This is a genomic window from Priestia sp. GS2 (assembly GCF_036409025.1).
Classification (GTDB): Bacteria; Bacillota; Bacilli; order Bacillales; family Bacillaceae_H; genus Priestia; species Priestia aryabhattai_A.
Genome location: NZ_JAZGJX010000001.1, coordinates 646281 through 876966, shown reverse-complemented (window position 1 = coordinate 876966; position 230686 = coordinate 646281). Strand labels below are relative to the sequence as shown.

Annotated in this window: 226 protein-coding genes, 2 pseudogenes and 1 other annotated feature (2 of these 229 only partly in view); of the genes and pseudogenes, 25 read left to right on the top strand and 203 right to left on the bottom strand. The window is 38.1% G+C overall.

Annotated elements, in window-relative coordinates; genetic code table 11:
• Nucleotides 1–95: the 5' end (the start) of a hypothetical protein gene (locus tag V2145_RS04520; protein ID WP_094912476.1), read on the bottom strand. Its footprint begins 481 nt before the window's first position; the window shows 95 of its 576 coding nt (coding positions 1–95); it begins with the start codon at nt 93–95; the stop codon falls past the left edge of the window.
• Between the two features lie 27 nt (nt 96–122).
• Nucleotides 123–287, bottom strand: coding sequence for a hypothetical protein (locus tag V2145_RS04515; RefSeq protein ID WP_179289273.1), 165 nt, complete (start codon nt 285–287; stop codon nt 123–125).
• Between the two features lie 90 nt (nt 288–377).
• Between V2145_RS04515 and V2145_RS04510 the strand changes: the two genes are divergently transcribed.
• Nucleotides 378–626, top strand: coding sequence for a SunI/YnzG family protein (locus tag V2145_RS04510; RefSeq protein WP_094912620.1), 249 nt, complete (start codon nt 378–380; stop codon nt 624–626).
• A 133-nt stretch (nt 627–759) separates the two neighbouring features.
• Nucleotides 760–1677, top strand: coding sequence for an iron-hydroxamate ABC transporter substrate-binding protein (locus V2145_RS04505; RefSeq protein ID WP_311857485.1), 918 nt, complete (start codon nt 760–762; stop codon nt 1675–1677).
• 46 nt (nt 1678–1723) lie between these two features.
• Here the strand turns inward: V2145_RS04505 and V2145_RS04500 are convergent, their stop codons facing one another.
• Complete coding sequence (locus V2145_RS04500; protein WP_330987358.1) at nt 1724–3772, bottom strand: glycosyltransferase family 39 protein; 2049 nt, start codon at nt 3770–3772, stop codon at nt 1724–1726.
• A 291-nt stretch (nt 3773–4063) separates the two neighbouring features.
• On the opposite strand from V2145_RS04500, the gene V2145_RS04495 reads away from it, so the two are divergent.
• Entirely contained in the window at nt 4064–4615 is a 552-nt protein-coding gene (locus V2145_RS04495) for an HPP family protein (RefSeq protein ID WP_311857065.1), read from the top strand.
• Nucleotides 4616–4732: 117 nt separating this feature from the next.
• Here the strand turns inward: V2145_RS04495 and V2145_RS04490 are convergent, their stop codons facing one another.
• Nucleotides 4733–6196 (bottom strand): SulP family inorganic anion transporter, encoded by a 1464-nt coding sequence (locus V2145_RS04490; protein WP_330987357.1) that lies wholly within the window; start codon nt 6194–6196, stop codon nt 4733–4735.
• 175 nt (nt 6197–6371) lie between these two features.
• Here V2145_RS04490 and V2145_RS04485 point away from each other — a divergent pair, with 175 nt between their 5' ends.
• The gene (locus V2145_RS04485; protein ID WP_311857059.1) at nt 6372–6914 is read left to right on the top strand and encodes a recombinase family protein; all 543 of its coding nucleotides are present in this window, start codon (nt 6372–6374) and stop codon (nt 6912–6914) included.
• Between the two features lie 252 nt (nt 6915–7166).
• Here V2145_RS04485 and V2145_RS04480 read toward each other — a convergent pair whose 3' ends face one another.
• Entirely contained in the window at nt 7167–7349 is a 183-nt protein-coding gene (locus V2145_RS04480; RefSeq protein WP_094912481.1) for a CsbD family protein, read from the bottom strand.
• A 168-nt stretch (nt 7350–7517) separates the two neighbouring features.
• Here V2145_RS04480 and V2145_RS04475 point away from each other — a divergent pair, with 168 nt between their 5' ends.
• The 4 genes from V2145_RS04475 (at nt 7518) to V2145_RS04460 (ending at nt 10693) form a co-directional block, all read left to right on the top strand.
• A complete protein-coding gene (locus V2145_RS04475) occupies nt 7518–7751 on the top strand; it encodes a hypothetical protein (RefSeq protein ID WP_094912482.1) in 234 nt (77 codons plus the stop codon).
• Nucleotides 7752–7768: 17 nt separating this feature from the next.
• Nucleotides 7769–8875: a GerAB/ArcD/ProY family transporter gene (locus tag V2145_RS04470; protein WP_131888143.1), complete on the top strand. Its 1107-nt coding sequence runs from the start codon at nt 7769–7771 to the stop codon at nt 8873–8875.
• A gap of 106 nt (nt 8876–8981) precedes the next feature.
• Complete coding sequence (locus tag V2145_RS04465) at nt 8982–10127, top strand: CapA family protein (RefSeq protein ID WP_311857054.1); 1146 nt, start codon at nt 8982–8984, stop codon at nt 10125–10127.
• 242 nt (nt 10128–10369) lie between these two features.
• Nucleotides 10370–10693 (top strand): DUF3889 domain-containing protein, encoded by a 324-nt coding sequence (locus tag V2145_RS04460; protein WP_311857051.1) that lies wholly within the window; start codon nt 10370–10372, stop codon nt 10691–10693.
• Nucleotides 10694–10710: 17 nt separating this feature from the next.
• Here V2145_RS04460 and V2145_RS04455 read toward each other — a convergent pair whose 3' ends face one another.
• Nucleotides 10711–11952: an MFS transporter gene (locus V2145_RS04455; protein WP_311857048.1), complete on the bottom strand. Its 1242-nt coding sequence runs from the start codon at nt 11950–11952 to the stop codon at nt 10711–10713.
• Nucleotides 11953–12404: 452 nt separating this feature from the next.
• Between V2145_RS04455 and V2145_RS04450 the strand changes: the two genes are divergently transcribed.
• Nucleotides 12405–12926, top strand: coding sequence for a cupin domain-containing protein (locus V2145_RS04450; RefSeq protein ID WP_131888147.1), 522 nt, complete (start codon nt 12405–12407; stop codon nt 12924–12926).
• Nucleotides 12927–13095: 169 nt separating this feature from the next.
• Here V2145_RS04450 and V2145_RS04445 read toward each other — a convergent pair whose 3' ends face one another.
• Entirely contained in the window at nt 13096–14499 is a 1404-nt protein-coding gene (locus tag V2145_RS04445; RefSeq protein WP_330987356.1) for a glutamate decarboxylase, read from the bottom strand.
• A 365-nt stretch (nt 14500–14864) separates the two neighbouring features.
• Between V2145_RS04445 and V2145_RS04440 the strand changes: the two genes are divergently transcribed.
• Nucleotides 14865–15443 (top strand): sugar O-acetyltransferase, encoded by a 579-nt coding sequence (locus tag V2145_RS04440; protein WP_131888149.1) that lies wholly within the window; start codon nt 14865–14867, stop codon nt 15441–15443.
• A gap of 131 nt (nt 15444–15574) precedes the next feature.
• Here the strand turns inward: V2145_RS04440 and V2145_RS04435 are convergent, their stop codons facing one another.
• The 4 genes from V2145_RS04435 to V2145_RS04420 form a co-directional block, all read right to left on the bottom strand.
• The gene (locus V2145_RS04435) at nt 15575–16192 is read right to left on the bottom strand and encodes an FMN-binding negative transcriptional regulator (protein WP_330987355.1); all 618 of its coding nucleotides are present in this window, start codon (nt 16190–16192) and stop codon (nt 15575–15577) included.
• A gap of 26 nt (nt 16193–16218) precedes the next feature.
• Entirely contained in the window at nt 16219–16737 is a 519-nt protein-coding gene (locus V2145_RS04430; RefSeq protein WP_131888151.1) for a GNAT family N-acetyltransferase, read from the bottom strand.
• A gap of 24 nt (nt 16738–16761) precedes the next feature.
• Complete coding sequence (locus V2145_RS04425) at nt 16762–17190, bottom strand: MarR family winged helix-turn-helix transcriptional regulator (protein ID WP_094912622.1); 429 nt, start codon at nt 17188–17190, stop codon at nt 16762–16764.
• A gap of 143 nt (nt 17191–17333) precedes the next feature.
• A complete protein-coding gene (locus V2145_RS04420) occupies nt 17334–18671 on the bottom strand; it encodes an APC family permease (RefSeq protein ID WP_131888152.1) in 1338 nt (445 codons plus the stop codon).
• A 327-nt stretch (nt 18672–18998) separates the two neighbouring features.
• Between V2145_RS04420 and V2145_RS04415 the strand changes: the two genes are divergently transcribed.
• Nucleotides 18999–19412 carry a VOC family protein gene (locus tag V2145_RS04415; RefSeq protein WP_330987354.1) on the top strand — a complete coding sequence of 138 codons (414 nt, stop codon included), beginning with the start codon at nt 18999–19001 and terminating at the stop codon, nt 19410–19412.
• A gap of 411 nt (nt 19413–19823) precedes the next feature.
• On the top strand, nt 19824–20669 hold the full coding sequence (locus V2145_RS04410) for an SDR family oxidoreductase (protein WP_131888154.1): 846 nt from the start codon (nt 19824–19826) through the stop codon (nt 20667–20669).
• A 169-nt stretch (nt 20670–20838) separates the two neighbouring features.
• On the opposite strand, the pseudogene V2145_RS04405 reads toward V2145_RS04410, so the two are convergent.
• The 3 genes and pseudogenes from V2145_RS04405 to V2145_RS04395 form a co-directional block, all read right to left on the bottom strand.
• Nucleotides 20839–21048 (bottom strand): annotated as a pseudogene (locus tag V2145_RS04405) (DUF3231 family protein); the annotation flags it as partial.
• A gap of 842 nt (nt 21049–21890) precedes the next feature.
• Nucleotides 21891–22262 carry a hypothetical protein gene (locus V2145_RS04400; RefSeq protein WP_131888155.1) on the bottom strand — a complete coding sequence of 124 codons (372 nt, stop codon included), beginning with the start codon at nt 22260–22262 and terminating at the stop codon, nt 21891–21893.
• 215 nt (nt 22263–22477) lie between these two features.
• Nucleotides 22478–22735: a hypothetical protein gene (locus tag V2145_RS04395; protein WP_094912497.1), complete on the bottom strand. Its 258-nt coding sequence runs from the start codon at nt 22733–22735 to the stop codon at nt 22478–22480.
• Between the two features lie 269 nt (nt 22736–23004).
• Between V2145_RS04395 and V2145_RS04390 the strand changes: the two are divergent.
• Nucleotides 23005–23550, top strand: a pseudogene (locus V2145_RS04390) (GNAT family N-acetyltransferase).
• Nucleotides 23551–24166: 616 nt separating this feature from the next.
• On the opposite strand, the gene V2145_RS04385 reads toward V2145_RS04390, so the two are convergent.
• From V2145_RS04385 to V2145_RS04370, 4 genes are all read right to left on the bottom strand, one after another.
• On the bottom strand, nt 24167–24778 hold the full coding sequence (locus V2145_RS04385) for a hypothetical protein (RefSeq protein ID WP_131888156.1): 612 nt from the start codon (nt 24776–24778) through the stop codon (nt 24167–24169).
• 310 nt (nt 24779–25088) lie between these two features.
• A complete protein-coding gene (locus tag V2145_RS04380) occupies nt 25089–26357 on the bottom strand; it encodes an FtsW/RodA/SpoVE family cell cycle protein (protein WP_330987353.1) in 1269 nt (422 codons plus the stop codon).
• A complete protein-coding gene (locus V2145_RS04375) occupies nt 26348–26692 on the bottom strand; it encodes a PadR family transcriptional regulator (RefSeq protein WP_094912502.1) in 345 nt (114 codons plus the stop codon). The genes V2145_RS04380 and V2145_RS04375 overlap by 10 nt, the downstream gene beginning before the upstream one ends.
• A 569-nt stretch (nt 26693–27261) precedes the next feature.
• The gene (locus tag V2145_RS04370) at nt 27262–27750 is read right to left on the bottom strand and encodes a hypothetical protein (protein ID WP_330987352.1); all 489 of its coding nucleotides are present in this window, start codon (nt 27748–27750) and stop codon (nt 27262–27264) included.
• Between the two features lie 421 nt (nt 27751–28171).
• On the opposite strand from V2145_RS04370, the gene V2145_RS04365 reads away from it, so the two are divergent.
• Nucleotides 28172–28903 (top strand): carotenoid biosynthesis protein, encoded by a 732-nt coding sequence (locus V2145_RS04365; RefSeq protein ID WP_311857018.1) that lies wholly within the window; start codon nt 28172–28174, stop codon nt 28901–28903.
• A 490-nt stretch (nt 28904–29393) separates the two neighbouring features.
• On the opposite strand, the gene V2145_RS04360 is transcribed toward V2145_RS04365, so the two are convergent.
• From V2145_RS04360 to V2145_RS04350, 3 genes are read right to left on the bottom strand one after another with little or no spacing between them, the layout of a single operon-like run.
• Entirely contained in the window at nt 29394–30035 is a 642-nt protein-coding gene (locus V2145_RS04360) for a S8 family serine peptidase (protein WP_330988121.1), read from the bottom strand.
• Nucleotides 30036–30058: 23 nt separating this feature from the next.
• Complete coding sequence (locus V2145_RS04355; protein WP_131888161.1) at nt 30059–30256, bottom strand: hypothetical protein; 198 nt, start codon at nt 30254–30256, stop codon at nt 30059–30061.
• A 60-nt stretch (nt 30257–30316) separates the two neighbouring features.
• On the bottom strand, nt 30317–30940 hold the full coding sequence (locus V2145_RS04350) for a hypothetical protein (RefSeq protein ID WP_286175461.1): 624 nt from the start codon (nt 30938–30940) through the stop codon (nt 30317–30319).
• Between the two features lie 119 nt (nt 30941–31059).
• On the opposite strand from V2145_RS04350, the gene V2145_RS04345 reads away from it, so the two are divergent.
• The 7 genes from V2145_RS04345 (at nt 31060) to V2145_RS04315 (ending at nt 36073) form a co-directional block, all read left to right on the top strand.
• Nucleotides 31060–31533, top strand: coding sequence for a hypothetical protein (locus tag V2145_RS04345; protein ID WP_131888162.1), 474 nt, complete (start codon nt 31060–31062; stop codon nt 31531–31533).
• A 352-nt stretch (nt 31534–31885) separates the two neighbouring features.
• Complete coding sequence (locus V2145_RS04340) at nt 31886–33055, top strand: cation:proton antiporter (RefSeq protein WP_330987351.1); 1170 nt, start codon at nt 31886–31888, stop codon at nt 33053–33055.
• A 101-nt stretch (nt 33056–33156) separates the two neighbouring features.
• The gene (locus V2145_RS04335) at nt 33157–33729 is read left to right on the top strand and encodes a TetR/AcrR family transcriptional regulator (RefSeq protein ID WP_131888164.1); all 573 of its coding nucleotides are present in this window, start codon (nt 33157–33159) and stop codon (nt 33727–33729) included.
• Nucleotides 33730–33743: 14 nt separating this feature from the next.
• Nucleotides 33744–34085 carry a DMT family transporter gene (locus V2145_RS04330; protein ID WP_330987350.1) on the top strand — a complete coding sequence of 114 codons (342 nt, stop codon included), beginning with the start codon at nt 33744–33746 and terminating at the stop codon, nt 34083–34085.
• Nucleotides 34085–34399 (top strand): DMT family transporter, encoded by a 315-nt coding sequence (locus V2145_RS04325; RefSeq protein ID WP_131888166.1) that lies wholly within the window; start codon nt 34085–34087, stop codon nt 34397–34399. The genes V2145_RS04330 and V2145_RS04325 overlap by 1 nt, the downstream gene beginning before the upstream one ends.
• Before the next feature lie 17 nt (nt 34400–34416).
• Entirely contained in the window at nt 34417–35244 is an 828-nt protein-coding gene (speE, locus tag V2145_RS04320; protein WP_330987349.1) for a polyamine aminopropyltransferase, read from the top strand.
• 574 nt (nt 35245–35818) lie between these two features.
• The gene (locus V2145_RS04315; protein ID WP_330987348.1) at nt 35819–36073 is read left to right on the top strand and encodes a DUF4190 domain-containing protein; all 255 of its coding nucleotides are present in this window, start codon (nt 35819–35821) and stop codon (nt 36071–36073) included.
• 97 nt (nt 36074–36170) lie between these two features.
• On the opposite strand, the gene V2145_RS04310 is transcribed toward V2145_RS04315, so the two are convergent.
• The 5 genes from V2145_RS04310 to hflX all read right to left on the bottom strand — a co-directional run bounded on the left by V2145_RS04310 (nt 36171) and on the right by hflX (nt 41489).
• Entirely contained in the window at nt 36171–36455 is a 285-nt protein-coding gene (locus V2145_RS04310; RefSeq protein WP_131888169.1) for a hypothetical protein, read from the bottom strand.
• Nucleotides 36456–36920: 465 nt separating this feature from the next.
• Nucleotides 36921–38255: a type I glutamate--ammonia ligase gene (gene glnA / locus V2145_RS04305; RefSeq protein WP_094912507.1), complete on the bottom strand. Its 1335-nt coding sequence runs from the start codon at nt 38253–38255 to the stop codon at nt 36921–36923.
• 81 nt (nt 38256–38336) lie between these two features.
• Nucleotides 38337–38759: a MerR family transcriptional regulator gene (locus V2145_RS04300; protein WP_025908618.1), complete on the bottom strand. Its 423-nt coding sequence runs from the start codon at nt 38757–38759 to the stop codon at nt 38337–38339.
• Between the two features lie 189 nt (nt 38760–38948).
• Complete coding sequence (locus tag V2145_RS04295) at nt 38949–40211, bottom strand: methionine gamma-lyase family protein (RefSeq protein ID WP_094912623.1); 1263 nt, start codon at nt 40209–40211, stop codon at nt 38949–38951.
• 15 nt (nt 40212–40226) lie between these two features.
• A complete protein-coding gene (hflX, locus tag V2145_RS04290) occupies nt 40227–41489 on the bottom strand; it encodes a GTPase HflX (protein ID WP_094912508.1) in 1263 nt (420 codons plus the stop codon).
• Between the two features lie 247 nt (nt 41490–41736).
• Here hflX and V2145_RS04285 point away from each other — a divergent pair, with 247 nt between their 5' ends.
• On the top strand, nt 41737–42348 hold the full coding sequence (locus tag V2145_RS04285) for a trimeric intracellular cation channel family protein (RefSeq protein WP_094912509.1): 612 nt from the start codon (nt 41737–41739) through the stop codon (nt 42346–42348).
• A 30-nt stretch (nt 42349–42378) separates the two neighbouring features.
• On the opposite strand, the gene spoVK is transcribed toward V2145_RS04285, so the two are convergent.
• The 7 genes from spoVK to V2145_RS04250 all read right to left on the bottom strand — a co-directional run bounded on the left by spoVK (nt 42379) and on the right by V2145_RS04250 (nt 51215).
• Entirely contained in the window at nt 42379–43314 is a 936-nt protein-coding gene (gene spoVK / locus V2145_RS04280) for a stage V sporulation protein K (protein ID WP_256993389.1), read from the bottom strand.
• A 255-nt stretch (nt 43315–43569) separates the two neighbouring features.
• Nucleotides 43570–43794: an RNA chaperone Hfq gene (hfq, locus tag V2145_RS04275; protein ID WP_025908613.1), complete on the bottom strand. Its 225-nt coding sequence runs from the start codon at nt 43792–43794 to the stop codon at nt 43570–43572.
• 33 nt (nt 43795–43827) lie between these two features.
• A complete protein-coding gene (miaA, locus tag V2145_RS04270) occupies nt 43828–44778 on the bottom strand; it encodes a tRNA (adenosine(37)-N6)-dimethylallyltransferase MiaA (RefSeq protein WP_131888170.1) in 951 nt (316 codons plus the stop codon).
• A gap of 434 nt (nt 44779–45212) precedes the next feature.
• A complete protein-coding gene (locus V2145_RS04265) occupies nt 45213–45605 on the bottom strand; it encodes a hypothetical protein (RefSeq protein WP_131888171.1) in 393 nt (130 codons plus the stop codon).
• A gap of 364 nt (nt 45606–45969) precedes the next feature.
• Nucleotides 45970–47871, bottom strand: coding sequence for a DNA mismatch repair endonuclease MutL (gene mutL / locus V2145_RS04260; RefSeq protein ID WP_131888172.1), 1902 nt, complete (start codon nt 47869–47871; stop codon nt 45970–45972).
• Between the two features lie 19 nt (nt 47872–47890).
• Complete coding sequence (gene mutS / locus V2145_RS04255) at nt 47891–50533, bottom strand: DNA mismatch repair protein MutS (RefSeq protein ID WP_131888173.1); 2643 nt, start codon at nt 50531–50533, stop codon at nt 47891–47893.
• Between the two features lie 136 nt (nt 50534–50669).
• Complete coding sequence (locus V2145_RS04250; RefSeq protein ID WP_094912515.1) at nt 50670–51215, bottom strand: outer spore coat protein CotE; 546 nt, start codon at nt 51213–51215, stop codon at nt 50670–50672.
• Nucleotides 51216–51493: 278 nt separating this feature from the next.
• On the opposite strand from V2145_RS04250, the gene V2145_RS04245 reads away from it, so the two are divergent.
• A protein-coding gene (locus tag V2145_RS04245) for an IS3 family transposase (protein WP_330987294.1) occupies nt 51494–52644 on the top strand; the annotation gives its coding sequence in 2 pieces (ribosomal slippage) (nt 51494–51767 and nt 51767–52644; 1152 coding nt in all).
• Between the two features lie 60 nt (nt 52645–52704).
• Here the strand turns inward: V2145_RS04245 and V2145_RS04240 are convergent.
• The 123 genes from V2145_RS04240 to V2145_RS03630 form a co-directional block, all read right to left on the bottom strand.
• Nucleotides 52705–53136: a RicAFT regulatory complex protein RicA family protein gene (locus V2145_RS04240; RefSeq protein ID WP_094912516.1), complete on the bottom strand. Its 432-nt coding sequence runs from the start codon at nt 53134–53136 to the stop codon at nt 52705–52707.
• Between the two features lies 1 nt (nt 53137).
• Nucleotides 53138–54667, bottom strand: coding sequence for a tRNA (N6-isopentenyl adenosine(37)-C2)-methylthiotransferase MiaB (gene miaB / locus V2145_RS04235; protein WP_094912517.1), 1530 nt, complete (start codon nt 54665–54667; stop codon nt 53138–53140).
• Between the two features lie 230 nt (nt 54668–54897).
• Complete coding sequence (locus V2145_RS04230; RefSeq protein WP_330987347.1) at nt 54898–56076, bottom strand: glycine C-acetyltransferase; 1179 nt, start codon at nt 56074–56076, stop codon at nt 54898–54900.
• A gap of 19 nt (nt 56077–56095) precedes the next feature.
• On the bottom strand, nt 56096–57139 hold the full coding sequence (tdh, locus tag V2145_RS04225) for an L-threonine 3-dehydrogenase (protein ID WP_094912519.1): 1044 nt from the start codon (nt 57137–57139) through the stop codon (nt 56096–56098).
• Between the two features lie 160 nt (nt 57140–57299).
• Nucleotides 57300–58166, bottom strand: coding sequence for a 2-oxoacid:ferredoxin oxidoreductase subunit beta (locus V2145_RS04220; RefSeq protein ID WP_094912520.1), 867 nt, complete (start codon nt 58164–58166; stop codon nt 57300–57302).
• Nucleotides 58153–59910: a 2-oxoacid:acceptor oxidoreductase subunit alpha gene (locus V2145_RS04215; protein WP_330987346.1), complete on the bottom strand. Its 1758-nt coding sequence runs from the start codon at nt 59908–59910 to the stop codon at nt 58153–58155. Before V2145_RS04215 ends, V2145_RS04220 begins: the two co-directional genes overlap by 14 nt.
• 179 nt (nt 59911–60089) lie before the next feature.
• On the bottom strand, nt 60090–61004 hold the full coding sequence (locus tag V2145_RS04210) for a dipeptidase (RefSeq protein ID WP_131888178.1): 915 nt from the start codon (nt 61002–61004) through the stop codon (nt 60090–60092).
• Nucleotides 61005–61082: 78 nt separating this feature from the next.
• Entirely contained in the window at nt 61083–61343 is a 261-nt protein-coding gene (gene spoVS, locus V2145_RS04205; RefSeq protein WP_003181955.1) for a stage V sporulation protein SpoVS, read from the bottom strand.
• Nucleotides 61344–61578: 235 nt separating this feature from the next.
• A complete protein-coding gene (locus V2145_RS04200) occupies nt 61579–62376 on the bottom strand; it encodes a TIGR00282 family metallophosphoesterase (RefSeq protein ID WP_094912523.1) in 798 nt (265 codons plus the stop codon).
• Nucleotides 62377–62435: 59 nt separating this feature from the next.
• Nucleotides 62436–63995, bottom strand: coding sequence for a ribonuclease Y (gene rny, locus V2145_RS04195; protein ID WP_025908598.1), 1560 nt, complete (start codon nt 63993–63995; stop codon nt 62436–62438).
• A 281-nt stretch (nt 63996–64276) separates the two neighbouring features.
• A complete protein-coding gene (gene recA, locus V2145_RS04190; protein ID WP_094912524.1) occupies nt 64277–65314 on the bottom strand; it encodes a recombinase RecA in 1038 nt (345 codons plus the stop codon).
• 251 nt (nt 65315–65565) lie between these two features.
• Nucleotides 65566–66804, bottom strand: coding sequence for a competence/damage-inducible protein A (locus tag V2145_RS04185; protein WP_094912624.1), 1239 nt, complete (start codon nt 66802–66804; stop codon nt 65566–65568).
• 13 nt (nt 66805–66817) lie between these two features.
• A complete protein-coding gene (gene pgsA, locus V2145_RS04180) occupies nt 66818–67402 on the bottom strand; it encodes a CDP-diacylglycerol--glycerol-3-phosphate 3-phosphatidyltransferase (RefSeq protein ID WP_094912525.1) in 585 nt (194 codons plus the stop codon).
• A gap of 87 nt (nt 67403–67489) precedes the next feature.
• Complete coding sequence (locus V2145_RS04175; RefSeq protein ID WP_330987345.1) at nt 67490–68422, bottom strand: helix-turn-helix domain-containing protein; 933 nt, start codon at nt 68420–68422, stop codon at nt 67490–67492.
• A gap of 12 nt (nt 68423–68434) precedes the next feature.
• Nucleotides 68435–69241 carry a DUF3388 domain-containing protein gene (locus V2145_RS04170; RefSeq protein WP_090752669.1) on the bottom strand — a complete coding sequence of 269 codons (807 nt, stop codon included), beginning with the start codon at nt 69239–69241 and terminating at the stop codon, nt 68435–68437.
• Nucleotides 69242–69621: 380 nt separating this feature from the next.
• Entirely contained in the window at nt 69622–69882 is a 261-nt protein-coding gene (locus V2145_RS04165; RefSeq protein WP_094912527.1) for a DUF3243 domain-containing protein, read from the bottom strand.
• Between the two features lie 66 nt (nt 69883–69948).
• Nucleotides 69949–70674, bottom strand: coding sequence for an elongation factor P 5-aminopentanone reductase (gene ymfI, locus V2145_RS04160; protein WP_094912528.1), 726 nt, complete (start codon nt 70672–70674; stop codon nt 69949–69951).
• A 70-nt stretch (nt 70675–70744) separates the two neighbouring features.
• Nucleotides 70745–72028, bottom strand: a complete 1284-nt coding sequence (gene yfmH, locus V2145_RS04155; protein WP_165932587.1) for an EF-P 5-aminopentanol modification-associated protein YfmH — start codon at nt 72026–72028, stop codon at nt 70745–70747.
• The gene (gene yfmF / locus V2145_RS04150; RefSeq protein WP_330987344.1) at nt 72015–73310 is read right to left on the bottom strand and encodes an EF-P 5-aminopentanol modification-associated protein YfmF; all 1296 of its coding nucleotides are present in this window, start codon (nt 73308–73310) and stop codon (nt 72015–72017) included. The genes yfmH and yfmF overlap by 14 nt, the downstream gene beginning before the upstream one ends.
• Nucleotides 73311–73709: 399 nt before the next feature.
• Nucleotides 73710–74669 (bottom strand): ABC transporter permease, encoded by a 960-nt coding sequence (locus V2145_RS04145; RefSeq protein WP_094912531.1) that lies wholly within the window; start codon nt 74667–74669, stop codon nt 73710–73712.
• Complete coding sequence (locus V2145_RS04140; protein ID WP_094912532.1) at nt 74666–75727, bottom strand: ABC transporter permease; 1062 nt, start codon at nt 75725–75727, stop codon at nt 74666–74668. Before V2145_RS04140 ends, V2145_RS04145 begins: the two co-directional genes overlap by 4 nt.
• Complete coding sequence (locus tag V2145_RS04135; protein WP_330987343.1) at nt 75721–77250, bottom strand: ABC transporter ATP-binding protein; 1530 nt, start codon at nt 77248–77250, stop codon at nt 75721–75723. Before V2145_RS04135 ends, V2145_RS04140 begins: the two co-directional genes overlap by 7 nt.
• Nucleotides 77251–77379: 129 nt before the next feature.
• Nucleotides 77380–78459, bottom strand: a complete 1080-nt coding sequence (locus V2145_RS04130; RefSeq protein ID WP_094912534.1) for a BMP family lipoprotein — start codon at nt 78457–78459, stop codon at nt 77380–77382.
• 128 nt (nt 78460–78587) lie between these two features.
• Nucleotides 78588–79313: a GntR family transcriptional regulator gene (locus V2145_RS04125; protein ID WP_094912535.1), complete on the bottom strand. Its 726-nt coding sequence runs from the start codon at nt 79311–79313 to the stop codon at nt 78588–78590.
• A 366-nt stretch (nt 79314–79679) separates the two neighbouring features.
• Nucleotides 79680–82034, bottom strand: coding sequence for an FtsK/SpoIIIE family DNA translocase (locus V2145_RS04120; RefSeq protein ID WP_330987342.1), 2355 nt, complete (start codon nt 82032–82034; stop codon nt 79680–79682).
• A gap of 137 nt (nt 82035–82171) precedes the next feature.
• Entirely contained in the window at nt 82172–82378 is a 207-nt protein-coding gene (locus V2145_RS04115; RefSeq protein WP_094912537.1) for a YlzJ-like family protein, read from the bottom strand.
• Nucleotides 82375–83136 (bottom strand): ClpP family protease, encoded by a 762-nt coding sequence (locus V2145_RS04110; RefSeq protein WP_094912538.1) that lies wholly within the window; start codon nt 83134–83136, stop codon nt 82375–82377. The genes V2145_RS04115 and V2145_RS04110 overlap by 4 nt, the downstream gene beginning before the upstream one ends.
• A gap of 286 nt (nt 83137–83422) precedes the next feature.
• The gene (locus V2145_RS04105) at nt 83423–85084 is read right to left on the bottom strand and encodes a ribonuclease J (RefSeq protein ID WP_094912539.1); all 1662 of its coding nucleotides are present in this window, start codon (nt 85082–85084) and stop codon (nt 83423–83425) included.
• A gap of 152 nt (nt 85085–85236) precedes the next feature.
• Nucleotides 85237–86109, bottom strand: a complete 873-nt coding sequence (gene dapA / locus V2145_RS04100; protein ID WP_094912540.1) for a 4-hydroxy-tetrahydrodipicolinate synthase — start codon at nt 86107–86109, stop codon at nt 85237–85239.
• A gap of 80 nt (nt 86110–86189) precedes the next feature.
• A complete protein-coding gene (gene dapG, locus V2145_RS04095) occupies nt 86190–87416 on the bottom strand; it encodes an aspartate kinase (RefSeq protein WP_094912541.1) in 1227 nt (408 codons plus the stop codon).
• 40 nt (nt 87417–87456) lie between these two features.
• A complete protein-coding gene (asd, locus tag V2145_RS04090; RefSeq protein WP_094912542.1) occupies nt 87457–88500 on the bottom strand; it encodes an aspartate-semialdehyde dehydrogenase in 1044 nt (347 codons plus the stop codon).
• Nucleotides 88501–88685: 185 nt separating this feature from the next.
• Complete coding sequence (locus V2145_RS04085; RefSeq protein ID WP_094912543.1) at nt 88686–89279, bottom strand: dipicolinate synthase subunit B; 594 nt, start codon at nt 89277–89279, stop codon at nt 88686–88688.
• Nucleotides 89279–90178, bottom strand: a complete 900-nt coding sequence (gene dpaA, locus V2145_RS04080; protein ID WP_094912544.1) for a dipicolinic acid synthetase subunit A — start codon at nt 90176–90178, stop codon at nt 89279–89281. Before dpaA ends, V2145_RS04085 begins: the two co-directional genes overlap by 1 nt.
• A gap of 209 nt (nt 90179–90387) precedes the next feature.
• Nucleotides 90388–90642: a YlmC/YmxH family sporulation protein gene (locus tag V2145_RS04075; RefSeq protein ID WP_094912545.1), complete on the bottom strand. Its 255-nt coding sequence runs from the start codon at nt 90640–90642 to the stop codon at nt 90388–90390.
• Between the two features lie 361 nt (nt 90643–91003).
• Nucleotides 91004–92248, bottom strand: a complete 1245-nt coding sequence (locus V2145_RS04070; RefSeq protein WP_094912546.1) for a M16 family metallopeptidase — start codon at nt 92246–92248, stop codon at nt 91004–91006.
• Between the two features lie 72 nt (nt 92249–92320).
• Nucleotides 92321–93292 (bottom strand): polysaccharide deacetylase family protein, encoded by a 972-nt coding sequence (locus V2145_RS04065; protein ID WP_311856923.1) that lies wholly within the window; start codon nt 93290–93292, stop codon nt 92321–92323.
• A 120-nt stretch (nt 93293–93412) separates the two neighbouring features.
• Nucleotides 93413–95545, bottom strand: a complete 2133-nt coding sequence (gene pnp, locus V2145_RS04060) for a polyribonucleotide nucleotidyltransferase (protein WP_094912548.1) — start codon at nt 95543–95545, stop codon at nt 93413–93415.
• Between the two features lie 171 nt (nt 95546–95716).
• Entirely contained in the window at nt 95717–95986 is a 270-nt protein-coding gene (gene rpsO / locus V2145_RS04055) for a 30S ribosomal protein S15 (RefSeq protein ID WP_025908938.1), read from the bottom strand.
• Between the two features lie 149 nt (nt 95987–96135).
• Nucleotides 96136–97089: a bifunctional riboflavin kinase/FAD synthetase gene (gene ribF / locus V2145_RS04050; protein WP_094912549.1), complete on the bottom strand. Its 954-nt coding sequence runs from the start codon at nt 97087–97089 to the stop codon at nt 96136–96138.
• A 28-nt stretch (nt 97090–97117) separates the two neighbouring features.
• Nucleotides 97118–98032, bottom strand: coding sequence for a tRNA pseudouridine(55) synthase TruB (gene truB, locus V2145_RS04045; RefSeq protein WP_131888496.1), 915 nt, complete (start codon nt 98030–98032; stop codon nt 97118–97120).
• Nucleotides 98033–98137: 105 nt separating this feature from the next.
• Entirely contained in the window at nt 98138–98503 is a 366-nt protein-coding gene (gene rbfA, locus V2145_RS04040) for a 30S ribosome-binding factor RbfA (RefSeq protein ID WP_094912550.1), read from the bottom strand.
• A 115-nt stretch (nt 98504–98618) separates the two neighbouring features.
• Entirely contained in the window at nt 98619–98897 is a 279-nt protein-coding gene (locus V2145_RS04035; RefSeq protein WP_094912551.1) for a DUF503 domain-containing protein, read from the bottom strand.
• Nucleotides 98894–100936 (bottom strand): translation initiation factor IF-2, encoded by a 2043-nt coding sequence (infB, locus tag V2145_RS04030; RefSeq protein ID WP_330987341.1) that lies wholly within the window; start codon nt 100934–100936, stop codon nt 98894–98896. The genes V2145_RS04035 and infB overlap by 4 nt, the downstream gene beginning before the upstream one ends.
• A gap of 20 nt (nt 100937–100956) precedes the next feature.
• A complete protein-coding gene (locus V2145_RS04025; protein WP_100346932.1) occupies nt 100957–101265 on the bottom strand; it encodes a YlxQ family RNA-binding protein in 309 nt (102 codons plus the stop codon).
• Nucleotides 101262–101537 (bottom strand): RNase P modulator RnpM, encoded by a 276-nt coding sequence (gene rnpM, locus V2145_RS04020; protein ID WP_094912553.1) that lies wholly within the window; start codon nt 101535–101537, stop codon nt 101262–101264. Before rnpM ends, V2145_RS04025 begins: the two co-directional genes overlap by 4 nt.
• A gap of 12 nt (nt 101538–101549) precedes the next feature.
• The gene (gene nusA, locus V2145_RS04015) at nt 101550–102665 is read right to left on the bottom strand and encodes a transcription termination factor NusA (RefSeq protein WP_094912554.1); all 1116 of its coding nucleotides are present in this window, start codon (nt 102663–102665) and stop codon (nt 101550–101552) included.
• 41 nt (nt 102666–102706) lie between these two features.
• Nucleotides 102707–103177 carry a ribosome maturation factor RimP gene (rimP, locus tag V2145_RS04010; RefSeq protein WP_094912555.1) on the bottom strand — a complete coding sequence of 157 codons (471 nt, stop codon included), beginning with the start codon at nt 103175–103177 and terminating at the stop codon, nt 102707–102709.
• 393 nt (nt 103178–103570) lie between these two features.
• Nucleotides 103571–107881 carry a PolC-type DNA polymerase III gene (locus V2145_RS04005; protein WP_131888187.1) on the bottom strand — a complete coding sequence of 1437 codons (4311 nt, stop codon included), beginning with the start codon at nt 107879–107881 and terminating at the stop codon, nt 103571–103573.
• A 154-nt stretch (nt 107882–108035) separates the two neighbouring features.
• The gene (locus V2145_RS04000) at nt 108036–109736 is read right to left on the bottom strand and encodes a proline--tRNA ligase (protein WP_094912557.1); all 1701 of its coding nucleotides are present in this window, start codon (nt 109734–109736) and stop codon (nt 108036–108038) included.
• A gap of 116 nt (nt 109737–109852) precedes the next feature.
• A complete protein-coding gene (gene rseP, locus V2145_RS03995; protein WP_094912558.1) occupies nt 109853–111112 on the bottom strand; it encodes an RIP metalloprotease RseP in 1260 nt (419 codons plus the stop codon).
• A 76-nt stretch (nt 111113–111188) separates the two neighbouring features.
• Nucleotides 111189–112340 carry a 1-deoxy-D-xylulose-5-phosphate reductoisomerase gene (gene dxr, locus V2145_RS03990; RefSeq protein ID WP_094912559.1) on the bottom strand — a complete coding sequence of 384 codons (1152 nt, stop codon included), beginning with the start codon at nt 112338–112340 and terminating at the stop codon, nt 111189–111191.
• A gap of 78 nt (nt 112341–112418) precedes the next feature.
• Complete coding sequence (locus V2145_RS03985) at nt 112419–113210, bottom strand: phosphatidate cytidylyltransferase (protein ID WP_094912560.1); 792 nt, start codon at nt 113208–113210, stop codon at nt 112419–112421.
• 17 nt (nt 113211–113227) lie between these two features.
• Nucleotides 113228–114010 carry an isoprenyl transferase gene (locus V2145_RS03980; protein ID WP_131888188.1) on the bottom strand — a complete coding sequence of 261 codons (783 nt, stop codon included), beginning with the start codon at nt 114008–114010 and terminating at the stop codon, nt 113228–113230.
• A 138-nt stretch (nt 114011–114148) separates the two neighbouring features.
• Nucleotides 114149–114706, bottom strand: a complete 558-nt coding sequence (gene frr, locus V2145_RS03975; protein ID WP_025908957.1) for a ribosome recycling factor — start codon at nt 114704–114706, stop codon at nt 114149–114151.
• 2 nt (nt 114707–114708) lie between these two features.
• Nucleotides 114709–115431 carry a UMP kinase gene (pyrH, locus tag V2145_RS03970; RefSeq protein WP_094912562.1) on the bottom strand — a complete coding sequence of 241 codons (723 nt, stop codon included), beginning with the start codon at nt 115429–115431 and terminating at the stop codon, nt 114709–114711.
• 78 nt (nt 115432–115509) lie between these two features.
• Entirely contained in the window at nt 115510–116391 is an 882-nt protein-coding gene (gene tsf / locus V2145_RS03965; protein WP_094912563.1) for a translation elongation factor Ts, read from the bottom strand.
• A 103-nt stretch (nt 116392–116494) separates the two neighbouring features.
• Nucleotides 116495–117214, bottom strand: coding sequence for a 30S ribosomal protein S2 (gene rpsB / locus V2145_RS03960; RefSeq protein ID WP_025908960.1), 720 nt, complete (start codon nt 117212–117214; stop codon nt 116495–116497).
• Nucleotides 117215–117372: 158 nt separating this feature from the next.
• On the bottom strand, nt 117373–117912 hold the full coding sequence (locus V2145_RS03955; protein ID WP_094912564.1) for a hypothetical protein: 540 nt from the start codon (nt 117910–117912) through the stop codon (nt 117373–117375).
• A 17-nt stretch (nt 117913–117929) separates the two neighbouring features.
• A complete protein-coding gene (locus V2145_RS03950; RefSeq protein ID WP_094912565.1) occupies nt 117930–118694 on the bottom strand; it encodes a FliA/WhiG family RNA polymerase sigma factor in 765 nt (254 codons plus the stop codon).
• Nucleotides 118695–118749: 55 nt separating this feature from the next.
• On the bottom strand, nt 118750–119238 hold the full coding sequence (locus V2145_RS03945; RefSeq protein WP_094912566.1) for a chemotaxis protein CheD: 489 nt from the start codon (nt 119236–119238) through the stop codon (nt 118750–118752).
• Entirely contained in the window at nt 119231–119890 is a 660-nt protein-coding gene (locus V2145_RS03940) for a chemotaxis protein CheC (protein ID WP_094912567.1), read from the bottom strand. Before V2145_RS03940 ends, V2145_RS03945 begins: the two co-directional genes overlap by 8 nt.
• Nucleotides 119877–120308, bottom strand: coding sequence for a chemotaxis protein CheW (locus V2145_RS03935; protein WP_094912568.1), 432 nt, complete (start codon nt 120306–120308; stop codon nt 119877–119879). The genes V2145_RS03940 and V2145_RS03935 overlap by 14 nt, the downstream gene beginning before the upstream one ends.
• A 47-nt stretch (nt 120309–120355) precedes the next feature.
• On the bottom strand, nt 120356–122356 hold the full coding sequence (locus V2145_RS03930) for a chemotaxis protein CheA (protein ID WP_330987340.1): 2001 nt from the start codon (nt 122354–122356) through the stop codon (nt 120356–120358).
• Between the two features lie 12 nt (nt 122357–122368).
• The gene (locus V2145_RS03925; RefSeq protein ID WP_311856913.1) at nt 122369–123421 is read right to left on the bottom strand and encodes a protein-glutamate methylesterase/protein-glutamine glutaminase; all 1053 of its coding nucleotides are present in this window, start codon (nt 123419–123421) and stop codon (nt 122369–122371) included.
• A 9-nt stretch (nt 123422–123430) separates the two neighbouring features.
• Nucleotides 123431–124300: a MinD/ParA family protein gene (locus V2145_RS03920; RefSeq protein ID WP_330987339.1), complete on the bottom strand. Its 870-nt coding sequence runs from the start codon at nt 124298–124300 to the stop codon at nt 123431–123433.
• Nucleotides 124293–125372: a flagellar biosynthesis protein FlhF gene (flhF, locus tag V2145_RS03915; protein WP_330987338.1), complete on the bottom strand. Its 1080-nt coding sequence runs from the start codon at nt 125370–125372 to the stop codon at nt 124293–124295. The genes V2145_RS03920 and flhF overlap by 8 nt, the downstream gene beginning before the upstream one ends.
• Nucleotides 125369–127408, bottom strand: a complete 2040-nt coding sequence (gene flhA, locus V2145_RS03910; protein ID WP_330987337.1) for a flagellar biosynthesis protein FlhA — start codon at nt 127406–127408, stop codon at nt 125369–125371. Before flhA ends, flhF begins: the two co-directional genes overlap by 4 nt.
• A gap of 38 nt (nt 127409–127446) precedes the next feature.
• Nucleotides 127447–128529, bottom strand: coding sequence for a flagellar biosynthesis protein FlhB (gene flhB, locus V2145_RS03905; RefSeq protein ID WP_094912574.1), 1083 nt, complete (start codon nt 128527–128529; stop codon nt 127447–127449).
• A 2-nt stretch (nt 128530–128531) separates the two neighbouring features.
• Entirely contained in the window at nt 128532–129308 is a 777-nt protein-coding gene (gene fliR / locus V2145_RS03900; protein WP_330987336.1) for a flagellar biosynthetic protein FliR, read from the bottom strand.
• A gap of 2 nt (nt 129309–129310) precedes the next feature.
• Nucleotides 129311–129580 (bottom strand): flagellar biosynthesis protein FliQ, encoded by a 270-nt coding sequence (gene fliQ / locus V2145_RS03895; protein ID WP_025908973.1) that lies wholly within the window; start codon nt 129578–129580, stop codon nt 129311–129313.
• Between the two features lie 9 nt (nt 129581–129589).
• The gene (gene fliP, locus V2145_RS03890; protein ID WP_094912576.1) at nt 129590–130258 is read right to left on the bottom strand and encodes a flagellar type III secretion system pore protein FliP; all 669 of its coding nucleotides are present in this window, start codon (nt 130256–130258) and stop codon (nt 129590–129592) included.
• Nucleotides 130251–130883, bottom strand: coding sequence for a flagellar biosynthetic protein FliO (locus tag V2145_RS03885; RefSeq protein WP_330987335.1), 633 nt, complete (start codon nt 130881–130883; stop codon nt 130251–130253). The genes fliP and V2145_RS03885 overlap by 8 nt, the downstream gene beginning before the upstream one ends.
• 64 nt (nt 130884–130947) lie before the next feature.
• A complete protein-coding gene (locus V2145_RS03880; protein WP_094912578.1) occupies nt 130948–131310 on the bottom strand; it encodes a response regulator in 363 nt (120 codons plus the stop codon).
• Nucleotides 131311–131332: 22 nt separating this feature from the next.
• Entirely contained in the window at nt 131333–132457 is a 1125-nt protein-coding gene (gene fliY / locus V2145_RS03875) for a flagellar motor switch phosphatase FliY (protein WP_131888200.1), read from the bottom strand.
• Nucleotides 132454–133449, bottom strand: coding sequence for a flagellar motor switch protein FliM (fliM, locus tag V2145_RS03870; protein ID WP_131888201.1), 996 nt, complete (start codon nt 133447–133449; stop codon nt 132454–132456). The genes fliY and fliM overlap by 4 nt, the downstream gene beginning before the upstream one ends.
• 30 nt (nt 133450–133479) lie before the next feature.
• Entirely contained in the window at nt 133480–133911 is a 432-nt protein-coding gene (gene fliL / locus V2145_RS03865) for a flagellar basal body-associated protein FliL (RefSeq protein ID WP_330987334.1), read from the bottom strand.
• A gap of 3 nt (nt 133912–133914) precedes the next feature.
• A complete protein-coding gene (locus tag V2145_RS03860) occupies nt 133915–134124 on the bottom strand; it encodes a flagellar FlbD family protein (RefSeq protein WP_094912582.1) in 210 nt (69 codons plus the stop codon).
• Nucleotides 134125–134179: 55 nt separating this feature from the next.
• Nucleotides 134180–135019 carry a flagellar basal body rod protein FlgG gene (flgG, locus tag V2145_RS03855; RefSeq protein WP_330987333.1) on the bottom strand — a complete coding sequence of 280 codons (840 nt, stop codon included), beginning with the start codon at nt 135017–135019 and terminating at the stop codon, nt 134180–134182.
• Nucleotides 135020–135044: 25 nt separating this feature from the next.
• A complete protein-coding gene (gene flgD, locus V2145_RS03850) occupies nt 135045–135476 on the bottom strand; it encodes a flagellar hook assembly protein FlgD (RefSeq protein ID WP_094912584.1) in 432 nt (143 codons plus the stop codon).
• Between the two features lie 9 nt (nt 135477–135485).
• Nucleotides 135486–136667 carry a flagellar hook-length control protein FliK gene (locus tag V2145_RS03845; protein ID WP_330987332.1) on the bottom strand — a complete coding sequence of 394 codons (1182 nt, stop codon included), beginning with the start codon at nt 136665–136667 and terminating at the stop codon, nt 135486–135488.
• Nucleotides 136668–136680: 13 nt separating this feature from the next.
• Nucleotides 136681–137298 carry a MotE family protein gene (locus V2145_RS03840; protein ID WP_330987331.1) on the bottom strand — a complete coding sequence of 206 codons (618 nt, stop codon included), beginning with the start codon at nt 137296–137298 and terminating at the stop codon, nt 136681–136683.
• A gap of 8 nt (nt 137299–137306) precedes the next feature.
• Nucleotides 137307–137750, bottom strand: a complete 444-nt coding sequence (gene fliJ / locus V2145_RS03835; RefSeq protein WP_330987330.1) for a flagellar export protein FliJ — start codon at nt 137748–137750, stop codon at nt 137307–137309.
• Nucleotides 137747–139066 carry a flagellar protein export ATPase FliI gene (gene fliI, locus V2145_RS03830; RefSeq protein ID WP_330987329.1) on the bottom strand — a complete coding sequence of 440 codons (1320 nt, stop codon included), beginning with the start codon at nt 139064–139066 and terminating at the stop codon, nt 137747–137749. The genes fliJ and fliI overlap by 4 nt, the downstream gene beginning before the upstream one ends.
• Nucleotides 139041–139835: a flagellar assembly protein FliH gene (gene fliH, locus V2145_RS03825; RefSeq protein WP_330987328.1), complete on the bottom strand. Its 795-nt coding sequence runs from the start codon at nt 139833–139835 to the stop codon at nt 139041–139043. The genes fliI and fliH overlap by 26 nt, the downstream gene beginning before the upstream one ends.
• The gene (gene fliG, locus V2145_RS03820; protein ID WP_094912590.1) at nt 139828–140847 is read right to left on the bottom strand and encodes a flagellar motor switch protein FliG; all 1020 of its coding nucleotides are present in this window, start codon (nt 140845–140847) and stop codon (nt 139828–139830) included. Before fliG ends, fliH begins: the two co-directional genes overlap by 8 nt.
• Before the next feature lie 11 nt (nt 140848–140858).
• Nucleotides 140859–142448, bottom strand: a complete 1590-nt coding sequence (gene fliF / locus V2145_RS03815; protein ID WP_131888205.1) for a flagellar basal-body MS-ring/collar protein FliF — start codon at nt 142446–142448, stop codon at nt 140859–140861.
• Between the two features lie 59 nt (nt 142449–142507).
• A complete protein-coding gene (fliE, locus tag V2145_RS03810; protein ID WP_094912592.1) occupies nt 142508–142804 on the bottom strand; it encodes a flagellar hook-basal body complex protein FliE in 297 nt (98 codons plus the stop codon).
• 11 nt (nt 142805–142815) lie between these two features.
• Nucleotides 142816–143265 carry a flagellar basal body rod protein FlgC gene (flgC, locus tag V2145_RS03805; RefSeq protein WP_330987327.1) on the bottom strand — a complete coding sequence of 150 codons (450 nt, stop codon included), beginning with the start codon at nt 143263–143265 and terminating at the stop codon, nt 142816–142818.
• A 2-nt stretch (nt 143266–143267) separates the two neighbouring features.
• A complete protein-coding gene (gene flgB / locus V2145_RS03800) occupies nt 143268–143660 on the bottom strand; it encodes a flagellar basal body rod protein FlgB (protein WP_094912594.1) in 393 nt (130 codons plus the stop codon).
• 490 nt (nt 143661–144150) lie between these two features.
• Nucleotides 144151–144930 carry a GTP-sensing pleiotropic transcriptional regulator CodY gene (codY, locus tag V2145_RS03795; RefSeq protein ID WP_025908993.1) on the bottom strand — a complete coding sequence of 260 codons (780 nt, stop codon included), beginning with the start codon at nt 144928–144930 and terminating at the stop codon, nt 144151–144153.
• 34 nt (nt 144931–144964) lie between these two features.
• Entirely contained in the window at nt 144965–146365 is a 1401-nt protein-coding gene (hslU, locus tag V2145_RS03790) for an HslU--HslV peptidase ATPase subunit (protein WP_094912595.1), read from the bottom strand.
• 15 nt (nt 146366–146380) lie between these two features.
• Complete coding sequence (hslV, locus tag V2145_RS03785; protein ID WP_025908995.1) at nt 146381–146923, bottom strand: ATP-dependent protease subunit HslV; 543 nt, start codon at nt 146921–146923, stop codon at nt 146381–146383.
• An 18-nt stretch (nt 146924–146941) separates the two neighbouring features.
• Nucleotides 146942–147844, bottom strand: coding sequence for a tyrosine recombinase XerC (gene xerC, locus V2145_RS03780; RefSeq protein ID WP_094912596.1), 903 nt, complete (start codon nt 147842–147844; stop codon nt 146942–146944).
• Nucleotides 147845–147908: 64 nt separating this feature from the next.
• Nucleotides 147909–149213: an FADH(2)-oxidizing methylenetetrahydrofolate--tRNA-(uracil(54)-C(5))-methyltransferase TrmFO gene (trmFO, locus tag V2145_RS03775; protein ID WP_094912597.1), complete on the bottom strand. Its 1305-nt coding sequence runs from the start codon at nt 149211–149213 to the stop codon at nt 147909–147911.
• Nucleotides 149214–149453: 240 nt separating this feature from the next.
• Nucleotides 149454–151529 carry a type I DNA topoisomerase gene (gene topA, locus V2145_RS03770; protein ID WP_094912598.1) on the bottom strand — a complete coding sequence of 692 codons (2076 nt, stop codon included), beginning with the start codon at nt 151527–151529 and terminating at the stop codon, nt 149454–149456.
• 149 nt (nt 151530–151678) lie between these two features.
• Nucleotides 151679–152569: a DNA-processing protein DprA gene (gene dprA, locus V2145_RS03765; RefSeq protein ID WP_094912599.1), complete on the bottom strand. Its 891-nt coding sequence runs from the start codon at nt 152567–152569 to the stop codon at nt 151679–151681.
• 60 nt (nt 152570–152629) lie between these two features.
• Nucleotides 152630–153532 carry a succinate--CoA ligase subunit alpha gene (sucD, locus tag V2145_RS03760; RefSeq protein WP_025909000.1) on the bottom strand — a complete coding sequence of 301 codons (903 nt, stop codon included), beginning with the start codon at nt 153530–153532 and terminating at the stop codon, nt 152630–152632.
• 18 nt (nt 153533–153550) lie between these two features.
• Entirely contained in the window at nt 153551–154711 is a 1161-nt protein-coding gene (sucC, locus tag V2145_RS03755; RefSeq protein WP_094912600.1) for an ADP-forming succinate--CoA ligase subunit beta, read from the bottom strand.
• Between the two features lie 485 nt (nt 154712–155196).
• Entirely contained in the window at nt 155197–155961 is a 765-nt protein-coding gene (locus V2145_RS03750) for a ribonuclease HII (protein ID WP_330987326.1), read from the bottom strand.
• Nucleotides 155962–156074: 113 nt separating this feature from the next.
• On the bottom strand, nt 156075–156941 hold the full coding sequence (gene ylqF / locus V2145_RS03745; protein WP_094912602.1) for a ribosome biogenesis GTPase YlqF: 867 nt from the start codon (nt 156939–156941) through the stop codon (nt 156075–156077).
• A gap of 33 nt (nt 156942–156974) precedes the next feature.
• A complete protein-coding gene (lepB, locus tag V2145_RS03740) occupies nt 156975–157526 on the bottom strand; it encodes a signal peptidase I (protein ID WP_094912603.1) in 552 nt (183 codons plus the stop codon).
• 121 nt (nt 157527–157647) lie between these two features.
• Nucleotides 157648–157992 carry a 50S ribosomal protein L19 gene (gene rplS, locus V2145_RS03735; protein ID WP_094912604.1) on the bottom strand — a complete coding sequence of 115 codons (345 nt, stop codon included), beginning with the start codon at nt 157990–157992 and terminating at the stop codon, nt 157648–157650.
• 189 nt (nt 157993–158181) lie between these two features.
• Nucleotides 158182–158916, bottom strand: a complete 735-nt coding sequence (gene trmD / locus V2145_RS03730) for a tRNA (guanosine(37)-N1)-methyltransferase TrmD (RefSeq protein ID WP_094912605.1) — start codon at nt 158914–158916, stop codon at nt 158182–158184.
• Nucleotides 158916–159434, bottom strand: coding sequence for a ribosome maturation factor RimM (gene rimM, locus V2145_RS03725; protein ID WP_330987325.1), 519 nt, complete (start codon nt 159432–159434; stop codon nt 158916–158918). Before rimM ends, trmD begins: the two co-directional genes overlap by 1 nt.
• Nucleotides 159435–159443: 9 nt before the next feature.
• Complete coding sequence (locus tag V2145_RS03720; protein WP_094912607.1) at nt 159444–159830, bottom strand: YlqD family protein; 387 nt, start codon at nt 159828–159830, stop codon at nt 159444–159446.
• A 105-nt stretch (nt 159831–159935) separates the two neighbouring features.
• A complete protein-coding gene (locus V2145_RS03715; RefSeq protein WP_025909011.1) occupies nt 159936–160166 on the bottom strand; it encodes a KH domain-containing protein in 231 nt (76 codons plus the stop codon).
• 11 nt (nt 160167–160177) lie between these two features.
• A complete protein-coding gene (rpsP, locus tag V2145_RS03710) occupies nt 160178–160450 on the bottom strand; it encodes a 30S ribosomal protein S16 (RefSeq protein WP_025909012.1) in 273 nt (90 codons plus the stop codon).
• A gap of 135 nt (nt 160451–160585) precedes the next feature.
• Nucleotides 160586–161929, bottom strand: coding sequence for a signal recognition particle protein (ffh, locus tag V2145_RS03705; protein ID WP_094912608.1), 1344 nt, complete (start codon nt 161927–161929; stop codon nt 160586–160588).
• A gap of 12 nt (nt 161930–161941) precedes the next feature.
• Nucleotides 161942–162274 carry a putative DNA-binding protein gene (locus V2145_RS03700; protein WP_131888206.1) on the bottom strand — a complete coding sequence of 111 codons (333 nt, stop codon included), beginning with the start codon at nt 162272–162274 and terminating at the stop codon, nt 161942–161944.
• A gap of 127 nt (nt 162275–162401) precedes the next feature.
• Nucleotides 162402–163397 (bottom strand): signal recognition particle-docking protein FtsY, encoded by a 996-nt coding sequence (ftsY, locus tag V2145_RS03695; protein WP_094912609.1) that lies wholly within the window; start codon nt 163395–163397, stop codon nt 162402–162404.
• A gap of 18 nt (nt 163398–163415) precedes the next feature.
• The gene (gene smc, locus V2145_RS03690) at nt 163416–166976 is read right to left on the bottom strand and encodes a chromosome segregation protein SMC (protein WP_330987324.1); all 3561 of its coding nucleotides are present in this window, start codon (nt 166974–166976) and stop codon (nt 163416–163418) included.
• A 100-nt stretch (nt 166977–167076) separates the two neighbouring features.
• Entirely contained in the window at nt 167077–167823 is a 747-nt protein-coding gene (rnc, locus tag V2145_RS03685; protein WP_025909017.1) for a ribonuclease III, read from the bottom strand.
• A 180-nt stretch (nt 167824–168003) separates the two neighbouring features.
• Nucleotides 168004–168237, bottom strand: a complete 234-nt coding sequence (gene acpP, locus V2145_RS03680; protein ID WP_025909018.1) for an acyl carrier protein — start codon at nt 168235–168237, stop codon at nt 168004–168006.
• Nucleotides 168238–168342: 105 nt separating this feature from the next.
• On the bottom strand, nt 168343–169083 hold the full coding sequence (gene fabG / locus V2145_RS03675; protein WP_131888208.1) for a 3-oxoacyl-[acyl-carrier-protein] reductase: 741 nt from the start codon (nt 169081–169083) through the stop codon (nt 168343–168345).
• Between the two features lies 1 nt (nt 169084).
• Nucleotides 169085–170029 carry an ACP S-malonyltransferase gene (fabD, locus tag V2145_RS03670; RefSeq protein ID WP_131888209.1) on the bottom strand — a complete coding sequence of 315 codons (945 nt, stop codon included), beginning with the start codon at nt 170027–170029 and terminating at the stop codon, nt 169085–169087.
• 17 nt (nt 170030–170046) lie between these two features.
• Entirely contained in the window at nt 170047–171042 is a 996-nt protein-coding gene (gene plsX, locus V2145_RS03665; protein WP_131888210.1) for a phosphate acyltransferase PlsX, read from the bottom strand.
• A 21-nt stretch (nt 171043–171063) separates the two neighbouring features.
• Nucleotides 171064–171627 (bottom strand): transcription factor FapR, encoded by a 564-nt coding sequence (gene fapR / locus V2145_RS03660; protein WP_025909022.1) that lies wholly within the window; start codon nt 171625–171627, stop codon nt 171064–171066.
• A 116-nt stretch (nt 171628–171743) separates the two neighbouring features.
• Entirely contained in the window at nt 171744–173792 is a 2049-nt protein-coding gene (gene recG / locus V2145_RS03655) for an ATP-dependent DNA helicase RecG (RefSeq protein ID WP_311856881.1), read from the bottom strand.
• Nucleotides 173785–174672, bottom strand: a complete 888-nt coding sequence (gene sdaAA / locus V2145_RS03650) for an L-serine ammonia-lyase, iron-sulfur-dependent, subunit alpha (RefSeq protein WP_094912616.1) — start codon at nt 174670–174672, stop codon at nt 173785–173787. Before sdaAA ends, recG begins: the two co-directional genes overlap by 8 nt.
• Nucleotides 174673–174789: 117 nt before the next feature.
• Complete coding sequence (gene sdaAB, locus V2145_RS03645; protein WP_094912617.1) at nt 174790–175452, bottom strand: L-serine ammonia-lyase, iron-sulfur-dependent subunit beta; 663 nt, start codon at nt 175450–175452, stop codon at nt 174790–174792.
• Between the two features lie 195 nt (nt 175453–175647).
• Nucleotides 175648–176679 (bottom strand): PTS sugar transporter subunit IIC, encoded by a 1032-nt coding sequence (locus V2145_RS03640; protein ID WP_094910568.1) that lies wholly within the window; start codon nt 176677–176679, stop codon nt 175648–175650.
• 232 nt (nt 176680–176911) lie between these two features.
• Nucleotides 176912–178576, bottom strand: coding sequence for a DAK2 domain-containing protein (locus tag V2145_RS03635; protein WP_094910569.1), 1665 nt, complete (start codon nt 178574–178576; stop codon nt 176912–176914).
• A 16-nt stretch (nt 178577–178592) separates the two neighbouring features.
• Entirely contained in the window at nt 178593–178955 is a 363-nt protein-coding gene (locus V2145_RS03630; protein WP_025909028.1) for an Asp23/Gls24 family envelope stress response protein, read from the bottom strand.
• 251 nt (nt 178956–179206) lie between these two features.
• Between V2145_RS03630 and rpmB the strand changes: the two genes are divergently transcribed.
• Entirely contained in the window at nt 179207–179395 is a 189-nt protein-coding gene (rpmB, locus tag V2145_RS03625; protein WP_025909029.1) for a 50S ribosomal protein L28, read from the top strand.
• Nucleotides 179396–179450: 55 nt separating this feature from the next.
• Here the strand turns inward: rpmB and spoVM are convergent, their stop codons facing one another.
• From spoVM to V2145_RS03540, 17 genes are all read right to left on the bottom strand, one after another.
• Entirely contained in the window at nt 179451–179531 is an 81-nt protein-coding gene (spoVM, locus tag V2145_RS03620) for a stage V sporulation protein SpoVM (RefSeq protein WP_016765421.1), read from the bottom strand.
• An 85-nt stretch (nt 179532–179616) separates the two neighbouring features.
• Nucleotides 179617–180270, bottom strand: a complete 654-nt coding sequence (locus tag V2145_RS03615; protein WP_330988120.1) for a thiamine diphosphokinase — start codon at nt 180268–180270, stop codon at nt 179617–179619.
• Nucleotides 180271–180358: 88 nt separating this feature from the next.
• Complete coding sequence (gene rpe / locus V2145_RS03610; protein ID WP_094910571.1) at nt 180359–181009, bottom strand: ribulose-phosphate 3-epimerase; 651 nt, start codon at nt 181007–181009, stop codon at nt 180359–180361.
• 2 nt (nt 181010–181011) lie between these two features.
• Complete coding sequence (gene rsgA, locus V2145_RS03605) at nt 181012–181893, bottom strand: ribosome small subunit-dependent GTPase A (protein WP_094910572.1); 882 nt, start codon at nt 181891–181893, stop codon at nt 181012–181014.
• 13 nt (nt 181894–181906) lie between these two features.
• Nucleotides 181907–183868, bottom strand: a complete 1962-nt coding sequence (pknB, locus tag V2145_RS03600) for a Stk1 family PASTA domain-containing Ser/Thr kinase (protein WP_330987323.1) — start codon at nt 183866–183868, stop codon at nt 181907–181909.
• A 5-nt stretch (nt 183869–183873) separates the two neighbouring features.
• A complete protein-coding gene (locus V2145_RS03595; protein ID WP_210609889.1) occupies nt 183874–184617 on the bottom strand; it encodes a Stp1/IreP family PP2C-type Ser/Thr phosphatase in 744 nt (247 codons plus the stop codon).
• A gap of 4 nt (nt 184618–184621) precedes the next feature.
• The gene (gene rlmN, locus V2145_RS03590) at nt 184622–185716 is read right to left on the bottom strand and encodes a 23S rRNA (adenine(2503)-C(2))-methyltransferase RlmN (RefSeq protein ID WP_094910575.1); all 1095 of its coding nucleotides are present in this window, start codon (nt 185714–185716) and stop codon (nt 184622–184624) included.
• Nucleotides 185717–185718: 2 nt separating this feature from the next.
• A complete protein-coding gene (gene rsmB / locus V2145_RS03585) occupies nt 185719–187059 on the bottom strand; it encodes a 16S rRNA (cytosine(967)-C(5))-methyltransferase RsmB (protein ID WP_330987322.1) in 1341 nt (446 codons plus the stop codon).
• Nucleotides 187052–187990 carry a methionyl-tRNA formyltransferase gene (gene fmt / locus V2145_RS03580; RefSeq protein WP_094910577.1) on the bottom strand — a complete coding sequence of 313 codons (939 nt, stop codon included), beginning with the start codon at nt 187988–187990 and terminating at the stop codon, nt 187052–187054. Before fmt ends, rsmB begins: the two co-directional genes overlap by 8 nt.
• 9 nt (nt 187991–187999) lie before the next feature.
• On the bottom strand, nt 188000–188473 hold the full coding sequence (def, locus tag V2145_RS03575) for a peptide deformylase (RefSeq protein WP_094910578.1): 474 nt from the start codon (nt 188471–188473) through the stop codon (nt 188000–188002).
• Between the two features lie 69 nt (nt 188474–188542).
• Nucleotides 188543–190957, bottom strand: coding sequence for a primosomal protein N' (gene priA, locus V2145_RS03570; protein WP_131888214.1), 2415 nt, complete (start codon nt 190955–190957; stop codon nt 188543–188545).
• Nucleotides 190954–192171: a bifunctional phosphopantothenoylcysteine decarboxylase/phosphopantothenate--cysteine ligase CoaBC gene (coaBC, locus tag V2145_RS03565; protein ID WP_131888215.1), complete on the bottom strand. Its 1218-nt coding sequence runs from the start codon at nt 192169–192171 to the stop codon at nt 190954–190956. The genes priA and coaBC overlap by 4 nt, the downstream gene beginning before the upstream one ends.
• A gap of 150 nt (nt 192172–192321) precedes the next feature.
• Nucleotides 192322–192543 (bottom strand): DNA-directed RNA polymerase subunit omega, encoded by a 222-nt coding sequence (gene rpoZ / locus V2145_RS03560; protein WP_094910581.1) that lies wholly within the window; start codon nt 192541–192543, stop codon nt 192322–192324.
• Nucleotides 192544–193158 carry a guanylate kinase gene (gene gmk, locus V2145_RS03555; RefSeq protein ID WP_131888216.1) on the bottom strand — a complete coding sequence of 205 codons (615 nt, stop codon included), beginning with the start codon at nt 193156–193158 and terminating at the stop codon, nt 192544–192546.
• 13 nt (nt 193159–193171) lie between these two features.
• The gene (locus tag V2145_RS03550) at nt 193172–193432 is read right to left on the bottom strand and encodes a DUF370 domain-containing protein (RefSeq protein WP_094910583.1); all 261 of its coding nucleotides are present in this window, start codon (nt 193430–193432) and stop codon (nt 193172–193174) included.
• A 56-nt stretch (nt 193433–193488) separates the two neighbouring features.
• Nucleotides 193489–194364, bottom strand: coding sequence for a YicC/YloC family endoribonuclease (locus V2145_RS03545; RefSeq protein ID WP_094910584.1), 876 nt, complete (start codon nt 194362–194364; stop codon nt 193489–193491).
• A 152-nt stretch (nt 194365–194516) separates the two neighbouring features.
• The gene (locus V2145_RS03540; RefSeq protein WP_330987321.1) at nt 194517–197195 is read right to left on the bottom strand and encodes a calcium-translocating P-type ATPase, SERCA-type; all 2679 of its coding nucleotides are present in this window, start codon (nt 197193–197195) and stop codon (nt 194517–194519) included.
• Nucleotides 197196–197337: 142 nt separating this feature from the next.
• Here V2145_RS03540 and V2145_RS03535 point away from each other — a divergent pair, with 142 nt between their 5' ends.
• Entirely contained in the window at nt 197338–199047 is a 1710-nt protein-coding gene (locus V2145_RS03535; protein ID WP_179289212.1) for an Rqc2 family fibronectin-binding protein, read from the top strand.
• A 51-nt stretch (nt 199048–199098) separates the two neighbouring features.
• Here V2145_RS03535 and pyrE read toward each other — a convergent pair whose 3' ends face one another.
• The 30 genes from pyrE to murD all read right to left on the bottom strand — a co-directional run.
• A complete protein-coding gene (gene pyrE, locus V2145_RS03530; protein WP_094910587.1) occupies nt 199099–199752 on the bottom strand; it encodes an orotate phosphoribosyltransferase in 654 nt (217 codons plus the stop codon).
• Nucleotides 199749–200471, bottom strand: coding sequence for an orotidine-5'-phosphate decarboxylase (pyrF, locus tag V2145_RS03525; RefSeq protein ID WP_330987319.1), 723 nt, complete (start codon nt 200469–200471; stop codon nt 199749–199751). Before pyrF ends, pyrE begins: the two co-directional genes overlap by 4 nt.
• Nucleotides 200443–201384 carry a dihydroorotate dehydrogenase gene (locus tag V2145_RS03520; RefSeq protein ID WP_131888217.1) on the bottom strand — a complete coding sequence of 314 codons (942 nt, stop codon included), beginning with the start codon at nt 201382–201384 and terminating at the stop codon, nt 200443–200445. The genes pyrF and V2145_RS03520 overlap by 29 nt, the downstream gene beginning before the upstream one ends.
• Nucleotides 201381–202154 carry a dihydroorotate dehydrogenase electron transfer subunit gene (locus V2145_RS03515; protein ID WP_330987318.1) on the bottom strand — a complete coding sequence of 258 codons (774 nt, stop codon included), beginning with the start codon at nt 202152–202154 and terminating at the stop codon, nt 201381–201383. Before V2145_RS03515 ends, V2145_RS03520 begins: the two co-directional genes overlap by 4 nt.
• Nucleotides 202151–205363 (bottom strand): carbamoyl-phosphate synthase large subunit, encoded by a 3213-nt coding sequence (gene carB, locus V2145_RS03510; protein WP_131888219.1) that lies wholly within the window; start codon nt 205361–205363, stop codon nt 202151–202153. The genes V2145_RS03515 and carB overlap by 4 nt, the downstream gene beginning before the upstream one ends.
• On the bottom strand, nt 205363–206448 hold the full coding sequence (locus tag V2145_RS03505) for a carbamoyl phosphate synthase small subunit (RefSeq protein WP_131888220.1): 1086 nt from the start codon (nt 206446–206448) through the stop codon (nt 205363–205365). The genes carB and V2145_RS03505 overlap by 1 nt, the downstream gene beginning before the upstream one ends.
• Complete coding sequence (locus V2145_RS03500) at nt 206433–207722, bottom strand: dihydroorotase (RefSeq protein ID WP_094910592.1); 1290 nt, start codon at nt 207720–207722, stop codon at nt 206433–206435. The genes V2145_RS03505 and V2145_RS03500 overlap by 16 nt, the downstream gene beginning before the upstream one ends.
• Nucleotides 207685–208623 carry an aspartate carbamoyltransferase catalytic subunit gene (locus tag V2145_RS03495; protein ID WP_094910593.1) on the bottom strand — a complete coding sequence of 313 codons (939 nt, stop codon included), beginning with the start codon at nt 208621–208623 and terminating at the stop codon, nt 207685–207687. The genes V2145_RS03500 and V2145_RS03495 overlap by 38 nt, the downstream gene beginning before the upstream one ends.
• A 237-nt stretch (nt 208624–208860) precedes the next feature.
• A complete protein-coding gene (locus V2145_RS03490) occupies nt 208861–210171 on the bottom strand; it encodes a uracil-xanthine permease family protein (RefSeq protein WP_131888221.1) in 1311 nt (436 codons plus the stop codon).
• Nucleotides 210172–210326: 155 nt separating this feature from the next.
• Nucleotides 210327–210869 (bottom strand): bifunctional pyr operon transcriptional regulator/uracil phosphoribosyltransferase PyrR, encoded by a 543-nt coding sequence (gene pyrR / locus V2145_RS03485; RefSeq protein WP_094910595.1) that lies wholly within the window; start codon nt 210867–210869, stop codon nt 210327–210329.
• Between the two features lie 192 nt (nt 210870–211061).
• The gene (locus tag V2145_RS03480; RefSeq protein ID WP_131888222.1) at nt 211062–211976 is read right to left on the bottom strand and encodes an RluA family pseudouridine synthase; all 915 of its coding nucleotides are present in this window, start codon (nt 211974–211976) and stop codon (nt 211062–211064) included.
• Nucleotides 211973–212443 (bottom strand): signal peptidase II, encoded by a 471-nt coding sequence (gene lspA / locus V2145_RS03475; RefSeq protein ID WP_094910597.1) that lies wholly within the window; start codon nt 212441–212443, stop codon nt 211973–211975. Before lspA ends, V2145_RS03480 begins: the two co-directional genes overlap by 4 nt.
• A 79-nt stretch (nt 212444–212522) precedes the next feature.
• A complete protein-coding gene (locus V2145_RS03470; protein WP_025909059.1) occupies nt 212523–212816 on the bottom strand; it encodes a conjugal transfer protein TraR in 294 nt (97 codons plus the stop codon).
• Nucleotides 212817–212996: 180 nt separating this feature from the next.
• Complete coding sequence (gene ileS / locus V2145_RS03465) at nt 212997–215768, bottom strand: isoleucine--tRNA ligase (RefSeq protein WP_210609859.1); 2772 nt, start codon at nt 215766–215768, stop codon at nt 212997–212999.
• Nucleotides 215769–215840: 72 nt separating this feature from the next.
• Nucleotides 215841–216063, bottom strand: a binding site (T-box leader).
• A 68-nt stretch (nt 216064–216131) separates the two neighbouring features.
• Nucleotides 216132–216626, bottom strand: a complete 495-nt coding sequence (locus tag V2145_RS03460) for a DivIVA domain-containing protein (protein ID WP_061784809.1) — start codon at nt 216624–216626, stop codon at nt 216132–216134.
• An 84-nt stretch (nt 216627–216710) separates the two neighbouring features.
• Nucleotides 216711–217484 (bottom strand): YlmH family RNA-binding protein, encoded by a 774-nt coding sequence (locus V2145_RS03455; protein ID WP_330987317.1) that lies wholly within the window; start codon nt 217482–217484, stop codon nt 216711–216713.
• A 48-nt stretch (nt 217485–217532) separates the two neighbouring features.
• A complete protein-coding gene (locus V2145_RS03450; RefSeq protein ID WP_025908851.1) occupies nt 217533–217802 on the bottom strand; it encodes a YggT family protein in 270 nt (89 codons plus the stop codon).
• A 6-nt stretch (nt 217803–217808) separates the two neighbouring features.
• The gene (locus tag V2145_RS03445) at nt 217809–218276 is read right to left on the bottom strand and encodes a cell division protein SepF (protein ID WP_131888224.1); all 468 of its coding nucleotides are present in this window, start codon (nt 218274–218276) and stop codon (nt 217809–217811) included.
• 23 nt (nt 218277–218299) lie between these two features.
• On the bottom strand, nt 218300–218974 hold the full coding sequence (locus V2145_RS03440) for a YggS family pyridoxal phosphate-dependent enzyme (protein WP_094910601.1): 675 nt from the start codon (nt 218972–218974) through the stop codon (nt 218300–218302).
• A 7-nt stretch (nt 218975–218981) separates the two neighbouring features.
• Nucleotides 218982–219806 carry a peptidoglycan editing factor PgeF gene (gene pgeF / locus V2145_RS03435; protein ID WP_311856846.1) on the bottom strand — a complete coding sequence of 275 codons (825 nt, stop codon included), beginning with the start codon at nt 219804–219806 and terminating at the stop codon, nt 218982–218984.
• A gap of 75 nt (nt 219807–219881) precedes the next feature.
• Nucleotides 219882–220136, bottom strand: coding sequence for a YlmC/YmxH family sporulation protein (locus V2145_RS03430; protein ID WP_025908848.1), 255 nt, complete (start codon nt 220134–220136; stop codon nt 219882–219884).
• Nucleotides 220137–220326: 190 nt separating this feature from the next.
• Entirely contained in the window at nt 220327–221106 is a 780-nt protein-coding gene (gene sigG, locus V2145_RS03425) for an RNA polymerase sporulation sigma factor SigG (RefSeq protein WP_025908847.1), read from the bottom strand.
• Nucleotides 221107–221253: 147 nt separating this feature from the next.
• Nucleotides 221254–221973 (bottom strand): RNA polymerase sporulation sigma factor SigE, encoded by a 720-nt coding sequence (sigE, locus tag V2145_RS03420; protein WP_025908846.1) that lies wholly within the window; start codon nt 221971–221973, stop codon nt 221254–221256.
• A 29-nt stretch (nt 221974–222002) separates the two neighbouring features.
• The gene (spoIIGA, locus tag V2145_RS03415; protein WP_131888225.1) at nt 222003–222923 is read right to left on the bottom strand and encodes a sigma-E processing peptidase SpoIIGA; all 921 of its coding nucleotides are present in this window, start codon (nt 222921–222923) and stop codon (nt 222003–222005) included.
• Between the two features lie 200 nt (nt 222924–223123).
• Nucleotides 223124–224287 carry a cell division protein FtsZ gene (gene ftsZ, locus V2145_RS03410; RefSeq protein ID WP_094910604.1) on the bottom strand — a complete coding sequence of 388 codons (1164 nt, stop codon included), beginning with the start codon at nt 224285–224287 and terminating at the stop codon, nt 223124–223126.
• A 41-nt stretch (nt 224288–224328) separates the two neighbouring features.
• Nucleotides 224329–225633 carry a cell division protein FtsA gene (ftsA, locus tag V2145_RS03405; RefSeq protein ID WP_094910605.1) on the bottom strand — a complete coding sequence of 435 codons (1305 nt, stop codon included), beginning with the start codon at nt 225631–225633 and terminating at the stop codon, nt 224329–224331.
• A gap of 377 nt (nt 225634–226010) precedes the next feature.
• Complete coding sequence (locus V2145_RS03400) at nt 226011–226784, bottom strand: cell division protein FtsQ/DivIB (protein ID WP_094910606.1); 774 nt, start codon at nt 226782–226784, stop codon at nt 226011–226013.
• 142 nt (nt 226785–226926) lie between these two features.
• Entirely contained in the window at nt 226927–227832 is a 906-nt protein-coding gene (gene murB, locus V2145_RS03395) for a UDP-N-acetylmuramate dehydrogenase (RefSeq protein ID WP_094910607.1), read from the bottom strand.
• A 369-nt stretch (nt 227833–228201) separates the two neighbouring features.
• Entirely contained in the window at nt 228202–229308 is a 1107-nt protein-coding gene (spoVE, locus tag V2145_RS03390; RefSeq protein ID WP_397428324.1) for a stage V sporulation protein E, read from the bottom strand.
• Between the two features lie 54 nt (nt 229309–229362).
• Nucleotides 229363–230686: the 3' portion of a UDP-N-acetylmuramoyl-L-alanine--D-glutamate ligase gene (gene murD / locus V2145_RS03385; protein ID WP_094910609.1), read on the bottom strand. It continues 26 nt past the right edge of the window; the window shows 1324 of its 1350 coding nt (coding positions 27–1350); its start codon lies beyond the right edge, outside the window — the gene reads right to left on this strand; the stop codon is at nt 229363–229365.

The window sequence follows — 230686 nt, the reverse complement described above, 5'->3', positions numbered from 1 at the left end:
CCAAAGTCTGAATACTGCTTCCAATAATCATAAAATAAATGATTTAGGTGATCTTGGGTTTTATGAATCGTTTGCCAATACTGTTCTTCACTCATCAAAATCCCCCTCTACAGAGCGTACACTTATCTATGCCCTCTTTTTTCATTTTTATGTAAAGGTAGAAACTGTGTCCAATCGTATGTTTGAACGTGGCTTTGCTTTTCTATAAGATTTTCCAAATTCTTTACAACTTCTTTTGGTTTTAAAACTTGATGCGACATGAACGTGTTCATAATCCTTCCTTCCATTCAACCCACCTATCTAAGTGGCAGAAAATTACTTGTTTGATATTTGGTTCAATTGTAAAATAATGTTATATACATTGGAAGGGTGATATGATGTTTGGGATTACAGTCAAAAAGACGAATGAACAGTTAGTTATTAAGTGGCAGCTCTCTACGTTTACGATTCCTCTTGATGATATTATTGAGATTCAAGAAGATGATACATATGGTGGTCAACAAGATGACTCAATTCGTATTGGTACACCATACGGAACGACTGATCGAATTTGCATCAAAACCAAAAAGCAACCCTATCTCCTTTTCACAACAAATCTTCCTGCTATTTTAAAAGAAATTTCATAAAGCTTTGTCTAAAAACCTTTGACACTACTCTCAAAGGTTTTTATTTAGTACTTTTTATTGACAATGTTTTCTTCTACTATATAATTGAAAATGATTATCATTATTAACAATATACATAAAGGGGTAGATTACACTGAAGAAGCTCTTAACTATTCCATTTTTGCTGTTGCTTGCGATACTAGTGAGTGCGTGTGGTAACAACGCAGAAACGGTCTCTCAAAACGAAGGTGGAAACAAAAGTGAAACATTTACGTATGAAGCTGAAAATGGATCGATAGAAGTTCCTAAAAGCCCCAAGCGTATTATCGCTCTTTCTAACGGCCCTAACGTAATGTCTCTAGATGGCAACATCGTTGGAATTGATGAATGGAGCAGCGCAAACCCACTTTTTAAAGAAAAAGTAAAAGGGGTAGAAGTTGTATCAGAAGATGATTTAGAAAAAATTATGGAGTTAGAGCCTGATTTAATCATTGCTGGCTCAGAAATGAAAAACATAAAAAAATTAAGCGAAATTGCTCCTACCGTTGCTTTTACATGGGGGAAGCTTGACTATTTATCACAGCAAATTGAAATCGGAAAGCTACTAAATAAAGAAGCTGAAGCTACCGCATGGGTCGATGATTTTAAAAAGCGTGCAGCTGCTGCTGGTGAAGAAATTCGTGCAAAAATCGGTGAAGACGCGACGGTTTCGGTTATTGAAAGTGGCAACAAAGAATTTTATGTGTTTGGAAACAACTACGCACGCGGAACGGAAATCTTATATCAAGCTATGGGTTTAAACATGCCTGAAAAAGTTAAAGAAACGGCGCTTAAATCCGGTATTCATACGATTTCTGCCGAGCTTCTTCCTGAGTTTGCTGGTGATTATATGATTTTAAGTAAGTATGCAGACGGGGACAATTCATTTTTAAAAACAGCAGTATGGAAAAACATCCCTGCTGTAAAAAATGGCCAGGTTTTTGAAATCAATGCCAAAGCATCAACTTACAGCGATCCTATTACGCTAGAACATCTTTTAAGCTTTTATGAAAAGTCATTCCTTAAAGAATAATAGAAAAAGGTACGAGGTTTGACACCTCGTACCTTTTTCTATTATTCTATATTTCTATTTTATAAAGCGCCTCTTGGTTTCTACTACCAAAACCTCGATCCATACCAAGATTATTCTTCCCTTGGTCTTCTTCACTTAAATAGTGTTCTTGTGAAATTTCGACACCATGAATTTTAATCCATTTAACAAGTTCGCTATTTCCTGAGTTATCCCCGCTCAGTAAAAAATATTTAACCTTCCCTTTCTTTACAAGACCCTCTAGCTCACTCGTTGTTAGAATAGGGTCCGTACCGTTGAACCCTCCTAATGCCATGACGCTTTCATTAGCATCAATAATATAAGGTGCGGCCGTAACGGTTGTGAGCGTCGCAAATAAGTACTCTTCTCCCGTATTATTTTCGCGAAGGTATGAAAGAAGCTCGCTATTCACGTTTGAGCTAAATATTCCACCTCCGTTCATTGAGTTGCTAAGCTGCGGCCCTGATTCGGGGAGTACACTACTTCCACCGTAAAGGATAGGAGTCACAGACCAATACATTGGCGCTATCAAAAGGATACATAAACTGATAATTGACAGTCTTTTTCTAGCTATGTCGTGACTCTTCAGTATAACAAAAGCAACTGTCAGCATTACACCTACAATACCTAATGTATACATCCATACGCTTCCAATTTGCTCTGTGTAAGAGCCTAGAATATACGTTTGAAAGATGACAGTAACTCCCACTGCTGCGGGTAGTAAATAACTTTTCCAATCGTTACACTCTTTGTATAAGCGATACATTGCACTCCAGCCAATCCCGCACAAAGCGGCAATTGGAGGAGCAAGCATAATTAAATAGTAGTGATGAAAAAATCCCGCAATGCTAAAAAACCCGGCTACTGGAACCAGCCATGCAGTCCAAAACATCGCTTCTTGCCATTCTTTCTTTCTTCGCTCACGAAATGCGGTCAGTGCTACCGCTAAAATTCCCATTAATGCAAAAGGCAACACCCAGCTAATTTGCCCAGATAAAGCCGACTGAAATAATCGAAGTGGACCTGCTTCACCTGTTCCAAACATATTCATACTTTGGCTACCTCCAGTTCCTACACTTCCTTGTGGCCCTCTTGAATTATTGTTTCCTGGAGGTCCACCATCCCCTTGATTTTGAGGCATTTGCGGCGGCTGATTATTTCCGTTCATTGACGGAGGTGTCCCTTGAGCATCGTCACTTTCTGAGTCGTCAGGAATTGATATATTCTTTGATGCCTGAACACTTCCTTGTTCTCCAAATCCGCCCATTCCAGCTCTTGCATTTCCTGTTGTTTGCCCTAAAAGACGTTCCGTACCGTTATAACCAAAAGCTAACTCCAAAACTGAATTCGTTTGGCTGCTACCAACGTAAGGACGATTATCTTCTGACACGTACTCTACTACCAAAGCCCACGATAGCGAAACGCTTGCTAATACAAACATAGACAGTATAAGTGATAAAATTCTTTTTTTTACTGACTTCCGTGCAGCAACAGCGTACATGACGATAAAAGCTGGTAATACCATAAATGCTTGAAGCATTTTCATATTAAAGCCCAGTCCAATTAGTCCAAAAGCAAATATAAGCCAAAGGATCTTTCCTGATTTCAGCGATTTCATTAAACACCAAGTACCTAAAAGAAGTGTAAATACTAACAGACTGTCAATATTATTCGTTCGGCTTACTGCTACTGCAATAGGAGTTAACGCCATGACAATTGCAGCAATTCGAGCTGCTCCATCTTCGAACGTCGGTTGAACCATTTTATAAAGTAAGTAAACTGATCCTGCTCCAGCAAGGGCTTGGGGTAAGATCACGCTCCATGTGTGCACGCCAAACAAAAGTGCAAAAATAGTTTGAATCCATAGCACAACAGGTGGTTTATCCACCGTCACGAAGCCAGACGGGTCAAATGAAGCGTAAAAGAAATTGTGAAAGCTCTGAGTCATGCTTTTCACCGCAGCTAAATAATATTGGTTCGCAGCCCCGTCCTGCCAAATGTTGTATGTATTTAATACTAGTGTAGCTACCAAGCTTAAAACTAATACTAGATCCAATCGTTGCGTGATTTTTTTCATAAACTTCTCCTTTTGTTCATCATTTGTTACACAGTTTAGCAAGGAAATGTGAACTGAAAATGAACGGTGAAAAATTCATGAATGATTATCTATTTAAGTGCCTATTATTAAAATCATCTTCTCGAGTTTTGGATGCTTTTATTTAAATAATTACCTACAAGCTTGAATGTTCTATTAGTTTGAAAAATTGATAGCCCCTTGAACAAAATAGTTTTTATTATAGAATATTTAAATAGATAAAACATTCTATACTTAACATAACTGTTTTGGAAAGGAGCTTTACTTGCTACTGTGGAAAAGAAACTTACAAAGCATGCTCACCAATCTACTATTGTTTTTATTTCATATTTTAAGAAAATGAAAGGAACTATGAGACAACGCGGAAAAATCGATTATATAGATTCAACTATTTCTGCTGCAGGTGCATTAATTGCCATGCTTGTCGTTAGTTTTATCGTTTTACACCTAGGTTACCCTATGGCTATAGCTCCTCTTGGTGCAAGCTGTATTTTAGTCTTCGGTGCTCACAAAAGTTTACTTTCACAACCTCGACATGTCATTGGAGGACACTTTCTTTCTACAACTTGCGCAATTATTATACTTGGTTTACTAGGCAAAAGTGTTTTTTCCCTCGTGTTTGTATTAGCATTTGTCCTTTTTCTTATGGCTCTTACAGAAACAATGCACCCTCCAGCAGCAGCTAGTGCTCTCGTTGCCATCAATAACGAAGTAACGTGGAAGTTTCTACTTCCTATTGTTTTCGGTGCTTTGGTAGTCGTGTTTATTTCAACCATCTATAATAATGCCTTTCGTGCAAGGCAGTATCCGACGCATTGGTTTTGACTGCGCTACTTCATAAATTGGACTTCAAAAAAACGGATACACACGTATCCGTTTTTTCAATCTAAACAAGATCAAGGCTATAGTTAGTAGCCTATCTCCAATAATAAAGTTTTAAACTCAATGAGCTGACGGCTTAACATTTGAGCGATCATAAATCGCGAGCTTATCTACTAATCTTTTACTAGTCGAATCTAATCCTTCAATTGCAACATTCGTTCCATGTTCGCGATATTTCATCACAACCTTGTCAATAGCACCTACAGCTGAATCATCCCAAACCTTGGCATTTGAAAAGTTAATAACGACGGATTTAGCATCAGCTGTAAAGTCAAAAGCATTTACAAAGCTTTCAACTGAAGCAAAGAATAAAGGTCCTTCTACGTTAACAAGTAAGTTGGAACCTTCTACCTTTTGATAAAGATTAATCTTTGAGATTTTTGCTACAAATAACACTGCACTTAAAATTACGCCTGCAATAACTCCTTTTGATAAGTCGTGTGTTGCCACAACGATTGCCATCGTGACAATCATGACAATTACATCACCTTTTGGTGCGGTAACAGCATATTTAAAGGAAGACCAATCGAACGTTCCGGTGGAAACCATAATCATAATTCCAGCGAGTACAGGCATTGGAATTTGCACAACAAGTTGACCTAAAATCAGAATTAAAAACATCAAAAACATTCCAGCTACGAAAGTCGACAAGCGACTTCGACCACCTGATTTAACGTTGATGACTGACTGTCCAATCATCGCACATCCTGCCATTCCACCAAAAAATCCTGTCACAAAGTTAGCGATACCTTGACCCTTTGCTTCTTTATTTTTATCACTTTCAGTATTCGTCATATCATCTACAATTGTCGCTGTTAAAAGCGACTCTAATAATCCAACAATAGCTAATGCAACAGAGTACGGAAAGATAATAGTAAGGGTTTCAAACGTAAACGGAACGTCTGGAATCAAAAACGACGGTAAGGATTGTTTAATTACTCCTAAGTCTCCTACTGTACGTAAGTCTGCACCACTTGATATAGCCACAATGGTTAACACGACAATGGCAATAAGCGGTGCTGGAATTGCTTTAAAAAATCGTGGTACAAGATACACAATGATGAGTGTAATTGCTACAAACACGTATGTTAAAGTAGAGATTCCAAAAAAATGTGGAACCTGAGCCATAAAAATTAAAATAGCTAAAGAGTTTACAAAGCCTATCATAACCGCTCTTGGAATAAATTTCATTAGCTTAGCTACTTTAAAAATACCAAATAAAAGTTGAATCACTCCTGTTAAAATAGTCGCTGCTAATAAATAGTTTAGTCCGTAGCCTTTTACTAATGGTACCATCAGTAAAGCCATAGCGCCTGTTGCTGCTGAAATCATTCCTGGTCTGCCACCAACGAATGAAATAATAACGGCAATACAAAACGAAGCATACAAACCCACCATCGGATCAACGCCTGCAATAATCGAAAATGCAATGGCTTCTGGAATTAGTGCTAAAGCAACTACGATTCCTGCTAGTACGTCAGCACGGATGTTTGAAAACCATTCTTGCTTAATTTTATCTACCAAATCCTGCACCTCTTATCCTTTTATTTTGACTCGCTACTCGCAAGCCGAATTCGTCTTCAACAAAAAGTAGTCTACCACTCTTTTTCCCAAAATGGAACCTTTTTGATACTTTTTATTTATAATTTTCTTTGTGGTATGATAAAAGACATGCACTAATTAGCAAGGGAGCAGTGAGATGATTATTGGATACATGAGGCCTTACGAAGGAGATATAAACTGTAAGAATCAAGAACTATCTCTAAAAGAAATTCCATGCGATACTATTATAAAAGAAGAACATGGCTCTGCAAAAAAACGAGTTCAGTTAGCAAACTTAATTGATAGTCTTTTAGCAAATGATCAGCTAGTTGTTAAACGTTTCTTCACGTTAGCTGACTCTACTAGACACCTTTTGGAGCTGCTTGAAGCAATTCAAGCAAAAGGAGCATACGTTCAATTTCTTGATGAAGACATTGATACGAGCTTATCTAATGGAAAGATATTTGTACATACAGTAAAGCATCTTTTAGACTTCCAAAGCGATGTTATTAGCGAGCGAACAAAGCAAGGGGTCTCACGAGCGAAGAAAAAAGGAGTTTCGACTGGGCGTCCACGAAAACCAGATGAAAATGTAAAAAAGGCAATTGAAATGTATCAAAGCAAAAACTACACATTATCAGATATTAAAGAAAAAACGGGAATTAGTAAGTCAACGCTATATCGATATTTAGAAGGATAACGAAAAAGCGCTGCTCGCAAGCAGCGCTTTTTCATCTACATCAAACTAAAATTGACCAGTAAGGTCTTAGTTATCAAGGGGATAACTAGGATTTTTTGACTTTAAGTCAAAGGGGTATGGTGGTATTGTTCGTACCAATAATGTAATAGTAGCACTCATTCCTCTATAAAATCCACTTACTTTAATTTCATAATACTTTGTTTAATTAAAAAAAGCAGGCTTGTCCAATACAATGCCTACTTTTTCACCAGTTTACTGACCGTCTTTAAACTTTCCTACACCTTCTTGTACTTGTCCTTTTGCCTTATCTTTTTTACCGCTTGCTTGAAGTTTTTTGTTGTTTGTCGCGCTACCTACTTGATCTTTTACTTCACCTTTTGCCTTGTTAACAGCACCTTTTACTTTATCTCCTAAACCCTGATTTTGATTACTCATTGCAATCCCTCCTATATTTGATTTGTTATATTTTGTATACCCGACGCGTCTCGTCATGAAACGAATTTCTCATGTTAAAACAAGCAATTTTTTAACTAAACTGATAAAAACCTTTCACTAAGGCAATAACTAAACGTAACCAACGCAACAGGAGTGCATGAAATAAAAATGATTCCTATAATCTGTCTTGTCTTAGCTTCGATATTTATTCTAAAGATTGACGTTCCTCGTTTACGAAAAGCAAACATGCACAAAGAATTTAAAGTGCTTATTTTTTTGCTTGCAATTAGCTTTAGCATGGTTATGGCTAGGGGTGTATTACAAGACGTTCCTAATCCTTTAAACGGGGTTGCTTTTCTTTTAAAACCTCTTACTGATATTCTAGTTCAGATTCTAAGATAAAAATGGGTGAAACAACTATGAAGAAAAATAAAATATCCCCTACTCAGTTTAGAATATTGGTCACGTTGCACTGTGTAGGAAGCGCTATTCTTGTTGTACCCTCAGCTATAGCTGCTGATGCAAAACAAGACGCATGGATTCCGGCTCTTTTAGGAATTATAATTGGCGTTATTCTTATTCAGTTATATGCGGCAATCGGGAATCTTTCTCCTGATAAAACGCTAATTGAACTAAATGAATATCTTCTAGGGAAGTGGGTTGGCAAGGCTGTATCTCTTCTTTTTTTTCTTTCTGTCTTCTTGTTTTGTGGTGAAGTTTTATATTACTTAGGAAGCTTTTTAGCCACACAGGTAATTGACGAAACTCCTATTTTATTAATCAATATTGCATTTATGCTTGTTGTAGCGATTGGAGTTCGATCAGGAGTAGAAAATTTAGCAAGGTCAGCTCAAATTTTATTTCCATGGTTTGTCATACCATTTATTGCGTTAATCTGTTTTATTACGCCACAAAGCGATTTTAAAAATCTTCAGCCTATAGTGGCTATAGACTTAAAATCACTTATTAGCTCTACATTTACTTTTGTTAATATTAGCTATCTTACTTTTCCTGCTTTACTTATGCTATATCCAGCTCATATAAGCCGGCTTAAAGAAGCAAAACCTTCCTTTTTAAAAGGTGGTATTATAGGTGGAGCCATTATGTGCATTCTCATTTTATTAAGTACTTTGGTTTTAGGACCATTTCTTTCTGCAAGTGCTTCTTATCCTAGTTATGAGCTAGGAATGAGAATTAACATGGGTACATTTCTGCAAGGAATCGAAATTATCATTGCCATTATGTGGTTTATTTCTCTGTACTTTAAGCTAGCTATTTACTTTTACAGTACAGTCTCAAGCTTTGCACAAATTTTTGGATTAAAAGAGTATAAAGCTTTTACCATGCCCTTTGCTATTATGGCTATTGTATTATCAATTACTGTCTATCCAAGCATTAGTTACCAAAGAAATTGGGATAGTGAGACGTGGCTATCTTATAGCTTAATTTTCGGATTGATCTATCCACTGCTTCTTTTTATAGTGGGGATATTTCGCAAAAAACGTCAATCTGAAGCAAACGTATAACTTTTTCATTCTTCGATACAAATTAGAAACAAGTGGAGATACCATTGAAATACTCCAAAGCTATTCTGTTTACTAAGAACAGAATAGCTTTGGAGGAACAATAAAAATGAAATTAAAGATTAATAACCGAGAAATCAGAGTTCGTAAAAGAGGAATCATTACAATCGCTGTACTTGCTTGCATTATTTACCTAGCAGTTATTAACACTGGTGGCGATTCGAAAAAAGCGAGGCAGCAAGTGTCTACGTTCGAGAAACCAGCTAATGTTTCTGAAAAAAAAGTAGCTACTTATCCGAAGGAAACAAAAGGCACAACAATAAAGATTAGCGCTGCTGGTGATTTTACCATTGGGAGTGACGAAACTTTTCCTTATCCTAATAGCTTCAATGATGAGGCGAAGCAAAATGGGCTTCCTTTTTTCATTGAACATATATCTACTTTATTTAGTCGTGATGATTTGACAACGGTTAACTTAGAAACTCCTTTAACGACTGCGACCGCAAAGGCTGCTAAAAAATTTCGTTTTAAAGGAGATCCGTCTTATACAAAAATATTACAACTCGCTAACATTGAAGCCGTTAACCTAGCAAACAATCACACATACGATTACCTAGAACAAGGATACAAAGATACGATTCGTCATCTGACGGATGCGCATATCGGATATTTTGGAAACGGGCATACCTATATAAAAGAAATCAAAGGAATAAAGGTGGGAGCTCTGGGCTATGAGGGATGGGACGATACGCGAAATTTACGATCACAAATTAATCGTGATATTCAAACATTAAAAACACAAGGAGCAGCCATTATTATTGTTCATTTTCACTGGGGAGTAGAACGAAGTGAAATCCCGCTTGAAAGCCAACAAGCACTAGCTCGCTATACAATTGATAGCGGCGCAAGCGTCATCTTAGGTCATCATCCTCATGTTGTGCAAGGTATTGAAGAATATCAAGGAAAATTTATTGTATATAGCCTAGGAAATTTCATGTTTGGGGGTAATAAGAATCCTAGAGATAAAGATACCTTTGTTTTTCAACAAACCTTTCATTTTAAAAACAAGAAGTTAACTGATAAAAAGGATATTGCTATTATTCCCTATAGCATTTCGTCTATCGCGTCTAGAAACAACTACCAACCCACGCCTCTCGAAGGCTCCGAGAAAGATCGTGTCATGAATAAAATTTTGGAACGGTCTTCTCAAATATCAAAACCTAATTGGCTGGTTTATAATCAAGAAATTAAATAAAATAAGACTGGTTGGGAAGCATTGAGGTTTTTAACACAGAGACCATTACCTTTTATGTATTCGTTTTTAGAATTCTAACATAAATTCCATCATCTTTCACACACTAAGAATAGCTAGCACAGCTGTGAAAGCACTTTTTTTAACACTATGCTTTTGCAAAAAATCAACAAGTCCTGTGATAAGGAAAAGGAATGCTAAAGAAACGTAATTTATTTCAATTAATACTAGAAAGGTCGATTTTAGTGAAAAAGTTACTTTTATGCTTAACACTCATTTTTATTTCGTTCACCCACCTTGCTTCGTTTCCTCATGCTTATGCAGCAGAATCTAGAGAGCCTGCTTACGCAAAGTGGGGAAAGCTTGCGATGCAAAAAACAAAAGAAAAGTATCCAAAAGCCGCTATTTATGACTATTTACATGTAAAAAGAGAACAACAAGGCAGTATGTCAAAAGAAATTTTTAAGCTTTGGTTAAATGAAAACAATCGAAAATTCACGGTAATTGTTTCAATTGAATTTAACACATCGTCAGAAGCTGTTTCAAAGATAAACTTTAAAGAAGAATGAAAAAACCAAGTGGCAGATTAGCCAACTTGGTTTTCTCTATTATTAACAGCTGATAGTTGAATAAGGTTAGTTCTATTCAGAATTGCAATAAAAAAGGAAAGCAAACAAAAACCTGCTGCAATTGTAAACGTTACACGAACACCAAAGTAATCTGTTATATATCCAAATAGTAACGAAGAAAGTCCAAAAGATCCGTAGATTAGTGTATTTCTTGCTGAATGTACTTTTGCTAGCAGCTCTTTCTTGGCATTCTTTTGAATAATAGTCACTTCTGCAACGTCTCTCGCCATTTGTGGTAAGCCGTACAATAGTGAAATTATAGCAGCTAACCACGCTATAGAATTCGTGCCAAACCAAAAAGTAAGAACCGTTAGGAAACACGAGGACCATACCATCGCTTGACCTAAATTTTTCTCCATTACTTTTGAATAACGATATACAAGCGCTCCGCTTACTAACATTCCCGCAAAGAAAGCTGCATTGATAATCCCCCACCACACGTACGTTTGATGAAGACTTTCTTCGACAAACACCAGTATAATCGCTGCAATCCAAACCCCTCCAGCCACAGTTTCTAACATCGTCATTATGCTAGTTGTCCGCAGCTGTTTTGAATTCCAAATAACTGTCCACCCTTCCTTAACCACAGCTAGCTTGGATGACGCTTCTGCGCTTTTTTGGATACCTTCTACATGAATACACCACATAAAAGCGGATGAAATGGTAAACAGCAAAAAAGTAAACCATAGCATATTAGCTTCGCCCCACCATATCATAAGTATGCTTCCAGCCGGCCAAGCTATAAGTCTTGTTATTTGATCAGTCATAGCTAAAAAGCTGTTTGCTTTTATAAGCCGCTCTTCTGCGATTAAGCTTGGGACAAGGGCATTGCGAGCTGGTGATGCAGCTCCATCTAAAAATGACACGCATCCAATTACTATATAGATTAGCCATAAAAGGTCTATTCTTATATGCCATGTCATAAAACAAAGCACTAGCAAAAAAATCGTTTTCCCAGCCTGAGAGTAACATAGAATTGCCTTCAAGTGATGCTTTTCAATAATTAAAGGCGCGACGATACCGCTTACTAACGCTGTCATTGTAATAACAAAGGGAATTAAGGACATAAAGGTAACTGATTTAGTTATGTGATATACTGCTGCTGTTAAGCTCACAATATATAATACATCACCTAAATTCGCTAGCATTTGTCCAATCCACAGAAAGCGAAATGATTGTTCTTTATGAAATTTTGACATAGAAATCCCTCACATCTTATTTAGTTTTTAGCTTATAAATGTAAGAGACTTTTACATCGGACTTCCTCCCGCTCATTCTGATTACTTTTTATTTTATCATAGTAATCACTTTTTTTACATAATATTCTAATTTTGTTGTTTTTTTGCCCCTCTCTAAGAATATTCATCATGTAGTGTATCTGTACTATAAGAATGAAGAGAGCAAAGGAGGAAAAATTGTTGAAGAAAACATTTTAAAAGTTGAATGGGTGGATTTTGAAACAGCGGACAAATTGCTTCCTTACTACAATGACTTTGAACAATTACTAACTACTGAAGGAATTCCATATGCTTTACAAAAGTGAATAAAACACTTTAACTTTTCAACGCCCATTTTTAGCACACTTCCTCCCTTTCTGACATCGCCTGCATATGATGAACAGGGAAAACACCTAGTTAGAGGAGGAAAAATAATGTATCCAAATTCACCTTATTACCATCAGTGGTATCACCAAATGTATCAACAGTTTCATCCACCTTATTATCCTACACCAGCAGCAAGCAGCCGAAACCATCAAACAAGAGAAATTAGAGATTACGGTCCAAACCCACTCGTTGTAAACATTAACGAAGCGACAAAGCAAAATGAAACATTTCGGACAGCTTTGTGGACAGGAAAGCATTTTCAAGTAACGCTAATGAGTCTTGCACCAGGAGAAGATATTGGTTTGGAAATGCATCCAGACGTAGATCAGTTCTTACGGGTTGAACAAGGGCAAGGTTCTGTTAAAATGGGCAGTCGAAAAGATAACTTAACGTTTCAAACGGACGTTTCAGATGACTTTGCCATTATCGTACCTGCAGGAACATGGCATAACTTAACGAATACAGGAGATACAGCTCTAAAGCTCTATTCTATTTATGCTCCGCCAAACCATCCGTTCGGAACCGTTCACCAAACGAAACAAGATGCAATGGAAGCAGAGCCAGAATAAATTGCAAAGAGACACTAGCCTTCGCTACTGTCTCTTTTTTATAATTTAAATAACATGCCTTAAAATTATTGTTGATTATTTAGAACATATTTTATATAAATTACGATTGCTAATTTATATAAAATACCAGTTTTCAACCTTTGCAAGAAGGAAGAAAACTGGTGTTTTATTAATGGTGAAATCCGTTATCATATTTTGAATCTTTCTTAATTGGACGGTCTAATGAGTTTAAAAATTCAACAGCTTGCTTTAAATTAATAAGAAGCAAATGGGCGAGATCCCTTGAAAACCCATTTCGTACTACAATTCGCATAATCGTTATCTCTTCCATGTCTTTTGGCAATGGATAAGCTGGAACCTGCCATCCGTATGTACGGAGCTGCCTTAATAAATCATAAAGCGTCCAGTTATCCGTATAATCATCCTTTAGCTTCCAGGCTAACACTGGGATATCTGATCCGTTTGAGAGAACTTCAAACGAATCTAGTTTGCCAATTTCTTCACTTAAAAAATAAGCTGTCTCTTGCGACGCTTTTTGCACAGCATAATAGCCTTCTTTTCCTAAACGAAGGAAATTATAATATTGCAAAAGAACCTGCGAGCCTGGACGTGAAAAGTTCAGTGCAAAAGTTGGCATGTTCCCACCTAAATACGATACGCGGAAGATTAAATCCTCTGGAAGATCGTTTTTTTCTCTCCAAATAACCCATCCTAGACCTGGGTAAACAAGCCCATATTTGTGGCCTGAAACGTTAATTGATTTTACTCTTGGCAAGCGAAAGTCCCACACTAAATCCGGCTGTAAGAATGGCGCGATAAATCCACCCGATGCGGCATCTACGTGAATGGGGATATTAATTCCTGTTTTCTCTTCTAATTCATCTAACCCTTTTGCAATTTCAGCGATTGGTTCATAAACTCCTGTATATGTAACACCTAAAATTGGAACAACTGCAATCGTATTTTCATCAACCGCTTCTAACACTCCCTTGGGATCTAAATAAGGAGTATCAGGACTAATATTGACGTATCGTGGCTCTACATCCCAATAGTTTGCAAACTTTTCCCACACAACTTGAACCGCTGAGCTAAACACAATATTAGGCTTGGCTGTTGGCAGTCCTTTTTTCTTTCGCTCTTGCTGCCATCTGCGCTTTAAGGCAAGGCCTCCAAGCATGCAAGCTTCCGAAGAACCTGTTGTTGAGACACCCATTGTAGATTCCGGGTCAGGTGCATTCCACAAATCTGCTAAGATGCGAACACATCTTTCTTCAATAGCCGCAGTTTGAGGGTATTCATCTTTATCAACCATGTTTTTATCAAACGACTCTTTGTACAAACGTTCTGCATCTGGTTCCATCCATGTCGTGACAAACGTAGCTAAGTTTAACCGAGCGTTTCCATCCAGAGAGATTTCATCATGAATGATTTGATATGCCGTATCCGGCAGCATTCCTTCATCTCGCATTCTAAGACGAGGTATCGTTTTTTCACCTTGTCGTGAAAACAATGGATTAATTTCAAACTCATTTGGCAGCTTCTTCTGCTCGCGATCTTCGTGCCATTGCGGCATACCTGTTCATCTCCTCTAGCTTATTTTACACTTTAACAAACATACAAAAAATTCCTTTTTAACTATTGTTTGTATAACCTTCTTTATACACTACTAAACATTATGAACATTGAAGGTTTCTTTCATTCTAGAAATTTAGATGTTCTTTCGAGGCTTCGTTTCAATGTAAAAAAAGAGCTTTTCTAACCTAGGCGTTGCTAGAAAAGCTCTTTTTTTAATTAAGCAATAAGCCTATTGAAAGAAAAATCATGTATTACTAAAGACGGATTTTCTCAAAACCAAGCACTATTTTTCGCTTTTTTATTTTAAGGTGGATAAACTATTAATTGAGTTATACATACCTTACCTAATAAAGGAGCCAAACCATGACTGAAAAAGAAAAAATGCTAAACGGTGAGAATTATAATGCTAGGGATCCTGAGTTACTAAAGATGGCCCAAGAAGCACGCTATTATATGGATGAGTTTAATAAGCCTGGTAATCATCCAGATGGTGATAAAACAAGTATCTTAAAAAACCTATGTGAGTTTGTTGGAGAAAACGTTTGGATTGAAAAGCCGTTTTTTTGCGATTATGGTAAAAATATTTCGATTGGCAAAAATACGTTTATTAACTTTAATTGCGTCTTTTTAGATACTAATAAAATTGTTATTGGTGAAAATGTTCTAATCGCACCAAGCGTACAAATTTACACTGCAACCCACCCTTTAAAAGCATCTGAAAGAATTAACACAAATCACAAGCCACATGAAGCACCGTATCGTACCCTTACTAAGCCTGTAACTATCGGTGATAACGTTTGGATTGGTGGAAATGCAATAATTTTGCCTGGCGTTACGATCGGTAACAACTCTGTTATTGGCGCTGGAAGCGTTGTGACTAAATCAATTCCTGAAAACTCATTAGCAATGGGCAATCCGTGTCGAGTTGTTAAAGAAGTTTAACCTCATCGCACTTTGTATTATTGTTTCCTTGCTATAGTGCTTTTCCAAGTAGCTTCTTTAGTCTGAAAGCTTTTATCTTAATTAGCTAAAAAAAGAGTGATGGAAAAACTCACTCTTTTTTCTTTCAAATTTTATTCCTTTAATTCCAATCCTTTTTTCATTAGTTCTGCCACTTGTATATTATCGTACTGACCACTTTCTTCTAAATGGTGAATTACTCTTTTTCGTCGTTCAACTGAATGATTTTGACTTAGCTTAGCCTGCGCTTCAATTTTTGTGATATGAATCTTAAACGCAACAAGGCCCTTGCTTAATCCTTCTAGTAAATTAGCATGGACATCTTTTAATTCATACGTGCTTTCCGGCTTTTCATATTTGGCAACTGATTTATTTAACACTTCAACGATCGTGTGCTGACCCTTAATAATTTCTAACTTACCAGATACATGAACAGCAACGTAATTCCAAGTAGGTACAGTTTGATTGGTCTCATACCAAGAAGGCGAAATGTAACAGTGTGGTCCTTGAAAAACTGCCAACACTTGTTGGTCGACAGCATCTTTCCACTGTTCATTCGCTCGAGCTACATGCCCGTATAAAGTTTTTTCTTCTCTATGTAAATCAAATGGCAAATGCGTAGCAAAAGGCTCGCCATTATGATAAGAAAATAAAGTACCAAACCCGTGCTGATTAATAATCTCGTATATTACCTCTTCATCTTGAATCATGTAATACTTCGGTATGTACATACGTCCCAGTCCCCTTAAAAAATTATTTAGATGCGTGTTTTAACCATAATTAAATCAATTTGCTCTTCATTCCCCATATAAAAAGAGTGTTGCCCTTGTTGAACAAATCCCAGTTTTTGATAAAAAGCAAGCGCGTTCTCATTTTTCTCCCAAACGCCTAGCCAAACCTTTTGTTTACCTAAATCTAACGCTACTTCGATAGCTTTATTAAATAGCATCTTGCCAAGACCACGTTTTTGATGCTTGTTTCGAATATAAATTCTTTCAATTTCAAGAGCATCCTCCCCCATTGCTTCAGACTGAGCTTCATCTACATTGACTTTTAAATAGCCTGCTAGCTCATCGTCATGGTAAAGAAAAAAGAAGCGTGAAGAATCATTGACCCACTCTTTTTCTAGCTGCTGTAGGGTAAACGCTTTTTCTAAATAAGCTTTCATGTTTTCAGGAGAATTTTGATGTCGAAACGTCTCATCAAACGTTTCATAGCTAATGACTTGCAGCTGCTCTAATTGTTCATAATTGCAGGGTTCAATTTTTATATTCATGTCGTGATTACCTTTCCTTTCTACTTATTCATACGTTCTTTTATTTCCTTTTTTAACAAACTCCCAGTCTTTTTCAACGTTCCTTCTTGCTCGTTTAAGTAGGTCGACCATCATTTCCACTTCTTGCTTTGAAAATCCGTTTAACGCGACTTCGTTTGAATACTCATTTTCTCTTTTAATAATTGGAAAAACACTCATGCCTTTTTCAGTTGGAAAAAGCTTTTTTATCTTTTTGTTTTGGATATCTTCTTTTTTTTCAATGAATTTATTTATCTCTAATTTTTTTATAGCGCGAGCTGCCGTTGTTCGATCAACCTTTATCATTTCTGCTAGCTTTTCTTGAATAATTCCTGGGTTTTCACAAATCCGAACAAGATACAAATACTGCCCCTTGGTAAGGTCATATTCTTTGAATTCAATATTACTGATGGAATCAAGTGCTCTTGCAATCATCCCAATTTCCCGTAAAATCTCCACAGTGTCACACCTCCATTTTGTTGCATTTACAACAAAATATTTATATATAACATATCTTATTTTTATTGCATTTACAACAAAAAACACAATAAAAAAAGAAGCCTTAAAAGACTTCTTTTCTAATTATTAATATGATTCTTTTTCATTGCAAAGTAAATCGGTAAACCAAGAGCCGTAATACCTAACCCCCACAAAGCAAGCGTTGTTTGTGTAAAAAGCGTATTAATCACAATAAACAATCCACCTAGTAACGAAATAAGTGGTAGTACAGGATAAAGTGGTACTCGGTAAGGTCTTTGAAGATCGGGTTCACGCTTACGTAAAATAAGCACAGCCGCAAAAGTCATCGTGTAGAAAATCCAAATAACAAACACCAGCATGTCCGTTAGCGTGTTAAATCCGCCGATTGTCATCATAATAACGGCGATAAACAAAATAAAAATGCCCGAATTATAAGGTACTTTACTTTTTTTCGAAAGGCGCCCAAACCATTTACTGAATGGAAGCTTATTCTCTGTTGCCATCGCATAAGGGATACGCATTCCTGTCATCACGTAACCATTGATTGAGCCAAATACAGAAATTAAAATACCGATACTGACAAACTTCCCACCAAAAGCACCAAAAATTAAGCTTGCAGCATCTGATGCTGGCGTATCTGTACCCGCTAATGCCGCTGCCGACATGACCATAAGAAACGCAACGTTAATAAGAAGATATACCGTCATAACAGCAGATAAGCCAAGAATAATAGCTCTTGGAAGATCTTTTTTCGGATTCTTCATTTCCCCTGCAATGTTTCCAACTAAAATCCAGCCGTCATACGCAAACATGGTCGCCAGTAACCCTGATCCCAGCGCTGTTAAAAAGTCTTTATCTGCCCCTGCTTCTACTGGAAACAGCTGAAACGGTACGTCTCCCTTATGTAATAAACCAAAGATAATAATGAGTACTAGTGGGATGAGCTTACAAACAGTGGCAATCGTTTGAATTGCCCCCGCAGCTTTTGCACCTAAAAAATTCATTAAGGTCAAAAATAACGCAGTAGCAATAGCAATTATAACAATGAGAGATTGATTATCGTTTGCCGTTAAGCCAAATAAGCTGATTGTTTGCGTTCCAAAGATAATCGCAAGCGCAGCAATATTAGCTGGAAAGTAGATAACCGTCTGTGCCCACCCAAGCAAAAACGCAACAAGGTTTCCATACGTTCTTTTTAGATAGGCCATCATTCCTCCTGTTTCAGGAATAGCAGCTGATAATTCAGCAGCTGTAAGGCCTGCACATATTGTTAAAAGCCCGCCAATTAACCAGGCTATAAGTCCAAGGCTAGCAGAGCCAGTCGCTCCATAAACAGCGGTTGGTTTAAAAAACACACCCGCTCCAATAACTGTTCCAATAACTGTCGTAAGAGCAGCTAAGAACCCAATTTCCTTTTTTAAATCTTGCTGCGGCAAAGGAATCCACTCCTTTTTCTCTAATGATGAAGACTAGCTGTTTATACATAAAAAAAGAATGTACTTCTGTCAAGTACACTCGTCAAATTTTAGCATATTCTTTTGCTAAGATGCAATTTAGGTTTTTAAACTGTTTATATACATAAGTTAAATAAAAAAGCGCACACCTTTACTTCTTTTTATGAAGCTCTCGGCACGCTCCATTTTAAGATGAAAAAAGTATCCATAACATTGCGAACCTAAGAATCGAACAAACGTTCTTTTCTTAAGGAATTATTAGCACTATAATTAAACTGTCCGATACTTCAATTTAAAGGAGCGTTTAAAATGAAGAAACAAATTACACCCTATTTATCTTTTAATGGAAATGCCATGGAAGCTTTAGAGTTTTACAAAGAAGTTTTTGAAGGCCAAATTCAAGAAATACAAACGTTTGGAGAAGCAGATTTCCCAACTTCTCCAGAAGCTCACGATAGAATTATGCACGCTAAGTTTCAAAAAGACGAACTATTTTTCATGGTTTCTGACTCTTTTCCTGGTCAAGCTGTAGCATCTGGAAGCAATATTTCTTTAGTTTTAGAGTTTGAAGACAAGCAAGAGATTGATACTGTTTATCAGCGTTTATCAAAAAACGGCACTGTTATTATGGAGCTACAAGATACGTTTTGGGGAGCTCGCTACGCAAAAGTAAAAGATCCCTTTACTGTTACATGGGATTTAAACCATACGTACAGCAAGTAGGGTTTACTATATTGATTTGCTACTAACAAAATAATTTTTATAAAAAATCTTACTCTAACTGTATTAAAAAATCTTCTTAGATCTTATGCAAAATGACTTCTCATGAGTGAATTTGTGCATAGAAACAGTTCACTCATAGTTTACTTTTCTCATTTATGCGATAACCCTCATCGTTTTCACTACCATTACACCTACTTTACACACTAGGGCTAGAACTTATTTCTTCTATTACTTTGAGTAGTTGGACTAGCGTTTTTCATCAAATTTAGTTACATGATCTTCCTTCTTTGAACATGGAATAAAAAACATAGAGAATGCTAAAAATGTTTCTAATCAGCTTATAACATCATATTTTAATGCTACATAAGTTTAAAATATTCAACAACACTATGAGAGAAAAGAAGTGACAGTATGTATACACTTGTTACCGGATTTAATGGAAAGGTTGGATTTGAAGTTGCTAGAAAACTAAAAGCATCTCATCATCCTATAAAGTGTGCAGTAAGAAACATAGAGAAAGCAAAGCAAATATACGGCAATCAATATGAATTTACTTCTCTTGACTTTTCAAATCCTAGCACTTTTCAGAATGCCCTCAAGAATATTAATAAAATTTTCCTTATTTATCCACCTGGAGATCAGATTGAATTTGAAGAGTTTTTAGCTCATGCAAAAAAGCATGGTATAAATCATATCATTTATTTATCTGTCAAAGATGTACAGTTCTTACCTTTCATTCACCATTTTAAAAATGAAAAACTGATCAAGCAGCTTACCATTCCTTACACGTTTATACGCGCTGGCTACTTCATGCAGAATCTAAACGATTTCTTAGGCAGTGAATTAAAGATTAGACATCGAATTTATGTACCTGCTGGAAAAGGAAAAACTAGCTTTGTAGATACCAGAGATATTGCGGAAGTGGTCTCCATTGTTTTGCAAGGAGATGAGAAACATCATTATCAAAAGTATGTGATTACTGGTAATGAAGCATTGGATTTTTATGAGGTGGCTTCTCGAATGAGTGAAGTACTTCAAACTCCTATTCATTATGCTAACCCTTCAATAAAAGAGTTTAGAGAGTTTATGCTCAAAACCGGGGAAGATGAAAGATTTATTAATGTAGTGATTGGGATTCATATCCCGACAAAACTTGGTCTAGCTAAAGGCATTAAGAATGACTTTCAAATTCTTACGTCTAGAAAACCTACTGCTATTTCAACTTACATTGAAGATTATAAAGATAAATGGCTCTAGGTAGACGAAGTGACTTTCACAAAAGATTTGACGTTGTTCAACTAAAAATTCTTTTTTAGTTGATGACACTCCGTACAATTTTTATAGAGGGTTGGAAAAATCCAATCCCCTCTTTTTATAATTGATTACGTACAGAATTGAAGTCTTAATAATCTAAAAAAAACAGTTATTAACAATCCGTGTTCTTAGACTTATGAAGAGGTGGAGGAATTAACCATCCTTTTTCTTTACTAAGCTTTAAAAATTTACCGCCTAGCGCTACTTTTTCCATGTGAAATTGGCTGAACATTGCTGCGATATCCTCACGTACGCACTGGCCAATTAATTGACTACATTCCACTAACCCTGCTGCAATATCACGTGAAACAGCAGCCGCAACTAGCAGTATTGGAGGAAGCAACGTCCAGTCATAGCTAGTCGTCTTTTTTGTCATTATGTTATAAAGGATACTACAGCCAATTGTCATTAAAGCGAGATAAATATACATCAAAAGTCCAGCCAATACTAAAGCCATTAGAACACCCCTATCCAGCATTCACCACTCTCTTAATACATATTTCACCATGTTTACATCTTGAAAAATTCTAATAAAATATATCTTTTAAAAAATTTATAATTCGATTTGTTTTTTCTCACAAATAAAGAAAAATTTTCTATAACCCCTTGATTACCCTATGATAGAATGTATTAAAGAAGAAAATACGATGTGACTTCTAGAAGGAGAGAATTGCAATGGAGAATGCTTATGAACTAACAACAAAAAAACTTAATAAAAAATATGAAAATTTCTTAACCTTTGTTGCATTAACCATTTCGTTAAGAATTCTTGATTTCTTTGAAAACAGCACTATTAATAACTATGTTGGATGGACCTCAGCATTAATTTTCAGCACAGTAGCACTAATTTTAATTAGTAAAACTAACATCTCATTAAAACTAAAACAAATATGCGAACATCTAAACCTCAAAATTTTCATGCTATATGTAACGTATATAGCGTTTTATTTTATAATCTTTCTGTTCATCTTTAAATTAAACTAATTTTATAAACAGGATTCAAGAATAATAAAAACAGGAGCGTTTGCATTAAGCTCCTGTTTTTCAATTCCCTTTCATTTATTTGGCTTCTTTGTCCAATAAATGCTCGCTATATGTCAAGATAGATACATGGGTTATAAGGCTTTCCAGGCAAAAAACAACCTATAATAAAACACTAGCTTTTCAAGAGTTATATCCACGGAATTCTCCCCATTTAAGAAACATGCTTAACGCACAACATTCTTTCCCCTGAGACTGAGCAGGCATAATTAACAAAAGCCCATCTGGATTGTACTTGGTTGTTATAGGTGTACTTATTCCTATTGATTTAATTAAATTATCAACCTGCTTGTGATTTCCAGCCTGAGCTGCTGTCATCAAGGTCTGAGAAAACTTTGGATCAGCTAATTTTTTCAGCAAAACACTGGATTCAAGAACAATTTTTTGAAGGGAATTGACAGAATGACTAAAAATAGAAGTATCAACTGGTGGGGATTGTGGTTGACGATTCATTTGCTGTTGAAAGCATGGGTTATAATAATGATAATAATACATAAAACACCTCTTCATTTTACATAGTTAGTTATTTTTATGTACTCTGTTCATGTTCGGTGAATTACCGACTAGATGCTATACTTCATACTTCTAGAATGCGGCTCTCTTTGGCTTTTACGCTTTTCATTTAGCACATATTTTAGTTTATTCTACTTTCCATTTGCATTCGCTTTTTTGAAATAAAAAAAACTAATCACTACATAGTGATTAGTTTCCTACAGCTGTAATTCTTCAAGCTTTCTTTGTAAAGCTTCGACCTGTCGTTCTAATTCTTTTAATCTTGTTTCTTGCTCAGCGTTTTCTTGTTGTTCAAACGCCTGCTCTTCCATTACTTCATCAATTGCAAACTTTGCCGCATACGTCGCTATAATATCCGCTACAGTACCAAGTATGCCGGATAATAAATATAACTTTAAACTTGTTGCTAATTGTGTTTCTTCTTGCTCGAATTGATTTTTCTCCTGGTTCTGCATCTCCATTCACTCCATTAGAATATAATAACTTTTATAAACAATATATTCGTAACGCAAGCAGATGGTTAAAAGCCTATCTTTAATTAATTCTGTTATACTATATTCGGATATTCCAAACAGTCAAAGCAGACCCACCACATTTAAGGATTCATTGAATACTATTTTATTTTCATTCTTATATGGATTAACCGACTTTACTATTCCTCGATCATATAATAAATAAAAAAACAAAATATGTTCACAACATCATAAAAGGAAGTGTTGTAATAGTGGGTAATGAAAGTAAACTTATTATTTCTTCATTAAATAATGATTTAATAGACGATATCAATATGACAAATGATTATTTTGAGTTGTACGGTAGAGTTGTCCCTAGCTTACAATCAGGAAGATGGTCTTACAAAGAAGTTCTTTTTAATAAAACGAGAAAAACACGTTTTCCAGATGACAAACTTGATTGGAGTCAATATATAAACTAAGAAGATAAAGCTTTATTTTTAGCTTATATGAATAATACTTGCATAGGACAAATTAGAATAATTAAAGATTGGAATCGCTTCTGTTATATTGAAAGTATTTCTACTAAAAAAGAGTATAGGGGCAGCGGAGTTGGAACGTTGCTCTTAAATAAAGCAGAAGAGTGGGCAAAACAAAGGCAACTTATAGGAATGTCCTTGGAAACACAAGATGATAATCTTGGTGCGTGCAGATTTTATGTAAAACAAGGATTCAGCCTAGGCGGAGTTGACACACTAAAGCAGTCATACAACCCTAATATTGAAACAACTTTATACTGGTATAAAGTGTTCAAGTAACGGAGTCTCTAGCGGAATAAATAGAGGTTTGTTTCTTGAGACATTAACAATATATCCAAAATAAAAAACCGATTTACAGGTGATATATATTGTCTTCACTATCAAATAGGTCCATTCTTTATCTTAATGATATAACGTCAACTATTTATTCAGCATCTTTTCATAGGGTTAAATCATTAAGTGAGCAATTTATTAAAAAATCGTCTTTAGGTTTTACAAAAACCCTTACTACAAACACCAATATCATTTGAAGAGTTATTTCAACTCCCGAATTAATAATAGATACAAAATTATATAGAAAACAAGTCAAAACGAACCTAGCTATTATTTATATTAATAGAGTAATGGATTTACAGGTATTAAAGATTTGTAAGGATCTCCTCTCCCATTTACATGTGAATTACATCCTCGAGTTGTGAAAGACACCATTGAAAGAAATTTACGTAAGCTACACAGAAAGCAACATGGCTTTCCAAATGAATAACGACGTTTACTTTTAAGATGTAAATAAATACGGTCGTATTAAAAAAGCCTGAGTGACTGTAAATGAAGTCATTCAGGCTTTCAATAAATTAATATTGTTAGAAAAAGGATTTAAAATATAGGTCAAATCCACTTATAAAGGTTCTTTGTCAATACTCTCACCCTTCACTAAAGAACTAAATTTTGTTCTTCCATACCAAGTGATTGCTATCAAAAATCCTAAGATTGGGGAAGCTCCGTAACCCATTAAAGGAACTGGGAAACTCCCGAAAAGTGTAGAGATTAATAGAAGTGTAAAATACATACCAATACATATGGATGGTAATACAAAGTGCTTAGGTGGAAATAACACAAAAGGGATAGGTAATAAAATAAGCGCAAGTATACCAGAGATATACCATATTATTCCCATTTGAGCGACTAAGCCTACTATCTCTTCCACGTATGCTATTGAAGAAAGGTTATCTAAAAATATCCAAGATGTCGTAATTAATCCAAAGAGGATTACTATAAGCAATAAGCTGACGGATTTTCTCACACCTCTATTAATTAACAACACGATAGCTGGAAGACCAAAGCTTGTGAGTTGAGATGCGTCAGGCTGAAAAAAAGAATTATTGAGACACTTAAAACTACAGCAACTGAGAGCTTTAGTGATTTTAAACTTAATTTCCATATCATTAGTAAAAGCGCTGGCAACACTACCATGGAAACATTGATTTGTAAGCCCCCAATGGCTACCCATCTATGCACACCACCTATATCCCTACTAATAAAAGTTAATAGCAATAATAAGATTGATATTATTACCATAAAGGATGTAGATTTTGAAAGCCTTATATTACGCTTATAGGTAATTAGGAAGCATGAAATACTTCCTGCTATTGTAAAGAAGACAACATTTTGAATCCAAATGAACATGGGAACTTCATTGAAATACATAGCTATTACACCAATAAAGACCGCTGGAAAGGCAACTAATATTGGAAAAAAATTAAGTATTCTTAGTTTCATAAGCTTTACCCTTCTAAACTGTATATTAACGCCTGTGAAATTTAGGGATTTATTTCCGTATCTAGATGGAGATTATGGTCTAATTGGCGTCTTCTACATATACTTAAAATTAAACCTACTGCAATCATCTCTAAAATTATATGTGAACCCCCAAAGCTTATAAATGGTAGCGCCACACCTGGTAAAGGAGATAAGCCTAGGTTTGTCAAGACACTCAAAATAAATTGAGTTGTAAAGGTTGCCGCTAATCCAGTGAACAATATTTTTTCATAGGAAGAGTTCATTTTTTTTGCTGTACTTATTATTCTAGCAATAAAAAACCCAACCAGTGCGCAAACAACAATTGCAGCAAACCAGCCAAACGAATATATAATGTAAGCGAAAATAAAATCTGTATGGACTTCAGAAATTAACTCTTGATTTAACCCGAGGCCACTTCCCATAAAGCCTGCAGCATATAGTTGTTTAGTTACAAAAGGATTTACTAGGGTGTAGTTGTGAGAATGCAATAACAGCTGTAAGCAAGGCCATATCGAAGCTACTGTTGCAAATCCTATAACTTGCTTAAGGCTTGCTTTTGACGCATGCATGATCGCTACACAGATAATAATGCTTATGATAATTGTCGATAAAGCTTCGGTAGTTAGTAATAAAACAATAGGTAATAAAATGATACTTATTCCAAGCCAAAATTTTCGAGGATTTCTCCAATTCCAGGCTTTAAAGATTCCTGAAAAAGAAATAACTAGAAGAAACGGAGTGATCTCTGTAAAATTAATGTTTATAAAACCAAGAGTTAAAAACGGTACACCATCGACTCTAACACCGAATAAAACAGTTAGAGCAAGAATAATAACGGTTCCTATATATAGATGTGGTGAATACTTTATCAACTTTCGATAATTTAAGGTAAACAAACTCAGCATGAACACTGTACCCAACAAGTAAAAAACAAGACTTTTATTAAATATTTCTACACCTTGAATCTTAGTAAAAACAGAATGGAATTGTAGATAATACATAACTAATAACCCCAAAAAAGAAACGGCTATCACTGGAATAGCTGTTTTTAAATCTATCTGGGCTTTATGTATCTCATTAAGTTGCTTTCCTAATACTTCAACATCCCCCATATAAGCCAACGCTCTATCAATCGCTTCTTCTTCAGATAGCCCTGCAAGCATTGCTTCTTCTTTAAGAGTATGAAGATGGTCGCTTATTTCTAATTTGATGCTATCATGAACGTCTTTATTTTTAACCTTTTTACATAAGTCTTTGATATACATATCAAACTTTTTTTCTAATCCCATACAATTTTCTCCCCATCTACGACTCGGTCAACTGCAGATTTAAAAACTGACCATTCTTTCTTTTTTTCTTTAACAAACTCTTTACCACTATCATTAATTTTGTAGTATTTTCTTTTTCTGTTTCCATTTCCTTCTCCCCAATAAGACACAATGAAACCTTTGTTTTCTAGATTGTGCAGAATGGGATATATTGTACCTTCCTTGAAACTAAAAATACCGTCTGAATTCAAATCTAATACTTTAATAATTTCGTACCCATACATTGGTTTAGAGTCAAGTAAGCTTAAAATAAGAGTAGAGGTACTCCCTTTAAGCAGCTCTTTATTAATTTTCATGAAAAGTCCACCTTTTATACATAGATTTACTATGCATAGATTTAATATGCTTATAATATATTTTAAAATAAGAGCTGTCAATACTTTTTCATACTCTATTTCAATATCTACAGACTTTTGACTAGTGTACTATTAAATCTATTAAACTAACGTTTAATGGCAGTAAATAAGGAGTATTTCTATACTTAAGTTTGCGCGCAAAATAAAAATCCCTTGACACTAATAGTGTCAAGGGATTTACCAATTAATATTAGCTCATGTATTGATCGCGTTCTCATGGGTGAACTTGTGTGCGGAATAAGTTTCACCTTATTAAACATCTTTATAGATAATTAATAATCCTTAATTTGACAAACTTTTATGAAAATTCAATATGCCATATTTCGCAAATTATTGTGTATTCTCGTTTAAATTGTGGTCAAAATGTGGTCATTAAAAGTTACTTAAGAACAACTCTTTATGTACGACTTCTTTTACTATGTTTTGTATATCCCATAAAATAAACATTTACTTAGTCTTTTTCTAGATCACAAAACAAACAATAAAATTACTGCAATGAAAATACAAAACTAATATTTTGTAAATAATATATAAAACAGAACGTGTAGAAGTATCGTTACGCCAATCATATTAAACCAATTTATTGAATATTTATTATTTTCAGGTTGAATTACACCCATAGCAACTATATTCCAAAATATTTTAGTATCACGCCACCTTTGTTTACTAGATATTTCTTTCTCTTCTGACTTTTGATTTTCTTTTCTAGCCCATAAAATAGCAATAACTATATCTAAAATTGCTCCTGCAGTCACTGCAATAATAGCGAATTCATCTGATACGTTAAATAATAATTCTTTCGGTTCCTTATTCTTATCTTCTTCAACCTTGCGTTCGTGTTTCATTAACTCTTCTGTAAATGTAGTATTAGATTCACTTTGTTTAACTGGTGATGTCACGTTATTGAAATCTACCAATGCTATCACACTAACGAAAGAGACCATCAATACAACATAGCCCATGAAAAACAAAATTGTCATTTTAGATGATTTATCCAAATTAGAAACACCTGCCACTTTAGTTTAATAAACTAACTCCCTATAATTTGCAACTATATTTTAACATATAAGGATATAAATTCTTCTCTTTTCTCGAAACAAACCATAATTGCATAACAAATAACAAGTTAAATAACAGTATGGCAATATCTATTACCACGATCTTATTTCAGATTTGATTTATTGATAAATGTTGATATGAAATAAAAACGACAGTTAATTCGCTGCCGTTTTCTATATTAAGTATAGAATAGTAAATAATATTATAAAAAACATAATAACTTGGCATATAAACAACTACTCTATATACTTATGCACAGTAATTAGGGAAAAGCGAAAAATCTATAAACCAGCTAACTTAGTTACTACAGTGATAGTATTAAACGGTTTATAAAATAATTGTAGGAGTGTTAATGTAGACATGTTTACTTTTCAAAAATATCTTTGGACTTTTTTTAAAGTTTGGTTTTTAATCGGATTAATTTTAGTTGGATTTTCGATTTTACCACCTTGGCTTGAGTGGGCAAATGCAGTCTTTTTATTTGCATCTGGCTTATATGCTTCTTGTTATTTATGGACTGTGTTACCAAAAGGACGATTTATTATTCCACTCATCTTCTTTGGTTCGATTGCTATTGAATCATTTGGAACTCATACTGGACTTTTATTTGGTGAGTATAAGTACGAAGCAGATTTTGGGCCTATGATTCTTGGAGTTCCCATTACGATGGGACCAGCTTGGTTATCAGTAATTGGAGCGAGCCATGCATTTTCCAGGTTATTTTCATTTCGTCATCGTACAATCCTATTAGTTCCACTTTTCTCTGTATGGTTAGATTTAGCTATTGATCCAGTGGCTGCGAATGTTAAAAACTATTGGATTTGGAATGAAGGGGGCTTTTATTATGATATCCCTAATCAAAATTTCTTTGGTTGGTATGTGACAGCGCTGCTATTTTCTTTATTTATCGCAAGGTTTGAACAGGAAACAACTATCAAAGAGTTAGAGCATAATAACCAGTATCTCTTTATGATGCTACATATTTTATTTGGTTTCACTGCTTTCATTGCTGGACTGTATGGTGTTTTACTGGTTGGTATCTCGTCTATAATCTGTTACTTCGCTTTAAAAGCGATGCCCACTAAAAGGTGATCACTGCCTTTCTAAACAATAATTTATATAGATTATAAATAAACAAAGCAGCTTTTCACACAAGAGTTATCTAACAAACAGTTGTTAATACTTGTTTTCTTAGTAAGGTGGCTTAGTTGGATACTATATTAACTTGATAGTTGACATCTAAATGAGATGTTAACATTAGCACCTTACGAATGTTCGTAAGGTATTTTTTAAAACTATATACGTTGAATTACATGGAGGAGTCAGTCAAGATGGCCCCTCCATGTATTTTTTAATCTTAATTTTATGGTTCGATTCAATATCATATTTGATTATTTTCCATTTTTCTTTACTATGTATACGAATTATTTAATACTACTTTAATCTTTTACAAACATACAATAAACTTTCTGAGTTTACGAAGTTGTGGAGTAAAAACTGACTTTCTACTATTTATACTGTAGCAAGCCATAACCAAAGGTTTCATCTTTTCCAATTTCACCTAAGTCCAAAGAATTACCCTCTAATACTTTAAATGCTTCTTCTTAATTAAAATTTTTTCAGGATGGTCTAGTATGTACAGAGCAATTATCCCTGTTACAAAAGCTGTCGAGTGAGAAGTTCCTTCAAACGTAGAATATCCCTGGTGATTGTTAGTCGAGAGAATATCTCTTCCGGGGCCCACAACGTCTATTTTACCTTTAGGAGAAAATCTTAATCTCTCATGATTTTTATCAATAGATCCTACAGAAATAACATTAGGGTATTTGGCTGGGTAATCTACATCTTTCATATAATTATTCCCACTAGCAGCTACAATGATAATTCCTTGAGAAATCGCTTTTGGAATTACTCTCTTCAGTTCTGCACTGTCTTTTTCCATTCCAAAGCTTAAATTAATGATTTTAACATCTTGATTTATTGACCATTCGATACCTTTTACAATGTTATCAACTGATCCGATACCCTCATCGTTTAAAACCTTAACAGAATATATATCTGCAGATGGCACTATTCCCCTAATGCCTATTTTATTATTTTTAGCTGCTATGATACCAGCGATTGATGTTCCATGATTGAACTTATCCTCAACTGTTTGATTTGAATTAACTGCGTTAAACTCGTGTTTAACTTCTCTTTTTAAATCTGGATGCTCTTTATTAATACCACTATCTAGTATTGCAACCTTTACCTTTTTTTGTTCTTTATATTGCTATTAATTATTGTGTCTTTAAATCCCCATGTTTCTTGTTGTTTAGATAACTCGTGTTTACTAACTTCTTCTTTTTTTTCATTGTTATAAACTTTTTCTGAAAAGTTTCCTATCACATAAAAAACTGATAACGATAAGATGACTAAACTTAAAATTATAATTATCTTTTTCATAGAAATACACCACCTAAAAAAGGAAAGAAGATGACTTTAAAGTCACCTTCTCTTGTTTTATTAGATTATCCAGAAAATAATTTCTGTTAAAGATTCAGCACTTTTACCAGGTACTCCTGCTTTTTTTAATGCTGCAGTTAAAGCTCCTTTAGTACCTTTATCTAATCTCTCCGTTGCATAAGCAATCTTTCTAGCATATTTATCTACAAGTTTTGCTTTTGAAGGAGACAGAGGTTTAATAGCATATCTTAATCCTTTTCCTCCAACTCGACAAATCCAGCCAAATGCTTTAATAGCTTTTAAAGTTCCTCCCACTACACCTGAAGCTTCAGCATCAATTACTTCTTCCCCTATGTAAGCTTGAAACTCTTCCGTCGTAGCAGCATATTGAATGAAATCTCTTGTATCTTGAATATCTGTTTCAACATCATCACTTAAAAATTCTGAAAACGTTAAATCCTCTTCTAAAACTTCTTCTTGAATTGCTTTTTCTTCTTCCAAGTACTCTGTTATTAAAGATTGAGGGTTTAAAGTATCTACTGTTGATTGATTAGTAGATTGAGAGTTTGTTGCTACAACATCGTTCTCAGCTGCTAAAGCTGAAGAAACTGGAGCAAAGCTTCCTCCTAGAACCGCTAATGACGTACTTAATACAATGCCTTTAAATAGTTTTTGATTTTTCACCTTGTAAATTATGGTAAAATATAGTAATTTTAAACACAAGCAATATATTACCATATTTTCCTCTTATGTAAATGATTTTCTTGTAAAAATTTTATAAAAAAGGGGTTTTTTGAAATTAAATGGGCAAAAAGAAACAAAAAGAGACTATAGGAGATCATATATTCGCGATAATAGTTATAGGTCTAATGATTGCTGTAATTTTATGTACACCTTTCATAATTTTTTATGGAATATTACATTTAATATCTCTAACACCTGATGTAACAATTAACGCCACAGGAACATGGGCATCACTTAAAATTATTTTCCAATTCTTCCTTACTACTGTAGTAGTGACAGGAATTTTTGATACCATTCTTGTGAAAGTTTTAAATCTAAGAAAAGGAATTTGGGGATATATTTCTGAATCATTACTAATGATGGCATTCTTTTACTTATATGTATTGGTTTACTCGATGCTTTTCGGAAATTTAACATTACAAAATTATGGATATTTATATACATCTATCTTCTTGTTTATTATGTATCTATTGATTCATATTTTTTACTGGTTATCCAAGTTTCTTTATGAAAAGATGGTAAAAAAATCTTGATACATCCTTGAAAATTTTACATTTAAAAGAGGAATATTAGCTTTACAGATTTAATAAATAAGAAAGGCCTAGCGATATAAATTAATTTTGTTTGGCCCTTCTTATTCATTACATGTAATGAACAAATTATTACATAATTTGTTTAGAGATGTTATTATAAATAACTTTTTACGTATTTTTATTCTTATAATTTCCTAGTTGACATCTAAATGAGATGTTGATATCATCACCTTACGAACGTTCGTAAGATACCTTTTAAAATTATATATGCTGAATTACATGGAGGAGTCAGTCAAGCTGGCCCCTCCATGTCTTTTTTTAATCTTAATTTTATGGATAGGAGATGAATCGAATGATTGTGTTACAAATTGTACTTATCTTACTAGCAACGAAAGTGGCAGGTCAGATAAGCGTGAAGTTAGGGCAGCCCTCTGTTCTAGGCAAGATTATGGTAGGTATTATCATAGGTCCTGCAGTTTTAGGCTGGATACATGACGATGAAATCATAAAAACGTTTAGTGAAATTGGTGTTTTATTACTGATGTTTTTAGCTGGGTTAGAAACGAATTTAAAAGTATTAAATGAAAATAAAAAAGCAGCTATATTAGTTGCAGCTGGTGGGATCATTGCACCAATCCTGTTGGGATATGCTGGTGCTCAATACTACAACTTTTCACTGGCTGAATCTATTTTCATTGGGTTATTATTATCTGCTACATCCGTCAGTATATCTGTTCAAACATTAAGAGAAATCGGTTGGTTGAAAAGTAAAGAAGGATCTACTTTGCTTGGAGCAGCTGTATTAGATGATGTTATTGTTGTAATATTAATTGCAGTTGCTCTTAGTGTATTTGCAGGTTCAGACACAAATCTTGCACTACTTATCGCCAAAAAGATTCTATTCTTTGTCATTGTTATTTTAGCTTCTAAATGGTTCGTACCTAAATTTATTAAGCTGTTTTCAACCTTTAAAGTTACCGAAACGGTCTTAAGCGCAGGGTTAATTGTTGCTTTTAGTTTTGCTTATTTTGCTGAGTATTTAGGAGTTGCCGGCATTATTGGAACATTCTTTGCTGGAGTGGCTATTTCTCAAACAAAATTTAAAGAGGAAATGGAACATAAAGTAGAACCTCTTGCAAATGGATTTTTTGTTCCGTTCTTTTTCACAAGTATTGGTCTAAGTGTCTCGTTTAGCAGTATGAGTAGCCAAATAGGATTTATCGTACTGTTCTCATTCATTGCCGTTGTATCTAAATTTGTTGGATCTGGCTTAGGTGCTAAATTATCTGGTTTCAATAATCGTTCATCAATGGGAATCGGCGCTGGAATGATATCCAGGGGAGAAGTTGCATTAATTTTAGCTGCAATGGGATTAGAAAGTAAATTATTACCTGTAGATTACTACACTTCAGTAATCCTTGTGATCATTTTAACAACAATTGTCACCCCACCATTATTAAAGCTATTTTTTGGTACTAAAGAGGATAAACTGTATAAAGATAAAATGAATGCGAGTATGTAGGAGATTTCACTCCTCTTATTGCACCAAAGTTACCATTTACATTGACATTAAAAAATCTTTTTGTTAGCATTTACTTACGAACGTTCGTAAGGAGGATAAATATGAAGTCAAATCAGTTGAAAGAAGTAGCATTACATCAATTTGCTTTACATGGTTATCAAGGAGCATCACTCGCAACCATTGCGAATGAAGTAGGAATTAAAAAACAATCCATTTATGCACATTTTAAAAGTAAAGAAGATCTTTTTATGAGTACGTTTACTGATTCTCTAGAAAATGAATTGTATTTCGTTAAACAATTTATGGAAAAGAATCACTCTCTATCGCTCAAAGAGATTCTTTATAATTTTCTTAATGACTATTTAGGACGTTATCAAAAGGATCATCATATGAGTTTTTTTATGAGAACATCCTTTTTTCCACCGCTACAATTTGAAGAACAAATTAAAAATGGGACCAACACGTTTGTAAATGAATTAGAATCTTTATTTTTAGGAATGTTTGAAGACAAAAAAGATGATTTAAATCCAAATATTGCTCCTGAATCTGCAATGATGTCATTCTTAACAATATTCGATGGATTATTAGTTGAACTTCTATATGGATTCCCAGAGCGTCTACAAAAGCGTCTGACTAGTTCTTGGGATATCTATTGGCAAGGTATTACGAAATAAAAGGAGAGAATGAAATGAATCGTGCTTGGGGTTTATTAGTTTTAGGTTCCATCGTAGAAATATTCTGGGTCATGGGATTAAAACATGCTGATGATGCATTCACATGGACCGGAACAATTATCGCCATTGTTTTATCATTTGGTCTCTTGATTAAAGCCACGTCACAACTTCCCGTTGGAACAGCGTATGCTGTTTTTACTGGACTTGGTACCACAGGTACTGTGTTAATCGAAATGCTTGTTTTCGGCGAGCCATTTCAACTTGTAAAAATGATTTTAATACTTGTGCTTCTTACAGGTGTTATTGGGCTTAAGCTTGTTACTGGAAACACGAAACAAGAAGGGAGTGCTTCATAATGGGATGGATTTTTCTTGTTTGTGCAGGACTCTTTGAAGTAGTAGGCGTCACCGGTTTAAACCTGATATTACGCAAAAAGAACTTTTTCTCATTTGCAGTCTTTGTTTTAGGGCTAGGAACTAGCTTTACCTTTTTAAGCTTAGCGATGCAGTCTTTACCAATGGGAACAGCTTACGCGATATGGACAGGAATTGGAACAGTTGGCTCAGGTCTTGTCGGAATCCTATTTTACGGAGAATCAAAAAGTATAGCGAGAATTGTATTTATGGCGATGGTATTAAGTGCCGCAATCGGCCTAAAGCTAATTAGCTAACAAAAGGAGAATAAAACATGACATTATGGTTTACAGAAAGACAAACTTCTTCATTCGGGATTACAGGAAAAGTAAATCGTACATTAGAAAATGAAAAGACACCTTTTCAACAATTAGATATGGTCGAAACGCAACAATTTGGAAACATGTTGTTATTAGACGGCATGGTCATGACATCAGAAAAAGATGAATTTGTCTATCACGAAATGATTGCTCACGTACCATTATTCACACATCCCTCCCCTAAACATGTTTTAGTAGTTGGTGGCGGTGATGGAGGAACCATCAGAGAAGTGTTAAAACACACGAGCGTAGAAAAAGTCACACAAGTTGAAATTGACGGTAAAGTAGTTGAGTATTCTAAAAAGCATTTGCCTGACATTTCGTCTGAATATGAAAACCCAAGAGTTGAGTTAATAATTGGTGATGGATTTGAACATATTATCAAAAGTGAAAATAGGTATGACGTGATCTTAATTGATTCGACTGAACCTGTTGGACCAGCTGCCGGTTTATTTACAAAGGGCTTTTATGCAGGGATTGCAAAAGCTTTAAAGGAAGATGGCATTTTTGTCGCTCAAACAGATAACCCATGGTTTAAAGCTGATTTAATCAAAAATGCCATTCATGATACAAAAGAGATTTTCCCCATTGCACGCCTCTATACGTGTAACATTCCAACTTATCCAAGTGGGATGTGGACATTTACAATGGGTTCGAAGGTATATGATCCATTAGAACTACCTATTGATAAAATTAGTGATATAAATGGAAAATACTATACACCAGAATTACACTATGCAAGTTTTGTATTGCCTAAGTTTGTTCAAAATTTATGTAAATGAATACTGAGTGCCCCATAGTAAGTAAAAAGAAGTGAAAATGAACTCTCTTCTTTTGTATTTTTTAATAATTAGCTGATTTTAAAACAACTTGCAAGCTATTAATTATGGAATACACCCTTAACATATAGTTTTTTCTACACTATTAATATCAAATTGAACATGTGAGCACAAAAAAACGCCTTCATACATTGTATCAAGGCGTTTTCTACCAATTAATATTGGCTCATATATTAATCGAGTTCCCATTGTAAAGTTCTTTGGATCTTATTGGACCCAAAAGTAGTTTGATGATTGAATAAATTATTTTTCCAACGAGGTCTCTCCACAATCTCAAAAATTACATAATTCAAGAACATGCATTTACTAAACAACAAGAATTAATATTCCAGGTGAGTTTTTAGTAGTATTGTGAATAAACTGATAGATAGCTGTAATTAAATTGAAAATTTATCCATTTAAAAATATGTAAATAATTATTGGTTATTTCTTTTTACATAACTAAAAATGCCCAAATATATATATTTTCCCAAATTTTTATGGTATAAAAAATTATAAACTATAAGGAGGTTAGATAATGGAAAAAACAAATAGCAAATCAATTGTTTCACTTATTTTAGGTGTATTATCATTGGCTATACCATATATCGGTATAATTATTGGGGTTGCTGGTCTCCTATTTTCAGTAAAAAGCACAAAAGAGATTAAGAAAAACCTTGAAAAAGGCAAAGGATTTGCCCTTACAGGAGGAATATTTAGTACTCTTGGTATTGGAATACAAGCTGTGATGTTAGCTTTAGCTATAATTGGTTACACGGCTCTCTTTTTTTAAAATATTTATGAAATTTTCTCACTATTACTTTATAGTTATTACAAAACAAATAAAAACCTACTCTTATGAGCAGATCTAGTCTAGCATCCATAACTTTTTATTTTTCACCTTTTAGTTCTAGCAGTATAGGTACTATATTTAGTAAAATAGAAACAATTGTTAAAAACCATACTGCCTTTTCCATAGTAGGAACAACATCCATTAAAGCTGACCAATCTTCCCCTTTTACCCAATCAGATACAAGGCTATGTTCTGCACAGAGTGTCAGTGCCGTGAATGATAATCCCATCGCCATCGCAAGTTTATAATCTTTTCCTGTTTTATACATATACAGATTTATAATAGTTGCTACTATGGCAATAAGCCCTAATATTAACCACATAATAATGCCTCCATTATATTCTATTTATCTTGAAAATATAAATTAAAAGGTCCAGTTACCTATTTTATAGTCATATCTGCTAGCTATACAAACACACTTTTATATAATACCATAAAAGGTAAATTATTACTTGTTGTAATAAAAAAAGATTTTTTATTTCTACAGTTTTTACTATCAAAATAGAAAGATAGCTCCATAAAAAGACGCCTCGATACATTATGCCAAGGTGTTTCCTAACAATTAATATTGACTTTTTTATTGATCGCATTGCTATAAGGAAACTGGTGTGTGGAATAAGTTTCACATCATCAAAGTCTTCTAGAAATCATATTTCGCAAATTATTAATTGGCTTCGTGGATGCTTGTGGTAAGAAGGTGGTCAAGCCTTAAAATGTTAAAGAAATACGCCCCCAATAAAAAAAGCCTGAATGACTGCAAATGCAGTCATATCAGGCTTTCTACCAATTAATATTGGCTCATGTATTGATCGCGTTCCCATGGGTGAACTTGTGTGCGGAACATATCCCACTCAATTTCCTTAGCTTCGATGAAGTGCTCAGCTAAGTGCTCACCTAATGCAGAAACCATGATTTCGTTAGCTTGGAAGCTATCTAAAGCTTGAGCTAGCGTAGCAGGTAGATCTACGATACCTTCTTTTACGCGCTCTTCTTTAGTCATTACATAGATGTTGCGGTCGATTGGTTTTGGAGCTTCAAGGTTGTTCTTGATTCCGTCTAAACCAGCTTTTAGTAATACAGCCATTGCTAAGTATGGGTTAGCAGCTGGGTCTACGCTACGTACCTCAACACGAGTTCCTACTCCGCGAGAAGCTGGGATACGAATTAATGGGCTACGGTTGCGTGCAGACCATGCAACGTAACAAGGAGCTTCGTAACCAGGTACTAAACGCTTGTAAGAGTTTACTGTTGGGTTTGTTACAGCAGTGAAGCTGTGAGCGTGCTTAATGATACCAGCGATGAATTGACGAGCTGTATCACTTAATTCTAAGTTTCCGTTTGCATCATAGAATGCATTTTTGCCATCTTTGAATAGTGAAAGGTTACAGTGCATACCTGAACCGTTCACACCGAACAATGGTTTTGGCATGAATGTTGCGTGTAAGCCGTGCTTACGAGCAATTGTTTTAACTACTAGTTTAAATGTTTGGATGTCATCACAAGCTCTTAATGCGCCAGCATATTTGAAGTCAATCTCATGTTGACCAGGAGCTACCTCATGGTGAGATGCTTCAATTTCAAAGCCCATTTCTTCAAGCTCTAATACGATGTCACGACGGCAGTTTTCACCAAGGTCAGTTGGTGCTAAGTCGAAATAGCCACCTTTATCGTTTAATTCTAACGTTGGCTCTCCTTTTTCATCTAGCTTGAATAAGAAGAATTCTGGCTCAGGCCCAAGGTTAAAATCACTGAATCCTAAGTCTTCCATTTCTTTTAATACACGCTTTAAGTTGTTACGTGGGTCTCCATCAAATGGAGTTCCGTCTGGATTGTAGATGTCACAAATGAAACGTGCAACTTTACCTTTTTCAGACGTCCAAGGGAATACAACAAACGTGTCTGGATCTGGATATAAGTACATATCAGATTCTTCGATACGTACGAAACCTTCGATTGAAGAACCGTCAAACATCATCTTGTTGTCTAACGCTTTTTCTAATTGACTTACTGGAATTTCAACGTTTTTGATTGTTCCTAAAATGTCAGTGAACTGAAGACGAATGTATTTTACATTCTCTTCCTGAACCTTTTTGAAAATATCTTCTTTTGTGTACTTTGCCATCGTGTGATCCTCCCCTAAATCTAAAAAATATTTATAGTTTATATACTTCCTTCTAACGAAGCATATAAATACTTACAATTTTTAATGAAAGAACCGAGACATATCTCCTTGATTGAGCGTTGCTTTGTTAAAGCGTCCTGCTTGCATTAACTCAGCGCGAAGCATCTTGCGTAATTCTTCATCTGATAGCTCAGATTTGCTTGCTTCCGCCACAACCTTTTCATCTTCTGGTTTGGTCTCTTTTTTATGCCCTTCTTGCGCTTTCTGAACTTGAAACAGCTGCTTAACACCAGCTAGGTTTACACCTTGTTCAATTAAGTCACGAATTTCTAGTAATTTATCAACATCGTTAAACGAGAATAATCGACGATTACCTTCAGATCGTACAGGTGTAACTAATTCATGTTCTTCATAGTAGCGAATTTGGCGAGCCGACAACTCAGTTAACTGCATCACAATTCCAATTGGGAAAAGCGGCGTATTTCTTCGTATGTTGTCACTCATCTCAGTTCCTCCTTTGATTAACTATTTTCATTGTATGCCATGTTAGTTTATCTGTCAACCATATGTGAGAAATTCTCACATAAAAATTTTTAGAATATTTCACGAATACAACGAAATAGCGATTTTAGTTTATTTTTAATTTTTTTATCCACGATAGCCCGTCTTTTGATCTTACTGAGCAAGTTATACTTAAATTAACTTTTTCGAAATCATTGAATCAATTGCTGTGCAAATAGCTACTTTAACGTGAGCATACGTTAAACCGCCTTGTACGTAAGCAACATACGGCGGACGAATCGGACCGTCTGCTGTTAACTCTAAACTAGCTCCCTGAACAAACGTTCCGGCTGCCATAATTACATCGTCTTCATAGCCAGGCATATAAGCTGGATATGCCGTCACGTGCGAATTAATTGGAGAAGCGTATTGAATCGCTTGGCAAAACGCCACCATCTTATCTCGATCATCAAACTGAACGGACTGAATTAAGTCTGTTCGCTCAGCGTCCCACTTTGGTTCTGACTGCATCCCAAGTCTTTCAAACATGGCTGAAGAAAATACCGCTCCTTTTAAAGCCTGCCCTACAACGTGAGGAGCTAAAAAGAAGCCTTGATACATTTCCTGGAGACTGTACAGAGTTGCACCTGCTTCTGCTCCGATACCTGGCGTTGTCATACGATAAGAACATGCTTCAACCAGCTCTTTACGTCCAGCAATATAGCCACCGATTTTCGCTAACCCACCGCCAGGATTTTTAATAAGAGAACCCGCAATTAAATCCGCTCCAACATGAGATGGTTCTATTGTTTCCACAAATTCTCCGTAACAGTTATCAACAAATACAATAACGTCTGGTTTAATGCTTTTAACAAAAGCAATCATTTCTTTAATTTGATTTACCGTAAACGAAGGACGAATTCCATAGCCTTTTGAACGCTGAATACCAATCATTTTCGTTGTTTCCGTAATGGATGCCTTCACTTCTTCAAGGTCTACTTGCCCTTCTTTTGTTAGGTCCACGGCTTTATATCCAATATTATACTCTTTTAATGAACCTACGCCAGACCCTCTAATTCCGACGATTTCTTCAAGCGTATCGTATGGCTTACCGGTAATATATAAAAGGTCATCACCAGGTCGCAACACGCCAAAAAGCGAAATGCCAATTGCATGCGTACCCGAAATGATTTGGGGACGTACAAGACACGCTTCGGTTCCGAATACATCAGCATATACCTTTTCAAGCGTATCTCTTCCTAAATCATCATAACCATAGCCCGTGGAGGGAATAAAATGTGAATCACTCACTTGGTTTTGTTGAAAGCTTTGCAGCACGCGAAACTGATTCGCTTCTATGACTTCATCAATTCGTTCATGAATCGGCTTAATTTGCTGCTCTACTTCCTTCGCCAACCCTTTAATTCTCTCTCCGTTTGCTAACTGATCAAACATCATTTTCTATCTTCCTCAACTTTCTTCAATCATTCTTAGCTGCTTATAAATTGGGTGCTCTTTTGCAATGTAGCCTCGGCACTCGTACTTTTCTTGTTCTTCATTAAACTTCAGAGAGTCGACCAGCGCAACGGTTTTTAACTCCGCCAACAGCTTGCCTTCATCCGAAGGAATGAATAGATGAAAGTACTCCATCTCTTTCTTCATTTCATCTTGGATCTTTGTTCCCAGCAAAGCAAGATCTTCCTTATTAAACGCGCTAATTAAAATAGAAGCGGGTGTCGTTGGCACAAATAATTCATGCTTCACATCTCGCTTATTATAAACGGTTAACATCGGAATATCTTCTACGTCTAACTCCGCTAATAGCTTATGAACAGTTTGCTCATGATTGTGATAGTCTGGATTACCCGAGTCAACCACGTGTAAAATAAAATCTGCTTCTGTCACTTCTTCTAATGTGGAACGAAACGCAGCAACAAGAGTGGTTGGCAAGTCTTGGATAAATCCAACCGTATCCGTTAAAAGAGCAGTTAAGCCTGCTGGCATGGTATACTGTCTCGTTGTAGGATCAAGAGTTGCAAACAGCTGATTTTCTTCATAAATCCCCGCTTCTGTTAGGCGGTTAAAAAGTGTAGATTTACCTGCATTTGTGTAGCCTACTATAGCAATTTGATACACATGGTTACGCTTTCTTCTCTCTCGGTAACGCTCCCTGTGACTGACAACTGTTTTTAACTGACGCTTAATTTCATCAATTTTACGACGAATGTGGCGGCGATCACTTTCAAGCTTTGTCTCACCTGGACCTCTTGTACCAATACCGCCCCCTAAACGAGAAAGTGCTGTTCCCTGTCCGACTAAACGAGGTAGTAAGTAGTTCAGCTGTGCAAGCTCAACCTGCAGCTTTCCTTCTTTTGTTTGCGCACGCTGCGCAAAAATATCTAAAATCAGCTGCGTTCGGTCAATGATTCGAGCTTCTAGCTGACTGGATAAATTACGAATTTGACTCGGTGAAAGCTCATCGTTAAACACAATTAAATCTGGCTCTAGCTCTTCTTCAAGCGCAACAAGCTCTTCCACTTTCCCTTTTCCGATATATGTAGCTGGATGTATACGGTCGCGCTTTTGAGACAAGCGTACTAGAACCTCACCCTGTGCTGTCTCAGTTAATGATGCTAGTTCATCCATCGAATACTCAAAGCGCTCATCATCATCGTGAAGCTGACACCCCACTAAAATTACACGTTCAAGCTCTTGTTTCATCTCAAATGTCAATGACTTTCCTTCCCTTACTGTTAAAGTATTAACGCATTCATATCATAACAAAAAAACACGATTTTCTCTATCTTCTTCAAAGATGCAGAATAGATTGTTTTTACTAGTTTATCACGCTTTGTTTCTTTTAAGAAATTATCCCTAAAAAAACGTTGAAATTCTGTTCAATAGTGGATACAATTTGAATGACTTTATCATTGTAATACTTTCTAACAAACGAATTTTTATACATAAAGGGGCAGTTGCGATGACATGGGACGTTTTGAGCATCATTGGCACCGTTGCTTTTGCAGTTAGCGGTGCGTTTATTGCAATGGAAGAAGAATACGATATTTTAGGTGTTTATATTTTAGGAATCGTCACAGCGTTTGGGGGTGGCGCCATCCGTAACTTATTAATTGGTGTACCGGTATCCGCTCTTTGGGAACAAGGGTTATTTTTTCAAATTGCGCTATTATCAATTACAGCAACCTTTTTGTTTCCAAACAGCATCTTAAGACAGTGGAAACGTTGGGGAAACTTTTCTGACGCAATTGGGCTTGCAGCTTTTGCCATTCAAGGCGCACTCTATGCTACCAGCATGGGACACCCCTTAAGCGCTGTTATCGTTGCTGCTGTATTAACAGGTAGCGGCGGTGGGATTGTACGCGATTTGCTTGCTCGTCGAAAGCCGACCGTTTTAAAAGATGAAATCTATGCGCTTTGGGCAATTCTTGCAGGCTTAATTGTTGGCCTTCAAATTGCTAGCTCTCCGGTAGAGCTTTACGTATTATTTGGTTTGCTTGTTGCATGTCGTATGTTATCTTACATGTACAAATGGAAGCTGCCAATTCGTTCGATTCGCCAACCAAATATGTAATAAAAAAATCCGGCATAAAGCCGGATTTTTTTATAGACGAATATCATTAGACTTAAGCGTTATTAGCTGCTCTTTACTGTAGCTTGCTTCTTCTAAAAGCCTCATGGACTGCGCTCGAATGGAGCGTTCTAAAATATTTCGCACATAGCGACCATTGCTAAAGTCTCGAGGCGTCTGATTGTACTTTACGTCCATGAAATGTTCTTTTAACTTTTTATAAGCATCGCTGCTAAACTGATACTGACGATCATCCATCATCCGGTCTGCAATATCCATCAGCTCATTGACATCATAATCTGGAAAATCAAAGATGAATGGAAATCTTGAACGAAGACCGGGGTTTAAACTTAAAAAGTTCTCCATCTCACGCGGGTAGCCAGCTAAAATTAAGACAAACTTATCATTTGCATCTTCCATATGCTTCACAAGCGTATCAATTGCTTCTTTCCCAAAATCTTTCTCTCCACCTCGGGCAAGCGAATAGGCTTCGTCAATAAATAAAATGCCACCCAGCGCTTTTTTCACAAGATCTCGGGTTTTTTGTGCCGTATGTCCAATGTACTCCCCAACTAAGTCTGCTCTTTCAGCTTCAATAAGGTGACCTTTTGATAACACATTCATATTTAAAAACAATTTTCCTAAAAGCCTTGCAACCGTTGTTTTTCCTGTACCCGGATTTCCTTTAAACATCATATGCATCGCTTGTTTTTCTGCCTTCAGACCACTTTCTTCTCTTTTTTTATTAATATATAACCAAGCATATATTTCTTTAATCATTTTTTTTAGCTCATCCATTCCAACCAGACCGCTCATTTCTCTTTCAATTTCTAGCAGTGGTTCATGATTAACAATCGGTCGTTTCACAGGACGTGGAATTGATGTTGTATAGACTCGTTCTTTCTTTGTCTCATTATTTAAAACAATATTAATTTGCCCATTGTTTTTAAGAGTTATAGGCTGCTCCACACTGTTCACCTCTCGTTTCATCACAGTTACGCTGATGACATTGTATCGCTCTATCTCAAGCTGTAGGACGAACGAATGAGATCATCATTTTCCTTTAGCGGCTTGTATTCTTTCTGTAGCTCGCCATTACCCAAGAAATAAACGCTTATTATAGTTGTATGTGCTAAAACGCTAAACCATGTTAAGAAAAATACTTCTCTCTTCCAGCCATAAGAAAAACCAGCCTCATCCTCACGGATTTGGCTGGTTATCTGACTACTCTAGCTCTACAGAGATATTTTTATTTGGAACAAACGTTGAGATTGCATGTTTATAAATTAACTGCTGCTTTCCTTCTGAATCCAATAGAACTGTAAAGTTATCAAAACCTTTAATTAGTCCGCGCAGTTGAAAACCATTTAATAAAAACACAGTGACATAAATATTTTCTTTACGTAATTGATTTAAAAACTGATCTTGAATATTAACGGATTGTTTCACTATTCGGCCTCCTCATTTCTCTATCTTTACTAGTTAATTCGCTTCTTCTTTCAGCTTTCCTGCTACATAAGTGAAAATTTTGTTGAATTTTTCATGAAAATTGTCAACTTCCATTTCAAACCATGTTACAGGCATCTTATTACGAAACCACGTTAATTGACGTTTGGCGTACCTTCTAGAATTCAACTTTAACTGTTCAATCGCTTCTTCAAGCGTGCAGTTCCCGTCGAAATATGTATACAGTTCTTTGTAGCCAATCGCTTGAATTGATTGTACATCACGAACCCCTGCATCGTACAGTGATTTGACTTCTTCTACCAAGCCTTCTTGCACCATCATATCAACACGTTGGTTAATTCGATCGTATAGTTGATCACGATCCATTGTCAAGCCAATGAGTGTCACATCATAGAGAAGCTCTTGATTCTGCTCTTGATTATAAACGCTGAAAGGCTTCCCAGTCACTTCATACACTTCAAGAGCACGAATAACGCGTCTGTGGTTGTTGGGATGAATGGACTCTGCACCAACTGGGTCTATTTCACAAAGCTTTTCGTAAAGAGGATCAATTCCATGCGCTGCAACAAAGTGTTCCATACGCTGTCTGAATTGTTCATCCCCTGCTGATTCAGTAAACTGATAGTCATAAATGACAGATTGAATATATAATCCTGTACCGCCTACAATAATCGGCATTTTACCACGAGCGTGAATATCTGTAACCTTTTCTCTTACAATCTCTTGAAATTCAGCTACAGAAAAAGACTCAGTCGGCTCTTTAATATCAATTAAATGATGCGGAATTCCTTCCATTTCATCACTTGTAACCTTCGCTGTTCCGATGTCCATCTTTTTATAGACTTGCATGGAATCTCCCGAAATAACTTCTCCATTGAACTGCTTGGCCATCTCAATACTCAGCTTGGTTTTACCAACGGCTGTCGGACCAATAATTACTATTAATTTTTGTTTCTCTCCCGTCATAACCACACTACTTTCATCTATTACATTTACATCTTCTCATTTTACCCGGAAAGCCTATCTTTATTCAAGGCTCATAAAGAAGGAACGTTCTTTTACAGCAATTAGATTAGCGGAGTTCAACTATAAAAGTAGAAACAAAGACTACATTTTTTAACTGATGAAATAATGAAAGAATATGAATTTGAAGAAGTCACCTCTTAACCTGAACATACTTCAATAACAGTAACTTGATTGAAAAAGATATTTCCTAAAAAAGAAAAAAAGCTGAGGATACATAAAAATTTCTTTACAAGTCTATAGAAAGAAGAGAAACAGGAATTGTTTAAAAACTAGTTTTTAGCAAGCTCGAATCTCCAAAACAATAATGAAGATTCTTTTCCGCTTTGAAAATTAGCATTCTACACCTGTTCCTCTTGAGAGTTCTAACTTCTGGATTAAAAGAAACGAAAAGGATTCCGTCTAAATTGAGAGTTTTCTTCCGACTGTGACTGGACACGACCACCAGAGTTGTTTTCTGATTGTGGTTGTATACGATTACCAGCGTCGTTTTCTAATTGTGGGAGACTTAGAGATTGAGGGCGGTTTTCTGACTGTGGTCGAACAAGAGGTTGGGATTGGTTTCCTGATTGGGATTGTACACGACCTTGAGGACGGTTTTCTGCTCGACGTTTTTTGCGACAACCAGAGCGGTTTTCTGCTCGATGTTTTCTGCGACAACCAGAGCGATTTTCTGATTGGGATTGTACACGACCTTTAGAGCGTTTTTTAGATCGACATTTTCTGCGATGACCGGAGCGATTTTGAGATGTTTCTCTTATCTGAGGCATATTAATATTAACGTTAGAACTTCCACTATTGCTAATAATATTTTTATTTCCCGATTCATTATCTCTATTAGAATCGTTATCACCATTTGAATTGGTGTGTAATCTGTTAAAATGGTTATTCATCATAACTTCCCCTTCACATTATGTTTAATTTCTATCGCTAGTATATGCAAGGGAAATGGCTAACGTATAGGTATCTGACTTACAGGATCTACATACACAATAAAAGAACACAACCTTTTCCATTTCAAAAAAATACCCGCACCATATACCGCTTTGCGATTTTACTTTTAAACACACAAATACGGTAAAAATGGTGCAGGTATGACTTCAACAAACGTGGTAAAACATTATAGAAATCCCTTTACATCACGCGCTTAAACATCTTTTCCATTTCATATGTTGAATAATGAATAATAATTGGTCGCCCATGCGGACAAGTAAACGGATCCGTTGTTTTTCTTAGCGTTTCAAGCAAGGCTAAAATTTCATCATTTCGAAGATGATGGTTCGCTTTGATTGAACCTTTACAGCTCATCATAATAGCAGCTTCTTCGCGTAAGCTTTCTATGTCTATACGCTTCATCACAAACACTTGCTGAATCATCTCTTCAATTGTTTCTTTTTCTTCACCTTTTGGGAACCACTGAGGGTGTGCTCGAACAATATAAGCATTTTGACCAAACGGCTCTAAAAATACGCCGACCTCTTCAAGAGCTCTACGATTTTCTTCTAAAATGAGAGCTTCATTGCCTGAGAACTCAAACGTGAGTGGCATTAAAAGTTCCTGCACTTCTGCATCTACTTGACCAAGTTTTTTCTTAAAGTATTCATATTTGATTCTCTCTTGAGCCGCATGTTGGTCAATGATAAACAAGCCGTTTTCATTTTGAGCTAATATATACGTACCGTGCATCTGGCCAATTGGATACATGGGCGGAACTCGCTCGGTTTGAACCTCTTCAACCATCTCACTATTGGATTGCTGCTTGTGTACATCATGTTCTTCCTCATAAGAAAATACCGGTTCTGTATCCTGCACTTCAAGTTCATCGTAGTCAAGCTCATTTTCAACATTTTCTGTTACCGTAAAGCTTGACTTTTCTTGCGTTTCAGCAACGTTCGCGCTAAAGAAAGGTAAATCTTTGCTTCGTTCAACAGGTTCCTGCGATAGGGAAGATGACTCTTTAGGTAGCCCGTGATCAAACGTAAAGGTTTGCTGTTCGGTTGGAAGCACGGCTTGTTTTGTGCGAGCAGGGGCTATAACTTCTGGAATAAGCTGCTTCTTTTTAAACGCTGCTTTTATGGCATCTTCTACAAGCTCATACAGCTCTGCTTCTTTACTTAACCTTACCTCAAGCTTTGCCGGGTGTACGTTCACATCTACTAACAGTGGATCCATGTTGATAGCTAAAAATACAACTGGAAAACGTCCAATTGGCAATAGCGTATGATAACCTTGCTGGATGGCTTTTAGTAAACCATAGTTTTTAATAAATCTTCCGTTAATTGTGGTAGACATATAGTTGCGAGATGCACGCGTTACTTCTGGCAAAGCAATATAGCCGGTAATCTCATAATCTAGCGATTCTACCTTTAACGGAATCATCTTCTTCGCTACTGCCATCCCATAGATAGCAGCTAACACTTGACGCGCATCTCCACTTCCGTTTGTATAGAGAAGCTGACGTCCTTGGTGAATTAAACGAATGGAAACATGAGGATTCGCCAGGGCAAGGCGATTTACAACGTCTGTTACGTTCCCTAATTCTGTATTAATTGTTTTCATATATTTAAGGCGTGCTGGCGTGTTAAAAAATAGATTTTCTACAATAATTTCTGTACCTTTTCGACTTGAAGACAGCTCGTGATGCGTTATCTCTCCTCCGCGAAGCTTTAAGTGCGTGCCGGCTTCATCCCCGGTGCTTGTCTTAATTTCGAGCATAGATACAGACGCAATACTTGGCAGTGCTTCACCACGAAAGCCTAATGTTCGAATTCGGAACAAGTCATTCTCAGTCTTAATCTTGCTCGTTGCATGGCGCCGGAAAGCCGTTAAGCAATCTTCTTGTGCAATTCCGTCTCCGTTATCTAAAATACGAATTTTTGATAATCCTGCTTCTTCTAGTTCTATTTCAATTACTGTGCTATTGGCATCAATCGCATTTTCAACGAGCTCTTTCACAACAGAAGCAGGTCGCTCTACAACCTCTCCTGCTGCAATTTTATTTGAAAGTTCGTCTGAAAGCTGTCTAATTTTACCCACAGACTCACTCCTCTCAAGTCTATTTCTTCTTCAGTAATCTTTGTAGCTTATACATGGCGTTCATTGCATCAAGCGGCGTCATTTCCAGAATATCAAGCTGCTTCAATTCTGCTAGAATTTGCTTTTCACGCTTCGATAAACTAGCTTCTTTTACCTGCTGGTCTTTTTCTTCTCCGAAAAATGAAAGCTGACTTTGTTCGGTATCTGATTTAAGTTCAGCTTTTGGCTGCTCAATTGGCTGAGGTTCAGCTACTGCATCAGCAGTCGGATTCACTTTTGGCTCTTCGCTCGCGTTCTCAAAATCTGCTAAAATGACACGCGCACGCTGTAATAAAGGCTCCGGAAGTTCCGCTAGCTCAGCAACATGAATACCATAACTCTTATCTGCTGGTCCTTCTTTAATTTTGTGTAAGAAGACTACTTTATTGTTCTTTTCAATAGCGCTAACATGCACATTACGTAGTGCTGAAAGCTGTTGGTCTAGCACTGTCAGCTCATGATAGTGCGTAGAAAATAATGTTTTACATCCTATATGCTCGTGCACATATTCGATAATCGCTTGAGCTAACGCCATTCCATCATATGTTGACGTACCTCGTCCAATTTCATCTAGTAAAATTAAGCTTGATTGCGTCGCATTAGTCACTGCATTTTTCGTTTCAAGCATTTCAACCATGAACGTACTTTGCCCTGAAATTAAATCATCAGCCGCTCCGATTCGCGTAAACACTTGATCAAAGATTGGCAACTCTGCTTCTTCCGCAGGAACAAAACAGCCGATCTGTCCTAAAATAGCGGTTAATGCTACTTGGCGCATATACGTACTCTTACCCGACATATTTGGTCCTGTAATGAGTAAGATTGAACTGTCATCTTTCATTTGACAGTCATTTGGTACATACTCTTGTGCGTTCATTACTTTTTCAACAACTGGATGGCGTCCATTTTTAATATGAATATCTCCATTAGTAGAAAACGCAGGCTTCGTATAATGACGCTCTTCGCTCACCTTTGCAAAGCACTGCAGCACATCAAGCTCACTTACTTTTTTAGCTAGAGCTTGAAGACGAGGAATATACACTTTGACCTCTTCACGAATTTGTCCAAACAGCTCGTACTCAAGCTCAACGATTTTTTCTTCCGCTTCTAAAATAAGCGCTTCTTTTTCTTTAAGCTCAGGTGTAATAAAGCGTTCAGCGTTCGTTAAAGTTTGCTTACGCTCATACATGCCTTCAGGTAGTAGATGCAAATTGGCACGCGTTACTTCAATATAGTAGCCAAATACGCGGTTATAGCCAATTTTCAACGAACGAATCCCGGTCTTTTCACGCTCTTTTTGCTCTAAAGACGCAATCCACGTCTTCCCGTTTCGACTAGCATCTCGGTATTGATCAAGTTGATCGTGATAACCGTCTGCGATAATATCTCCTTCTTTAATAGATAAAGGAGGATGTTCTTTTAACCCTCTCTCTAACAGCACAGTTAATCTTTCACATGGATCAATATCTTCAACAAGTTTAGAAGCATATGAATTGTTTAATCGATAAACCACTTCTTGAATTTCAGGAACCTTTTGCAGTGATTTGCGCAGCTGTACTAAGTCACGCGCATTAACATTGCCAAATGCAACGCGCCCAGCTAAACGCTCTAGGTCGTACACTTCTTTTAATAAATCTCGCAGTTCTTCACGTTCAAAAAATTGCTTCATAAGAACATCAACCATATTTAAGCGTTCATCAATCTTCTCTTTGCTTAAAAGAGGGCGATCAATCCAGTTTTTTAAGAGGCGTCCGCCCATTGCCGTCACTGTTTGATCAAGGAGCCATAAAAGAGAACCCTTTTTTCCTTTTGAACGAATTGTTTCCGTCAACTCTAAGTTTCGCTTAGAGAACAAATCAATTTTCATATATTCATTGATTTGATAAAGCTGTACAGGCTGTAAATGCTCAAGAGAGCGCTTTTGGGTACGTACTAGATACTGCAGAATGCGAGCAAACGTGTCCACTAATTTTTGCTGTTGAAGTGATTCAGTTAAATGTAAAAACGATTCTTCAACCTTTGTACTTTCTTCAAACGAAATGGTCATCGTCATTCTCTCTTTTAGCATTTGCAGCAATTCAGCAGAAAAATCGCTTGAAACAACCATTTCCTTTGCTTCTTTTGCATAGATTTCAGAAACAACGTCATGGAATGAAGAAATGAGAGTCACGCTATTTTCTCCTGTTGATAAATCTGATAATGCTAATCCAAACGTGTCATCTGGGAAATGCGTGACCGAGCAAATGTAATTATTCTCTTTTTCTTGCAGCCCTTTTTCATTCATCAGCGTTCCTGGTGAAATCACTTGAATAACTTCACGCTTGACGACTCCTTTAGCTTTCTTAGGATCTTCCACTTGCTCACAAATTGCCACTTTATAGCCTTTTTCAATTAGCCTTTCAATATATGTAGGCGCTGAGTGGTATGGTACACCGCACATTGGGATGCGATCATCGCCCCCTCCGTCTCGGCTTGTTAACGTAATTTCTAACTCTTGAGATGCAGTCGTTGCATCTTCGAAAAACATTTCGTAAAAATCACCTAATCTAAAAAATAAAAAGGCATCTTGATAGTCTGCCTTGATTTTTAAATATTGCTGTATCATTGGCGTATATGTTGCCATACTATTCCTCCAAAAACTTCTGTTAATCATTTTTTCTACACGTATTATAACATAGGTTTGCGAAAAACTTCATGATTGTAAAACTTGCTAATCACTTTTGGTGCACATAAAAAAACTAGGAAGAAATTCTTCCTAGTTACTCATCGTCACCTAAAATGAAATCTGGATTGAGGTCTTCAAATTCATCATCATCAACATCTAAATCAAGCTCATCACCATCATCGCATCCTTTTGGATTAACGGCTACGCATACTTTTGTCTCTCCGATTACCTCAGCTAAAAGCTCTCTCTCTACTTGGACAATCGTTTTATTGCCGTTTGGTGAAATCGTGCATTCAAGGCAATTTGGTTGCTGTAGCACTCGTACGATAATTTCACAATCATCTCCAAAAGCATCGTCATCTTTCTGGCGGAGCTTAATCACATCACGATAGTGAACCGTTTCTGTAAACACTTCTGTTTTTGTATTATCTTTGTAAGAATACCAGACGTTAATATCATATTTGCCGTCCACTTCAACTGTATTTCCGCGCTTTTTAGCATCATACTGATGGTTAATTACCCAGCAACCTAAAATGCTCGTCGGTCGGTTCGGTGGTGTAAGCGTGTGTGATGACTGCGTAAACTTACGCCCTTTACCTACGACTGCTTTTGTAATAATTTCTCTATAGTGTTGTGACATGTGAGCATACCCTCCTCAAACTATCTTCATTTCATCCTATGCAGATTCTATCGCTTGTTTGCACATTATTTTGTAAAACTAGGTTAAAGACATAAAAAACCTATGTTTCATTGTATGCAACACCTTAGAGAAATGTGACAATTATTCCAGAGAAAATTGTACAACATAAAAAACCCCCAGCTTCGGGACTGACCCCGTAAAGTGAGACAAATAAAAAACACCTTTAAGTTGAAAACTGGGTATGTAGTACCTAACCATCACTTGGAGGTGTTTTTTCTATGGGAACAAGAGTCAGTTATCCAGTCGAACTAAAGTTAAAGGCAATTGAAATGAGATTAGCCGGTGTACCTGTAAAAGAAGTCTTATCACAACTAAACATTCGAAATCCTACCCAATTAAAAACGTGGATGAAGTGGTATCAAACTGGGGATGTACACCGGTTGGAACAGCCAGTAGGCAAGCAATATGCCTATGGAAAAGGTCCTGATTTTGAAAGCGAGACAGCGAAGTTAGAGGCTGAGAACCGACAGTTAAAGCAACAAATCGAGATTTTAAAAAAGTACAAGGAATTGGAAAGGAAGTGGTACCAGAAATCGCAGTGAACCTAGTGGAAGAGTTAAAAGAACAAATCCCTATTTATCAAATCTGTTTCCATCTTGGTATTCCCCGATCCACTTACTACCGTTGGAAGCAGCATAGTCAACAGGATACACGAAAGAAATGGATGGAACAGCAAGTGGGTGAACAATGTCGTGCACACAAGTTTCGATATGGCTATCGAAAAATCACAGCTGTACTCAAGCGAACCATGAAGATTAACCACAAGTTTGTGCAGCGTACCATGCAGAAATACGGTTGGCAATGTCGTGTTAAACGGAAGAAACGGCAGCGAACAGGGCAACCTTATCAGGTTGCAGAGAATGTATTAAATCGTGACTTTCAAGCTGAACGCCCTCTTCAAAAGCTCGTGACCGATATTACGTACTTGCCTTTTGGGCCGAAACCATTGTATCTTTCAAGTATTCAAGATTTATTTAACGGAGAGATTATTGCGTATTCCATAGGTGATTGTCAAAATGTCGCGTTTGTTTTAGACACGCTTAACCAACTCCCTTCTCTACCGGAAGGGTGTACGTTGCATAGTGATCAAGGCTCTGTGTACACATCGTATGCTTATCAACAAACAATTAAAGAGAAAGGCATTATCATGAGTATGTCCCGAAAAGGGACGCCCGCAGATAATGCCTCAATTGAATCGTTTCATTCCTCACTAAAGTCTGAAACGTTCTACCTTGACGAGTTGACATACACTACGACTACCATCGTAGAGCAAACCGTCAAAAGCTATATTACGTATTATAACCATGCCCGTATTCAAACAAAATTAAACAACCAGTCTCCTGTACAATACAGAAAACTGGTTGTTTAAAAGGTGTTTTGATTCCTGTCTCAAAAACAGGGGTCAGTCCCTTCCGCTAGGAGTTTTTTATTAATGGCAGCTTGCCCCCGGAGTGTTACGGACTTTTGAGCCTGTTTCACCACGAAGTAAGTCACCATCTGTTGCCACAATGATTTCATCAGTGACTGTATTTGAGATTGTACTCGCGACAAGCTGAAGCAAATCATTAACATTAACCTGAGAATCTTGAAACTGCTGAATAATTGGCAGCTCATCCAGCTCAGCTTGAATTCGATCGATTTTTTCTTCCACTTGCTTTAACGCTTCGGTTTTTCCATAGTGCTGAAAGTTCACCGCTTGTTTTTGCAAACTTTTAATGCTCGCAATTTTTTCGCGAACCTTTTGGTTTTCGTTCAGCTGAGCTTCTGCACGCTTGAAGAATTCGACTTCTTCCGTTTCAGAAATCATTTTTGCAAGCTCTTTCGCTCTAGCAATCACATCACTTTTTGTATACTGCGACATTTTACTTCACCTCTGCTGCTTCTTCTACCATCTCTCCATCTAAAGACCATGTCTTAGCTTTTGTAATTTTCACTTTTACAACTTGACCGATTACTGATTGTGGTGCTACAAAGTTTACAAGCTTATTCTTTTCAGTATAGCCCGCTAACACATCTGGGTTGTTCTTACTTTCACCCTCCACTAATACTTCGACAACACGACCTTCGTATTCCTGCATTTTCTTCGCAGAAATTTCGTTTACAAGCGCATTTAAACGCTGAAGACGCTCTTTTTTCACTTCCATTGGCACGTTGTCTTTCATTTTAGCAGCTGGCGTACCTTCGCGAGGAGAATAGATGAACGTATAAGCACTATCAAATTCAACTTCACGGTATAGTGATAACGTTTCTTCAAACTGTTCATCCGTTTCATTAGGGAAGCCAACAATAATATCTGTCGTAAGAGACGCTGTTGGAATTGCTTCTTTGATTTTGCGAACAAGCTCTAGGTAGTGTTCACGTGAGTACTTACGTGCCATGATTTTCAGAATATCTGAGCTACCTGACTGAACTGGTAGATGGATGTGATCAACTAGGTTTCCACCTTTTGCTAACACTTCGATTAAACGATCGTCGAAGTCACGTGGATGACTTGTTGTAAAGCGAATACGCAGAACATCAATTTTACGAATCTCATCCATTAAGTCACCTAGACCGTATTCCATATCTTCAAAGTCTTTTCCGTATGCATTTACGTTTTGACCAAGCAGCGTAATTTCTTTATAACCTTGAGCGGCTAAGTGGCGCACTTCTTGAATGATTTCTTCCGGACGACGGCTACGCTCTTTACCACGAGTGTAAGGAACGATACAGTACGTGCAGAATTTATCACAGCCGTACATGATATTAACCCATGCTTTGATGCTGCCTTTTCTTGCACGAGGAAGGTTTTCAATAACGTCTCCTTCTTTCGACCATACTTCAATCACCATTTCTTTTGCCATGTATGCTTCATTTAAAATATGAGGTAAACGATGAATGTTATGTGTTCCGAAAATCATATCAACATGCTGATGCTTTTGTAAGATTTTATTAACAACGGATTCTTCTTGTGACATACAGCCACATACTCCGATTAGTAAGTCTGGACGCTCACGCTTTAAAGCCTTTAAATGGCCTAACTCACCAAAAACTTTGTTCTCAGCGTTTTCGCGAATGGCACATGTATTTAATAAAATAACATGGGCATCTTGAACGGAGTCAGTTGGCTCATAGCCTAGGCTTAAGAAAATCCCTGCCATTACTTCCGTATCATGCTCGTTCATTTGACAGCCGTATGTACGAATATAAAACTTACGGCCTTGTCCCATACCTTTGAAACGCTCTTCAATAGAAAAGTCGTTATGATAAGCAACCTCTTCTTTACCACGCTTTTTTGCATCCTTTAAAGAAGGTGGCATATATACTGTTTGGAAATATTTACTGTAATCCTTCTCGGATTTTTTGTCCGCTGGAGTTACTTGTCCACTTTCTAAACGTTGTTTTTCGTTCATGTAAAAGCTCCTTTCAACGTGCACATTTACTAATTTTTTCATTTTTATGTGTTTCTTGATAAACTCGTAAAAAAAATGCCATTCATGTTTTTATTTTTTGTCTTTATTCATACAAAAAAATGAAACAGAATCACATTATATTAGTATATAACTTTCATCTATTGAACACAATAACATACCCTTCACCTGTAAAAAAGAAAATACTGCGGGGTGCAGTATTTTCTTGACGTTTATACTAAAATCTTTAACTCTTTTCCTACTTTTTCAAAAGCAGTAAGAGCAGCTGTTAATTCATCCTTTGTATGCTGAGCCGTTACGATTGTTCTAATTCTAGCTTTTCCTTTAGCAACCGTTGGAAACGCAATCCCTTGAGCAAAGACACCTGCTTCTGCTAGCTTTTCTGAAAACTTATGCGTTAATGCTTCATCACCAATAATAACGGGTGTAACAGGCGTTTCGCTGTGCCCGATATCAAAACCTAGCTCAGACAACCCTTTTTTAAAGAAGGCTGTGTTTTCCCATAGTGTCTCAATGAGCTCCGGCTCTTCAAGCAAGACATCAATAGCCGCACTGCATGCAGCCGTCACTGCCGGTGGATGAGAAGTACTAAATAAAAACGGTCGGCCTTTGTGAATGAGATAATCAATTAACGTCTGAGAGCTCGCAATATAACCACCAAGAACACCAACTGCTTTACTGAGCGTCCCTACTTGAATATGAACGCGTCCATCCAAACCGAAATGATTGACTGTACCTCGACCATTCTCACCAAGCACTCCGGAGGCATGAGCATCGTCTACCATCACAAGAGCATCATATTGTTCAGCTAACTCAACAATTTTAGGAAGCGGTGCAATGTTACCATCCATTGAGAATACACCATCCGTTACGATAATCCGTTTACGATAGTCTTTTGATTCTTTAAGCGCTCTCTCCAAATCCTCCGTATTCACATGCTTATATACTTTACGAGCAGCTTTTGTTAATCGAATTCCATCAATAATGGATGCATGATTTAGTTCATCAGAAATCACCACATCTTCATTTGTTAAAATGGATGAAAGCACGCCTTGATTCGTCGTGAAACCAGATTGAAATACAAGCGCTGCCTCCGTATGCTTAAATTTCGCTAATTTTTTCTCCAGTGCCTCGTGCATAGAAAATGTTCCTGCAATGGTTCTCACAGATCCCGTACCGGCACCATATTTCTGAACTGCTTCAATAGCTGCGCTCTTCATTTTAGGATGAGATGTTAATCCTAAATAATTGTTTGACGATAGCTGAATAAGCGTCTGCCCATTAATCTGCACCTTTGATCCTTGTTCAGACTCAATTGGTATTAGGTTGCGAAAAGTACCTGCTTTTTTCATTTCCTGTAGCTCTTGATCTAAAAATTCAAACCCTCTCATTTGACCTTTCCCCTTTCAACTATTCTAAAATGAATACAACTTTCCCGCATTTTCCTTCCATCATGAGCTCAAAGCCTTTTTCATAATCTTCTAGTGGCAAACGATGCGTAATTAGTTCGTTCATATTCAACTGATTTCCTGCCAATAAATTAGAAACTGTATACCAAGTTGAAAACATTTTACGCCCTGTAATGCCTTGAACTGTTACCCCTTTAAATACAATATCATTCGTCACATCAATGGAAACAGGTGCCGTTGGTAAACTTAAAATAGATACTCTTCCCCCATTTGCAACCATCTTAAATCCTTGATTCATTGCTGTGGACTGGCCTGACATTTCACAGACAACATCTATACCATTACCACTTGTCAACTTATTGACAACCTCTATCGGATCTCCATCAAGAGGATTAAGGGCAACATGAGCTCCAAGGTCCTTAGCCAAGCTCAAGCGATACTCATTCACATCCATCGCTACCACAAGAGATGCTCCAGAAGCTTTTGCAACGGCTACGGCCATTAAACCAATAGGCCCACATCCTATTACTAAGACAGATTTACCTGCAATACTATCATTTAAAACTGTATGAACTGCATTTCCAAGCGGTTCCTGCAAAGATGCAACGTCATGAGATAAGTGACTAGGGTTTTTCCAAATATTTTGAGCTGGTACAGCTACATACTCAGCAAAGCAGCCCATTCGGTCAACACCAATAATTTTTGTTTTTTGACAAATATGAGCGTTACCTAACAAGCACTGCATGCACCGTCCACATACAATATGCGTTTCAGCCGAAACAGAGTCCCCAATCTGTACGCTCGCTACATTTTGACCAACTTGAACAACTTCTCCCGAAAATTCATGACCGAACACATAAGGAGGGTTGACGCGTGAAGATGCCCATTTATCCCATTTATAAATATGAACGTCTGTACCGCAAATTGAAGTTGCTTTCACTTTAATTAATACTTCGTCTTCTGCAATTGATGGAATATCAACTTCAGTTAAAGCAGCTCCAAATCCCCTCTTATCCTTTATCAACGCTTTCATTTTTCCACCCATGGTGCACATCCCCTTTTTATAAAAACGCTTTCATCACAAATATATTAACACCTTTTTAAATTTAGGTAAATAAGCGAGTCCTCTCCACATATACATATGTCACCACGAGAGAAAAAATATCAAAAAAAACCTTCTTGACTCATCAAGAAGGTTTTTTCATTTACATAAATTCAGCTACAAGTTCTTTAAATTTCTCTTCCGACATCATTAAATCAGAATCAGCAAGTGGCTGGTCGCTATAACCATGCACAAGCTGCTGATAAGAAGGTTGGTTAGCATTTTGATAAATTAACCCTGTTACTAATCCATTGTGTTCCATTAATGTTTGCATCGCTTGCATACGATTTGATGGATCGTAGTTTTCAATTGTTTTAAGGCTTGTTAAATTCTCTTTAAACCAATCGTACGTATTCACTTTGTTATACGTTACGCATGGGCTGAATACGTTAATTAAAGAAAACCCTTTATGCTGAATACCTTGTTCAATTAAACTTGTAAGCTCTTTTAAATCAGTTGAAAAACTCTGTGCCACAAAAGTTGCACCAGATGTTAAAGCAAGTTCCATAACAGACAAAGATGATTCAATCGAACCTTCCGGCGTGCTCTTTGTCTTAAAGCCTACATCGCTACGAGGAGATGTTTGCCCTTTTGTTAAGCCATAAATTTGGTTATCCATTACGATATATGTCACATCAATATTACGGCGAATTGCATGAACAGTATGCCCCATACCAATGGCAAATCCATCGCCATCTCCACCAGAAGCAATAACCGTTAAATCACGATTAGCCATTTTCACACCTTGCGCAATTGGTAGCGCACGTCCATGAATACCATGAAATCCGTATGAGTTAATGTAACCAGAAATACGCCCAGAGCATCCAATACCAGAAATAACTGCTAGTTCATGTGGTTCTAGTCCTACGTTGGCCGATGCACGTTGAATTGCTGCTTGAACCGAGAAATCTCCACACCCTGGACACCAGTTAGGTTTTACACTATTACGAAAATCTTTAAACGTTGCCATTAATCAAGCACATCTCCTTACTTTTTGCGTAGACTTCTTGCGGTAGAAATGGATTTCCATCATACTTTAAGATACTCTGCACTTTATGGTGATTACCGACATTCATCTTTAAAATATTGGCTAATTGGCCCGTAGCGTTATTTTCCACTACAACGACCTTCTTCGCTCCATTTACATAAGGAAGAATTTCATCAGCAGGGAACGGATGAATCAAGCGAATATGCGCATGGTTGACGCGAAGTCCGTCTGCTTCTAAACGCTCCATCGCTTCTTCAATTGCCCCTCTTGTTGAATTAAAGCCAACGAATAAGACATCTGAATCAACTTCATCTGAATGTAGATGAATTGGTGTTTTAAACTGAATGTTGTCTAGCTTTCTCATACGCTTATCCATTTGGTTATTACGGTTAATTGGTGACTCAGAAGGCTTTCCTGTTTCATCATGTTCAACTCCTGTGACGTGATGAATACCATTTTTCATACCAGGAATAACGCGAGGAGAAACGCCATCTTTTGTCACTTCGTAACGCTTATAGTATTCTTTCGCTTCCAGCTCAGGAAGCTCATCGTTTTGAAGCTTTCCTCGGCGAATTTGAATGCGACTATAGTCTAGAGGATTCACAGATTGTTTTCCAAGTGAAAGTTGTAAATCCGTCAGCATAATAACAGGACACTGGTATTCTTCAGCTAGGTTAAATGCTTCGATTGTATCATAGAAGGCTTCTTCAACCGTACTTGGCGCCATCACGATTTTCGGAATTTCACCATGAGTGCCGTAGATCATTGCCATTAAGTCGGATTGTTCTTGTTTTGTCGGCAATCCTGTACTTGGGCCTCCACGCTGTGTATCAATGATAACGATTGGCTGCTCTGTAATCCCTGCAAGACCAATTGACTCCATCATAAGAGATAGCCCAGGACCCGCTGATGCTGTTAAGGCACGAACGCCGGCATAGTTTGCACCAATTGCCATTGTACACGCTGCAATTTCATCCTCAGTTTGAATAACCGTACCGCCAAACTGCGGAAGCTTTTTAATTAAATACTCCATAATTTCTGATGCAGGCGTAATTGGATATGCAGGCATAAAGCGCGCTCCACCTGCTACAGCACCTAAAGCTATAGCGTCATTTCCAATCATAAACATACGCTTTTGTCCATCTGCTGGTTCAAGTCTCATCGTTTCTAAATTCTCACCAAGCTGCTCACGAATATATTCTGCGCCTCGTTTAATAGCTTCCATATTCTTTTGAACAACTTGTTGTCCTTTGCGACCAAAAATCTCTAATACTACTTCTTCGAATACATTTGTATCAATATGTAAAACAGCGCTTGACGCTCCTACTGCTACCATGTTCTTCATTAAAGACGTTCCAAGTTCAGTTGCAATTTCGGTAAACGGTACGGAATACAACGTTGCTGTTGTACAGTTTTCAGGAAGTGCTGGTTTAAACTTCGCATCTCCAATGACAATGCCACCTTGACGAAGCTCATGTACGTTCACATCGATTGTTTCCTGATCAAACGCTACTAAAATATCTAAATCATCTGATACAGAACGCACTTGCGTTGTACTTACACGAATTTTATTGTTTGTATGTCCACCTTTAATACGTGAAGAAAAATGACGATAGCCGTATAAATAGTATCCCAATCGATTTAAGGCAGTTGAGAAAATTTCACCTGTACTTTCGATTCCTTCACCCTGCTGACCGCCAACTTTCCATGAAAGCTGCTTTACCATCTAAGCCACTCCTTTTATTCTGTCAAGATTGCTCTTCTTTCTAATGAAATCATTCTAAAAGTGAGCAATAAAATACTAAGTTTCTTAATCCGTCTACAATTCTATTCCCACATGCGCTAAAATGCAACCCTTTCCACATAATTCACAGATTTATATTTTTACCGTATTTACTAGGTTCATTATGGTAATCGTTGCACAAAATTTGAAAATAAAAATCGATGCACTTGGTCCGCTGAATAATGCTTATGTAGTTGGTTAATTAGATTGTGATAATCTTTAAATTTACTTAGTCCTACTACTGTTTGATCAATACCATCAAAGTCTGAGCCAAATCCAACTGAATACTCTCCTCCTCTGCTACATATATAATCCAGATGTCTTAATACATCATCCACGGTCGCTTCATTTTTATCCGTTAAAAACTGCGGGACAAAGGTAATGCCAATAACACTCTTTTTTTTCAGTAAGGCATCAATTTGATCATCGCGTAAATTCCTCGGGTTCGAACACAGTGAATACGCGTTTGAATGAGTTGCGACAACGAAATCCGATTCTTCTAATACATCCCAAAAGCCTTGCACTGATAAGTGAGAAACATCGGTCCAGACTTTATGACGATTATTTTCCTTTACAATCTCTTTGCCAAAGCTAGACAAACCGGCACCACGTGGTTCTAGAATACCATCGCATGCCGCATTCGCATAGTTCCATGTCAGACCTACTGACCTAACCCCTAAAGCAAATAGCGTTTGTAAACGAACGAGATGAACTCCAATAGCATCACACCCTTCTAAACTAAGCATTGCGCCTATTTCTTTCTTCCCTAAACGTACAATATCCTCCTGTGATCGAATCCACTTAACGTTCGGAGAGCTAATAATATGCTTTTTAAAGAGCTGCACCATTTCAAGAGCCACGTCAAACTGCTGCTCTGCTGGAACAGCTTCTGGAATAAAGATAGCAAATATTTGTACTTTACCACCTGCTTGCTTCATTCCATCAATCGTTGTATGGAGGTTCGGGCTATTTTCCACAGATAAATGTTGATTCCACCATAACTTGGCTAACACGTCACAATGCGCATCGAAAATCATTTCCTCTACTCCTTTCAATCTATTATTTACAAAAAAGACCTGCTAGGTTATACCTAGCAGGTCCCGTCCATTTTATGATTAACGAGGTTCAACGATGAGTTTAATCGCTGTCCGTTCTTCCCCGTCAATTTGAATATCGGTAAAAGCAGGAATACAGATTAAGTCGACACCGCTTGGCGCTACAAAACCTCGAGCTATTGCGACTGCTTTTACTGCCTGATTTAGTGCACCAGCGCCAATCGCCTGAATTTCAGCTGCACCACGTTCGCGCAATACTCCGGCTAAAGCACCAGCAACTGAATTCGGGTTAGACTTCGCCGAAACCTTTAAAATTTCCATATCTAACTCCTCCTTATTCTTTACAATGTATGATGAGAGATCATTAGACCAATGACTTAATTGATTTCAATGATACTATATTCACGAAATAGTAAACGTATTCCTGCTTGTTTTCTCTAATTGTTTAAAAACTTGTCGTTTGTACATATTCGCTAATCTTTGTTCTTTTTCGCTCAGTAAAACGACAAAAAAAGCGGTACGCCTCCACAGAAACATACCACTTTTTTTATCTCATTTATTCAAAAAAAGGATGATCATCATTAATTAAAATCCGATCAATTTTTTTAGCTTGACCTGTTTTCTCATCAAGGTCAATAATAACTCCACTCAGCTGCGTTCGACCTTCCTTTGGAACTTCAAAGCGAACTGGAAGCGATGTTAAGAAACGCTTCATTACTGCTTCTCGCTCCATGCCTAATATACCATCATAAGGACCTGTCATTCCAACATCTGAAATATATGCAGTTCCTTGAGGTAAAATACGGTTATCAGCTGTTTGAACATGCGTGTGAGTTCCAACTACAGCACTTACGCGACCATCTACATACCAGCCAATCGCCTGCTTCTCACTTGTGGTTTCGGCATGAAAATCAACAAAAATAATTGGCGTACGTTGCTTTGCTTGTTCAATTAACTCATCAATCTTTTTAAACGGGCAGTCAAGGGGGGCCATAAACGTTCGACCTTGTAAGTTAATAACAGCTACTTCATATTGATTGTAGGTTACATATGTAATTCCTTTTCCAGGCGTTCCCTCTGGGAAATTCGCTGGACGCACTAAGTTCTTAGCATCATCAATGAAATCAAAGATTTCGCGCTTATCCCATGCGTGATTACCAAGCGTGACTACATTTGCACCAGCTTGTAAAAATGCCCGATATATTTTTTCCGTAATTCCTTTTCCAGACGCAGCATTTTCACCATTTACAATTGTTAAGCCTGGCGCATATTTTCTCTTTAATCGTGGTAAATATTCTTCTACCATATCTCGGCCTGGAGAACCAACAACGTCTCCAATAAATAAAATTCTCATCTTTTAGCTCCTTATTTCTGACTCAAAAAAATAAAGTGGCAATCGCCACTTTATTTTACTTATTTCGCGTATTCAACAGCTCGTGTTTCTCGAATTACTGTTACTTTAATATGACCAGGATAGTCTAGTTCATCTTCTATGCGTTTGCGAATATCACGCGCTAAGCGATGCGCTTCTAAGTCACCAATCGTATCTGGTTTAACCATAATGCGGACTTCACGTCCTGCTTGAATAGCAAATGATTTTTCAACACCCTCATAAGACTCAGAAATTTCTTCAAGCTTTTCTAAGCGACGGATGTAGTTTTCTAACGTTTCACTTCTAGCACCCGGCCTTGCAGCTGATAACGCATCTGCTGCAGCAACTAGAACAGCAATAATTGATGTCGGTTCTGTGTCACCATGGTGTGAAGCAATTGCATTAATAACAACCGGATGCTCTTTATATTTCGTAGCTAGCTCGACGCCAATTTCAACGTGGCTTCCTTCTACCTCGTGGTCGATTGCTTTTCCAATATCGTGAAGCAAACCTGCACGCTTCGCAAGCGTAGCATCTTCACCAAGTTCAGAAGCCATCAATCCAGCTAAATGAGCAACTTCCATCGAATGTTTTAAGACGTTCTGACCATAGCTCGTTCTGAATTTCAAACGACCTAGTATCTTCATTAAATCTGGATGCAAGCCATGAACTCCAACTTCAAACGTCGTCTGTTCACCAACCTCACGAATATACTCATCTACTTCACGACGAGATTTCTCAACCATCTCTTCAATTCGAGCTGGGTGAATACGTCCATCCTGAACAAGTTTGTCCAAGGCGATACGTGCCGTTTCACGGCGAATAGGGTCAAAACCTGATAAAATAACTGCTTCTGGTGTATCATCAATAATAAGATCAATACCTGTTAATGTCTCTAATGTACGAATATTTCGACCTTCTCGACCAATGATTCGACCTTTCATCTCATCGTTTGGTAAGTTAACAACTGAAACCGTTGTTTCAGCTACGTGATCTGCTGCACAACGCTGAATCGCAAGCGAAAGAATTTCTTTAGCCTTTTTATCTGCTTCTTCTTTTGCACGATTTTCTGTTTCTTTCACCATCATCGCAACATCATGGGAAAGTTCATTTTCAACACGATCTAAAATAATCGCTCGTGCATCGTCTCTCGTTAAGCCTGAAATGCGTTCTAGTTCCGCTTGACCAGCCTTGACTAATTCTTCAACTTTGCTTTCCATCTCTTCAATATGCTGTTGTTTAACAGTAAGAGAATTATCTTTCTTTTCAAGTGCCGCTTCACGTTTATCAAGTGACTCGTCTTTACGATCAAGATTTTCCTCTTTTTGCATTAATCGATTTTCTTGTTTTTGAAGTTCTGCTCGACGATCACGAATATCTAGTTCTGCCTCTGTACGAAGCTGATGGATTTCATCTTTCGCTTCTAATAAAGCTTCCTTTTTCAAAGCTTCCGCTTCACGGGTTGCATCATCGATAATTTGTTCTGCATTTGACTTTGCTCCCGCAACCTTAGCTTCAGCAATCGATTTACAAACAAAAAAGCCAACAACTGCACCGACGATTAGGCCAAGCAAAGCGAAGATGATTGTAATTATATCCATCATTTCACCTCCCCTTGCTATAAACTTGTAAGTTTTTAATTTCATGTCGGCATGTATATCGTCTTCACCTTTCAATATACACACAAAGGCTTTTAAACGCTAAAATGTTTTAAAAAGGGAAAATATACATCTTAATTGTAAGTCTGTCCATTTTTATTGTCAAGCCTATGAAAATGCTATGTCACGAAAATTCATGCGCTTGCTATCACTATGATTAACATTTTTTTCAAAAAAAAGACCCTTTTTTAAAAAAGAGTCTTTTTTAAGCAAAAGAAATGCCATTAAATTTTCAATTCATCTTGACCATCGTCTTCAGGCATTTGCTCTGCCGCTTCATCTAATCCATGATATTCACGAACTTGACCAGCAATTTCTTGGCGAATATCAATATTCTCTTTTAGGAATTGTTTCGCATTCTCACGGCCTTGACCTAAACGTTCTTCGTTATAAGAATACCAAGCTCCACTTTTTTGTACGATATCTAAATCAGAAGCAATATCTAAAATTTCTCCTTCTTTCGAAATTCCTTCTCCGTACATAATATCCACTTCAGCTGCGCGGAATGGTGGTGCTACTTTGTTTTTGACAACTTTAATTCTTGTTTTATTTCCCACAATATCGTTACCTTGCTTCAACTGCTCAGCACGACGAACTTCAAGGCGCACTGAAGAGTAAAACTTAAGCGCACGTCCACCTGGCGTTGTTTCAGGGTTACCAAACATAACGCCAACTTTTTCACGAATTTGGTTAATGAAAACAGCAATTGTCTTCGATTTATTAATAGCACCTGACAGCTTACGAAGTGCTTGAGACATTAAACGAGCTTGTAAACCAACGTGAGAATCTCCCATTTCACCTTCAATTTCAGCCTTAGGCACAAGTGCTGCAACAGAGTCAATAACTAGAATGTCAACCGCTCCACTACGAACCAACGCTTCAGCAATTTCAAGAGCTTGTTCACCTGTATCAGGCTGTGATAAAAGAAGCTCATCAATATTAACACCCAGCTTTTGTGCATAAACCGGATCTAGCGCATGCTCAGCATCGATAAACGCTGCTTGTCCGCCCTGCTGTTGCACTTCTGCAATTGCATGAAGTGCAACTGTTGTTTTACCAGAACTTTCTGGACCATAAACTTCAATAATACGTCCTCGCGGATATCCACCTACACCAAGCGCAACATCTAACGCTAGAGAACCACTAGACACAGTTGAAATTTTACGTTCAGTTTGCTCTCCTAATTTCATAATTGAACCTTTACCAAATTGCTTTTCAATTTGTTTTAGAGCCATATCAAGGGCTGCTTGACGATCGTTCACTCGATTTCCTCCTCTATACTTGCTTGCTTTTTTTTATAATTTAAGATTACTACGTTGTAGTAGCAATGACGTTTTAATTAACTTTCTATACATAACTATACTCGCTTTCAAGTCATTTGACAAGCAAAAAGCGAATAAATGTTCGATTTTTTTATTTTGAAGGCTGGGACTATATTAAAAGAAAAAAGTGAATATTTGTGAAGGAAAAATCCCTCCTTATATACAAGGAGGGACTAAACCATTTCAATATATCACTGTTTCAGAAGTTGTAAAAGATAATAGCTTCCATAATTCACAGTACGTTTACGAATACCATCACGACTGCCCGTAAGCTTTAACGGATATACGCGTGTTTTCTCATCTTTAAAAGCTATACCAATATAAACTGTACCAACTTCCTTATCTTCTTGCTTAGACGGACCAGCGACGCCTGTAAAACTAATGCCAATATCAGAGCCTGTCAGTTTTTTCACACCAACGGCCATTTCTTCTGCGCACCTCTTGCTAACTGCTCCGTCTCGCTCTAGGGTTTCTTTTGCTACATGTAATACGTGGTGCTTTATCTCGGTTTGATAAGCAACGATGCTCCCTTTTACAACATCTCCAGATCCAGGAATGCTTGTCAGCGTCCCACTGAACAAGCCGCCAGTTAAGCTTTCAGCTGAAGCAACCGTCACTTGTTGTTCTTGAAGCGTAGCAATGAGCTCTGCTTGTAGAGACGTCAGGTCATATCCATAGAAAAACTCTCCTACACGATTCATAATCTGCTTTTCTACTTCATCAAGCATTCGATGGGCCTCGGCCACATCCTCATGCTTAGCCGTTAAGCGAAGCGTTACTTCTCCATCAGCAGCTAACGGTGCAATGGTTGGGTTTGTTTGTGCATCTAATAAATCTTCAATATCTGTTTCTAACTGAGACTCTCCAATTCCAAAGAAACGTAAAACACGAGACTCAATTTGCTCTTTTATATCTAGCTTTTCTGCTAAATATGCTTGTCCATACGACTCATACATAGGATAAAGTTCCTTTGGCGGACCAGGAAACAACATGTAGTCAATACCATTCACCGTAATACCCATTCCCGGTGCCATTCCATAATCGTTTGGCAGTATTGTTGCACCTTCAAGTACAATTGCTTGCTTCCTATTATTAGGCGTCATTGTTCGATTGGTTTTTTCGAAGTACGATTCAATACTTTCAAGCGCTTTGTGATCTGTTACAAGTGAGACACCTAGTTCTGAAGCAATTGTTTCTTTGGTAAGGTCGTCTTTTGTCGGACCAAGCCCGCCCGTAAATACAATCAAATCCGCACGCTTTTGAGCGGTCAAAATAGCTTCTTTTAATCGGCTTTCATTATCGCCAACTACCGTATGATAGTATACATTAATACCAAGCTCTGCAAATTTTTTAGATAGGTACTGCGCGTTTGTATTGGCAATTTGGCCTAGCAAAAGCTCTGAACCTACTCCAATAATTTCCGCGTTCATCAAATCATCCCCATTATTTTGAATTAACAAATGCTTGCTTGTTTTTTGCAAAGTAATCCCATCCAGAAATTACTGTAAATACAACAGAAATCCACAGGGCAATTGCTGCAAATGGAAATGACACAAATTCAAAAGGTAAGTTATAAAGTAAAATAGCTGAAATAGCAATAATTTGTGTCCACGTTTTAATTTTACCTAGCATATTTGCAGCAACGACTTCTCCTTCTCCAGCGAGAACTAAACGTAAGCCTGTTACTCCAAATTCACGGCTAATAATAATAATTGCAGCCCAACCTGCACCGGCAATCAAGTCCAAATCTACAATAGCAATCAGCGCTGCTGAAACCAATAGCTTATCTGCTAGCGGATCTAAAAATTTCCCAAGGTTTGTAACTAAATTATATTTACGAGCGTAGTATCCATCGATCCAGTCTGTTGTAGACGCAATAATAAATAACGCTGCCCCTAGTAGATGAGCAATTGGCACATCCATTCCAGCAGCGCTAACTTCGCCAAAAGGTAATGGTGCCATCATTAAAATTAAAAAAAGTGGGATTAAAAAAATTCGAGAGATTGTAATCTTATTTGGTAAATTCACTATTGTTTCCTCCAATTACATACAAAAACGGAAGTCGTGCAAACTGTTGTCGGCACGACTTAACCATTTTTAATACTTTTAAGCTAGTTATTGAGCTTTTTCCGGCTCATATTTAATCGTTACAACTTGTCTAATTTGTTGGTTAGCATCAAATGGTAAACTAACGTCTTGGCCATTAATTTTTAATTGTACCCCTGGTGAGAAGCCAATATTCACTCGAACTTCACTTTCTTTTGTTAAGTCGAATTCTTTTGTTTCACCATTTTTCAACATGGCATTATAAAATGAATTCCCCTTACCATTTTTCACATCCAACCATGTATCAGCTTGAGTAGACGATACTTCTAGCTTAAACTCATCTGTTCCAGACAACTCATACGTTCCGTTGTGACCTGACTTTTGAACTTCTTTATAAGCTTGCTGTGTTTCTTCTTTTTCTTCTTCTTTTTTCTCTTCGTCTTCCTTAGCAGCTTTTTCTTTTTCTGCCTTTTCTTTTTCTGCCGCTTCTTTTGCAGCTTGATATTCATTAGATGCTTGCTGCTCTTGGGATTGTTGCACTTCGTTATTTGTTTGTTCAGTATTTGCAACTTGATCTTCTTGACGACCGGATACAATATTTTGAGCAATCACCCAAATGATAATTCCGACTACCAGCACACCAGCAACTACTAAAATCGTCGGTAAGTAATCTGCTGCTTTTGATGCTTTCGTATTTTGGGGGATTTCTTTTCGACTGCGAACACGAGATAAAGGCTGTGGAATATCATCGGTTTGAGTCGTTGGAATATCCGTTTTGTACTGATCAAAAATGTCATCGGGGTTCAACCCTACAGCTTCACAATACTGCTTGATAAACGCTCGCACATAAAATTTCCCTGGCATGACATCATAATTACCTTCTTCAATACCAATCAAATAGCGCTTTTGAATTTTTGTGTTTTTTTGTAAATCTTCTAGCGACATCCCTTTATTTTCTCGCTCTTGTCTTAACCTTTGCCCTAACTCTGTCAATATTAACACCTACCAATTATGCTAAAAATCAAACATGGATAATCCACCGTTTGGAAACATTTGCGATCCTTCAATGACTTCATATGTAATTTCTTCATCTGGATCATTTCGTAATTCAATGATATACGCAAAGTCATCCAGCGTATACTCACTATTTTGTACAAATACATCAGGATGCTCAACAATCTTTGTTGCAGGCACATTCATAATTTCACGAACGAGCTGCCAGTGTTTTTCATTCGCCCTTCTTGTTGATACAATACCATCAATAATAAAGATGTTATTAGAATTATACTCATCTTCAATTAGTTGACTGCGAATTGTTTGTTTTAACAGCGTTGATGACACAAATAACCATCTCTTATTCGCACAAACACTAGCAGCAACAATCGACTCCGTTTTACCAACGCGAGGCATTCCTCTGATGCCAATTAATTTATGACCATCTTGTTTAAAAAGCTCTGCCATAAAGTCCACTAGCAAGCCAAGTTCGTCTCGCACAAAACGAAATGTCTTTTTATCATCAGCATCTCGTTGAATATAACGACCGTGACGAACAGCTAAACGATCTCGTAGCTTTGGAGGACGCATCTTTGTCACAACAATATTATCCATTGTTTTCAAAATAGATTCAAGCCGTTCAATTTGCTCATGGGAATCGCACCGTAATAGCAAGCCACGCCTTTTGTCATCTACCCCATTAATTGTAACAATGTTAATTGCCAGCATACCTAAAAGAGACGAGATGTCTCCCAATAAACCAGGTCGATTTTTCTGTATTTGATATTCTAAGTACCACTCAATTTTGTTCACGAAACCCCTCCTCATCCCATTTGTTCCGTCTAAACCTAATCCAATAATAGAATGAACATAGCAAAACACTCATTCACAGCACAAAAATGCTTGAAGAACGATTAACAAATCACCTCAAACACCACTCGGAGAAGCTGTTATTAGATATGTTAAAAATGCGAGTTTCTAAAATGGCGCTCGCTGTTATGTTTCCCCTTTTTTCACATAATTTAAATATAAATGATTTTCATTAAATTATAAAGTGTAAAACCTATTTCTTATGTAAATGTTCTTATTGTAAGCGCTGTACTTTCTACCTTTGCTTATGAGTGAATTATTTATAAATAAAAAAGAGTCGTTTCTCAAACAAATTTGAGTCGACTCCTTCTTTTGTTCGCTTCATTAACATCTTTACATTAATTAGCAGAACCGTTATTTTGAACAAGCTTTACCATCATATTAGCAATTGCATGTTGCTCTTCTTTTGAAGCAACGCTCCATAAGTCTGCTAATATTTTTTCTTGTTCGTTTTTTGCGTCAACTTGGTTCGCTAGATAGCCACCAATTTGATATGCTAAGTCGTTGATTACCTCGTTGTTCATTCCTTCGTTTTGAGCATGATGTAAGCGATCGCCTAAAAAGTTTTTCCAGTTACCCCAATTGTCTAATACTGACATGAGTAGCCCTCCTTAAGGTTTATTCATATCATAGTTTGTACACCTTCCTCTTTTTTATTCGCGTTATTATGTATGCCAACCACCATCTACTGATAAAATTTGTCCTGTTATATAAGAGGATTGATCAGAAGCTAAATAAGCAACTGCATCGGCAATTTCTGAAGGCTTTCCAATGCGTCCCATCGGAATTTCCTGCTCCATCATTTCAAGGTCTTCTTGTGTATAATCAGATAGCATATTTGTCAAAATAGCTCCTGGCGCAATTCCATTCACTCGAATTTTACTTAGCGCAACTTCTTTAGCTAACGCTTTGACAAAAGTATTCTGAGCCCCTTTCACCGTTGAATACAGCACTTCATAAGAAGCTCCCTCCAATCCCCAGATAGATGAGATAACGATAATATTCCCAGTTCTTTTCTGAATCATTTTAGGGAGAACAAATTTTGCAATTCGATAAAGAGCGGTTACGCTCAGATAAACCATTTCTTCAATACGCTCATCTGTCACATCCATCATTAATGCTGATAAGCTTTGACCACCATTGTAAATAAGCAGATCTACCGGTACAACAAGAGTCGATAAAAAGTGATCAACCCCCTCTTTTGAAGACAAATCTCCTTGCACCACCATAATATTATCCGTGTAGGAACGAAGGTAACTAGCTAGTTTGTTCACCGCTGCTTCATTTTGATAATAATGAAGGACTACTCCGTATCCTTCCTTTACCATTTTCTCGGCAATAGCACTGCCAATTCCTCCGCTCGCTCCTGTAATTAGCGCATATTTCTCCATGTTGATTCTCCTTGTATTATCCAATAAAAAAGCTGACTTAACGTCAGCTTTTCATATACTATCTTATCACTTATTTCGGTACAACCTCACATACAGTAAAGCTTTCTTCTTGAATCATATCATTCATTACATGCTTCACGTCGTCTACTGTAAGCTTTTCAAGCGTATCTACAACATCAAATAAATTCATATCATTAAATGCATAGCGGGTAAACTGATTAGCAATAAACTCTGGAGAATTTAAAGCTCGCAAAAATTCTCCAATTTTCTTCTTTCTTACTCGTTCTAACTCATCTTCTTGTAAACCTTTAGATTTCACTTCAAATAAAATCTCTTTAATTCTCCCATAAAACTTATTTGGATCTTCTGTATCTCCGCCAATTAGCGCAAATCCAAAGCCACTTTCTTCGGTATAGTCATATGAGAATGTCTCATCAATGAGCCCATTTTTATACAGATCTTCATAGTAAGAAGAGCTTTTTCCAAATGCAAGATCAAGTACAATATTCATTGCAAGCTCGTGGCGAAGCATATCTTGTCCGGAACGTTCAGGCTTTCTTGTTTTTAAGCCAACCATAGCTTTGGAGGCTTGGACAGGCATGTTTAATACCTGTTTTTGTTCCGCTACCGTTTCTGGCTCTTTATCAAAATGACGAGTAATTTCAGGCATATCTTCATAATCTTTTTTAGCTTGATTTTCACGAATTTGAGTCATTACCTTTTCTGCATCAACAGGCCCTACCACAAATAGTAGCATATTGCTCGGGTGATAAAATGTTCCATAGCACGTATAAAGCAAATCTTTTGTAATGTGGGAAATGGACTCAATGGTACCAGCAATGTCAATTTTAACAGGGTGATTTTTATACATGTTTTGAATTGTTCCAAAGTACAAGCGCCAGTCTGGATTATCATCATACATCGTAATTTCTTGTCCAATAATTCCTTTTTCTTTCTCGACTGTCTTTTCAGAGAAATATGGTTCTTGAACAAAGTCTACAAGCGTCTCTAAATTTTGTTCAAAGTTAGACGTGCAGCTAAATAAATACGCTGTGCGCGTAAATGATGTAAATGCATTGGCAGACGCACCCTGCTTGCTAAACTGTTGGAAGACATCACCATCTTCTTTTTCAAACAGCTTATGCTCAAGAAAATGCGCAATTCCATCAGGAACTTTAATCATCTCATCTTCTCCGAGCGGAACAAATTGATTGTCAATGGAACCATATTTTGTAGTAAACGTGGCAAACGTTTTGTTGAACTCAGGCTTTGGTAAAATATAAACCTCTAATCCATTATCCATTTTTTCATGATAAAGCTGTTCTTTCAGCTGAGAAAATTCAATTTTCTCCATTGTTTTCACCGCCTTTTCCTGTTAAGAAATAAACTGTATCCATCGCAATGTTTTCAGCTACCTTCACAATTTCTTGTTTTGATACTGCATCGATTTGTTTTAGATATTCATCAACCGAAATACTTTTCCCTGTTAGTTCATTATGGTACATAACTTCAACCAGACCTCGTGGTGTGTCTACCGTTTCTAACAGTTGATTATGAATAACTGCTTTCGTTTGAGCGATTTCACTATCAGTAAACGAGCCATTCTTCATTTCTTCCATTTGTTCCTTAATAATGGTTATAGCCTGGTCATAGTTTTTTGCATCGATTCCTGACATAACCATCAGAAGACCTTTATGGCTTTCAACTCGTGATGCAGCATAGTAAGCTAAGCTTGCCTTTTCACGAACGTTAATGAACAACTTTGAATGAGAAAACCCGCCAAATATACCGTTAAACACCTGTAGGGCAAAATACTGACGATCTCCATATACAACGTTTGTACGGTAGCCAATATTTAATTTACCTTGTTTTACCTCTTGCTTTTCTATCACTTCATTCACATTGGTAATTTCTTTTTCCGTAATTGAGCGTTCAATTTTTTTGGGTTGACGTTGTGGTAAATTAAACGCTTGCTCAACCGTGTTTTTTACTTCTTGTTCATGAAAATCACCAATAACATAGAGGTGAATAGCATCTTCTTTTAATACATGCTGATAATAATCATAGAGCTTATCTGCTGTAATGGATTCAATATCATCAATTCGACCATTAACATGCAGAGAGTAAGGTTCCTCTTTACACATCTCTTCAACTAAGCGAAGATTTGCATAGCGCATTTTATCATCGAATACAGCTTGAATCCGTTGTCGAAGCGATCGCTTTTCTTTTTCCATTGCGTCATTTAAGAAAGCTCCCTCCTCCGTTGCCGGCTTCAATAGAATTTCACCAAGCAGTGCAAGTGCTTTTTGAAGAAGAGGAGTTGAGTCTTTTAAATATTTTTCGTTCGCTATATCAATCCGAATAGTTATATCGTGATTATCACCCTTTTTTGTCAAATCCACCTGAAGAGTTGCACCATATAGTTCATCTAAATATGTACGCAGCTGTGTTGTGGTTGGAAAAGATTCTGTAGCACTTTGTAATACATAAGGTAAAAGAGCTCGCATTGTCACCGTTTTTTCATCCAATGGAGCATTTAATTTTAGAATAAACGTATTGGTTTTATACTTTGTAGTTGGGATTGTATGCAGCGTCAGGCCATTCAATTCGTGCTTTTGTTCAGTCAATAATTTCATCAAGATACCTCCTTTTAATAGTAAGTTTGCTAAAAACAACACAATACCTTTATTTTTAGTTTATTTTGCCGTTTTTAGTCTTACCTTCACTATATCTAATTAGAGGAAAGATTTTCAAGGAAACACCTTTTATACAAGATCTCATTTGTCATATATTCTTATCTTCAACTCTTCTTTAATGTGTTGTCATTCTTCTTGAATAGTGCTATAAAAAATAGAATTCTAATAATCCCCATCCCTTTTCACCACATGATTGCGTAAGATTCCTTCTTTCTTTACCGCAAACTTTTTTAATTTCTTTTTGTCTACATTTTTTTTGATAAAATCCTTTACTTTTTTTGTGCGAATTTAAAAAGAACAAAGGCAGATTACAAACCTTTGTTCTTGAAAATAGTTTTATTATCTTTTTCCCTTTTCATAAGGCGTACCAAGTGCTTTTGGTGCCTCTGCTCGACCAACAAATCCAGCTAACGCTAAAATTGTCAAGACGTAAGGAGCAATCGTTAAAATAACAGTTGGAATATCTTGAATAACTGGAATTTGTGCTCCTGTAATACTTAAAGATTGTGCTAACCCAAAAAAGAGAGCTGCTCCCATCGCACCAATTGGGTGCCATTTTCCAAAAATCATGGCTGCAAGTGCTAAGAAGCCCTGTCCAGAAATGGTTCCAGCTGAGAAGTTTGTTGCGATTGACGTCGCATATACAGCACCACCAATACCAGCTAACACACCCGATAACATAACGCCCACATATCGCATTGTGATAACTTTAATCCCCATCGTATCCGCAGCCATTGGATGTTCACCTACAGAGCGAAGACGCAGCCCAAACGGCGTTTTGTAAATGATATACCATACAACGAAAGCTAGCAAAATCGCTAAATATGATGTAATTGGAACATTTGAGAAAAACAGCTTACCAATAATCGGAATATCAGATAGGAAAGGAATGCTTGTTTTATCAATACGAAATTGAATAAAATCTGTTTGTCCTTTTCCAAAAATTTTCTTGATTAAAAAGATAGACAAACCTCCAGCTAAGAAGTTGAGTGCAACCCCGCTGACTACTTGATCTGCTTTAAGCGTAATACTTGCTACTGCATGAATAAGTGAAAAGATTGCACAAACCCCTGCTGCAATTAAAATTGAAACCCAAGGTGCCCATGCTCCCAATGAGTCTTGAAGAAGTAGCGTTGAAACAATTCCTGTAAATGCACCAAACATCATAAGACCTTCCAGTCCGATATTTACAACACCAGACTTCTCACTAAACACTCCACCTAATGCTGTAAAAATAAGCGGTGCTGCAGAATACAGCGCAGCTGGAATAATTATAATTAAAACGTCTAAGAAACTCATTGTGCTCCTCCTTTACTTAAACGACCAATAATCCAACGAATAAGGTAACTGGACGCCACGAAGAAAATGATAAGAGCGATAACAATCTCAATTAATTCTGACGGCACTCCCGCCATAAAGTTCATTTGTGGTGCCGCTGTTTGTAGACCGCCGAATAGAAATGCAGCAAGCAAGATACCAATTGCACTATTAGCTCCTAAAAGGGCAACAGCAATTCCATCGAATCCCGTTCCAGTAAATGACGTAAAAGTATTCATATATTGGAATGTACCAAGCCCTTCCATCGCACCGGCTAATCCTGCAAATGCACCAGATACTGACATAGAAAGAATGATGTTGCGAGACACATTCATTCCTGCATATTTAGAAGCATGCTGATTAAACCCAACAGCACGAAGTTCAAAGCCTTTTGAGGTTTTGTTTAATAGGAACCACATTACAAAAGCTGCTAAAAACGCTACAATAATCCCATAGTGCAAACGAGAATTGTTCGTTGCCTCAGCTAAAAATGAAGATGCTAATGACGCTGACTCATTGATGTTGTATGACTTTTCATTCCCTGCATACAAAAATTCACGGATAATACTGCTTGTTGTATAAAGGGCAATATAGTTCATCATAATGGAGACAATAACCTCATGAACATGAAAGCGAGCTTTTAAATAACCAGGAATAAAGGCCCATAATGCACCAGCAATACCTGCTGCAAGGATTGCGAGTGGAATATGAATAACAGATGGAAGTTCAAAAGCGTAGCCTACCCACACTGCCGCTAACCACCCAACAAGAAGCTGACCTTCTACTCCAATATTAAATAAGCCTGTCTTGTAAGCAAATGCTACAGCAATACCTGCTAAAGCAAGGGGCGTCATTGCACGAATAGTTTCACCTAAAGCTTTTGGACTACCCAACATACCATTAAATAAAGAATCATAGCCTTTCACCGCATCATAGCCCCCAAGAACCATGATGATTGCACCAGCAAGCAATCCTAAAATTGCCGAGATAATCGGAATTAGAATGTGGATGGTTCGCTCATTTCTTAGCCATTTCATGATGTTTCACCTGCTTTCTCACGCTTTCCGCCTGCCATTAACAATCCAAGCTTCTGCTCATTTGTTTCGTTTGGATTTACGATATCTACAATTTTTCCTTCGTAGATAACAGCAATACGATCACTTAAATTCATAACTTCATCCAGTTCTAAAGACACAAGAAGAACCGCTCTTCCTTTATCACGCTCTTCAATTAACTTACGGTGAATAAACTCAATTGCTCCTACATCCAATCCACGCGTCGGCTGAGCTGCAATTAACAACTGAGGACTGCGGTCCACTTCACGAGCAATAATGGCTTTTTGCTGGTTTCCTCCAGAAAGAGCTCGCGCTTGTGTATATTCACTCGGTGTGCGAACATCATATTCTGCAATGAGTGCTTTGGCTTTTCGATAAATTTCTTTATAGTTCAAAATACCCCTTTTAGACATTGGCTCTTTATAGTACGTTTGAAGTGCGATATTTTCACCGATTGTATAGTCCAAGACAAGACCATGCTTATGGCGATCTTGAGGAATATGTCCTACACCTGATTCAGTAATTTTACGTGCCGATAGCTTTGTCAGGTCACTTTCATTTAGCGTGATAGCACCTGATTTGATTTTTGTAAGACCTGTGAGGGCTTCAATTAGTTCTGTTTGCCCATTACCATCTACTCCTGCAATTCCTACAATTTCACCCGCTCTGACAGTTAGCGATAGATCATTAACAGCTGCTACTCCGCGGGCATCTTCCACTACTAAGCCATCTATTGTTAACACAGCATCCTTCGGTTCTGCTGTTTTCTTTTCCGTTTTAAAATGCACTTCACGTCCAACCATTAAGGACGCCAATTCATCTGGATTGGTTTCAGAAACCGTTACTGTTCCAATCCCTACACCTTTGCGAATAATTGTACAGCGGTCACAAACCGCCATAATTTCTTTTAATTTATGAGTAATTAAAATAATGGATTTTCCTTCTTTAATTAAACGCTTCATAATTTCAATTAATTCTGTGATTTCTTGAGGTGTAAGAGCGGCTGTTGGCTCATCAAAGATTAAAATATCTGCACCACGATATAGTGTTTTTAAAATTTCGACACGTTGCTGCATACCAACCGAAATATCTTCAATTTTCGCATATGGATCAACAGAAAGCCCATATTGATTTGATAGTGCTTCAATCTCTTTAGCAGCTTTTGCAATGTTGATTTTTCCTGCTTTTGTCGGCTCATTACCAAGGATAATGTTTTCAGTAACTGTAAAATTTTGCACAAGCATAAAGTGCTGGTGAACCATCCCAATCCCTAGGTCATTTGCAATATTCGGATTCGTAATTTTAACAGCTTTTTCTTTCACCTTTATCTCGCCTTTTTCAGGTTGATAAAGCCCAAAAAGAACGTTCATCAGCGTTGATTTCCCTGCGCCATTTTCACCTAGTAAAGCATGGATTTCTCCTTTTTTCACTTGGAGTGTAATGTCATCATTCGCTACGATACCCGGAAACTCTTTACGAATATTTAGCATTTCAATTACATATTCCACTATGTTCACTCCCTATTTGTATCTAGAGTAAAGTCTATTATCTTGAATTTCTCATCATCTTAAAGGCTATGAAAAAGGCTAGTGGTTCACTAGCCTTTTTTCATACCTATCCTGTTTTGATATGAAGAATTATTTAAGAGTTTTCTCAAACTCTTTATATGCATCATCCGTTGCTGGTACTTTAATTTCGCCATCTAAGATTTTTTGTTTGTACTCTTCAACAGCTGTTTTTGACTCGTCCGTTACATTATCCATAGTTGGAGCAATACCAACCGCATCTTCTTGAAGTCCAAATACTACTTCTTCTCCACCAGGGAACTTGCCGTCTTTTGCTTGTTTTGCAACTTCTTCAACCGCAATATCAACACGTTTTACCATTGATGTTAGTGTTACGTTTTCTGGCATACCTTCTTGGTGCTGGTCACGGTCTACACCGATTACCCAAACCTTCTCACCTTTTTTCGCACGATTTTTCGCTTCAGTAAACACTCCGTTACCAGTACCACCTGCTGCGTGATAAACAATATCAGCACCTTGGCTGTACATTGTTGATGCAATCGCTGAACCTTTTTCTGGCGCATTGAAATCTTCTGCGTATTGAACAACTACTTCAGCATCTGGGTTTACAGCTTTAACACCTGCTTTAAATCCGTTTTCAAACTTTTTAATTAACGGAGATTCTACTCCACCAACAAAGCCGATTTTATTGGTTGCTGTTTGTTTAGCTGCAACAACACCTACCAAGAACGAACCTTGCTCTTCGTTAAATAGAATGCTTGCAACGTTATCTAATTTTTCTGACTTTAATGTGTCATCAACTAGCGCAAAATGTGATTCTGGATATTGACCAGCCACTTTTTTGATATCTTCTTTCAGTAAGAAACCGATACCGTACGTAAGGTTATAGCCTGCTTCAGCAAACGTTGATAAGTTGCTTTGGTATTCAGCAGCTTCAGCCGATTGTAAATATTTATAGCCTGTACCTTCTTCTAAGTTATTTTCTTTACCGAATTTTGTAAGACCTTCCCATGCTGATTGGTTAAATGATTTATCATCAACTCCGCCAGTATCTGTAACCATCCCTACTTTGAAATCTGAAGCTGATTTTTCACTACTTCCGCCTTCTGAGTCGCTAGATCCACAGGCACTTAGTAGTGTACCTGCCGCTAACATAAGTGATAAAGCCATTCCATATTTACGTTTTGTCATTTTATTAACCCCCAAAATAGTGTAAAAGAATTGTAATGCTACTTCACGTTCGTCGCCCTTGGTATTGAACACCTCCTTAAAAGAATCCGTGTAAAACCATTACTAAAATTGCGAAAACTTAAAATCTATTAAACTCTTTTTCTCAATACTTGGAAACTAAATTTATCTGCTTTAAAATAGTTAATTGAATACAAAATCGGTTCATCATATTGGTCGTAATGCATTTGTCGCAGTACAAGAAGTGCTGTTTCTGGACTGCATTGTAAAATAGGAGAAACTTTTTCATGATACCCGATTGGCTCAATGTGGGCTACTGCATATGAAATATGTTTGCCAGCCTGTTTTTCAAGAATCCCTAGTAGAGATTCTTGTTTATATTCGAAATCTTCGGGCAATATTGTTTGTGGAACCTTGTCCATACAATATACAACCGGCTCATCATTTGCAGTTCTCACACGCTCAACAAAAAGCATTTTTTCGTCAATTTGACAGCCAAAACGCTCTATATCATTTTCTGAAACAACTTGTACATTGGATGATAAGAAAATGGTACCAGGCTTCATTCCAGCTTGTTCAATCATATGTGTTATACTATTTAATTGCTCAATACCTGAAAGAAACGTCGGCTTCGCATTCACAAATGTACCTACTCCATGTCTTCTGACAATAACATTTTCTTCTTCCAATATGCGAAGTGCTTCACGTAGCGTTGCTCTGCTTACGCCCAGCTGTTTTGACAGATCAAACTCTGATGGAAGTCTCTCTTTTTCTTTGAAAACTCCTCGTTCAATGTTTTGTTTAATGTTATCAATCACTTGTAAATACAAATGTCGATTATCCGCTCGAATAGACATCACACTTCCTCCATACCCTCAACTAGTCATCAGACCTCTGATGTTTGACTCTTTAATCGAAAATAATATATCATTTTTTTCAACATAAATAAATAGGTTATATTAATTTTATGTAAAAAACTTTAATATTTTTTTAAAAATATTGTTTTTTTCTATTTATTGTATGTAAGCATGTCTAACAACCTAATATTTCAGTATTTTTTTCACCAAAAACTAACAAACATTAAGATTAAATTAATAATATTCGTGTTTTAATTAACCAAACATGATAACACATTTTTTTATAATATCTTTTTATAAAAAATAATACCCTTAATGATAAAAAAAGACGTAGAGCATATGCTTACGTCTTTTCTAACCATTTAATTATGTTCCAACATCTTCGTTTTGCTGTGAAACCAGTACTGCTCGGGGTTTACTTCCTTCATAAGGTCCGACAACTCCCCGTTCTTCCATTGCATCAATTAAGCGAGCTGCTCGATTATATCCAATTCTAAAGCGTCTTTGCAGCATTGAAACAGAGGCTGTTTGCATTTCTGCTACAAGCTGAACTGCCTCATCATACAATTCATCCGCTACTTCTTCTACTTGTTCTGGAGCGTCTGTTGGAATCATTTCTTCTTGGTATTGCGCTTTTTGCTGAGCAATAACGAAGTCTACAACCTCTTCAACTTCCTCATCAGATAAGAACGCTCCTTGTACACGAACTGGCTTAGAAGCTCCAACCGGCATAAATAGCATATCTCCACGACCTAGCAGCTTCTCCGCTCCTCCCATATCTAAAATGGTACGGGAATCGGTTTGAGAGGACACGCTAAACGCAATTCGAGACGGGATATTAGCTTTAATAACCCCTGTAATAACGTCAACTGACGGTCTTTGCGTTGCAATAATTAAGTGAATTCCCGCAGCACGCGCCATCTGCGCTAAACGTGTAATTGAATCTTCAACATCTGATGAAGCAACCATCATTAAGTCGGCTAACTCATCTACAATGACGACAATATAAGGTAGCGTTGGTTGCTTAGCATCCGAGTCATCATTTTGGCGCTTCACAAGATCATTATACCCTTCAATATTTCTTGTACCGCTGTGTGAGAAGAGCTCATAACGGCGCTCCATTTCGCTTACGACTTTCTTTAAAGCCTGAGATGCTTTCTTTGGATCAGTTACAACAGGTGCCAATAGATGTGGAATACCATTATACATATTCAACTCAACCATTTTAGGGTCAATCATCATGAGCTTAACTTCGTGAGGCTTCGTTCGCATTAAGATACTTATGATAATTCCGTTAATACAAACACTTTTACCGCTACCTGTTGCTCCCGCAACAAGCATATGAGGCATTTTATTTAATTCTGCCAAAACAGCGTCGCCGGATATATCTCTTCCCAATCCCACCAGTAGCTTTTTATCAGGATCTATTTTTTCTTTTGATTCCAACACTTCACGAAGAGAAACCATCGCTACCTCTTCATTTGGAACTTCAATCCCCACTGCTGATTTACCAGGTATAGGCGCTTCAATTCGAATGTCTTTGGCAGCAAGAGCTAGAGCCAAATCATCGCTTAAATTTACAATTTTACTTACTTTCACTCCAACGTCCGGATATACTTCGTATTTGGTAACAGCAGGCCCTAAATGAACCTTAGCAACCGTTGCTTTCACACCAAAACTTTGAAACGTTTTTTCTAGTTTTTCAGCATTTTTATAAATATTCTTTTTCTCTTTTGCTTGATTACTTTTCTTCGGCATTGTTAGCAATCGGATAGGTGGAAGTTCATATTCCATGTTTTCAGCTTCCACAAATGAAATAACTGGTGCCTTTTCTTCTTGTTGAGGCGGGTCTTCTTTCTTGGCCACTGGTTGAACAGGCTTAACTGTTGGCTGTGGCTCGGGTTCTGGTTGAGACTGAATAGATGATGAAATAGGATCTACTACTTCTTCATAATCAAAGTGCTCAATAATTGGAGGCTGCTTTGCAATGACAGGTGCTTCTGCTTCCTGTTCATCATTTTCCTCCTCTTCTTCTACAGTTGGCTTACGCTTTTTCTTCCCTTTTGGTGTTTGCTTCCTTTTAGAAGCCCAATTTGCAATGTCTTCCCAACCCTCTTTTAATTCCGTCACTAAAAAGCGGACAATTGGCGTTAACACTTTTCGAAGCGTTTCGTGCAAAGAACGTCCTGTAATTAATAACACGCCAATCACGATTAAAAGTGAGGCAATGAGCTCAGTTCCTAAGCTGTCAAATAAGTAATAAAACATCGCAAACATAACGGCTCCAACCATTCCGCCACCTAAATCACTGCGATTTACTTCCCCAGTTGCTTCTAACATATATAAATCCCATGTATTTAAGATAACTGAAGGATCAGTAAAAGTGCCGTTCTTAGAAAGGTTTTCAAATAGCGTAACGTGACTAAATAATAAAATAGCTAAAATAATTAAATATGTACCAACTAGCTGTCTTGTTATAAATGGTGGCAATGCCCTTTTCCAGATAATATAGCCTGACAGCACCAGCAAACCGATTAGCATAAGCATGTACCATTCACCAATAAAAAGACGAACAAGTAGCACAAGCGCCTGGCCAACCGCACCCAGCCCTGCCATCGCAATTAATGTAATAGCTAATAATAGTAAACCTATGAGTTCAAATCGTACAATGCGTTTCCATTCTTCCTTCTTAAATTTCCCTCTTCGTTTTTTCTTTGCCATGTTCTCACTCCAATCAACGTCTTCCTATGTTGATTTTCTTATTCATATACACTGAACAAAAAAGCAGCCATTACTCGGCTGCAACATACTCACTTATTATTATACCATATAATTTTAGCAAAATTATACTCAAATCCTTACGACAGAATTTGACCTGGGTAATATTTTTTGTCTAAATAATGCTGAGGATCTGTGCTTAAAATACGGACAATTTGCTGTTGATTGTATTCATTTTCTTCTACAAGCATAGAAATGCCGTTATACTGCATCATTTTTTGCTTTGGAAGCTCTTGCGTTGTATCAGGATAAATTAGCTCTTGGGGCATCATAGTATACAAAATCATTGTAATAATTGGTTCTCCTGTTGATGTTGATTGTTCTGTTCAATGAGCTCATTCAGCTTTTTAATAGCTTGACCTACCCCGCCAACTTCATCAATCAATCCGTATTCAACTGCATCAGCTCCCACAACATTCGTTCCAATGTCTCGTGTTAGGTTCCCTTTTGAAAACATAAGTTCTTTAAACTTTTCTTCAGTGATATTGGAATGATGCGTAACAAAATTCACCACTCGCTCCTGCATCTTATCCAAGTATTCAAATGTTTGAGGTACGCCAATGACTAAGCCCGTCAAACGAATCGGGTGTATTGTCATTGTCGCAGTACCAGCAATAAAAGAGTAATGAGTGGATACCGCAATTGGAACTCCAATTGAATGGCCTCCTCCAAGCACAATTGATACTGACGGTTTTGAAAGAGAAGCAATCATTTCAGCAATTGCTAAACCAGCTTCTACATCTCCACCTACTGTATTTAAAATAATTAATAATCCTTCAATGTTAGGGTTTTGTTCAATCGCTACAATTTGCGGAATAACATGCTCATATTTTGTCGTTTTATTTTGAGGCGGTAGCTGCATATGTCCTTCTACTTGCCCTACTATTGTTAAGCAGTGAATCTTTGAATCCTGTGGCATTTGTGCAACATTTGTTTGTCCTAGCTGCTGAATTTTATCTAAAATACCACCTTTAGTATTATCTTCACCTTTTTCAGGTTGCTGTGGTGCTGTTTCCGAAGAATTCATCTCATTGGGTTCAAACATAGTTTTGCTCCTTTCCAACAATAATATTGTTAGTATGAGCTTTTCTTTTTTATTAAATCCATCGCTTTTATAATTCATGCTGTTTCCTAATAAAAAGAATCTAAATACTTCCTTTTCAAGGGCGAATCCTGGCTGTTTTAAACAAGTTAAGATGAAAGTACAAGTTCACTCCGTTACGCTGCAGACACTCACTTATTTTCCTAATCAACAAAAAATCCGATCTATTGAGAGTTAACTTTCAATAAATCGGATATGTCATTACCTTTACCTTCCAGCCTCTTAACTATTATATTTCCATAATAATTGGTAAAATCATCGGCTTACGTCTTGTTTTTTCATATAAAAACTGGTTTAGGGCTTCGCGCATTTTTAATTTTAAAGATGACCATTCAATCACTTTTTCTTCCATGCACTTCGCTAAAATCTCTTCAACCACTTTTCCTGCTTCTGTAAGTAACGCTTCCGATTCTCTCACGTATACAAACCCTCGAGAAATAATTTCTGGTCCTGCCACAACAGTACGCTGCTTTTTATTAATTGTAACCACCACTGTTAAAATTCCATCTTGTGAAAGCAGACGACGATCGCGCAAGACAATATTACCAATATCACCAACACCTAACCCATCTATTAACGTGTTCCCCGCATAGATGCGCCCTGAAGGCTGCATGCGCCCATCTTTATACTCAATTACATCACCTTTATCAAGCACAAAAATTTGATCATCACTTAAGCCTATTTCTTTTGCAATTTTTTCATGTGACTTTTGCATACGATATTCGCCGTTTACAGGGATTAAGTATTTAGGATTCATTAAGTTTAACATGAACTTTAGCTCTTCTTGACTGCCGTGTCCAGAAGCATGAACTTGCTTTTGACTATGAACGACGTTTGCTCCTAAACGGCTAACAATATCAATTACTTTAGCAAAGATTACTTCATGACCAGGAATTGGCGTTGCAGCAATTAACACCGTGTCATCTTTTTTCACTTGAATAAATTTATGAGATTGTTTGGCCATACGATGTAATGCTGCCATCGGCTCTCCCTGATGGCCTGTCGTTAATACAACCGTTTCATGCTCAGAAATATCACGAAGCTTTTGCACAGGCACAATTAAATCTTCAGGTATCGATAAATGGCCAAGCTCCACTGCAATTTCAATCGTTTTCATCATACTTTTCCCAACTACAACTAGCTTGCGATTGGTTTCATAAACAGCTTGAATTACTTGCTGAATTCGCTGGATGTTTGAGCTATATGTCGCTACAATAATGCGTCCTTTTGTATGATGGAAAAGCGAAGCAATTTCTTGACCAATTACAGCTTCAGAAGTTGTATAGCCTGGCTTTTCAGCATTGATACTATCAGATAGTAGGCATAACACCCCTTGTTCACCAATCATGGCCATTTTTCCGATATCAGGTTTTTTTGATAACCGATTTTGATCAAAAATAAAGTCTCCTGTATGTACGATTGCACCATGTGAAGTATGCAAACAAATGCCTACTGAGTCAGGGATGCTGTGGTTTGTTCGAAAAAATGAAACGCTTACGTTCTCAAACGAAAGGCGTGTTGACGAACTAATAACATTTAATAATGAGAAACCATTTGATCCAACTTCTTTCATTCTTTCTTTGACTAACGCAAGAGTAAATTCCGTTCCATATACGGGTACTTCAAGTTTTTTTAAAATAAATGGAATAGCACCAATTTGCTCTTCGTGACCATGCGTTAAGAAAATAGCTTTTACGCGTTCCTTATTTTCAATTAAATACGAAATATCTGGAATCACCATATCGATTCCAAGCATATCCCCGCCTGGAACCTTTGCTCCTGCATCTAGTACGTAGATATCATCGTTCAATTCAACGATATACATATTTTTACCAATTTCTCCTATGCCACCCAAAGCTGAAATTTTAATATTTTCTGTCTTTTTATTCAATTCTGTTTCCTCCCAAAATCATAGACCCGTCCATAATCTCATTTGTTTTCATTATAACTGATGACAGAATTGGAATACAAGAAATTTCATCCATGCTTTTCTAATGAGTAAAAAAGCCTCCTGCATTCTTTTATGAATGAGGAGGCTTTTTATTATAGTGAGTTAAGCATTTTTCGTAATGATTCACGCTCAGGTTCAGTTAAAGGTACAAGTGGTAGTCTTACAGATCCTACGTCTAACCCTTTAAACTGTAGAGCTGTTTTTACAGGTGTTGGACTTGGAGCAGAGAAAAGAGCTTTCATAACGGGCAATAATTTACCATGTACCTGAGCTGCTTCTTTTATCTTACCAGCTTCGAATGCTGATACCATAGCCTGCATCTCATTACCTAATACGTGTGATGCCACAGAGATAATACCATTACCACCAATTGATAATACTGGCAACGTTAAACCGTCATCGCCACTATAAAGTGCAAAGTCATCGGCAGTATTGTTAATGATAGCGGTCATTGCATCAAGATCTCCACTTGCATCTTTAATTGCTACCACGTTTGAAAGCTCTGACAAGCGTACAATTGTAGTAAGCTCCATGTTAATCACAGAGCGACCTGGAATATTATAAAGCATCACAGGAAGCTTTGTACTTTCTGCAATTGCTTTAAAATGCTGATATAAACCTTCTTGATTTGGTTTATTGTAATACGGCGCAACAATCATTACCGCATCTACACCAATTTCTTCAGCTTTTTTTGTTAGCTCAATCGATGCATACGTGTTGTTACTACCAGTTCCCGCTACTACTGGAACACGGCCTGCTACTACTTTTACTGAGTGTCTAAATAGAGCTAGCTTTTCTTCTGTGGACAACGTTGGTGATTCACCAGTTGTTCCAGCAATGATTAAAGAATCTGATCCATTCTCAATCAAATAGTTAATTAACTGTGTTGTTTTTTCAAAATCAATATTTCCCTTATGATCAAAAGGGGTTACCATAGCCGTTGCTACTTTACCAAAATCAATCATGTTTTCACTCCTTGACGTTCGATTATCTCCATTAGTAAACAACTCCATCAACAATATTCGATTGATGGAGTCTGTTTAATTTATTGAGTCACTTTTGATAAATCAAAAGCACTGTGAAGAGCATTGACTGCTTTCTTCAAGTCCTCTTCTTTTACAAGTACCCAAATTGTTGTATGACTATCAGCTGATTGTAAAATTTGAATTCCTTCGCTTGCAAGCGCCGTTACAATTTTAGCTGTTACGCCAGGCACACCAGCAATTCCTGCCCCTACGGTAGATACCTTAGCACAATTGCGAATAACAGAAGGCTCGTAACCGAGCTCTTGTAAAACCGCAATTGCTCTATCTGTTGATTCTTCAGTAACAGTGTACACAACACCTTTTGGTGAAATATTAATAAAGTCCACGCTAATCTTTTCCTGAGCCATCGCTTTAAATACTTCAGCTTGCGTGTCGTAATAACCGTCCTTACTAAATACCTTAATTTGCGTCACATTGGACACGTGAGCAATTCCTGTTACCAGACGCTCTTGTACATCGCTTCCACGCTGCTGAGCTGCACTATGGGACGTTACTAGTGTACCTTCAGAATCAGCATAGGTTGAACGTACGCGCATTGGTACTTTTGCCTGCATAGCAATTTCAACAGCTCTTGGATGAATCACCTTTGCACCTTGATATGCCATGTTACAAATTTCATTATATGTCACAACCGATAGCGGTCTTGCATCTTCAACAATGCGTGGATCTGCTGTCATTACACCTTCAACATCTGTAAAAATGTCAATGTATTCAGCTTGTAATGCAGCTCCTAAAGCAGACGCAGACGTGTCGCTGCCTCCTCGACCTAACGTTGTTGTATCTCCGCTTTCGTTTGCTCCTTGAAAGCCTGTTACTACTACGACATCATACTCTTCTAATTCTTCTATTATACGATCACATTTCATTTCAAGAATCTTGGCATTAGTAAAGTCACTATTCGTGATAAACCCAGCCTGAGCACCATTCAAAGCTGTAGCTTTTATGCCGTTTTCGTTTAATAAGTTAGTGAATACAACGGAAGAAATTAATTCTCCACAAGCCATTAACATATCTAACTCTCGTTTATTCACAGAAGCCTTATTGCCATTAACAAGTGATAATAGCGTATCTGTTGCATACGGCTCACCTTTACGCCCCATTGCAGATACAACTACCACTACTTTGTAACCTTCTTTTTGTGCATTTTTCAGATGATGAATAGCACGTTCTCTTCCTTGTTCATTACGAACGGAAGTTCCTCCAAATTTTTGGACGATGATTTTCATACTTACACCTCATTAATACTCTGAAACACGCTAGTTGCGCTTATTTTACTAAGCCAAGCTTAATAAGTGACTCTGCAATTTGTACAGAATTCCAAGCTGCACCTTTTAATAAGTTATCAGATACAATCCACATATGGAAGCCATTTGCATGATCTAAATCTTTACGGATACGACCAACGAATACTTCGCGCTTGCCTACGCAGTCTGCAGGCATTGGATATACTTGATTCTCTGGGTCATCTTGTAAAACGATACCAGGTGCATCAGCTAGTAATTTTTTCACATCAGCTACCGTTGCATCATTGTTTTCAATTTCAATATAAACTGACTCTGAATGTCCTGTAACAACCGGTAAGCGAACACAAGTAGCAGCTACTGGTAGTTCAGGCATGCTCATAATTTTTTTCGTTTCGTTAATCATTTTCATTTCTTCAAATGTAAAGCCATTATCTTGAAACTTATCAATTTGAGGGATAGCATTAAAAGCGATTTGGTAATGCTTTTTATCTCCACCAACTGGTAAGATTTCCGGTGTAAATTCTTTTTCGTCCAGGATTGCTTGTGCTTGTTCTTTTAATTCATTAATTGCTGCCGCACCCGCACCTGAAACAGCTTGATATGTCGATACAATTACTTTAGATAAACCATATTTTTCGCGCAGTGGTTGCAGTGCTGCTACCATTTGGATTGTTGAACAGTTTGGATTTGCAATGATTCCATTATGTGCTTTTAGTGCTTCTTCGTTTACTTCTGGCACAACTAAAGGTACATTTTCATCCATACGAAATGCGCTCGTATTATCAACTACGATTGCTCCACGCTTCACTGCTTCTGGCGCTAATGCCTTTGAAATGCTACCTCCTGCGCTAAATAAAGCAATATCTACTCCTTCAAAGCTTTCTGGCTTTGCTTCCTGAATGATTACCTCTTCTCCATTATAAGTTACTTTCTTACCCGCTGAACGAGCTGAAGATAGTAATGTTAATTTACCAATTGGAAAATTACGCTCTTGTAGAGTTTTTATCATTTGTTGCCCTACTGCACCTGTTGCTCCTACTACTGCTACATGTAATTCTCTTGTCATTTTAATACCGCCTCCAACAATTTTCAACTACTCAACATTTTTCTGCATATACTGACTATTTTAACATAATACCTTATTTTATTGCGCTAAAGAAGAGAAGATTTTAAAATCTTCTCTTCTTTTTTTACCTTTGACAGAAATATGTTCTTAAAATTACTTTATGATGCGGCGCGCTACTTTGTTTCTTAATCGCGAAAACGCTCCACGATAACAGGTTGAATTTGTTTCCCTTCCAATGCCGCATACACTGTATCAGAAAGCATCGGCATACGAGCTACCATTGAATTTGGTTTTGAAACGGGATCATCTTGACCAAATGGAATAAAGTAAATGTTTTTAGTTGACATGAGTCGCATTAAGTTTACACCATTTAGACCCAATGCGTCATTGGTTGAAATACCTAATACAACAGGCTTATTATTACGTAGCGTTGCTTTTGCAGCCATTAGAACGGGAGATTCAGTCATAGCATTCGCAAATTTACTCATTGTGTTTCCTGTAATAGGAGCAACTACCATACAATCTAATGGGATTTTCGGTCCTAAAGGTTCCGCTTTTACAATGGTATTGATGACAGAATTGCCGGTAACTTCTTCAATTTTTCGAATCCAATCTTCTCCATCTCCAAAGCGAGTATTTGTTGATTGAACAGTATAGGATACAACAGGCATTACTTCCGCTCCTAGGTTGACAAGCTTTTCAATTTCTGGCATTACTGCATCGTACGTACAGTGGGAACCCGTTAATCCAAAACCAATTCTTTTTCCTTTAAGTGACATTATTGTTTCTCCTCCCTTTGATCAGCAGCTTCTTTCAGTAACGTCACAATGACATTGGCAACGATTTGTCCTGCTGTTTTTGGTGCTACGATTCCAGGAAGTCCTGGTGCTAGAATCGCTTTAATTCCTCTTTTTTCAGCGTAGCGAAAATCTGTACCTCCAGGCTTTGATGCAAGATCCACCACAAGAGCATGAGTTGGAACATTTGCTAAGACACTGGATGTCAAAACTGGATATGGAATTGTATTAATACAAATATCACTATCCGTTATTTCTTGAGCTAAATCGTTTAAATGAAATGATTTTAAGCCCATTTCACTAATGCGTGCTAAATGCTCTGATTTACGCGCACCAACCTTTACATTTGCTCCTAAAGCAGCAAACGAGCGCGCCACACTCATTCCCACTCTTCCTAATCCAAGAACGGATATATTTGCTCCATGTATTGTAAAGTCTGTATGTTGAATAACCAGCATAATTGTTCCTTCAACTGTTGGAATTGAGTTGTAGATAGCAACATCATCCCGCTCAAATAGCTGGACGAGAGTTCGATTTGTCTTTTGAACAAGGTTATTTAAATAATCATTACTGATTCCTGAATAAATTGTACAATGTGCAGGAGTACTAGCTAAGATCTCTTCTGTTAAAATTACTTTCTCATTTGAAAAGATGGTATCGACTTGCCCTTCATGATTTGTACCTGGTACAGGCAAAATAATGGCATCGACATCGAAAAAATTCAGTTCATCAATTTGATATTTTGTCGCACCAGTAAAGCCGTGATCAAGCTGATCAAACCCTATAAGCGATGTTTTTGCATCTAATTGGATGAGCTTTCGTATGACCTCAAGCTGTCTTGCATCACCACCAATGACAGCTATGTGCAAATCCGTTAACATGTGTCTGTTCACCTTCTTTAATATTAAATAGAGACGTCTAGTTCTTTAAAATTATAGATATCATAGAATCATTCATTACCATTAGATACCTATTGCTTTTTCTTCAACATAATATGTAAACAAATGAAAATCTGTGAATCTTTCTCTGCATTGTATGACAAATATTCGCGTACAAAAAAAGCATGGCTACCAACAGCCATGCTTTTATACTATTCAATTGTTGTATTTTCGTATTGTTCTAAATTAACGATAACCATGTCCGTTCCTATCTTTTCAATATTAGACCATGGTACTCTGACATCGTTGCCTTGCTTACGGAAACCAAACCATTTCATAGAAGGAATTAATAGCGCTTTTATCTGGCCTTGCTCATTAAACTCTAAGTCCGTTTGTCCCAGGATCCCAAGACGTTCTGCCCGCTTTAAATCTACAATTTCTTTGCCGCTTAGTTCACTTAGCCTCATAAATCTCTCCCCCTTATAACTAGTTTATCAATGAACATAGTAAAAACATGACAAAAAAATGAAAAAACCTGGGACAAAACGAAATGTTTCTTTCTCAAAGGCTAACTTTGTCTTTACTAACGTAGTTAGGTTAATAATAACTAGTTCGTTCCATTGCGCTTTACTGACTTTCCTTTGGGAGGAACTTGAGCCTTTCTTGTAGTTACCGGGGGAGTCATGTGTCTTACACTTCATTCTATCGATTCTCTAAAATCAGTTTCCTAATCAACAAAAAAATCCGAACTATAAAAGAGTCGTTAACTCTTAATAGTTCGGATAGATTATTGACTGAACTACTCATGTTTCAGCCGCTTTCCAACTCTTATTTTTTACTCAACCCTTTTGGCATTTCACCGCTAGGGCTAATTAAAGATAGCGCAAAGTCATCTTTGAAAATAGAACGCGCCAATGAGTTGACACTGTCGATTGTCACCGTGTTAACTAACTCTAGAATTTCATCTAATGAGCGATGATGACCTAACATCAGTTCATTCTTTCCGTTACGACTCATACGACTATTTGTACTTTCTAGACTCAGCATTAAGTTTCCTTTTAGCTGTTCTTTACTGTTAGCAAGCTCTTTCGCCGTAATTCCCGTGTCCGTAAGCTCTGTAAGCGTATCTTGAATCGTATCATAAAGCACATCAAGCTGATTGCTACCTGTTCCACCGTAAATCGTCACAAGCCCACTATCACGATAGGAAGAATGATAAGAGAAGACCGAATAAGCTAAACCACGCTGCTCTCGTACCTCTTGAAACAAACGACTGCTCATGCTTCCTCCCAATACATTATTTAAAACAATTAGGCTATACACATCTTTTCCACCAATTGGAAGACCTTCGAATCCTAAGCATAAATGTGCCTGCTCTGTATCTTTTTTGCGGGCAATATGATTTGTATGAAAAGCTGGCTGTACATACTGATGGGCATCATATGATGAAGTGTATGTACCAAAATACTTTTCAACTTCTTTTATAAACGAATCATCTACGTTACCCGCTACTGAAATCACAACATTTTCAGGAATGTACATCTTTTCCATATAACTACGAAGCGAATCACCGTTAAACGTTTTTAACGTTTCTTCTGTTCCTAAGATTGGATAACCTAATGGATGATCCCCGTACACAGCTTTACCTAATAAGTCATGTACAATATCATCTGGCGTATCTTCATACATCTTAATCTCTTCGTATACTACATTTTTTTCTCGAGCTAACTCTTCTTCATCAAATGAAGAGTTAAAGAACATGTCTGCCAGCACATCAAGTGCTTGATTGGAATGTTCGTCTAATACTTTTGCATAGTAACAAGTATATTCCTTTGATGTAAAGGCATTAACTTGTCCTCCAATTTGATCAAAGCTCTCTGCGATGTCACGAGCAGAGCGCGTCTTGGTACCTTTAAAAAACATGTGCTCTAGAAAATGGGAGACACCATTAATTTCTGGGTGTTCACTTCGAGAACCTGTACCAATCCAAACACCAATTGCTACCGAACGAACCGTTGGAATGTTTTCCAAAACAATTCGCACACCATTTTTGCATGTATGTCGAGTAATCAAGCTAACTCCTCCTTTGTTACTTGCTTCATTTTAATGAGATACATTTATATGAAAAAATACGTTTGACATACGTTAATCTTTAAGATGAGTGACCACTCTTTCCTCATCAAGCAGCGTCGTTACCGTTGTAACATCTAACCCTTTTTTTTCAATATCAGTTAATAACTTATCCAACGAATTAGCCGTAGCCTCAGTAGGATGCATCAGCACGATGGCACCTGGATGGATTTTTTTCATTACGCGATTAATTAACACGTCTGTTGTCGGCTTTTGCCAATCAATCGTATCTACAGTCCACATAATTGTACTCATTTTTTGCTCTGAAGCTAACGTTACTACTTCTTTTCGAAAACTACCGCTTGGGGGCGCAAACCATTTTATTTTCTTACCAGTAGTAGCCGTAATTACTTCATTCGTTTTCTTTAATTGATCAATAATTTGCCCTGATGATAATGTAGCCATATTTGGATGAGAGTAGGAATGATTTCCAACTTCATGCCCCTCATCTACAATCATCTTTGCCAACTCAGGGTTATTTTTAACCCATCTTCCTTCTAAAAAAAACGTTGCTTTTGCATCGTGTTTCTTCAAGGTTTGAAGCATATCTGGCAAATATTCATTTCCCCAGGCCACATTTATCGTAAACGATACCATAGGCTTTTCAGGGTGTCCACGATAAATAGCTTCAGGTGGAAGATCATCCAAATGCACTTTCGGCTTTACTTGTTTATAAACAAGCTTGCCTTCATTAAATTTACCGCTTTTTTTCATATTCTCATAGGAAGCCTTTACATCTATAGCGATCCCATTGTAACCTGGTGTTTTCTTCCAAACAGGATCGATGACTGCGTTAGAAGGCTTTACATTATATTCCTTCGCTTTCTCGGCAATCTCTTGATACAGATCGTTTCTTTCTACACCAGCTTGCTCTACCGTTGTCTGAAATGCTTCTACATAATCGGTAGCAAACGGGTTATAAATTGATTTATATGTAATTGCAAGTAAAAATAAAAATGCAGTGAATTGAATGATTGAACGTTTCACTTATCCTTCCCCCTTCTCCATACAAAGTATGTAAAAAAGGGACAAGGTAGAACAGCGTCTTCAAGCCAATGTAATAAAACCCCCACATCAGTTAAACTGCGTGGGGGAATAACAAGGCAATTATTTTGTTTCTTTTGCTTTTGCCTGCTCTTCTTTTTCTTTTTGCTCTTTCAGAACTGCTTTTCTTGATAAGTTAACGCGACCTTGCTTATCGATTTCCATTACTTTCACAAGAATTTCATCGCCGATAGCAACAACGTCTTCTACTTTACCAATGCGTTCTTCAGCAAGCTCTGAAATATGAACAAGGCCATCTTTACCGCTGAAAATTTCAACAAATGCGCCAAACTTCTCGATACGTTTAACTTTACCTAGATACATTTGTCCTGCTTCAACTTCACGAACAAGATCTTCAATGATTTTCTTCGCTTTCAAGTTCATCTCTTGGTCAATGGATGAGATAAAGATTGTACCATCTTGTTCAATATCAATCTTAACGCCAGTCTCTTCAATGATCTTATTAATTTGTTTACCACTTGGTCCAATAACATCACGAATCTTATCTGGGTTAATTGCCATTGTTAAGATTTTCGGAGCGTACTGAGATAACTCTTCACGCGGTGTATTAATTGTAGAAATCATGTGATCTAAGATCTGCATGCGTCCTTTTTGTGCTTGTTGAAGAGCTTCCTCCAAAATTTCGCGAGATAAGCCATCAATTTTTATATCCATTTGTAACGCAGTAACACCTTTTGCTGTTCCCGCTACTTTAAAGTCCATATCACCTAAGTGATCTTCCATTCCTTGGATATCTGTTAAAATTGAATAATGTTCACCTGATTTAATCAGACCCATCGCAATACCGGCTACAGGAGCCTTAATTGGAACCCCAGCATCCATCATAGCAAGCGTACTTGCACAAATACTTGCTTGAGATGTTGAACCGTTTGATTCTAATACTTCTGATACAAGTCGAATTGTATATGGGAAGTCTTTTTCGGTTGGAATGACAGGCTCTAATGCGCGTTCACCAAGTGCTCCGTGACCAATTTCACGACGACCAGGTCCACGCATTGGTCTTGTTTCACCTACGCTGAAAGAAGGGAAATTATAGTGGTGCATAAAGCGTTTTGATTCTTCTACGCTTAAGCCATCTAGAATTTGCACATCTCCAAGCGCTCCTAATGTACAAATGCTAAGGGCTTGTGTTTGTCCACGTGTGAATAATCCAGAACCGTGTGTACGAGGCAATAAGCCAACCTCAGATGATAATGGGCGGATTTCGTCAATGCTTCGACCATCTGGGCGTACTTTTTCTTCTGTGATTAAGCGGCGCACTTCACTTTTAACAAGCTTAGATAAGATTTCGCTTACCTGACCCAGTACATCAGCTTCAACTTGTTGCTCTTCAAATTGCGCAATAACTGCTGCTTTTACTTCACTAATTGCTTCTTCACGAGCATGTTTTTCTTGGACTTGAACAGCTCGGTTCATGTCTGCTTCTGCAATTTCACGTACTTGTCTTTCTAAGTCTGCGTCTACTGTGTAAAGCTGCACTTCCATTTTCTCTTTACCAACAGCTGCAACAATTTCTTCTTGAAATTCAATTAACTTCTTAATTTGGTCATGCCCAAACATAATTGCTTCTAACATCACTTCTTCTGGTACTTCGTCCGCACCAGCTTCAACCATGTTAATAGCATCTTTTGTTCCAGCAACCGTTAAATGAATGTCGCTTTTCTCTTGGTCTTCTACACCCGGATTCACAACAAACTTACCGTCTACACGTCCAACGATAACGCCAGCAATCGGTCCTTCGAATGGAATATCAGAGATAGAAAGTGATAAAGAAGAACCAAACATAGCGGCTACTTCAGATGAGTAGTTTTGATCTACACTCATTACAACACTTACAACCTGTACTTCGTTACGGAATCCATCTGCAAATAGCGGACGAATTGGACGGTCAATTAAGCGGCTCGCTAAAATAGCTTTCTCGCTTGGACGGCCCTCACGCTTAATAAATCCACCTGGAATTTTACCAACTGCGTATAAGCGCTCTTCATAGTTAACTGTTAAAGGAAAAAAATCTACGTCTTTCGCTTGTTTTGAAGCTGTTGACGTGCTTAATACTACTGTGTCTCCATAACGAATTAGTGCTGCTCCGTTAGCTTGCTTAGCTAATTGACCAACTTCAACCTCTAGCCTTCTACCGGCTAGGTCCATGGAGAACACTCGTTTTTCTTGTTCCATATCGACGAGTACCCCTCTCTACATATAAAATATATGTATGTAAATAAATGTGATAGTTTTATTATAAACGAAATACTAAAAAACAATAGCTTTTTTCACATTATGTAACATCTTTTCAAAATATCTAAATGTACATACTAAAAAAGCGGGAATGCTCCCGCTTTCTTCTTATTATCGACGTAAACCAAGCTTGTTGATTAGATCACGATAACGAGTAACGTCTTTGTTACGAAGATAGTTAAGTAAGTTACGACGTCTACCTACCATTTTTAGAAGTCCACGACGAGAGTGGTGATCCTTCTTGTGAGTACGTAAATGATCGTTTAGATTGTTAATTTGCTCTGTTAGGACAGCGATTTGAACCTCTGGAGATCCAGTATCGTTCGCATGAGTTTTGTACTCATTAATAATTTCATTTTTACGCTCTTGTGTGATAGCCATCCTATTCACCTCCTTATTTATAAACCCCAGTTACCGAGCAGAACGTTGGTGAATCGTAATGCCAAGCAATGGTTGTTTTGCATACAAGTGTTATGTTACTACTTTCTTTTCAAAAAAGCAAGGAAATCTGCACTTTTTCTTTTAGTTTATTATACGTTTTTTGAAATACCTAAAAAGTATTGGTGTGCTTCTTCTTTATCTAATGAAATTTGTTTAATTAGCGCTTCAATTCCAGAAAACTTGCGTTCACTACGAATAAGCTTATGCCAACGAACTCTTACTTGCTCACCGTAAATTTGCTCATTAAATGATAGAAGATGCACTTCAATTGTGGGCTTTTTCAAGTCTTCATGAAATGTAGGCTTATACCCTACATTACATACACCTTGATACCATTGATTATTGAGTTCTAACTCCACTGCATATACGCCTGTTCTTGGCAATAGATAATCAGCAGCCAAGGAGATATTTGCCGTTGGAAACCCAATTTGTCTGCCTCTTTTTTCACCGTGAACGACCGTACCTTCTACTTCGTAATTACGTCCAAGCAAAAATTTCACTTTGTCCATTTCCCCATCAGCTAAGAATTGTCTAATTAACGTTGAACTTACTTTCTCTTCGTTTGTTGTTAGCTTATCTACGACCGTCTGCGTAAACTGTGAGCGAGAATGAAAAGGTAACGTTTCCATGGTTCCTTTACCTAGCTTACCGTATGAATAATCAAATCCTGCTACAACATGCTCTACGTTTAAACCGATAATATACTGATCCACAAACTCTTGTGGTAGTAAAGATGCAAATGCTCGATCAAAATGTACTATATATAAAAAGTCAATTCCTAGCTTTTTCATGAGTCGCTTTTTTTCTTCTAAAGGTGTAATCATATCAACGTGCTGAACGTTTTTCCCAAGAATGACGGATGGATGAGGTGTAAAAGTCATCACTGCGCTCGCTATGTTTTTTTCATTAGCGATTTGTTTTGCCGTTTTAATCACTTGCTGGTGCCCCAAATGTACACCATCAAAAAATCCAAGAGCTAAAACAGAGCGCTGTACAGCCTCTCGTCCTAAATGATGTGGATGTCGAATCTCTATCGTTTCCAAAACGTACTTCACCTTTTCCTTAACCAATTCAGTCGATTGCTAAGACTTTTACCGGTTTAATTAAATGTTTTTTTGTGGGATGCTGCGCATAAATTGCCATGCATTTTCCAGTTGAATCCACCATTAGAAATTGTCCTTCGAGTAAAGATTCGTCTTCTGGACATGGTAATACCGCACCATTTCTCACTTTCTCTGCTAATGTATCATTTATTTTGAATTTCGGCAAATGAAAGAGCGCACGCTCAATAGGGTGTAAAAGCGACTGAATTGTTCCTTCTTCTACTGCTTGTTCAATCTGTTCAAATGTTAAGCAATCTGTTAATGAAAACTGACCTGATCCTGTTCTTTTTAAATAAGACATATGAGACGGATAACCAAGTTTCTCACCAATCATAACAGCAAGAGTTCTAACATACGTTCCTTTACTACACGTGACTCGAAATCGAAATGAAATGTTTTCACCCGTAAATATATCTCGCTCATCAAGAAGTTCAAACTGATAAATTTGAATAGTACGCGCAGGCCTTTCAATTTCAATTCCTTGTCTTGCGTATTCGTATAGCTTTTTACCGTTAATTTTCACAGCTGAATACATAGGGGGAACTTGTTCAATTGTCCCCGTTAGAGACTTAAGAACTGTTTCAATTTGAGCACGCGTAAACGTTTCATTTATTTCTCTTCTTTCTACAACATCACCAGATGAGTCTTCCGTTGTGGTAGAAAAACCGATTGTTACTTCCCCTTCATACGTTTTTGTTGCACCTGTTAAATATTCTACAATTTTGGTTGCACGACCGATACAGATGGGCAGTACACCTGTTACATCCGGATCAAGCGTACCCGTATGACCTACTTTTTTTGTTCTTAATAGCTTTCTAACTTTAAAAACACAATCATGAGACGTCATCCCCGCTGGCTTATTTAAAACTAAAACACCATCCAACTTACTCAACTCCTTTTCCTCCATAAAAAAGGTGCCTCAAAAAGCACATGTACTTGTTGAGACACCCTTTATCATGCTCATTTGAGCAGTTTGTTTAATCATCCATTAACTATGGTCTTGCTCATCGTTGCTTTCTTTTTTAATTTCATGAAGCAATGACTCAATGCGATTACCATAATCAATCGACTCATCAAATTCAAATGTAATTTCAGGTGTTTTACGTAAGCGAATGCGCTGACCAATTTCTGAACGAATAAAGCCTTTTGCTTTCGCAAGACCTTTTAACGTATTCTCACGCTGATCAGCATCCCCTAGTACAGAGATATATACTTTTGCTTGCTGCAAATCGCCTGAAACTTGAACGTCCGTAACCGTTACAAAGCCGATGCGAGGATCTTTAATTTTTCGATTTAAAATCTCGCCTAGCTCTTTTTTCATTTGTTCACCGACTCTAGTTGCTCTAATTTTCATACTGTGTCACCCCTTTTATACCACTTCAACAGGCTGACTGTTATTAGATCAGCCTGAAAAATCTGATTGGTTCAAACACTTCATTAGCAGAAAGTTTTTCTACTTATAATCGGTATTATAACCAATCAAAGGTTGTAATAGTGCGCTCGATTTCTGGAAAAGAATCAATTAGAGCAATTGCTTTTTGTAATTCTTGTTCCGTTGCGACGCGACTAGACGAAACTGCAACTATGCTAATTTTTGTGCGCTGCCACACATCTTGAAAATCCGTTTCGGATACCGATACATTGTACTTTTGTTTTAAGCGCATTATAATCCGCTGTAAAACAGCTCGCTTATCCTTGAGTGAGGCTGCGTTATAAATTAGACATTCACATTCCACTAATCCAATCACTTAGGATCGATTTGCTCCATTACGTATGCTTCAATAACATCGCCTTCTTTAATATCATTGAAGTTTTTAATTGTAATCCCACACTCGTAGCCTTGAGCTACTTCTTTTGCATCATCTTTGTATCGTTTTAGAGCATCAACTTCACCTTCAAAGATAACGATACCATCACGAATTAAACGGATGCTGCTGTGGCGCGTAATCTTACCTTCTGTTACGTAACCACCCGCGATTGTACCAATTTTAGATACTTTGAACGTTTGACGAACTTCAACTTGACCAATAACTTTTTCTTCAAACTCAGGATCAAGCATTCCTTTCATCGCTGATTCAATCTCTTCAATTACTTTATAGATAATACGGTGTAGACGAATATCTACTTTTTCAGCTTCTGCCGTGCGTTTTGCACCTGCATCTGGACGTACGTTAAATCCAATTACAATTGCATTAGAAGCTGTTGCTAAGATGATATCAGATTCTGTAATTGCCCCTACGCCAGTGTGAATGATGCGTACGTTTACGCCTTCAACGTCAATCTTTTGTAAAGATGCTGCTAGAGCTTCAACAGAACCTTGTACGTCAGCTTTTACGATTAAGTTTAAGTCCTTCATTTCACCTTGCTTGATTTGCTCAAATAAATCATCCAAGCTTACACGCGTTTTCTCACCACGCTGTTGTTCAAGCTGCTTTTGAGCACGTAGCTCACCGATTTGACGAGCTGTTTTTTCATCTTCAAACACCATGAAACGGTCACCAGCTAAAGGTACATCGTTTAGACCTGTGATCTCAACTGGAGTTGAAGGACCAACCTCTTTCACGCGACGACCGATATCGTTTACCATTGCACGAACACGACCAAACGTATTTCCGACAACGATTGGATCTCCAACTTTTAATGTTCCATTTTGAACAAGCAAAGTAGCTACTGAACCGCGGCCTTTATCAAGCTGTGCTTCGACAACTGTTCCAACAGCACGACGATTTGGGTTTGCTTTTAATTCTTCTACTTCACTTACTAATAGGATCATCTCAAGAAGCTGGTCAATACCTTCTCCTGATAGAGCAGATAGCTTACAGAAGATTGTATCTCCACCCCATTCTTCCGCTACTAGTCCGTGTTCCATTAACTCTTGCATCACGCGGTCTGGGTTTGCTGCTTCTTTATCCATTTTATTAACAGCTACAATAATTGGTACCTCAGCAGCTTTTGCATGGTTAATCGCTTCAATTGTTTGTGGCATTACACCATCATCAGCTGCGACAACAAGAATTGTAATATCTGTTACTTTTGCTCCACGCGCACGCATTGTTGTAAACGCGGCGTGTCCTGGTGTATCTAAGAACGTAATCTTCTTCTCTTCTACCACAACTTGATAAGCACCGATATGCTGTGTGATTCCACCAGCTTCTCCTGCAGTTACCTTTGTGTTACGGATTGAATCTAATAGCGTTGTTTTACCATGGTCTACGTGACCCATAATTGTAACAACTGGTGGGCGAATTTGAAGATCTTTCTCATCGTCAATGATTTCCATTGCTTCAAAGTCAGTTGCGTCTATCACAACTTCTTCTTCAACTTCTACGCCATACTCGCCAGCGATTAGTTCAATTGCTTCTTTTTCAAGTTCTTGGTTGATTGTTGCCATAACGCCAACCATGAACAGCTTTTTAATAATCTCTGAAGGCTCTTTGCCTAACTCTTTTGCTAGTTCAGAAACTGTTAAGCTTTCAGAGTATGTGATTTTTTCAGGAAGTTCTTTTGTTTGTGCTGGTGCAGGTCTTCCTTTTCCTCCCTGAGGCTTTCTATTGCCTTTTCCACCTTTATTGGCAGCAGGTTTTGCTGGCTTTTTGTTACCTTTTTTATCATTGTTATTTGGTTTTGAATTATTATTTAGTGCTGCATCTAGTTTTTTCACATGCTCATCCTCTAACGTTGTCATGTGGTTAGACACTTCAACATTCATTTCTTTTAATTTTTCTATAACGTCTTTGCTTGAAATATTGTATTGTTTTGCATATTCATGTACGCGAACTTTACTCAATATTTTCACCCCCAAAAAGATTAATCGAGCATCGTGATTAGCTTTTTGGCAAAGCCACTATCCATCACTGCAACGACAACACGTGCATCTTTACCGATTGCTTCTCCTAAAACGTAGCGATCCACAACGGTTCGAACCGGAATTTGATAATACGTGCATTTGTCGATGACTTTTTTTGTTGTGTTATCTGATGCATCACCGGCTAAAAGAACAAGCTTTGCTTTTTTTTTACGTACTTCTCCTATTACAAGCTCTTCACCAGAAATTAATTTACGTGCTCGATTTGCAAGTCCTAAAAAAGAGAGCCACTTTTCATTATTCAATGTCATTGCTTCTCCTTTTCTACAAGCGTCAACAATTCATCATAAACTGCTTCTTCAATCGGTGCGCTTAAGTGAGTGGATAAGACATTTTTCTTTTTTGCCAATAAAATGGCTTCTTTATCTTTACTTAAATAAGCACCACGCCCGGACTTTTTACCCGTTAAGTCAACCGAAACTTCACCTTCTTTAGAGCGTACAACTCGTACCAACTCTTTTTTAGGCATCATTTCACCAGTGGCCACACATTTTCGCATCGGGACTTTTTTACGATTGTTCATTTGGCTCACCTCTTATTCCATGTCATCTTCGTCTGAATCAAATGCATGTTGACTCACTAACATGTCATCACTTTTTTGAACATAAATACCTTCTTGCTCTGCTTCCGATTGACTCTTAATGTCAATTTTCCACCCTGTTAGCTTAGCTGCTAAACGTGCATTTTGTCCACGTTTACCGATGGCTAACGACAGCTGGTAATCCGGTACGATAACCGTTGTTGCTTTCTCTTCTTCATCTACCATTACTTCTAATACTTTTGATGGACTTAGCGCGTTTGCCACAAATTCTACCGGGTCATTTGACCAGCGAACGATATCAATTTTTTCACCTTTTAATTCATTCACTACAGCCTGAACACGTTGTCCTTTTGGACCAACACAAGAACCAACTGGGTCTACTTCAGCAAATTCTGAGTGTACAGAGATTTTAGAACGATCGCCAGCTTCACGTGCAACTGACTTCAATTCAACCGTACCATCATAAATTTCTGGTACTTCTTTTTCAAATAAACGCTTAAGTAATCCAGGGTGTGTTCTGGAAACGTAAATTTGAGGACCTTTTGTTGTTTTTTCCACTTTTGTGATATACACTTTAATACGGTCATGTGGTTTGTATTGTTCATTTGGCATTTGTTCGCTTTGTGGTAGAAGAGCCTCAATCTTCCCAAGGCTTACATAGATAAAGCGAGAATCCTGACGCTGAACAATTCCTGTCATGATGTCTTCTTCACGATCGCTAAACTCTGAGTAGATAACGCCGCGCTCTGCTTCACGAACGCGTTGTGTTACAACTTGCTTCGCTGTTTGTGCAGCAATACGACCGAAGTCTTTTGGCGTTACTTCAATCTCTACAACGTCGTCTAATTGGAAGTTAGGATTGATTCCTTGGGCTTCTTCAACTGAAATTTCCAAGCGAGGATCATACACTTCATCTACAACGTCTTTGCGTGCGAATACGCGCATTGTTCCTCGATCTAAATTTAAATCAACACGCACGTTTTGCGCTTGATTGAAATTGCGCTTATAAGCAGAAATTAACGCTGCTTCAATCGCTTCAATAATAACATCTTTACTAATGCCTTTTTCTTTTTCAAGAACTACCAAGGCATCTAATAACTCACTGCTCATTTTGGTTAATCCCCCTTTAATATTAGCTAGTTGCTAATGCGTTAAAACACAATTGCTAGCCTTGCAAACGCAACTTTTTCATATGGTAATTCCACTGTTTTTGTGCGTGTTTTAATGCGAATTGACAACGTTACTGTTGTACCGTCAAATGCTACTAGTTCGCCTTCAAACTCCTTTGCACCTTCAATTGGTTCATATGTTTTTATGTATACATGCTTACCGATTGAACGTTCAAAGTCTCTATCCTTCTTCAAAGGTCGCTCAGCACCTGGAGAAGATACTTCAAGGAAATAGTTGTGTGTGATTGGATCAACTTCATCCATTTTCTCACTAAGCTTTTCACTTACAGTTCCGCAGTCTTCAATGTCTACACCCGTTTCAGAATCAATAAAAACTCGAAGGAACCAATCGCGCCCTTCTTTCACATATTCTATTTCTACTAGCTCTAAGTTCATTTCTTCTAAAATTGGTGTAACCATTTCTTCTACTGTTTCTTTTACGCTTTTGCCCATTTCTAATCCTCCTTTCGAGACAACAAAATATCTGTCTCTTATCTAAAAAAGAGTGGACACATTTGATACTGTCCTTTCAATACCTAGTATGAAGCTGGTACATACGCACGATATACTAATGAGTAAGGATGATGAAATTAATAATGGATGTTTTCAATTCATATCGCCGTGATACAGTCCGATACTTAAGTTTCGATGCTAGAACGTCTCGAGTTAAAAAGCATGCACGTACAGAAAAAACGAATCATGCTAACCGCCGATTCGTTTCCCATACTCCTTACTAGTTCGTAAGTTCATATCAATAAGAAAGAGCGGGTTTCCCCACTCTTTACTCGTCCGTATCCTTAGCATTTCCACATTCACTATATCATAACCGCTTATTTTATGCAAATGTTAGAAAAGTGAAAGTTGGTTTTGATCTGGCAGGCTTTCTAAACAACCATGATTGTCTAAATACTCTAGAATTGTCTTTGATACTTTTCCTCTTTGCTGCAGATCTTCTTTTGATAAAAATTCGCCATCTTTGCGGGCTTTCACAATATTTAAAGCCGCATTTGTTCCCAATCCTGGAATAGAGTTAAATGGTGGGATTAGGGATGTTCCATCAATAATAAATTCATCGGCACTTGATTCATACAGGTCAACTTTTTTGAACGAATAGCCCCGTTCACACATTTCAAGCGCAAGTTCAAGCACTGTTAATAAATTTTTTTCTTTTGGAGAAGCATCAAGTCCCTTACCGTTAATCTCTTCCATTTTCGATTTAATAGCAGTTGAACCTTTAATCATTGTATCAATGTCGAAATCATCGGCACGTACTGTAAAATATGCTGCATAATATAAAAGTGCATGATGAACTTTGAAGTATGCGATACGTACAGCCATTAAAACATATGCTGCCGCATGGGCTTTCGGGAACATGTACTTGATCTTTTTACATGAATCAATGTACCAATCCGGTACGCCGTTTTTAATCATTTCTTCTTCAAATTCAGGGCTTAATCCCTTCCCTTTACGAACTGATTCCATGATTTTAAACGCTAAAGAAGGCTCCAGCCCTTGATAAATTAAATACACCATAATATCATCACGACAGCCAATTACTTCACTTAGGTTACAAATATTGTTACGGATTAACTCTTGGGCATTTCCTAACCATACATCCGTTCCGTGAGATAGTCCAGAAATTTGCACAAGCTCTGAGAACGTAGATGGCTTTGTGTCTTCTAGCATTTGACGAACAAATCGGGTTCCGAATTCAGGAATACCGAGAGTTCCTGTTTTACACATAATCTGCTCTTCCGTGACTCCTAATGATTCTGTTCCGCTAAAGATTTTCATGACTTCCGGGTCATCTGTCGGAATGGTCTTGGGGTCAATCCCACTTAAATCTTGTAGCATACGAATAACCGTAGGATCATCGTGCCCTAGAATATCAAGCTTTAAGAGATTATCATGAATCGAATGGAAGTCAAAATGCGTTGTGCGCCATTCTGAATTTCGATCATCTGCTGGGAACTGAATTGGTGTAAAGTCATAGATATCCATATAATCGGGTACAACGATAATTCCCCCAGGGTGCTGCCCTGTTGTTCGCTTTACTCCTGTACACCCTGCTACTAATCGATCAACTTCCGCATTTCGCAAGTGCAATTCATGATCTCCAGCGTACCCTTTTACATAGCCATACGCCGTCTTCTCTGCAACGGTACCAATTGTTCCAGCACGATATACGTTATCTTCTCCGAATAATACTTTTGTATAGTTATGTGCTCTTGGCTGATACTCTCCAGAGAAGTTTAAGTCGATATCTGGTACTTTATCTCCTTTGAAACCAAGGAACGTTTCAAAGGGGATATCATGTCCGTCTTTTTTATACGGCGTGCCACACTCCACGCAGCTTTTATCAGGTAGGTCAAATCCAGAACCAACCGAACCGTCATCAAAAAACTCTGAGTGCTTACACGAAGGACATACATAATGCGGTGGCAATGGGTTTACTTCAGTGATTTCCGTCATTGTCGCAACAAATGAAGATCCAACAGAACCACGTGAACCAACAAGATACCCATCATCTAGAGATTTCTTTACAAGCTTATGAGAAATTAAATAAATAACCGCGAAGCCGTGACCAATGATACTTTTTAACTCTTTTTCCAGTCTTGCTTCAACGACTTCTGGTAAATCATCTCCATAGATGCTTCTAGCCATCGCATAGCTCATCGCCCTCATTTCCTCATCGGCACCTTCAATTTTCGGCGTATACAAGTCGTCTTTAATTGGCTTAACTTCTTCAATCATATCAGCAATTTTTTGCGTATTTGTTACGACAATTTCCTTGGCTTTATTAGCGTCTAAAAATGAAAAGCACTCCAACATTTCATCTGTTGTGCGGAAATGAACGTCTGGTAGCTGATGACGATTAAGTGGATTAGCACCACCCTGTGAACTAATTAATATTTTTCGATAGATTTTATCTTCTGGATTTAGATAATGAACGTTTCCAGTAGCAACTACAGGTTTATCTAACTTTTCACCAAGCTTCACAATATTATTAATAATATCTTTTAACGCTCGCTCGTCTCTTACCAGCTCTAGTTCAATGAGATGCTTGTAGTTTTCAGGTGGCTGTACCTCAATATAGTCATAAAATTCTGCTGCTTCTTGCACTTCATCGATACCTTTTTGCATCATTCCTTCGAATACTTCACCGCGGTCGCAAGCAGTCCCGATTAAAATCCCTTCTCGAAACTTTTGAAGTTTGGAACGCGGGATACGCGGTACACGATAGAAATAGTTTAAGTGAGACATTGAAATGAGCTTAAACAAGTTTTTTAAGCCTGTTTCATTTTGAGCCAACATCGTCACATGATACGGGCGTGCGCGCTGGTAAGCATTCCCTTCTCCCATATAATCGTTAAGCTGATTATGATTTAAGATATCACGTTCAAACGCATCTTTTAACATTTTTGCTAGTAAATAGCCTGTTGTTTCAGCATCATAAATCGCACGGTGATGCTGGACTAACTCTATATCAAACTTTTTCGCTAACGTGTTCAAACGGTGATTTTTCATATGTGGATATAAAAACCTTGCTAGCTCTAAGGTATCAATCACACCATTTTGCACTTTTTCGAATCCAGCTCGCTGTAATCCTGCATTTAAAAAGCCCATGTCAAAGCTCGCGTTATGTGCAACTAAAATGTCATTTCCAATCCAATCGCTAAACTTCTTTAATACCTCTGAAGCATCAGGCGCATCTTGGACCATATCGTCTGTAATGCCCGTTAATTCAATTGTTGTAGCTGAAAGAGGGTGATGCGGGTTAGCAAAGCTTTCAAACTTATCAATGATTTCTCCCTCTTTCATCTTAACAGCAGCTAGCTCAATGACCGTGTCATACACAGCTGATAAGCCTGTTGTTTCTACGTCAAATACGATATACGTAGCATCTGGAAGTGAAACATCTTGAGGATTGTATGCAATTGGTACACCATCATCGACTAGATTTGCTTCCACGCCATATAAAATTTTAATACCGTTTTTCTTTCCGGCACCGTATGCTTCAGGGAATGATTGAGCTACAGCATGATCGGTTACGGCAATTGCTTTATGTCCCCACTTTTTAGCTTGACCGACTAATGTACTCACCGATGTCACGGCGTCCATTTGACTCATCGGTGTATGGAGATGAAGTTCAACACGCTTTTCGTCATCAGAAGCTTTATCTTGTCTTGTAATTGGAGAAATTTCATTCACATCGTTTCCAATCATAACAAGATCACGGACAAAGGTATCATTTTGTACACTGCCTCGCACTTTCACCCACATGCCTTTTTTAATTGCTTGAAGTAGTGGAATGTCTTCTTTATCGCGTGAGAACATCTTAATCATAATGGAATTTGTATAATCTGTAATTTTAAAGATTAATAGCGTACGGCCGCTTCTAAGTTCTCTTGTTTCAGCATCAAACACATAGCCTTGTACCGCAATTCTCTTCTCTTCATCAACAATGGTATCAAGTGAAACCACTTCATCTTTAATTGTATAACCGATTGTGAGGGGACCTTTTGGTACGTCTGGTCCATCACTTTTCTCATTTTCTTTATTCTGCATTTCAGTAATGGCTTGTAACACTTTTTCGGTATCTTCCTGTTTACGCTGCTCAACAAACTGTTGAAAAGCTTCTTCAGAATGCACAACCTCAGTTACAAGCTGCATCTGCGGAAAACCATAGGATGCGTACTGGTCGGCAATTAGCTGACCATATTTTTTTCGAAGAGCCGTTCCTTCTGCTTCATGTCTTGCATTTAAGACTAGCTTTACACCATTTAGCATTGGCTTTTGTCCTTGCAAAAGCGACATTAGTAAAGGCGAAATGCCTTGGAGTTCGCTGATACAATGTTGCCAGTAGCTTTGAATGTCATCCTGTGTACAATTTTTCGTCTCTGCTACAATAGAAAAAGAGACGTTTGCTATATGTGAGAAAGCCGATTGAATACGTGCTTGAAAAAGCTCGTATACATTAAACGGAAGTACTTGCTGAAAATGAAAATAAAAGTGCCATTTTTTTTGTTCTTTATTAATAACTACCTTTTCAATTGAGGCTTGGTCAAAATAAGAAACAACTTGGTCACTCGTTAACTCTAACTGCTGCAGCAGTAGCTTAAAACGCTCTTTTTTTCCTAGCGTTTGTTCTCCCAAAACTTCTGCCTCCTTTAAAAAATAATGCACTTCATTTTAACATAAACCTAGCACCAGCTGTTGACGCAATGCTTATAAAATCAAACGAAAATCGCTCAACTGCAAATACGAAACTTGTCATATTTGCATTGAGCGATTTTAAGGTTAGCATAAATTACTTAGCTAACATTTCCATAATTTTTGCTTCTACCTCGTCAACATGGACTTCAAATGATTCTCCTGTTTGACGCATTTTTACTTCTACAATTCCTTCAGAAGCACGTTTACCAACCGTAACACGCACTGGAATTCCAATTAAATCTGAATCTGCGAATTTAACCCCTACTCGTTCTTGGCGATCATCAAGCAATACTTCTACACGACGATCTAATAGCTGGTTATATAACGTTTCACCAAGCTCTCTCTGCTCATCATTCTTCACATTTACCGTGATAACATGTACATGATAAGGTGCAACAGCTTGAGGCCATACAAAGCCTTTCTCATCGTTAAACTGCTCAGCGATTGCTGCTAATGTACGTGATACACCAATTCCATAGCAGCCCATAATCATTGGCTGCGAACGACCATTTTCATCTAGGTATGTTGCGCCCATTGCTTCGCTATAGCGCGTGCCTAATTTGAATACGTGACCTACTTCAATTCCTTTAGCGAACTTAATAATACCTTGTCCATCTGGAGAAGCGTCTCCCTCTTGAATAAAGCGGAAGTCTTCATATGTTGCTGTAAAATCTCTCTCTGGATTCACGCCTTGGTAGTGAACACCGTCTTCATTTGCTCCACATACGCCATTTACAACAGCTTTTACTGCATGATCTGCGACTACTTCAATTTTCTCACTTACTTGAATAGGACCAAGTGAACCGATTTGAGCTGCCATCACTTCTTTTGCTTCCTCTGGTGTTGCAAGCTCAACAACTGTTGCTTCAAAATAATTTTTCACTTTGATATCATTAATCTCATGATCTCCACGAGCTAAGACCAATACAAAGCGGTCATCTACCTTAAATAACAGCGACTTAATACATGATGATGCTTCCACATTTAAGAACGCTGCGACTTCTTCAATTGTACGAACATCAGGCGTATTTACTTTTTTAAGTTCAACAGGCGCTTCGTTTGATTTCTCATACTGTGTTACGACTGGAGCCATTTCAATATTGGCAGCATAAGAAGATGTATCAGAATAAGCAATTGTATCTTCACCAATTTCAGATAGTACCATAAACTCATGCGTATCTTTTCCACCCATTGCCCCTGAGTCTGCAATAACTGCGCGGAAGTTTAATCCGCAGCGTTCGAAGATGCGGCTATACGCTTCATACATCTTGTCGTACACTTCATCCAAACTTTCTTGTGAAGCATGGAAAGAATAAGCATCTTTCATCACAAACTCACGACCACGTAATAGTCCAAAACGTGGACGTTTTTCATCACGAAACTTTGTTTGGATTTGATATAGATTTAAAGGTAATCTTTTGTATGATTTTACTTCATCACGAAGCAAACTTGTAATAACTTCTTCATGGGTTGCACCTAAAGCGAATTCACGACTATGACGATCGTTCATACGCATTAATTCTGGTCCATACGAATACCAACGACCAGACTCTTTCCACAACTCTGCTTGTTGAAGTGCAGGCATTAGTAATTCAACTGAGCCAGCACGCTCCATTTCTTGTCTTACAATTTCTTCGACTTTGTGAAGCACTTTCTTACCTAATGGTAAGAAGCTGTATACGCCACTAGCATTTTGGCGAATAAAACCTGATCTTAATAAAAGCTGATGGCTTTTTACTTCTGCATCAGCAGGTACTTCTCTTAATGTAGGAATTAATGTTGCACTTTGTCTCATAACCTCGCACCTCTTTACTCACTTCTCTATTTTCATAGTTTATCACGCTTTTACAACCACAGTAAGCCCCTATTTACAGGGGCTTAACTTGTTCATCACGTATTCCCTATTTGTTTTTATAAAAAGAAACTTTGAATGTCATTCCATGTTACCACAAGCATTAATAGCATAAGTAACGCAAATCCAATAAAGTGAACTACACCTTCTTTTTGTCGATCAATCGGCTTACCACGTACCGCTTCAACTGCGAAGAATACGAGACGTCCACCATCTAGAGCTGGAATTGGTAACAGATTAACGATTCCTAAGTTAATGCTTAAAACAGCCGCCCACTTCATTAGATAGTAAATACCTGATTGTGCCACTTGGTCAGTAGCTGCATAAATACCAACAGGGCCGGAGAGCATGTCAAGTGAAAATTGCCCCGTCACTAACTTGCCTAGTCCAGTTACAATTTCTTTCATCCACGTTGCTGTTTCGGTTGCACCGTTTGTGATCGAGCCAATTACCGATTTTTCAACAGGTGCATACACACCAATTAAACCGATTTTTTCTTCTCCCATTTCACGACTATCCGGTGTTACCTCTATTTCACGCGTTTCATCACCACGATTAACGGTGAACATGATTTCTTGCTCTGGATGCTTACGAATGATTTCAACAACATCCTGCCATGTCGACACAGCTGCACCATCAATTGCTTGTACTTCATCACCCTGTTTCAATCCAGCTTCAATAGCAGCGCCGTCCTTAGTTAATTCACCAAGTACAGGTTTATCCACTGCATAGCCTTGGGAAATTCCTAGCACCACAAAAATAACAAACGCTAGCACAAAGTTCATTAAAGGACCCGCAAAGATAGCCATAGCACGTTGTCCCAACGTTTTAGAAGCAAATTGACGACTGTACGGTGCGATTTGAACTTCATCACCGTCCACAATAAAGTACGACTCTTCTGCTACTCTAAAGGTGTGTAGTCGTTCCTCGTCTTCTGATTCATATCCTTTTATAATCATTTCATGCTCTAAGTCTGCATGCTCTACTTCAATAACTCTGGCATCTGGGTACTGCTCTTTATTATTAATGATGACTTTTTCTACTCTTTCATCATTATTAAATAGCAAGCCAATAACTTGACCCGGTTTCACATCAATCATTTCCGGATCTTCGCCGGCCATACGTACAAATCCACCTAATGGCAATAAGCGAATTGTATAGACTGTTTCATCTCGTTTGAACGAAAGAATTTTTGGTCCAAAGCCAATGGCAAATTCACGGCATAGAATCCCAGCTCGTTTCGCAAAAATCAAGTGCCCTAACTCATGGAAAAAGACAAGAGCACCAAAGATAATAATAAACGCAATGACCGTATTCAATGGGTATGCCCCCCTTCTTATGATAAGGTGAAACGTTAATTAGAAATATGCGCCTTTTTAAGTTACCATACTAACTTTAATTAGTACGAGCTAAAAGGTTTACAAGTTTTCTTGTTTCTAAATCTACTTCTTTTATTGTAGACAAGCAAGGATTTTTTATAACCTGATGCTCATTCATTGCTCGTTCAATCACATCTTCAATTTCTAAAAACGTAATAGCTCCATCTAAAAAGGCTTGAACAGCACATTCATTTGCTGCGTTTAAAACCGTTGGCATTGTACCGCCTTCTTTACCTGCTTCAAAAGCAAAACGCAAACATCTAAAGCGTTCTTGATCCATTTTTGAAAAGTGTAGCTGGCCAATATCAGCCAAGCTTAATCGATCTGTTCCCTGCAGCGGTAAGCGCTTTGGATAAGTTAGCGCATATTGAATCGGCACGCGCATATCCGGTGTTCCAAGCTGTGCAATTACACTGGTATCAGCAAACTCTACCATTGAATGAATAATGCTTTCTTTATGTAATAATACATCAATTTGTTCATAAGGAATATCAAAAAGCCAGCGTGCCTCAATGACTTCTAGTCCTTTATTCATCATCGTAGCTGAGTCAATTGTGATTTTTGCTCCCATTGACCAATTTGGATGATTTAATGCTTCTTGAACCGTTACACCTTTTAACTCTTCTCTTGTTTTATCTCGGAAGCTTCCACCAGAAGCTGTTAAGATTAAGCGATCAATTGCTTTATCATCCTGCCCTTGAAGGCTTTGAAAAATAGCTGAATGCTCGCTATCTACTGGTAGAATGTCCACCCCATATTCCTTAGCCGCACTCATAACAATATGTCCTGCTGTAACTAACGTTTCCTTATTAGCTAACGCAATTGTTTTTTTCATTTTAATCGCTTCAAGAGTTGGTACTAATCCAACACTTCCCACAACTGCATTCACTACCACTTCTGTTTCTGGATGCGTGGCTACTGCTACCAGACCTTCCTCACCGTACATAAACGTTACGTTTGGAAATTCTGCCTTCAGTGTTTCACTGTCTTCTTTGTTCATAAGTGAAACAAGAGACGGATTACATAATTGAATGATTTTACGTGCTTCTTGTACATTTCGACCAAATGACATTGCTACAAGTTCAAAAGAGTCACGGTGAGCTTGAACAACATCAACCGTTTGAAGCCCAATCGAACCTGTAGCACCTAATAAAGAAAGTTTCTTCAAATATATTCACTCCCATTACTTCAAAGACATGTTTTTTACTGAGTAGACAAGCCTTAACTATTTTTAATTATGGTTCTATTAAAGAGATAAAAGGAAAGCCAGAATTGGCATAATAAATAGCAGACTGTCAAATCGGTCTAGTATTCCTCCATGCCCTGGTAACAGTTTACCTGAATCTTTCACTCCATAATGTCGTTTAAATGCCGACTGTACTAAATCTCCCATTTGTCCAAATAACGAGATGATGATTCCAATTAAAAGTACTGCGCCCATGGATTGTTCAATGCCCGACGCCACTTTAAAAATAATGGCAACCACTAATGCGCACACTACTCCACCAACAAAACCTTCAATCGTTTTATTTGGACTAATTTCAGGCCACAACTTCCTCTTTCCCATTGCTCGTCCAATAAAATAAGCACCAGAGTCAGTTGCCCAAATTAAAAGAAATGCGAAAAATAGATACGTTAACCCATACTCTGAACGAACTTCGATAAAATAATGAAAGCCTAGTCCTACATAAAGTGTCGTCAATAAAAGAAAGCCTACCCCATCAAATGTAAATACATTTTTTACAACTACCGTATACATTAATAGTAATAGCGTGGCAAATAGAGCTACTTCTACTTTATGTTCACTTACCATTTGAAATGCAGCATCTGAGCTAGTTGGCAATAAAAATACCCAGGTCAGTAAGAGACTGACAATACTAGGGAAAGACAATGGCTTAATTTTTTTCATATTTAGCAGTTCAACAACGCCTATTGTTGCTAACAAATACATTAGAGCAGTAAATGGTAAGCCACCAATCATGACAATAGGCACAAACACTGCTAGTGCAACAATGGCTGTAATGATTCTTTGTTTCATGTTAGTTCAACACCCTCTTAGACTCCACCAAAGCGACGTCCACGATTTTGGAACGCCTCAATTGCTTCAATTAAATGATTTTCTTTAAAATCTGGCCATAATACATCTGTAAACCAAAACTCGGTATAAGCTAACTGCCAAAGCATAAAGTTACTTAAACGCAGTTCACCACTTGTTCGAATTAACAAATCTGGATCTTGTAAACTCCCACTCATTAAATACGAGGAAAACACTTCGTCATTAATTTCAGCAGGATTTAAATTGTGAGATTCAACATCCTTTGCAATTGCTTGAACAGCCTTAACGATTTCATGTCGGCTTCCATAATTAAGTGCAAAATTCAAAATAAGGCCCGTATTGTCTTTGGTTTCATGGATTGCCTTATCAACTGCACGTAATGTGTGAGAAGGTAGTTCACTTTTCTCTCCCATAATGCGCACCTGAACATTTTCTTCAATTAGCTCTGGTAAAAAAGTCGTTAAAAATTCCTCTGGTAACTTCATAAGAAATTCTACTTCCACTTTTGGTCGTTTCCAGTTCTCTGTTGAAAAAGCATATAAAGTTAGTGCTTTAACGCCCAATTGGTTTGCTGCTTTTGTAATTTGTCGAACGACTTTCATTCCCTCATGATGTCCCATCATTCTAGGAAGTGCTCTTTTTTGTGCCCAGCGACCATTACCATCCATAATAATTGCAATGTGTTCTGGTACAGCCTGCTTTTTCACTCTCTCTTTTCTTTCCTCAAGAGACTGTGTGCCTGGATTTTGACTTTTTTTCCATGCTTGAATTTTTTTTAACATGCAAAGGTCCCCCGTTGTATGTTCTCATTGACATTTGTTCTTTGTCATTCGATATTTTATCTTACTACACATTATTAACAAAAAAACCCCCTGTAAACAATAGAGGGTCTTTTACAATATATTTTACATTGAAATGACTTATACCGCCATAATTTCCTGTTCTTTATCTTTTGTTACGCTATCCACTTTAGCAATGTGGTCATCTGTTAACTTCTGAATATCATCACTGTATCCGCGAAGATCATCTTCAGTAATCTCACCGTTTTTCTCTAACTTTTTAAGGTCATCATTTGCATCACGACGAATATTACGAACTGCTACTTTCGCATCTTCAGAAGCTTTTTTCACTGTTTTAACAAGCTCTTTACGACGCTCTTCTGTTAAAGCAGGAATCGATAAGCGGATAATTGAACCATCGCTTGTTGGCGTTAAACCTAAATCAGATTTCATGATTGCTTTTTCCACTTCACCAAGCTGTGATTTATCATAAGGTTGGATTACCAACATACGAGCTTCGGGTACGCTAACTTGTGCAAGTTGATTAATTGGTGTTGGAACACCATAGTATTCAACCGTCACGCGGTCTAATAATGAAGCACTCGCACGACCAGCGCGAATTGAAGCCAATTCACGGCTATATGACTGAAGTGCTTTTTCCATTCTTTCCTTCGCATCTTGCAACACTTGTTTTGCCATCATTATTTCCCCCTTACAATTGTTCCGATATTTTCGCCTGTTACGGCACGTTTGATGTTTCCTTCTTCCGTAATGGAGAAGACGATTAATGGAATATCATTATCCATGCATAGAGAAGAAGCAGTCGAATCCATTACAGCTAGTCCATCTTTTAAGACATCAATGTATGTTAATGTTTCATACTTTACTGCGTCTGGAACTAATTTCGGATCAGCACTGTATACACCATCAACATTATTTTTCGCCATTAGAATTACATCTGCTTCAATTTCAGCCGCACGTAACGCAGCTGTAGTATCAGTAGAGAAGTAAGGATTGCCTGTACCTGCTGCAAAAATTACAACGCGTTTCTTCTCAAGGTGACGAACCGCTTTTCTTCTTATGTATGGTTCAGCAACTTGTCTCATTTCGATAGACGTTTGAACGCGAGTTTGTACTCCAATGTTCTCTAGGCTGTCTTGAAGTGCTAATGAGTTCATAACAGTTGCAAGCATGCCCATGTAATCTGCAGCTGCACGGTCCATTCCCATTTCACTACCAATTTTCCCACGCCAAATGTTTCCACCACCAACGACTACTGCTACTTCAACGCCTAAGTCATAAACGTCTTTCACTTGCTCTGCAACCGACTTAATGATAGAAGGATTAATACCAAATCCATCTTCTCCTGCTAATGCTTCGCCACTTAATTTTAATACAATACGATTATATTTTGCTTGACTCATGCCTAACCTCCATCGTCAACGGTGAGATCCATTTTTTTGAAAAAGGGAACACAGAGTGTTCCCCATTTAATCACATTCTTACTTTTTAACTTGGCTCATTACTTCTTCAGCAAAGTTGTCTTGACGCTTCTCAATACCTTCTCCTACTTCAAAGCGTACAAAGCTCTCTACTGTTGCGCCTTTGCTCTCAACAAATTGACGAACTTTTTGATCAGGATTTTTAACAAATGTTTGATCTAATAAGCAGATATCTTCGAAGAATTTGCTTAAGCGACCTTCAACCATTTTTGCAACGATTTTTTCTGGCTTACCTTCGTTTAGTGCTTGTTGTGTTAATACTTCGCGCTCACGCTCAGTTTCTTCAGCAGAAACTTCGTCACGAGATACATATTTAGGGTTGATAGCAGCGATGTGCATTGCAACATCTTTTGCAGCTTGCTCATCAGTTGTACCAGATAATACTGTTAATACACCAATGCGTCCACCCATGTGTAAGTAAGCACCAAATGCATCAGCATCTGTTTTGCTTACTACAGCGAAACGACGTAGAGAAAGCTTTTCACCAATTGTAGCGATTGCTGAATTGATATGCTCTTCTACAGTAGCTCCACTTTCCATTTTTTGAGCAACAGCTTCTTCAACGTTAGCTGGTTTGTTAGCTAAGATATGTGCAGCAAGTTCTTTTGTTAACTTCTGGAATCCTTCGTTTTTCGCAACGAAATCTGTTTCAGAGTTTACTTCAAGAATAACAGCTTCGTTACCTTGTGCTTCAATGTAAGTTAAACCTTCAGCAGCGATACGATCAGATTTCTTAGCAGCTTTAGCAATACCTTTTTCACGTAAGAAATCGATTGCTTTTTCCATGTCACCGCCAGTTTCAGTTAATGCTTTTTTACAATCCATCATCCCAGCGCCAGTTTTTTCACGTAATTCTTTTACCATTTGAGCTGTAATTGCCATAATAAATAGCCTCCTTATTTGGGTATGTACTCTATATCAATTAATTAAATCTTTTCAAAAAAAGGTGATAAAAGGCTATTCCCTCTTATCACCTTTCGTGGAATTAAGCAGTAGTTGTTTCAGTTTCAACTGCTGTTTCTTCACCTTGTTTTGCTTCTAAGATTGCATCAGCAATTTTAGAAGTTAAAAGTTTCACAGCACGAATTGCATCATCGTTTGCAGGGATTACATAATCAATTTCGTCTGGATCACAGTTTGTATCTACGATACCAACGATTGGGATGTGTAATTTTTTAGCTTCTGCTACTGCGATACGCTCTTTACGAGGATCAATGATGAATAATGCATCAGGAAGTTGTTTCATATCTTTGATACCGCCTAAGAATTTCTCAAGACGCTCTAACTCTTTTTTAAGTTGAACTACTTCTTTCTTAGGTAGTACTTCAAAAGTACCGTCTTCTTGCATTCTTTCGATGTCTTTTAAACGCTTAATACGTTTTTGGATTGTAGAGAAGTTTGTTAATGTACCACCTAACCAACGTTGGTTAACGAAGTACATACCAGCGCGAGCTGCTTCTTCTTTAACAGAATCTTGAGCTTGCTTTTTAGTACCTACGAATAACATAGTACCGCCATCAGCAGCTAATTCTTTAACGAAGCGGTAAGCTTCTTCTACTTTCTTAACTGTTTTTTGAAGATCGATAATGTAGATGCCGTTACGCTCAGTGAAGATATATTTCTTCATTTTTGGGTTCCAACGGCGAGTTTGGTGACCGAAATGTACACCAGCTTCTAGTAATTGTTTCATTGAAATTACTGACATGTGTTTTTCCTCCTAATGGTTTTGATTATCCTCCGCCCATTTCATCTTTAGCCAAAACTACAAAGTGTAGCACCAATGACTAAATCAACGAGCGTGTGTATTAACACCAAAAACAAATATAGCACACTCACTTTTCACAAGCAAGCCTAAAATGCAGTTTATTGTTGAAATTTCAACAATAACTCAATTTCAGTTTTCCCTCTATATAGATTTTTCGCAATTTCTTCAATTGTTAAACCTTTTTTTTGTAGAGAAAACGCAATTTTTTGCACTTCATTCCTTGATAATTTACTAGCTTCTTCTTTTGTCAGCACGTGTTCACTTCTTTCAATCCTGTCTGTCATCTCTTGTTGAAGGAGCGCTGCAAAAGTCAATTCTGGTTCGCTTTTTAAATCTATTTTTGGATACGAGATATCTAACTTTTCTTCCTTTAACTCCTCAAAATCCGGTTTTATTATCGACACATCTGGCTGTTCAACTTCTATTCGCTTCATTTTTTGCTGAATCTTTAATAGAAACGCATCGTTTTGAGCATCCACTTCAGCTAAATAAGTTGCCATTGTGCTATCCATTTCTTCTATTATTTTACGCTGTTTTTTTTCTAAAACCTTTATCGAATATAGTTGCTGACGAAGACGCCAAAAAGCCAGAAACGTTACAGCGTGTAAAATAAAGCTAATCATTAACAAGGTATACATTGTAAAATCCCTCTAACCTACATCATTTTATTTAACGTATTTCTTAGTTTAAAAAGAGCTTTTGAGTGTATTTGTGAAATACGTGATGTGGATAAACCCAAAATGTGTCCAATCTCAGTAAAAGTCAATTCTTCTTTATAAAACAATGAAATAACAAGCTGTTCTTTCTCGTTAAGCTGTTCAATTATCTGTACCAATTCCGCAAAGTATTCTTCTTTTAAAAGATGGTCTTCAGGAGTAATCATTCGTTCATCACGAATTGCATACGATTGATGATCACCTTCATCATGCTCTTTTATTGGTTCCTCAATTGATAACACATTAGCAAAAAAACCTTCATTCATTACATGAACGACTTCTTCTTCTGTCATCTTTATTTCACTAGCAATTTCTTGAACAGTAACATTTCGCAAATATCGTTGTTCCAGTTTTTCTATCGTATGCTCCACCCTTTTAGCTTTTTCACGCGCGCTTCTAGATAGCCAATCCTCTTTTCGTAATCCATCTAAAATAGCACCTCTGATTCGGAATGATGCATACGTATCAAATTTCAAATCACGTTCATGGTCAAATTTTTCAAGTGCATCATACAAACCTATTAAGCCAAGGCTTTTCAACTCTTCTTTATGTACATTTCGAGGTAAACCCACTCCAATTCGTTGCACATGGTAATTAACAAGGGGCATATATTGCTTCACTAGCAAATTACCAGCCTCTTCATCTCTTTGTTTCGACCATTTTTCCCACCGTTTCTTTTCATCCATTACATTTACACTTGTCATGACGGCTTCTCCCCCTTCTTTCGTACAATAAATAGCTATCCTTTTAGCTTACCGGCTAGATTTCAACCACACCTTTATTTACCGTTCGAACCATTAACTGTGAAGTTGTGGGATTGAATTCAATTGTTCTGCCGTTTGTTCCTCCCACATCTTTTGATATTAACGTAATATGATGTTCCTTTAACTCTTGCTCCACGGCTATAATATTCCGAGCACCAATCTTCATAAAGTCATTACTTGAAGTGAATTGAAACATCTGCGCACCACCTGCTATTTTGGCACATAAGCGTCTTTTATTGGCACCTAGATGTACGAGCATTTCAATTAAATCAATAATAGCTGTATCTGCATACTTAGCACGGTTAAATGAGCCTTTCACATGCCGAGAATTCGGCAGCATAATATGAGCCAGACCGGCCACCTTTAAGATGTCATCATATAATACAACCCCTACGCACGAGCCTAAGCCTGCTGTTCGAATTAAATCCGGTTCTTGCACAACATTCATATCTGAAATGCCAACTTTTACAATATGCTTACTCATGCAATGGTACCCCTAATGCTTGAAACAACGGTTGAATGGAACGGTTGTCCGGAATAAGAAGAAAACTCCCTTTCATAACGGAAGAGTGCGCTTGTTCTTGTAACGTTGTTTCAATTATTAAAACCGATTCCATCTGATATCCTTTTTCCAGTAACCCACTTGTCACCGTAGCACCAAGCATATCTATACAAACAGCTGGTAACGAAGGGTATAGGTGAAGAGTTGTTAAGTCTGCAAGCGCAGTTAAATAGGCGCCACATAGAATATTTCCTATTTCACATAGCGCAGACCTCACTAATTCTGATTGAAGGAAATTTAAGCTTTCAATTTCTATGGAGGATTCATCTAATAAACAGCCTAGTAACGTCTTAGTATCATCTACTGATAATAGAAAGAATAGGCTTCCTTGGATATCTCCTTTAATCTGTAATAAAAGTTGTACTACTACACGCTCAGGTCCTCCAATTTCTTCAACCGCTTCATTTATGCCCGCAATCTTTACGCTTGGAAGTCGCATCTCAATTCTTTTTCTCACCAAGTGAGAAAGAGCAGTCGCTGAATTAGCTGCTCCAATATTAGCTATTTCTTTTAAAACATCTAAATGAATTGCGCCAAACTTCAGATTATCTAAGCTGGTTTTATTCTTGGTCATCCAATCCTAAAACCTTTCCTAAATTCACTAATACTATTAAACGTTCCTCTACTTTTACAACACCGCTTATATAATCCGCTTCAACACCTTCAATAACTTCCGGTGTCGGTTCAATATGGTCACTGTAAATATCCAACACATCGTTTGCTGCGTCGACAATTAAGCCAACTTCAATATCATTTATCATTACGATAATAATTCTTGTATGATCTGTATAAGTTTGCTCTTGCAAGCCGAACCTCTTTCTCAAATCTAGAATTGGTATTACTACTCCACGTAAGTTTATAACGCCACGCACATACTTTTCAGTTCGAGGCACTCGCGTGATATGTTGCATTTTCTCAATTGATTTAACCTGATCTACTACAATTCCATACTCTTCATTCCCCAGCTGAAATACAATGAATTTCGTTTCCATTCCGCTCTCCTCCACTACGACTTAAAACGTTATTTTGCCAAACATTATTATTTAATTAAAGCATTACAATCAATAATTAATGCTACTTGCCCATCGCCTAAAATCGTTGCTCCTGAAATGGCAAACGGAGAAGTTAAATAGTTGCCTAATGATTTTAAAACGATTTCTTGCTGACCTATAAATGAGTCCACAATTAAACCTGCTGTCTTATCACCTTTTCGTACAATTACAACAGGGTAAACGTCTTTCTGTTCAAAAGCTTCCGGTACGTTAAACAGATTTTTGAGATTTAATAGTGGTATGATTTTCCCTCGGAAATCAATAACTTCTTGTCCGTGGGCTTTCATAACATCCTTTTTATTCACAAGTGCTGTCTCAATGATAGATGATAGTGGAAGTGCATAGCGTTCATCTTGTATATTAACAAGCAGTGCTGAAATAATTGATAATGTTAAAGGTAGTTGAATAGAAAAAGTAGATCCATAGCCTGGAATCGAATCAATTGTCACTGTTCCACCTAAGGATTCAATTGTATTTTTAACAACATCAAGCCCTACACCTCGCCCTGAAACATCAGAAATTTGTTCAGCTGTGGAAAAACCAGATGCAAACATAAGATCATACACTTGTTGATCTGTTAAACCTTGAGCATCCCTTTCTGAGACAATTCCTTTTTTCAAAGCTTTTTCTAAAATTTTATCGCGGTCAATCCCTGCACCATCATCCTCAAGGTCAATGAACACATGATTACCGCTATGATATGCTTTCAGTCGAACTGTACCCTCCCTCTTTTTTCCGTTCTGTTCACGTACGTCCGGCATTTCAATTCCATGATCTAGCGCATTACGAAGCAAGTGGACGAGTGGGTCACCAATTTCATCAATAACTGTACGATCAAGCTCTGTTTCAGCCCCAATAATTTTTAGATGGATTTCTTTCCCTAAATCTTTTGCTAGTTGACGAACCATACGCGGAAAGCGATTAAAAACAGTTTCAACTGGAACCATACGCATGTTTAAAATAATAGACTGCAAATCTCCAGAGATACGTGACATCCGCTCAACAGTTTCTTCTAGCTCTTGATTATTTAAGTCTTTTGAAATCTGCTCAAGACGCCCTCTATCAATGACTAGCTCTTCAAATAAATTCATTAAGCTATCCAGTCGGTCGATGTTGACTCGTATTGTTTTATTAATAGACACAGCTTTCGCTGGTGCTGTTTCTTTACCAGTATGGTCATCGACAGGTTCTACATTAGCCTCTTGAGGGCGTGAGGTTTGGTTTTCACTACCAGGTGCAATATCTTCTTTTGGCTCTACAGTATTAATCTGTACAAGCTCTACTTCAGAGATTTGCATCAACTGCTCTTTTAACAGGCTTGCCTCTTGTTTTGATACCAATACAACCGTAAATTGTTGATCAAACTGTTCTTGTTCGATATCTTGAACGATTGGGTTTGACTTCACGACTTCACCAGCTTGCTCAAATACGTCAAATACCATATATGCTCTCGCTGCTTTTAATAAGCAGTGCTCATCTAATGTAACGGTTATCTCATATACAAAAAACTCTTGATCTAACGCTTGTTTTAAAAGGCCTATTTCGCATTCATCATATACAATGCTAGGCGGTACCACTTTACTTTCTACCGCTACCGCCACTTCTAGTTCTCCACTTTCTAAAGCTTGGAGTTTCGTTACAATCTCTTGCACATCATATCCTCCATCACCACCTGTGGCGATTGACTCTACCATAACTTCTAAAGCATCTACTGATTCAAACACCAAGTCCACAACGCTTGTATTTACGCTTAGCTGTTGGTTACGAATTGCATCTAGTACATTCTCCATTTTATGAGTAAGATTCGCCAAATCCTCAAATCCCATTGTTGCTGACATGCCTTTTAACGTATGAGCTGAACGAAAAATTTCATTTACAAAACTAAGATTATTAACATCCTTTTCAAATTCTAATAGCTGTTGATTAATATTTTGTAAGTGTTCCTTACTTTCTTCAATAAACACTTCTAAATACTGACTCATATCCATTGAGTGCTCCCCCTATTTCTGCACGTGATGTAAAATACGATTTGCTACATCATGTAATGGCTGTATTTCATCTACTAACCTTGTGGCAATGATAGACTTTGGCATCCCATAAATAATAGCTGTTTCTTCCGACTCAGCAATCGCTATGGTTTGACCTTTGCTTTTCATATAAATAACGCCTTCCGTTCCATCCGCTCCCATCCCGGTTAATACAACCGCAACTTTTTCATAGTTAGAACAATCTGCAAGCGACTGAAACAAAGTATCAACTGATGGTCGGTGTCCTTTTACTGGTAACGATTGATCTAAAACCGCTATTAATCCTTCTTTAGATTCTTTTACGGTTAGGTGATAACCTCCGGGTGCAATATATGCACACCCTGGCTCTAACTTTTCACCATCTTTTGCTTCTTTCACCGAAATAGTAGCTAACCTATCTAATCTAGCTGCTAGTGAACTCGTAAAACCTGCTGGCATATGTTGAACAATTAAAATAGGGACTGAAATCGTTGCAGGAAGCATCGTTAGAACTTCTTGTAATGCTCTTGGCCCTCCGGTTGATGTACCGATGCAAACCACTTTCTTTAACGACTGGTGCTCTCCCTTCGCTATTGGTAATTTTATAGACTTGTTTTTATTTGACTCTTTTAAATTGAAAGGAAGGTTTGCTTTGCTCGCAATATAGAGTTTTGCTAATAGTTCATCTTTTACTTTATCGATATCTAATGAAATAGCACCTGAAGGTTTGGCAACAAAATCAACTGCTCCATACTCCATCGCTAAAAAGGTATTATTTGCTCCTTCAAACGTTGTACTGGACAACATTACAACAGGAGTTGGCTTGATTTTCATTAATTCTCTTAACATCTCTAATCCGTTCATCACAGGCATCTCTACGTCAAGCGTCATAACGTGTGGATTTAATAACACTGCTTTCTTTAATGCTTCCTCGCCGTTTCGGGCTGTCCCCACTACGGTAAACCTACCGTCTTCCTCTAGTAAATTAGTAATAACCTTTCTCATAAAAGCTGAATCGTCAACGATTAATACTTTAATTTTATTCAACTAGCAACCCTACCTTTCGAGAAATAACTTCTTGAGCCTGGCTACAAATCCAATGCCGTAATTTCTGGTACTAGATGATGTTGCATATTGATTTACAATATCTTTAATTCCTTGGCTCGCATTGCCTTTAGGATAATGCAAAACGAATGGCACTTGACTGTTTACCGAATGAGAAACACAGCGATCTTCTGCTATTATTCCTAACAATTCAATTGAGCATTTTAAAAACTGTTTAGCCGCTTGATTAAAACGTTCATACGTACTTACACCTTCTTTGATAGAGAGTGATTTATTTACTACCATCTTAAAAGAGGCATTTACACCATATAGATGTAAGAACTTTAGCGCAGCATAGCCATCGGTAATGGATGTTGGTTCAGGTGTAGTAATGAGCACCATGTCATCCATTGTTTTTAAAAAGGTAATGACGCCTTCTGTCATTCCTGCTCCCATATCGAAAATTAAGTAATCATAGTCTTGAGCAACAGAATTAAATTGATTAATTAAATATTGTAAGTCCTGTCGCTTCCACTCAAATAAAGAAGTAATTCCAGACCCGCCAGCAATGTAGGATAGGCCTTGTGTTCCCTGTTTGATGACACGCTGAATGGGCCATTTATTCTCTAACATATCCACGATGGTGTAACTCGAAGCAATTCCCATCAATACGTCGATATTGCCCATTCCAATATCCATATCAAACAGCAGTACCCGATGCCCTTTCTCCTGTAAAGCCAAGGAAAAGTTTAGTGAAAAATTAGACTTTCCAACGCCTCCTTTTCCACTAATAACCGCTAACGTCTTAGCCTCCGTCCATTCATTAGAAACATGTTTGACCGCTGCCACTCTTTTTCTTAAAGCCGCCGCTTGATCATTCATATTTCCAATCCCCAAACAGATAATTCACTATTTTTTTAGTAGTATATTTCTCTAAATCGTCAGGAACATCTTGTCCAATTGTTATAAAAGCAGCTGGTAGCTGACACTCCGTTAGCAAATTAATAATTGGACCAAATGTTGTGGTCTCATCTAGCTTTGTCAAAATAATTGAATCGATTGGTATACTACTAAACTGCTTGTAAACCTCACGTAAATCAGCCATTTTTGCCGTCGCTGTTAGTACTAAAAAGGTCTCCATGTATTCATTAAATGACAGCATATTGTGGAGGTCATGAATGTACTGGCTGTCTAAAAAGTTTCGACCTGCTGTATCAATGAACACAATATCGTATTCATTAAATCTCTGAAGAGCTTGTTGAAAATCTTCACTGTTATAGCAAACTTCAACTGGGACATTTAGAATGGATGCATATGTTTTTAATTGATCGATAGCTGAAATACGATATGTATCAGTTGTAATGAATGCAACTCTTTGATTTTGTTCTAAAATACATGACGCAGCTAATTTTGCTAGCGTTGTTGTCTTACCAACACCGGTAGGACCAACAACGTTGATATATTTTTTTTGAAACACTTTTGAACATTCTGAATGGGATAGGTACTCTTCAAACCAGTTTTTCAGCCACTCAACCAGCTGCTTATCGCCTAGCGAAGGTGTTGTATAATATAACTCCATGACTTTATCTCTTACTTCTTTTAATAAACGCTCTTCAATCTCTTGATGCTGCAAAAATGAAATAGCTTTTTGAACAAGGAACGGATATTCAACACTAGTATTTCTTGATGGTTGCATCGTTGTAATCAGCTGTTTTAATTCATTAACCTGCTTCATTAACTCTTCATTTGTATGATTTTTAACATATTTTTTAGGCTTTTTGACTTGGTCATCTACCCCTGCAATAACTTCTAACTTTTTTTTAGTAAACGCACCCAGAAATCCACCAACTTTAACAGAACGAGACTTTAAAATTACGGCTTCTGGACCAAGCTCTGCTCGAATAACTTTCATTGCTTCTGGCATTGAAGATGCCACATACTTTTTTACCTTCATGATAAATCAACCACTCCAACGCTCTGAACTTCAATACTGGCTTCTAGTTCGTTATATGATAAAATCGCAACTTGCGGTATATACCGTTCTGTTAACTGTCGGACATACATCCGTACGGCTGGTGAGCAAAGAACAATCGGTGTTTGATCTTGAAACCCTGCTCCATCAACTTGAGCAACGATATGCTCCACAATATTTTGGGAAACGTATGGATCCAATGATAAATAATTTCCATGTTCTGTTTGCTGAACTCCTTCAGCTAGTACTTTTTCAACTTTCCCCGATAGCGTAATGACGCGAAGCAGCTGCTCTCCAGCAGCATACTGGGTCGTGATTTGCCTACATAATCCTTGACGAACATATTCTGTTAATAAGTCCGTGTCAGATGTCATCTTTCCATAATCAGCTAGTACTTCAAAGATAACTGGCAAATTTCGAATCGATACCTGCTCTTTTAATAATTTGGCCAATACTCGTTGAATTTCTCCTACTGAGAGTGGAGATGGGGTAACCTCTTCAATTAAAATTGGATACGACTCTTTTACATGATCAATTAATTGTTTTGTTTCTTGACGACCTATTAACTCGTGAGCATACGCTTTAATTACTTCTGTAATATGTGTTGATACCACTGAAGGCGGATCTACTACCGTATACCCAAACATCTCTGCTTGCTCTTTCGTTGCTTCATTAATCCACTTGGCTGGCATTTGAAAGGCGGGCTCAATTGTATCAATGCCTTCTATCATATCGTCACCCATTCCAGGACTAATTGCTAGGTAATGATCGAGCAACAAATCGCCTCTTGCCATTTCATTCCCTTTAATTTTTAGCCGATATTCGTTTGGCTGTAATTGAATATTGTCGCGAATTCTTACAACAGGAATTACTAAGCCAAGCTCTAAAGCGAGCTGGCGGCGAATCATAACGATACGGTCTAACAAGTCCCCTCCTTGATTTGTATCTGCTAAAGGGATAAGACCATAACCAAATTCGAATTCAATAGGATCTACGCTCAGTAAATTTACAACACTCTCAGGACTTTTCATATCATCAGCTGGCACATCTTCTTCTGATGCGGCTTCTTCGTTTAAAAGAAGTTTTGCTTTTTTAGGAGATAAATAATAACCTCCCGCTGCTAGTAAAAGTGCTAATGGTAGTGTTAATAAATCATTGATTGGCGTAATGAGACCAAGAACAGCAATTGTTGCTCCAGTAACGTATAACATTGCAGGAAACGCAAATAGCTGTCCGGTGATATCTTGACTTAAATTCCCCGTAGAAGCAGCTCTTGTTACAATAATACCTGTAGCAGTCGAAATCATTAATGCTGGAATCTGACTGACTAACCCATCGCCAACTGTTAATAAAGTGAACGTCTGAGATGCCTCTCCAATGCTCATACCCATCTGCATCATTCCAATAATGATTCCAAATAAGATATTAATGAGTGTAATAACAATACCAGCAATTGCATCTCCCTTTACAAACTTGCTGGCTCCATCCATTGATCCGTAAAAATCGGCTTCACGCTGAATTTTTTCACGCCTTTGAATGGCTTCTTTTTCGGAAATCATTCCCGCATTTAAATCAGCATCAATGCTCATTTGTTTCCCAGGCATTGCATCAAGAGTAAAGCGTGCAGCTACCTCTGAGACACGCTCAGCTCCTTTTGTGATAACTAAGAACTGAATGATAATTAAAATAACAAAAACAACGAACCCTACAAGTGGATTCCCACCAATAACAAAGTTACCGAATGTTTCTACCACACCACCTGCATTACCTTCACCTAAAATAGCTCTTGTGGTCGATACATTTAACCCGAGGCGGAAAAGTGTCAGTACAAGCAGTAACGATGGAAACACAGATAGCTCAAGCGGCTCTTTCATGTTCATTGATACAAGCAAAACAAGCAGTGCAAGAGATATATTTACCATAATTAACACACTGAGCAACCAAGATGGGAGCGGAATAACAAGCATAACAATAATGAGTACAACACCTATAACAACTGGTAACTCTCTTGCAGACATGAATCATTTCTCTCCTTATTTCTTATAATCTTCAATACTTATACCTTTTTTTGAATGCGATACACATACGCTAAAATCTCAGCTACTGCCTTAAAAAACTCTTCAGGCACAACATCGCCAACTTTTGTTTGCTCATATAAGCCTCTTGCTAAAGGCCGGTTTTCTACCATAATAATTTCATGGCTTTTTGCAACAGCTTTTATTTTTTGAGCTACGAAATCTACTCCGCTTGCTACTACATACGGAGCATCCATTTTATCTTCATCATACTTTAAAGCAATTGCATAATGAGTTGGATTCGTAATGACAACATCAGCTTTTGGCACTTCTTGCATCATTCTAGACATTGCCATTTCGCGCTGTTTCTGCTTAATTTTAGATTTTATGAGCGGATCGCCTTCCACGTTTTTATTTTCATCTTTAATATCTTGCTTTGACATACGAATATTTTTTTCAAAATCAAATTTTTGGTACATGTAGTCAAGAACAGACAATAAAAGTAAAACACAAGAGGCTGCAAGTCCCATTTGCAAAACTAATTTCGCTAGTGATACTAAGCTGTCTCCAATGCTGCGATGAGATAAAATGAGAACCTGATCAATATTAAGCCACAACACTGCAAACGTAACAGCACCGATTAAGAGAATCTTTAGCGTAGACTTCAATAGTTCAACAATTGCTCTCATCGAAAAAATTCTTTTTGCTCCTTTAATTGGATCAATCTTTTCCAGTTTTGGCTGCAGAGGTTCAGCTGAAAAGAGAACGCCAACCTGCATGTAATTAGCTGCAAGCGCACCTACCAAGGCAACGAGCATAATAGGTCCGAGTGCATACACAATTTCAGGGAGTAAGTCTCGTAGCAAAATAAATACACTTTCTTCCGTAACTTCCGTTAGCATATATGTCTGAAAAGACTCCTTTATAATAAGCATCATCTTTTCAAGCACATACCGAGCCCCGAACATAAAATAGAGAAAAACAAGGAGTAGCATAATAGCTGTCGTGACGTCTTGACTTTTTGCTACTTGTCCTTTTTTTCTAGAATCTTGCCTTTTTTTAGGCGTTGCCTTTTCCGTTTTTTCTCCCGCAAAAAACTGCAAATCTAACCGAACGAGAAACATCTTTATACTCCTCCTAGTAAATGAATCATCGTTCGCATCGACTCTAGCATGTATTCAAAGATTAGCTGCATCATATAAAACATACTTCCCATAACAACGATTAGAAAAAGAAATGCCACGATGATTTTAAGCGGAAATCCTACTACAAAAATATTAAGCTGAGGTACCGTTCTTGCGACAATTCCAAGTGCTATATCGACAAGAAACAACGCACCCACAACCGGAAGCGACATTTGAACGGCTAATAAGAACATCATGCTGAACGTTTTTATAATGGTCGTCACAAAGAGTTCACTTCCAACTGAAAATGAAAGTTCGTTAACCTTTAATACTTCATAACTATGATAGACTCCATCTATTAACAAATGATGACCGTTAGTCGATAATAAAAAGAGCAGTGCAAAAATATAGAGGTACTGACCGGTAATAGGACTTTGAGCACCCGTTTGGGGATCCATCACGTTAGCAATAGCAAAGCCCATTTGAAAATCAATTAACCCACCTGCAATCTGAATAGCCATAATCACGATATATGCAATTAACCCCATCGAAATCCCCACGAGACATTCCTTAATGATAAGAAGCAAAAAGTGACTATCAAGTGGAATAATTGGGAAATCTAATGTTGTGATTACCACAAGTGATAAAGCTGTTGCTAGCCCTACTTTGTGAAAAGCCGGAACTGTACGATATGAAAAGAGCGGTACCGTAATAAAGAAAGCGGACAATCGTACTAAAACTAAAAGAAATGTTGGATAAATACTGATAAGTTGTGTCATTTTTATCCAATATACCTATGTAGGTTTGAAAAAATATTATACGTAAATGACACCATCTTAGATAACATCCATGGACCAAAAAATACAATTCCTACAAGGACCGCTACAATTTTTGGCACAAAGGCCAAGGTTTGTTCTTGAATCTGAGTTGTTGCTTGAAAGATACTGACAAGCAAGCCGACAACGAGTGCTAATAGCAAAAGTGGACCACACACAATTAAGATTGTATATACGCCTTTTTCTGCTAACGAAATAACAAATTCTCCATTCATATTTTTCACCTATTGAAAACTTATTAATAATGATTTAATGACTAAATTCCAACCGTCTACTAAAACAAAAAGCAAAATTTTAAACGGCAAAGAAATCATAACAGGCGGTAACATCATCATTCCCATCGACATTAATACGCTGGAAATAATCATATCGATGACAAGAAACGGAACAAAGATCATAAAACCAATTTGAAATGCTGTTTTTAATTCACTAATTGCAAATGCAGGAACCAATGCTGTTAATGGAATGTCTTCTACTGAGCTTGGTCTATCCATGTCTGCATATTCCAAAAATAATGCTAAGTCTTTTTGGCGCGTATGAGCACTCATAAACTCTTTCATAGGAAGTGCGGCTTGATCATACGCCTCTGTTAGATTAATTTCTTCATTCAATAACGGCTGTAAAGCTTCTTTATTCACTTGTGAAAATGTTGGTGCCATAACGAAGAACGTTATAAATAAAGCGAGCCCTAACAACACTTGATTGGGAGGCATTTGCTGAGTACCTAGTGACGTTCGAACAAACGAAAGGACAATGACAATTCGAGTAAAGCATGTCATTAAAATTAAAATACCCGGAGCAATTGACAGAACCGTTAGAAGCAGCAATAGCTGGATTGACGTTGATACGCTTTCAGCATTACTAGCATTAAAAATCTCCATTACTTCATTCATTTTGCTTACGGTTCCTTTCTAATTCTTCCAACTTGGCTTTCCGCTTTTTCATTATTTGACTTAACGATTGTGTAAAAGATTTTATATTTTTAACTGGAATTGTTTCCTTTTCTTTTCGCTCAAATAGTGATGGAAGAATCACTTTATATTCACCATCACTGTGTTGATCTTGGTATTTCTTTAACAACTGCTCTTTATCTTCTCCAACCACTTCTGAAAGCAGCTCAATATTGTCTCCTACACCTACAACGAACAGCTGCTCACCTACCTTGACAACTTGAACAGATTTGCTATTCCCAAGGTTTGTTCCACCTAAATTTTCCACTAACTGATTTTGCTTTAACATATTTCCTTTGGACTTAACAACCCTTAATACAATTAGTAATAAACCAATCACAAATGCAAAAGCAAATAACATTTTTACTACTTCACCAGCTGAAATAGTCGCACCTTGATTGGAATTGCTGTCACCAACTGTATTAGCATCCAACTCTTTTTCACAAGCACTTGGATTTTCTATACATTCTTTCACTGAATCTGATGTTTCTGCCGCTTGCACACTTACACTATCTTGAAACAATAGACTTCCAGCGATTCCTAAAATAAATACGATATATCGCAGCAACGTTTGCCACCTCTTACCTTTTCATAGTACAAAGTGGAGCAGAGCAGCTGCTCCACTGTTTTCTTTATCCTACAGCTTTTGAAATAGCTTCAAGAACTCGGTCTGCTTGGAATGGCTTGACGATAAAGTCTTTTGCGCCAGCTTGAATTGCATCGATAACCATTGCTTGTTGTCCCATCGCTGAACACATAATAACTCTCGCAGCTGGATTCAGTTGCTTAATCTCTTTTAAAGCCGTAATTCCATCCATTTCCGGCATTGTAATATCCATTGTTACAAGGTCTGGCTGATGCTCTTTATAAAGATCGATAGCTTGCATTCCATCAGCAGCTTCCCCTACAACCTCGTATCCATTTTTTGTAAGGATATCCTTAATCATCATACGCATAAATGCTGCATCGTCTACAATTAATACTCGTTTACTCATTTTATTTTCCCCCTATATAAAATTACTTTAATTTATTAATACGATCGCGCTGACTAACTATATCCGTCACGCGAACGCCAAAGTTTTCATCAATTACTACGACTTCACCTTTAGCAATCAGCTTGCTATTAATTAAAATGTCCACCGGCTCACCAGCAAGCTTGTCTAGTTCAATAATTGATCCTGATGACATCTCTAAGATTTCTTTAACAGTTCGTTTTGTGCGCCCTAACTCAACAGTTACTTGAAGCGGTATATCTAGTAACATATCTAAATTACGTGTTTCTGGCTGTGAAGGCATTTCATTTCCATCAAAAGATGAAAAAGCAACAGGTTGAACATTAACAGGAGCTGCTGGCATAACTGGCTCTTGCTGTAATGGTTCACTTACATGGTTTTCCAACGGCTGAGAAGGGGCTTCTTGAATAATTTCATCCTCTTCTTCCTCGTGAGCAACCGGATTTAGCAGTTCATTTACTAATCCTTTTGCAAAAGGCAAAGATAAAAGCTGCATAATATTAGAGTCAATTAACGTGCCAACTTTTAAGTTGAATGAAACTTTAACTAAGACATCGTCACCTTCTAGTAAGTTCGCTCCTTCTCCCTCTGGAAGATCTAAGATGTCAAGGCTCGGTGGTGAAATATCTACTTTCTTTTGAAAAATCGTAGACATAGACGTGGCTGCCGAACCCATCATTTGGTTCATTGCTTCTTGAACAGCACTTTGTTTAATTTCATCTAGCAATTCTCCTGGATTTTTTCCGTCTCCACCAAGCATTAAATCAGCAATAATAGCTGCATCACTTTGTTTAATAACAAGTAAATTCCGCCCTGAAATCCCTTCTGTATAATGAACTTCTACCGCAACATGCGGATTAGGAAATTCTTCTTTTAATTCTTCTTTATGAATCAATGAAACATAAGGTGTTGTAATATCAACTTTTTGGTTTAATAAAGTTGACAACGCAGTAGCAGAACTACCAAATGAAATATTGCCAATTTCACCAAGCGCATCACGTTCCATCTCCGTAAAGTGCTTACTAATTTCACTTTCTTCTATGTTGCTACTTGAAGGCATAGGGTCTAATGAAGACGTTCCTTTTAGCAATGCATCGATTTCATCTTGAGAAAGCATATCTCCTGTCATAGCGACGTTCCCCCCTTAAACTGACTTAAGATTTGAATTGCTAACTTCCTTTTCAACTGTCCAGGCTGTGCACTAAACTTTGGCACGCCGCCAACTTGAACGGTAAGAGGTTGATTAACCCCTCGATCCAATCGAATAATATCTCCCTTATCTAAGGAAAGGAAGTCTTCAATGGATATATCAGTTTGCCCTAGCATTGCAACAACTGGAACCGTTGCATCTTGAACTTGTGTTCGAAGCTGTTCAACCTCTAATTCGTTTGGCTCTTTTTTAGATGACTGCATCCAATAATGCACCGATAATTTTGAAATAATAGGCTCCAGCGTAACGTGTGGAATACATAAGTTAATCATGCCTGTTTCTTCACCAATTTGTACGCTTAGTGAAATGACCACAACAATCTCATTTGGTGATATAACTTGTAAAAACTGTGGGTTCACTTCAAATTCTTCCATTGCTGGATTAATCACAGCAACTGAGCTCCAGGCCTCTTCCATACTATCTAGCGTTTTATCTAACAAATTACAAAGTAGTTTGGTTTCAATCTCTGTTAAGTTATCTATTTTTTTATTTCCAGCTTCCCCTTTACCGCCTAAAATGCGGTCTAACATTGCGTATGCAATATTTGGATTTACTTCCATGATCACTCTGCCATCCAATGGTTCGACTGACATGACATTTAAAACCGTCATACTTGGAACCGAACGAACAAATTCTTCATAAGGGATTTGGTCTGCTGATACAACTGAAACCTGTGTTATCGTTCGTAGTTGAGCTGACAGCAATGTTGTTAACAGTCTCGCATAGTTCTCATAGATTCTTGTTAAACTTCTAATTTGATCTTTTGAAAATCGTAGGGCCCTTTTAAAATCATAGGACCTGACGCGATTTTTCGTATTTTCATCTTTTAACTGCTGTGCATCCATCTCTCCTGTCGACAGCGCAGACAACAGTGCGTCAATCTCGTTTTGAGACAATACATCACCGGCCAAAAACCTCACCTCCTACCTGCCATCTTCCCATTATTGTAGAACCTTGGAGGTCGTATAAATCTTTACCACATGCCCAGTCTCCATCGAGCTATCGACTTGCTTGGAAATTCGCTCTTCAAGTGCTTTTAAACCTTTTTTCCCCTCGAAATCCTCAGCTGTCATCTCCGATAGTTCTTTAATAATGATGTCTTTTACTTGGAACTCTCTTTTCTGCAATTCTTTAGCTGCCTTTTTGCTGTCCATTTGAATCTTAAATGATAGACTAATATAATTATTGCTTTTTAAATTCGTTTTAATATCAGCAATATCAACAGATGAATCAATCACTTCATCAATGGAAGGAGCCGCTTCAGCTACCGGCTCGCTTATTAGCTTTAACGTTACAATAACCGCAATACTTCCAATCAATGTCAAAGACAATAAAATAATAACCATAGTACCAACTAACTTATTTTTAAACAAAGCTTACTCCTCCATATCACGTCGCAGACCCAACACATTAACCGATTGATAATAAGCGCATACCTTTTCGTTCACTTCAGCAACTGATTCTTTTACAACCAACTTTTTATTGTTTGTTAGCGTAATGGTCGTGTCAGGAAAGGATTCCACTTGCTCTATGTAAATTGCATTTAGCGTAAATTGCTTTCCATTTAATCTTGTTAAAGTTACCATACCTGATAAAAAGCCAAACTGATAAGCCCAGCTTCTTTCCTCCTAGGCTATTAATTTATCGTTTTAAGTTGACCAACTCTTGTAGAATTTCATCAGAAGTTGTGATGATGCGCGTATTTGCTTGGAAACCACGCTGGGATACGATCATTTCTGTAAATTCTTCCGATAAGTCAACGTTAGACATCTCTAAAGCGCTTGATACGAGCGTTCCTGTTCCGTTTGCTCCTGGTTCATTTAATTGAAAGCCACCTCCATCTATTACACTACCTGAGTTAGCTGTTTCAGAAAAAAGGTTACCTCCGACTTTTTCAAGACCGTCGTTGTTCGGAAACTTTGCTAAAACAACTCGACCAGCAGTTTGTAAAGTGCCTTGAGCATTCACGTAGTTCACGGTTCCATCTTGGCCGATACTAAAGCTTTTAACATCGTTAGGAATTTGTAACTTTCCTAGGCCGCCTCCTGCTGTTTCACCAATCAAAAAGAGCCCTTCTGCGGTTACCACGTTACCGTCTGCATCTAGATAAAAGTTCCCAGCTCTTGTATACAGCGGATCATTCACCACTTGACCCCCGGCACCTGTTCCAACAGTAAAGAACCCTTCTCCTGAAATAGCCAGGTCAAGTGGCCGACCGGTTGGCTGAATGCTTCCAGAAGTATGTATCGTATCAATTGTTCCAATTTGAGATCCAAGGCCTACCTGCTTTGGATTCACGCCGCCTCGATTCTCTCCCGGTGCACTCGCTCCTGCTATTTGCTGACTAACTAAATCTTTAAATGTTGTACGCCCTTTCTTAAAGCCATAGGTATTAACATTTGAAATATTATTACCAATTACGTCTAACTTCGTTTGAAAATTTTTCATTCCACTAATTCCAGAATACATTGAACGTAACATGTAATTTCCCCCTTATTTATAGTGTTTAACGAGTGACCGATAAAATATCGTTAAGAGTTAACGTTGTATTAGATTCATCATCTAACATAAAAGTAAGCTTACCGTCTTTTACAGAAGTGGCTTTCACAACAGCTTCTTTCTCTTTATTCGTTTCATCCATCCAGGAAACTGTCTTGCCAATAAGCTCACTGCCTTTTAAAATTGGAGATTCACTTTGGACTGCTTGTAAAAATCCCTCTATTGATGTGCTCATATTTGTCATTTGTTCCAGTGTTGAAAACTGAGCCATTTGAGAAATAAATTCCTTGTCTTCCATAGGACTAGTTGGGTCTTGATTTTGTAATTGGGTAATTAAAATCTTTAAAAAATCATCTTTTCCTAGTGAACTTGAGCCTGTTTGCTTTTGCTGTACGGGCTGATTTGCTAAATATAAATTGGATTGAATGGCATCTGTCATCTTCGTCACCTACACATTGTAGTTAATTAATGCTTCTTCTAATGAGCTCAAAAAAGGTTGATTTCTTTCTTCATCCTCTTCATCTTTTACAGTTTGCTTTTCTTGCTTATGTCTTTGCTCCTGGTGCTCCTTATCGTTCGCCATCCACTGATCAGCTGTATGAAAAACCTCAACCTTATCCATTTGCACCTGCTGATTCATAAGCGTTTGTTTCAAAGACCCTAGCTGAGTATCTAAGAGGTCTTTTGTTTGAGAAGATGATGCAATAATTCGAGCGACAGTCTCATGATTTCGCTGCACTAACTCAATTTGAATCGATCCTAATCTTTCAGGGAAAAGCTTTAACACTAGCTTCGTTTGAGAGGCATTCTGATGAAAAGAAGCTTTCACCAGTAGCTCTTGAATTTGCTTCATCACCTTTGATGCTTGCATATCTTTTGGTAAATTCGTGTTTACGTGAAGCGATAGCTGTTGCAGCTTGCTCATTTCACCCGGTATAAACGCCCCTTTATCAACAGAATTTTTTTGATCACCTGACTCACCAGCTTCTATTCTTGTTAATTGGTTAATTGGCATCAAATGATTATCACGTGCTGCAGCAATCCTTTTGGTAATTATGTCGATAAACTTGTTCATCTCTTTATGAGAGAACTGAACAGGTTGTATCTCAGGCTGCTGTAGCTTTTCTTGCAGTGTTTTTAGCTGACTGGGCTCCACTGGAACAAGCTCTCGCAAAAGTTGAAAAAACTGCTGAAATTCTTTAACAAAATTTTTTATGTTTCCCCGTAACGTGACATCTTCTGAGTACGCCTTTAAATTCGTAGCACTGGAAAGCAATTGCTGAAGCTTAGACTCTTTTGTTCCGCTCGTAGGGAGCTGTTGAATAAACTCCATAAAAGGTTTAAACAAAATACTTTGCTCTTCTCCCTCTGTCTTGTTACCATCCCCTTCTTCTAAATGAAGCTCAAACAACGCTAAAAATTCAGTCAAGTCTTCGCTACTAGCTACGTTCATTATTTGATTGTTTAAAGGCTGGTTAATCGGTTGACTGCTTTCACTGAGATTATTAGTCGTTTCAATTACTCCATATAGCATCGTTTGAAATAAAAAAGGATTCTCTGTCGCAACTGTAGTATCTACCTTTGGCTTATCCTTCATAACTGGAAGCATAGGCTGCATAGCTACCTTCATTTCTTCACCTCCATTACTCACTCAACGGCTCAGCTAGTAAACTTGTATAGCGAGCTGCAACGGTAGGGTCCATCTTTTCTAAGACTTTCGTGCGTGCATCCGTTTTTAATGCTTTTAGCAGCAAGATAGCTTCATTTTCTTTTAATTCGGTAAAAATGAGAGCTGCTTTCGCTGGCTTCATCTTTTCATAAGTCGAGACAATATCTTTCTGTTCATCATCTCCATCACCTTCTTGACTAGAAGCACCTTTCTCATCTTCTGAATCCCTAATCTTAATTTTCAACTCATCAATCTCACGCTCTTTAGCCATTATTTCTTCTTCTAAGCTTTGAATATTGTCTTCTTTCTTTTGAAGCTTTTCGTTTAGGCTCTTTATTTGATTTTCTAATTCTTTATTTGCCTGTTGCTGATTAGTAGATTTTAAACTTTCATTATCGTCTCCTATTATAGGAAGAGATGACGTTGCCGACGAGATTTTCTCTTGAACATCGACTCCACTAATTGTTAAACCAATATAAATAGCTGTAATAATGAACAGCAGTGGTATAAAAATAATAAATAAGAAAACTTGCCACTTACTATGCTTTTTTTCTTCTACCTCTTCATAATCATCTTGCTTTTTTTTAGCCATTTCCTCACCTAATTTCTGTGTAGCATAAACTGTTGCAGAGAAATCTCATCCATTTGTTTACTTTCTGCATCACCCTGAGTTTTTAGGTAGCTTGTATAGCTCTTGTCTTTAAGCTTTTCATACTTTTTGCACTCAATATTTTTTTCTTGAAGTTTCAGTTCCCTCATACTCATCTGCTGTCGTGCCAACATGACGTCTCGCTGAAGATTAGCAATTGTCACTTCAACACTTTCAAGCGCTTGTTGAAAAAATTTAATCTCACTAATTATCAAACCACTTTTAAACTTTTTTGCCTGAACTTCAAGCAGTTCTTCTTTCTGCTTGAGCTTATCGTAAAGCTTCTGCCCGACTTGTTCGAAATATTGAACTGATTCGTTATATTGAGCTAATAAACGATTTTTTTCATCTTGCTTGATTGTCATGACTTTTGCCAACTTAAATTGATACGTCACATTCGTTCACCTTTCTGAAAGAGCTGTTTTAGTATCTCTACGCTATCTGTAAGCGTCGGATGTTCATTCGTTTCTTGCTTTAAAAATGAAATAAGTTCTGGATAATATGAAATAGCTTCATCGATTTCAGCAGAGGAGCCTCTTTTGTAGGCACCAATATTAATAAGATCTTCCGCTTCAATATATGTAGAAAGTAGTAACCGTAGCTTTTCAGCACTTATTTTATGATTTTCTTCTACAATATGATTCATTACGCGACTAATACTTTTGAGCACATTAATGGCTGGATATTGACCTTTATTAGCTAAATTCCGGTCCAGTACGATATGCCCGTCAACGATTCCTCGAACCGTATCGGCAATTGGTTCATTCATATCATCACCGTCAACTAATACCGTATAAAATGCTGTAATAGAGCCTTGTTCAGTAGTACCTGCTCTTTCTAGCAGACGCGGTAGTGAAGCAAAAACCGACGGCGTATATCCTTTGGTTGTAGGAGGCTCTCCTACAGCTAAGCCAATTTCTCTCTGCGCCATAGCAACGCGTGTAACGGAATCCATCATCATCATGACGTTAAGCCCTTGGCTTCGGAAATATTCTGCAATCGATGTAGCTGTATACGCAGCCTTCATTCGTAACAACGGAGGTTGATCAGACGTCGCGACAACGACGATTGAGTTTCTCAATCCTTCCGAACCTAAGTCTCTTTCAATAAACTCACGGACCTCCCGACCTCGTTCTCCTACTAATGCAATAACGTTGACATCTGCATTCGTATTTCTCGCAATCATTCCCATGAGCGTACTTTTCCCAACTCCACTTCCTGCAAAGATTCCAATCCGCTGACCCTTACCGACTGTAAGCAAACTGTCAATCGCCCGAACTCCTACTTCAATTGGTTCAGAAATCGGTGGGCGATGCAATGGATTAGGAGGGTCCTGTTCGGTTAGTACTGAAGGAAGATAACTAGGTAAGCTAGTTCCATCAAGTGGATTACCTAGGGAATCTAGCGCTCGCCCAATCAATTCAGCTCCTACTTTTACTTGAAGAGGCTTTTCAGTCGTTTCCACTATGCAGCCAGGTCCAATATATCGAACAGATGTATAGGGCATTAAAATGACATGCTCATCTTTAAATCCAACCACTTCTGCTTGAATTCGTTCACAAGTATCTTTTAAATGGATGTAGCAAACATCACCAATTGAAGCTTGTGGCCCTCTTGATTCAATCATCATGCCAATGACTCTGTTAACTTTCCCATATCGTTTAAACGAAGAGAGATGAGCTATTTCAGGAATAAGCTGTTTCACTTTCACTTTGCTTTTCCTCCATTAAACGTAATTTCAATTTCTTCTTTAGTTCCATTAATTGACTATCAACAGATGCATCGAGCTTTCCATATACCGACTCAATAATGCAATTTTCACCTGTTAAATTTTCATCTGCGTATATGAATAAACTAGCTTCTCCATTCAATATATCGAACAATTGCTGTTTATTTTCACACATCATTTCATAATGGCAAGGTGCCACAAAGATTCGAAGCTCTTTGCTTTCTCTAACTTCCTTTATTGCTTGCTTAACCAGTGATAAAAAGCCCTGCTCATTATCACGTTGAAGTTTTTGCCCAATGACTTTCTCAGCAAGTGTAAAACCAAGCTCTAATATAACCTCTTCAGCTTGAGAAAGGTAATCAGTATAATCTCTTTTAGCCACGTTAACAGCAGCTTGCGCTTCTTCTAAAAGTGCTATATAGTCCTGATATCCCGCATGTTGCCCCTCACTATATCCGGCATTAAAACCTTTTTTCTTCTCCGCTTCATACAGCTGTACTTTTTCATTTTCCCACTGCTGGCGTTCTGCTTTAATTTGCTGCTTGACTTCTAGTAGTCTTGCCTCAGCTTCTTCATAAAGACGCGCAGATGCTTCTTTTGCTTCAGTAATAATTTTGTCAGGATTTTCATTATTTACTGCTCGGCCATTTGAATTGTTCAAATTTTTTTCACTAAATAGTGGCTTGATTTCAATTTTTTTGGTTGAATCATTTACATGGTTTGCATAGATAGATTTAATGATACTAGACAATAATATCGTCTCCTCCACCTCTTGCAATAACTACTTCTCCCATGTCTTCTAATCTACGAATGGCCCCCACAATGCGAGATTGAGCTTCTTCTACATCTTTTAAACGGACTGGTCCCATATACTCCATTTCTTCTGTAAACGTATCTACCATTCGCTTAGACATATTGCGGAATATAATATCTTTTACTTCTTCACTTGCTACCTTTAAGCTCAACAGCAAGTCTTCATTTTCAACTTCACGAACGACACGCTGAATCGATCGGTTATCCAACGTCACAATATCTTCAAAGACAAACATACGCTGCTTGATCTCTTCAGCAAGCTCTGGATCTTGAATTTCTAGAGTATCAATAATAATTTTCTCTGTTGCACGATCCACACCATTTAACACTTCAACAACCGTCTCAATTCCACCAGTATGAGTATAATCTTGGGTCACCGTTGTCGAAAGCTTTCTTTCTAAAATTTGTTCTACCTCACTGATGACTTCTGGAGATGTGCTATCCATTGTAGCAATTCTTCTTGCAATATCACCTTGACGCTCTTGAGGTAAAGATGACAGAATCTGCCCCGCCTGAGCTGGTTCTAAATAGGATAGAATCAAAGCAATTGTTTGCGGATGCTCATGCTGAATAAAGTTTAAAAGTTGCATTGGTTCTGCTTTACGAGCAAAATCGAATGGTCGAACTTGCAAAGATGAAGTTAAACGATTAATAATCATTATGGCTTGTTCAGGACCTAAAGCTTTTTCCAATACTTCCTTGGCATAAGTAATGCCACCTTTTTCTATATAATTCTGAGCGATTGTCATTTGCTCAAATTCTTTTAAAACGGCTTCTTTAATTGCAGGCTCTACTTTTCGCATCGAAGAAATCTCAAACGTTAACTGTTCAATTTCATCTTCGCTTAAATGCTTATAGACGGAAGCGGATGCATCAGGACCAAGGGAAATTAATAAAATAGCTGCTTTTTGCTTGCCTGTTAATTCACTTTTACTTACTACTTTCGCCACTATACTCCCTCCTACTCCTCACTAATCCAAGTGCGCAATAGCTTTGCGAATTCATCTGGTTGCTCACCTGCAAGCTCTTCTAGACGTTTTCTTGACTGCTGTTCTTCACTTAGGACAGGAGGCTTTTGAATAGTTTCAATTGGTTCTTCATACTCACCTTCATATTCATAGAACTCGTCTTTCAATTCCCTTCTACGCTTTAACAATAAGAAAAGAAGTGCAAGGATAACGAGCAGTAAGCCACCACCCACAAAGTATAGCCATGTTGGAATCCCGCTTTGTTGCTGATTAGAGGCTACTTGCTGTTCTTTAAACGGCTGTACGGAAACTACAATTTTGTCGGCAATCTGATTGTCAGTTAACTCAGCACCTTGTTCATCCTTTGAAATTGACGTACGAACAATTGTGCTTAACACTTGCTGAATGTCATCCTCTAAACTCCCAGCTAGTTCACCTTCACCGTTTGCATTAGAAGGATCAATCATTACTTGAATTCCTAAATCACGAACTTTATAAGGACTCTCTACGATTTCTTTACGAATTCTATTTACTTCGTTATTAATTCGTTCTTCTGCTTTTTCATAATCCCCGCTATCATTGCTTCCACTTTCAACATAATTTGTTGTATCTTCTTCACCAGTTCCTGCAATCCCACCGTCTTCAGGATTCTTTCCGGTAAACGTCTCATTGATTCTCTCTACGCTTACTGCAAGGCCTTCCATATTTTCTTTATCTACAGGTTCAATTAGATTCTCTTCTCGGTTCTCCTGCGTAAAGTCAATATCAGCGGTTACAGAAACCATGACTTTGTCTTGTCCAACCAATCTACCTAACATTTGTTGAACTTGACGCTGAACATCACGTTCAATTTCTTTTTTAATACCGTGCTGAGTAGCAAAACTAGATGAATTAGACATTTCTTCGCTGCTGTTTAAGTCGAAATATTCAAAGTTTTGATTCATAATTACGATATTATCCGTAGGTAAATTTGGAACACTTTTTGAAACCAAATGATAGAGAGATTTTATTTGTCCCTCATCGAATTTGTAGCCTGGCTGTGTATTTAAAACAATTGATGCTGAAGCTTCTCCCTGCTCATCTTTCACCCAAACACTTTCTTCCGGCAAACTAATCATCACGTTTGCATTATTGACACCTTGGATATTCTTCATCAGGTTAGCTATTTCTGTTTGCATAGCTTCCAGCTTCACAACGTTAAATTCATTATCCGTCATACCAAATCCAGCATTTTGTCCAAAGAAGGAATAATCGATGCTCCCGCTGTCTGGTATACCTTGTGCAGCAAGATCCACCTTTAATGAATCAACATGTTGTTCCGGTACTGAAATAACCGTTCCGTTTTCTGAGATTTCAGAAGGGATCTTTCTTGTATCCAGTTCTGCTTTAATTTGACCTGTTTCCTGTACGGACAAGTTGCTGTATAAGGGGACAAACTTCTCATTCGTTGCTACTAAAGAAATAGCAATAAGGGCAATTAGTAGCGCCAGGGGGCCACCAATTATTAAGCCTTTTTGAATCTTAGTGCGCTTTGACCAGAACGCACCTATCTGATTTTTATAGAGTGCTAGTTTTTCATTCATTACAATCCTCCGGCTATTACTTGTTTTCTATCTAGGGATGAAATAACCGCAACCATTTATTACATCTGCATACGCATCATTTCTTGATATGCTTCAACAGCTTTATTACGTATTTCAATTGTCGTCTGCATCGCGATACTGGCTTTTTGTGATACAATCATGACATTATGCAAATCAATTTTCTCTCCACGAGCTAACTTTTCCGTGGCCAAATCTGATGCCTTTTGTGCATTATTTACTTTGTTTAACGATTCTTTTAAAAGATTTGAAAATTCACTATGAGCTTCTTTAACTGTCCCTGTGTTTGATACTTTCTCAGTTAGTATCGGCATTTGATGCTGAATTGCTTGAATCATACTTTTTCACCTTACTTTCCTATTTCCAATGCTTTCAATAATAAATTTTTATTTGCGTTTAACACTGTAACGTTCGCTTCATATGATCTTGTTGCACCAATTAAATCCGTTATCTCTTTTAATGGATCCACATTTGGAAGTTGAACATATCCTTCTTCGTTTGCATCAGGATGCGTTGGGTTATAGACAAGCTTAAAAGGGGATTGATCTTCTGTTACTGCCTTAACTCTCACACCGCCCGCTGAGCTTTTACTCATTTCACTTTGTAGTAACGAAGAAAAGCTTGAACCACCGCTCGATTGAAGTGCAACCATTTTTCTGCGATATGGCTGCCATTCTCCATTTACAAGTTCACTTCTCGTTGTTTCGGCATTTGCCATATTAGAAGAAATAACATCCATTCGCAGTCGATTAGCAGTTAAAGCTGAGCCAGATATGCTGAGGTTTTGAAATATTGACATCTCTATTTCCCTCCTCTAATGACAGTTTGTAGAGAATTAAATTTACCGTTAAGACGATCAATTAATGCTTCATAATAAATTTGATTTTCTGCCATTGCGGTCATTTCTTTATCTAAATCAATTCCGTTACCATTTTCTTGGTATGCGTAATTTGTTGTTGAAATAACAGCTGCTTGTTCCGATGATTTTGAGAATTCAATATGCTTCTCATTTGTGCGATAAGCTTTCAATGAATGTTGAAGCTCTGCCTGAAATTGATTCTTTCGAGATACATCTTTAGCCTTATAGTTTGGCGTATCTACATTTGCAATGTTTTGAGAAATTGTTTGCTGCTTAAGCATTGAATAGTTCAGACCATGCTCTAATGACTGAATTGTTCCTGAAAATAAACTCATATAGGACACCTACTTACCATGTTTGGTTTTTTGACAAATTTCGACTTTTATACCATAAAGCCTATTGTAAAAAAAAGTATGGTTCTTGTCTATACCTAACAAGGAACTTTTGTACTACATTACTAAAATTTATCATTGAATTAACAAATCTATTTTAACACCTATAAAATAGATTCGTGCTCTTTTTTCGACAAAATACACTAAATATAATCAATAAGACTCTTATAAATTACATTAAAAGTAATTTATAAGAGTCTTAAATACTAAAAATTGAAAGATTAATCGATTTTAAGTATAGTCTTAATGGATTATATTTATTCAAATTAACTAGTTCTTTATGATCTTTTGGTGTTTCGATTAAAAATTAAATAAAAATGATAATAGTTCTATTAACTCGCATTTTATATAAAAAAGGTACTTTTTTAGGAGAGAAACCTTAACAAAAAAAGAGACCTTTGACTGCTAGTCAAAGGTCTCTTTACTCTAACGATTAGTTTGATTTTAATTTTGCTAATTCAACAAGAAACTTGCTGTTTAATACTTTAATATACGTTCCTTTCATTCCTAGAGAACGTGACTCAATTACACCAGCACTTTCAAGCTTACGAAGTGCATTTACAATTACAGAACGTGTAATTCCTACACGGTCAGCAATTTTACTTGCTACTAATAAACCTTCATTGCCGTTTAACTCTTCAAAGATATGCTCAATTGCTTCTAACTCACTGTATGATAGTGAACTAATAGCCATTTGAACAACTGCTTTACTACGAGCTTCCTCTTCAATCTCTTCAGCTTTCTCACGAAGAATCTCCATACCAACTACAGTTGCCCCATATTCAGCTAGGATTAAATCATCATCTGCAAAGTTACGATCTAAACGAGCTAATACTAACGTACCTAATCTTTCCCCTCCACCAATGATTGGAACGATTGTTGTTAAACCAGCTTCAAAAAGCTCTTTGTTTTCAACAGGGAACGCTGTGTATTCGCTATTAATATCTAAGTTTGAAGATGTTTCAGAAATGTTGAATAAGTTTTGCGTATACTCTTCTGGGAATTGACGTGCTTCTAACATACCCTTCATACGGTCATTTTCAATCTGTTGTTTAACTGCAATTCCTAACAACTTACCGCGACGACTAACGACAAACACGTTTGACTCAATAACTTCGCATAAAGTTTCAGCCATTTCTTTAAAGTTTACTGGTTTCCCAGCAGCCTTTTGTAACATCGCATTAATCTTTCTAGTTTTTCCTAATAAATCCATTATTCTTGTTCCTCCTGAAATCTCTATTCTATACCTATAAAATAAATTGACTTAAATCTTTATTTTTCGCAATCTTTTCTAACTTACTTTCCACGTATTGAGGAGTAATAACGATCTTTTCTAACGTGACTTCTGGCGCTTCAAATGATAGGTCTTCGAGTAACCTTTCAAGAATAGTATGAAGTCTTCTTGCCCCAATATTATCCGTATCTTGGTTAACATGAAAGGCAATTTCTGCAATCTTACGTATAGCATCGTCAGAAAATTCAATTTGTATACCTTCAGTTTCCAATAATGCTACATATTGTTTTAATAGTGCATTATCTGGTTCAACTAAAATACTCATAAAATCTTCTACCGTTAATTTTGTCAACTCAACACGAATTGGAAAACGCCCTTGTAATTCCGGAATTAAATCCGAAGGCTTGGAAACATGAAACGCACCCGCAGCAATAAATAACACATGATCTGTCTTAATTGCTCCATACTTTGTTACAATTGTAGAACCTTCTACAATTGGAAGGATATCGCGTTGCACACCTTCACGTGATACATCCGCCGAAGAAGAATTGCCGCTTTTTTGAGCAATTTTGTCAATTTCATCAATAAAGATAATTCCATACTGTTCTGCACGATGAATGGCTTCTTGTGTCACTTCATCCATATCAATTAATTTTTGTGCTTCTTCGTTTGTTAAGACTTTACGAGCTTCTTTCACCGTAAGTTTACGCTTTTTCTGTTTCTTTGGCATAAAGTTACTTAAAGCATCTTGCATATTCATCCCCATCTGTTCCATACCCGAACCTTGAAGCATATCAAACATTGAAGGTTGCTGTTCTTCTACCTCAATTGTTACATAATGATCCTCAAGCTCTCCAAGGGCTAACTGATGAGCGACTTGCTTACGCTTTGTTTCAACATTTACTTCTTCTTCTTGTTCTGCTTGAGTATCGGCTTGCTGTGAATTATTGGAGAAAATCATTTCAAATGGATTTTTAAATGCCTGTTGCTTTTTCTTGCTTGGAACTAAAAGTTCAACAAGACGCTTATTGGCATTTCTTTGCGCACTATCCGATACAGAAACCATTTTTTCTTCTTTCACTAATCGAACTGATGTCTCCACTAAATCACGGACCATTGATTCTACATCACGACCAACGTAACCTACTTCTGTAAACTTTGTTGCTTCTACTTTAATAAAGGGTGCACCAACAAGCTTCGCAAGTCTGCGTGCAATCTCTGTTTTACCAACACCAGTGGGCCCAATCATTAAAATGTTTTTGGGAACAACTTCATCTTTCAAAGCTTCATTTAGTAAGCTGCGTCGATAGCGATTTCTTAGCGCAACGGCAACCGCTTTTTTTGCACTTGTTTGGCCAACAATATATTGATCAAGCTTTTCAACTATTTGTCGAGGCGTTAAATGAGAATTCATAGAAAATCCCCTTTCCTACAGTTCTTCTACAATAATTTGATTATTCGTATACACACAAATCTCACTTGCAACATCCAAAGCAGCTTTTGCAATTTCTTTTGCAGTTAAATGTTCTCCGGCATGCTGTTTTAATGCACGGCCAGCCGATAATGCATAATTCCCACCAGAACCGATAGCTAAAATTCCATCATCAGGCTCAATGACCTCACCTGTTCCCGAAACCAATAATAGGCTATCTCTGTTCATCACAATCAGCATAGCTTCTAGTTTGCGTAAAACTTTATCACTTCGCCATTGCTTTGCTAATTCAACTGATGCACGCTGTAAATTGCCATTATATTCTTCTAGCTTGCTCTCAAACATTTCGAACAGTGTGAACGCATCAGCAACTGAACCTGCAAACCCGGCTAAAACCTGTCCTTGAAATAAGCGACGCACTTTTTTAGCTGTATGCTTCATTACAACAGCATTTCCAAACGTCACTTGCCCATCACCTGACATAGCGCATTGACCATTATGTTGAACGGCAAAAATCGTTGTAGCATGAAATGTAGACATAATAACTAACTCCTCCTTCTATGCACGAGGATGATGATTCATATATACTGTTTTTAACCGATCCTTCGTTACATGCGTATATATTTGAGTTGTGGATAAATTTTCATGACCAAGTAGCTCTTGAACCGTACGTAAGTCAGCTCCTTCGTTTAATAAGTGCGTAGCAAAGGTATGACGTAAAACGTGAGGACTAATATGTATGTTCTCTGCTGTTTTATTCATAAGGTTTTCAATAACTAACCGAATACCTCGATCCGTCAATGGTGTTCCGCGATTATTTAAAAAGAGCGCATTCGTTTTGGTAGCGCTTTTGCTTTTTAACTGCACTCGCCCATTCTGTATATATGTATGAAGAGAATTCTTTGCATATTTACCAAATGGAACGTAACGCTGTTTTTTTCCTTTTCCATGCACAAGAAGCGTTTGAAGTGAAAAGTCAATATCACTTAGCTGAATGGTTGCACATTCGCTCACACGAATTCCCGTAGCATACATTAATTCAAGGATTGCTTGATTACGTTGCCCAAGAGGCGTACTATGATCATTTAGTTCAAACAGTTTCATCAGCTCTTCAGCATAAAGAAAGCGCGGCGTGTACTGATCTTTTTTCGGCAATGAAACGAGCGCAAACGGATTTTCAATCACTATTTGTTCACGATACAAGTATCGATAAAAGCTTCGTAAACACGAAATCTTTCTCGACATTGATTTTTTTGAATATGACTTTTCATATAACCTTGTTAAAAACAGTCTCGCATCTGCATATGTAACATCTTGTAAATTTTGTATTTGTTCTGCTTCTAAAAAAGAAATGAACGACTCAATATCTTTTTCATAGCAATCAACTGTATATTGTGAATAGTTCTTTTCAATTTGTAAATATTCTAGGAAGGAATTTAAAGAAACTTTAACAAATTCCACTCATATCACCTCACAAGGGCTACTAAATATTATCACAATTCAGTAGCCCTTGCAAATAATTTCGTTATTTTGTTGTAAAATTCTGAATAGTTTCTAATGCTCTTGTAGCCAGCGCTTCATTTCGCTCTTTTTTGTTTTTGATACGGACTTCTAGCTCTTTAAACAAGCCAAAATTTGCGTTCATCGGTTGGAAATTTTTCGCACTCGTATGCGTGATGTAGTGAGCCATACTTCCAATCGCTGTTTCTTGAGGCAACACGACTAGCTCTTCCCCTAACACGTAACGGGCTGCATTCATTCCAGCCATTAAACCGCTAGCAGCAGATTCAACATAACCTTCTACTCCGGTCATTTGACCAGCAAAAAACAAGTCATCGCGTTCGCGATACTGATAAGTTGGACGAAGTAGCTTCGGAGAGTTAATGAACGTATTGCGGTGCATTACTCCATAGCGAACAACTTCAGCATTTTCAAGGCCAGGAATTAAGCTTAATACTTCTTTTTGAGCTCCCCATTTTAAGTGCGTTTGGAAGCCGACAATATTATAAAGAGTTCCTGCTGCATCGTCTTGACGTAGTTGTACAACTGCATAAGGTCGTTTACCTGTTTTTGGATCTTCTAAACCTACAGGCTTAAGTGGACCAAACAGCATCGTTTTTTCTCCGCGCGCTGCCATTACTTCAATTGGCATACAACCCTCAAAGTAGATCTCCTTTTCAAACTCTTTTAAAGGTACAACTTCAGCATCAATTAATGCTTGATGAAACTTCGTAAATTCTTCTTTTGTCATTGGGCAGTTTAAATACGCTGCTTCCCCTTTATCATAACGTGACTTTAAGTATACTTTGTCCATATCAATGCTGTCTTTTTCAATGATTGGAGCTGCCGCATCATAAAAGTAAAGATAGTCTTCACCTGTTAAAGTACGGAGTTGTTCTGATAAATCCTTTGATGTCAATGGACCTGTTGCAATAATTGTTGGCCCTTCTGGAATCTTTGTAATTTCTTCGTGTACAACTTCAACATTCGGGTGATTTTTTACACTTTCAGTAACGCGCGCTGCGAACTCATGACGATCTACAGCTAAAGCGCCACCTGCCGGAACTGCGCACGCATCTGCTGATTCGATAATAATTGAGTCTAGCTTACGCATCTCTTCTTTTAATACTCCAACTGCATTTGTTAAAGTGTTCGCACGCAGTGAATTACTACATACTAATTCTGCAAATTTATCTGTATGATGCGCTGGTGTCTGCTTTACCGGACGCATTTCATAAAGTCTTACTTTTAATCCTCTTTTCGCAATTTGCCAAGCAGCCTCGCTTCCAGCAAGACCGGCACCGATTACGTTAATTACTTGTTCTGTCATGTTCAATCCTCCAACTAAAATATCAAACAAAGAAGTATTATAACATACCTTTTTTCTGTTTGTTTAATCGTTTATTTCCACTCGCTGCTACTTTTTTTCTCAAAAAAATACGACGCCATGTAAATGAGTCGCTAAGAACGTTTCCATTTTAGCACACTACCTCATGTCGTCGCACTTATATCCTTCATAAAAATCCATCATTCATCGTTACAATTTATTCCACAGAGCTGATTGTACTTCTTATTGCTGCGTTTCTTCCTTATAATCACAGCTTGTGCACACTACCTGCGTTCCTTTTTTCTGCTTTTTCTCTACGAGTAAACTCTCACATTTTGGACATTTTCTAGCAATTGGCTTATCCCAAGAGATAAATTCACAGCTAGGAAAACGATCACAACCGTAGAAAGTACGTTTCTTCTTGGATTTGCGTTCTACGATGTTTCCTTCTTCACACGTTGGACACTTCACACCAATTTCTTTAACAATTGGCTTCGTATTGCGGCAATCCGGGAAATTTGAACATGCCATGAACTTTCCATAGCGTCCCATTTTAAATACCATTGGTGATCCACAAGATTCACAGTCTTCTCCAGCAGGTTCGTCTTTGATCTCTACTTCTCGCATTTCTTTTTCTGCTTTTTCAAGCCTCTTTTCAAAATCGCGATAAAATTCGTCAATAACTTTAACCCACTGCACGCTTCCTTCTTCCACTTTATCAAGGTCGGTTTCCATTTTAGCTGTGAATTCAACATCTAAAATTTCAGGGAAGAATTCTAAAATAAGTTCTAGAACAATTCCACCAAGCTCAGTTGGTACAAAGCGCTTATTCTCTAGAGCAACATATCCGCGCTTTTGTATCGTATCAAGCGTTGGTGCATAGGTTGATGGCCTTCCTATTCCCAACTCTTCAAGCGTTTTAACTAATCTTGCTTCCGTGTAACGCGGTGGCGGCTGCGTATAATGTTGTTTTGGCTCAATATCTTTTGAATAAGCAACTTCCCCTTCTTCTAGGTTAGGAAGTTGCTTTTCTTTTTCTTCAACTTGGTCATCGCTACCTTCTACATATAGCTTCATAAACCCAGGAAATTTCACTTTTGAACCATTTGCCCGAAACGTTACTTCACCATTTTTTAAGTCAACAGCCATTGTATCCATTACTGCTGAAGACATTTGACTGGCTAAGAAACGTTCCCACACAAGCTTGTATAAACGAAACTGATCTCTTGATAAGAATTCCTTTACATCCGAAGGCTTACGCATTGCTGAAGTTGGACGAATTGCTTCGTGAGCATCCTGTGAGTTGGTTTGCTTCTTTTCTTTTTTCTTTTCTTGTGCCAAATAATCATTGCCATATGCGTTTAAAATATATTCTTTTGCTTCTTCTTGCGCTGTTTCAGAGATTCGGGTTGAATCAGTACGCATGTACGTAATTAAACCAACGGTTCCTTCTTTTCCTAAATCAATACCTTCGTATAACTGCTGTGCAATCATCATTGTTTTCTTTGCTCTAAAGTTCAGCTTTCGTGCTGCTTCTTGTTGAAGAGAAGAAGTTGTAAAGGAAGGAGCAGGATTTCGCTTTCTTTCTTTTTTTGTTACTTTTGAAATCTTAAACTCGTTACCTTCTACCGTCTGAAGAATGGCTTTTACTTCTTCTTCATTAGAAAGGTTTGCCTTCTTTCCTTTGTACTCAATTAATGATCCCTCAAACTGATCGTTATCTTTTTGGAAAGTTGCTTGAACCGTCCAATACTCTTCTGGCTCAAAGTCCGTAATTTCTTTTTCACGATCAATGATTAAGCGTACTGCAATGGATTGAACACGTCCAGCACTTAATCCTTTTTTCACTTTCTTCCATAGTAATGGACTAATGTTATATCCCACTAATCGGTCCAAAATACGTCTTGCTTGCTGTGCATCAACTAAATCCATATTGATTGCACGTGGATGTTTAAAAGACTCTTTGATGGCATCTTTTGTAATTTCATTAAATACAACGCGACAGTCTGATGCAATATCTACATCTAAGCTATGAGCTAAGTGCCATGCAATAGCTTCACCTTCACGATCTGGATCGGCTGCTAAATAGATTTTTTTCGCTTTTTTAGCCGCTGTTTTCAAATCTTTTAGTACCGGTCCTTTACCTCGAATGGTAATATATCTTGGATCGTAGTTGTGTTCTGTATCAATTCCCATTTGACTTTTTGGTAAATCGCGAACATGTCCCATCGATGCTTTTACTTTATATTTTTTTCCTAAATATCGCTCAATTGTTTTAGCCTTAGCAGGCGATTCTACAATTACTAGGTAGTCAGACATCTATTTGCTCCTCCTCAAGAGGTAAAATAAAACCTTCATTATTAATTAATCTTTTTTTATCATATTGTATCAAATGCTTTTGTCTAAATTTCGTTATGTTTCAGTAATACTCTTTCATCTTACAAATCATACATCTTTCCAAATAAAAATTATCTGAGACTTTGGAATCGATGTAATTCACTTATTATATCTGTAGGGTTTTGTACAAGCTTTGCCCCCATTTGAATCAACTTGTTTACTCCTTTTGAAGCATCATCTGTAATAGGGCCAGGTATAGCAAATACTTCTCTTCCTTGCTGAAGCGCTTGGTCAGCTGTAATAAATGAACCACTTCGCTCTTTAGCTTGAACCACAACTGTACCACTTGTCAAGCCACTAATGATTCGATTCCGTTTTGGAAAGTGCCACTTGGCTGGTTTAGTGGGTGGTGGATACTCTGATACTAACAAGTGGTGACGAGCAATTTCATTTGCTAATGGAAGATTATGCTTTGGATAGATATTATAAAAGCCACTTCCTAAAACTGCAATAGTTTTTGCTTGTTTAGCAATAGCCAACTGATGAGCAGCCGTGTCAATACCTAAGGCTAATCCGCTTACAATTACAAATTGATCATGAAGCAATGGAGCTAAAACTGATTGTATAGCATCATATCCGTATTGAGTCGGCTGTCTAGTTCCAACCACGCTTAAACAATCTTTATACTGAAATAATGACAAATCCCCTTTACAAAACAAAACCCAAGGTGGATCATAGATATTTTTTAATAAATGGGGATATTCATCATCAATAATTGTTATACAGTAAATACTTTGCTCTTCATATTTATTTAGAATATCTTGTATTGGAATAGTTTGCAAATATTTTTTCACTTGACATGCTCGATTGAATGGAACCTGAAGAATTTGCTGAAGGTCATTCGGAGAATAATTGTACAGATGTTGAAGAGAAGAATCATACTGTAGAAACGAAAAGATTTGCTTCCAAGTCAATAGCTGACAATGTGATAAGTGAATTATTTTTTTGCGCAACTCATCCATATCATCGACTCCTTTTATGGCATAGAAAATAGTCCTCAGCGAGGAGGACTATTTTATGCTTTAATGAGTTTTACATTTTTCTAATAAGCCTTGTTCTTTTAACACGCTAATTAATGTCTCACCCATTACAGACGGCGTTTCAGCAACTTTGATACCGCATTCATTCATTGTTTTGATCTTTTCAGCAGCCGTTCCTTTTCCACCAGAAATAATGGCACCAGCATGGCCCATACGTTTCCCTGGAGGTGCTGTTTGACCACCGATAAACCCTACTACAGGTTTTGTCATGTTTGCTTTAATCCACTCTGCAGCTTCTTCTTCTGCCGTACCACCAATTTCACCAATCATAATAACAGCATACGTCTCTTCGTCTTCGTTGAAGGCTTTTAGAACATCAATAAAGTTTGTACCATTAACTGGGTCTCCACCGATACCAACTGCTGTTGATTGACCAATTCCCGCTTCAGAAAGTTGATGTACTGCTTCATATGTTAACGTACCAGAGCGTGATACGACACCAACATGACCTTTTTTGTGAATATATCCTGGCATAATACCAATTTTACATTCTTCTGGCGTAATAACACCTGGGCAGTTTGGTCCTACAAGTCTAGTCTTTTTGCCTTCCATATAGCGCTTTACTTTTACCATATCTAATACCGGAATACCTTCTGTGATACAGATAACAAGATCTAACTCTGCATCAACTGCTTCAATAATTGAGTCAGCCGCGAACGCAGGTGGCACGTAAACAACAGAAGCTGTAGCACCTGTTTTTTCTTTGGCTTCTAATACCGTATTAAAAACGGGCACGCCTTCAACTTCCATACCGCCTTTACCTGGTGTTACACCGCCGACGATCTGTGTGCCGTACTCTAACATCTGCGTTGTATGGAAAAGACCTACTCCGCCTGTTATACCTTGTACAATTACTTTTGTGTCTTTATTAATAAATACGCTCATTCCTATCCCCCAGCCTTTCTATTTCACTAGTGAAACGATTTTTTGTGCGCCGTCTGCCATTGACTCAGCCGCTGTAATATTCAGCCCTGATTCTTGAAGAATCTTCTTACCTAGCTCTACGTTTGTTCCTTCTAAACGCACAACTAATGGTAAGCTTAAGCCAACTTGTTTTGTTGCTTCTACAACACCAGTTGCAATTACATCACACTTCATAATTCCACCAAAGATGTTAACGAAAATTCCTTTTACATTTTGGTCAGATAGAATAATTTTGAACGCTTCTGTTACTTTCTCAGCTGTAGCGCCGCCCCCAACATCAAGGAAGTTAGCCGGGTCTCCGCCATAATGCTTAATGATGTCCATTGTCGCCATAGCAAGGCCAGCACCGTTTACCATACAACCGATGTTTCCATCTAATGAAATATAGCTTAGGTCATATTTAGATGCTTCGATTTCTTTTGCATCTTCTTCATCTAAATCGCGATATTCTAAAATATCTTTTTGACGATATAATGCGTTTGAATCGAAATTTAGCTTCGCATCAAGAGCCATTACGTTTCCATCGCCTGTTACAACAAGTGGGTTGATTTCAGCGATTGAACAATCTTTTTCAACAAATACAGTATATAAACCAGCCATAAACTTAACTGCCTTACCTACTAATTCTTTTGGAATATTAATATTAAACGCAAGTCGACGCGCTTGGAAACCTTGTAAACCAATCGCTGGATCAATGTATTCTTTGAAGATTTTTTCAGGAGTTGCTTCCGCTACTTCTTCAATCTCCGTACCACCTTCTTCAGAACCCATTAATACAACTTGAGAAGTTGCGCGATCCAATACTAAACCAATATAGTACTCTTTCTTAATATCGCACCCTTCTTCAATAAGTAAACGCTTTACTTCTTTCCCCTCTGGACCTGTTTGATGCGTAACGAGCGTTTTACCTAAAATATCTTGTGCATATGTACGAACTTCATCTAAGTTTTTCGCTACTTTTACACCACCCGCTTTTCCACGTCCCCCAGCGTGGATTTGCGCTTTAACCACTGAAACTTGAGATCCAAGTTCTTTAGCAGCTTCAACTGCTTCTTCTACACTATATGCTACTTTACCATTAGGTACTGCTACTCCATATTTTCTTAGGAGTTCTTTCCCTTGATACTCATGGATATTCATTTCCCATCCTCCTAACGTAATCAACCAATAAAATAGACTGCGCTTTCATTGTATAAAAATAATTGTCTAGTTGTCTACTATTCAATTAAAAAATATTAAAATAATTGGAAAATTATTTTTTCTTCATCTTTTTGTCTAGCTGATAAACCATGCCAAAACCTTCATGAAAAGATTTTGGCATCTTGGCTAAGGATATAGCTTTCACTCCGCCTTCCTTTAAAGTAAATAAGTGTGAAGCTACACTTAATACATCTTGCTATCTTCTAACCTCAGAAAACACTTTCAGACGCTGTAGCATTCGATAGGCTTCTCCATTATGGAGAAGCGCTTGTAACCAATCAACAAATACTTTTGCAAACGTTCATTTTAAGCACAGGTAGTCCCGAAAAAAATTGATTCAATTAGTTTTCCAAGTATTATGACCAGGTGCTGAAACAAGTTGTTGAAAATCTGAGATTTTTACCATTCTTCTGTCTCTTTACCAATTATATTTTCTCTTTAATAGGTGCAAAAGAACGTCGATGCTCCTTTAAAACCCCATAGCTATCAATTGCCTCTAAATGTTGCTTTGTTCCATAACCCATGTGTTTTTCAAATCCGTATTCAGGATGCTTTAATGCCAATTCCTTCATCATTCGATCTCTTGTCACCTTCGCAATGACAGAACTTGCAGCGATAGAGATGCTTGTAGCGTCACCTTTAATAATAGACTCCTGTGGAAGATCAAGTGGGAGAGTCATAGCGTCAATTAATAGTGCTTCAGGCTTAACTGCTAAACCTTCAACCGCTTCCATCATCGCTGTTTTTGTTGCTTGATAAATGTTTAATTTATCAATAGTTGCTGCATCTACGATTCCAACACCAACTGCTACTGCTTGCTGACAAATTATTTCGTAAAACTCTTCTCTTTTGGCTTCTGATAACTTTTTAGAATCCGTTAATCCAGGTAAAAAGAACTCTCTAGGTAAAATAACTGCCGCAGCCACAACCGGTCCCGCTAAAGGTCCTCTTCCTACTTCATCAATTCCCGCGATAAACTTTACACCTTGGTCATATTGTTTGTTTTCGTACGACATCATTTGATAGAACTGCTCTTTTAAGCGCTCAGAGGCTTGTATTTGTTTCTTTCGTTGAATAACAGCTTGTTGTACACCCTTGCGTTCATCCTGCTCATACTGTGCGAATACAGGGTCTTTAAGACTGTCAATTTCTTGGAGCGCTTGTTTAATATCACTAATTTTCTCTTTCATCTTTCTCTCTCCTCACTATCGTTGATATCGACTGTGCTTTTGTTGTTTTCAATCAATAAAAAAGCCGCTCATTACCTTATTGAGGTAAAAAGCGACTTGAAATTTTTTACAGCTTACTCTTCTGAAGAAAGCTCGGCTGGATCATCAAACGTTAGCATTCCCAGTTTATCCGTTCGGATCTCTCTCAGCACCAGTTCGGCTGTTTTATCATAATCAACCATTCCACCGCTCATAATACAACCTCTCTTTGATGCAATTGCATCAAAGAGCTCAACAATATCCTCTGGTATCTCTTCAAGACCATAGCGTTCTTTCAGATTAACGGGATAATAGCGAGAAAGGAAGCGAAGTGCATAAACACAAATATCTTGCATGTTAACAATCGTATCTTTAATTGCACCTGTTGTCGCTAATTTATAGCCTACCGTTTGATCTTCAAACTTCGGCCAAAGAATTCCTGGAGTATCTAAAAGCTCCAGCTCACTTCCAACTTTAATCCATTGCTGTGCTTGGGTCACACCAGGACGATCGCCTGTTTTAGCAATCTTTTTGCTTGCTAATCGGTTGATAAGCGTAGATTTTCCTACGTTTGGAATGCCAACAATCATCGCTCGAATTGCGCGAGGTTTTTTAATTCCCTTTGCTTTCATTCTCTCAAATTTCTCATGTAGAATTTCTTTAGACAAAGAGACAATTTGTTTCATCCCTTTTCCTGCTTGTGCATCAATCGCTAGGGCTTGTACACCTTGTTCGCGATAATAGCGTAACCATTCTTCCGTCATACGCGGATCCGCTTTGTCTGTTTTATTTAATAAGACAATGCGAGGCTTATTTACAATAATCTCATCAATCATTGGATTTCTTGATGATTGTGGAATACGAGCATCTACCAGCTCATATACAATATCAATTAATTTTAATTTTTCCGTTACTTGACGTCTCGCTTTTGCCATATGTCCCGGAAACCATTGTATCGTCATGTTCTACTCACCTTTTATCAATTACTACATTCTTTAATTAGATAGTCTAGCTTCAGATAGCGGCCAATAAACTAAGCTTGTTTTTCCAAGTACTTGATCCATACTTACAAATCCAATTTGTCTACTATCCTTACTGTAGCGGCGATTATCTCCCATTACAAACAAATGTCCTTCAGGTACTTCTGCTTCACCTGTCAAACCTTCTAGGGTAAAATCTTCTGTTAAGTTACCATCAATAACTTCTTTTTTATATTCATCAAGATATGGCTCTTCATATGGCTTGCCGTTTACATACAAAACATCATCACGGTATTCAATATGATCACCAGGCAGGCCAATAATTCGCTTTATGTAGTCTTTTTGTTCATCTGCATGAAAGACGATAATATCGAAGCGATCAGGATCCCCAATTTTATACGAAAACTTATTTACAATCATTCGGTTCTGATCATGTAGCGTCGGCATCATTGATAATCCATCTACTACAATCGGCGCAAATAAAAAGTAGCGAATAACTACAGCTAATAAAACAGCAATAGCAATGGCTTTAATCCATTCAAAAAATTCATTTTTTCCTCGGGCCATTCTCAGTCCCCCAACCTTTATATACTACATCTTTTATTGTATCTGAAAGTTACTGAAACACCTAATAATTATAAAAAAAGATTTGAAAAAAGGAGCTTGTTTAACAAGCTCCCCTTCACGATTATCGAATTTCTTTAATACGCGCAGCTTTACCACGTAATTCACGTAGGTAATAAAGTTTCGCACGGCGTACTTTACCACGGCGCATTACTTCGATTTTTGCAATTTTTGGCGTATGAAGTGGGAATGCACGCTCTACACCTACACCGTAAGAGATCTTACGTACTGTAAATGTTTCGCTGATACCACCACCACGACGCTTGATAACAACACCTTCAAATACCTGAACACGTTCACGGCTACCCTCAACGATATTTACGTGTACACGTACAGTATCACCAGGACGGAACGTAGGAAGATCAGTTTTAAGTTGTTCTTTTGTAATTTCTTCGATTAATTTTTGCATCGCGTGTTTCAACTCCTTCCAACAGACGCTCATAACAATGCTTATAGATCATTGCAGCGGAACATCGTTATAAGTGACAAAAGCCTATCAGCTCAAGCCACAAGATTTATCTTAGCACACTCTCATTGCGTATGCAATAAGAGAAATTATTTTTCTGTATCTTTTAAACTACATTGGGAACTCTCTGCCTTATTCACTTTCTTCATTTTTTAGTTCAGCTATTATTTTCTTTTGCTGTGAAGAAAGCTCAAGCTGTTCTAGCATATCTGGCCTTCTTATCAACGTGCGCTTGAGAGACTCTTTTTCGCGCCATGCTGCAATTTTTTGATGGTCACCACTCATTAAGACGTCAGGGACCTTAAACCCTCTAAAATCAGCTGGACGCGTATAATGCGGGTGTTCTAGTAACCCTGTGCTATGCGAGTCTTTTACAGCCGAATCCTGATTCCCTAATACACCTGGCAATAGGCGTACTACGCTGTCAATTACAACCATTGCCCCTAGTTCTCCACCCGTTAACACATAATCACCGATTGAAATCTCATCAGTTACAACGTGCTCACGAATTCGCTCGTCATATCCTTCATAGTGACCGCATACAAAAATCAGATGTTCTTCCTGCGCTAGCTCCTCTGCTTTTTTTTGCGTATAGCGCTCTCCTTGTGGACAAAGTAATACAACGCGTGGCTTAGAACCTTTTGTCAGCGCGTCCACCGCGTCGAAAACCGGCTGAGGTGTTAAGACCATGCCTGCTCCGCCGCCATATGGATAGTCATCAACATTTTGATGCTTGTTTGCTGAGTATTCTCTAAAGTTCACCACGTTTAATTCTACAGCCTGCTTTTCTTGCGCTTTTTTTAAAATAGATTCACCAAACACTCCTTCAAACATTGAAGGAAACAAAGACAGGACATCAATCTTCATCAGTCTAATAACCCTTCCATTACCGTAATCATAATTTCTTTCTTTTCAATATTAATTTCCTGAACAACTTCGTCGATATAAGGAATTAAAATCTCTTTTCCACCTTTTCCTTTTATAACCCACACATCATTTGCACCAGGAGTTAAGATTTCTTTTATCTTTCCAAGCTCTTGACCTTCGTCTGTTTTGACGATACAGCCAATAATTTCATGAAAATAAAACTCACCATCTTCAAGCTCAGACAATTGATCTTCCGATACTTTAATCATACTATTCTTAAATTTCTCAACATCGTTTACATTTGGATATCCCTCAAATGATACAAGGTCAAAATTTTTATGCTTTCTATGTGTAGCAACAACCACTTCAACAGGTTCAACTTGCTTTTCCTGAAACAAATAAAGTTTGTTGCCTACCTCATAGCGTTCCTCTGCAAAGTCAGTTGTTGAGATAATGCGTACTTCACCTTTAATCCCGTGCGTATTAACAATTTTACCTACTTTAAACCAATTATTCATTGTTCACCTCTATCGAATTTCAACGACAATGCCGTCTTTAATTACAATCTCTTTTTTTTGCTTTATATTGTTCCAATTATCACCGATTTTCACTTCAAGCAATGAATCCATTTCCGATTCAACAAGCTCACTTCCTAGTGCCAAACGCTCTAGCTGCTCGATTTGAAAATCAATGACGTCTATTTTTTCAAGTCTGGATGAACGCTCTTTTTCAAACTGGGTATGAAGCAAAGATGATTGAGTTTTTTTCGTTTTCTCTATTTGTTTAAGTTGAAACTTAAGCTGCTCTAACTCTTTTTGCAGCTCGATTTTCCGCTGCGAGAAACGATTATGCAGTAACGCCTTGCTGCTTTCCGTCACAACTTGCTTTACAACAACCTTTTGAATAATTTGCATCAAACCCCTCCTCTTCATCCTACGATTCTTATTAAACCATTTCTATCTGTCATTTGAGAAGTACTTACATAAAAAAAAGGGGGAGGTTATCCCTCTCCCTTTTTTTCACTCTTGAATTTTCACATGCACTTTTTTATCTAATTGCGATGCCGCCGCAGAGACAACAGTCCGAATGGCTTTGGCAACCCGCCCTTGCTTTCCAATAATCTTGCCGATGTCTTCTTTGTGAACTTCAATGAAGTACGTCACTTGATGTTCTTCACTTACTTCTTTCACTCGAACTTCATCTGGATAATCAACAAGTGGCTTAACAATTGTTTCAATTAGTGATGTCATCGCGAGTATAATTATTTTCCTAATTTAGCGTTATGGAATTTCTCCATGATGCCTTCGTTAGAGAAAAGGTTACGTACTGTATCAGATGGTTTTGCACCATTTTGTAACCATTTAAGAGCTAACTCTTCATCAATTTTAACTTCAGCTGGTTGAGCTACTGGATTGTAAGTCCCAACTACTTCGATGTAACGTCCATCACGTGGTGAACGAGAGTCTGCTGCTACGATACGATAGAAAGGAGATTTTTTAGCTCCCATACGTTTTAAACGAATTTTTACTGCCATTTTTAAAGCACCTCCGAATATGTTTCAACAAGATAATATAATATCAAAAAGATAAAATGTTTGTAAAGGTTTTTTTCTTAACAGTATAAAAAATATTTTATTCTGTTTATTTTCACAACTAAATTTAGTAAGAAATTAAGAGAAGAAAGGTAATTTCATGCCTTTTTTCTTCCCTTTAGACATGTTTGTCATCTGCTTCATCATTTTCTTCATGTCTTCAAACTGCTTTAATAGTCGGTTAACCTCTTGAACCGATCGACCGCTACCTTTTGCAATTCGTTTTCTTCGACTAGCATTAATGATTTCAGGATTTGTTTTTTCAGCTTTTGTCATAGAACGAATAATCGCTTCTACATGACTAATTTGCTTTTCATCTACTTGTAAGTTCTTGAGACCTTTCATTTTATTAGCACCTGGGAGCATGCCAATAAGTTCATCTAACGGCCCCATTTGACGAACTTGAGCAAGCTGCTCTAAAAAGTCATCAAATGTAAACGACTGCGTACGCAGTTTCGCTTCAAGCTCTTTTGCTTTTTCTTCATCTACGTTAGCCTGCGCTTTTTCAATTAACGTAAGAACGTCTCCCATTCCTAAAATACGAGAAGCCATACGTTCCGGATGGAATGCATCAATTGCATCCATCTTTTCACCCAAACCAACAAACTTAATCGGTGTATTGGTAACCGCACGAATTGATAAAGCCGCACCACCGCGCGTATCTCCATCTAACTTCGTTAACACTACACCTGTTAAGCCAAGCTGTTTATTAAAGCTATCAGCTACGTTTACAGCATCCTGACCCGTCATTGCATCGACAACAAGGAAAATTTCATGAGGGTTCGTCAGCTCTTTAATTTGCTCTAACTCTTCCATTAAATTCTCATCTACGTGCAAACGTCCAGCTGTATCAATTAATACATAATCATGATGCTCTTCTTTGGCGTAAGCAATGGCCTGCTTTGCAATTTCAACGGGACTTACTTGATCTCCCAGTGAAAACACAGACATGCTTAACTGCTTTCCAAGCGTCTCAAGCTGTTTAATCGCCGCAGGGCGATATACGTCAGCTGCCACAAGCAATGGATTGCGGTTATGTTTCTTACGCAGTAGGTTAGCTAGCTTACCAGTTGTTGTCGTTTTACCCGCACCTTGAAGCCCTACCATCATAATAACCGTAGGAGCTTTTGGAGCCACTGCAATTTTGCTTTGCTCGCCGCCCATCAGTACTGTTAATTCTTCTTGTACAACTTTAATAACCTGTTGACCAGGCGTTAAGCTTTTTAATACGTCTTGACCTACTGCACGCTCACTTACGCGCTTAATAAAGTCTTTTACTACTTTAAAGTTTACATCCGCTTCTAAAAGGGCTAAGCGTACCTCACGCATCATTTCCTTAACATCTGCCTCAGTTACTTTCCCTTTTCCCTTTAGCTTTTGTAACGTGCTTTGCAAACGGTCGGCTAATCCTTCAAATGCCATATATGCCGCCCCCTAATCTAATTTCTCGAGCGAATCAAGAAGAGAAGAAAGCTTGCTGTTTGTTTCAAGTGCGCCTGTCAGTTCATTTTTTAGTTGTTGAACAATTGATTGACGCTCTTGAAACCTTTGAAATAACAATAGCTTTTCCTCATATTGTTCAAGCATTTGCTCTGTACGTTTTATATTATCATAAACTGCTTGACGACTCACATCAAATTCCTCTGCTATTTCACCTAGGGAATAGTCATCTAAATAATAAAGAGACATATAACTTCTTTGCTTTGGTGTAAGCAACGCTTGATAGAAGTCGTATAAAAAGTTCATTCGCGTCGTTTTTTCTAACATACGACCGCCCCCCTTGTTAAGTGAAAAGCCTTTACATGTCTTTAGTTTACAAAGAACCAATTAGAATGTCAAGTTTTTTCCTTAACAGCAAAAACGCGACGAAGAAAGGCTTCATCGCGTTTTTTAATTAACTGTTTTGCACTTCATCTTCTACCGCATTAGCAAATAAGCCATAGATGTATTGCTCCGTATCAAACGGCTGAAGATCGTCCATCTTCTCCCCTAACCCTACGAATTTCACTGGTAAGTTCAGCTCGTTTCGAATAGCCAATACAATACCACCTTTTGCTGTACCATCTAGCTTTGTCAGCACAATTCCTGTTACGTTTGTTGCTTGTGAGAAGATTTTTGCTTGACTAAGAGCATTTTGTCCAGTTGTTGCATCCAACACAAGCAGCACTTCATGCGGAGCTCCAGGAACCTCACGTTCAATCACCCGCTTTACTTTCTCTAGCTCCTTCATTAAGTTCACTTTATTTTGCAAGCGACCTGCTGTATCACATAATAAAATGTCTGCTTTACGAGCTTTTGCTGACTGGATAGCATCGTACATTACAGCAGCTGGATCTGACCCAGCCGATTGCTTAATAACATCTACTCCAACGCGCTCTCCCCACACTTCTAGCTGCTCGATAGCGCCTGCACGGAACGTATCGCCAGCTGCCATCAGGACCTTCTTGCCTTCTGATTTAAATTTGTGGGCAATTTTACCAATCGTTGTTGTTTTCCCTACACCGTTAACACCTACAAATAAAACAACGGTAAGGCTATCTTGCTGCATGTTAAGATCCGCTAGCTGCTCTTCACCTGACTCATAGATATCAATTAATTTTTCAGAGATAACCGCTTGAACTTCTTGAGGATCTTGAATGTTCTTTCGTTTTACTTCATCTTTTAATTCGTCAATTAAATCCATAACAGTGGAAACGCCAACGTCTGCGCTAATTAGAATTTCTTCTAGCTCTTCAAAAAATTCTTCGTCCACTTTTCGATAGCGAGAAACTAAATCGTTCACGCGTTCTGAAAACGAATCGCGTGTTTTTGAAAGTCCATCTTTAAACTTTTGAGTAACAGAATCTGTTTGGTTCGTAATCTTTTCTTTTAACCGCTTAAAAAAGCTCATGTTCTAACACCCTTTCTATTAAGCATATTGCTTCGAATCTTCTAAACGTACGGATACTAGCTTTGAAACGCCTGACTCTTGCATAGTTACGCCGTAAAGCACGTCTGCTTCTTCCATCGTTCCTTTACGATGCGTAATGACGATAAACTGAGTTTGCTCACTATAACTTCTTAAATACGTGGCAAAGCGGTGCACGTTCGCTTCATCTAAAGCTGCTTCTACTTCGTCTAACACACAAAACGGTACAGGTCGAACCTTTAAGATAGAGAATAGAAGTGCAATAGCTGTTAAAGAACGCTCTCCACCAGAAAGAAGTCCTAAGTTTTGAAGCTTTTTACCTGGAGGCTGAGCAATGATGTCAACTCCAGTGTTCAACAGGTCCGTCGCATCCGTTAGCCTTAGCTCTGCTTTTCCTCCCCCAAATAGAGACTGAAATACATGATTAAACTCTTCACGAATTTGATAAAACGTATCAGAAAAACGCTTTTTCATCTCTTCATCCATTTCTTCAATAACCTGATAAAGCGTGTTTTTAGCTTCATCTAAATCATTCTTCTGGCTGCTTAAGAACTCATAGCGTTCGGCCGTCCGTTCATATTGTTCAATAGACCCGATGTTCACTGTACCAAGCTCTTCAATACCAAGCTTAATAAGTTTAATCTTTTTACGGGCTTCGTCAATTGGAACCGTCAGCTGATACGAAGCTTTTGCTGCTTCAAAACTCGTTTGATATTCTTCATTCAGCTGATGTAAACGACTGTCTAACTCAACGTCAATGCGGTTTAATTTTACCTCTTCGTCTTTTAACGCATTTGTAATTTGCTTATGCTGACGATGTAGTTCTTTGACAAAGCGTTCTGCATCTTCTAGTTTATTTTGTGATTTTAAGCGTTCAGCGCGGCAATCATCCATTTTCTTCAAAGTCTCTGCTTTTTCTTTAACTTTTTCTGCAGCTGCTTCTTCTAGAGAAAGCTCTCCAGAATCATTTGATGTCATCTCATTCGCTAAAAGAGCCAAGTCTTCTGTCACTTCTTCTAAGCGCTTCGTTGTTTGATTTAACTCAAAGCAAATACGCTCATACTTTTCACGCTTATTTTTAAGAGACTGTTCTTGTCCAGCAAGCTCTACTTTTACTTCCGTTAGCTTCTGGCGCACCTCTTCTCGTGACGTTTGTTGCGTGCGCTTACGATGGGTAAGTTCTTCAATAACTACCTCTAGTTCCAAGGTCTGTTCTTTTGCTTCGTCTAGCTGCTTTTCTAATACTTGAATTCGCTTAACCAAATGCTCTTGATCACTTTTAAAGCTGACCATGTCTTGATCGTACATGGCTAATCGATCATTTACTGCTTGCTCTTCAATTTCTACTTGCTTCACATCTCGATCCAGCGCTTTTTCTTGCTCTTCTAGACGCTTAACAAAAGACTGTTCTTTACCAATCGCTTGCTCCAACTCTTCAATCATTTCTCTCTTAGCTTTCACATTTTTTTCAAGTTGAAGCGTTTTTTCTTCCATTTCTTTTAGCTTCGCAGTAATTGTTTCAAGTTCTCGCTGACGCCCCAACAATGAATTGGTCTTTTGCTTAACCGACCCACCTGTCATGGATCCGCCTGGATTCACGACGTCTCCGGTTAAAGTAACAAAGCGGTAGCGATGCTGGATTAGCCTAGCAAGCTCATTTGCTCCTTTTAAATCTTTTACAATAATAACCGTACCAAGCAAGTTTTCTGCGATACTGCGATACTTTTCATCATATTTTACAAGCGAAGAAGCAACGCCCACAAACGTATCATGACTTTCAATTAACGAAATGGTTTGCGGCGGTATAAATCGCGAACGCACGGATGTTAATGGCAAAAATGTAGCTCGCCCGTAGTGATTTTGCTTTAAAAAGCTAATTGCTTGTCGCGCACTCTGTTCATCAGACGTCACAATATGCTGAGTTGCACCACCTAGCGCAATTTCAATCGCCGTCTCATACTCTTTTGGCACGCTAACTAATTCAGCAATAGCTCCTTCAATCCCATGAAGCTTCTGACTTCTCGCTTTTAAAATTTCCTTTACACCATGAAAATACCCTTCATAGTCCTCTTGCATCTCTTCAAGCATTTGCTTTCTAGATTTTGTTTGCTGGACATATTGATAGGCTTGATACAGGGTTGACTCTTGCTTTCGATATTCCTCTCGCAAGGAATCTAACTTCGCAAGCTGCTCTTTTAACTGGCGCGTGGAATCCTGCAATTCTTTTTGAAAGTTTTGCAGTTTATCAATAAGAGCACCTTTTTTCCGTTCAAGATCCGCTCGTTGCTGAACATATTGCTCGTTTGCTTTTAAAAGCCTCGCTTCTTTTTCAGACGTTTGATGCTTTTGCTGCTCAAGAAAAGCAATCTCATTTCGAGAAGCTGTCTGTGCATTTGCCAACTCAAAATATTCGCTTTTTAACTGCTCTAGCTGTTCATCCAAGTTTTCACTATACGTCGCAAACAAACGCTCTTGTTCGGCTACTTCTTCACGCGTTTTAGCAACGTCGTTTTCAAAGTTAGTTAATTCATTTTCTTCTTTTTGCTTCGCTATCACAAGCTCTTCTTTTGTTTGAGTATATTCTTTTACAAGTCGCTCTAACTGCTCTTTATTTTGCGAAGCATTCTTTTTACGCTCTTTTAATACTTCTTTCTTCCCTTCTAGCTTTTCAACTTCTTCACTAACAAAAAGAAGGTGTTTATGTAGCGCATCGATTTCTTCATCCGCGCGCTGAATATACGCGCGTAAACGATTAATCTCTTGCTCACGCTCTCCAACGTTAGCAGAAAGCGATTGCTCCATTTGCTGATGAGACGCTATATCTCTCTTCAGCACTTCCCACTTCCCATGAAGCTCTTCAATTTCAAAAACTGTTACTTCAATGTCAATTTGTTCTAATTCTTCTTTTTTCTGCAAATAATCTTTTGCAATGGAAGACTGTATTTTTAAAGGCTCTAACTGCCCCTCGATTTCATGCAAAATATCAAGTACCCGATTTAAGTTTTCTTGTGTTTCAATTAATCTTAACTCAGCCTTACGTTTTCTCGTTTTATACTTTAAAACGCCCGCTGCTTCTTCAAATATTTTACGGCGCTCATCTGGTTTACTGCTGAGAACTTCTTCAACTTTCCCTTGACTAATAATAGAAAAAGCTTCTCTTCCCAAACCGGAGTCCATAAATAAATCCACTATATCTTTTAAACGGCATGGCTGGTTATTAATAAGAAATTCACTATCGCCTGAACGGTTTACTCGTCTGGTAATACTTACTTCATGATAATCTAGCGGTAGAAACTGATCGTCATTTTCTAGCGTAATCGTTACGTCTGCTACGTTAACAGCACGTCTCGATTCACTTCCTGCAAAAATAACGTCTTCCATTTTTCCGCCTCGCAGTGACTTGGCAGACTGCTCACCCATTACCCAGCGAATCGCATCTGTAATGTTACTTTTACCACTACCGTTTGGCCCTACAACTGCTGTAACCCCTGGTACAAAGTCAATCGATACTTTCTGAGCAAATGATTTAAAGCCGGTAATATCTAAACGCTTGAGGAACATATAGATTCCCCCTTTTCCTTATTTTCATAGTAAATCCCCCTTTGCAATAATCACTTATTGCTTGGGGGGATTGGTTCCTGCATTATGCTAATAATCTCTTTTACTTTGCATTCGACGCTTTTATTTTTGAGATGGCTACTTGAGCAGCTTTTTGCTCAGCTTCTTTCTTAGATCTTCCAACTCCAACGCCTAACTCTTCACCATTAAGTGATACGCGTGACATAAATTCACGATTATGAGCTGGTCCTTTTTCTTGTAGTACTTTGTACTCCAGCTGACCAAACCCGTCTCGTTGAATAATCTCCTGTAACTGACTTTTAAAATCCATCACATGAGAAAAAGCACCCTCATTAATTTTCGGGAATACAACTTTTGTTAAAAATTGATTTACTGTTTCAATTCCTTTATCTAAATACAATGCACCAATAAATGCTTCAAACACATCTGCCAATAAAGCTGGACGTTGACGACCACCCGTCATTTCTTCACCTTTACCAAGCAATACTAGTTTACCAAATTCGAGCTCATTTGCGAAAGTCACAAGAGATGGTTCACACACGACCGCTGCACGTAACTTTGTTAGCTCTCCTTCGCTCATCATTGGGTATTTTTTAAATAGAAATTGTGAGACAGTCAACTCTAACACGGCATCCCCTAAGAATTCTAAACGCTCATTGTCTTCATGAGGTTTTTTACGATGCTCATTCACATACGATGAATGTGTAAAAGCTTGAAATAAAAGCTTTTCATTTTCAAACGTCACGTTGATTTCTTCTTGAAACTGCTTAAAGTTTTTCACTACTTGAGAATTATTTTTTCGGTCTCGATTCGAATAATGTTTAGGCATAAAATACCTCCGCTTAACAGCCACAATTAGTTCATAATTTTTTTCATAACATAACCCATTATAAAACGACGTATCCTAAAAGATACACCGGATTTTGAAAAAAAACTTATTTTTTTCAAAAATAACGCAAAAAACACAGAAAGCCCCGCTATTAACGGGGCTTTTAGTGATACAACAGAATTAAACTTGACTCTGTATGTAATTAACCGCATCTCCAACAGTTGCGATTTGTTCTGCTTGCTCATCAGAGATTTCCATGTCAAACTCATCTTCAAGCTCCATTACAAGCTCAACTACATCAAGAGAGTCAGCACCTAAATCTTCTTTGAAATTAGATTCTAATTTCACTTCGCTTTCATCTACACCAAGACGATCAACAATGATTTTTGTTACGCGCTCTAGTACTTCTGCCATTGTTCTTCACCTCCCCTCAAGTCATTATAGTAGATTTCCTTTTAAAATACTATGGCTGAATAATAAAGTTTGTCAAAATCCTTACTTTTCAATTCTTTTAAGATATTACATAACCATTCCGCCGTCAACATGGATGGTTTGTCCCGTAATATAGCGACTAGCGTCTGTAGCTAAAAAAGAAACTACATTAGCAACATCTTGTGGATCACCAAAGGATGCAAGTGGAATTTGTTTTAGCATTTCAGATTTCACTTCTTCTGGAAGCTCATCCGTCATATCAGTTGCAATAAACCCTGGTGCCACTGCATTTACTGTAATGTTACGGCTTGCAAGCTCTTTTGCAGATGTTTTCGTTAACCCAATTACACCAGCCTTAGCAGCTACATAGTTTGCTTGTCCTGCGTTGCCACTAACCCCCACAATGGATGAAATGTTGATGATTCGTCCATGACGTTGTTTCATCATTTGGCGAGTTGCTGCTTTCGTGCATAAAAACACGCCTTTTAGGTTTGTTGATAAAACATCATCCCACTCATCTTCCTTCATTCTCATTAGCAGGTTGTCCCTTGTAACACCAGCATTGTTTACTAAAATATCTAAAGAGCCAAACGTTGAAATTGCTTCTTTAATCATGATTTGAACAGAATCTGCATCCGCTACGTTTGCTTGAACTGCAATGGCATCAGTCCCATAGCCTTTAATTTCATCAACAACCTCAAGCGCTTTTGCTTCGCTACCTGCATAGTTTACAACTACTTTGGCTCCTTGCTTTCCTAATTCAAGCGCAATCGCACGTCCAATTCCACGAGACGCTCCTGTAACAACCGCTACTTTTCCTTCTAACATTTTATTCTGCCCCTTTCACTGCTTCAATCGTTGCTTGCAACGTTTCAACATTACTTACTGAATAAACCGTAGCACGGCGATTTACCTTTTTCACAAGCCCTGATAAGACTTTTCCTGGACCAATCTCAATAAATGTATCTACGCCTTCAGCAAGCAATAACTCCACCGTTTCTTGCCAGCGAACTGGAGAATATAATTGTTCAATTAATAGTGCTTGTACAGCTTCTTGTTGTATTGTTGGCTGGGCCGTTACGTTAGCTACAACAGGCACCTTCGCATCTTGAAATGTCATCGTACTAAGCGTATCTTGAAGCTTAGCAGCAGCTGGTTTCATGAGATTAGAGTGGAACGGTCCACTTACATCTAAAGGAATCGCTCGCTTCGCTCCTTTTTCTTTTGCAAGCTCACTCGCTTTTTCAACACCTTCTGCTGTTCCAGAAATGACAATTTGACCTGGACAATTAATGTTAGCTAGCTGAACTGAGAATCCTGAATCTGTAATTTGATCCGTTACAGTCTTTAGCTCTTCAGCACTCATTCCTAAGATAGCTGCCATTGTTCCTTGACCAGCAGGAACAGCCTCATCCATATAGCGTCCACGCTTGTTTACAGCAACAACAGCATCTTCAAAAGACATTACTTCAGCTGCGACTAACGCACTGTATTCTCCCAAACTATGACCTGCTACATAATCAGGTGTAATTCCACTCTTTTTAAACTCATTTAAAAGCATTGTACTAGCAGTAACAAGAGCAGGTTGCGCATGATACGTTAATGTCAGTTCATCTTGTGGACCTTTAAACATCAGGTTTGACAATGAAAAGCCTAGCACTTCATCTGCCTTTGAAAGAAGTTGCTTTGCCTCTTCAGATTGGTCATATAAGTCTTGTCCCATACCTACGGCTTGTGAGCCTTGGCCTGGAAACATAAAAGCTATTTTCCCCATTCTTATTCTCTCCTCGTTTATTCGTTATTTTCTTCACTTTCAACGGAAGCTTGAATGGTAGAAGATACGTTATTTTCTACCATATTTACGGTTTGCTTAATTGCATTAAAGATGGCCGTAGCGTCTGACGACCCATGAGCTTTAATAACCGGCGCATTTAGCCCAAACAGGCCTGCGCCTCCATACTCGCTATAGTCCATTTTTGCTTTTAACCCTTTAAGCTGAGGCTTTAACACGGAAGCAGCTACCTTGCTTTTAAAACTACTCGTTAACTCTGTTTTTAGCATTGAAAATAGTGAGAGTGCCGTTCCTTCTATTGTTTTCAACGCAACATTACCCGTAAAACCATCCGTTACCACAACGTCTGCAACGCCGTTTAAAAGATCGCGTGATTCTACGTTCCCGATAAAGTTAATATTGGTTTCTTGAAGCAGTTTAAACGTCTGCTTTGTTAATTCATTACCTTTTTTCTCTTCCGTTCCAACGTTTAAAAGACCAACTTTAGGTGAATGAATCCCCCTTACTTGCTCCGCGTATACCGAGCCCATGATTGCGTATTGAACAAGGTGCTCAGGTTTCGCATCAACGTTAGCTCCTACATCTAGCATTAAGAAACCTTTACCATCCAAAGTTGGCAGTGTTGGAGCTAGAGCAGGACGCTCAATTCCTTTGATACGACCAACAACAAATAATCCAGCCGTCATTAAAGCTCCCGTGTTACCTGCAGAAATACACGCATCTGCACGCCCTTCAGCTACTTCAGTAGCCATGAGTACCATTGATGCATTTTTCTTTCTACGCACTGCACGAACTGGTTCATCTGTCGCTTCAATTACTTCTTCAGTATGAAGAATTTTAATACGTTCTGGATTTGTTAGGTATTTCTTTATCTCAACTTCATTACCAACAAGTGTAATATGTAAGTTTTCAAACTGTTGAATGGCTAATTCTGCACCTTCAATAACCGTTTTGGGAGCATTGTCCCCTCCCATAGCATCGATTGCTATTTTCATGTTCTTTCTCATCCTTTAACTTTATTTATCAGATGTAGATCGGTACATATTAAACGTTCCTGAAAACACCTGCTCTTGCCCTACAAAACTGTTTACCTCTACGATTGTTCGGGTTTCATCTGTAGACAGAACCTTTGCTTTTGCTATCACACGCTCATGGATTTTTACGGAACGATGATAGCGAATGGTAGCTTCAATTGTTAATGCTAATTCGTCATTAATAACCGCTACTGCAAGTGAGTTTGCTTGAGCAAACAAGTGATGTCCTCTTGTAATTTGATTGCGCTGAAAAACGTGTTCTTCACGCACATCAAAGATAGAAATAGCCGATTGGTCTAACTCAATATCGATAATTTCTCCAATTACTTCTTCGATAGGTAAAGAACGCACTTCATCTTCTAATTTCTTAGAAGCTACGTATTTAATTCGCTCGCGTAATTCAGGGATAGACAATTCTAGGCGGTCTAAGCGAATTGTTTGTACACTAACTGAAAAACGATCGGCTAATTCTTCATCTGTGATAAATGGATTCTCGTCAATTGTAGCTTTTAATAACAGCTGTCGATCTCTTTTATTACGCTTCATAACACACCATCCGAACTTTTAATACTAGGTACTAATAGCAGTATATAATTATTGCAATTGAAATGCAACATTTTTAGTAATGTTACATCTCAATTGCAACGCCTGTTCACTGACTACTAATCAAATTTTTCACCTGCTAAGACACCTGTCGCTTCCAAATAAGAACGCAGCAGCTGATATTGCTCATCTTTCCAAAACATCTCTGAATTAACAAGCTCAGCAGCATCTGTACGCGCTACTTCAAGCGCTCGATAATCGTGGACCATGTCCGCTATTTTGAACTCAGGCATTCCGCTTTGCTTTCGACCGAAGAAGTCTCCAGGCCCTCTAAGTTCAAGATCTCGTTCTGATAGTACAAAACCATCGTTTGTCTCCGTCATAATATTCATGCGTTCTTTTCCAACTTCAGACTTTGGATCTGCTAGTAAAATACAATACGACTGCGCGTCTCCTCTTCCCACTCGCCCACGGAGCTGATGGAGCTGTGATAATCCAAAGCGCTCCGCATCATAGATAACCATAACCGTTGCGTTTGGAACGTTCACTCCTACTTCAACAACCGTTGTCGAAACAAGAATTTGCACATTATTTACGCTAAACTCTTTCATGACCTCTTCTTTTTCATCCGGTGTTAAGCGCCCATGCATTAGCCCCACATTCCATTGACCTTTAAAATATTGAACAAGGGTACTATGAACATCGATGGCATTTTGAACGTCTAACTTCTCTGATTCTTCAATCAGTGGACAAATTACATAGGCTTGTCGCCCTTCATTCAATTCTTTCTGGACAAATTGCAATATACGCTCTAGCATATCATGCTTTACCCAATACGTTTCGATTGCTTTTCGACCAGCCGGCATTTCATCTATGATCGACACGTCCATTTCACCAAAAGCAGTAATAGCAAGTGTTCTTGGAATAGGAGTCGCCGTCATAAACAATACATCTGGACTTTCACCTTTCTCACGCAAAACTCTACGCTGACCTACACCAAAGCGGTGTTGCTCATCTGTAATAACAAGACCAAGGCTTTTATACACTACTTCATCTTGGATGAGCGCATGAGTACCGACTAGCACATCTATTTCTCCAGCCTGCACTTGCTGCAGAAGCTCACGCCTTGCTTTTCCTTTAACCGAACCTGTTAATAATCCAACGCGTACCTGAACTTTTTCAAGCATGTTACTTAGAGATTCAGCATGCTGTTCGGCTAAGATTTCCGTCGGAACCATTAGAGCACCTTGATGCCCTGCCAATACCGTTGCATATAGGGCAACGGCAGCAACGACCGTTTTACCTGAACCTACATCTCCTTGTAATAGCCGATTCATTCGATACGGTGACTTCATATCGGCGGTAATTTCATTTACTACTCGTTTTTGAGCACCTGTTAACGGAAATGGCAGCTGATTTGTAAACTGAACCAAATCGCTGGATGGAAACACTTGAGACATGCCAGCCGTTTCTTCTCGTTCACGCTTTCGAAGTGCTTGCATCTTAAGCTGAAACAGTAAAAATTCTTCGTATACAAATCGTCTGCGCGCTTGTTTTAAATCGCCATGATCTCGAGGTAAGTGAATGGTGCGCACAGCATCTTCTCGCGTCATTAACTTATATCGTTCTCGGAGCGATAAAGGGAGCATATCTTCAATTTGACTTCCATACTGATTTAAAGCCAAGGTGATAAACTTACGAATCGCTTTTACAGTAAGCGTTGCTTTTGTGGAATAAACAGGCTCAATAGTTTGATTTTTTTTGAAAGGTGAAAACTGTAGTTCCTGAAGGGTAATCGTTTGACGGTGCTGATCCCATTTACCCGTCACTGTAACCGTTTGATCGATGTCAAGCTTCGATTTGTAATAGGGTCGATTAAAACATGTAACGGTAACAAGATAACGACCAACCAACAGGCGAAAGGTTAATCGAGACCGTTTTTTTCCGTAATAAGTAAGAGAGGGAACGCTGTGAACCTTTCCCTCTACCGTTACTTTTTCATCATGTTTAGCATCCGCTAAATCTTTTAGCTCATAGTCCTCATAGCGATAAGGAAAATGCTCAAGTAAATCTTGGACAGATTGTATCTTCATTTCTTCGAGAAGAGTCGCTGTTTCTTCTCCAATCCCTTTAATGGTTTTAATAGAAATTTTATTTAATTCATTCACTTTTATTTAATGCAATACCAAAGATCTTTGCTTCGAGCTCGCGACCTGTTGGTGTTGCCGCTAAGCCTCCTTGTGCAGTTTCTCGTAACGCTACTGGCATTGTTTGACCAATTCGATACATTGCATCAATTACCTCATCACACGGAATTCGACTTGTAACACCTGCTAACGCCATATCAGCAGCAATCATTGCATTCGCCGCGCCCATCGCGTTTCTCTTTACGCACGGTACTTCTACTAATCCTGCTACGGGGTCACATACTAATCCTAGCATATTTTTAAGCGTAATTGCCATTGCTTCAGCTGCTTGACTAGGCGTACCACCTGCCATTTCTACAATCGCTGCCGCTGCCATACCCGACGCTGACCCTACTTCAGCTTGACAGCCTCCTGCTGCACCTGAAATGGAAGCATTGTTTGCCACAACAAAACCAAATGCTCCTGATGTAAATAAAAACTCTATCATTTCTTCACGCGTGGGATTTAATTTATTTTTTACTGCAAATAACGTTCCAGGCACCACTCCAGCTGAACCGGCTGTCGGTGTTGCACAAATCGTTCCCATCGCAGCATTTACTTCGTTCGTTGCTACCGCTTTACTTACTGCATCTAAGATTAAATTACCAGATAAAGCATTTCCGCTTTCAATATACTTTTGTAATAAAACAGCATCTCCACCTGTTAGGCCAGTAACGGACTGGACGCCCCTTAATCCACGCTCTACTGCTTCCTCCATTACCGTTAAATTGCGATCCATTCTTTCAAAGACCTGTTCACGGGTTAAGCCAGTAACCTCTACTTCTTGTTCAATCATAATTTCCGCTATTTTGACTTTTTTACTTTCTGCTAACTCTACTAATTCGGCTACATTTCGAAACATAGTATCCTCCCAATTTACAACATGATGTCATTCTATCTAAGCCACTATCATCTTACTAAACATTTATTTAAACGACAGATTATTTCCTTCTTCCCAAAAGGCATAAAAAACAGGATGCTACTCAACCATTCTTGTTACTTTAATAATATTCGGTAACCCTTGTAGCTCTTCAATTACTTCATCTTCAATGTTTGTATCCATTTCAATGGCCATTAATGCTACCTGTCCTTTTTCTTTTCGAGATACTTCCATATGACCAATATTAATGGAATGCTTCATTAATATATTCGTCACGGTTGCAATCGCTCCAAACCGATCGTTGTGTACAACAAGAATAGCAGGGTTCATCCCTGATAAATTCAGCTCAAATCCATTTAATTCAGTGATTTGAATTTTACCGCCACCAATTGATATACCCACAACTTCAATTTCTTTATCTCCATCAATCATGCGCACACGCGCTGTGTTTGGATGATCAGTAATGGCTGTTTCTTCAATGAACGTCACTTCCATCCCAGCTTGTTTAGCTAATGTAAGAGACTCAGGAATTCGAGGGTCAAACGTATCAAAATCTAATACCCCTCCGATAATCGCTACATCTGTACCATGGCCTTTATACGTCTGAGCAAAAGATCCATAAAGTGAGACAATGACTTTTTCTGGTTGCTTGCCAAACAGCGTTCTTGCTACTCTACCAATACGCGCAGCACCTGCTGTATGTGAACTTGATGGACCAATCATGATTGGTCCAATAATATCAAATACGGATTTATATTTCATGGTTACTCTCCCCCTGTAAAAAGGATATTAAACTTTGATGTTATCGCTATCATCTTATATGTTACTTGAGGTTTTCTATTTTTGGAACCCTAGAAATCCGTTATAATAAAGTTTTAAAATTCGAAATAATAAGCTAACATTTTTCTCTTTAGTTCATAATAAAAAAGCTGACTCTTTATTGAGTCAGCTTTTTTATTATGCCGCTTCTTTTGTTTCTTGTTCAAGCTCTGCAACTGTTTTGATGTTAAAGTTTTTAAACACAATCGAACCAATGTATCCAATAACCGCTCCACCAATTGCACATAGCCCTGCGCAGATTGTTACTTTTATTGGATCATTAAAGCCATACATTACCGCTAGACCTGCAATTGGAGTAGCTGTTCCTGTTGCATCGTTTACTAATCCAAATAAAGAAACAATAACACCAGCTACTGCTCCACCAACAAAATTCGTTGCGTAAATTGGAATAGGATTAGCCGATATTATATTAGCTTGCGTTAACGGCTCCACAGCTACCGAAATTGTGGTACGGCGATCTCCAAATTTTAAACGATCAAACAATACATAGTTCATAAATGACGAGCCGAAAACCGCTAGTGCTCCAATGGCCATTGGAAGACCCGTTAAACCAAGCATGGCTGTTAGAGCCATTGAGCTTAGAGGAGCTGTAGCTACAACCGTAATAACGCCACCTAGTATAATCCCCATTAGAATTGGGTTAGCATTTGCTGTTTCCCTAATAATGGAACCAATGTTTAGTAGTGTCGCATCCACTACGGGAGATATGCCTGTTGCAATTAAGCGCGTTAACGGCGCAATAATTAAAATTGCTCCTAATAAATCTAGACCCGCAGGTGCTTTTTTCTCTACTGCTTTCATAACAAAAGCCATGATATAACCTGCAAAGAAGCCTGGTAACAAACCTAAACCTGAACAGACAACTCCCATCATTAATGCATAAACAGGAGATACCCCTAGGGCTAATGCTACTAACGCAGCGGCAGCAACGCCACCCATACCACCAGCCGCTTCCCCTACTTCACCTAAAAATTTGATGTTTAATAAATCGCCACCGACATACAGTTGAAATGCTTCAACGAGAAACGCCGCAACGGCACCGCCTGCTAAAGCTCCCATAGCTTTCATCCCATACGGTGCTTTGTTACTGAAAAGCCAAAATAAAAATAAGACCAATAAAAGCAGTGCCGTACCTTTCAAAATCTCCATTGTAAATTCCCCCTATGCTGCATTCATCTTTACTTAAGTATTTACTTTAAAGTAACGCACGATGTACGTCACTTTAAAAATTATCACAATATAGTGAGCTTTTCAACCGAAATAACCTTTTACACGAACAAAAACAAACAAAAAGAATAAAACGTTCGTATTCTGTAAATTCTGACACTTTATACCCAATAAAAAAATGCAGGTTAGCTAAAAAAACTAACCTGCATTTTTATTATTCGATCGCAAAAATATACGAGTATAATGGTTGCCCACCTTTATGAACTTCCACTTCAACATCTTCAAATTGACTTTCGGCAAATGATACTAACTCATCCATTTCTTCATCAGCAACATCTTCGCCTTGCAAGATTGTAATGATTTCTGAGTCTTCATCAACCATATGCTGCAGTAACTTTTTAGCAACTTCAAGCTTTTCTGTATCCTTTACAACAATTTGCTTTTCAGCAATTCCCATAAAGTCACCTTTTGCAAGCTCTAGGCCATCAATATTTGTATCACGTACAGCATACGTGATTTGACCCGTTTTCACATGACTAAGTGCTTCCGTCATCGCTTCTTCATTCGTATTTAAATCGGATTGAGGATTAAACGATAGAAGCGCTGTCATTCCTTGTGGAACGGTTTTAGAAGGAACAACAGCAACGTGGTCTCCTACTACAGACGCAGCTTGGTTTGCAGCCATCACAATATTCCCATTATTAGGAAGAATGATGACTTTTTCAGCATGTGTTTCTTCAATTGCTTTGACAATATCTTCTGTACTTGGATTCATCGTTTGGCCACCTTCAATTACAACAGTGGCTCCAATACTTTTAAACAGCTCTGCAATACCGCTTCCCATTGAGACTGTCACAATACCGTATGGTTTCTTCTCAGCCTTTACAGGAGCAGGAGCTTCTTTCGAAACAATTTCGCTATGCTGTTCACGCATGTTTTCAATTTTCATTTTTATTAAGCTACCATAGCGCTGACCATAGTTTAATACTTCACCCGGATGCTCAGCATGGATATGCACCTTTACGACTTCATCATCAGACACAACTAATAAAGAATCGCCCCATTTACTCAGATCCTGACGAAATGTTTCTTCTGAGAATGCATGCTTTTCCATTTTGTCTGCTTCTAAACGAACCATAAATTCTGTGCAATATCCAAATTCGATATCTTCAGTGTTCATATGACTTTGAGCGTGCTTATGGTGTTCAGCGTTTACAAGCTCATTCATTGACGGGATTGCCAAAGGTACGCCGGGAAGCTTTTCACCTTTTAACTCGGCTAGAAACCCTTCATAGATTAACACTAGACCTTGTCCACCGCTATCTACAACGCCTACTTCTTTTAAAACAGGAAGCAATTCTGGAGTGCGATCAAGAGATGCTTTTGATGCTTTTAGCACTTCTTCCATAAACGGAATCATTTCTGGCTGCTTTTCAGCTACTTCAACGGCCTTTTTAGCCGTATCTTTTGCAACCGTTAAGATTGTACCTTCAATAGGCTTCATAACAGCCTTGTAGGCTGTTTCAACACCCACCTCAAGCGCATGTGCAAAATCTACCGTTGTGATAAACTCTTTTTGTTCAATCGCTTTGCCAAAACCTCTGAAAAGCTGTGATAAGATAACACCTGAGTTACCACGTGCCCCCATTAATAGTCCTTTTGATAAAGCTTGTCCTACTTGACCAATATGATTTGATACATTTCTTTTTACTTCTTTAGCACCTGATGTGATTGACAGGTTCATGTTGGTACCTGTATCTCCATCTGGAACTGGAAAAACGTTTAGTGCATCTACATAGTCAGCATTATTTGACAGATGCTGTGCTCCTTGAAGCACCATTTCTGCAAAACGTTTTCCGTTCAATGTTGTCATTGACACGAATCTTCCTCCTTAATTACACGTTCGTTACACGAACACCCTGCACGTAAATATTTACTGAGTCAACCGTTAGACCAACTGTTTGTTCTAGCGTATATTTCACTTTAGTCTGTACGTTATGAGCAATTTCTGAGATTTTCGTTCCATAACTAACAATGATATACATATCAATATGTACTTCATCATTTTCTTGCCTTACGATAATACCGCGTGTAAAGTTTTCTTTACGAAGAATGTCAGTAAGACCATCTTTGATTTGATTCTTAGAAGCCATGCCGATAATTCCATAGCAGTCAATAGCTGCCCCTCCAGCAATCGTTGCAATTACGTCTGTGGAGATATCAATTTGACCGTACTTAGTTTTCATTTCGATGGACATACTTTTTCCCCTTTCTATACATAGGCTAATAAATATTTTACTATAATCAATCTCTTTTTAAAAGAACATTCCCTAATTACCCAAATTTAACTCTCTTTATTATTGAACATACATTCAATTTATATGTCAAGGAAAATTTCTTGAAAGCTTTTGTTGAGAAGTATTGCATTATAAAGAATGCTGTGATAAATTAATATAGTATTTCTCAAGAAGCAGAATTGAGTAGTTTTTTTGTGTTAGGAGGGAAAACTATGGCACGCAAATGTGTAATCACTGGCAGAAAAGCTCGTTCAGGTAATGCACGTTCTCACGCTATGAACGCTACAAAGCGTAAATGGGGTGCTAACGTTCAAAAAGTACGTATCCTTGTGGACGGTAAACCAAAACGTGTATACGTATCAGCTAGAGCCCTTAAATCAGGTAAAGTTGAACGCGTTTAATTTTCGATAACGAAAAAGCACCATGTATATGGTGCTTCTTTTATTATCTCGCCTTTTAATCTTTTTTAAATGAATTTAACATGACCTTTACAATACCGCCTAAAAACTTTGGAAGTTTAATCGTATAAAATTTCATACTACTCCTCCTCACCATTTCCACCATTCATCTACTTTTAATGGCCTACTTTCACCCATTCTTCCATCAACATTATTAAAGTGTTTCATAAGCAATCTGCATCATTGCTTCTTATCATCATTAATATGCCTGTAGTAAATGAAAAAGTACCTCTTTGTGTAAGAAGTTCGTTACTTATACATAAAGTAGAGCCAAGTTCTACATAGTGGTTTGTTAAGGGATACTTAAAGCCTGTTAGCGTAAGGTTTTCCACACCTCCAGCATAGGGAATAAACGAGACGTATTTTGCATGAATTCTTTCTTCAATCTCATGCGTTCCAGGCGAAAACAATTGGATGCTGTTTTGCTTGTCAACTAGCTCTACTTTTACGTTTTCTTGCAGGCTTTTATACAGAAGTTGAACAGCTCCGAACATATGATCAATCCTGCCGCCTGTGGCTCCGAAGATCCGAACGTATGCAGGCTTTTTCGATACAGCCCACTCAACTGCAAGTTCTAAATCCGTTGCGTCTTTTTCAGACGGATAAATATGTAAATCTCCAAGCCTATCCTGAATAACCTTCAGCTGCTCCGCGTTGATAGAGTCAAAGTCTCCAAACGCTTCATCAGGAATAATTCCCTGTTCAAGCAGAGTGAACACACCGCGATCTACACCTATCCACTTATCGCATGCCTTCCACTTGTGAAGTTCCGGCACATAGTTATCTGGACCACCTGCCAAAATATGAATAATAATAATAAGCCACCCTTTCTCTTTACGAACTATTTAAAAAAGTTGCCAAGGAAAAACAGATTTCACTTTTCCTTTGACAACTTTTATCTACTAATTATATAGTTGAGCGAATTCGATCAATTGCAGCTGCGCGGTCTTCTTGATCATAAATCGCTGAGCCAGCTACTAAAACGTTTGCCCCAGCTTCTACGCATTTTTTTGCTGTTTCTTCGTTTACTCCACCATCTACTTCTACTTCTATAGATAGCTGACGAATCTCAATAAGCTGAGATATTTGTTCAATTTTTGGTAGTACGCTATTAATAAACTTTTGGCCTCCAAAACCTGGATTAACCGTCATTAATAAAATTAAGTCGATGTCTTCCAAAACATGTTTTACAACATCGATTGGCGTAGCTGGATTTAACGCAATTCCAACTTTCATTCCATGTTCTTTAATTAATTGAATCGTACGGTGTAAATGTGTACATGCTTCCGCATGCACAGTTAAAATATCAGCACCTGCTTTTGCAAACATTGGAATGTACGCATCAGGGTTATCAATCATTAAGTGTACATCTAGCGGAAGAGATGTAATTGGACGAATTGCTTCTACAATTAAAGGACCAATTGTAATGTTAGGAACAAAATGGCCATCCATTACATCTACATGAATATAATCAGCTCCACCAGCTTCTACTTCACGAATTTCTTCTCCTAATTTAGAAAAATTAGCTGATAAGATGGAAGGTGCAATTTTTGTCATGTTTAATACCTCGGCTTTCTTTGCTTGATTTCTTCAATAAACTGCAAATAATGCTCATAACGGTACGCTGGAATTGATTGATTCTCTACCGCTTTCTTAACTGCACACTTTGGTTCTTTCACGTGCAGACATCCTCTAAACTTACAGTCTTCACTTAAGCGAGACATTTCTGGAAAGCAGTGAGAAAGTTCTTCTACCTCTAAAGTTAGAAACTCCAAGGAGCTAAAGCCCGGTGTATCTGCTACAAGTCCGTCACCAAATGATATAAGCTCCACATGTCTGGTTGTATGCTTTCCTCGTCCTAATGATGTTGAGATATCATTTGTCTTCAGCTCTAGTTCAGGCTTTAAAACGTTTAGCAACGAAGATTTACCAACTCCTGATTGTCCTGCAATAACCGTTATTTGATTTTCAAACAGCGGCTTAATTTCTGCAATCCCGTTTTCCGTTACGGTTGATGTTAAAATTACCTCATATCCTATTTTACGATAATCTTCGGCATATTGCTCAATTAATTGCTTTTGTTTCTCTGACAACAAGTCAACTTTTGAAATACAAATAACCGGTTGAATATCATTAGACTCTACCAAAGCTAAAAAGCGATCCAAAAGCACCGTACTAAAATCAGGCTCGATAGCTGAAAATACTAACAACGCTTGATCAACGTTTGAGATTGGGGGTCGAACTAACTCATTTTTACGTTCTTTAATTTCAAGTATATACCCTTCAAGCTCATTATCAGCTTGAAACACTACTTCATCGCCTACTAAAGGAGTGACTTTTTTCTTTCGAAATACTCCTCTTCCGCGACACTGGGTTACTTGTCCATCATGAAGAACATAATAAAATCCACTTAAGGATTTAATAATTCTTCCTTCTGGCATAACCTCACTCCTATCATTCTTCTGGATATTCTACAGCTTTTTCTTCAATTACTTGACCATCTCGAACTACTTTGTATTTAGCTTGCTCGCCTTTTTTCACTAATACATCGAATGATTCAGTAACCGTTTCTGTGATAGTTAATTCTTTAATAGGTACAGACATTGTATTATCTGCATCTTCTACGTAAATTTCTACTTTTTGCTCAGCCTTTTCTCCTGTGCTACTCTTGTCCTCATATGGAATCGTCACCTGTACATTGACGGTTTGAGGGGGTACTTCTTCCTTTCCTAAGGAAACTTTAAACGTTAGTTTATCACCTTTTTTAATAACAGAGCCCGCTTTTGGTGTTTGAGAAATAACCAAACCTTTTTCAACAGTATCAGAATATTCGCTTTCTACTGCAATTTCAAATTCTTCTTCTGCTACATAATCTCGAAGGCTTTTTTCCGTCCATCCTGAAAAATCCTTAACTTTAATTTCTGGAGGGCCTTTGCTTATCCATAACGTTACGGCCGTACTTTCTGGAACAACTTCTTCGCCTTCTTTTGGACTTTGATCTAGTATTGTTCCTTTAGGCTCCTCACTATCAATTTCAATTGTTCGTACTTCACGATATTTCTGACTTTCAAGCAGCTTTTGAACTTCACTTACATCTCGTCCATTAAAGCGGTCAAATGCTACTTTTGCTTTTCCAGTACTTCGATAGATAATAACACCTGTACCTTCTTTTACAACATTTCCCGCTTTAGGCGATGTTTTAACAACATCTCCTTCTTCTACTTCATCATCAGATATATCTTTTGGATCTTTGACATTAAACCCTAACGATACAAGTTCAGTAACGGCTGACTCATAGTCCTCATTATGTAAATCAGGAACCGTAACATCTTTAGGCAATAGTAAAGAAGGGATAAAAGTCACCGCAGCGACACTCGCTGCCGCTAACAATAAAAAAATAAGCGCGAGCGTTAAAATAACTTTACTTTTCTTTCTAGGCTTTTTCTTGGATTCTACTTCACTTTTATTTGTATTTGAAGGTTTACGAACAGGCGCCTTTTCCAATTCATGACCATATGGCTCATCTTTTATAATTGGAATAGCTTTTGTTACTTCATCATCATCTGGTACAATGAACTTTTGTTCATTATGTCGAGTAGGATGAATCGCAGAACGTAAATCTTCTTCAAATTCTTCTACCGTACTATAGCGATAAAACGGATCTTTTGTTGTTGCTTTTAATACAACGTTTTCTACGCTTTGTGGGATGGAAGGATTCCATTTTCTTGGTGATGGTGTTTCCGTTTGCAAGTGCTTTAATGCAATCGAAACAGCAGACTCTCCCGAGAATGGCACTCGACCAGTTAATAATTCAAACAAAACGACGCCTAATGAATAAATATCAGACTTTTTATTCGCTAGACCTCCTCTTGCTTGTTCTGGAGAGAGATAATGAACAGACCCTAATACAGAATTTGTATGTGTAATAGTTGTTGAGCTTAAAGCCACAGCAATTCCAAAGTCTGTTACTTTTGCCGTATCATCATGGTCAATTAAAATATTTTGTGGTTTAATATCTCGATGAATAATTCCATATTGATGAGCATGAGCAATTGCGGATGTGATTTGAGTCATAATATGTATCGCTTTCTCTAAAGATAGCGGTGACTCTTGTAAAATATATTGCTTTAAGGTCATTCCAGGAACATATTCCATTACAATGTAATAGATGTCCTCTTCTTCTCCAACATCATAAATACTCACAATATTTGGATGAGCAATACTTGTTGCAGATTGTGCCTCACGGTGGAAACGCTTAATAAAAGCATCGTCATTAGCAAAATCTAATCGCAGAACTTTAATTGCCACGTCGCGATCTAAAATCATATCACGTGCTAAATAAACGTTGGCCATGCCACCTCCACCAATGACATGTAGAATTTTATAACGGTCGTTTAGCCGTCTCCCGATTAGCAACGTTCTCACCCACTTTCAGATGTAAAGTCCACAATTGCTAGTGTAATATTATCTTCTCCACCTAATTCATTAGCCAATGTAATTAAGCGTGCACCTGTTTCGTTTAGAGACGTTCCAGGTTGTAAAATGTCTTGGAGCTTCTCTTCGCTTATTTTATTGGAAAGCCCATCTGAACACAATAATAATAAATCTGTTGATTCGATTTCAACAGTTTTTACATCAAGATCTACTTTTTCTTCCGTACCTAATGCACGTAATAAAATATTTTTACGAGGATGATGTTCCGCATCTTCTCGTGAAATTTGACCGTTTTTAACCAACTCATTGACAAGGGAATGGTCTTCTGTAATTTGCCTAAAACCATCTTCATTGAATAAATAGCCACGGCTATCTCCAATATTACCAATTGTACAAAATTCAGATGTGCAAATAGCTAGTACAATGGTTGTCCCCATTCCTTTACATTCCTCGTGTTCGCTTGCATGTTGATGTATAGCTTCATTTACATTCATTACTTGTTCACGTATCCAAGTAGTAGCATCGTTCGGTTCATTTATAGCTGGACTGCTCGTCCAGACATCTTGCAATTTTTGAACCGCCATCGCGCTGGCTACATCCCCAGCACGATGACCTCCCATACCATCTGCTACAATTGCAAGCACTTGGCCATGAGCGTTCAAAAATACCCCTCCGTTATCTTCATTGTGTTGACGTATTCTCCCTCGGTCTGTCATAAAGACAGTTTCCATACAATCACCTCGTCTCTTCTTTACGCTCCTTCGCACGCAATTGACCACAAGCTGCATCAATATCATGTCCCTGTTCACGGCGAATTGTTACGTTAACACCATGTTTTTTCAACGTATTTTCAAATTCAAAAATTTGTTCTCTCGGTGTGCGAACGTAGTCACGCTCTGGAACATAGTTTACAGGGATTAAATTTACGTGACATTTAATGTTTTTAATAAGCGCTGCTAACTCCTCAGCATGTTCCACCTGGTCATTTACTCCACCAAACAAACCATATTCAAAGCTGATACGACGACCTGTTTTGTCGGTATAGTATTTAATTGCTTCCATTAAGTCAGGTAGTTTGTAAGCACGGTTAATCGGCATTAACTTTGAACGAATGTCGTTGTTTGGTGCATGTAAGGAAATGGCAAAATTAATCTGCATTTGCTCATCAGCAAATTTATAGATTTTAGGGATAATTCCACTTGTTGATACCGTAATGTGACGAGCACCAATATTAAGGCCATTATCATGATTAATGATTTTTAAGAAGCCCATCATTTGGTCGTAGTTATCAAACGGTTCACCAATACCCATAATTACGACATGACTTACGCGTTCTCCTTGTTCATCAAGCGCTTTTTGTACTTTCACTACTTGAGCAACAATTTCACCAGCTTCTAAGTTACGCTTTAATCCGCCAAGAGTAGACGCGCAGAACGTACAGCCAATGCGACAGCCAACTTGTGTTGTTACACAAATTGAATTTCCGTACTCGTGTCGCATAAGTACTGTTTCAATTGTATAGCCATCGTGAAGTTCAAATAAAAATTTCATTGTTCCATCTGAAGAAGTTTGTTGAACAGCGGTTTTTAACGTAGTTAAAACAAAGGCCTCATTTAACTTATCACGGAGTCCTTTTGACAAATTCGACATATCGTCAAATTCAGTCACGCGCTTTACATATAGCCAGTCAAAAATTTGTTTCCCACGAAATTTTTTCTCTCCCTGAGATACTAACCATGCCTCTAACTCATGTAATTGTAATGAATAAATTGACGGCTTTTTATTTTCTACTTTTTTATCTTTGGCTCTTTTACTAATAGTTCCTTCCATTTTTACACCTTCTTTTGTAAACAGGCAATGTAAAACCCATCACTTTCTTCACTTGGAAGAAGTTGGATTTGACCGTGTTTAACGTTTTGTTTAATCTTTTCTGGCATACGTTCTGCCAAGGTAGAGTCTACCATAAATTCTGGGTGATTATCGAGAAATGCATCCACTACATCTCCATTCTCATCCCGATCAATCGTACATGTACTGTATACAAGCGTCCCACCTTTTTTTAATAGTGGAGCAACAGCTGATAAAATATCAAGCTGGATTTTTGACAATTGCTGAACGTCACGCTCGGTCTTAACATACTTTAAATCTGGTTTTCTTCGCATAACACCGAACCCTGAGCACGGAGCGTCGACTAAAATACGATCAAACGTTTCTTCTTCAAAGCGCTCTGCTACCTTACGACTATCTTGCACTGTTGGTGAAATATTCATAAGTTGCAAGCGTTCTGCCTGCTCAGAAATCAACTTGACTTTGTGATCATGAATATCTAAAGAAATGACTTGTCCCGTGTTGTTAAGCTTTTCACCGATATGAGTTGATTTCCCACCTGGTGCCGCACAGCTATCTAAAATCGTTTCTCCTTGCTCAGCACCAAGAGCATGAGCAACAAGCATTGAACTTTCGTCCTGTACAGTAAACATCCCATTTCTAAACGCATCTGTATATGCTGCATTTCCTCTTTGAACTTCTAGAGCTTCCTTAACAAGTCCACCACTTTCTACAGAAATACCTTCTTGTTCAAGCTGTGCAATCACTTCAGAAATAGTGAAACGCGCTGTGTTTACACGAAGCGTTTGCTTAGGGGACATTAGATTAGCTAAACAAATTTCACGCGTTTTGTCCAATCCATATTGTTCCACCCATCGCTTCACCAACCATAAAGGATGACTTGTTTCTATCGCTAAGCGCTCAATAGGATCTTTAATCTCTTCTACGCTTGGAACGCCATTTCGTTGTACATTACGCAAAACACCATTCACCATTGAAGCAATTCCTTTATGACCACGCTGCTTAGCAATTTCCACTGCTTCATGAATAACTGCGCGATCAGGAACACGGTCTAAGTACAACATTTGATAAAGAGACAAGCGAAGCAGTACTCTAACCCAAGGCTGTAGCTTTTTTGCTTTTGCTAAAAACGGAGCCAAGCCATAGTCTAGCGTATCTCTTCTTTGAATTGTACCATATACAATTTCTGTTAAGAGGCCGGCATCTTTCCCTTGAACACCGTACTTTTGAATACTTTTGTTTAACAACAAGTTACTGAAAGCTTGATTCTTTTCAATCGAAAGTAAAATATCAAGCGCAATATCACGAACGTTATATTTACTCATTATGAGCTCCTAACACAGCCCCTACTTCAATACCATTTCCGCGTAAAAACTGTGCGGCTTCCATTCTCTTTTTTCCAGATGGTTGAAGCTCTGTAATTTTAATTCCTGTACGGTTTCCTGTCGCCACGATAAACCCATCTTTTTCAAGCGATACTACCTTACCTGGCTCTCCTTCTGCCGCAACCTTTTCTCCCCACCAAACTTTCATCACTTGACCATTTAGCGTCGTATACGCCACTGGCCAAGGGTGAAGACCACGGATGTGATTATAAATTTCCTCACCGCTTCGCGTCCAATCAATTTTTTCTTGTTCGCGCTTTATGTTAAATGCAAATGTAGCTTCATCTTCGTTCTGCTTTATTGGTGTTAAATCACCTAATACGAGAGATGGAATAGTTTCAGATAATAATTTAGCTCCCGCTTCGCTTAGTTTATCGTGCAACGTTCCAACATGGTCTTTTTCTTCAATAGGCACTTCGACTTTCGTCAAGATATCACCGGCATCTAGCTTTTCAACCATATACATAATCGTTACGCCAGTTTTTGGCTTACCTTGTAAAATAGAATAATGAATTGGTGCTCCTCCTCTAAGCTCAGGAAGCAATGATGCATGAACATTAATACAGCCATATTTCGGCGCTTCTAGGATTGGTGTTGGTAAAATTTGTCCAAATGCTGCCGTTACAATTAATTCAGGGTTATACGCTAATACCTCACTATACGCTTCTTCTAAACGAATCTTTTCTGGCTGTAGCACTGGGATGCCGTGCTTTTGTGCTTCTACTTTTACTGGTGGTGGAGTCATAACTCTTTTTCTTCCTTTTGGACGATCAGGCTGCGTTACAACGGCCACTACTTCATATCCATCCTTAATTAAAGTCTGCAATACCGGTACAGAAAAATCCGGTGTTCCCATAAACACAACTTTCATTTTAAATTCCTACCCTTCTAGTTCTCCATCTTCATAGTAACGCGATACTTTCTCAGTAAAAAGCACCCCATGTAAGTGGTCAATTTCATGCTGAATGGCACGCGCTAAAAAACCCTTTGCTTCCATTACAAATACTTTCCCACGGCGATTATGTGCTCGTACTTTCACATAGTCAGCACGAGTTACGTCACCAAAAAGGCCCGGAAAACTTAAGCAGCCTTCAGGACCAGTTTGTTGACCACGTTTTTCAAGAATGACTGGATTAACCAATTCAATTTTGCCGTGTCGATCTCCTATATCAACCACTGCTACTTGCTGTAATACACCAACCTGTGGAGCAGCAAGTCCTACTCCATCTGCTTCCAGCATTAAATCATACATGCCATTCATTAACTTAGCTAATTTATTATCAAACACTGTGACAGGTTCACACTTTGTCTCTAATACTTCATTGGGGTGGTAAACTAGCTTTAATTTAGCCAAGCTACTCCCTCCTTCAACTCTTTCTATTTATATCCAAAACAGCAGTCATTTAACGTTTTCGTTGTCGATTTACATCATTGAATACGGGTGTAAATCAATCGTAATCGTTAGTTGTTCCTGCTGCATTTGATCTTGGTACTGGTTTACTATATATTTTAACGCTGGTATCATATTCGGTTCCAGCTTGTATTTTATCATGCATTGATATCGATATCTATCTTTTATCTTAGCAATCGGAGAGGTAACAGGCCCTAAAATAACGGCTTGCGGAGTGAGCTTTTGCCTTAAATACTGCGATATTTTCCCAGTTACAGACACCACTTTTGCCACGTTTTCATGTGAGACAGTTACCAACGCCAAATAAAAGAACGGCGGATAGCGATGAGCTTGTCTAAGCTTCATTTCTTCAAGATAAAAAGTATCATAGTCGTGCTGACTTGCTAATTGAATGCTGTAATGCTCAGGAGCATAGGTTTGAATTACAACTTCACCAGGCAGGTGGTGGCGTCCTGCTCTTCCGCTTACTTGTGTAAGGAGCTGAAACGTTTTTTCAGCCGCTCGAAAGTCCGGAAGGTTTAACATTGTATCTGCTGATAAAACTCCAACAAGCGTTACGTTTGGAAAATCTAAGCCTTTAGCAATCATTTGCGTACCTAATAAAATCTGTGCTTCTCCATCTCCAAACTTTGTTAGTAGTTTTTCGTGAGCTCCTTTGCGGCTTGTTGTATCAACATCCATTCGAATGACAGACGCTGCAGGCAACACTTTTCCCAGCTCTTCTTCCACCTTTTGCGTTCCTGATCCAAAAAAGCGAATATGGTCGCTTTCGCACTCTGGACAAGCCGTTTGAGTTGGCTCTTCATACCCACAGTAATGACATTTCATTCGGTTTTGGTAGCGGTGATATGTCAATGAAATTTCACAGTGAGGACACGAAGGAACATAACCGCAGTCACGGCACATAACAAAAGATGAGTGTCCTCTCTTATTTAAGAACAATACAATTTGTTCTCCTCTTTCAAGGCGCTCATGTATTTTTTCAAGAAGAAGCGTAGAGAACATTGACCGATTTCCGTCTCGGAGCTCTTCACGCATATCCACAATATCTACTTTTGGAAGAGCTGATTTATTCATCCGTTCACGCAGTGTTAAAAGTTTATAAACGCCTTTTTGAGCACGTGCAAATGACTCTAGCGTTGGGGTTGCACTCCCTAAAATCACTGGACAGTTGTGAAACTCTGCGCGTTTAATCGCCACATCGCGCGCATGATACCGAGGGTTTTCTTCTTGCTTATAGCTTGTTTCATGCTCTTCATCAATGATGATGATGCCCACATGTTGAAACGGAGCAAATATAGCTGATCTTGCTCCTACAACCACGGATACCTCTTTACGCTGAATTTTACGCCACTCATCGTATTTCTCACCGGCTGACAAACCACTATGCATCACGGCCACCTTCGAACCGAATCGTTCTTTAAACCTTTTGACCATTTGAGGCGTTAGTGATATTTCGGGAACAAGCATAATCGCTTCTTTCCCCTGTTTCAATACTTGGTCAATTGACTGCAAATACACTTCCGTTTTACCGCTTCCCGTTACACCATACATGAGAAAAACATCGTGTTCATCGTTCTCAATGTCACGTAGAATTGGTTTGATAGCAGCAGATTGTTCATCTGTTAACGGAAAAGGTTTTGATGGAACAAAATCGCGATTGGCATAAGGATCTCGATAAATCTCCATATCAACCTCGTAAAGCAAACCTTTTGACACTAATCCTTTAATAGGTGCTCCCGTTACGTTAAGTGCGGTCATAATGTCCTTTTGTGCTACCGCCTCTTCTTGCACCAACATAAATTCAAGGACTTGTTTTTGCTTTTCAGCTTGTTTAGGCAGCTCTTTCATAACCTGTTTCACACGTTCAGAAGGCTGAGCTAAGCGAAGAGCTTTCACAGTTTTTTTATTCCCTTTACTCTTGACTAGATATACAACTTCTAAGAGACCTTTTTGGATATCACGATAAAAACTATTTACAGCCTCTGATTTCTCAATATCGCTCCACATCACTTCAGACGTATGTTGAAAGTATGGCTGCACCTTTGAGTGAAGCTGTGAACTTTCTACTCCTGATTGAAGCATTATTTTTTTATCATATTTTGCTTTCATCGCAGCGGGTAACATTACTTGAAAAGCCGATATTTTAAAGCAAAGTGTTTTTTCAGTGAGCCAATGACCGAGCTCTAATAGTTCAGGCGTTAACACTGGTGTTAAATCAAGCAGCTCAGCGATTGGCTTCGTTCGCTTTACATCTGTTTCTACTTTAACGTCTACAACAAATCCCTGCACCTTGCGTGGGCCAAACGGAACGATTACTCGCATTCCTGGGACAAGAACCTCTCTCCACTGTTGAGGAATTGAGTAATCGAATACTCTGTCCGTTTGCTTTGCCGCTACATCAACAATTACGCTAGCAAAGTTCATTGTCGAACACTCGCTAGCAACTGCTTCACTTCTTCTAATAAAGCTTTGGCAACGGATGATTTAGACATGAGCGGAAGCTGCTTTTGCTCACCGTTTCGCTTATAAAATGTCACAATGTTCGTATCTGTTCCAAAGCCTGCGCCTTCACTTGTTACGTTATTAGCGACAATCATATCTAGATTTTTGCTCTCGAGCTTCTTTTGAGCATATAGGTCTACTTGTTCTGTTTCTGCTGCAAATCCAACAAGCACCTGATTATAATCTTTGTAATCTCCGAGCGTTTTCAAAATATCAGTAGTTCGCTCCAATTCTAGCACTGCCTCTCCAGGCTGCTTCTTCATCTTTTGTTGATGAACATTCTTTGGACGATAGTCAGCAACCGCCGCGGATTTAATGACAACATCCATATTTGTATAATGCTTCATCACCGCTTCAAACATCTGCTGTGCGCTCTCAACTTGCACTGTTTTAACATTAGCAGGAGGCGTAAGCTGCGTTGGACCAGATACTAACGTTACATTGGCTCCTTGCTTCGCTGCTTCTTCTGCTATAGCATAGCCCATTTTACCAGTAGAACGATTAGTAAAGAAACGCACAGGATCCACTCGCTCAACCGTTGGGCCTGCGGTAACCAAAACATTCGTACCTTTTAGCGCTTGAGGTGCCTTTTGGTCATGAAAGTAAGACTGTAGAAGGCTAACAATTGTTTCAGGTTCTTCTAACCTACCTTTTCCAACATAACCACATGCTAAATAACCCTCTCCAGGCTCAACAAACTGATAGCCAAATGAAGCTAATGTTTGCATGTTCTTTTTCACAGCTGGGTGATCATACATATGAACATTCATTGCTGGAGCAATCCAAACTGGAGCTGTGGCAGCAAGAAGAGTAGTTGAAATCATATCATCGGCAATTCCATTTGCTAATTTCCCTATCATATTAGCAGTGGCAGGTGCGACGAGAATTAAATCTGGCCAATCTGCTAAATCAATATGTGCAATAACAGCCGGATCTTTTTCATCAAATGTATCTGTGTATACAGGATTTCTTGAAAGTGCTTGAAATGTTAGCGGCGTAACAAACTCACGAGCAGAATCTGTCATGATGACTTTTACTTCAGCTCCTGCTTGCACTAACTTACTAGTTAGTGCTGATGCTTTATAAACAGCAATTCCACCACTAACACATAATAAAATTCGTTTTCCTTTCAACATCTTTACCCATACTCCCATCTTTTTATCTACTGAACAACCTTTACAATGTCCATATTATAACATGTTCAAGAATAGAAGTTGATTTTGATAAACCCTCTTTCTAACAGAAAAAAATAACAACCTACTGCGAATAGGTTGTTATTTTAACAATTATCTTTCTTCATTCTCGTCTTTTGAAGGTACGTGCGTATACGTAAGCTGTTCTGAGTTAATTTCTTCTAATGCACAACCTACTAATTTATGAGATACAGGTCTTTCGATTGGTGTATCATTATGCATTTGAAGTTGACGTGCGCGCTTTGCAGCTACTGTTACTAGTGTATATTTAGAATCTAAACGTTGCATTAATGAGTCAATTGACGGATAAAGCATTTATTCTACCTCCAACATTCTTTTATAGCGTGCTGATACACGGTCGCGGCGGCAATGTTCTGCCGTCACAATTGCTTGGATACGTGCACATGCATTTTCTACTTTGTCGTTCTCTACTACATAATCGTATGCATGCATAAGCTCAATCTCTTCTTTCGCTACGCGCATACGGTTGTTAATTAAATCTTCTGTTTCTGTACCGCGGTTTACAATACGACTCTTCAACTCTGATAAGCTTGGCGGTGCCAGAAAGATAAACAATCCTTCTGGAAATGCTTCTTTTACTTGAAGGGCACCTTGAACCTCAATTTCTAAAAAGACATCTTTCCCTGAAGCTAACGTTTCTTCAACGTAGTCAATAGGTGTACCGTAGTAATTACCTACGTACTCTGCCCATTCTAGAAGCTTTTTATTTTCAATCATGTGCTCAAATTCTTCGCGTTCTTTAAAGAAATAATCCACACCATCAACTTCGCCTTCACGTGGACGACGTGTTGTTGCTGAAATAGAGTACTGAAGTTTAATATCATCTTGTTCAAATAATGCTTTTCTTACCGTTCCTTTTCCAACACCAGATGGTCCTGAAAGAACGATTAATAAACCTCTTTCAATCATTGGTTTATACGCCCTACCCTTCTACTAATTCTTCTTTATTCACAAGCCTTTGTGCTACAGTTTCCGGTTGAACAGGAGCTAAAATAATATGATTACTGTCCATTACAATCACAGCTCGGGTTTTTCTTCCCTGCGTGGCATCAATTAAACTTCCGCGATCTTTTGCTTCCTGCACAATTCGTTTAATTGGCGCTGATTCCGGCTGAACGACAGAAATGATGCGATTAGAAGAAATAAAATTTCCAAACCCAACATTAACTAATTTACCGCTCATACAAAGCCCCCTACTGTATCCATATTGTGTCCGTCTATTCCGAAGGCTACTAGTAACTATTCAATATTTTGAACTTGTTCTTTCAAACGCTCTAGCTGCGTTTTCATATCGATGACACATTGAGCAATCTTACCACTGTTTGCTTTCGCTCCAATTGTATTCATTTCTCGATTTAACTCTTGTACAAGAAAGTCAAGCTTCCTTCCGATAACATCAGTTGTATCGATGGTTTGAAAGAACTGAGTAAGATGACTGTTAATACGCGTTAATTCTTCGTTAACATCAGCTTTTTCAGCAAAAATAGCCACTTCTGCTAGCACTCGCTGTTCATCGATTGTACCTTCAAGATAGTCAGTTAACCTTTTTCTCAAGCGATCTTCATATTGCTCACTAACAGTTGGTGCAAGCAATTCTACTTCTTCCCGAAGCTGCTGGATGTTTGTAAGGTGCTGAACTAAATCTTGATATAATTCTTGCCCCTCTTTTTCACGCATCGTTAGCAGCTGACACACTGCTTGTTCAACCGCTGTAAATACCAGCTGGTGAATTGATGTTTGGTCTACTTCTTCTTCAGAAGTCGTCATTACGTCAGGCATGTGTAGAATATCTTGAATTTCGACAGACTTGGAAAGCTCATGACGCTCGCTAATTTCTTGGAAAGCTTTCATATACTCACTTAACAGCTCCCAATCCGTTTGCAACGTCTTTTTAGCCAAACCTTCACCTGAAATTGTAACAAATACTTCTACTCTACCACGTTTTATGTATGTTTGAATGATTTTTTTTATTTTATCTTCAATTTCCATTAATTGCCTTGGCATTCGCACAGTAATTTCACAAAAGCGATGATTTACCGATTTCATTTCTACCGTTACCGCTTGAGCGTCATTATCTGCTCGTCCTCGGCCAAAACCTGTCATACTTCTTATCATTATCATCACATCCACTATGTACATCTTACAAAAAAAAAGGAATAAAAGAAAGTGTTACTCAAAAAAAGAGTAACAGCAACGTACTTCACTCTTTAAAAACTGGTGAAAGCAAACCGTATGCTTCCACCAGTGCTTTATTACTATATCATTAATTATGCTTTTTTTCTTGTTAAAAGTGAACCCGCTAGCAAAAATGTTGGAACACTCGCTAAACCTAAAATAATTAACCATTCCCTTGGCGCAATAGCCATGGTATGGAAGATTGGCTGTAAAGGTGGGTAATAAATAACAACTAGCATTAGCAAAATTGATGAAATAACCGCACCAACTAAGTAAAGATTCTCAAAAGGGTTCCGATCGAAAATGGATTTTTCACTTCGACAGTCAAATACGTGAATCAGTTGAGCCATAACAAGCGTGGCAAATGCTATCGTTTGAGCGTACTGTAAGTTATCAGGGTTATTATCATAGACAATAATAAACGCTGCAAGGGTCGCAATTCCAATTAAAAACCCTCTGCTCACTACCTTCCAACCCAATCCCCGTGCAAACACTCCTTCTTTTGGATGCCTTGGTCTGCGCTTCATTACATCATCTTCAGGTTGATCTAACCCCAATGCCATCGCAGGAAGGCCATCCGTCACTAAGTTGACCCATAGGATTTGGATAGGTACTAACGGCAGTGGCAAAGCTAGAATCATAGCAAACAGCATGACAAGTATTTCTCCTACATTAGAAGCTAGTAAGTATCGGATGAACTTTCGAATATTTTCATAAATGTTTCGTCCTTCTTTAATTGCTGATTTAATCGTTGCAAAGTTATCATCTAAAAGCACCAGTGCTGAAGCTTCTTTTGCAACGTCCGTTCCTGTAATCCCCATCGCTATACCAATATCTGCAGCTTTAATTGCAGGCGCATCGTTTACACCGTCACCCGTCATAGCTACCACGTGATCTTTTGCTTGTAGCGCCTTAACAATCTTTAGTTTATGCTCCGGCGATACCCGTGCATAAACATATACGTCATCTACCACATCTTCAAGTTCAGATTGAGACATCGAATTTAGCGTATGGCCCTCCAGCACTCGTCCTCCCTTTGGTAAGATCCCTAGCTGTTTGGCAATCGCTTCAGCGGTTATTACATGATCTCCTGTAATCATAACCGTTTTAATTCCAGCATCTCGGCATTCTTTTACAGCCTGCTTTACTTCAGGGCGGGGAGGATCAATCATCCCTTGAAGTCCTAAGAATACAAGCTCTTTTTCAGCTTCCTGTTCAGTAGTAATCGTTTCGTACGATTCAAGCGGACGATAGGCAACGGCAATTGTTCGAAGAGCTTTACTTGCTAGAGAATGGATAGCATTTTGCACCTCGTCACGACCGCTAACTGATAGGGACTGATGACGGTTTTCCCATACAATCGACTTACTGTTTGTTAGCAGTACATCCGGTGCACCTTTCGTTACCACATACCGCTTGTTATCTTTGCCTTCAATCACAACACTCATCATTTTACGAGTAGAGTCAAAAGGGAACTCTTCAATTACTTTAAAGTCTCCTTTTACATTTTGACGGGTAAAGTTTGCTTTCATTGCGGCTACGACTAAAGCGGCTTCTGTAGGATCACCATCAACTACATAATCTTTGTCTTTTTTCGTAACCGTTGTTTGGTTACATAATAAACCGAATAGCAACAGCTGCTGCAATGGTTTTTCTCGACTAACGTTCACATCTTTCCCCTCAACAGAAAAAGTTCCGCTTGGGTCATAGCCTGTTCCAGACAAGTTCCACGTTTTCCCACCTGACCATAAGTGAGTAACCGTCATTTTATTTTGAGTAAGTGTTCCCGTTTTATCTGAGCAAATAACAGATGCACAGCCCAGTGTTTCAACAGCTGGAAGCTTCCGAACAATAGATTTTTGTTTGATCATCCGCTGAACACCTAATGATAAAGCAACGGTTACGATAGCCGGCAATCCTTCTGGAATTGCGGCAACCGCTAGTGATACGCCCGCTAAAAACATCGTGTATAAATCATGCCCTTGTAAGACACCAATTCCAACTACAAGAATCGTTAATAAAAGCGCAACAATAATGAGAATTTTCCCAAGCTGTTCAAGCTTCCTCTGCAGGGGTGTGATAACGGCTTCTGCATTTTGCAACAAGTCAGCAATTTGCCCCATCGCCGTCTTCATGCCTGTCCCTACTACAACTCCAACACCGCTCCCACGCGTTACAAGAGTTCCCATAAACGCCATATTCTCTTGATCTCCAAGTGGAATTTCATTTCCTTCTAATACCCGTGTATACTTTGGAACAGGGACAGATTCACCTGTAAGCGCTGATTCTTCAATTTCTAAACTTTTGGCATCAATAAGACGAATATCAGCACCAATCCGATCACCGCTTCCGAACTTTACAATGTCTCCCACTACAAGTTCTCTTGAAAGGGTCTTTGACCATTTACCGTCTCGTAAAGCAAGTACCTGCGGCGCCGACAATTCCTTCAATGCATTCAGTGACTTTTCAGCACGACGTTCTTGGAAAAAACCAAGGAACCCATTAATCACGACAATTGCAATAATGGCAATTGCATCAATATACTCTCCTAATAAACCTGATATTAGCGTGGCTGCTAATAAAACCAAAACCATAAAATCCTTAAACTGTTCCAAGAATACGAGCAGCGCAGACTGCTTTTCACCTTCAGCAAGCTCATTAAAACCTTCTTGCTTCTGCCTCAATGCGATTTCTTTTGCGGTTAACCCATTTTCTTTATTTGTTTTTGTCACTTCTAATGTCGCTCGCTCACTCAGCTCATACCATTTCATCGCATTCCTTCACACCCTTTTGTTTGTAAATAAGTCACATAGATTGTTACAATCTTATATCGTATGCTTATTCAGACTCGTCCTAAAAAATGCTATACTTTTACGAAGGACTATTTTTGAAACATTAAAGGATGTGAACAACATGTCATTTGACGGAATCTTTACATACGGAATCTTACAAGAACTAGATAACGCATTAACATCCGGTCGAATTGCAAAAGTCTATCAACCATTTCCAAATGAACTAATTTTACAAGTTCGCGCTAAAGGGGAAAATCGAAAGTTATTTATTTCAACTCACCCCAATTATGCACGCGTTCACTTTACAAAAGAAACATACGAAAATCCAGCTGAACCGCCAATGTTTTGCATGCTTCTTCGTAAACATTTAGAGGGAAATATTATTGAGCGAATTTATCAGTTAGGGCTTGATCGTATTCTTATCATTGAAACAAAAGGGCGCAACGAAATTGGCGATGTAACATCTAAGCAGCTTATTATTGAAATTATGGGACGTCACAGTAACGTCATGCTTGTGGATAAAGAAACAAATGTCATTATCGATAGCATTAAGCACATCCCAATGGCCATGAATCGTCATCGCACACTACTGCCTGGTGCAACTTATGTACTTCCACCAAATCAGGAAAAGCTTGATCCATTTGAAGCAGATGAAGAGATGATTTTAAGAAGCTTAGACTTCAACAGCGGAAAGATTGGCAATCAACTTGTTCAAGCTTTTGCTGGGCTTTCACCTCTGCTTGCAAATGAAATCGTTTATCGCGCTGGTCTAGCTAACCAAACTACGTTACCCAAAGCGTTTATTAATACAATGAATGCTATTAAAGAGGGCGACATGCAGCCAACTCTCACTTCGGTACAAGGAAAAGATTACTTCCACCTTTTATCTCTTAGTCACTTACAAGGTGAAGAAAAGACGTTCCAAACTATTAGTGAACTTTTAGACCGCTTCTATTATGGAAAAGCAGAGCGCGATCGTGTTAAGCAACAAGCTCATGATTTACTTCAGTTCATGACAACTGAAAAAAAGAAAAATGAAAAGAAAATTAATAAGTTGCAGAGGACGCTACAGCAAGCTGAAAAAGCTGGTGAATACCAACTTGCAGGAGAGCTGCTAACGTCCCATTTACACCTTGTTAAAAAAGGGGATAAGACCGTTGACGTTATAAACTACTATGACGAAAACAGTGGGACACTAACAATCGAGCTTGATCCTCAAAAAACGCCTGCTCAAAATGCACAGAGCTACTTTACTAAATATCAAAAAGCAAAAAATTCAGTAGCGATTGTTCATGAGCAAATTGAAAAAGCTCAACAAGAAATTGTCTACTTTGAATCTTTACTACAGCAAATGGAGACGGCTTCTCACAAAGATATCGCTGAAATTCGAGAGGAGCTTGTGGAAGAAGGCTACCTACGCAATCGCCAACAAAAGAAAAGTAAAAAGCAAAAGAATTCAACTCCAACGCTTGAGCAATATAAAGCCAGTGACGGTACCATCATTTTAGTCGGCAAGAACAACAAACAAAACGAATATTTAACAAATAAGCTTGCAGCGAGAGATCATATTTGGTTCCATACAAAAGATATACCTGGATCTCACGTCGTTATTCGTAACGCTGAGCCAACAGAAGAAACCATTCTTGAAGCCGCTCATCTTGCTGCTTACTTTAGCAAGGCGAAAAATTCTAGCTCCGTACCAGTTGACTTTACAAAGATTCGCCATGTCAAAAAGCCAAGTGGTGCTAAACCTGGATTTGTTACTTACGATAATCAGCAAACAGTTTACGTAACGCCTAGTGAAGAACTTGTATTAAAATTAAGAGATTAATGCCAGCATAAAAAGCGTGTCCTTTACCTTGGACACGCTTTTTTATTTAGCTTAAACTGTTTCTTCAGCTGTCATCCAAGCTGGATCCGAAGGATTCTCTCTCCACTTAAAGAGCTTTTTCATTGCACCTTCTTGAATGTACCCTGCTTCACTTGCCGCTTCTACAAGCGTTGAATAATCCGTTAAAGAGTAAACTTGCAAACCTTCTTCTTTAAATAATTGGCGCGCTTTTTCCAGTTCGTATGTAAAGATAGATACGACACCGAGTACGTTACAACCTTGTTCTTTTAACGCATTCACTGCTGTTAAAACACTGCCTCCAGTTGAAATTAAATCTTCAATTACAACAACCTTTTGACCTGCTTTTACTTTTCCTTCAATTTGATTGCCGCGACCATGCCCCTTCGCTTTACTGCGCACATAGCACATTGGTAACTCCAGCGCTTCGCTCACCCACGCTGCGTGTGGAATTCCAGCCGTTGCTGTTCCTGCAATTACTTCTGCATTTGCAAAATATGTTTTAATCAAACTTTGTAAACCTTTAGCAATTTCTTTTCGAACGCCTGGATAAGATAGCGTTAGACGATTATCACAATAGATGGGAGATTTAATTCCAGAAGCCCAAGTAAATGGGTGATCTGGCTGAAGGCTAACTGCCTCGATATCAATTAGTTGTTTTGCGATTTCTTTTCGTAAGTTTGTCATTGTGATACATGCTCCCCTTTCCATTGCTTTAACATTTGATAATAAACTTCTACTGGATTCCTTGCGTTTGTCACAGAGCGCCCTACTACAATAGCACTTGCTCCATACTCTCTCGCAAGCTCAGGTGTTGCTACTCGTACTTGATCATCATTTGAATCAAGCGCCATTCGAATTCCAGGCGTTACGGTTAAAAAAGATTCACCTACAGCCTTACTTATACTTGGCACTTCATGAGTTGAGCAGACCACACCATCTAATTTGCTTTGATGAGCAAGAGAAGCATAATGTGTTACAACTTCTTGCATTGAATGTGTAATAAGCTGCTGCTCTTTCAACATCGTATCTGATGTGCTTGTGAGCTGAGTCACTGCGATACATAGCGGGCGCTGTTTACCAACAGAAGTGCCTGCTTCCAGCCCTTCAATAGCCGATTGCATCATATGTGTACCTCCAGCTGCATGAACGTTTACTAGATCAACGTCTAGAGAAGCCAATGATTTCATTCCATTTTTTACTGTGTTTGGAATATCATGAAGCTTTAAGTCTAGAAAAATTTCATGCCCTTGCTCTTTCAGATAAGAAATAATTGCTAATCCTTCTTTATAGAAAAGCTCCATTCCCACTTTCACATAAAGAGATTCTCCCTCAAACGATGTTAAAAATTTCTTCACATCATGCAGTGATGAAAAATCAAGAGCAATGATAAACGGCTTTTTCATAATTTTTCCAGCTCCTTCCTACACATTCAGATACATGTTCATACCCTAAAGAATTAATTAATTTTGGCAACTCATCGATTATAGTTGGGCAGACGTAAGGATCTACAAAGTTTGCTGTTCCTACTGCAACTGCGCTCGCACCTGCGTATAAGAATTCTAGCGCATCTTCAGCCGTTGTCACTCCGCCCATTCCGATGATTGGAATGTTTACTTTTTGACTCACTTCATGGACCATGCGAATAGCTACTGGCTTAATTGCCGGACCTGATAATCCCCCAGTTCCATTCGCTAGCACTGGCTGTGCTGTTTTCAAATCAAGACGCATTCCCAAAAGCGTATTAATCATTGTTAAACCATCTGCTCCCGCTGCTTCTACAGCTGTAGCCATTTCTACAATGTTTGACACGTTGGGAGATAATTTAACGTATACAGGCACTTCTGATACCTCTTTTACTGCTTTTGTTAAGCGCGCAGCAATTACTGGATCAACACCAAAGGCGATACCACCTTCTTTTACGTTCGGACATGAAATATTTAATTCCAATGCTTTTACATTCGAAGCAGTTGAAATTGTCTTTGCCACTTCGACATACTCTTCAACAGATGCACCTGCCACGTTTGCAATAATGGGTACATCATATTTTTGGAGCCAAACTAATTCTTCTGACATGACTTTTTCTAACCCTGGGTTTTGTAATCCGATTGCATTGAGCATCCCTGCCTGCGTTTCTGCAACGCGTGGTGTTGGATTTCCAAACCTTGTTTCCGCAGTTGTAGCCTTAATCATAATAGCTCCAAGCGTATCCAATGAATAAAACTGTGCATACTCTCTTCCAAACCCAAAGCATCCTGAAGCTGGCATGATGGGATTTTTTAAATCTAGGCCTGGTAATGTCGTTTGAAGCATGTTCATAAAAGCACCTCCCCTGCTTGGAAAACCGGTCCATCACTACAAATTTTCTTATATGCATTAGACTCTTCATTTTGACGACAGACACATGCAAAACAAGCTCCAATTCCACAACCCATTCTTTCCTCTAATGAAATATAAAGGGGCTTATCGCTATAGTTTGCTTCTAAAGCACGTAGCATAGGCGTTGGGCCACAAGAGAACATCGTATCGTACGGCAGCTGAAGCTGATCGATTATATCCGTCACAAACCCTTTTATTCCCCACGTTCCATCTACCGTTGCAATATGCGTATCTCCTAGCTCGTTAAATTCTTTTTCATAAAAGACATCAGCAGCTGACTGAAAGCCTAGTATATGAACAACCTTAATTCCTTTTGCTGTTAATCGTTTGGACAGCTCGTATAGAGGAGGAACTCCAATTCCTCCACCTACCAATACAGCTGTTTTCCCACTTTCTAGTACATCTGTTGGAAACCCGTGACCTAAAGGTCCTAACACATCTACTGCTTCGCCTGATTGCTTGCTAGCAAGCAGCTTTGTTCCCGCACCTTCCGCACGATAAATCATCTTAAACTCATTTGCATCTTGATTAATTTCAGCGATGCTAATCGGCCTTCTTAAAAGAGGCAAATACTGATTTTCAACGCGAATGTGAACGAACTGACCAGGCTCATTCATGAAACGAACAAGCTCGCCTTTCAGTGTTAATTCGTAAACGTTATGAGTTAAAGGACGCTGTTTGACGACTTGCATCATTTCATGTTTGTTCATACAGTTGTCACCTCACGAGCTGGACGCGCTTCTTTCATCGGTACAGTGTGGAAACTAATTGTTTCAAGCACGCGTAGAATTGCTTCAGCTGTATCTAGTGATGTTAAACAAGGTACGCCATTTTCAACCGCTTCACGGCGAATTTTAAATCCATCACGAGCTGGCTGCTTACCTTTTGTTAACGTATTAACCACAAGCTGTGCTTCACCTGTTCGAATGACATCCAATAGATTATGATCTTGGTCGTGAATTTTGTTCACAACTTTCACGCGGATATTTTCTTTCTCAAACACTTCAGCTGTTCCTTCTGTTGCAATAACTTGATAACCGATATTTGCAAATCGTTTTGCAAGCTCTGTTGCTTCCTCTTTGTCTTTATCTGATACGGTCATCAGTACTGAGCCGTATGGCTTGATTGACATTCCTGACGCGATTAAGCCTTTATAAAGAGCTTTCTCATACGTAGAGTCTTGCCCCATTACTTCACCCGTTGACTTCATTTCTGGTCCAAGCGTAATATCAACACGGCGTAGCTTTGCAAATGAGAACACCGGTACTTTTACATATACGCCTTCTTCTTCTGGGTGTAAGCCTGACTCGTAGCCGAGATCTTTTAGGCTTGTTCCTAAAATGACTTTTGTTGCAACGTTAGCCATTGGAATGCGCGTAATTTTACTTAAGAACGGTACCGTACGACTTGAACGTGGGTTTACTTCTAGTACATAAACCTCACCTTTTGATAGAACAAACTGGATGTTCAGTAGTCCAATAATGTTCAAGCCTTTCGCAATTCTTGTTGTATAGTCGATAATTGTGCTTTTTACTTCCTCTGACAGTGTTTGAGGAGGATATACTGCAATTGAATCTCCTGAGTGGACACCCGCGCGCTCTACATGCTCCATAATTCCTGGAATAACCACTGTTTCACCATCAGAAATTGCATCTACTTCAATCTCTTTCCCTGTTAAGTAACGGTCGATTAAAACAGGATGATCTGCGTGTACTTTTACTGCATTTTTCATATAATGTAGCAGCTCTTCTTCTTTGTATACAATTTCCATTGCACGTCCACCGAGTACATAAGAAGGACGAACAAGAACTGGATAGCCGATTTCACTTGCAACAACGACCGCTTCTTCAACTGAAGTTACGGTTTTGCCTAAAGGTTGTGGTACATCTAATCGAGCAAGCGTTGCTTCAAACTTTTTACGATCTTCGGCTGCGTCTAAGCTTTCTAGAGATGTTCCTAAGATTTTTACACCTCTTGCTGCAAGCTCTTCTGCTAGATTGATAGCTGTTTGTCCACCGAACTGAACAACCACACCTTCTGGTTTTTCTAAGTCGATAATATGCATTACATCTTCTACTGTAAGCGGCTCAAAGTACAATTTATCTGAGATACTAAAGTCAGTTGAAACCGTTTCTGGATTATTGTTAACGATGATTGCTTCGTAACCAGCCTCTTTAATGGCCCATACGGAATGTACCGTTGCATAGTCGAACTCAATTCCTTGACCGATACGAATCGGACCAGAGCCTAACACCATCACGCTCTTGCGATCTGTTACGATTGACTCATTTTCCTCTTCAAACGTTCCGTAGAAGTAAGGTGTGCTTGATTCAAACTCTGCTGCGCATGTATCAACTGTTTTATAAACTGGTGTTACGCCGTTTTGCTTGCGGAAATCATATACTTCACGCTCTGATTGATTCCATAGCTTTGCAATGGTATCATCCGCAAATCCCATTTCTTTTGCTTTCTGTAACACTTCAATATTATGAACCTCTTCTTTTAGCACAGATTCAAATCGAATTACTCGTTCAAGCTTTACTAAGAAGAATAAGTCAATTTTGCTCCAATCGTGAATCTGTTCAATTGTTACACCGCGGCGAATTGCTTCAGCGATATAGAATAAACGCTCATCGCCTGCTTTACGAATTCTTTTTTCGATGATTTCATCACTAAACTCATGCGCATCTTTAAGCTCTAAGTGATGAACATTTGCTTCTAGTGAACGAACTGCTTTTAAAAGTGACTCTTCGAACGTACGGCCAATTGCCATTACTTCGCCTGTTGCTTTCATTTGTGTTCCAAGCTTACGATTAGCTGATTCAAATTTATCAAACGGCCAGCGTGGAATTTTTGATACGATGTAATCAAGCGCTGGTTCAAAGCATGCATACGTTTTTCCTGTAACAGGATTCATCATTTCATCTAGAGTTAATCCAACAGCAATTTTAGCGGCTAGCTTTGCAATTGGGTATCCCGTTGCTTTCGATGCAAGTGCTGAAGAACGGCTTACACGTGGATTTACTTCAATGACATAATATTGAAAGCTTTCTGGATCAAGCGCTAGCTGCACGTTACATCCACCTTCAATTTTTAATGCTCTAATAATTGTTAGTGAAGCATTTCGTAACAGCTGGTATTCGCGATCGCTTAACGTTTGACTCGGTGCTACAACGATCGAATCACCCGTATGAATCCCTACTGGATCAAAGTTTTCCATATTACATACAACAATCGCATTATCGTTTGCATCACGCATTACTTCATATTCGATTTCCTTAAATCCAGCGATACTTTTTTCTAACAGACATTGCGTTACCGGACTGTGCTTCAAACCGCTTGTAACAATTTCAATGAGTTCTTGTTCGTTGTGGCAAATACCGCCGCCTGTTCCACCTAACGTGTATGCTGGGCGAACAATAACCGGATAATCTACTTCTTCAACAAATGAATATGCTTCGTCAAGCGTATGGATAATTTCGCTTGCTGGAACGGGCTGGTTTAACTCGTTCATTAGAGAGCGGAACTGCTCACGATCTTCTGCTTGTTCGATAGCTGACAGCTTTGTACCAAGAATTTCAACATTAAATTCTTCTAAAATGCCTGTGTTGTGTAGCTCCACAGCTAAGTTTAGACCCGTTTGACCTCCAAGTGTTGGAAGTAAAGCATCCGGGCGCTCTTTGCGAATAATTGAACTTACAAATTCAACCGTTAGAGGTTCGATATATACTTTATCTGCCATTTCGGAATCTGTCATAATCGTTGCAGGATTAGAGTTTACAAGAATAACTTTGTATCCTTCTTCTTTTAATGCAATACATGCTTGTGCACCCGCATAATCAAATTCTGCTGCTTGCCCAATGACGATTGGACCTGATCCGATTACTAAAATAGTTTGAATATCTTGACGTTTTGGCATTAGCAATTACCTACTTTCTGATTGTTTTTCATAAGCTCCATAAACTCATTAAATAATCCGTTTGCGTCCTCTGGTCCAGGTGATGCTTCTGGATGATATTGTACAGTAAACGCTGGATACTTCGTATGCTTAACTCCTTCAACTGTTCCATCATTTAACGCGATATGCGTAATTTCTAAATCCGTATTTTCTAGTGATGCTTCACGTACCGTATAGCCGTGATTTTGAGAAGTAAGAGCAACTTTATTTGTTCGTAAATCTTTTACAGGGTGGTTAGAACCTCTATGACCAAACTTCATTTTCTCTGTATCTGCTCCGCAGGCTAATGAAAACAATTGATGTCCTAAGCAAATTCCGAACAGAGGTACTTTCCCTAAAATCCCGTTAATCATATCGATAGCTTCCGGCACATCTTTTGGGTCTCCAGGCCCGTTGCTAAGCATGATTCCATCTGGGTTCAAGCGAAGAATCTCTTCTGCAGTCACATTGTAAGGGACTACGATAACGTCACACTGGCGAGCCGTTAATTCTCTAAGAATACCGTGCTTCATTCCATAGTCAACTAGTACTACTTTTTGACCGCGTCCTGGACTTGGATATGCATTTGTTGTTGATACTTTTTCAACTGAATCTGTTGGCAAGCTGTAGCTTTTAAGACTTGCAACTACTTCTTCTACGTTCACATCCGTCCCACATACTCGACCACGAAGCGTGCCGTATTGACGAATTTTACGCGTTAGTTTGCGCGTATCAATTCCAGCTAAACCCGGAATGTCTTTTTGTTTTAAAAACTCATCAACTGAAAGTTCACTTCTGAAATTTGATGGAACTTCGCAAACTTCTTTAACAATTAAACCGTGCACAGCTGGTTCAATCGATTCAAAATCATCGCGGTTAATTCCGTAATTTCCAATCATAGGATATGTTAAAGTGACGATTTGCGCGCAGTAAGAGGGATCTGATAGAATCTCTTGATATCCCGTCATTCCTGTATTAAAGACAACTTCTCCCGTCATCTCTCTTTCGCTCCCAAATCCTTCCCCAATAAATACTGTTCCATCTTCTAAAATTAGTTGACGTTGCATACTTTAACATCCTCCCATACTTGTTTACCTTCTACTAATGTCATGACTGGCCAACCCTTGCAAGGCCAGTTTGCAAATGGTGTATTTTTACCTTTTGATACAAATTCTTCTGGGTCAATCTTTCTTTCTGTTTCTAAATCAATGAGCGTCAAATCTGCTGGCTTTCCAACTTCAAGCGTTCCGTATGGAAGCTTAAATGTTTCTGCTGGCTTGTTCGTTAAGTACGAGATGAGCTGCTCTAACGTAATGACTCCTTTTAAAACTAAGTTTGTATAAAGAAGGGGGAACGCTGTTTCAAGCCCAACAATTCCAAACGGAGCAAGCTCCATTCCTTCCGCTTTTTCCTCAGCCGTATGCGGCGCGTGATCTGTTGCAATAAAGTCAAGCGTCCCGTCTAATAATGCTTCAATTAACGCTTTTTGATCTTCTTTTCCGCGAAGCGGTGGATTCATTTTGAAGTTAGCATCAAGCGCTGGAATATCATCTTCGCTTAATAGCAGATGATGCGGCGTTACTTCGGCAGTTACTCGAATACCTGCTTTTTTCGCATCGCGAATTGTACGAATGGACTCTTTTGTACTTACATGACATACATGGTAGTGACAACCTGCTTCTTCCGCTAATAGAACATCTCTTGCAATCTGTACAGCTTCACAAATGGATGGAATTCCGTTAAGCCCGTGCTCTTTTGCAAACTTTCCGTCATGCACACACCCTTTGTTAATCAGTTCATTATCTTCACAGTGTGCAACAATTGCTTTATCTAGCTCAGCAGCTTTTTTCATTGCTTCTAGCATCTTTCCTGTTGACTGAACACCTACGCCATCATCTGTAAAAGCAAACGCTCCTGCTTCTTTTAGCCCTTCAAAGTTTGTAAGATCTTTTCCAAGCTGACGAGTTGTAATGGATGCATAAGGTAGCACACGTACGTGAGCCGTTTCTTCAATTCGTTTATTCAGCCATTCCATTTGTTCAACAGTATCTGGTACTGGACGCGTATTTGGCATAGCTGCAATTGCTGTAAATCCACCTTTGGCAGCTGCTAATGTTCCAGTTGCAATCGTTTCTTTCTTTTCCCCACCCGGTTCTCTTAAATGAACATGTACATCGATAAACCCTGGTGCTACTAAATGACCGTTTGCATCAATAATTTTTTCATCCGCTGCGGGAATCTCGTTTGCAATTTCAGTGATTATGCCATTTTCAATCTTTAATTCAATTCTTTCACGCTTTCCCTCAGTTAACCATGTAGCATTTTTGATGATTGTTTTCATTGTTCATTCCCCTTTCAACTGATTGTAATGATCGTGCTAAAACAGCCATTCGGATGTAAACTCCATTTTCCATTTGTTTGAAAATTCTTGAGCGTTGACACTCAACTAGTTCATCTGCAATTTCTACACCACGGTTGACTGGGGCTGGGTGTAAAATAATGCTGCCATCTTTCATTCTTTTCTCTCTCTCAATCGTAAGACCGTAGCGGCTATGATATTCTTCCTCTAGAGTAGAGTTACTTTTTGAATGTCGTTCAAACTGAATCCGCAGTAGCATCACCACATCAACAGCTTGTATAGCCTCATCCACGTCTATATATGTACCATATGGATTTGATTCATCCCGCCACTCTTCTGGTCCAGCGAAATAAACCGTTGCGCCTAGCTTTGTTAACAGTTCAGCATTTGAGCGGGCAACGCGGCTGTGCCTCAAATCACCCATAATGGCGATTTTTAAGCCTTTAAAAGATCCAAACTCTTGTTGAATCGTGAGTAAGTCCAATAGGCTCTGCGTTGGGTGTTGACCACAGCCATCTCCTGCATTAAGAATTGGAATCGATACTTGTTCTTGAAGTTTTTCATAATAACGATCTTCTGGATGACGAATGACCACTGATTGGACTCCAATTGCTGCTAGCGTCTCAATGGTGTCATAAAGAGTTTCTCCTTTTTGGACACTTGACGTTGTCACTTCAAAAGGAATGGTTGTTAATCCTAACTTTTGCTCAGCCATTTCAAAACTGCAGCGCGTTCTTGTGCTCGCTTCAAAAAACAGGTTTGCCACAAACATCTTTTCTTTTGGGTACCACCCTTTTTTATTTATTCGATAGTTTTCAGCATCGCTTAAGATTTGTAGAATTTCATTTACTTCTAGCGTTGAGACTGTCACTAAATGTTTCATATCGATTCCCTCCATTTGTTTCATCTCATTCACTTTTTATAACATTCAACTTTCCTAAGTGAAGAATTCCTTCATCTCTACTGTCTGTTAGTTAAACTTGTTAAATGTTATTTAGCGGTATAGGCGGAATAAAAAACACCCTCTCTTGATATAGAAAGGGTGTGAGAAAACAAGCATCGTCTTTGACGCGCTGTACTACACCCTTGGAAACCTCTCTGGATTTCTTTTAAAAGGCGTTTATGAAATTTTTTGATTTCCTTGCATTTCTTCCACTTCTGAAGTCACAGCTTCTTGTTCTTTCGATTTTGGCAGTACAAGGTTTAAGATGATTCCTACAATCGTTGCAAGTGCCATTCCGTCGATCTGTACTTGTTCAGAAAGCTCAAGGTGTGCTCCCCCAACTCCTAATACGAGAATGATTGATGCGATGACTAAGTTGCGTTTATCTCCAAGGTCAACCTGTCCGTCAACCATCATGCGCAGCCCTGATGCAGCTATAATTCCAAACAAGAGGATTGATACACCACCCATGACTGGTGAAGGTACGCTTGAAATAAGCGCCGTCACTTTTCCACTAAATCCAAACAAGATGGCAATGACCGCTGCTCCTCCTAGTACAAAGACGCTAAACACTCTTGTAATTGCAAGTACTCCGATGTTTTCACCGTATGTTGTATTAGGAGGACCTCCGATTAAGCCTGCAAGCATCGTTGCAACTCCATCACCTAACACAGTGCGATGCAAGCCTGGCTTTTCGATATAGTTACGATCCACAATCTTATTTAACACCAGCAGATGTCCAATATGTTCTGAAAGCGTCACTACAGCTACAGGGACCATGACTAGAATAATGCCTAGCGAAATCGATGGCGTGTAGGACACGAATGGAATATAAAAATCTGGGACTGCAATGAATGGTGCTTCTTTTACTTCTTTTAAGCTTACTAAGCCTTGTGTATAGGCAAAAAGATAGCCTCCAACAATTCCGATAAAGATTGGAATCAAGCTAATAATGTTTTTAAAGTATACTGAGCAAATGACCGTAATAGCGAGTGTAACAAGGGCTACAAGCAGGTATTGACTGCTGTAATTACCATCAGCATCATTCATCGCCATGCTTACAGCCGTGTTCGCTAAGCCCAAACCAATTACAATAATAACGGGTCCTACTACGATTGGTGGCAATATCTTCATGACCCAGTTAATTCCTGTTCCTTTAATAACAAGAGCTACAATTCCGTATACTAACCCTGCTAGGAAACAACCTACCATGGCCTGTTCAGGTCCAAGCGTTGCTTTGGCTGAAATAATTGGTGCGATAAACGCAAAGGATGATCCAAGGTAAGCCGGTACTTGCCCTCGCGTAATTAGCAGAAATGCCAGGGTCCCCACTCCACTTGATACAAGTGCTACTGCTGGGCTTAATCCTACTAGAAATGGAACTAAAATCGTTGCTCCAAACATCGCAAACAGGTGCTGAATACTAAGGGCTAACCATTTTACCGGACTTGGTCGATCGTGTATATCAAGTATAATTTGTTGTTTCATTTTTCTCTTCTCCTTTTACGCCCATAAAAAAACCTCTTTACACAAGTGCGCAAAGAGGTTTCCACAGCATAAAACAACATGACAAATCATTTGCTTCACGCAGTGTTTCCCCCTTTTGCAGCCTCACGGGACTACCGTTTAAAAGGGCGTGTATATTATTTTTCGTAAATGGCTACTTGGTCCAGTTCATCAACTTCTGCTAATTGAACGGCAATTTTTTCTGACTTCGCTGTTGGCACGTTTTTCCCAACGTAGTCCGCACGAATCGGAAGCTCTCGATGGCCTCGATCCACAAGCACAGCTAGCTGAATTAGCTCAGGTCTGCCGATATCAATGAGCGCATCCAGAGCTGCACGAACCGTACGACCCGTATACAATACGTCATCAACCAATATGACGTTTTTGCTTGTAATATCTGTAGGGATATCCGATCCCTTTACAAGTGGCTCATCATTATTCGTTACTTTCGATAAATCATCTCGGTAAAGCGTAATATCTAGCTCTCCAACTGGTAGCGTTTTTCCTTCAATTTGTTCAATACGCTCAGCTAGACGCTTTGCTATATAAATTCCACGCGTCTTGATTCCAACAAGGACGCAGTTATCAATCCCTTTATTCTTTTCAATAATCTCATGCGCGATTCTTGTTAATGCGCGACGAATTGCTTGGTTATCTAGTACAGTTGCTTTTACATTCATCTGTTCTTCACCCCAATTGTGACATAAAAAAATCCTCTACCGCTAAGGTGAGAGGATTAAAACGTCTACGTTAATCTGTAGAAAAGGGTAGAAATACCCCACGTTTTTGAACGTTTCCTTCTCAGCCTCACGGGACTGTCTTTAAAGGTTCTCATTAAGTTATCTACAGTATGACAGTTTGTTTACTTCTTGTCAACTTCTTTTTTCAAGTAGCTCCAGCATTTCTTCAAATACTTTTGGTACAGGTGCTTCAAACTCGATATACTCGTTTGTACGAGGATGTACAAAGCCTAAAACGCCAGCGTGAAGTACTTGTCCCTCAATAGGAAGCGTCTTTTTCGGTCCATACTTTGGGTCTCCTGCAAGTGGAAAACCAATGTATTTCATATGAACGCGAATTTGATGGGTTCTTCCCGTTTCAAGCTTACACTCCACTAAAGAAAAATCTTTAAAACGTTCCAATACTGTAAAATGCGTTACGGCATCACGAGATTTATCATCTGTAACGGTCATGCTTTGACGATCTTGCTTATCACGGCCAATTGGTGCATCAATTGTACCATGATCATGTTGAATAACGCCGTGTACAATCGCCTTGTAACGTCGCGTTACTGTTTTAGCAACAAGCTGATTTACAAGTGATTCATGAGCCATATCGTTTTTTGCTACCATTAGCAGTCCAGAGGTATCTTTATCAATACGATGTACGATTCCTGGTCTTGTTACTCCATTAATACCGGATAAATCCTTGCAGTGAGCCATTAAGCCGTTTACAAGGGTTCCTGTATAATGGCCTGGAGCTGGATGAACAACCATACCTCTAGGCTTGTTAACGACTAACACATCTTCATCTTCATAGTAAATATCTAAATCCATTTCTTCAGCAACAATATCTGGTTCTTTTAAATCAGGAACCTCTAAAGTGACAACATCCCCAACTTTACATTTATAGTTTCCTTTTACCGTATCGCCGTTTACTTTTGCACACTCATCTTTAATCCACTGCTGAACCTGTGAACGTGACCATTCTGCATTAGCAGTTGCTAATACCTTATCAATACGTTCACTTTTTTGTCCTTCTTCAATAATAATTTCAACTACGCTCATTCTTTCGTGCTCTCCTTCTTTTGCTTTCCTTCAAATAACGTGAGGATAAACATAATTCCAACACCGACTACCAATGCTGAATCCGCAACGTTAAAGATTGGAAAATCGTATGTGAAAATGTATGTATTAACGAAATCCACCACTTCTTGGCGAAAAACACGGTCAATAAAGTTTCCTATTGCTCCACCTAACATTAGTCCAAGCGCTACTCCAAGCCACTTATCCGCTTTATTTATTTTGCGAATATACACGATAAGCCCTATTACAACAACAACAGTAATGGCATAAAAAAACCACATTTGTCCCTCTAAGATGCCCCAAGCTGCTCCTCTGTTTCGATGTGAAGTAATATACAAAAAGTTTTCAACCACCGGAATGCTTTCACCAAGTTCCATTTCTTTAACTACAATCCACTTTGTTAACTGGTCAAAAATAATAATAGCTAAAGCGATCATATAATAAAACAAAGCCGTTTCCTCCTGCCGTAAAGTCAAACGAATCCATACTACAGCATTTTAGCATACATTTTATATTTTTTCTCGCTTCTTACCATAAAACAAATAAATCTTGTTCCGTTCTGGCCGTTGGAATAACTTTTAATTTATGAATACACATTTGCTCACCTGTATTTTCATCTATTCCAAACGCTCCAACATCGAGCTTTGCTAAAGCTCGCTCTACATCTTTTAAATCTGCTTTAATCATATCAATAACATATCGTTCTTTATAGGGTTCATATTTCATCTCATTCGTATTACCATCATATTGAATTAGGCGTTCTTGTAGTTCTTCCTTTATAACTGATAGTTCTTGTCCAATTGAAAGGTACTGCTCGTACATTAAACCGCCTCCTTATCGATGAAATCAATCTTCTTGATTTTATCGTTACCGATATGAGGACGAATACAACACGACAAGTTTTTCCTTCATTGAAAAACCTAATAGCAATAGGTGTTGGGAATTTCGTACAGTCTTTTCTCCTCAAAAAAAGCACGCTCATAAAGAGCGTGCTTTTTCCATTTACTGCTGAACGTAGTTCGTTTTCACAACATCTGCACATCTTGCACATAATGTTGGATGAGCTAAGTCTGAACCAACTGTTGTTGTAACTGTCCAACAACGTTCACACTTTTCTCCCTCAGCAGGTGTTACAGCGATTGCTGCATGCTCAAAGCGCTGTGCAGTTTCCGGTGCATCTGCTACGTCACCAGCAATCTCTAAGGCTGAAACGATAAACAATTGACCTACATTTTCTGAGATAGATGCTAACAATTGCTTCGTCTCAGCATTTGGGTATAGAGTCAACTTCGCTTCAAGAGATTTTCCGATTACCTTTTCATTACGAGCTTGTTCAAGTGCTTTTAACACTTCATCACGTAGTTCCATAAACGCATCCCACTTCTTCTCTAGCTCATCTGCACCAGCAATCTCTTTCACTTCTGGCATATCCACTAGCTGTACGCTTTCTTCTTCTACGTTTGGAATGTGAACCCATACCTCATCAGCTGTATGAGAAAGGATTGGAGATACTAACTTTGTTAGAGATAGTAGCGTTTCGTAAAGAACGGTTTGAATGCTACGACGTTCTACGTTGTTTGCACCTTCGATATATAATACGTCTTTTGCAAAATCTAAATAGAACGAACTCATATCAATTGTACAGAAATTATGAACCGCATGATAAATACTTGAGAACTCATATGCATCGTATGATTTTTTGACTTTATCGACTAATTTATTTAGCTTAACTAGCATGTAACGATCCACTTCGCGAAGCTGCTCTACTGCAATTGCATCCGTTTGTGGATTGAAATCTGCCAGGTTTCCTAATAGGAATCGGAACGTATTACGAATTTTACGATATACTTCAGCTACTTGTTTCAAGATGTTATCAGATACGCGTACATCTGCCTGGTAGTCAACAGACGCTACCCATAAGCGTAGAATATCTGCACCTAGCTGCTTCATAACTTTAGCTGGAATAACCGTGTTACCAAGTGATTTACTCATTTTACGACCTTCACCATCTAAAGCAAAACCATGACTTAAAACGGCTTTATAAGGTGCTTCACCCGTTACAGCAACGCTTGTAGATAAACTTGAGTTAAACCAACCGCGATATTGGTCAGATCCTTCTAAATAAAGGTCAGCAGGACGCTGTAACCCTTCACGCTCTTCAAGTACAGCTTGGTGAGAAGATCCAGAATCAAACCATACGTCCATAATATCCGTTTCTTTTGTAAACTGACCGTTTGGACTACCAGGATGAGTAAAGCCTTCTGGTAATAAATCTTTTGCTTCACGCTCAAACCAAATGTTCGAACCGTGCTGACGGAAAAGCTCTGATACATGCTCAATTGTCTCATCCGTAATAATCGGCTCATCATTTTCAGCATAAAACACAGGAATTGGTACGCCCCATGCGCGTTGACGAGAAATACACCAGTCTCCACGATCACGAACCATGTTATAAAGACGCGTTTCGCCCCAAGCAGGAACCCACTGTGTTTTTTCTACTGCCTCTAATAACTCTTTGCGGAAGTCTTTAATTGATGCAAACCATTGCGCTGTTGCACGGAAAATTGTCGGCTTTTTCGTACGCCAGTCATGTGGATATGAATGCGTGATAAACGATAGCTTTAACAGCGCGCCTTCGGCTTGAAGTTTTTCTGTAATTGGCTTGTTTGCTTCGTCATAGAATAAGCCTTCAAATCCAGGTGCTTCCTCTGTCATGTGACCTTTGCTGTCAACTGGACAAAGTACACCTAAACCGTATTTTTGACCCACAATAAAATCATCTTCCCCGTGTCCTGGAGCCGTATGAACACAACCAGTACCCGCATCAGTTGTAACATGGTCACCTAAAACGAGTAGAGAATCACGCTTGTAAATTGGATGTTCTGCTACTACGTGCTCAAGTTCAGCACCTTTCATAGTACGCACTACTTCATATTCAACCCATTCAATTTCTTTTGCAACGGTCTCAACAAGTTCTGATGCCACGATGTATTTAGCACCATCTACGGCCACTACGCTATATTGAAGCTCTGGGTTTACAGCGATAGCTAAGTTTGCCGGCATTGTCCATGGCGTTGTTGTCCAGATGATAAATTTCTCATCGCTTTCCACTACGCCTTTACCATCTTTTACATTAAACGCAACGTAAATAGAAGCAGAACGCTTATCGTAATATTCAATTTCAGCTTCTGCTAGCGCTGATTCACTAGATGGAGACCAATAAACTGGTTTTAGCCCTTTGTAGATATAACCTTTTTTCGCCATATCTCCAAACACTTTAATTTGCTGAGCTTCGTATTCAGGCTGAAGTGTCACATAAGGATTATCCCAATCAGCACGTACACCTAAACGTTTAAACTGTTCACGCTGACCTTCCACTTGCTCCCACGCGTACTGTTCGCAAAGCTTACGGAATTCAGCAACGCTCATTTCTTTACGGTTAACTTTTTTATTCTTTGTTAAAGCTGTTTCAATCGGTAAACCGTGCGTATCCCAACCAGGTACATAAGGTGCACAAAAACCTGACATAGATTTATAGCGAACGATAAAGTCCTTTAAGATTTTATTCAGTGCATGACCCATGTGAATATCACCATTTGCATAAGGAGGGCCATCATGTAAAACGAATAACGGACGACCTTCTGTACGCTTTTGAACTTTTGCATAAATGTCCATTTCTGCCCACTTTTCTTGCATTTGTGGCTCACGATTTGGCAAATTTCCACGCATAGGAAATTCTGTTTTCGGCATTAATAACGTATCTTTATATTCCAAAGTTCTAACCTCCATAAAATCGTAAATTTCATTCCGTATATAGCTACAACAAAAAGAGACCTTCTCATCCCAAAAAGGGACGAGAAGGTCTCCCGCGGTACCACCCTTGTAGACAAACTGCACTTCCGCTTGTCCTCTCAGCATTCGTAACGTGAATAACACGTCGCTGCTTACTTCGTTTCAGCAGCAATACTCCAGGGTGATATTCGTTTCTTTGATTAGACCGAGCTCTCACCACCCTCGGTTCGCTAAACGTAATCATGCAAGAAACTACTGTCCCTATCTCCGTACTATACGTATGAAATTTCATCTGTTACCAAATTATATGACAACAAAACGAAAGAAGTCAAGGTTCTGTCTTGACTAGTCGATTTTTTCTTCTAACGCCGGCATTTCATAGTCCATTAATTGATCCCAATCATCACTATTTAACATTTCTAACTGAGCTTCAATTAACATTTTAAAGCGAGTACGGAATACTTTTGACTGCTTTTTCGTCTCTTCAATATCCATCGCAATTTTACGAGACTTTGATAAAGCTTCATTGATAATACGATCAGCATTTTTTTCCGCTTCTTTTACAATTAGCTTCGCTTCTTTTTCTGCATTTCGCTTTACGTCTTCTGCTGCTTCTTGAGCAATTAAAATTGATTTATTCAGTGTTTCTTCGATGTTAGTAAAATGTCCTACCTTTTCAGTAAGTTCAGTTACTCGCGCTTCTAATTCTTTTTTCTCACGAATAATTAATTCGTAATCCTTAATTACTTGGTCAAGAAATTCATTGACCTGGTCTTCATCATATCCACGAAACCCACGATTAAATTCTTTGTTATGAATATCTAAAGGGGTTAAAGGCATGTAGGCCACCTCCACGTTGTCTCATTACATTGTTTGTAATGGAATATTCGACATATTTCTGTTATTTCCTGCTTACAATTTTTGTTATTGTTGTTTTCCTACAACTACTCGCCACTTGTCTTTTTTTGTCTTCCCTTCAATGGATATGACCTTACTTCGACCAAACCCTCTTAACGAAAGCACATCTTCTGCTTTGCATTCAAAAGAAGGCTGTTCAACCGTTTTAAAATTTACTTTTACCGCTCCATTACCAATAAACGGCTGCACTTTTTGACGAGATAGATTGTAAATGGTAGATAGTAAAACGTCTAACCGCATGGATGATACGGTATACGTTTTTTCCTGAAATTCACTTTGAATTTGAAGCAACTCTGTACGCCCTTTTTTCACAAGGGATATTTTTGCTTTTCCCACTGAAGTGAAGTTTGCTTCTACGTAAGAAGATATTTCATCGGCAATAACCAGCTGTATCCGCTCATCTTGCACTAAAATATCACCAAACTTCGACCGTTTTAACCCAAGCGACATTAAAGCTCCTAATACTTGAGGATGCTCCACGTTTACAAACTTACTAGGATAGTGCAGCTCGTAGTAGCTCAGTTGAAAATCTTCATCTCTCGCCTCATAATAATCAGGATACAAAAGTGCTCGCCTTCGTTCTCCTTGTTCACTTCCACCGTCAAACGAAACAAGCACTTCTCCTTCTGTTCCAATGATAGCTGAAACAATCTGCTGCTCGCGAGGGTCTAAAAAGTCCGTCAGCTTTGGGCTATATTGATTAAGAACATCTTCTTTCCACTCCAATACGAGGTCAATAAATGCTCGTTCTTCTTCTCGAAAATGTTGATAAATAGACATGTCTACTCTCCTTGCTCATATGTAAAAAAGGAATCAAATGATTCCTTTTTATATGAACCCTAACATTCTAAATAGCGATACGAGTCCACCACTTGCAAAACGTAGCACAAGAATAGCTACCAATGGTGAGAGATCAATCATTCCAAGCGGAGGAATGATTCGTCGAAACGGCTCAAGGTAAGGTTCACAAATGCTTCCCAGCATTTGTCCAAATCGAGATGCACGAATATCCGGAACCCACGACATAAAAATGTAAATAATGAGTGCCCAAGAGTAAATCTCGATTAGTTGGAGTAAAATCCTAAGTACGATTTCCATATACGGTTACCACCTCTTTACGTTGCTTGTTTCATGTTCAGTGAGCATATCTGAAATGCTGCCACTAACATCGACATTGTCTGGCGTACATAAAAAAATATCGGTTCCGATTTTTTGAATGTCACCACCTAAAGCATAAACCGTTCCGCTTAAAAAGTCGACTATTCTTACTGCTTGATCACGCTGAATGCGCTGTAAATTTACAACAACGACTTTGCGGTTCTTTAAATGGTCGGTAATATCTTGGGCTTCGGCATAGACTCGTGGTTCAGATAAAACCATCTTTGATGACTTTTGTACGCTTTGTAAGCTTATAACATTTTGTTGCTGACTGTTCACTTGCTTTTGGGCCTTAGAAGGTTGAACAGCAGCAGGTTCATTGTCATATTCTTTTTGATCGTATCTTTCTTCTACGTACTCTTCTGTTTCATCATCCATGGCAAAAAAGCTTTTAAAACGATTCTTCATACTCATCGCCTGACACCTCCTTAACGTTCTTAACCAACCAGCGTGGTTCCTAATCGAATAAATGTTGCTCCTTCTTCAATAGCAATTTGATAATCATTTGACATTCCCATTGAGAGCTCTTGGCAAGGAGCATAGCGTAAATTAAGAGTTTGAATTTCTTGCTGTAGCTTTTTTAGGTCTTTAAAACAACTTCGTAAGACCTGCTCATCATCTGTATGAGGAGCCATTGTCATTAGTCCAACCACTTGAACATTTGGGTATTCCTCTAATGCTTGAATAAACGGAACAACCTCATCAGCTGATAGCCCATGTTTAGACTCTTCTTCGGCAACATTTACTTGCACAAAACATTTTACTGGTTCACTTGCTCGTTTATTAATTTCTTTTGCTAGCGATAAGCGATCTAACGAGTGGATGTACGATGCTTGGTTGATAATATTTTTCACTTTACGCGTTTGAAGCGTCCCAATAAAGTGCCATGTAGCGTTGTTACTAATTGTCTCATATTTCTCCGTCATACCTTCGTCACGATTTTCTCCTAGGTGTATAAGACCTGCAGCTACGGCCTCTTGTGCACGTTCAGTAGATACGTATTTTGTCACCGCTACAACCTTTACTTCTTCTGGATGACGCCCTACCTTCTCACAGGCTAGTTTAATTTGTTCTTTTACTTGTTCTAAATTGCTTGCTACGCTTGCTGTCACTATGTAGTCAATCCTCCTTAAAACCTATAAAGCTAAACATACGACCTGTTTTACCTTGATCGCGACGATGCGAAAAGAATAGATCATCTTCACAGCTTGTACAATAGGATGAAACGGTAATATTCGCTTCATTCACACCAGCTTTTTTCATCAAATAAACGTTTAGTTTTTTCAAATCTAATCGATATTGATTGGGAGAAGTTTGCACATATACGTCCGCTGATGGCGCTATCTTGTTCACTGCTGAAATGACGCGGTCATCGACAATATAGCAACATGATTCAATCGCTGGACCTACAGCAGCATAAATATCTTCAACAGGTATTCTCTCTTCCTGTACCCATTTTCGAACCATCTCACCTGCAATATCTTTAACCGTTCCTTGCCATCCAGCATGAGCTAGTCCTACTATATGATGGTTTGGAGCATAAAAATATAGAGGCACGCAGTCCGCATAGCATAGTGCTAACAAGACGTTTGATTCATTTGTATAAATTCCATCTGTTTGTGCAACTCCATCATCATAAACATGCGTTCCCTTTCCTGATTGCTTACGCGTTACTTTTTGTACAACTGAATTATGTACTTGTTCAGCGCAAATCCAACTTGATAAGGGCATATTTAGATGGTTAGCTAACATTTCTCTATTTAAAATAACGTGTTCTTTGTTGTCATGTACGTGCAGTCCTAGATTGAATGACGTAAACTGGAGCTCACTTACCCCACCATTTTTAGTCGTAAAGCCACTAATCAGCTGACTATTTTCATTCATCCATGGACGAAGCCACATAAACGATTCATGATGGCTTTTTGTAAAAGCAGCTTTATTCATGTATGTGACACACCCTTTATCTATTGTTCTCAAATATTGTACCACAGATTGAGAATAGCTGTTTATAAAAATACATTAATTCTCTTCAAGTTCATAGCTGTCTTTATAGCGTACTAAAATAACGTCAGAACCAATCTTTACGATGTTTCGCCACGGAATAACAATTTCCTCTTCCTTCCCAAAAAAACCAAGCATTCTTGAATTACCGATGACGATTGCCTGAATTTTACCAGTAGCCAAATCAATATCAATGTCTCCCACATGCCCTAATCGCTTGCCGTCTGCTACGTTAACTACATCTTTAATTTGAAATTCAGAAATCTTTAACATCCCTATTCCCCCTACTCTCTTATCCAACACGTCATTTTAAGAAACGAAAAAATCCCTTTGTATATGTATATTTAAACTTGAGTGGTTTCATGAAAGAAAAGGTAATTTTACGCGCTTTTTCTTCTATCAAACAAACCGCCGCACAGAGTAATCTATGCGGCGGTTTATCATACGTATGAAGCCAAAAATATTAGCTTTGAATGTTCTTATTCATCTGTTTAATGGCTGCTTTTTCTAAACGAGATACCTGTGCTTGTGAAATCCCAATTTCATCAGCCACTTCCATTTGAGTCTTTCCTTGAAAGAAGCGCTTTCGTAAAATTAGCTTTTCTCTCTCATTTAGTCGACGCATCCCTTCCTGTAAGGCTATTTCTTCAATCCAAGTAGAATCACGATTTCGCTCGTCACTAAGCTGATCCATCACATAAATAGGATCTCCTCCATCATTATAGATAGGCTCAAATAATGATACTGGATCTTGAATAGCGTCTAACGCAAATACAATATCTTCATGTGGAACTTCTAATACTTTGGCTATTTCTTCTGCAGTTGGTTCTTTTGATGTTTCACTCATTAATCTTTCTCGCACTTGAAGTGCCTTATATGCAATGTCTCTTAATGATCTCGATACTCGAATTGGGTTATTGTCTCGCAAGTAGCGTCGAATTTCTCCAATAATCATCGGAACAGCATATGTAGAAAATTTCACGTTTTGTCCTAAATCAAAGTTGTCGATGGATTTCATAAGCCCAATACAGCCTACTTGAAATAAATCATCAACGAATTCTCCGCGGTTATTAAAGCGTTGAATTACACTTAGAACAAGACGTAGATTACCGCTCACTAATTTCTCACGAGCGGTTTCATCACCAGCTTGCAGCTCCTTAAATAAAAGGCGCATCTCATCATTCTTCAATACAGGAAGCTTTGAAGTATCTACTCCACAAATTTCTACTTTATTTCTTGTCAATTCTTTCCCTCCTCACAGGAGATGATGTTCTGAGTTCAGTATCTCCTTGAAAGGAAAAAATATGCACATTCAAATTTCTTACATTTTATTCCTGAAACAAAATGCGGTAACAACAGGATCAGAACTCCTACTTGTTACCGCATTTTATTACACCATTTTATTAAATTCTTTTCGAAGCCTTTTAATAATTCTTTTTTCTAATCGTGAAATATACGATTGAGAAATGCCAAGCATATCGGCTACATCCTTTTGTGTTTTCTCTTCTCCACCCGCTAATCCAAATCTTAACTCCATAATTTGTTTTTCACGATCATTTAGCTGATGTAGAGCCTTTAGTAAGAGCTTCCTGTCCACATTGGCTTCTAAGTCTTTTGTAATGATATCTTCCTCAGTACCCATCACATCCGAAAGCAAAAGCTCATTCCCATCCCAATCAATATTTAATGGCTCATCAAACGAAACTTCTGAACGAATTTTATTGTTGCGGCGTAAGTACATGAGAATTTCATTTTCAATACATCTCGATGCGTACGTAGCTAGCTTAATCTTCTTTTCTGGATTAAACGTATTTACTGCTTTTATTAACCCTATTGTCCCAATACTAATTAAATCCTCAATATTAATCCCCGTATTTTCAAATTTACGTGCAATATAAACAACTAAGCGTAAGTTGCGCTCAATTAATAAAGATCTTGCTGCCTCATCACCAGAAGGAAGTTTTTTCAGTAATACTTCTTCTTCATCTTTTGTTAAAGGTGGCGGCAATGCTTCGCTCCCGCCAATATAATATACTTCATCCGTTTTAATTTTTAACTTGATTAATAACTTGTACCACCATAACTGTAACCTAATACGATATGTAGACATTCAAATTCCCCCTTTTATTTTTGTTTAAATTAAGAAGCTGAGCTGACTTCTCCAATGACTAATAGCTTCGGATGAATAATTGATTCATATTGTCCTTCAACCGATAATGTTGTATGGCTAATTCCAATCAACACCTTTTCAACATGAATTTCCTGGGAGTTGTGAACAATCTTTACGTGATCAGGCTTTAAAGCCATCAATAGCTGATTAGACTGTCCAACACTTCGATACGGCACAAATCTAACTCTCGCATACCAGTCGTGATCAATATCCTCATCATGCGAAAATGATTGGACATTTTTACTTAATTGAAGCAGGGAGGAAGGAAGGACTTCTTCAAGTAAGGAAGCTGCAACAATCATAACAGGTGTTTTCGTTAATGGATCAACAAGTTGGTTACCGCTATCAATAAGACCTTTTGTATGAATTTCTACACCGTTTAAACTAACCTTCACATCTGCTAGCTGATCAAATGTAATATTTTTCATTTTCATATCTTCAACTCTCGCCTTAGAGAAATAGGCTAGAATAGGGAAACCTATGCATACAAATAACCAGCTGATAGGGTCTCCAAACTGCGGTTGTGTGCTCACCATTTCATCTACCAGCAAATATTGTTGATCAAATAGGAAATGAATTCCTACTAATCCACCACCTACGACAAACGTTGAAAAGTACAATGTCAATAAATTTTCAACAAAGAAACGCAGACGCTTATACCCAAAAGCTACTAACACCATAATGAGGGAGAACATAATTTTAACTGCAGGATGGAGCATAATATGAGAAAATTCAGTAAACATAAGAAGTACAATTAAAGAGCCAATAAATCCCCCTAAGCAAAGTCGCCACCATTTAAACTGCCGCTTTAAAACCGTTGCGCATAAAAGTAGCAAAATCGTATCTAATCCAAAATTAAGAATCCAGATTAAATCTAAATAGATTGGCAATGATTGAACCTCTCCATTCCTCTTAATCTCTTTTGTTAAAAATTAGTATAAAGCATAATCTAGTAGAAAGTCTGTCATTTCATGGGGAGAAACAAGCAGTATTTTTGAGGAAATAATCCGATATTTGTCATTCTTTATCTATTGAACAAAGAATAAAAAAAAAAAAACACGCTGATCTCTTTTAAGATCAGCGCATTTTTTTAGCGTCTACGATTTCGGTTACGTAAGAACGTTGGAATATCTAAAGCATCATCTGATGACGATTGAGGCTGCGTTGGACGAGAATATTCTTGTTGAACAGGCTCTTCACGCTTCACTTCACGCTTTGGCGGAGCAGCCACAGGCTGTTGCTGTTGCGGCACACGGTTAGCTGTTAAAGATGGACGTCCCGGCTTACCTTGAGATAGGTCTTGATCACTAAAGCCTGTCGCAATAACTGTAACAACGATTTCGTCTTTTAGATTTTCATTGATAACCGAACCAAAAATCATGTTTACTTCTTGATCTGATGCAGAAGCGACAATGTCAGCTGCTTCTTGAACTTCATACAGGCTTAAGTTTGTTCCACCAGTAATGTTCATTAGTACGCCTTGCGCACCATCAATTGATGTTTCAAGCAATGGGCTTGAAATAGCTTTTTTAGCTGCTTCGGCCGCACGATTTTCACCTGTTGCAATACCAATCCCCATCAATGCAGAGCCTTTGTTAGACATAATTGTTTTTACATCGGCAAAGTCTAAGTTGATAAGTCCAGGTACCGCGATTAAATCAGAGATACCTTGCACACCTTGACGTAGTACGTTATCTGCTTCACGGAATGCTTCAAGCATTGGTGTGTTTTTATCTACGATTTCTAATAAACGATCGTTTGGAATAACAATTAGCGTATCAACAGCTTCTTTCATAGAAGCGATACCACCAGCTGCTTGAGTAGAACGTTTACGCCCCTCAAATGTGAACGGACGTGTAACAACACCTACTGTTAAAGCGCCGAGTTCTCTTGCAATTTGAGCGATAACAGGAGCAGCACCAGTTCCTGTTCCACCACCCATACCTGCAGTAACGAACACCATATCTGCACCTTTTAAGGCTTCTTGAATTTGCTCTTTACTTTCTTCCGCTGCTTTTTTCCCTACCTCTGGATTGGCTCCAGCACCAAGACCACGAGTAAGCTTAGCGCCGATTTGCATTTTTGTTTCTGCTTTTGATAAATTTAGCGCTTGGGCATCCGTATTAACTGCAATAAATTCTACACCTTGAACACCGTGTTCAATCATACGGTTTACTGCGTTGTTACCGCCGCCCCCTACACCGATTACTTTTATCGTTGCTAATTGGTCTACACTTGTATCAAACTCCAACATGATAGTTCCTCCTAATTCATCGAAATTACCAATCCGTAACGTTAATCAAAGAAGTATCCAAAGAACTTCTTCATTAAATTTTGGTCATTTTTCTTTTTTGGCTTCTCACTTGACTGCTGTGGCTGTACTTGTTGCTGCTGAGGTTTCGCTGCTGGAACAAACTCTTCCTCAAACACCTGTTCTTCCACAACTGGGGCTCCAATTTCACGCCCTTGAATTTTTGCATTTTTATAAGCGAACTTAATGAGGCCTACACCAGTAGTGTAATGCGGCTCACGAACTCCAATATAATCAGGTACAGCAATGCGCACGTTATTTTTCAACACAACTTGTGCTAGTTCTAAAATGCCTGGCATTGCTACAACGCCACCTGTTAAAACAAAACCACCAGGAATATCTCTGTATCCTAAACGGTTCACTTCCTGCGTTATCATTTCAAAAATCTCTTCTAATCTTGCTTCGATAATATCAGAGATTTCTAGTTGATTAAACTGCTGGTGCTGATCGCTACCAATAATAGGTACGCTAAAAACCTCTTCTTCGGATGCATGGTCATAGAAAGCATGTCCATGCTTAATTTTAATAGCTTCTGCATCTTCTGTTGATGTTCGAAGTCCAATCGATAAATCCTTTGTAATATGTTCCCCACCAACTGCTACTACGGTCGTCACTTTTAAATGTCCTTGATCGAAAATAGCAATAGTCGTAGAGCCTCCGCCGATATCAACCAGTGCAACTCCTAGGTTTTTTTCATCGCGAGATAAAGCAATTGAACCAGAGGCAAGTGGCTGTAAGCAAATATCACTGATTTCTAAACCGGCTCTCTCTACACAGCGTAATAAGTTATGTAACACCGTTCTAGACCCTGTAATAATTGTGCCTTCCATTTCTAAGCGTACGCCAATCATCCCACGAGGATCATTAATTCCCTCTAATCCATCTACGATAAACTGCTTCGGAATAACATCAATGATTTCACGATCAGGTGGAATGGACATGACTTGTGCTGCATCAATTACTCGGTGAATATCTTCATTAGCAATTTCACGATTTTCACTTGATACCGCCACGACTCCATGACAATCTTGTAAAAACACGTGGTTCCCACTAATGCCTACGACTACCTTTTTAATTGTAATGCCAACCATTCTTTCAGCTTGTTCTATTGCTTTTCTAATTGATTGAACTGTTGCGTCTATATCAACGATAGAACCTTTTTTTAACCCGTGTGACTTTACATTCCCTACACCAATGATATTCAATGAATCGTTACTCATCTCTCCGATGATTACTTTCACACTGGATGTACCGATGTCTAAACTAACGTATATTTCATTGCTGTTCATTCTTTGGCACCTCCTTTTACATTCTACACATCTTTACTACTTTGACGTCAGAAGAACAACAAACTTTCAATTTAGCTTTTATTATATGAAAATATTCAACAAACTAAGCTGTTTCCCTTTTGTAAATTCAATTTTTTTCGACTTTTTCATGTTAATCTTTCAATTTCATTCAGTTAATCGGTTTGAATACAGTTTTGTACTGAACGCATATTTTTTCATAGAATAACTATTTACTATAACTATAAGTCTACACCATGAATGAAAGCTAGAAAAGCGAAATTTCAACGTTTACCTAATTATGTTACCTTTTTTAACACATTAAGGTTATATCATGTTCTGCACTCGCTGTTATTTCTATCCATTCAAAGAATGGGCAGCTATTCATCGCTCTTCTGTTCATTTTTCTTATATGGTGTAAAAGAGTTTCCTTCCAGATCAATTACACCTTGTTGTTCTGGCGTTAGCTCTTTTACAATAGCCGGATAGTACACGATTTTTTCTGAGAAATTTTTAATCTTAGCACTAACTTCTCTACCATCGTTCATAAACACCTCAACTTGAAGGGGTTCTGCTTTGGTAGGCGTATAATAAATCTCTGAAATAGAACTTGCAAGGCTTACCGGCGTCTTCGCTAGTTCCTGTACCATCTCTTGAATAGCTTCTGGGTCATTCCATTCTACAAGCAAAGGAGCACTTGATATCATTTCGCTGCTCTTGATTGCTTTGAGAACTTTTCCATTTTCATTGACGGGGAAATATGTACCGTTTGAAAATACGTATGCTGTGCGCTCGTATTCTTTCACTTTAATTGTTACCTTATTAGGAAAGCTTTTAATAATCGTCGCTGTTTGAATTTCAGGATGCTTTTCTACCATCTCACTGACCTTATCTTTGTCGACTTCCCAATAGCTTGTTTTATTTGTTAGGTTGCTTGCTTTTATAACATCCTTACTACCCACATATTCGTTCCCTATAACTTCAATTTTTGAAATATTACTCAGGGATGACTGCGAATATACAATGAATAGAATAAGGATGAAAAAGAGTGATAAATAAAAGATAAGCCGCCTATTTGCTTTATGCTTACGCTGCTCTTTTAGCTTAGGCACGCGATCTTCAAGAACAATTAACTTGCTTTTATCTTTATCCATTTTGTTTCACCCTTACCCTGTTGAGAAAGCTCCCTGCTCTCCCTTACTCATTTTCCCAAATTCTTTGTTAGAATACCTTGATTATAGCATACAATCAAGATCCATCCCCTTGGTTTTTGCACTTTTTTCCATTGTTTTATCATTAACGACCTATTATTTCTACTTCTGTGTGCATATCAATGTCAAAGCGCTCTTTAATTGTTTTTTTCACATAATCAATCAATGCTAAGACATCGCTTGCCGTGCCGTTGCCTGTATTCACAATAAAGTTACCGTGCATTTCACTAATTTGAGCTCCACCGATTGAGTAACCTTTTAAGCCAGACTTTTCAATTAAATCTCCCGCATAGTTTGGTAGTGGATTTCTGAAAATACTACCTGCACAAGGGAAGTTCCAAGGCTGAGTTTCACGACGATAATCTTTGTTTTTTTGCATAACCCCTACGATTTCATCGCGAGTTCCTTTCTTTAGCTGTAGAACTGCCTGCACGCAAACTCCTGGGCGCTCTTTTTGTAAGATTGAGTTGCGGTACGAAAACTTCATCTCTTCATTTGAAAGCCATTCTAACGTTCCGTCTTCAAACAAAATGTAAGCTTTTTCTAGTATTTGTGACATGTCAGAACCATGAGCACCTGCATTCATATAAACTGCACCGCCCACTGAACCTGGAATACCACTTGAAAATTCAAGCCCTGATAAACCTTGTTTGGTAATAACAGTAGCAAGTTTAATACTAGGGTATCCTCCACCTACTGTAACGCGCTCACCGTCAATTTGTAAATCATCAAGTCCTGCTCCAAGCTTAATGACAACACCCTCAATTCCTTTATCTGACACTAATAGGTTAGAGCCGCGTCCAATAGCTCTCCACTTCACGTTATGCTTGCGAATAATGTCCATTGCTATTTTTAGATTTTCTACAGAGCTTGGTTCTAAAAGAACATCTGCAGGCCCACCAATCTTCATTGTTGTATGCTTGGACAACGGTTCGTTTTCACGAACTCTTCCAATATTTAATTCCATTAATTCTTTTACTAACGCTTCCATAAGAACCTCCTACTAACCATTTTTACTGTTGTCATCCATCATTACATTTATTTATCGTATGACATTCACCTAAAGAATGTACGTCTATTTTAGATTTTAGTGAAGCTTTCAATATTATTTTATCAATTGTTTTAATATATTTCATGCAATAACCTATGTAAATAGGGTTTGCTAGCTTATTATAAAAAAACACTCAATCTTTCACATCATATCATAGTTGACAGTAGATTTGGTTATGACAACATTACATTTTTAAAACATTTCATTCAAAAATATCATACACCTGTAAAGAAACAAAATAAACCGCCAATTAACACCTATTTTTCATAGGTTTCATTGACGGTTTATCGTTACATTAGTATCGTATCTTTAATAGCGAGAATAGCGGCTAACATTCAGCAACACTCCTACTGCGGCAAGCATTAAGGTTAGTGAAGAGCCTCCATAACTTAAAAAAGGCAGTGTAATACCGGTTACCGGCATTAATCCAGTTACTACTCCAATATTAATCATAACCTGAATAGCAACCATTGAAATAATCCCAAGCGCTAAGAAACTACCGTACAAATCGGGCGCACCTAGAGCTACTCGTATACCACGCCATAATAACAAACTAAATAACACTAAAACTAGTGAGCCTCCTATAAAACCAAGCTCTTCTGACAAAATCGCAAAGATAAAATCTGTTTGAGGCTCTGGGAGGTAGAAGAACTTCTGTCTGCTTTGTCCCAAGCCTAACCCTAAAAGCCCTCCTGGTCCAATTGCATATAAGGATTGAATAATTTGAAAACCACTTCCTAACGGATCTTCCCATGGATCTAAAAACGATGTAATTCGTTTAATTCGATATGGAGCAGATAGTACAAGTACAACAAATCCTCCAATCCCCAATAACCCTAGACCTACAAAGTGACTAATACGAGCTCCTGAGACAAAAATCATAACGATACATGTTCCAACTAGTACGGTTCCTGTTCCTAAATCCGGCTGAAGCATAATGATACCAAAAGCTAAGAAAACAAAAGATAAAGCTGGTAGCATGCCTTTTTTAAAAGAGGTTATGTTCTTTTGATTCTCCGATAAATATTTGGCTAAAAAGGTAATCATTGCGAACTTCATAAATTCCGACGGCTGAATTGAAAAAGCGCCTACACCTATCCAACTTTGAGAACCGTTCCTTACTAAACCTACACCCGGAATCAAAACCAATATTAATAGTACAAAACAAATAATGACAAGCGTTTTGGACCACGTGCGCCACGTCCAATAGTCAATGTTCATGATGACAAACATAGCACATATGCCGAGCCCAGCAAATAAAAGCTGACGCTTAGCAAAAAAGAATGAATCCTCAAACTTATATGTAGCCCATACCGCGCTTGCACTGTAAACCATAATAAGTCCAATCGTTAAAAGAGATAGTGTAACGATTATAAGAAAAAAATCTGGCGTAGACCTTTTCGTCGACAATGTCATGCACCTCGAAACAATAGATTAGGGCTCTTGTTTTCTAGGTGTTTAGACAAGCCCTTATTTCAGTTTATGCACAGACTTGATAAACATGTCTCCACGTTCTTCAAAAGTTTTGAACTGATCCCAGCTTGCACAAGCTGGAGATAATAGTACAACATCATCTTCTTCTGAACAGTCATATGCTTCAATTACTGCTTGTTTAACATTATCGACACGTTTAACGACTTGTATTCCTGCTTCTTTTGCGACACGCTCAATTTTTGGTGCCGTTTCACCAAATGTAATAACAGCTTTCACATGTTCAAACGATGGCTTTAATTCATCAAACTCATTACCTCGGTCCAATCCACCAGCTAACAAAATGGTAGGCTGTGTAAAAGCAGACAGCGCTACTTTTGTTGCCAATATATTAGTAGCTTTAGAGTCGTTGTAGAATTTACGTTTGTTAATGGTTGTCACATACTGAACGCGATGTTTAACTCCTGCAAATGTTGTAAGCACTCGATATATCGCTTCATTTGAACAACCTAATAACTTAACGACCGCAATCGCTGCTAAAATATTCTCTAAATTATGCTTACCGGGTAAAACAACATCTTTTACATTCATAACCGCTTCGTTGCGGAAGTAAAGCTGGTTGTTTAATAGGTAGGCACCGTCTTTTACTTCTTCATTAACAGAAAACGGCACAATTTGTGCAGCAATACTTTTACTTGCTTTTTTTACTTCTGAATCATCCATGTTAACTACAGCAAAATCATCTTGTGTTTGATTTTTAAAGATATTTGCTTTTGCTTGCGCATACTCTTCCTTTGTACCGTGGTAATCTAGGTGCGCTTCAAATAGATTCAAGAATAAAGAAATCTTAGGTTTAAACGTTTCAATACCCATCAATTGAAAAGAAGAAAGTTCCGTCACAATAACGTTTCCCGGCTTTGCTTCCTGCGCTACTTCACAAGCCACTGTACCAATATTACCTGCAATTAGCGGACTTTTACGATCCTCTTCTAGCATTTTATAAATTAACGTAGTAGTTGTTGTTTTGCCGTTACTCCCTGTGATCCCTATGAAAGGTGCTTCGCTAATTTGATATGCTAGTTCTACTTCAGTAATAATTGAGAGCTTGCGCTTTAATGCTTCTTGAAGCAGAGGATTGGAATAAGGAATCCCGGGATTCTTTATAATAACCTCCACGCCATCAAGTAGCTCTAACGGATGATGACCACAAACGACTTTAATTCCAATCGCTTCAAGCTGCTGAGCTGCATCATTTTCCTCATATGGTTTCTGATCATTTACAACCACTTTTGCTCCTAAACTCTTCACAAGTTTCGCTGCTGCTAAACCACTTTTTGCAAGCCCTAAAATAAGGACTTGTTTA

Bases quoted from the DNA above. Each gene is read 5' to 3' on its own strand.
- V2145_RS04265 (WP_131888171.1), bottom strand. From the start codon at position 45,605: ATGCCTCAGATAAGAGAAACATCTCAAAATCGCTCCGGTCATCGCAGA.
- V2145_RS04085 (WP_094912543.1), bottom strand. From the start codon at position 89,279: ATGTCACTTAAAGGAAAAAGAATTGGTTTTGGATTAACGGGTTCCCAC.
- V2145_RS03700 (WP_131888206.1), bottom strand. From the start codon at position 162,274: ATGTTAGAAAAAACGACGCGAATGAACTTTTTATACGACTTCTATCAA.
- carB (WP_131888219.1), bottom strand. From the start codon at position 205,363: ATGCCAAAACGTCAAGATATTCAAACTATTTTAGTAATCGGATCAGGT.
- tdh (WP_094912519.1), bottom strand. From the start codon at position 57,139: ATGGGTGGAAAAATGAAAGCGTTGATAAAGGATAAGAGGGGATTTGGA.
- V2145_RS03515 (WP_330987318.1), bottom strand. From the start codon at position 202,154: ATGAACAAACATGAAATGATGCAAGTCGTCAAACAGCGTCCTTTAACT.
- trmD (WP_094912605.1), bottom strand. From the start codon at position 158,916: ATGAAGATTGATGTCCTGTCTTTGTTTCCTTCAATGTTTGAAGGAGTG.
- miaB (WP_094912517.1), bottom strand. From the start codon at position 54,667: ATGAACGAAAAACAACGTTTAGAAAGTGGACAAGTAACTCCAGCGGAC.
- rimP (WP_094912555.1), bottom strand. From the start codon at position 103,177: ATGGGCAAAAGCGTAAAAGAAACAGTAGAAGAAATGGTTACACCAATT.
- V2145_RS04375 (WP_094912502.1), bottom strand. From the start codon at position 26,692: ATGAAAATTAATAAAGAGCTGCTTAAAGGGAGTACCTCTACTCTTATT.
- rnc (WP_025909017.1), bottom strand. From the start codon at position 167,823: ATGCCTAAACATTATTCGAATCGAGACCGAAAAAATAATTCTCAAGTA.
- nusA (WP_094912554.1), bottom strand. From the start codon at position 102,665: ATGAGCAGTGAGTTATTAGATGCCTTGGTAGTTCTTGAAAAAGAAAAA.
- fabG (WP_131888208.1), bottom strand. From the start codon at position 169,083: ATGTTAGAAGGAAAAGTAGCGGTTGTTACAGGAGCGTCTCGTGGAATT.
- flhF (WP_330987338.1), bottom strand. From the start codon at position 125,372: ATGAAGGTAAAAAAGTATGTGGCATCTTCAATGCCAGAAGCAATGAAA.
- V2145_RS04410 (WP_131888154.1), top strand. From the start codon at position 19,824: ATGTATACACTTGTTACCGGATTTAATGGAAAGGTTGGATTTGAAGTT.
- tsf (WP_094912563.1), bottom strand. From the start codon at position 116,391: ATGGCAATTACAGCTCAAATGGTAAAAGAATTACGTGAAAAAACTGGC.
- V2145_RS04115 (WP_094912537.1), bottom strand. From the start codon at position 82,378: ATGATTTTGTATACTATGATGCCCCAAGAGCTAATTTATCCTGATACA.
- miaA (WP_131888170.1), bottom strand. From the start codon at position 44,778: ATGACGGGAGAGAAACAAAAATTAATAGTAATTATTGGTCCGACAGCC.
- rsmB (WP_330987322.1), bottom strand. From the start codon at position 187,059: ATGAGTAAATATAACGTTCGTGATATTGCGCTTGATATTTTACTTTCG.
- rpoZ (WP_094910581.1), bottom strand. From the start codon at position 192,543: ATGCTTTATCCGTCAATTGACTCATTAATGCAACGTTTAGATTCTAAA.
- flhA (WP_330987337.1), bottom strand. From the start codon at position 127,408: ATGTCTGCAAGAGAGTTACCAGTTGTTATAGGTGTTGTACTCATTATT.
- V2145_RS03985 (WP_094912560.1), bottom strand. From the start codon at position 113,210: ATGAAACAAAGAATCATTACAGCCATTGTTGCACTAGCAGTGTTTGTG.
- V2145_RS04470 (WP_131888143.1), top strand. From the start codon at position 7,769: ATGAAGAAAAATAAAATATCCCCTACTCAGTTTAGAATATTGGTCACG.
- ffh (WP_094912608.1), bottom strand. From the start codon at position 161,929: ATGGCATTTGAAGGATTAGCCGACCGTTTGCAAAGCACGTTACAAAAG.
- V2145_RS04335 (WP_131888164.1), top strand. From the start codon at position 33,157: ATGAAGTCAAATCAGTTGAAAGAAGTAGCATTACATCAATTTGCTTTA.
- V2145_RS04185 (WP_094912624.1), bottom strand. From the start codon at position 66,804: ATGAACGCGGAAATTATTGGAGTAGGTTCAGAGCTTTTGCTAGGCCAA.
- fabD (WP_131888209.1), bottom strand. From the start codon at position 170,029: ATGGGGAAAATAGCTTTTATGTTTCCAGGCCAAGGCTCACAAGCCGTA.
- V2145_RS03480 (WP_131888222.1), bottom strand. From the start codon at position 211,976: ATGAGCGTAGTTGAAATTATTATTGAAGAAGGACAAAAAAGTGAACGT.
- spoVM (WP_016765421.1), bottom strand. From the start codon at position 179,531: ATGAAATTTTATACGATTAAACTTCCAAAGTTTTTAGGCGGTATTGTA.
- hslU (WP_094912595.1), bottom strand. From the start codon at position 146,365: ATGAATTCTCATTTAACGCCTCGACAAATAGTTGAAAAGCTTGATCAA.
- rpsB (WP_025908960.1), bottom strand. From the start codon at position 117,214: ATGTCAGTAATTTCAATGAAACAATTACTAGAAGCTGGTGTACATTTC.
- V2145_RS03630 (WP_025909028.1), bottom strand. From the start codon at position 178,955: ATGTCCATCGAAATGAAAACTAAGTACGGTCAAATTGATATCTCCACA.
- V2145_RS03520 (WP_131888217.1), bottom strand. From the start codon at position 201,384: ATGAACATGCTTCAAACGACATTACCAGGCCTAGATTTAAAAAATCCC.
- mutS (WP_131888173.1), bottom strand. From the start codon at position 50,533: ATGGCAACATATACGCCAATGATACAGCAATATTTAAAAATCAAGGCA.
- V2145_RS04310 (WP_131888169.1), bottom strand. From the start codon at position 36,455: ATGTGGTTAATATTAGGGCTTATTGCCATAGTAGCAACTATTATAAAT.
- sucD (WP_025909000.1), bottom strand. From the start codon at position 153,532: ATGAGCGTATTTATTAATAAAGACACAAAAGTAATTGTACAAGGTATA.
- dprA (WP_094912599.1), bottom strand. From the start codon at position 152,569: ATGGATGAGTTGCGCAAAAAAATAATTCACTTATCACATTGTCAGCTA.
- V2145_RS03860 (WP_094912582.1), bottom strand. From the start codon at position 134,124: ATGGTAACTTTAACAAGATTAAATGGAAAGCAATTTACGCTAAATGCA.
- V2145_RS04455 (WP_311857048.1), bottom strand. From the start codon at position 11,952: ATGTCAAAATTTCATAAAGAACAATCATTTCGCTTTCTGTGGATTGGA.
- V2145_RS03935 (WP_094912568.1), bottom strand. From the start codon at position 120,308: ATGGAAACGAAATTCATTGTATTTCAGCTGGGGAATGAAGAGTATGGA.
- rlmN (WP_094910575.1), bottom strand. From the start codon at position 185,716: ATGGAAGGAACTATTAGTAAAAGAGCCAAAGATAAAAAAGTAGAAAAT.
- sdaAB (WP_094912617.1), bottom strand. From the start codon at position 175,452: ATGAAATATAAATCCGTATTTGATATTATTGGACCAATCATGATTGGT.
- V2145_RS03540 (WP_330987321.1), bottom strand. From the start codon at position 197,195: ATGAAATGGTATGAGCTGAGTGAGCGAGCGACATTAGAAGTGACAAAA.
- V2145_RS04120 (WP_330987342.1), bottom strand. From the start codon at position 82,034: ATGGCAAAGAAAAAACGAAGAGGGAAATTTAAGAAGGAAGAATGGAAA.
- plsX (WP_131888210.1), bottom strand. From the start codon at position 171,042: ATGAAAATAGCAATCGATGCTATGGGAGGGGACAATGCTCCCAAAACG.
- pyrF (WP_330987319.1), bottom strand. From the start codon at position 200,471: ATGAAAAAGCCGTTTATCATTGCTCTTGATTTTTCATCACTGCATGAT.
- fmt (WP_094910577.1), bottom strand. From the start codon at position 187,990: ATGAAAGTTGTGTTTATGGGAACACCGGATTTTTCTGTACCGGTATTG.
- topA (WP_094912598.1), bottom strand. From the start codon at position 151,529: ATGTCTGACTACCTAGTAATTGTAGAATCGCCTGCTAAGGCTAAAACA.
- V2145_RS03445 (WP_131888224.1), bottom strand. From the start codon at position 218,276: ATGAGTATGAAGAATCGTTTTAAAAGCTTTTTTGCCATGGATGATGAA.
- V2145_RS03940 (WP_094912567.1), bottom strand. From the start codon at position 119,890: ATGACCAAGAATAAAACCAGCTTAGATAATCTGAAGTTTGGCGCAATT.
- V2145_RS04170 (WP_090752669.1), bottom strand. From the start codon at position 69,241: ATGAGGAGGGGTTTCGTGAACAAAATTGAGTGGTACTTAGAATATCAA.
- V2145_RS04395 (WP_094912497.1), bottom strand. From the start codon at position 22,735: ATGCAGAACCAGGAGAAAAATCAATTCGAGCAAGAAGAAACACAATTA.
- codY (WP_025908993.1), bottom strand. From the start codon at position 144,930: ATGGATTTATTAGGAAAAACTAGAAAGATTAATGCGATGTTACAAAAG.
- V2145_RS04285 (WP_094912509.1), top strand. From the start codon at position 41,737: ATGACATGGGACGTTTTGAGCATCATTGGCACCGTTGCTTTTGCAGTT.
- coaBC (WP_131888215.1), bottom strand. From the start codon at position 192,171: ATGTTGAAAGGAAAACGAATTTTATTATGTGTTAGTGGTGGAATTGCT.
- flgB (WP_094912594.1), bottom strand. From the start codon at position 143,660: ATGAGTTTATTTTCAGGAACAATTCAGTCATTAGAGCATGGTCTGAAC.
- V2145_RS04220 (WP_094912520.1), bottom strand. From the start codon at position 58,166: ATGGCAACGTTTAAAGATTTTCGTAATAGTGTAAAACCTAACTGGTGT.
- glnA (WP_094912507.1), bottom strand. From the start codon at position 38,255: ATGGCAAAGTACACAAAAGAAGATATTTTCAAAAAGGTTCAGGAAGAG.
- V2145_RS03455 (WP_330987317.1), bottom strand. From the start codon at position 217,484: ATGTCTATTTATCAACATTTTCGAGAAGAAGAACGAGCATTTATTGAC.
- V2145_RS04295 (WP_094912623.1), bottom strand. From the start codon at position 40,211: ATGTTTGATCAGTTAGCAAACGGAGAGAGAATTAAAGGGTTGGCGAAG.
- V2145_RS03595 (WP_210609889.1), bottom strand. From the start codon at position 184,617: ATGGAAACTGTCTTTATGACAGACCGAGGGAGAATACGTCAACACAAT.
- acpP (WP_025909018.1), bottom strand. From the start codon at position 168,237: ATGGCAGAAGTACTAGAGCGCGTAACAAAAATCATTGTTGATCGTCTT.
- V2145_RS04025 (WP_100346932.1), bottom strand. From the start codon at position 101,265: ATGACATTGAATAATGAAAAGTGGCTCTCTTTTTTAGGACTTGCAAAT.
- V2145_RS03930 (WP_330987340.1), bottom strand. From the start codon at position 122,356: ATGGATATGAGTCAGTATTTAGAAGTGTTTATTGAAGAAAGTAAGGAA.
- V2145_RS04440 (WP_131888149.1), top strand. From the start codon at position 14,865: ATGACTGAAAAAGAAAAAATGCTAAACGGTGAGAATTATAATGCTAGG.
- V2145_RS03490 (WP_131888221.1), bottom strand. From the start codon at position 210,171: ATGAAACAACAAATTATACTTGATATACACGATCGACCAAGTCCGGTA.
- sucC (WP_094912600.1), bottom strand. From the start codon at position 154,711: ATGAATATCCATGAGTATCAAGGGAAAGAACTCCTAAGAAAATATGGA.
- fliE (WP_094912592.1), bottom strand. From the start codon at position 142,804: ATGATTCAAGCAATTCAGCATCAAATGCCGATACTAACTGAGAAAGTA.
- V2145_RS04480 (WP_094912481.1), bottom strand. From the start codon at position 7,349: ATGAGTAATCAAAATCAGGGTTTAGGAGATAAAGTAAAAGGTGCTGTT.
- V2145_RS04380 (WP_330987353.1), bottom strand. From the start codon at position 26,357: ATGGGATTAGAAAAAAAGTTTGATATGTATATCAAAGACTTATGTAAA.
- V2145_RS03505 (WP_131888220.1), bottom strand. From the start codon at position 206,448: ATGCAACGTCAACTAATTTTAGAAGATGGAACAGTATTTATTGGGGAA.
- ftsZ (WP_094910604.1), bottom strand. From the start codon at position 224,287: ATGTTGGAGTTTGATACAAGTGTAGACCAATTAGCAACGATAAAAGTA.
- pyrE (WP_094910587.1), bottom strand. From the start codon at position 199,752: ATGACAAACTTACGAAAAGAAATCGCAAAACAACTAATTGATATCGAG.
- rnpM (WP_094912553.1), bottom strand. From the start codon at position 101,537: ATGAACAATCGTAAAAAAGTCCCGATGCGAAAATGTGTGGCCACTGGT.
- V2145_RS04430 (WP_131888151.1), bottom strand. From the start codon at position 16,737: ATGAATATAAAAATTGAACCCTGCAATTATGAACAATTAGAGCAGCTG.
- dapG (WP_094912541.1), bottom strand. From the start codon at position 87,416: ATGAAAATCATCGTCCAAAAATTTGGAGGAACTTCCGTTCGTAATGAA.
- V2145_RS04415 (WP_330987354.1), top strand. From the start codon at position 18,999: ATGAAGAAACAAATTACACCCTATTTATCTTTTAATGGAAATGCCATG.
- V2145_RS04000 (WP_094912557.1), bottom strand. From the start codon at position 109,736: ATGAGACAAAGTGCAACATTAATTCCTACATTAAGAGAAGTACCTGCT.
- V2145_RS04385 (WP_131888156.1), bottom strand. From the start codon at position 24,778: ATGGGTAGCCATTGGGGGCTTACAAATCAATGTTTCCATGGTAGTGTT.
- V2145_RS04365 (WP_311857018.1), top strand. From the start codon at position 28,172: ATGTTTACTTTTCAAAAATATCTTTGGACTTTTTTTAAAGTTTGGTTT.
- V2145_RS03945 (WP_094912566.1), bottom strand. From the start codon at position 119,238: ATGAGTAAGCATATTGTAAAAGTTGGCATTTCAGATATGAATGTTGTG.
- rplS (WP_094912604.1), bottom strand. From the start codon at position 157,992: ATGCAAAAATTAATCGAAGAAATTACAAAAGAACAACTTAAAACTGAT.
- V2145_RS04485 (WP_311857059.1), top strand. From the start codon at position 6,372: ATGATTATTGGATACATGAGGCCTTACGAAGGAGATATAAACTGTAAG.
- ylqF (WP_094912602.1), bottom strand. From the start codon at position 156,941: ATGACGATACAATGGTTTCCGGGACATATGGCAAAAGCGAGACGTCAA.
- V2145_RS04130 (WP_094912534.1), bottom strand. From the start codon at position 78,459: ATGACAAAACGTAAATATGGAATGGCTTTATCACTTATGTTAGCGGCA.
- flgC (WP_330987327.1), bottom strand. From the start codon at position 143,265: ATGTCAATATTTCAAAACCTCAGCATATCTGGCTCAGCTTTAACTGCT.
- V2145_RS03470 (WP_025909059.1), bottom strand. From the start codon at position 212,816: ATGTACGAGCAGTACCTTTCAATTGGACAAGAACTATCAGTTATAAAG.
- V2145_RS04515 (WP_179289273.1), bottom strand. From the start codon at position 287: ATGGAAGGAAGGATTATGAACACGTTCATGTCGCATCAAGTTTTAAAA.
- fliY (WP_131888200.1), bottom strand. From the start codon at position 132,457: ATGACAGGAGATATGCTTTCTCAAGATGAAATCGATGCATTGCTAAAA.
- rsgA (WP_094910572.1), bottom strand. From the start codon at position 181,893: ATGCCAGAAGGAAGAATTATTAAATCCTTAAGTGGATTTTATTATGTT.
- ymfI (WP_094912528.1), bottom strand. From the start codon at position 70,674: ATGGAGAAATATGCGCTAATTACAGGAGCGAGCGGAGGAATTGGCAGT.
- ftsY (WP_094912609.1), bottom strand. From the start codon at position 163,397: ATGAGCTTTTTTAAGCGGTTAAAAGAAAAGATTACGAACCAAACAGAT.
- V2145_RS04450 (WP_131888147.1), top strand. From the start codon at position 12,405: ATGTATCCAAATTCACCTTATTACCATCAGTGGTATCACCAAATGTAT.
- ftsA (WP_094910605.1), bottom strand. From the start codon at position 225,633: ATGAACAGCAATGAAATATACGTTAGTTTAGACATCGGTACATCCAGT.
- V2145_RS04475 (WP_094912482.1), top strand. From the start codon at position 7,518: ATGATTCCTATAATCTGTCTTGTCTTAGCTTCGATATTTATTCTAAAG.
- V2145_RS03545 (WP_094910584.1), bottom strand. From the start codon at position 194,364: ATGATAAGAAGTATGACAGGTTTTGGCCGAGGACGAGCAGATAATGAC.
- V2145_RS03950 (WP_094912565.1), bottom strand. From the start codon at position 118,694: ATGACAAGTGTAAATGTAATGGATGAAAAGAAACGGTGGGAAAAATGG.
- V2145_RS04400 (WP_131888155.1), bottom strand. From the start codon at position 22,262: ATGTATTATTATCATTATTATAACCCATGCTTTCAACAGCAAATGAAT.
- V2145_RS04075 (WP_094912545.1), bottom strand. From the start codon at position 90,642: ATGAGGCTAAGTGAACTAAGCGGCAAAGAAATTGTAGATTTAAAGCGG.
- V2145_RS04340 (WP_330987351.1), top strand. From the start codon at position 31,886: ATGATTGTGTTACAAATTGTACTTATCTTACTAGCAACGAAAGTGGCA.
- pnp (WP_094912548.1), bottom strand. From the start codon at position 95,545: ATGGAACAAGAAAAACGAGTGTTCTCCATGGACCTAGCCGGTAGAAGG.
- fliR (WP_330987336.1), bottom strand. From the start codon at position 129,308: ATGACACAACTTATCAGTATTTATCCAACATTTCTTTTAGTTTTAGTA.
- fliF (WP_131888205.1), bottom strand. From the start codon at position 142,448: ATGAATGAAAAACTAGCACTCTATAAAAATCAGATAGGTGCGTTCTGG.
- asd (WP_094912542.1), bottom strand. From the start codon at position 88,500: ATGACAAGAGAATTACATGTAGCAGTAGTAGGAGCAACAGGTGCAGTA.
- V2145_RS04125 (WP_094912535.1), bottom strand. From the start codon at position 79,313: ATGTCTATTCGAGCGGATAATCGACATTTGTATTTACAAGTGATTGAT.
- yfmF (WP_330987344.1), bottom strand. From the start codon at position 73,310: ATGAAATTATTGACTGAACAAAAGCACGAATTGAATGGCCTGACGCTG.
- rimM (WP_330987325.1), bottom strand. From the start codon at position 159,434: ATGAATAATTGGTTTAAAGTAGGTAAAATTGTTAATACGCACGGGATT.
- V2145_RS03955 (WP_094912564.1), bottom strand. From the start codon at position 117,912: ATGTATACCTTGTTAATGATTAGCTTTATTTTACACGCTGTAACGTTT.
- flhB (WP_094912574.1), bottom strand. From the start codon at position 128,529: ATGTTTCTCGTTCGGTTAGATTTGCAGTTTTTTGCGGGAGAAAAAACG.
- V2145_RS03920 (WP_330987339.1), bottom strand. From the start codon at position 124,300: ATGAATGATCAAGCGGCGGCTTTAAGAAAAAGAGTGGCAGCGGTCAAA.
- V2145_RS04425 (WP_094912622.1), bottom strand. From the start codon at position 17,190: ATGATTGCAAGAGCACTTGATTCCATCAGTAATATTGAATTCAAAGAA.
- V2145_RS03980 (WP_131888188.1), bottom strand. From the start codon at position 114,010: ATGTTAAAAAAAATTCAAGCATGGAAAAAAAGTCAAAATCCAGGCACA.
- rpsP (WP_025909012.1), bottom strand. From the start codon at position 160,450: ATGGCAGTAAAAATTCGTTTAAAACGTATGGGAGCTAAAAAATCTCCT.
- fapR (WP_025909022.1), bottom strand. From the start codon at position 171,627: ATGAAGCGTAATAAAAGAGATCGACAGCTGTTATTAAAAGCTACAATT.
- V2145_RS03535 (WP_179289212.1), top strand. From the start codon at position 197,338: ATGTCATTTGACGGAATCTTTACATACGGAATCTTACAAGAACTAGAT.
- V2145_RS03430 (WP_025908848.1), bottom strand. From the start codon at position 220,136: ATGTTAAAGATTTCTGAATTTCAAATTAAAGATGTAGTTAACGTAGCA.
- murB (WP_094910607.1), bottom strand. From the start codon at position 227,832: ATGGAAGCGTTAGTAAAAGAATTAATGGAATTAAATATTGGAAGAGTT.
- V2145_RS04465 (WP_311857054.1), top strand. From the start codon at position 8,982: ATGAAATTAAAGATTAATAACCGAGAAATCAGAGTTCGTAAAAGAGGA.
- sdaAA (WP_094912616.1), bottom strand. From the start codon at position 174,672: ATGTTTCGAAATGTAGCCGAATTAGTAGAGTTAGCAGAAAGTAAAAAA.
- V2145_RS04240 (WP_094912516.1), bottom strand. From the start codon at position 53,136: ATGTCGCAGTATACAAAAAGTGATGTGATTGCTAGAGCGAAAGAGCTT.
- V2145_RS04510 (WP_094912620.1), top strand. From the start codon at position 378: ATGTTTGGGATTACAGTCAAAAAGACGAATGAACAGTTAGTTATTAAG.
- speE (WP_330987349.1), top strand. From the start codon at position 34,417: ATGACATTATGGTTTACAGAAAGACAAACTTCTTCATTCGGGATTACA.
- V2145_RS04500 (WP_330987358.1), bottom strand. From the start codon at position 3,772: ATGAAAAAAATCACGCAACGATTGGATCTAGTATTAGTTTTAAGCTTG.
- V2145_RS03845 (WP_330987332.1), bottom strand. From the start codon at position 136,667: ATGAAGGTAGCTATGCAGCCTATGCTTCCAGTTATGAAGGATAAGCCA.
- lepB (WP_094912603.1), bottom strand. From the start codon at position 157,526: ATGGCCCGAGGAAAAAATGAATTTTTTGAATGGATTAAAGCCATTGCT.
- V2145_RS03750 (WP_330987326.1), bottom strand. From the start codon at position 155,961: ATGAAAGAGAAAATTAGTGATATTAAACAAGCGCTCCAAGAAATTGAC.
- fliQ (WP_025908973.1), bottom strand. From the start codon at position 129,580: ATGAATGGAGAATTTGTTATTTCGTTAGCAGAAAAAGGCGTATATACA.
- rny (WP_025908598.1), bottom strand. From the start codon at position 63,995: ATGGATATAATTACAATCATCTTCGCTTTGCTTGGCCTAATCGTCGGT.
- flgG (WP_330987333.1), bottom strand. From the start codon at position 135,019: ATGTTACGTTCAATGTATTCTGGAATTAGTGGAATGAAAAATTTTCAA.
- pyrR (WP_094910595.1), bottom strand. From the start codon at position 210,869: ATGAATGTAAAAGCAACTGTACTAGATAACCAAGCAATTCGTCGCGCA.
- fliP (WP_094912576.1), bottom strand. From the start codon at position 130,258: ATGAATGAAGTAATGGAGATTTTTAATGCTAGTAATGCTGAAAGCGTA.
- V2145_RS03640 (WP_094910568.1), bottom strand. From the start codon at position 176,679: ATGGAGATTTTGAAAGGTACGGCACTGCTTTTATTGGTCTTATTTTTA.
- pgeF (WP_311856846.1), bottom strand. From the start codon at position 219,806: ATGAATAAAGCTGCTTTTACAAAAAGCCATCATGAATCGTTTATGTGG.
- priA (WP_131888214.1), bottom strand. From the start codon at position 190,957: ATGAACTTTGCTAGCGTAATTGTTGATGTAGCGGCAAAGCAAACGGAC.
- dapA (WP_094912540.1), bottom strand. From the start codon at position 86,109: ATGATTGATTTTGGTAAAGTAGCAACGGCTATGGTAACCCCTTTTGAT.
- V2145_RS04435 (WP_330987355.1), bottom strand. From the start codon at position 16,192: ATGTACATACCGAAGTATTACATGATTCAAGATGAAGAGGTAATATAC.
- V2145_RS04300 (WP_025908618.1), bottom strand. From the start codon at position 38,759: ATGAGTGACAACATACGAAGAAATACGCCGCTTTTCCCAATTGGAATT.
- V2145_RS04445 (WP_330987356.1), bottom strand. From the start codon at position 14,499: ATGCCGCAATGGCACGAAGATCGCGAGCAGAAGAAGCTGCCAAATGAG.
- rpsO (WP_025908938.1), bottom strand. From the start codon at position 95,986: ATGGCTATCACACAAGAGCGTAAAAATGAAATTATTAATGAGTACAAA.
- spoVS (WP_003181955.1), bottom strand. From the start codon at position 61,343: ATGGAAATTTTAAAGGTTTCGGCGAAGTCTAACCCGAATTCAGTTGCT.
- yfmH (WP_165932587.1), bottom strand. From the start codon at position 72,028: ATGGAGAAAATTGAATTTTCTCAGCTGAAAGAACAGCTTTATCATGAA.
- V2145_RS04165 (WP_094912527.1), bottom strand. From the start codon at position 69,882: ATGTCAGTATTAGACAATTGGGGTAACTGGAAAAACTTTTTAGGCGAT.
- frr (WP_025908957.1), bottom strand. From the start codon at position 114,706: ATGGCAAAACAAGTGTTGCAAGATGCGAAGGAAAGAATGGAAAAAGCA.
- V2145_RS03495 (WP_094910593.1), bottom strand. From the start codon at position 208,623: ATGAAACATTTAGTGACAGTCTCAACGCTAGAAGTAAATGAAATTCTA.
- V2145_RS03500 (WP_094910592.1), bottom strand. From the start codon at position 207,722: ATGAAAACAATCATCAAAAATGCTACATGGTTAACTGAGGGAAAGCGT.
- V2145_RS03840 (WP_330987331.1), bottom strand. From the start codon at position 137,298: ATGGCTAAAAAAAAGCAAGATGATTATGAAGAGGTAGAAGAAAAAAAG.
- rpe (WP_094910571.1), bottom strand. From the start codon at position 181,009: ATGACAAAAATTGCACCTTCCATCTTATCAGCTAATTTTTCTAAATTA.
- V2145_RS04330 (WP_330987350.1), top strand. From the start codon at position 33,744: ATGAATCGTGCTTGGGGTTTATTAGTTTTAGGTTCCATCGTAGAAATA.
- rbfA (WP_094912550.1), bottom strand. From the start codon at position 98,503: ATGAAAATTAGAGCAACTAGAGTCGGTGAACAAATGAAAAAAGAGCTA.
- trmFO (WP_094912597.1), bottom strand. From the start codon at position 149,213: ATGACAGAACAAGTAATTAACGTAATCGGTGCCGGTCTTGCTGGAAGC.
- V2145_RS03715 (WP_025909011.1), bottom strand. From the start codon at position 160,166: ATGACATCACTAATTGAAACAATTGTTAAGCCACTTGTTGATTATCCA.
- hslV (WP_025908995.1), bottom strand. From the start codon at position 146,923: ATGTCTACATTTCATGCTACAACGATTTTTGCCGTTCAACATAATGGT.
- gmk (WP_131888216.1), bottom strand. From the start codon at position 193,158: ATGATTGAAAGAGGTTTATTAATCGTTCTTTCAGGACCATCTGGTGTT.
- V2145_RS04215 (WP_330987346.1), bottom strand. From the start codon at position 59,910: ATGGTAAAGCAGCTTTCATGGAAAGTTGGCGGTCAGCAGGGTGAAGGA.
- flgD (WP_094912584.1), bottom strand. From the start codon at position 135,476: ATGACAGATGCCATTCAATCCAATTTATATTTAGCAAATCAGCCCGTA.
- V2145_RS03550 (WP_094910583.1), bottom strand. From the start codon at position 193,432: ATGAGCGGTAAATTAGTTAATGTTGGGTTTGGAAATTTTATTTCTTCT.
- V2145_RS04325 (WP_131888166.1), top strand. From the start codon at position 34,085: ATGGGATGGATTTTTCTTGTTTGTGCAGGACTCTTTGAAGTAGTAGGC.
- sigE (WP_025908846.1), bottom strand. From the start codon at position 221,973: ATGTCTACATATCGTATTAGGTTACAGTTATGGTGGTACAAGTTATTA.
- V2145_RS04315 (WP_330987348.1), top strand. From the start codon at position 35,819: ATGGAAAAAACAAATAGCAAATCAATTGTTTCACTTATTTTAGGTGTA.
- V2145_RS03720 (WP_094912607.1), bottom strand. From the start codon at position 159,830: ATGCAAATTATTCAAAAGGTTGTTGTAAAGCAAGTTGTGACGGAAAGC.
- V2145_RS04200 (WP_094912523.1), bottom strand. From the start codon at position 62,376: ATGAGAATTTTATTTATTGGAGACGTTGTTGGTTCTCCAGGCCGAGAT.
- V2145_RS04145 (WP_094912531.1), bottom strand. From the start codon at position 74,669: ATGAGTTTCTTAGACGTTTTAATTATAATTATTCCAGCTGCGCTGTAT.
- V2145_RS03880 (WP_094912578.1), bottom strand. From the start codon at position 131,310: ATGAGTAAACGAGTATTAATTGTAGACGATGCAGCATTTATGCGTATG.
- V2145_RS04345 (WP_131888162.1), top strand. From the start codon at position 31,060: ATGGGCAAAAAGAAACAAAAAGAGACTATAGGAGATCATATATTCGCG.
- V2145_RS04210 (WP_131888178.1), bottom strand. From the start codon at position 61,004: ATGATTTTCGATGCGCATTGTGACGTGTTAGCCAAGTTATGGTGGAAT.
- V2145_RS04355 (WP_131888161.1), bottom strand. From the start codon at position 30,256: ATGAAAAAGATAATTATAATTTTAAGTTTAGTCATCTTATCGTTATCA.
- V2145_RS04250 (WP_094912515.1), bottom strand. From the start codon at position 51,215: ATGTCACAACACTATAGAGAAATTATTACAAAAGCAGTCGTAGGTAAA.
- V2145_RS04110 (WP_094912538.1), bottom strand. From the start codon at position 83,136: ATGTTTGAACCCAATGAGATGAATTCTTCGGAAACAGCACCACAGCAA.
- V2145_RS03460 (WP_061784809.1), bottom strand. From the start codon at position 216,626: ATGCCTTTAACCCCTTTAGATATTCATAACAAAGAATTTAATCGTGGG.
- pyrH (WP_094912562.1), bottom strand. From the start codon at position 115,431: ATGAGTCAAGCAAAATATAATCGTATTGTATTAAAATTAAGTGGCGAA.
- smc (WP_330987324.1), bottom strand. From the start codon at position 166,976: ATGTTCCTCAAGCGTTTAGATATTACCGGCTTTAAATCATTTGCTCAG.
- rpmB (WP_025909029.1), top strand. From the start codon at position 179,207: ATGGCACGCAAATGTGTAATCACTGGCAGAAAAGCTCGTTCAGGTAAT.
- V2145_RS03400 (WP_094910606.1), bottom strand. From the start codon at position 226,784: ATGGATAAAGATAAAAGCAAGTTAATTGTTCTTGAAGATCGCGTGCCT.
- dpaA (WP_094912544.1), bottom strand. From the start codon at position 90,178: ATGTTAACGGATTTGCACATAGCTGTCATTGGTGGTGATGCAAGACAG.
- spoVE (WP_397428324.1), bottom strand. From the start codon at position 229,308: ATGACATTGTCGACGAAAAGGTCTACGCCAGATTTTTTTCTTATAATC.
- V2145_RS04230 (WP_330987347.1), bottom strand. From the start codon at position 56,076: ATGAGAGGGTTTGAATTTTTAGATCAAGAGCTACAGGAAATGAAAAAA.
- V2145_RS03450 (WP_025908851.1), bottom strand. From the start codon at position 217,802: ATGGAAATCGTACTTAGGATTTTACTCCAACTAATCGAGATTTACTCT.